Here is a 178,611-nt window from a genome sequence, read left to right as displayed (position 1 = left end):
GGAAACAGGCTGCCCTGGTCTCGACTCTGTCCTTGCACGTAGCCCATAAGAACAATGCCCTGCAACTTGCGTTGCAGGGCATTGTCTTCAGGCCTTCAGCTTAGCGTCAGAGTATTGACACGGACTGCGCAGGCCGGCTCTTGCTATCGGGTTAGGTCTTGCCGAGTGAGATCAGGACTTGGCGCCGACAACGCGATAGGCGGTCGCGCCCAGCAGCGCACCGACAATGGGGGCCAGCCAGAACAGCCAAAGCTGCTGCACCGCCCAGCCGCCAACATAGATCGCGACGCCGGTGCTGCGCGCAGGGTTCACCGAGGTGTTGGTGACCGGGATGCTGATCAGGTGGATCAGGGTCAGGGCCAGGCCGATCGCGATCGGCGCAAAGCCGGCCGGCGCACGGCCGTCCGTGGCGCCCAGGATGATGATCAGGAAGAAGGCCGTCATCACGACCTCGGTAATCAGGGCCGCCTGCAGCGAGTAGCCGCCGGGCGAATGCTCGCCGAAGCCGTTCGACGCGAAGCCGGCTGTCACATCAAAGCCGGCCTTGCCGCTGGCGATCAGATAGAGCACGCCGCCGGCCGCCAGGCCGCCCAGCACCTGAGCAATGATGTAAGGCAGCAGCTGCGAGGCCGGGAAGCGCCCGCCTGCCCACAACCCCACCGAGACGGCCGGGTTGAAATGCCCGCCCGAGATATGGCCCACCGCGTAAGCCATCGTCAGCACCGTCAGGCCGAAGGCCAGCGACACGCCGACGAAGCCGATGCCCAGGCCCGGGAAGGCCGCCGCGAGCACCGCGCTGCCACAGCCCCCCAGCACCAGCCAGAACGTACCCAGGAATTCCGCACCATATTGCTTTGTTGTCATCGTTTCTTCCTCCACCAAAGGGTTCAACACACTGGCCATCCATACTGCCGCCAGCGGCTGCGCCGCATGATGATGCAAGCCTCGTGACAAGGCAATCTCGGAATGTCCCCTGAGGCAGGGGCCAGGTCTTGCTGGTCAGCGATCCGACCCGGCCACCAGCGAGAACACCGAGGCTGGCACTGATACGCCGCGAATATGCAGCCGCTGACGGGCCACGCATTCCAGCAGCGCGCCGGACTTGCGGGCCACCGCCTCGCTGGGCCGGTTGCCCTCGGCGACGATGATCTCAACCCGGCGCAGCCCCAGCACGCTGAAAGCATGCGCCGCCAGAGTCTGGACACAGCGGCCCGCCACCCCCTGCCCCTGTCGCGATTGCCGCACCCAGTAGCCCAGATTGCAGTAGAGATGCTGGCGGTTGATCAGGTTCAAGCCGGTGCCGCCAATAAAGGCTGCTGTCTCGCGGTCGAAGATGCCGAACTCATGAGCCGTGCCCGCTGCAGCGCCGGCACGGCAGGCGGCGAACCAGTCCAGCGCATCCTGCTCGCTGTAGACCTCGCTGCACCAGGGCATCCAGCGCCCCACTGTCGCGACCGACTCGCGCGCAGCGGCCGCGAACGCCGGCGCATCGCCGTCATCGAAAGGGCGCAGCAGCAGTTGATCGCCGGCTGGCAGCAGTGAAGAATGCAATATCAGCCCAGCTCTTGCTGACGCTCAATGACGCGCGAGACGATGCCGTACTCGATGGCTTCGGCCGCGCTCATCCAGTGGTCGCGTTCCATATCGGTCTGCACGCGCTCGAGCTTCTGGCCGGTTTTTTTGGCGATGACTTGGGCGATGCGCTCGCGGGTGCGCAGGATCTCGCGCGCCTGGATCGCGATGTCCGAGGCCTGGCCGCCGGCGCCGCCGGCCGGCTGGTGGATCATGAAGCGGGTGTTGGGCAGGCAGACGCGGCGCTCTTTGGGCGGCGCCAAGAAGATATGGGCGCCGGCGCTGGCCACCCAGCCGGTGCCCACCGTGGTGACCGGGGCACGCACAAAGTTGATCATGTCGTGGATCGCATCGCCCGATTCCACATGGCCGCCCGGCGAGGAGATCAGCAGCGTGATCGGCGCATCCGACTCGGCCGCCAGCGCCAGCAGGCGGCGGCAGGTGGCATGGGCAACGGTGTCGCTGATCTCGCCGAACAGCAGCACAAAGCGCGACTTGAAGGACAGCTGCTCCTCCAGGCGATCGGGGCGATCGCTGGCGGTGGGCGCGGATTCGGCGGCAAGGGTGTGGGCGTGAGTCATGGAAAAAGTCTCCGGAACATGGATGTCTGATCGTGATTGTGGCGCATGCGCCGACGGCCCGAGGGCGGCTCAGCCTACAGGCCTGATCGCTGTGGCCTGCGACCACACGACCTGCCACTGACCCTAGGCATTGCGCTCATAAGTGTCGATATGGCAGCAGCGCAACGGCGCGCTGCCCTCGAAGGCGAGCGTGGCCTGGTAGCGAATCACCGCATTGTCCTGGCCGCTGACCTGCACCGCCATTTCGGCATCAGGCTCCCAGCGCAGGTAGCGCAGAAAGCCCTGCTCGATCCGGCCGAGGTGCTGGTCACGGCTGAAGGCCACGCCGCCCGGCATGATCAGCTGGAATTCGGGAGCATGCAGCGGCCGGGCCAGCGCCATATCGGCAGCGACCAGAGCGCGCAGACGGCTGCGTTCGATGTTGCGAATCTGCTCGGCCAGCACGATGCTGGCGCTGCTGTTCTGCGGGGTTTCACTCATCGCCGCCGGCCTCCTCGGCTACCAAGGCATTGCGAACAGAGGTCCGATAGCCGGCCGGCAGGTTCGCCGGCAAAGCCTCGGGCGCAAACAGGCCAATCTGCAAGTGCTCGTGGCTCAGCCGGGGCGCGAAACTCTCTCCTGCTGACAGCCAGACCCTATAGGTGCATACGAAAACCTGCTTGCCGGGGATCACCTCGAAGAGATAGGCATCGAGCGGCGACGCTTCGACCTCCACCCGCAGCCCCAACTCCTCCTCGATCTCGCGAGCCAGGCACTCACGCGGCGACTCACCGGGCTCGATGCGGCCGCCAGGCAGCTCCCATTCATCGCGCTCGTTGAGCATCAGCACCAGCTCGCCACTTGGTGCACGCAACACGGCCTTGATCGAGACCGGATAAGCCAGCGTCGGCACCAGCGTCACCTCGTCAGGCATCGTGTCCATACCTTCTCGTTTTCCTTTAGACGCTCGAGCGTGCTTGGCCAATGAGCGAAATATGCACGATCTTCACCGCACAACGCTTAATTGAGGCCAGCCAGTCGTCGCCAATTCCTTTCAAGCAAAAAAAGTATGGCGCCACCTATGAGTTCCAAGACAACCGTTGCAGCTGGGACGCTGATCGCATTGGCGTCACTGCTCGGTGGCTGTACCAGCCTCGACGTGCCGAAGGCCGAGAACTATCCCGCCAGCAGCCAAAAGAAAGCCCGCGCCGTCCATCATTGGGACGTGCTGGCTGGGGATGTGGCTCAACGCGTAGCGACCAAGCTACTCGGCGACACCAAGACGCCGCATGCACCGCTGCCGCCGCTCTATCTGTTGCCGGCGGTAGAGCCCAGCAGCTTCCACCAGAGCTTTCGCAGCCTGCTGATGGCAAGGCTGCTCGAACAGGGCATTCGTGTGGCCAGCGAGCCTGGCTCAGCAGCACTGCAGATGAGCATTGAGGCCCAGGTGGTGCGTCATAGTGAACGCACACCCAATTCCAATCCCCTACCCTTCACGACGCTGGCGGCCGGCGTTCATGTGCTGCGCGACCTGGTGCGCCACGAACACAGCAGCTTGTCTGTGGTCGGCAGCACGCTGGCCCTAGGTGCGCTGGCCGACGGCGCGAGGCTGGCACGTGAAGGCAATGCCGCCGGCGGCCCGACCGGCAGCGAGGTGCTGATCTCCACCGCCATCAGCGCCGAGGGAACCTATCTGGCCCGCACCGCCGATGTCTACTATGTTGAGGCCGACAACGCGGCTCTTTACCTGCCCGCGCCGGCCCAGGCGGTGCCTCTGATGAAGACCTGGAAAGTGGTGGGGGATCGATGATGAATACAACTCTGCAGAGATGGCTGCGCCGCTGCGCACTGTTCGCAACGGCCCTGCTGCTGAGCGCATGTGCAGCGACTCCGGCTGCAACAAAGACACCGCCGGCCGACCTGATAGCGATAAACCGGCAGGCCGTCGACGCGCTGCTTCATGGTGCGCCCCTGGACCTCAGTCAACCGATGCTGGTGGCGTCCTTCGTGAATCTAGATGTGCTGACCGAGTCCTCGCGTCTGGGCAGGCTCTTCTCAGAGCAGGTCTGCGGCCGGCTAGTCAACCGCGGCTATCCAGTAATCGAACTGAAGTTGCGCGACAAGCTGTTCATCAAGCACAGCGAGGGTGCGCTGCTACTCTCGCGCGAGCTGCGCGATATCAGCCGCAGCCACCATGCCCAGGCCGTGGTGGTTGGCACTTACACGGCATCTACCCAGTTCCTCTATCTGAGTCTCAAGCTGGTCGGCGGCGAGCAGGGGAATTTAGTATTGGCCGCCCATGACTACGCGATACCGCTGGATGCGAACGTACGTGCGTTGCTGGTGAATTGAAGCGGCCGAATCCGTCACCGGCGCTCCAGTCCGTCGTCCTCGCCGGGATTTGACGGGCACGCTGCTCCAAAAACTGAAGAAAATATTCGCAGCCGAAGATGCGCGGCCGCTCGATGAAGGAGCGAAGGATGGCGCGGCGCGGCGCGGCGAGTAACGCGAAACACCCGACCAGCCACGAAAGCGAACTCCGCGCGGATCTACTGATCGTGCTGCGAAAGGCGCGGCTCGGGTGCACCGAGGATGGGCAAATCGATGTCCACAGGCAACTGCGCGTCGCCGGCGGCGGGCAGTTGGCTATGACGCGTCACCATCTCGAGCTCATAGACGTGCGCCACCGCCTCGGCCGGCACCGCCGCAGCCTGCATAGCCCGGCGTTCTCAGAGCGCGGTTTTCCCCTTGTTGTCACCGCTCCGGACCTCAAAGACGGCATCGTGAAACCACGGCGCCGACACCACCTTCGCCGGCCGCTGCGCCAGGCCCCGCTTCGTCTGAAGGCTCTGCAGGCATTCGGCTTGGTGCAGCTGCGAGTGGTGATGGCGCTGCGATTCGGCGCATGCGCACAGCAGAGCCTGGTGCAGGTCGGCCGCGCCATCGGGCCACACGCCGATCTAGCGCCGGGCGCGCTCGAACGGCTGTAAGGGCAAGCGTGATAAGAAGCGCATCGTTTGTGACTGACCTGTCAGCGGGCAAGCTCCGGACTTTCGTAGGACTTTTGATGGCCAGCCCTGAAAGCCTGGGATTCGGCTTCACTGAGTAAGCCTAGGCCGCGAGCCACTGCTGCGGCATAACTCACATAGGCCCAGGGCTGTGCGGTGATCAGCCGAGCGCCCTCATCCGTCACCAGATCGGCTCGCTCAAAGGCCAGACCCTCCCAAAACTGCGCGGTGAAGGACACAGCCTCAGAGCTGGCATGCTCGCTGGTGTAGTTGTGCGTGCCGCGCCGGCCACTCAGCAGACCGGCACTGGCCAGCACCAGATTGCCGGCGCAGATGCCGGCCAGCAAGACACCACGTTCGGCGGCGGCACGCAGGCAAGGTGTCGCAAGTTGCTGCGGGATGATGGATCCCGGGTCGCCGCCCGGAACCAGCACAGCCGCCAGCCCGCCAGACTCCCTCGCCAGATCCGCGTAAGCGCCCTGTGGCGCGATACAGGCGCCCAGCGAGGCCTGGTGCGGCCTGCCATCGGGCGAGTAGTAACGCAGCGTACAGCCAAGCCTTGCAAGCAATTCGGCCGCCAAGGCAATTTCGAAGAAGATGCAGCCGGGATAGAGCAGCACCGCAACCGGCACAGCTGCATTGCCGGGTCCTGTTCGGACGTCAAGACTCATAACTGCACATGCGCCGTAGAGCCGCCATCGACATACCAGTTCGCCCCCGCGACAAAGCTGGCCGCCGGGCTCGACACAAAGGCCACGACGCGAGCGATCTCCTCGGGCGTGGCCAAGCGTTGCAGGGGGTTGCGCTGCACTACCTTGGCGAATTGATCCGGCTCTTCGCGACGTACCCGATCCCAGAACCCATCGCTCACCAGGGTATCGCCCGGCGACACAGTGTTAACGCGCACAAGCGGCAGCAGGCGGGCCGACAACGACTTCATGTAATGCGCCAGTGCCGCCTTGGCCGCGCCATAGGCGACCGAGTTGGGGGCCGCCAGCGAGCCGGCCTTGGAGCCGATGTAGGTGATGGCCCCGTGCGGCGAGCCCTGCAGCCAAGGCACGGCGGCCTCAGTAGCCTCCACAGTGCCACGGATGTCGCTGCGTATCGCCTGCTCCCAATCGCCGCTGAGTGCGCTGACATTGGGCACAAAGATGTCGAAGCCGCCCAGCGAGCCCAGCCAGTCGCGCAGCGCTGGCGTGTCGGTGACATCGAGTGCGCGGGCGCTAACGCGACCGGGCAAGCCGCGCAGGGCCCGAAGCGCGACCTCAATGCGGCCCGCATCACGCGCGCAAAACACCACATCGCAGCCCTCGCCGGCCAAGGCGCGCACGATAGCGGCGCCTATGCCCGAGGAACCGCCAGTGACTACGGCCCGCAGGCCCTTGAGTTGCAGATCCATCGCCTTAAACCTCGTCAAGACCCCCACGCAAAATTGGCCCACCGCACGAACCGAGCTCCGCCCCAGAACAGCGCGACCGCGATCGCGGGCAGAGGCAGTCAATCCCGCAACGAGCCCAAAGACGATGCTACACAGGCTGAGCTCCCCGGCTTGGACGCTCGAAAAAGACCCAGGGCAGCGCGGCCAGCAAAAGCAAGATCGACGACAGGCCCCACACCTGCGGATCTGCCAAGGCCTGCGGCACAGCAACGATGAAGCCTAGCAGGGCCGCCAACAGCGACAGGGACAACAGGAGCTTGAAGCCCAGAGCCAGATGTGGTTCACGAACATGGTAGGAGCATTCAGGGGTAGAGCAGCGCCAGCATGGAGCCTGCCATCGCCCAGCAGATGAACAGCCCCCAATACGCCAACTTCATAGCGCCATGCTTCTGCACGAACTTGCGCACCCCATGTTCGGTAGGTAAGCGGCGGCGAACGGCCCAGATCACGCAGCAGGTAGCCGGCAGGAACAGCAATGCCCACACCAGCTTGGCAAGTGATGACCCCTCACTCATTCACGGCGCTCCCGCACCTTCATCAATAGCCCGCCCGCCCCCGATTCGCCATCGGCTTGGAGCGGCGGATCAGCGGCACCTCTTCGGCCTGATCGACAGCCAAGGCATCAGGCGGCTGCGGCCAGCCGCGCTGCGCAGGCCGCATTTTCTCAAACGCCCGCGACACTTGCAGCACGCCCAGGTCGTCGAAACGCCTGCCGATGATCTGCAGGCCGATCGGCAGGCCGGCCTGGGTGTAGCCGCAGTTGATTGAGGCTGCCGGCTGCTCGCTCATGTTGTAGGGCAAGGTGAATGCGATGTGCTCGAAGGGGCGCTGCGGGTCGTTGATCGGGCTGGCCCATTCGGCCGGGAAGGCCGGCACCGGGCTGACCGGCGACAGCACAAAGTCATAGGGCTGGCAGGCAGCGACGGCCGCCTCGCGGAACGCTGCCATCTGGCTGTAGCCGTGGAACAGCTCGGAGGCGCTCAAATCGCCGCCGGTAGACACCCATTCGCGAATGTAGGGCAGGACCAGCACCTGGCGCTCCGGCGGCAATGCCGAGATATCCAGCCAGGAGCGCATGCGCCAGAACTTATCGAGGCCATCAATCATCGAGCGCGTGCTGAAACCAGGCAGCGGCTGGACCAGGGCGCCGGCGTCCTCGAACAGCCGCGCGGCGGCCTCGACGGCTGCTCGTGTCTCGGGCTCGACATCGAGGCCCCAGCCTGCGTTCAACATCAGGCCGATGCGCAGGCCTTTGAGCTCGCGGTCCAGATTCATCCACTCGATGTCCTGCGCGGGCAAGCTCATCGTGTCGCGCCAATCGGGGCTGGCCAGCGCGGCCATCATCAGAGCGGAGTCGGTCACCGTGCGCGTCATCGGTCCAGCGACTCGGCCGGCAAACGGCGGTTTGATCGGGATGCGACCCAGGCTCGGCTTCAAGGTGAAGATGCCGCACCAGGACGCAGGCAGGCGCAGCGAGCCGCCGATGTCGGTACCCAGATGTAGCGGGCCATAGCCGGCCGCAGCCGCTGCGGCCGCACCGGCGCTGGAGCCACCCGGGTTGCAGTCCAGGTTCCAAGGATTGCGGGTCAGTGGATGAAAACTCGAAAGCCCCGAGCTGAGCATGCCGTAGTCCGGCATCGTGGTCTTGGCCAGCAGCACGGCGCCGGCCTCGCGCATCCGGGCCGCAGGCGGCGCATCCTCGGTGACTGGGCTCAGCACCGTGGCGGCCGTGCCCAGCGGCATCGGCGTGCCGCGTGTCGCGATGTTCTCCTTCAACGTCAGCGGCACGCCGTCCAGCGCCAGCGCCTCGCCCTTCAGCCAGCGCGCCTCGGACGCCCGGGCCTGTTCCAGCGCAGCCTCGGGTGCCAATGCGTACAGCGCGCTGAGCTGCGGCTCCCAGCGCGCAATATGAGCCAGCACCGATTGCGTGACCTCGACCGGTGAGAAAGCGCGGCGGCGGTACCCATCCAGCAGCTCGAGGGCGCTCAGCGCATGCAGCGGGTCCTTGCTCATTCCCAGCTCAGCGCCGACACATCGTTGACGAAGACCGGCATGTCTGTCCACAAGCCCTTGAGCTGACGCTTGGCCACTGTCAGCCAGACCGGCTGGTACAGGTAGGCGTTGACCGCGTCCTGCGCCAGCACGCGCTGGGCCTCGCCCAGCAGCTTGGCGCGCTCGCCCTCTCGCGGCGTGTTGTTGATGCGCTCCAGCAGCCTGGCAAACGCCGGGTTCTCATAGCCCCAGTAATAGCCGGGCTTGGCGTAATTGTTCAGATCAAAGGGTTCGACATGGCTGATCAGGCTCAGGTCGTACTGCTTGTTGGTGTAGACACTCGACAGCCACTGCGCCCACTCGATGTTCTCTATCTTCGCGACGATGCCCACCTTGGCCAGCTGGGCCGCGACCACCTCGCCACCCTGGCGCGCATAGGGCGTCGGCGGCAGCTTCAGACTCAGCTCCAGCGGCGTCACCACGCCCGCCTCCTTCAGCAGCGCGCGGGCCTTGTTGGGATCGAAAGGATTGAGGCCAGTCGTGTCCACATAGCCCAGCGCGCCGGGCACGTAGTGGCTGCCGATGGGCACGCCGAAGCCATCGGCAGCCGCCTCGATGATGGACTTGCGATCCAGCGCGGCGGCAATCGCTCGGCGCACCCGAACATCGTCCAGCGGCTTCTTCTTGTTGTTGATCGCCAGGATGGTCTTGGCCCGAGAACCGGCCTTGATGACCTGGAAGCGCTTGTCGCTACTGAACTGGCCCAGACTGCGCGCTGCGGCCACACGCGGGAAGGCATCGACGTCACCCGACAACAGGGCCGCCACCTGGGCGGCCGGGTCGCTGATGAAGCGGAAGCTGACACGGCGGATCTTGAGCTGAGACGCGGCGCGGTGGCCGTCCCAGCGCGTCAGGGTGACGGCCGAACCCTTGGCCCAGTTCTCCAGCTTGTAAGGCCCGGTGCCGACCGGCCGGATGGCATTGCTCTGGGCACTCTTGGGCTCGACGATGATGGCCGTGGCCTGACCGATCAGGAACAGGAAATCGGGCTCTATGGTCTTCAGACCTATCACCACGGTGTGCGGATCGGGCGTAGCGATGAAGTCGATGGCGGCGAACAGGCGCTTGTCCTTGTTGACGCTTTTCTCGTCGGCCGCACGCTCGAAGCTGAACTTCACGGCAGCCGCATCGAAAGGCTCGCCGTTCTGGAACTTAATGCCGCGCCTGAGCTTGAAGGTATAGGTCTTCAAGTCCGGCGAGACCTCCCAGCTCTCTGCCAGCAGCGGGGTGACCTTGCCGTCCGGACCGATCTTGCTCAGGGTCTCGAAGATGTTGTACTGGACGATCTCGGCAATCGCCGAGGCCGCACCGGCGGTCGGATCCAAGCCCGGCGGCTCCAGAGTCATCGCCAGCACCAGACCGTCCTTCCTGGCCTGCGCCTGGGCGCTCGCACACAGCAGCCCAAGCGCGGCCAGGCTCGTAGCCAGTATCAATTGCTTCATCAACATCTGGAATCCTCCCCTACAACCCGGGTTTGCAAAATCCGCTCGGCATGATGGCATGCCGCGCGCTGCCCTGCCCCCAGTTCGCGCAGCGGCGGCAGCTCGGCCACGCAGCGTGGGCTCGCATGCGGGCAGCGCGTTGCGAAATCGCAGCCGGTGCCAGGTCTTGCTATCGACTGTGACTGTATCTGTAAGACGGCCGACCTGCAGCGCCTCCGCTGACCCGTCGGCCGCGTGCGCGGCACCGCGTCCAGCAAGGCCTGCGTATAGGGGTGCGCGGCCAGGCGGAACAGCGCTTCGGGACTACCCTGCTCGACCACCCGGCCCTGGTAGAGAACGATCAGCTGGTCGCAGACATGGTCGACCACAGACAGGTCGTGGCTGATGAGCAAGTAAGAAAGCCCGTAGCGCTCGCGCAGCTCCTGCAGCAGGTTCAGAACCTGTGCCTGCACCGAGACATCGAGCGCGCTGACCGGCTCGTCGGCGACGATCAGTTGCGGCCGCGTCACTAGCGCGCGCGCAATCGCGATGCGTTGGCGCTGGCCGCCGGAGAATTCGTGCGGATACTTGTCCAGATCGGCCTCGCGCAGGCCGACGGCCACCAAGCTATCGAGCACCCGCTCGCGCTGCTCGGCCGGCCCCGTGGCTGTCAGCGACGCCAATGGCTCGGCGACGATGCGACCGACCTTGCGGCGCGGGTCCAGCGAGCCATAGGGGTCCTGAAACACCATCTGGAAGTCGCGCCGCGCCGCCCTCAGCTCGGCCGCCGGCAGCGCATGCAAGTCCTGTCCCTTCAGCCAGACCCGACCCTGGTCTGGTGTCTCTAGCGCCATCACAGCCCGCGCCAGGGTGCTCTTGCCCGACCCGGACTCGCCGACCACACCCAGCGACTGGCCGGCCGCCAGCTCGAAGCTGACGCCGCGCAGCGCATGTAAGCTCGGCGCTGGCGCAAACAGGCGCTCGCGCGGCAAGGTGTAGTGCCGGTGCAGGTCTTGCACTTTCAGCAGCGTCTCATAAGCCACGCAGCGCCTCCTCCAGATGCAGGCAGCTGACTTCATGCCCGGCCTGCGCCATCAGCAGCGCCGGCGGGCGGGTCCTCCAGCACTCGGGTGTCGCCAGCCGGCAGCGGGCACTAAAGGGACAGCCTGACGGCAGGTCCGCCAACTCCGGCACGCTGCCAGCAATCGTCTGCAGTCGCGCGCCGCGCGCCATGCCCAGCCGTGGTCGGGCCGCGAACAGCCCCTGGGTGTACGGGTGGCCGAGGCGCGCGAACACCGCCTCGGTCGGCCCGCGCTCGACCACGCTGCCGCCGTACATCACCAGCATCTGCCGCACGTTCTCGGCGATCACGCCGAGGTCGTGCGAGATCAGGATTAGACCCATGCCGCGCTCCTCGACCAGCTCGGCCAGGAGGTCCAGGATCTGGCCCTGTATCGTCAAGTCCAGCGCGGTGGTCGGCTCGTCGGCGATCAGCAGGTCGGGCTCGCAGGCCAGCGCCATCGCGATGCTCACCCGCTGGCGCTGCCCACCGGACAGCTCGTGAGGATAGGCCTGGGCGCGCCGCCTCGCATCGGGCAGGCCGACCCGCTCAAGCAAGCGTTGGGCCTCGGCCTGCGCCCGAGCCGCGCTCCAGCCGCGATGCAGGCGCAGCGGCTCCGCCACCTGGGCGCCGATGCGGTGCAGCGGGTTCAGTGCCATCATCGGCTCCTGGAACACCATGGCCATGCGGTTTCCGCGCAGTGTGCTGCGTTGCCTATCGCTCAGCGCCAGCAAGTCCTGACCCTGAAAGCGGATGTGGCCGCTGACCTGGGCGTTTTCGGGCAGCAAGCCCATCAGGGCCAGTGCCGTCAGCGACTTGCCGCAGCCCGATTCGCCGATCAGGCCCAGCGTTTCACCACGCGCCAGCTCGAAGCTCAGGCCACGCACCGCCTCGGCCGGGCCGCGCCGGGTCTGCAGCAGCACGCGCAGGTCTTTGACTTCCAGCATCAGCGCGCCCTTGCAAGCTTTGGGTCGAGCAGATCGCGCAGCCCGTCGCCCAGCAGATTCAGTCCCAGTACCGCGGCCATGATGGCCAGACCGGGGAAAACCGCCAGCAGCGGCGCCTGGAACATCAGCGTCTGCGCCTCGGCCAGCATGCGGCCCCAGCTGGGCTCGGGCGGCTGGGTGCCCAGACCCAGATAAGACAGCGCCGCCTCGGCGAGTATCGCCAGCGCGAACTGGATGGTCGCCTGCACGATCAGCACCGAGGCGATATTGGGCAGCACATGCTCGACGCTGATGCGCCAGGCGCCCTTGCCGCAGGCGCGCGCGGCCAGCACATAGTCGCGCGCCCACTGCGCCTTGGCGCTGGCGCGGCTGATGCGGGCAAAGGTCGGGATGTTGTGGATGCCGATCGCGATGATGGCGTTGACGATGCCGGGGCCGAACACCGCCGTCATCATGATGGCCAGCAGGATGGCCGGGAAAGCAAAACTGAAGTCGGCGAAGCGCATCACCGCCTCCTCGACCCAGCCGCGCCGCGCCGCCGCCCACAGGCCCAGCAGCGTGCCCGCGGTCAGGCCGATGCCCACCGCGATCACGCCCACCAGGATGGAGTTGCGCGCGCCCAGCAGCAGCAGGCTGGCGATGTCGCGGCCCAGCGCGTCGGTGCCCAGCCAGTGGGCCGCGCTAGGCGCCTGCAGCTTGGCCGGGATGTCGATCTCGTAGGGCGGCCAGGGTGTCCAGACCAAGGACAGCAGTGCCGCCAGCAGCAGCAACAGGCTCAGCACGCCACCAAGCACCAGGCTCGGATGTTTCAGCGCGCCCCTCATAGATCGTTCGCCTTGATACGCGGATCGATCCAGGCATAGAGCACGTCGACAACGAAGTTCACGACGATGACCATGACCGCTAGCAGCAGCACCGCATTGCGCACCACGATCAAGTCGCGGTTGGCGATGGCCTGGAAGATCAGCCGGCCCAAGCCCGGCAGATAGAAGACGTTCTCGACCACGATGGTGCCGGCCAGCAGATTGGCGAACTGCAGCCCCATCACGGTCAGCACCGGGATCATCGCGTTGCGCAAGGCATGACCCCACAGTGCGCCGCGCCGGCTCAGGCCCTTGGCGCGGGCGCTGCGGACAAAGTCCTCGCGCAAGACCTCCAACATCGCCGAGCGGGTAATGCGCGCCAGGATGGCCGCCTGCACCACGGCAAGGGAGGCGGCCGGCAGCAGCAGGGCCTGCAGCGCCGGCCAGAAGCCACCGCCATCATCCTCGCGCCAGCCGGGGAAGCCACCCGCCGGGAGCCATTGCAGGTGGACAGAGAACAGAAGGATCAGCAGGATCGCGAACCAGAAATTCGGCACCGCGATGCCCAGCTGGCTCAAGCCCATGATGCCGATATCGCCGGCCCGGTTGTGACGCGCCGCGGCAAAGACACCGGCCGACAGCGCAATCCCCGTGGTCAGTGCCATCGCAACCAGCGCCAGTGGTACGGTCAGCGCCAGGCGCTCGGCGATCAGCTCGGCCACCGGCGTGCTGTAGGCATAGGACAGGCCCATATCGCCGCGCAGCAGCAGTCCCGCCATCCAGTCCCCATAGCGACTCCACGCACTGTCATTCAGGCCCAGCTTCGCGGCCAACGCGGCCACCGCCTCGGGCGCGGCGTCCGGCCCCATCAGGAGCTGGGCCGCGTTGCCGGGCAGCACTTCCAGTACACCGAACACCAGCAGCGAGGCCGCCAGCAGGGTGGCGATCAGGGTCGCAATCCGCTTGAGCAGGAAGAGGCTCATGCGGTTGGACGACGATGCCCGATCACGGCAGGTGGCACCGCAACCGTACCTGCACAGCCAGACTCGCCCTGCAGCTCGCGCTTCAGGCACAGAATCGTTTCGTGGATATGCGCGCGGCCCAGGCGCTCGGCGACGTCGCCATCGCCCGAGGCAATCGCCGCAACGATGCGCTCGTGCTCCGCGATGGCCGGACCGGCGCGCTCATGGCTGATCAGCACGGCCGGCGCAAACACCTGAGAGGTCTTACGCACCAGGGCCAGCTGGGCATTGAGGAACTCGTTGTCGGCCAGCGCGATGATGGCCGAGTGGAAGTCCACATTGAAGCGGGTGTAGTCGGCCGGCGACCAGGGCTCCAAGGTGCCGCGCTGGGCGGCGATCATCGGATCGAGCAGCGCATGCGCACGTTCGGCACCGCGCTCGGCGGCCTGGCGCGCGGCCAGGCCGTCCAGCATCTCGCGCATCGTGTAGGCATCCAGCAGCCGGCGCCGGTCGGCGCGCGCGACGCTGACGCCGCGTACCCCATCGGCCTCAACCAGGCCCTCGCTCTGCAGCATGCGCAGCGCCTCGCGCAGCGGTGTGCGGCTGACCTTCAGGTCTTCCGACAGCTGCACCTGGCGCAGCAACTCGCCGGGAGGGTAGAAGCCGGTGTAGATGCGCTGGCGCAGCACCCGCGCGACCTCGTCGACCAGACGCACGCGGCTCTGCCACTCAAATGCTTGCGGGGCTTCCCCGCCGCTCACAAGATTCATCGACCGCACCGCTGTCTCTGGCTACAACAGCCGCCATTTTGACCTGAGTCGGCCCGCCCGCCGGTCGCCAATTGGACTCTGGATACAAAGTACAGACAGGGGGTTTTCCCAGGCAAGCTCAAAAACACAGGCACGGCTGGACCGCAGACCCGGAGCCCGGGTTTGCCACGCGGGGGCCCTGGCCGCCTCCCTAGTTCTGGGGATGATTCTCTGACATCACATATCAAAACCTCATATCCCGCCGCCAAAAAGTGAATCCCACCCCAGGTTAGCCCTAGGCGTTGGCGGCAGCGCGCCTGACAACATCAGTTCAGCAAATACCAATCGCTGACCAGCAGTTTGCAGAAAACAGCGCAACCTGGTTTTGCACATACTGGCAACCCCGCCGGCCGCCGCCTATTCAATCACCACACCCTGGTCATTACAGAGGTGTCGCGGAGCTCTGGCAGGCCGCTTTTCAGCACAGGGATCTGAAGATGATCAAGACACTCCGAAAACCCGCCCTACTCGCTCTTGGCATCACGCTGGGCGGCCTCGCGCAAGCCGCGCTGATCGATTATGGCAACGGCATGGTGTACGACGATATCGCCAATCTGACCTGGCTTGTCGACGCCAACCACGCCCACACCAGCGGCCACAGCGAGACCGGCCTGATGAGCTGGGAGCAGGCCCGCGACTGGGCCGCCAGTCTGAGCGTTGGTGGCGCCACCGGCTGGCGTCTGCCGAGCGTGCGGCCGGTGGACGGCAACGGCTTCAATTTCGAGTATTCGGACGACGGTTCCAGCGACAGCGGCATCAATATCTCGGGCCTGCATTCAGAGCTGGGATACATGTTCTACGTCAATCTCGGAAATACCGCCGAGGCTGGCCTGGTCAACAGCGGGCCTTTTATCAATCTGCAAAGCTCGGCCTATTGGAGCGGCAGTGCCTCGGGTAGTTTTGCCGACCAGGCGTTCCATTTCTTCACTGCCTTCGGCGACCAGGGTATCTCGCCGATGGCGGCCGAGTATTACGCCTGGGCGGTGCATGAGGGCAATGTCGCTGCCGTGCCCGAGCCGGGCTCCGCACTGCTGCTCGCGGCGGGTTTGTCCGCGCTGGCCTGGCGGCGGCGCTCACGCCCCGTCTGAGCGCCACGAAAGACCCTGCACGGATCGCCAGCCTGGCGGCGATCCCCCCCCCCCCGCATGTCCCTGGGAGATTCTCGATGACTGCAAAGAAATGGATGGCCTGGCTGGCCCTGAGTTGCGGCCTGCTGGCCGGCGGCGCGGCCCGCGCCCAAAACCCGACCCCCAATGACTGGCTGTGCGACAACAAGGTCGGCGGCACCTGGAGCCATGGGCGCGCACCTAGTGGCTGCGATGGTGCCACCTTCGGCCCTGACAGCTTTGTGCGCGGCAACTACGGCCCGGTGATCTTCGACGATGCACAGACCCGCAGCACCGAGCAAAAGCGCTATATGCAGGAGCTCTATGCGGTGGTGCGCGAGGCCACCGACCGCTATCTGACGCTGCGCAAGCCCGATGTCGACCCGGCCGAGAAGGCCGCCTTCCAGTGGGGGGTGTTCGCGTTGCTGCGCCAGGAGAGCTTTTGGTCGCACTACCGTGATGCCCAGCTCGGCGCCGGCCTGCCCTTCAAGCTGAAGATGATGCGCGGCGACTCCGGCCACGGCCACGGCATGATGCAGCTCGACGACCGCTACCACTTCGTGCCGGTCTCCGAGGGCAAGGGCTGGAACTTGATGCAGAACTTTGCCTACTCGATCGAGATCTACTACGACGCCTGGAAGAAGGCGCCGGCCAGCTGCCTGGCCGGACGCGCCATAGACGACAGCTACTGGCGCGACCGCGCGCGCTCGGCCTGGTCCGCCTACAACGGCGGCCCGACCCGCATCTGCCGCTGGCAGAACGCTGCCGATGCCAATGCCGCCAAGGACAACGGCTATCTGGACAGCTATGTCAAGAAGTACTGGGAGGCAGATGTCAACGACAAACTCAAGCCAGCTGCCATCGATGTGGCCTGCCTGCTGGACATGGGCAGCCAATGCCCGCTGCCCAGCTCGGGCGGCGACTGGTCGGGGAAGCTGCTCAAGGTAGGCAGCGGCGCCTGCGTCTATGATGGACACACCGTGCACTGCATCGATGCGCTGCGCGATGCGGTCTGTCTCAGCGCCTTCGCCAGCTTCGACAGCAGCCAGGCGCTGACGGTCTATGGCTACGAGATCAATGCCAAGAAACGCCGCGACTACAACCGCAACCAGCTCTGCCGGGCCAGCGTGCCGGGCCTGCTGTCGATCGGTGCGAGCTTCGCCACCATTGCGCCACAGCCGCTGCGAGGCGCGGTGGACGGCGCTGTCATCGCCACCCTGCCCGCAGGCACCCACCAGCTGCTCGACTTCGAGCTGCGCGACGCCCAGGCCCAGCAGCGCTATTACCGCGTCAAGCACGGCGAACTCGATGGCTGGATCTATGCCGGCGACCGCGACAGCCATGCCGGCATCGCCAGCTGGGCCGTGCCGGCGGCGGGCGCCAGTGCCTTGCTGCCCTATCCAGGCGACTGGGTCGAGGTCGCAACCACCAGCAATCTGAATATGCGCGACACACCGGCCGGCCTGTTGCGCGGCTCGCTGCCGCGCGGCACCAAGCTGCAGGTCAAGGAGGTCTATGCGATCGGTTCGCTGAACAATCTCTACTACCTTGTCAATTCCAATGGCCAGGACGGCTGGATCAATGCCGGCAATGTCTATCCGGCCAATACCCTGGCCAGCTGGACCAAGCCGACCACGCCGCCGGCCGGCCTGTTCAAGGCCCAGCACTGCCCGAGCGGCAGTCAGTACGACAGCCACCTGCGCCATTGCGTCAGCAGCGCCAGCGCCTACGGCCCTTTCAGTGCGGCCGCCACGGCCCAGTGCCATGCCAGCGGCGGCGGTGCCGGCTGCAGCGCGCCTCGCGGCGTGCTGATGGAGGGCCGGCCGCTGCAGACCCAGATCTGGGGCCGCGCCGCCGCCGTGGCCTACCGGGGCAATTTCGACTGCCCGCGCGGCTCCGAACGCTCGATGCGCCACCGCTTCCACTGCGCGGAGACGCTGCAGCGCAATGGCCAGACCGAGCAGGAGGTGTTCGGCCCCTTCGGCAGTGTGCTGGCCTCCGCCTGCCTGGCCCAGACCGGCAACAGCGCCAGCTGCTACGCCAACCGCTGGCCGTCCAGCCTGTTCCTGGCCCTGCAGCCACTGCAAAGCGGTCAGTAGCCCATGGGCTCGCGCCTCGCTCTATGGCTGGGTCTGGGCGCAGCGGGCCTGTCGGCCGGCCTGCTGTGGTGGCCGCCAGACCCTGCGCCGGCCCAGCCGCCGGCTGCCGCGAGCGCCCGCGCGCTGCCTGCGGCGCTGGCGATGCCCTGGCAGGACGGGACGGCCGTGCTCGGGTCGGACGACCCGCCCATACCCGCCGCCACGCCGGCCTCCCCGCCCACGCCACAGCAGGCGCTGCAGCGGCTCAGGCGCTGCTACTTCGCCGACAGCTGCGGGTTCCCGGAGACCGACAGCCGCAGTGCCCACTTCGCCGCCGCCCATGCCATCGTGGCCCAGCTGCGGGCCCTGCCGCGGGATGCCAGCCCGGCCGAGCTCGGCGCCCTGGCACGCGACTTCCTGGCCTTCCCCGACGGCCATGTGCAGGCCGAAGCGCTGCGGCTCGCGGCCCAGCTGCCGCCCGACGCAGCGACCGTAGGCAGCGTGATTGCGGCCTTGGCCGACAGCCATGACGCACTGCTGTTCAAGAAGGCCTTGCCCGTGCTGGACCGCTGGCAGCAGCTCGGTCTGAACGCCGGGCTCGACGATCTGATGCTGGGCACCTTGCGCACGGGCGGCCTGTTCGCAGCGCAGACGGTGGCTGAGAACCTGCTGCCCTTTGTCAACGAGGCCAACCATGGCCAGTTCCAGGCCCTCCTGGCCGAACTGCCCGAGGGCTCGCGGCGCCAGGCGCTACAGCACAGCCTGCGCGAGTACCGGCTGCAGCGCAGCGGCGGCTGAGGGCGGATCACCAGAACGCCGTCGGGCAGCGGGCCGGCGCGCCTAGGCTGTCGCGATGCCAGCGCGCCAGGTCGCGGCAGCCGATGTCGTCCAGTATGTGCGGGTCCAGATCGGCGATCCGCTCCGGCGCCGCGCCGGCACCAAAGAGGCGGGCCAACAGGGCCAGCGAGCGCCGCCACCGGCCTGGTGGCGAGGCCGCTGCAGGGCCTTGCGGCAAGCCGACGCAGCCGGGAGTGCAAGCTTGGGTGTTCACGGTCGTGCTCCTGTCATCGAGCATCCAGGATAGGTCGCCGATCTGGGCAACGGAATTGATTGTTTTTCTCTGATATGGTCGATAAAAGTAACCAGCAGAGAGCCCACAATGACGCGTCTGCCCCTCAATACCCTGCCGACTTTCCGCGTCATCGCCCAGACCCAGAACCTGCGCGCGGCAGCCGAGACCCTGCATCTGACGCACAGCGCGCTGAGCCACCAGCTGCGGGCGCTGGAGACGCAGCTGGGCCACCCGCTGTTCGAGCGGCGCGGCCGCCGCCTGCTGCTCAACAGCGCCGGCGAAGCCTTGCTGGCCAGTGTCAACAAAGCCCTGGCCGAGCTGGACCGCGGCGTCAGCGCAGCGGCGGCGGCGGCCGGCCTGCAAGCTCAGAGCCTGCGGTTGAGCGTGGTGCCCTCCTTCGCCCAGCGCTGGCTGCTGCCGCGTATGCAGGGCTGGCGTCATCGCCATCCCGGCCTGACGCTGGAAATCAGCGCCTCGCCCCAGCTGATCGACCTAGCCCGCGAGGGCATTCATGCCGGCATCCGCCATGGCCGCGGCCCCTGGCCAGGCCTGGCCTCGGAAGAGCTGATCGGCACCCAGGTTCCGCTGATACTGGTCGGCTCACCGGCCGCCGCCAAGCGCCTGGGTCTGAGCCGGCGCAGCGCCACGCTGACCGCCGAGGGGCTGGGCGAGGAGGCCTTGCTGGGCCATGCCGAGGCCTGGGAGTCCTGGTTCGCTGCAGCCGGCGTGCAGCGCCGGGTCACGCCGGTGGCGGTGTTCAACGATGTAGGCCTACTGCTGCAGGCGGCCGAGCAGGATCTGGGCCTGGCCCTGGCCCGAGAGCTCCTGGCCGCCGACGCGCTGCGCGAGGGCCGGCTGCGGCAGCTCTCGCCGCTGAGCATCGTCCATGCCCAGGCCCTGCCTTATCACCTGGTCTACCCACCGGCCCTCAAGACCTGGCCCCCGCTGCTGGCGCTGCGGGACTGGCTGCAGGAGGAGCTGCATCGGGGAAGCACAGCCGGAAGCTGATGTCGCCGGCGGCCGGCTGAACCACCGTCGCATTGCCGCCGTGCAGCGTCATGATGGAACGCACGATGGCCAGGCCCAAGCCACTGGAGCGGGCCGAGTCGGCGCGCGCCGGATCGGCACGATAGAAGCGCTCGAAGAGCCGCTCAAGCAGCTCCGCCTGCAGCGGCTCGCCGCTGTTGTCGACGCTGAGCTCCCAGGCATCAGGCAACCGCCGCGCAGCCATCCGAATCTCACTGCCGGGCTTCGCATGCTGTACGGCATTGGCCAGCAGATTCGCCAGAGCTCGGCGCAGCAGCATGGCGTCGGCCTGCAGCGGCTCGCTACCAACGACGGCCGTGGCCAGGCGCAGCCCGCGTTCCTCTGCCAGGTCCTGAAAGTAATCAATCTGGCGCGCCAGCTCCTCGGCTGGGTCTAGCGCCTGGAGCTGCAGCGCCACCGCACTGTGCTCCGCACGGGCCAGGAACAGCATGCTGTCTATCATGCGACTCAGCCGCTCAAGCTCCTCGATGTTCGAGCCCAGCAGCGCCTGGTAGTCCTCGGCGCTGCGCGGGCGTGCCAGCATCACCTGGCTCTGGCCGAGCAGATTGCCGACCGGCGTGCGCAGCTCATGGGCCAGATCGGCGGCGAATTGGTTGACCTGGGCAAAGCCCTGCTCCAGCCGCAGCAGCATCGCGTTGAAGGCGGCGATCAGGCCACGCATCTCCGGCGGTGCCTCAGTCTCGGGCAAGCGGGTCGAGAGGCGCTGCGCCGTGATCTGACCGGCTTGTTGGGCCAGCCGGCGCAGTGGGGCCAGGCCTTGCCACAGCAGCCCGGCCGCCAGCGCGGCGGCAGCCAGAGCGGAAATCAGAGCGCTGGCCCAGATGCGCTGCCGATAGTCGGCGAGCAGCGCTGCGCGCTCCTGATAAAGCCGGGCCACCAGGATCTGCACCATTGGGCCGTCACCGGCGGCGGACCTCGCCCCCAGGGGCGACAGCGCGGCCACGGCTGCCGCCGGCACGCCCGCGGGCGTGTTCCAGCGCCGGATATCCGTCCGTGCCGGCGTCAGCGTCGGTGCCATCGGCTGCAGCACAGGCAGGTGCTCGTGGCCCGGGTGTATGTCCAGCAGCAGGCGGCCTTGCAAGTCATGCACACGGATATAGGCATTGCTGTCACCGCTCATCGTGTCACGCAAGTATTGCGGCTGGTCCAGCAGCAGGCGCGGCGTGGCGGTGTTGGCCAGCAACTGGCGCAGCTGGCGCAGCTTGCCAAGCAGCTGTATCTCGTCGCGCTGCACCAGTTGGCGGGCAAACGAGTCATAGAGGTAAAGCCCCAGCGCGCCGCTGCTCAAGGCGACGATCAAGGCGAACAGCAGGCCCAGGCGCCACGACAGCGGCAGCCGATTCATGAGCGCAGCTCGCAGACATAACCCATGCCGCGCACCGCATGAATTAGCCGGCCTGGCACCGGGTCACTGATGCGCAGTCGCAACCGCCGCACCGCGACATCGACGACATTGGTGTCGCTGTCGAAGTTCATGTCCCATACCAGCGAAGCGATCTGGCTGCGCGACAGCACTTCGCCCTGGCGCCGCATCAGCAGATGCAGCAGCGCGAACTCTCGCGCGCTCAGATGCACGCGCTCGCCGGCCCGGTTCACGATGCGGGCCGGCACGTTCAGCTGAAGATCGTCAACGGCCAGCAGTTCCTCCTCGCGCAACGGCCCGCGTCGCAGCAGCGTGCGGATGCGGGCCAGCAGCTCGGCGAAAGCAAAGGGCTTGATCAAATAGTCGTCGGCGCCCTGCTCCAGGCCCTGGACCCGGTCTTCCAGCGCATCGCGCGCGGTAAGAAAGATCACCGGCGTGGCGCGGGTATCGCGGCCCTCGCGCAGCTTGCGCAGCACACGCCAGCCATCCATGCCCGGCAGCATTACGTCGAGGACGATCAGGTCGTAGCCCTGCTGCTGGGCCAGGTGCACGCCGGTGATGCCATCACTGGCGACATCGACCACAAAGCCCGACTCGCCCAAGCCCTTCTTCAGATAGTCGCCCGTCTTGGGCTCGTCTTCCACCACCAAGATGCGCAAGACCTTCTCCTGAGTTGCCAGCATCCGAGCATGCCTGAACCGCGAAAGCTGTAGATGACAGCTTTGTCATCGCGCGGTCAGCGTCCGGCCAGCGTCCGATTTCTACAGTGAACGCATTCGCAATCACCCGGACCCCACCGTGAACAAGCAATCCAGGCTCGTGACGAGCACGCTGTTGTTGAGCGCCTGCGGCCTGAGCGCCGCAGCGCCGCTGACGCTGGCCGATGCGCAGCAGATGGCCGCTGTCGCCGCCAAGTCTTGCGCCGCCAGCGGCCGAGAGATCGCTGTGGCCGTGCTGGATGCCGGAGCCCAGAGCCTGCTGCTGCAACGCGGAGCCGGCGTCGGCCCGCACAACCTGGAGGCGGCGCGCCGCAAGGCCTATACCGCGCTGTCCACCAAGAGCAGCACGCTGGCCCTGGGCCGCAACGCCCGTAGCAATCCCGACACGGTCAATCTGGCCCAGTTGCCCGAGCTGCTGCTGCTCGGCGGAGGTTTGCCGCTGTGGCAGGGCACCACCCTGATCGGCGCCGTGGCCGTGGCCGGTGGAGGCGGTCCGGAAATCGACGAGACCTGCGCGCTGGCCGCCGTCAAGGCCGGCGGCTTCGGAACCACTGCCGCCGACCGGTCCTGATACATCCACTTTCTATCTCCAACCGACGAGGACTACCCATGACCCACCACCTCTTCAAACTCGGCGCCGCCCTGAGCCTGGGCCTCGCCGCCACGCTGGCCCAGGCGGCCAGCAATCCCCTGAGCGTGCATGTGCTCGACTTGCAAAGCGGCCAGCCCAGCCCCGGCGTGAGGGTCGACTTGGAGCGACAGCATGCTCAGGGCAGCTGGACAAAACTCGGCAGCGCCGTGACTGACGCCCAGGGACGCATCCGCGACTTCTTCCCGAGCCACGCCCAATGGAGTGCCGGCCAGTACCGCGTGGTCTTCCGCACCGGCGAGTTCTATGCCGAGCGCAAGCAGGCTACCTTTTTCCCCGAGGTGCCGGTGGTGTTCAAGGTCGATGACGCCAGCCAGCACTATCACATCCCCCTGCTGCTGAGCCCTTACGGCTTCTCGACCTACCGCGGCAACTGATCCCCTCGCAACAACGAAAGCAACCCATGAACAAGACTCTGATTTCCCTCTGCACCGCCAGCCTGCTGGCCACCTTCAGCCACGTCTCCCTGGCGGACCGCGACACTGGCAAGAGCCGCGACCAGGTCAAGGCCGAACTGGCCGAGGCCCGGATCCAGGGCGCGCTGCCGGTCGGCGAAGACGGTCTGACGCCGCGCCAGCGCCACCCCCAGCTCTACCCGGCGCAGACCAGGCTGGCCGCCAAGCCAGACGCAAGCAAAGCCTCGCGCTGAGCGCTCAGCCATCGTGCCGGCGCTCGTGCGCGGCCAGCAGGCTCAGCGCGCGCTCGGCAGTCGCGACCAACTCGTCCAGCGCCGGCCCATGGCCGCCGTTGCGCTGTGCCGCCTGGCCTACAGCGAGGATGGCGCGGAAGCGGTGCTGGATGCTTTCGATCTCGCTGGGCGAGGGCCATCGCACCAGGGCCGCTTCCAGCAGTTGCAGCGCGCGCTGCAGATCGGGCCGGGTCGCGCAGCCCACACCATCGGCCGGGGCTGGTGGCGCACCCGCGGCAGCCCTCGGCCCGGCCAGCGCGATGCGCAGCAGTTGGCGCGCCACCAGCAGCTCGAAGGTATTGGTGTAGTGCCAGAAACGGGTCGAAAGGCCCAAGGACTCGATCTCGTCGAGCAGATCGCGCACCTGGCGCTCCCAGTCACAGTGCTGCTCCAGCAGCATGTCTACCCCTTGGGGCTCGGTGCCACCCAGGCGGGCCAAGCCCCAGCACAGCAGCGCGTTGGACAGGGCGAAGGCGCGCCGGTCGGCGTGATCGCGACCGGCCGCATCCTGCAGCCCCAGTCCGTTCAACGGCGCCAGCTTGTCCACATAGCCGGCAGCGAAGAACTGCGCCGCCTCAGCAAGCAGCGCAATGTTCCAGCCCTGCGCCTGACCGGGCGCAGGCGCGGCGCGGCGCATCTGCACGCTGCCGCGTAGGCAGCGCCGCTCCGAGGCCGCGCTGGCGGCGCCGCCGATGCCGCCGGGCTCGGGCCACAGCAGCTGCGGGTCGTCGATGGCCTCCAGCCGCTCCAGGATGTCGCGGCCCATGATCTGGGCCCGCTCCTCGCCGAGTCGGGCCAGCGAGTTGACCATCAGCTCGATATGGCGCAGCTGCAGCCGCGAGTAGGCGGTGCGGGCGCCCAGCTGCAGCCACTTGACCGCGTCATCGTGCGCGCCCAGCTCACGGTAAGCCTCGCCAAAGGCGGCGCGCACCCGAGAGCTGTGCAGCCAGGCCTGGCGCAGCGGATCGGAACGCAGGCGCAGCTCCAGCGTCTTCAGCTGGCTCAGCAGCGCCGAGCAGCGCTTGTCGCCAGCTACTGCGACCACCTGCAGAATGCGTTCGGACAGCTCCATATGGCTCATGCAGTCCTCGGCGCCGCGCAGCCGCGAGGTGCCGTTGAAATCGCCATAGCCGCTGCCGGCCAGGCCCTCCAGCCGCCAGGCCGGGTCCCCATAGCACTGGTACGCGCCCCAGGTGTTGCTGCCGCCGCCGGGCTGGTAGATCGACGCCCGGGCGTCACGCACAGCACTGCCGAAATCGGCGCCGTCTCTCAGCAAGGCGGTGTAGAGCGTTTGGGCGAAGCGCAGGCCGTCGGCATCGTTGACCTGCCAGCCGGCCGCAACCACCGCCTTGGCGCCCATCTTGATGAATTGCAGCGCGAGACTAGAGGCCAGCAGCGGGTAGTTGCGCTGGCCCAGCACCTCGGCCTCGGTGCCGTCGCGGCCCGAATAACAGCAGTTGATGAAGACGAACTCCGGCACCGGGTCCATCTGCTCGACATCGGCGGCCGCCAGCACTTGCTGGTGGCTCAGCAGCATGCCGGTCTTGCGCAAGGCTTGGCCGGCGCCGATGTCCGACACCCATTGGTCGACCACGCCGTGGCCGGCCAAATGGACGATACGGTAGGGCCGCTCGAGCAAAGCGGTGCGCACCCGCTCGAAAGACACCGTCTCGCCCACCAGCTTGTGCACGTGCCAGGGCCGGGCATCGCAGCCCAGCCACTCGGCCACACCCTCGGCCTCCTCCTTGGCGCCGGCCAGCGGCTTGAAGTCCAAGGGCTCGCCACGCGCATCGCGCCAGCCGGCCGTGCATGGCGCGCCCACCACCAGGGCCTGCCAGCCGACCAGGCCGGGCGGCGGCAGGCTGCGGAAATCGTCGGTGACGCGCTGGCGCACCATGCCGGCCTGCACCGCCAGGGGCCGCGCCGGGTCGCCCTGCAGGCCGTCGTCGGGCGGGGTCAGCAGCTCCCAGGGGTAGGTGGCGGTCTTGTCGTCCAGCACCAGCACGGTGTTGTCGAAGTTGTTGAGTCGGCCTTTCAGGTTCTGCGGCAGCAGCAGCTGGAACAGCACCCGTCCCATTGCCGACTCTTCCTCAGGGTCGCTACGACCGACCGCGCCCTCGTCGCTGACGCGGGCGATGTAGTCGCTCAGGCTGGCCACATCGGAATAGACCCGGGTCGACTCGACCCGGGCACGCTCCGCGATCAACTCGAACTTGAGGCCGCCGCCGACATCCTGGCGCACCGCCAGGCGCTGCCAGACGCCCTCGTTATCGCCCGGCCTGAAGCCGCGCAGCCCACCATCTCGGGTCTCCAGCAGCTGGGCCACCCAGAAGGCACGCTCGCGCCACTCCTCACGGTTAAGCAGGCGCTTAAGCTCGTAGGCCGCCTCCAGCGCAGCTTGCTCCTCGATCTCGATGATCTCGATCTCGGCGATCTCGATCTGGCGGCCGAGCGCCTGCTCGTTCTGCACGATCTGAGCGGCGCGCCAGATGCCGTTGAGCACGCCGGCCAGGCTGTCGCGGATGCTGACCGCCTGCACATGGGTGCCGATCAACAAGGACGACAGCCGCAGCACCACCTTGCCTTGGGCGGGCACCCAGGGGTCGCGCGTCAGATGCTCGAAGGCATACCGCAGCACGGCCCGGGTCACCGTGTCGGCCAGGCTGCCCGGCGTCAGCTCGCCGACCCCGCCCAGGCCGACGACCAGGGCACCGGGGTAGGCGCTTGGGCAGCCCTGTTCGCTGGGCGGGCGCAGATACATCGCGGTGCGGTCAGCGCCGACGAACAGCCGAGTGTCGAGCAGGCGCTGCAACTGACCACCGAGCTTCTCGTCCACCCGCTTGCTGCCGCCAGCAAGGCGGTCGTGCTGGTAGTGGCCGACGATCAGCGGGAAGCGTGCGTAGTCGAGGCTGCCATGCACGACCCGCAGCTCCAGCCGCGGCGTCAGCGCGGCGGCTGGAAGGCGCTGCGTCATGCCAAGCACATAGGCCAGCGGGTCCTCGGGCAGGCTGGGCAGGGCCAGCGGATCGGCCGTCACAAAGGCCGGCTCGGCGCCGGCGCGGGTCTGCGGCGGCTGACGCGACAGCGTGCTGCTGCGCCCGTTTTGCAACAGATCGAAATAGGCCTTGAACGAGGCCGTGTGGTCGGCCAGATCGCCATGGCTGGCCCGCACATACCAGCAGCGCTCGGCGCTCAGGCAGGAGTCCCAGCCCACCGTACCATCGCCCTGCGGCGAAGTCAGCAGCGCCAGGCGCTGGCCCGCCCCACCCTCGCCCAACAGGGCCAGCCGGCTCGGGGTCTGGCCATGCCCGGCGACGTAGAACACGCCCTCGGTGCGCTCGCTGCCCAGGCGCTCGAACGAGAGCTGCAGCGCGCCGCGTACGGCCCGCGCCCGCTCCAGTAGGGCCGGCTCTGGCAGCGGCAGCGCGGCATCGAACTGCTGCAGCGCCTGCCAGGCGGCCGGCTGCAGCAGATCGCCGAATTGCGGGTCGGGCGCCAGCGGCAGCATCTGCAGCAGTCCCTCGAAACCCGCACCCCAGCGCGCTAGATCGGCCGCAGTGACCTCACGCGACAGGCCAGCCACCAGCTTGGACAGGCCGTGCTGGCGCAGCAGCAACTGCAGCGGCGCATATGAGCCGGCATTGGGAGTGCCCAGCATCAGCAGTCGGCCGCCGCGCCGGCACAGGCGCTGCCAACGCGCATCGTCGTTCACCAGCATGCCGCGCTCGTCGACGCGGTGGAACAGCGCCGCCCGGGCAACCAGGCCGCCCATCGAATGGGCCAGCAGATGCAGCGGCAGCTGCTGGGCCTCGGCATGCTGGAGCAGCGCGTCGAGCCTCGCCCCCAGGCGCTCGGCGCTGCGTGGTATCGACTCGCGCCAGTCATAGGCGAAGGCCTGCACATTGAAGTCTTTGGCGGCCGCCACCAGCAGACGCTCATAGGCCAGCGGCGTCAGTCCGGTGGGCTGCAGCCGGCGTTGGCCGGCGAGGTTCAGCGCCGCCAGCGCGCCGTTAACCATCGCGGCGGTAGACAGCCAGACCGCTGCGCCGCCGACCTCGCCGAGCTCGCTGCCCATGATGCCAGGCAAGACAAGCAGGATGGGCTTGCCGCGCTGGGCCGGGTCGCTCAGCGACTCCTGCCAGCGCTCAGCGCTGCGGCGTGCCAGCGGGTCGGGCTTGAGCGCCTGGAACAGGCCGCGGGTGATGGCCTCGTCTTCCTGCAGCGCCCGAAAGCCCTCGTCATGGCCATCCAGGGCCAGAAACAGCGGCTGGCGCGACAGCGCGGCGCTCTCGAAATAGCTCAGGTGCGTTACTGTCTTGTCGGCCAGGCGCAGGCTCTTGGCATCAGCGCGGGCGAAGCCGCCGAACATCGAATGGGTGTGGACGACGAAATCATGGTCGTGCAGGCCGTAAAACACATCGCCGACCAGGCTCAAGATCCCGCCCCAGCCCAAGCCTTGGGTGTCGCCGGCGATTACGCGCAGCCGCCCGGGCAGCGGGGGCAGGCCAGGGGTATTCAGCGCCAGGGTCAGTGCCGAGCCGGGGATCATCGCCTCCAGCCCCGGGATGCTGCGGGCATCGGCACGCGCCGCTACCAGCGAGCGCACAAAGCCGTTGAGCCGTTCATACATTGTCACGCCGTTGGTGCCGAAGGCCAGGCCAACGCTACGCAGCAGCAGAGACAGGAACAGATCGGTGCGGCGGTCGGCCAGCAGAGTGCCACGCGAGGGACTGGCCACCCGCACAAACACGCCAAGCTCAAGCGCCGGGGCTGGCGGGACCTGGTCCTGCAGCAGGCGTTCGATCTCGGGGCGATCCGGGTGATCGGGCGAATAGGCCTGCTCGAAGGCTTGGCGAAAAGCACCGCTCGGGTCCCGGCTCAGGCCCAGCGCCAGCAGATCGCCGACCATGCCGCCGCGCGAATGCGATACCAAGTGCAGGCGCTGGCCGGCGCGCAGCGGCGCCAGCTCACGCAGCAGCTCCACCGCATTGCGCAGCGGGCTGACGGTCAGCGTGCGATGCTCCCAAGCATAGAGATCGCAGCGCTGCGCTAGCGCCTGGAAGTCGGCCTCGCCGGCCATCTCACCCTCCCAGAGCCCAGAGAAGCTGCCCGCCGTGCTGGAGGCCGTGCCGTGCAGGAACAGTACGGCATCGCGCCCCCCGCCCGTCGGCACAGCCTCAGCCAGCTGCCAGCGGCCGGCGCGCCAATGCAACAGCGCCCCGTTGCGCTCGGGGCCGACGCCATCGAGCTGTGCAGTCTCAAAGGCGCGGCAGAGCTTGGCTGCCACCAGGCGGGCGGCACCGCTGTCGCTGCTGCCGAACCAGCGGTCCAGCCCGTCGGTGAACAGGGCGCCGAACTGGTAAACGCGGTCCAGGGTGCTGGGCTCGGTCAGGCGGGCCAGCGCATAGCTCTGCACCCGACTCGTGCCCGGCGCACCGCGAGTCAGCGCCGCAGCGCCGACAAGGTCGAAAGGCAGCATCACCCGGCCGGGCCGGGCGGCCGAGCGCGTAGCGAGCACGCCCCGATCATCCAGACCTGCCAGGAAGGCCCGCGGATCGGTATGCAGCACCGAGCCGTCGGCCCACTCGACGCTCAGCACATCGGCGGCGGCGAAGTCCTCGGCCGAGAAATCGCTGGCGCCCTGCGCCGCGCTGCGGCTCGCACGCGTGATGCTGGCCAGCTCACGCACATGCTCGCGGCTCCAGTAATCAAAGGGCGTCTGGTTGTCGCTGCAAGCTGGCGTATCGCTCATGGCGCGGCTCCTCACAAAGCAAGCCCACCATACTGAGGCAAAGCCCCGGCGCTGACCAGGGCTGCGCGTCCCCTGAACTCAGGAAGCGTTGCGCAGGCCCTTCATCGACTCAGATCAGGCCAGGCTCTTGCGCAGCAACTCGGCCACCAGGCCGTTGATGCCTTCGGGGTGGGCAGCGGCGCGCTCGCTCAAGGTCTTGGTCAGCTCGGAGGGCAGCTTACAGGCAAAAGGCACCAGGCCGGCCGCAGCATCGAGGCGGCGGCGCTCCTTGCGGTCGGGCAGCTGGGCTGCGCCCTGGCCGAATCGTCCGGGCACGGCGGCGCCGCGCATCTGCCCGTCCAGCTTCATCGCCGCGTGGCGTTCGAGGTCGGTCTTTTTCATGCTCATGGTCGGGCCCGCTTACTGCTATGGAAAGGAAACAGCCGCCATTGTCCGTCATGCCCCGATGCGGCGGCCTGTCGCACAATCGCCCCACCCTCTGCTCTGCCCGGAACCCACCATGGATGTGCCCACGCTAGACAAGAACCCCAGCTCCAAGATCCACCTGATCGGCGGCGAGAAAGGCGGCGTCGGCAAGTCGCTGGTGGCGCGGGTGCTGGCCCAGCACTTCATAGACCAGCAACTGCCCTTCATTGGCTTCGACACCGACCGCTCGCATGGCGCGCTGTTGCGCTTTTATGGCGACTACGCGTCGCCGGTGCTGGTCGACCGCTACGAGATGCTGGACCATATCGTCGAGCGCGCCGTCGAGCAGCCGGGCACGCGGGTGCTGGTAGACCTGGCGGCGCAGACGCATGAGCCGCTCGTCACCTGGATGGATGACTCGGGCGTGCTGGACATGGCCGATATGTCGGGCTTCTCTCTGAACTACTGGCATGTGATGGACGCCGGCCGCGACTCGGTGGACCTGCTGGCGCGGCTGCTGGACCGCTTCGGCCAGCGCCTGCGCTATGTGCTGGTGCGCAACCAGCTGCGCGGCCATGACTTCTCGCAGCTGGAAAAGTCGGGGCAGCTGGAGCGAGCGCGAGGCCTGGGTGCCACGGTGATCGACATCAAGCATCTGCAGGATGCCGTGGTGCAGAAGATCGACGCACGCAACGCCAGCTTTTGGGCCGCCAAGAACGGCGGCGCCGACGGCCCCGGCCTGGGCTTGATGGAGCGCCAGCGCCTAAAGCTGTGGCTGCACCACACTTATGCGGAGCTGGCCAAGGCGCAGCCCTAAGTCTGCCCTAGGTCTTCAGCCTGCGGCCGGCGTCGCTGGACAGCGCATCGGCACAGTGATGCGGCCGCATTAGGCCGAGACTGGCATCTTCCACTGCCTGTGCCCTGATCACCGGCGGGCCAGACTGCACGCCGCCGAAGATGGTGGCGAAGGCCACATCGGCCGCATCCCGCCCGGTGCCAAAGCGCAGCAGCCCCATCGGGATGGCCGTGCCCGATGGATCAAAAATGTACCAGCGGTCGCCCAGATAGGCCTCGACATAGGCATGGAAGTCCGGCGGCCCGAGCGCCGGATCGGCCCCGTAGTCGGTGCCGGTGGTGAAGCGGGCCGGGATGTTGACCGCACGGCACAGCGCGATCATCAGATGGGCGAAGTCGCGGCAGATGCCGACCCGCTCGATCAAGGTGTCCACCGCCGAGGTGTTGGAGTTGGACGTGTTGGACGCGAAGGTCACATGGCGCTGCACCCAGTCACGGATCGCCAGCACGCGGTTATAGCCCTGCCAGAGTCCGCCGAACTCGTCGTTGGCCAGTTTAAGCAGCCGGTCCGACTGGCAATAGCGGCTCGGATAGACATAGCCCATCACCTCGGGCGGCAGGCTGCGCACCGGCACCTCGGCTATCTGCGCGGGTGCGCTGCGATGGTGCACGATATCGACGGTGGCCGCGTAAGAGAGGCTCAGCGGCCCCGGCTCGGCGCGCAGGCGCAGATAGCGGTTGCCGGTCAGTAGGTCGGTGTGGATCTGCGACTCGATGGCCTGGCTCAGCCGCAAATTCTCGGCGCTGATGCGCTGGTGGGCCGTGTGGGCGGCATGGATGTTGAAGACGAAATCGGCGCCCTGCGGGCCTATCGTGTAGTTCAGGTCGATTTGCAACTCGATACGGATCATGGCGACGCCACTCCTGGATACCCGGCATTGCTGGCCAGCCCGGCGGCTGGAACGGGAAATGCTTGCTCGACGGCTGCAGCCTAGCGCGTTTTGCCTCGATGCCTCGAAAGGAGCTCCCATGCTGGATCGCACGGACACCTTGTTCTCGCACGTCAAACCCGCCGACACCGGCTACGTAAGCGGCGGCCTGCGCGATTTCTTCCTGTACCGCGACCTCGGCATCGCCGAGGCAACCCACGGCCAAGTGATCGCCCATCTGGTCAAGGCCAATATGGCCCCTGAGAAAGGGACGGGCTGGCACCGCCACGAGGCGGACTTCCAGATCGTCATCATGCTCAAGGGCTGGGCCCGCTTCATGTACGAGGATCGGGAAACACTGGTCGAGGCCGGCGACTGCGTGCACCAACGCCCTGGTATTCGCCACTATCTCTTCGACTACTCGCCGGACATGGAATACCTGGAGATCGTCTCGCCGGCGGACTTCAAGTCCATCGATGTGGACCCGGTCTGCCCGATTCCGGACCCGACGCCCTGGAAGTGAGCATGCAGCCCCAGCGGGGTGCGCTGCGCGTCAAAACTCAGCATCCAGTTCATCGATCTCGTCGGGCTCGACTCGCGCCGCCTTGACCCACTCCTGCATCGCCGGCAGAGACATGATCAATTGGCAGTAGGCGGCGCAGGCAGGGTCTAGCTTGACGTCGTAACTGAGAAAGCGCGTCACGACCGGCGCAAACATCGCATCGGCGATGCAGGGCTTGGCGCCGAACAGATAGGGGCCGCCGTAGCGCTGCAGGCATTCGTTCCAGATCATCACGACGCGGTCGATATCGCTCTGCGCGCGCGACCAGAGCTTGAAGTTAGGGAAATAGGCCTTGATATTCATCGGCAGCGAGGCCCGCAGCGCGCTGAAGCCCGAATGCATCTCGCCGCAGATCGCGCGGCAGTGGGCGCGCGCCGCGATGTCAGCCGGCAGCAGGCCGGCCTTGGGCTTGATCTCGTTGAGGTACTCGCCGATGGCCAACGTGTCCCAGACCTTGACGCCCTCATGTTCCAAGGTCGGCACCCGCATCGAGGCCGACAGCAGCAGCATCTCGGCCTTCATGTCTGGATCGTCGGGCGGGATCACGCGCTCGGTGAATTCCAGCTTGGCCAGCCGGGCCATCAGCCAGCCCCGCAGGGCCCAAGCACCGTAGTTCTTGCTGCTGATCGTCAACACCGCTTTGCTCATCGCCACCCCCTGCCGCTGTGCGATGAGCGACGCAAGCCCTGTGCCAAGACGCAAGGCCTTGGCCCGCTCCTTGCTCAAGCTCAAGCAGACTCCGAGAGGCGAGCAATATGCTGTATCAGGCTTATCAACTGCAGTCTGACCTGGCGTCGCCGCTGCGCCTGATGGCGCAGCAGCTGGCGGCATCGATGTGGTTCCAGAAGACAGAGAAATCGGCGCTGCGCAGCATCGCCGCCGCCAGCGACGTGATCTCGCGGATGCGGCTGACCCACACACGTCCGCCTTACGCGATCGCCGATGTCGACGAGCTGCCCATCCTGAAGCTGCCCTTCGGCACTCTCCTGCACTTCCGCAAGACCGGCCCGGCGCCCGAGACCCGGCCGCGCGTGCTGCTGGTGGCGCCGCTGTCGGGCCACTTCGCGACGCTGTTGCGCGAGACCGCCCGCACCCTGCTGCAGGACCACGATGTCTTCATCACCGACTGGCACAACGCCCGCGATGTAGCGCTGCGTCACGGCGCCTTCAGCCTGGACGACTACATCGACTACATGATGCAGTTCATCGCCGCCATCGGCCCCGACACTCACGTGATCGCGGTCTGCCAGCCTTGCGTGGCCGCGCTGGCCGCCACCGCGCTGATGGCCGAAGACATGCATCCCGCCCAGCCGCGCAGCCTGACCCTGATGGCCGGGCCGGTGGACTGCCGCGTCAACCCTACCGAAGTCAACCGCTTGGCCATCAGCAAACCGATCGAGTGGTTCGCGCAGAACCTGGTCAGCCATGTGCCCTTGCCACACGCCGGCTTCGGACGCCGCGTCTACCCCGGTTTTCTGCAGCTGACCGCCTTCATGAGCATGAACCCGGAACGCCACAAGGCCTCATTCCGCCAGATGTACGAGCATCTGATGGAAGGCCGGCGCGAGGAGGCCAAGGTGATACAGGACTTCTACGAGGAGTACCTTGCCGTCAACGACCTGCCCGCCGAGTTCTATCTGGAGACCGTTGAGAAGGTGTTCCAGACCTATGACCTGGCCAAGGGCGAGCTGATGTACAGGGGCCGCCCGGTGCGGCCGGCCGCGATCCGGCGCACAGCGCTGATGACGGTCGAGGGCGAGCGCGACGACATCTGCGCCGTCGGCCAGACTGTCGCTGCGCAAGACCTTTGCTCCAATGTTCGCCCCTATTTGAAGACCCACCACATTCAGACTGGCGTCGGCCACTACGGCGTGTTCAGCGGCCGCAAATGGAACCAGCAGATCTACCCGAGGGTGCGCGAGCATATCCACGCGAGTGCGGGTTAATTGCGAGCGCTGCGCACGAACGCCACGGCGCTTGCATGCACGACTGGAATGACCCCATCATCTCAAGCTTCCCATGAGGATCGTGATGATGCCCACCACCGCCGTAGCTCAGCCCAAGCCACGCACCTTGCTCATCGCGCTCTCCTTCATCGGGCTGTTGCTGCTGTGCGTGGTCAACGCCTGGGTGTTCCAGCGGATCTTTGCGCGCAGCTATCTCGACTGGTACACCGGCGCCGGTCCGATCATCGCGATTGCGACCGCCGCCTTCGGGGCGGCTTGGGGCGGGCTTGACAAAAACCCCGCTCTGGTCTCGGCCAATCCGTTGAGCTACCTCGGCGCCTGCCTGCAGGTGGCCGGCCTGCCGCTGGTGGCCAGTGGCGCGCATCTGCGCACTGCGAACCGGCGCAGCCCGATCGGGATTGAAGTCCTGCCCCTACTCATCCTGGCACTCGCGCTCAGCTTGGCCATCATCGGCTGGCTGGTACTGATCGTACCGGCGCAGTACTTTCTCTTCCTCGTCGCCGGCGCCTTCTCGCGGGCGGCGCTGAGCTCCTCGGCCCAGGTGCGCGCGCGGCTGCGCTCGGGGCAGGTAGACATCAACGAGGACAAGGACGCCGACGCGGCCAGGCCGGGCGTCGACTGGTGGGATGCCAGTATGCGGGGCAAGCCGGTCACGCTGGCAAGCGCCTACGGCGCGGCGATCCTGTTTCTGCTGGGTCTAGTCTTGCCTGTCTGAGCTCAGACCAGCGGCCGCTGCGGCGGCCGGCCGTCGCCGTACAGATCGGCGATGCGCGCCAACGCCTTCACATCGCGCAAATAGAGCCGGCCGCCCTTGATCTGGTGCAGGCCGCGGCGCTCGAGCAGGCGCAGCGTGCGGTTGGTGTGGACCAGGGACAGGCCCAAGCCGTCGGCCACATGCTGTTGGGTCAGCGGGAATGGCACGCCATCGGCGCCGCCATCTCTTTGCAGTGCGGCGGCGCGCTTGAACAGCAGGATCAACAGGCTGGCGATGCGTTCCTCGGCACTGCGCCGGCCGACAGACAGCAAGGTGTCGTCCACCATCGACTCCTCGTGCGCGGTCAGCCAGGTGATGTTGAAGCCCATCGACGGACTGCGCCGGTGCAGCTCCCACAGCGCGTCACGCTGGAATACGCAGAACACGGCCTCGGTCAGGGTCACGACGCCATGGGCGGCAGCATCGCTCATCTTCTGCTGCACGCCGATGAAGTCACCGGGGAGCAAAAAGTTCAGGATCTGGCGGCGGCCGTCGCTGAGCGTCTTGAAACGATAGGCCCAGCCGCTGAGCAAGGTGTACAGCGGCGCGTCGGTCTGGCCCTCGTCGATCAAGGTCTCGTCGGGACCCAGGCGTTGCTCGCGCCGCTTCAGCGACTGCACGAGCTCCAGCTCCTCTTCGTTATGGCTTAGAAACAGCGGCAGCGGCCGCAAGGGACATTGGCTGCAGGGCAGGACGTCGCTCATTCTTGTTGATCCCTCTCTTGGGGGTACACACCAGCCGGGCCGGTGCAACACATCTTTTGACACAGGGCCAGCTTGCACGAAACCCTACATTGCGTTGCGCTGGCCGGATTCTGCTGTATTGGCAGGCCACATCCCAGCATTCATCATTCGCCACCCTGAGGGCCGCCCCATGATCCGACTTGTTCCCGCTCCCGCACCGGCCCAGACCGGCTCCCAGCAGAGCGACACACGGCCGCCACAAGCGCTAGATGTCTCGATCGAGGACTGGGATGTGCTGTTCCGGGCGGTACAGACCCGCCTGACCCAGCTGGCAGACACCCCCCCAGGCGGCCCATTCGAGGACGCGATACTGGACTGCATCCAGGCCCTGGACCAGCTGCGGATATCGATGGTGGAGGAGTTTTCCAAGGCCCGGACCGGCAGCTCGGCCCGCACCGGTAAGGCCGGCTGAGGTTGGCTGTCATGGCCCGGTCATTCCCTGCGGCGAGCATGTCCCCAGCCTGGCCGATCCGCAGCGACGATGACGACAACGCTTGACCTGATCTACCTCAATGCCGGCGGCGGCCACCGCGCCGCTGCCCAGGCCCTGGAGGCCGTCATCCGACAGCAGGGTCGCGCCTGGCGGGTGCGCTGCGTCAATCTGGTTGACATGCTGGACCCGCAACAGCGCTTTCGGCGCCTCACCAGCATCGCCCCCGAAGACCTCTACAACCTGCGGCTGGCCCGAGGATGGACCCTGGGCTTGGCACAGGAGCTGTGGCTGCTGCAGGCGCTGATACGGCTGGGTCACGCAGCCATCGTCAAGCGCCTGTGCCGGCACTGGCAGGACGCACCGCCCGACCTGGTCGTCTCGCTGATGCCAAATTTCAACCGCGCGTTGGCTGAAGGCTTGGCCGAGGTGATGCCGGGCGCCCCCTTTGTCACGGTGCTAACCGATATGGCCGATCTGCCGCCGCACTTCTGGATCGAGCCCGACGGTCGGGGCCATCTGGTTTGCGGCACGGCCAAGGCAGTAGCCCAGGCCCGGGCCGCCGGCTACCCGGACGCGCAAATCCACCGCAGCTCGGGCATGCTGATACGGCCCGACTTCTATCGCCCGCTGGCGCTGAACCGTCGCGCCGAGCGCTGCCGGCTCGGGCTCGACCCGGACCGGCCCACCGGCGTGGTGCTGTTCGGCGGCCACGGCTCGATGGCCATGGCCGCCATCGAGCGCCAGCTCCAGGATGTGCAGCTGATTCTGCTGTGCGGCCACAACAGGGCCCTGGCAGAGCAGCTGCGCGGCCAGACCTGCGCGGCCCCGCGCGCGGTGCTGGAATTCACTCCCGAGGTGCAGCGCTATCTGCAGCTTGCCGATTTCTTCATCGGCAAGCCCGGCCCGGGCTGCCTCAGTGAGGCAGCCCAGCAAGGCCTGCCCATCGTCACCTTTAGCAATGCCTGGACTCTGCCGCAGGAGCGCTACAACGCCGAGTGGGTGCAGGAGCAGGGCCTGGGCGTGGTCAGCCGCTCGGCGCGCCACATCCGGCCGGCGGTGCTCGAGCTGCTGGGGCGGCTCGACGAGTTCAAGGCCAATCTGCGCCTGATCGACAACCGCGCCGTGTTCGAGCTGCCCGAAATCCTGGCCGACGTTCTACAAGGCCGCGCCCACGCCTGGCAAACCGCACCGGCACCGCTGCTGGCGGTTTGACGCGCGCGCGGCCGGCTCACAGCACCGCGTAGCGGCCCGGCTTGTGGTTGACCGCGATAAAGAGGTTCATCACGACAGCCGCTAGCACCGAATAGGCGACGCGCGAGGGCTCGACCACGGTCAGCGCCAGCAACACGATGAGGCAGTCGATGCCCATCTGCACCTTGCCGGCCCGCCAGCCCTTGGCCTGTTGCAGGTAAAGCGAGACGATGGTGGCCCCGCCTAGGCTGGCCCGGTGCCGCGCTAGAAACAGGCAGCCCGAGCCCAGCAGCAGCCCGCCCAGCACCGCCGCATATGCCGGGTGCAGGCGCTCGATCGCAAACAGCTGGGGCGACCACTCGGTCAGCGCCGACAGCAGGCTGATCGCGACAAAGGTCTTCAGGGTGAACTCCCGCCCCATGCGCACCCATGCGAACCAGTAAAACGGAATGTTGATCACGAAGAATAGCTTGCCCAGGCCGATACCGGTGGCGTAGTGCAGCACAAAAGCTGCACCGGCCGTACCTCCTGTCAGCAGCCCCACCTGGGCGAACAGAATCAGCGCCAACGAGACGAAGAGAACGCCGGTGAAAATGGCCTGCGCGTCCTCGAACAGCGTATGGCTGCGGATGCTGGGGTCGATGGGGGCGGGCACTGCGGATGAGTCCATGCGCGAGTTTTGCATGAAGCGTGCCAAGCCAGGGCACCGCCGGTCTACGCCTTTATCGCTCGTGGGCCGGACCCAGCAACTGCTCCAGATCGATCAGTGCCGCCATCGCCCGGTGGCAGGCATCGCCGGGGTGCAGACGGTCGCCGAAATCGAAGCGGGCCAGCAAGCGACTGGGTCGGGCCGCGCAGGCATGGCAACGAAATCGACCGCCGCTTCGAAAGCCCCGCTCTCGCGTATCCATCGGTTGACCTCGTCGCGAACATGATCCTTGGCGGGGCTGTAATGGCCCTTCAGCGGCAAGCCCTGCAGCGCCCCTCGATGGGCGGGATCGTGGCGCCGACGATGCGCACCTGATGGACCGGGGTCAGCGCGATCAGCTGAGGAATGCCCTGGATCGGCGCCGACGCATCGACCGCCTCCTCGTGCGGGGCGAACGGGCTGCCGGGCCAGCCGATGTCGTTGGTGTCCATCAGTACCGGCAACGAACGCTGGCGGGGATGCAGCAGATCGCCCACCTGCTCTGCGTGGCGCGCAGTCACCAGCCGCTGCGGGTGCGTGCGCTGGTCGAGTTTCGGGCTGCCCGGCTGGCGCTGCTGCCGGGTGCCGTTGCGGACTGAATGCCCCTCAGGCAGTGTGGCCACGGCGCAGCCGCCGGTGCACACCGCGCGCATGCGGCACCCAACCGTGGGTGGCCCAGCGCCGCCACATCAGCAGGCCGCGTATCCACTCGTCGGCCGCATAGGCAATCCAGATGCCCACCAGGCCCATACCCATCACCTGGCCCAAGAGCCAGCTGCCACCGGCCAGCACGACCAGCATCGAGCCGGCACCCACTATCACCGGATAGCGGGCATCGCCGGCAGCGCGCAGCGCATTGATGACGACCAGATTGAAGGTGCGGCCCGGCTCCAGGATCACGGTGAGCCACATCAGCGAGGTACCGGCGGCGATGATGGCCGGGTCGGCAGTGAACAAGCGCAGCAGCCAGGGCGAGGCCAGCGCCGCCGCGGTGGCCACCGCGACGCTGACCACTAGGCCGCGCGCCAGCGCCCGGCGCACCAGCTGGTGCGCCGCGTGCAGCTGGCCGGCGCCAATCATGTGGCCGACCACGATCTCGGCGGCGAACCCGGTGGCCAGGCCGAACAGCAATACGAAGTACATCAACTGCGATGCATAGGAATGGGTGGCCAGCGCCGTAGCGCCCAGCTGGCCGGCCACTGCGACGCTGACCATGAATGCCAGCCGATAGGCGATGTTCTCGGCCGCGCCGGGCAGACCGATATGCAGCACCGCCGCCAGCTCGCGGCGCGGTAGGCGCCACCAGTCGTCCCAGGCCGGATGAATGTCCAGCCGGGCACGCCACAGCCAAAGATGCAGGCCCAGCGCCAGCGCGCGGCTCAGCACCAGGGCCAGCGCAAAGCCTGGCAGGCCCAGCCAGCCCATCAACGGGATCGCCAACGCCAATTGCGCCAATTGCATGGTCACCAGCACGGCCAGTGTGTCGCGGGTGCGCAAATGGGCCCGCATCACGCTGGCCATCGCGGCGTTCCAGGCATCGAGCAGCAGGGCCGGCGCGAGTGCCATCAGGAAAGGCAAGGCAAGCGGCAAGACCTCGGCCGGCGCATTCATCAAGCGCAGCAGCGGACCGGCGCCGACCATTGCAGCCCCGCCAGCGATGCCGCCGATCCAACTGCTGGCGCCAAGCGCCGCACGCGAAAGAGCCTGGGCCTGGTCACGCCTCCCACCCCCCAGGCTCTGCGTGACCACCACGCTGACGCCGGCGCCGATGATGCGAAACAGAATGAAGAGCGTGGCCGAGACATGGTTGGCCAACGCGAAGGCGGCGCCGGCGGCGTCCGACACGCGTGCGGCGAGCAAGGTACCGACCATGCCCACCGCAATGCCCAGCAGCAACTCGATGAACAGAGGCCAGGCGAGCGAGAACAGGCGGGGGCGAGCGAGCGGGGCGGCGGGAGTGGACATCGGCGGCGGGAGCGGGCAGCCCGGCATGCTAGCCGCTGCTGCCGGTTACCGGCGGGTTTCAGCGCCCCAGCGATACGCCAACCCTACAGCGCCGGTGAAGCCGCGTTCCCGCTCGGTCAGTGGGCTGGCGGCCGCGTCGGCCAGCAGTTGCGACACGCCCAGGCTGGCAAAGGCCACCCAGTGCGGTCCCAGCGCAGTGGTCAGACCCAGGCCCGCATGCAAATCAGTCGCGCTGGCGCCAGGGCGGTACCGCGCCAGCCCGCTGGAATCTGCGGCCTGAGCGCTGATGCCGTAATAGCTGCGCAGGTGGCGGCGGTCACCGATATTGATGCCGGCTCCCGCGCTCCATTCGCTGCGCTCGCCCAGTCGGGCCCGGTAGCCCAGGCCCAATCCCAGCGTCGCGCCGCCACCGCGCCCCATCAGGTCTTGTGAAAGACCGGCCGACAGCGACCACTGCCGGTTCAGTGCATAGCCCGCATAAAGCCGACCGCGCAGTGTTCGCCGGACATCGGGCAGACCAGCCAGTCGCGGCGAATCGCCACTGCTGCGGCCCCCATCGACCCGCAGCGCCAGCCCCAGCTTGATGCGCTCACCGCTGATCAGCTCCGCGCTGGCGCCGGAGCCGCCGGCTTCGCCGCCAAAGCCAAGCAGGCCGCCGGCCCGCGAGGTGCTGACGCGAAAGCGCCCATGCTGATAGGCCCACACAGGCCGCAGCCTGGCCTCGCTGTGCCTGGCCCCCGAATACTCGGGCGCATTGAACAGCGAGGCGCCGAGCAGAAAGCGAGGCTGCGCGGCCGACGTCGCCGTCTCGGCAAGCCCGGCCCCGTGCATCAGCAGCAGGGCCAGCAGGACCGGGGCACCATGCATAGTGGGCAGCCTATTTAGCGCTTGCCTTCCACTGCTGCGCCGCCTTCAGCATCGCGTCGACATGGCCGTCGGGGCTCAGACTTGCGAACACCGCGCCGATACGGCCTTCAGGCGTGATCAGATAGGAGATGCGGTCGGCAGTGCCGGGCAGCAGGCGCAGCGCGGCGTCATAGTCTTTCATCACTGTGCCACCCGCGTCAGCCGCCACCGCGAACTTGTTGCGGCAGGCCTCGACCGAGAACTTCTTCAGCGTCTGGATGTCGTCCTTGGAGATGCCAATCACGGTGGCACCCAGCGCCTTGAAGCGATCACTGGCCTCGGCGAACTGATGCGCTTCTATCGTGCAGCCGCTGGTGAAGGCCTTGGGGTAGAAGTACAGCACCACCGGGCCTTTCTTCAACTCGGCCGCCAGACTGAAGCGGAAGGGCTGGCCACCGATGGCGGCCTCGGCCGAAAAGTCGGGCGCAGGCGCGCCAGGCTTGAGCGCCGCCTGGGCGGCGGGCAGGCTCGCCAGCAAGGCGGCGCAGAGGAGCAAGCGGCGGATCATCATGGAGGGCCTTCGCAGCGATGACATCAAGGCCCTGATGATCGCCGAAATCGGCGCCGGCGCTAGAGTCGTGGCCATGAACACGCCCCTCCTGCTGACGCCGCAGCCGCTGACCGCCGCCGCCTTCGCCCCGTTCGGCGAGGTGATCGCCACCGACGCGGCCACCCGGCACTTCCCGATCAACGGCGGCACCACAGAGCGCTATCACGACCTGGCGAAGCTGCAGCCCGGCCCGCAGGGCCGGCTGATCCTCAGCATCTTTCGCGGCCAGCCGCGCGCCCTGCCCGCCACACTGACCCTGATGGAGCGCCACCCGCTGGGCTCGCAGGCCTTCGTGCCGCTGTCAGGCCGGCCCTATCTGATCGTTGTGGCAAGACCTGGCACCGCGCCACAGGCCGAGGACCTGCACTGCTTCGTGGCCCGGGCCGATCAAGGCATCAACTACGCGCCGGGCGTCTGGCACCACCCCTTGCTGGCGCTGCAGGCGCCGAGTGATTTCCTGGTGATTGACAGGGTAGGGCCGGGGGGCAACTGCGATGAATGCGCCTTGACAGCGACGGTGTCGATCCCGTCTCTCTGACCGGACTATTGCGCTAGCATGCGCGGCACAAAAAGTGGGGTCTGGGCATGGGCCCAAGATCAATCCATCAGGGAGAGTCATGAAAACCAAACACAAGAAGTCCGTGCGGCGGCGTACTGCGCCGCCCCGTCGAGGTCTTTTCATCGCGGCGGCAGCAACAGCCATACTATTGGCCGGTTGCAGCGTCGGGTCGGACATCGCAGAAGATATTGGCGAAGGTATTGGCGAGGCCATTGGCTGCATCTTCTTGAACTGCAAAGACTCGGCCGACCTGCGGCTGGAGGACATCAGTGCGCGCCACCGTATCAGTCAGAGCGGCAACACTGTCACGATCCAGGCGCAACTGAGCCAGAGCGCCAATGCTGCAACCGTTGTACGCCCCAGCGGCGGCGATCGCCTCAGCGCAAGCTTTGGCGGCCAGTTGATCGAGCTGCGCGACTCGAGCGACGGTAGGCGCGAGCGCTATGGCGCCAGCTTCATCCATGCCGGCGAGCAGCCCAGCGTCAGCGTTGTGTTCCATCGCGGCGCCGACAGCCATGTCAGCAGTGCCGCGCCTCCCCGGCCTTTCGTGGTGCTGGCGCCCGTAGGCCCGGTCACCCAGACCCGCAATGGCACAGGCGTCACCGTCGTCCTGGGCCTGCCAGCAAGCGTACAGCCACGCAATCTGCTCACCGGTCGCTGCGAGCGCGTTGATGGTAGCCGATTCGAGGCCGAGACCCAGTTGCCGGCCCATTTGCTCTCGGCCGCAGCAGATCGACAGACCTACCAGGTCGATCCTGCGGTGCTAGACATCAAACTCAACGAACGTAGCATCGCAGCGAACAACGGCGTCGTCACGACACCTTTGGTCAGGCGCTGCGAGCTGACTGTCACCTGGGCCCACGAAGTCCGGGGCCAGACGTCCACGACGATGAACCATCATGGCAGGATCACCGGTGCCTACGAGGTCATGCACCGGCTGAACTACGAGGCCCAAGTCTAGAAGCAAGGGGCCGTCAGCAGCCCCTCCTCGACCCAGCGCCAGAGCAGCCCGCCGGCCTCGCTCGCGGTGTCCTTCTCGGGAAAGCGTTCGCTCAAGTCCTCACACAGCATGGCGAAGCTTCGACCCTGGGCCAGGGCATCCAGCGCGGCGGCCTCCAGCGCAGCAAGACTGCGGAAGTGCGGGCTGGTGCCGCGCCGCCAGATCAACACATCCAGTGTCTGCGCCAACGGCTCTGCCGAGGGCGGCGCTTCATCCTGATCCAGGGCCTGCCAGATGGTCAGCGTGTTGTGGCTCAGGCGCAGTCGCCGGTAGCTCGGCGGCAGGCCGAAGCCGACCGTGGCCCAGGCCTCGGCCGGCAGCGCTGCCAGGTCGGCAGGGGTCAGGGTTTGAGCGTCGGCGGCATCGAAGGCCTCGCGCAGGGCCCAGTCCAGTGCCGCCAGCTCGGCGATGTCGAGATCCTGCGGATGGCGCTCGGCCAGCCAGGCCGGGAAGGCGGCGCCGAACCAGCGCAGGCTGGGTTGACTTGAGGGATGGGCGATCAGGTAGTCGCACGCCTCGCGCTCGAACGCCTCATCGCCCAAATAGGCGGCCGTATGGCCGTAGCTGTCCAGCAGGGTTTCGACCAGGCGGCCACGGTAGGCCCGATGGTAGATCGCCAGCCGCCGCTCGACGCCGATGCCGCCGGTCTTGACCGCAGCAGCGAACTGCTGCGGCTGGTCCAGCAGCAGGGCCTGGAACTCGACTTGCAGGACTTCGAGCGCCGTCATACCGCGAGCTCCACTTCATCAGCTTCCGATGCAATGGCACGCGCGATGTCTAACTCGGCCAGCAGCTCCGCCAGCGGCGGGATGCGGTCGTCGCGCTCCACCATCGTCGCCACCGGCCCGAAGCGGCGCAGCGCCGCCCGGTACAAGGCCCAGACAGGTGAGGCGATGGGGTGGTCATGGGTGTCGACCAGGTGGTCGCCGTAGTCGCTATGGCCGGCCAGATGGAACTGCTGCACGCGATCGCGTGGCAGTGCGTCCAGGTAGTCGAGCGCATCGAAGCCGTGATTGACCGCACTGACATGGATGTTGTTCAGATCGACCAGCAAGAGGCAGTCGGCGCGCTGGCACAGCTCGGCCAGGAACTGCGCCTCACTCATTGCCGAGTCCTGGTACTCGATATAGCTGGAGACGTTCTCCAGCACCAGGCGCCGGCCCAGTGCGTCCTGCACCCGAGCTACATTGCGCGCAACCACGGTCAGGGCCTCCTCGGTATAGGGCAGTGGCAGCAGATCATGCATCTGGCGGCCGCGCACCCCGGTCCAGCACAGATGGTCGGAGACCCACAGCGGCTGCACCCGCTGCGTCAGCGCCCGCAACTGGCGCAGGTAGGCGGCGTCGGGGCCGGCCACCGCGCCGATGGACAGCGACACGCCATGCATGGCCATCGGATACCGCGTGCGGATTGCCTCCAGCATCTGCATCGGCTTGCCGCCGGGCACCATATAGTTCTCCGAGATGATCTCCAACCAGTCGACCGGCTGGGGCTCGGAGAGAAAGGCGCCGTAGTGGGCGCTGCGCAGGCCCAGGCCGAAACCTGGGCTGGGCCGCGTGATGGCGGACATCGGCGGCCTTTCGCTTACTTTTTGGCCATAAGGTCGGCGATCACGCCGCCCTTGTCCAGGCAGGCCTTGGCTTCCATTCCCTTGAAACCATGGCCCTTGCAGCCGTTCTGGCCCTTGCAGGCGTTCTCGCTGGTCTTGCAGTCTGAGTTGCCCTTGCAATCGTGCACGCCGTAGCAGTGCACCTTGTCGCTGGCAGCTACGGCCAGGCCACTGCTGCCGGCGGGCGCCGGGGCGGCAAAAGCATTCATCGCAAACATTGCGGCGGCGGCGGCAAGGCAGGCGCCTTGGGTCTTGGTCAGCATGGTGAATCTCCGTTCGGTCCTGAGGGACCAGTAAAGCAAGTCAGATCGCTTGCACGGGCTCTGTCGCGAACGCCGAACCCGGCCTTACACCGCCAACCCAAGATTTCTGCGGCCGAACACCTTGGCGAACGCAGAGACCAAGAACATCAATGCGTGTAAATTGGTACCATAAAACAAGACCTTAAGAAGATCGTTGATATCGATTCTCCGCAAAAGATCTTCAGTAAACGGCAGAGTCTCGCGAGACCTCTTAGTGGTTTTCATGGGGTGGATTGCGCTTTGGTCTAGAAAAAGGTCTACTAACGCTGCGGCAACGAGGTCCAGACTTACAGGCGCCGCGCCATCCAGGAGACCGACCACCATGAAGAGCTTCCCCCTCACCCAGATCGCCAGCGCCGTTTCGCTGGCCTTGCTGCCCACCCTGGCATTGGCCCAGCAGGCCGCCCCCAAACCAGACACCGAGATTGGAAAGAACCAGCAACTCGAACAGGTTGTCGTGACTGGCATCCGTGCCTCGATTCAGAAGTCGATCGATACCAAGCGCAATGCCGACACCAACGTCGAGGTGGTCTCGGCCGAGGACGTGGGCAAGATGCCCGACAAGAACATCGCCGACGCACTGTCCCGCCTGCCTGGCGTGAATGTGCAGTTCGGCGGTGCACTGGCGATGGACGAGGCCGAGCGCGTCGCCATCCGCGGCACCAGCCCCAACCTGAACCTGGTGACGGTCAACGGCCACGCCTTGTCATCGGGTGACTGGCACGTCGGCGACCAGGGCAACAGTGGTCGCTCGGTGGGCTTCGGCCTGCTGCCCTCGCAGCTGATCGGCCAGTCGATCGTCTACAAGACCCAACGCGCCGACCTGACCGAGGGCGGCATCTCGGGTAGCGTGGACATCCTGCTGCGCAAGCCGCTGGACTTCAAGCAACGCCTGAGCGGCGAGTTGGCGGTTGGCGCCATCTACGCAGACCTGCCCGGCAAGACCGATCCGCAGCTCAGCGGACTGGTCTCCTGGAAGAACGAGAGCAATACCTTCGGCGTGCTGCTGCAGGCCTACAAGGAAGACCGCCACCTGCGCCGCGATGGCGAGGAGACCTTCAGCTACGGCGTGATCACCGCTGCCCAGGCGGCCGCCTCTGGCAACTCTGAGCTGGCCGGCAAGCGCATGCCCGGCAGCATTAACAACGCGATGTTCGAGGGCGTGCGCAAGCGCACCGGCATCTCGACCGTGCTGCAGTTCAAGCCCAGCGATAGACTGGAGGCCTCGCTGAGCGGCTTCCGCAGCGTGCTCAAGGCCGACAACTACAACACCTCCGGCTTCGCGTTGCCGACCGGGTTGGTGGGCGCCGGCTGGCTGATCAAGGACGCTAAGTTCGACGGCAACGTCATCACCAGCGCGCGCCTGGAGCGCCCGGCCAATGCGCCGGCCGCCCAGCGCGTGGTCGGCTTCGAGTACGACAAGATCCTGCGCGACGGCGCCGAGTCGCTGAGCTCCTTCTACGACTTTGACCTCAAGTTCACGCCCACCGACAAACTGACCCTGCGCAGCCGCATCGGCACCACCAAGGGCCAGGGCGAGACCAAGCAGCAGCCGCAGCTGACCTTCGGCCTGATCAACCCGAATATGAGCTACAGCATCGACCCGTCCAAGGGAACCAGCTGGACGATGCTGAACTCGGCCAACCAGCCCATTGACATGGGCAATGTGTCGAACTTCGTGATGATGAGCAACACCGCAGCCGCCGTGGTGTCCAAGGACAAGGAGGACTACCTGCACCTGGACGCCGAGTACGCGGTAGGCGGCTCGCTGATCACTAACCTGAAGTGGGGCCTGCGCAGCGCCAAGCACAAGCGCAGCTATGACGTCGTCGGCGGCCGCTGGAACGCCACCGACCAGGGCGTGGCCTTCATCCCCGTCACCGGCGGTCAGCTGGTGGACAACATCATCCCGCCGGGGACGTTCCCGGCGCCGGCGGGCGCCTACCCCTCGGACTGGGCCTCGGGCGTCAAGGCCCAGCTGCCCCAGGGCCTGTTCCGCTACAGCGCCGAGCAGCTGCGCGCCTTCGGCGCCCAGTACATGAACTGGGACCCGGTGCTGAACCGCTCGCTGACCAGCGGCTATGCGGTCGACGAGAAGAACGACGCGCTGTACTTCATGGGCGAGTTCGAGCTGAGCCCGCAGATCAGCGGCAACGCCGGCCTGCGCCATGTCAGCACCTCGGTGGACTCGCTGTCTTACCAGGCGCTGACGCAATGCGTGGCCTTGCAGCCCTGCGCCGTGCCCGGCGCCATCGTCGGCTCCAAGCTCGGCACCTATCTGCCGCGCCTGACCAGCACCAAGCATTCGGCGATCCTGCCGAGCATGAACCTGCGCTGGGACCTGCGCAGCGACCTGATCGCGCGCGCCTCGGCCTCGCGCTCGCTGGGCCGCCCGAACTACAACGAGCTGGCCGGCGCCGTCTCGTTGAACGACACCCTGCTGACTGGCACCAGCGGTAACCCTCAGCTCAAGCCCGTGCTGTCCACGAATATGGACGCCACCCTGTCTTGGTACTTCGCTCCGCGCGCCGTGCTGTCGGGCGGCCTGTTCACGCAGCGGCTACAGAACTACGTCAAGGCCGGCACCTCGGCGATCGAGTACTTCAACATCAGCCAGGGCAAGAACACGACCTACACCGTGACTTCGCGCGTCGGCGTGAAGGCCAAGCTGCAAGGCGCCGAGGCCGCGCTGGAGATGCCGATCGCTGGCGGCTTCGGCTTCGGCGTCAACGCCACCTATATCGACTCCGAGGACAAGGATGGCGTCGAGATGCTGGGCACCTCGAAGTGGACCTACAACCTGCGCGGCTTCTATGAGGACGACAAGTTCTCCGCGAGCCTGGCCTGGAACTACCGCACCGACTACAGCTTCGGCTTCGTCGGTAACGGCACCAACGTCCAGCCGACCACGCCAGCCGGTGTCGTCACCACGTACAACGGCCTGCGCTATTACAAGGGATACGGCGCGCTGGCGGCCTCGCTGGGTTATCGCATCAACAAGGACCTGAGCATCCACTTGGATGGCAACAACCTGCTGAACCCGGTGCGCCACACCTATGACCTCAGCGAGAACGCCCCCGGCTACTGGCATGAGAGCGGGCGCCAGTTCTACCTGAACCTGCGCATGAAATTCTGACGTCCGACATCAGTCGCAACCAAAGCGTCGGAATCCTGGCGGGGCCTCGCGCCCCGCCCCTTTTCTCCTACGATGTCCGGACCCGGCCGCTGACGTCACGGCTTTCTCTCCCTTCATCAAGACCCTCCATGGACCGCGCCCAGAAACGCCAGCAGATCAAGCAGCAATTGCTGGCCATGATCAAGAGCAATGCCAACGGCGGCCGCCTTCCGCCTGAGCGCGAGCTCAGCGAACGCTTCGCGGTCGCGCGTGAAACCCTGCGACGCATCTTGCGCGAGCTCGAGCAGGACGGCGTGCTGGAGCGCAAGCAGGGTGCTGGCACCTTTGTGTCCGGCCAACCGGTTCTCAAGCAACCGCAGCTGCGCTCTTTCTCCGAGGAGATGCGCGAACGCGGCCTGACCCCCTCCAGCGAGATCCTGTCATGCCGGCGGGTGGCTGCCGGGGCCAAGCTTGCGAGCCGGCTCAAGCTGATTCCGGGCTCGTCGGTCATGGAACTCAGGCGCCTGCGAATGGCCAACGACGAGCCGATGGCGCTAGAGACCACCTATCTGGTGCCGAGCCAATTGCAAACGCTGGAGCCCGCCGAGCTGACCCGGCACTCGCTCTACGAGCTGCTGGCTCAGCGCTTCGACATCCATGTCCGATCGGCCATGCAGCAGGTGCAGGCGACCGTGCTGTCCGAGGAGGAGGCCGATCTGCTCGAAGTGCCCGCCTTTTCACCCTCGCTGCTGGTGGAGCGCCTGACGCTGGGAGACAGCGGCGAGATCATCGAGTTCGCCAAGAGCCTCTATCGCGCCGACCGCTACCGCTTCGAGCTGCAAGTGCGCCGCCCGCCGACAGCCGCCGACCCGGAGCCTGCCGCCTGACAGGGCGGCCGGCCAAAAGTGTTCCTGCATCAGCCAAGAAGTCCCATGCTCAAGACAGAAACCCCCAACAGCGACCATTCCGATCTCGACCTTTATGACAACGCCCGGCTGCTGCAGGTGCTGGCGGACGACCAGTTGCAGGCCGTCGCCGCGTTGCGTGCCGCACTGCCGGCGCTGCAGCAGGCGGTCGAGGCCGCGCTGCCGCGTATCCAGTCCGGCGGGCGGCTGATCTATGCCGGCGCCGGGACCTCGGGTCGGCTGGGCGTGCTCGATAGCGTCGAGCTGGGCCCCACCTTTTCGTGGCCGCGCGAACGCGCCCTGGCCCTGATCGCAGGCGGCGAGTCGGCAATGTTTGTCGCGGTCGAGGGTGCCGAGGACGACGAGGACCAGGGCGAGCGTGATCTGCAGGCCCTGGCCCTGGACTCGAAAGATGTGCTGCTGGCGCTGGCCGCCTCGGGCGGCACGCCCTATGTGCTGGGCGCTTTGCGGGCCGCGCGCGCGGCCGGCGCGTTGAGCCTGGGCTTTGCCAACAACCCCGGCGCGCCGGTGCTGGCGGCAGCTGACATCGCAATCCTGCTGGACACCGGACCCGAGGTGATCTCGGGCAGCACCCGACTGAAGGCCGGCAGCGCTCAGAAGATGGCGCTCAATACCTTCTCCAGCGCGCTGATGGTCAGGCTGAACAAGGTTTACGGCAATCTGATGGTCGATCTGCGCGCCAGCAATATCAAGCTGGTCAAACGTGCGGTGGCGCTGACGATGCAGGCCACCGGGGTCGACGAGAAGGCAGCCCGCGCGGTGCTGGAACAGTGCGATTTCCATGTCAAGGTGGCCGTGGTGGCGCTGCGCCGCAGCTGCAGCATCGACGAGGCACGCGCGGCACTGGCACGTCACCAGGACAGCGTGCGCCAGGCCCTGGCGGGCTGAGCTCGCCTTTGAGCCGAGAATGGCGACGCCTCCAGCATCCCACGCCACCGACCAGCGCATGAACAGCCACCCGCAAGACCCGACCCCTCGCAGCCCCTGGACCTGGATCCCGACGCTGTACTTCGGCCAGGGCCTGCCCTATGTCGTCGTGATGACCCTGTCGGTCATCATGTACAAGAATCTCGAGGTCTCCAACACCGAGATCGCGCTGTACACAAGCTGGCTCTACTTGCCCTGGGTGATCAAGCCGCTGTGGTCACCGCTGATCGAGCTGTTTGGCACCAAGCGGCTGTGGATCGTCGCGCTGCAGTTCGCGGTGGGTGCCTCACTGGCCTTGGTGGCATTGACGATACCGGCCGAGCGCTTTTTCCAACTGACCCTGGCGATGTTCTGGTTGATGGCCTTCTCCTCGGCCTCGCACGACATCGCCGCCGACGGCTTCTATATGCTGGCGCTGAAACAGCGCAGCCAGGCCGCTTTCGTCGGCGTGCGCTCGACCTTCTACCGCATTGCCAATATCGGCGGCCAGGGCGGCCTGGTCTATCTGGCCGGCGAGCTGCAGGAGCGCACCGGCAGCATGCAGACGGCCTGGAGCCTGGTGTTCGGCGTGCTGTGTGGCCTGTTCCTGCTGATGGGGGCCTATCACGCCGTGATGCTGCCCCGCCCGGCCAGCGATCAGCGTGCCGCTCCCCAGCATGACTGGGTCAGCGAGTTCTTCCGCGTGTTTGCCGAGTTTTTCCGCAAGCCCGGCATCTGGGTGATCCTGGCCTTTTTGCTGTTCTACCGCTTCCCCGAGGCCCAGCTGCTGAAGCTGGCCACGCCCTTTTTGCTCGACAAGCCCGAACTCGGCGGTCTGGGACTGAGCAACAAGGAGGTCGGCATCGCCTACGGCACGGTCGGCCTGACGGCGCTGACCCTGGGCGGTCTGGCTGGCGGCTGGGTGATCTCGAAGATCGGGCTGAAGCGCGCGCTGTGGCCGCTGATACTGAGCATGCATGTGCCCAACATCGCCTTCCTGGCGCTGGCGCTGGCGCAGCCGGGCAATCTCTGGCTGATCAGTACGGCCTTGGCGGTCGAGCAGTTTGGCTACGGCCTGGGCTTCACCGCCTATCTGATGTACATGATTTTGGTGGCCGACGGCCCGCATAAAACGGCCCATTACGCGATCTGCACCGGCTTCATGGCCCTGGGCATGATGCTGCCGGGCATGTGGAGCGGCTGGTTGCAGGACCAGATCGGCTACCTGAACTTCTTCATCTGGGTGCTGGTCGCCACGATTCCCTCGTTCGCCGTTGCGGCGCTGGTGAAGATCCCGGCGGATTTCGGCAGAAAGGTCGACGAATGAGCGCAGCTCGGCTGCTGTCTCTGGATGCGTTCCGGGGATTCACGATCGCCGCGATGCTGCTGGTGAACAATCCCGGCGACTGGGGCCATCTCTACGGCCCGCTGGCCCATGCCGCCTGGCATGGCTGGACCTTCACCGACTGGATCTTCCCTTTCTTCGTCTTCATCAGCGGCATCGCGATGACGATCAGCCTGGGCCGACGCGCACAGCAAGGCGCCAACAAGTCGGCCCTGCTGGCCCAGACCGCGCGACGAGCTGCCGTCATCATTGGCATCGGCCTGCTGCTAAACCTGATTCCCAGCTTCAATGTCGCGGAGTTGCGCATCCCCGGCGTTCTGCAGCGCCTGGGCCTGTGCACCCTGCTGGCCGCGCCCATCGTGCTGTGGTGCAGCTGGCGCGGCCAGCTGGCCTGGGCCCTGGGCCTGTTGGCGGCCTACAGCCTGGTGATGCTGCTGCTGCCGGTGCCCGGGCCGGACGGCGTCTGGCGCGCCGGATCGCTGCAGCCGGGCGAAGATGTGGGCGCATGGCTGGACCGGCTTCTCATCGGAGAAAACCATCTATGGCGCCAAAGCCGGACCTGGGACCCAGAGGGCCTGCTGTCGACCGTGCCGGCCGTGGCCAGCCAGCTCTTCGGCGTGCTGGCCGGCCATCTGCTGGCCGCCCGGCGCGATCCGGGCGAGAAGGCGATGTGGTTGATGGTGGCGGGTCTTGCCGGGTTGTGGCTGGGCCAGTTGCTGGATGCCTGGCTGATGCCGATCAACAAGAGCCTGTGGACCCCGTCCTACGTGTTCGCCATGGCCGGTTGGGCCTATCTGATGTTCGGCATCTGCTATTGGCTGCTCGACGCGATGCCCTTGCCGCTGCTGCGCGCACGCGTCGCCCGGCTGGCCCAACCGCTGATCGTCTTCGGCATGAACGCGCTATTCCTGTTCGCGCTCTCGGGCCTGCTTGCCAAGCTGCTGGGATTTTTCCAATGGCAGGGCCGCTCGCTGAAAGCCTGGATCTATGCGCCCATCCAGGGCCTGGGCCTGGCGCCGATCAATGCCTCCTTGATGTTTGCTTTGCTGTTCCTGAGCGTGATGTACGGCATCGCCTGGTTGATGTGGCGCAAGCAATGGTTTGTGAAAGTCTGAACATGCTCACTCGTCGTACCGTCCTCGCCAGCACCGCCGCGCTGGCCGCCTGTTCCTCGAACCCGCTCTTGCCGGCCGGGCCGCGGCTTCGCGCCGCACCTGAGCTGCTGGCCCAGGCGCCGGTTGCGCCGCGCGAGTTCCGCGCCGCCTGGGTTGCCACCGTGGCCAATATCGACTGGCCCAGCAAGCCGGGCCTGAGCGCCGCACAGCAGCAAGCCGAGATGCATGCGATGCTGGATCGCGCCGCCGCGCTGAAGCTCAATGCGGTGATTCTGCAGATCCGCACGAGCGCCGATGCGCTGTACGAGTCGGCGCTGGAGCCGTGGAGCGAGTACCTCACGGGGGTCCAGGGCCGGTCGCCGGGCTACGACCCGCTGGCGCTGTGGATAGACCAAGCCCACCAGCGAGGTCTTGAGCTGCATGCCTGGTTCAACCCCTTCCGCGCTCGCCAGAACAGCGCGAAGTCGGCCAACGCGGACAGCCACTTGAGCCAGACCCAGCCGCAATGGGTCAAGCGCTACGGCGAGCAGCTCTGGATCGATCCTGGCGAGCCGGCCGCCGCCGAGCACACGCTGGCGGTGTTTCGGGATGTATTGCAGCGCTATGAGGTCGACGGCATCCATATCGACGACTATTTCTACCCCTATCCGATTGCGCTGCCCGACAGCGACCCCGCCGCCAAACTCGAGCTGGACTTTCCCGACGCCCCCGCGTGGCAGCGCTACGGCCAGGCCGGCGGCACCTTGGCCCGGCATGACTGGCGGCGCAAGAATGTCGACGACCTGATCGAGCGCCTGCACGGCATGATCCGCGCGACCAAGCCCTGGGTGCGTTTCGGGATCAGCCCCTTCGGTCTTGGCAAGCCGATGCTGCGCCCCGAGGGCATTGCCGGCTTCAGCCAGTACGACAAGCTCTATGCCGATGTCGAGCGCTGGCTGGAGCGAGGCTGGCTGGACTATCTGGTGCCCCAGCTTTATTGGCCGATGGCGCAGAGGGCGCAGGCCTTTGTGCCGCTGCTGGACTACTGGCACGGCCAAAACCCGCACAAGCGCCATGTCTGGCCCGGCCTGTTCACCAGCAAGATCACCGACAAGGCCGACAGCTGGCCGGTGGCCGAGATCCTCGGCCAGATTGAGCAGGTGCGCACACGCTATCCCGGCAGCGGCCATGCCCACTTCAGCATGATCGCGCTGCAGCAGAACCGCCGCGGCCTGGCCGACGCGCTGGCGGCCAGCCTCTATGCACACGAGGCGCTGCCGCCGGCCTGCCCCTGGTTGGAGGCGGATGTGCCGAGCGCGCCGCTGCTCAGCCTCGTGGGGCTGGACGAGCAGACGCTGCGCCTAGCCGTCCAGCCCGGCCCCGGCAAGCCCGTGGTCCGCCATGCGCTGTGGCTGCGATACCGGGACCAGGGCTGGCGCTTGCGCCTCATCAGCGGTAGCGATTTGAGCCTGCCACACGCAGGCCTCATGGGTCTGGTGATCTCGGCCATAGACCGGGTCGGCAACGAGAGCCCGCGGCTGGCGCTGGCGCTGGACTGAGCGCCCTAAGCGAAGGTATCGACCAGCCCGCCTATCGCGCCGCCGCGCGCGGTATGAAACCAAAGCAAGGGCCCCAGCTCGACGCTAACGCGTAGCCGCTCGTCGGCATACAGCGTCGTGCTGCCCCGGCTGTAGGCTGGTGTGCTCGAACTCTTGATCGGCTGCGGCTCGCCCCCCAGCGGCTGATAGTCATGTGCCAGTGCGCCCTTCGCCCGCTGGCGATGCTGCTGCACGGGGTCGACAGCGAATGCCGATGTCTGGATGGGATAGCGGTAAATATCGCCGGCACGCAAGCTAACTGTCCTCCAACGATGCAAGAAAACCCGGCCAAGACTCCGGACCCAGCACCGACAGGCGACCGCCATGCGGCAAAACTCAAATCACTCAGCGACCCAAAAACTGCGCCAGTTCGGCGCGCCGCAGCGCCTCGAGCCGGCCGGCCGCGATCAGCGCGTCCAGCGCCTGCAGCAGCGCCGCCACCAAGGCCGGCTCGCTGTTCTTGCTGATAAGCAGCCACAGCGGCGCGCTGAGCGCCTGGATCTGCAGCACCGGCTCGAAGTCCTCCGTCCGCAGGCCCGCCTCATGGACCCGGTAGGCAAAGCTGACATCGGGGTGGGCGAACAGGTCGATGCGCTGCAACTGGGCCTTGCGCAGGTTCAGCGCATTGGTGCGCACCGGATCGATCACGCTGTTGTCAGGGAACTGTCCCACCCCCTGGGCGCGCAGCCACTCCTGGAAGTTGGACTGTTCCTGAACGCCGAAGCGCAGGCCGCGCCCCTTCAGTTCGGACAGCGAGCGTACCGGCGGCGCGCCCGCCGTGCGTAGCCGGTACAGCCAGAGCTGGTAGGGCGCGATTTCGCGCAGCCAGCGATATGCCTCGGTGCGCTCAGGCGTGCGTGCCACGCTGAGCACCAGCACATTCGGCTCCGCCTGGGCCTGGGCCAGGGCCCGCTTGAGCGGCAGGAACTGCAGGGGCTGAGCGCTCAGGACGTGGCTGCGGCTGGCTCGCTGCACCACCTCTTGCACAAAGGCATGGACATAGCCAGCAGGTGCGCCGCTCGGCAGCTCGTATTGCAGCGGCGGAAAACTGTCGGCCAGAAGCTTCAGCACGGTGGGCTCGGCCGCTGCGGACAAGCCAGGCCAGATCCAACAAAGCAGGCTCAGCCCCAGGCCCATCAGCCGGCAGGCGCGACGCAATAGCATTTCGGAGTCCCTCCCTTGAGCGATCAAGCCGCAGCCCCCGGGACATCGAGGCGACGGGTCGCCGTGATGATAGTGGCTGCGGCGCGCTCAGCCGGCCTTGCGCAAGGTCAGGTTGATGCGTTGTTCTCCCCACAGCGGATGGCGGCCCGGCTTCAGCGCCGCGACGCCGTGATAGCGCAGCCGCGCCGGCCCGCCCCAGACCACCACATCGCCATCGTGCAGCGCCATCCGCAAGCAGGGATCGGCGCGCCGCAGGCCGCCGAACAGGAACACCGCCGGCAGGCCCAGCGAGATCGAGACGATGGGCTGGCCCAGATCGCGCTCGTCCTTGTCCTGGTGCAGCGACAGCGCGGTGCCGGGCTGGTAGCGGTTGACCAGGCAGGCGTCGGGCACGAAGCCGGCAAAGCCGGCGGTCGCCGCCGCCTCGCCGGCCAGCAGGGCCAGCCGCGCATCCAGCGCTGGCCAGGGCCGGCCGCTGTCGGGGTCCAGCGCGGCATAGCGGTAGCCGTGCTCGTCGCTGACCCAGCCTAAGGGCCCGCAGTTACTCATCGCCACCGCCATACGCCTCCCGCCAGGCGTCAGCCAGCGCCTCGGCGGCGCAGCCGCAAACACCTGCTCGACCACCTCCCGCAGCTCGCAGGCCTGCGCCAGCGCAAAGCCAGGCAGCAGACAGGCACCGGGGGCCAGGTTTTGCGGCGCGCCGGACTCGGGCGCGAACAACTCGCCATTCATGTCGCGTCGTGGAAGATCAGACCCAGGGTATGGCGTCGGCCGGCGCGCAGGCGGCTGACGCCGTGCCGCATCGTCACCCGGTAGACCCCGCGCGTACCGCTGATCGGCCGCTGGTTGACGGCAAACAGCACCGCATCTCCGCGCCGCAGCAGCGGCACCACCTCGGGGCGCGACTGCAGGCGCGGGCGCTGCTCGGTCAGCACAAACTCGCCACCCTCGAAATCTTCGCCCGGCTGCGACAGCAGCACAGCGATCTGCAGCGGGAAGACCTGCTCGCCATACAGGTCCTGGTGCAGGCAGTTGTAGTCGCCCTCGCGGTAGCGTAGCAGCAGCGGCGTCGGCCGACACTGGCCCGCCGCATGGCAGCGCGCAATGAACTCGGCATGGGTCGGCGGGAACCGGGCCCCCAGCCCCAGAGCCTGCTGCCAGCGATTCGCTATCGGCGCGAGCTTCGGGTAGACCGCCGCGCGCAGCGCGGCCACCGGCTCCGGCAGCGGATAAGCGAAATACTGGTACTCGCCCTGGCCATAGCCATGACGCTGCATCAAGACCTTGCTGCGGAACAGCTCGGGCCGCTCATACAGCGCGATCAGCTCGTCGCAGTGCTCAGCGTTGAGCAAGCCAGGCAGCAGCGCATTGCCGCGCTCGTCCAGCGCCCGTTCGGCGGCGGCCCAGTCGATGGGAGGCCTCATGGCTTGGCCTCGCGGGCCAGCAGCTCGCGCTTGCGCTCGACGCCCCATCGGTAGCCGCCCGGGCTACCGTCCTGGCGCAGCACGCGGTGGCAGGGGATCGCCACAGCCAGGGTGTTGGCGGCGCAGGCCGAGGCCACCGCACGCACCGCGCGCGGCGCACCGATGCGCTGGGCGATCTCGCTGTAGCTGGCACTGTTGCCCGGCGGGATCTCGCGCAGCGCCTGCCAGACGCGCTGCTGGAAGGCCGTGCCTCGCACATCCAGCGGCAGGTCCAGCCCCAGACCAGGCGCCTCGACAAAGCCGACCACCCGCGCCACCAGTTGCTCGAAGCCGGCATCCCCGCCGATCAGCCGGGCCTTCGGAAAGCGGTCCTGCAGCTCGCGCAGCAAGGCCCCGGCATCGTCGCCCAGGCTGATCGCGCACAGGCCGCGCTCGCTCTGCGCCACCAGGATGGCGCCCAGCGCGCACTGACCCAGTGCAAAGCGGATCTCCGCCGCGGCCCCGCCATCACGGTAGCGCCGCGGCGCCATGCCGAGCAGCGCGTCGGCCTGGGCATAGAAGCGGCTGCTGGCGCCATAGCCGGCGCCGTAGAGCGCGTCGGTCACGCTCCCATACTCCTGCAGCAGCTCGCGCAGCCGTCTGGCTTTGTGGGCATCGGCATAGGCCTTGGGCGTCAGGCCGGTCTGGGCCTTGAAGAGGCGGTGCAGATGGTGCGGACTCAGACCGGCGCGCTCGGCCAGTACATCGAGACTGGGTGGGTTCGGCGCCTGCTCGATGAAGCGGCACAGGTCGGCCACCAGCGCTGCCTGGCGCTGCGCCAGCGGCGGCTGGTCGGGCTTGCAGCGCCGGCAGGGGCGAAAACCGGCGGCCTCAGCCTGCGCTGCAGTGGTATGAAAGGCGATGTTCTCGGGCCGCGCCGGCCGCGCCGCGCAGGAGGGCTTGCAATAGACGCCGGTGGTCCGGACCGAATAGAAAAACTGCCCGTCCGCCGCCACATCGCGCGAACGCAGCGCAGTCCAGCGTGGGTCGTCCAGCGCGGCCAGGGCCCGGGTTTCGGTCTTGCTGCTCATATTCATGATCGATCTCCGTTGCATGATGACCGAAATCTAGGCGGACCCGCCGGTGCCGACATCCCGCTGCTTGCTTTTGAATTCGATACAGTCCAGACATGCAAGCCGCCCCCATTCCCGCCAACGACGCCGAGCGCCTGCAGGCGCTGCGCGAGCTGCTGATCTTGGATACGCCGCCGGAGCAGCGCTTCGACCGCATCGCACAGTTCGCGCGCGAGGAATTCGAGGTCGGCACAGTGCTGATCAGCTTGGTCGACGAGAACCGCATGTGGTTCAAGGCCAAGACTGGCCTGGAGGCCAGCGAGAGCCCCCGCAGCAGCTCGTTTTGTGGCCACGCCATTTTGCAGCCCGACATCCTGATGATCGAGGACGCGCTGCTGGACCCTCGCTTTTTCGACAACCCGCAGGTGACCGGGCCGCCACATGTGCGCTTTTATGCAGGCGCGCCGCTGGAGTTGGCCTGCGGCCTGCGAGTCGGCACCTTGTGCCTGCTGGACCCGCGGCCGCGCCGGCTCGACCGCACCGAGCTGGCTATCCTCGGTTCGCTGCGCGACCTGGTGCTGGCCGAGCTGCAGGGCCGTGGCATGGGCGAGGCCTGAGAATGCCGGCACGCCGCAAGACCCTGCTGCTGGTCGATCCTCATTCGCTGTTCCGTCGCACCGTGGCACTGGTGGCCCGCGAGCTTGATGTCGCCGATGTGCATGAGGCCAGCAGCCATGAGGCAGCGCAGCGCCTGCTCGAATCGCAGGCCTTCGACGCGCTGCTGATGGACATCGGCGACGGCCTGGGGGCGCTGAGCCTGCTGCAAAGCCTGCGCAATGGCACGCTGCGCAGCGCTGCCGACGTGCCTGTGGCGCTGACGGCCGAGAGTGTCGACGCCAGCCTGCTGGCGCTGTTCAAGCCGCTGCAGGTGAAGCGCATCATGCTCAAGCCTTTCAAGGTCAAGACCGCTCTGGAGGTGGTGGGCGCGCTGACCGGCGCGCCGGCGCATTGATTCAAGTTATGCCCGGTGCGTGCATTGACATTGGCGAGCCCGGGGCCGCGCCTCTAAGCTGAACCACCCATACTTCGTTCCCGCATGCCTGCTGTTCCACTAGACACCCCCAGCAACGCCCGACTCGGTCTTGGTCTGGACGCCGGGGGTACCCAGACCCGCTGGGCTCTGGCAGACGGCGCTGGTCGCTGCATGGCCGAGGGTCATGTGGCCGGCCTCAGCGGCCTGCAATTGGCCAGCGTCGAGGGCCGGGTGGCCCTGGCGCAGACCGCCCACCAGTTGGCCTTCGCGACTCTGGCCCACGGACGGCCCAGCGGCCTGTACGCAGGCATCACCGGCCTGGGCGAGGCCGACGGCCCGGCCGCAGCCCAGCTCAAGGACATCCTGTCGCAGGCCCTGGGGCTGAAACCTGCCGCGATGGTCTGCGGCAGCGATATGGACATCGCCTACCGCAGCGCCTTCGAGCCCGGCCAGGGCTATCTGCTTTATGCCGGCACCGGCGCGATCGCCGCATTCATCGACGCGCAGGGCCGCATGCAGCGGGCCGGCGGCCGCGGCGCGCTGCTGGGCGACGAGGGCAGCGGCTTCTGGATCGCCCGCGAGGCCTTGGCAGGAATATGGCGGCGCGAGGACGAGGCGCCCGGCAGCTGGCAGGACTCGGTACTGGCGTGCGCGCTGTTCGAGGCCATCGGCGGCAGCGAGTGGGCACTGACCCGCCAGTTCATCTATGGCGGCGAGCGCGGCACGATAGGCCGGCTGGCGCTGGCAGTGGCCGGCGCCGCCCAGACCGATGAGGATGCGCGCGCGCTGCTGAGGCGCGCCGGCGGCGAGCTGGCCCGGCTGGCGCTGGCCATGCTGCGCCGCTACGGGCCGCGACCCGTGGTGGCCGCCGGCCGTGCGCTGCAACTCCATCCCCTCATCATCGAGGGGCTACGCGCAGCCCTGCCCGAGTCCATTGCACTGCGCGTGCAAGATCTGCAACCTCACCACACCGCTGCCCGGCTGGCGGCCCGTCTATGAAAAACACCCTGCTCGTCCTTGCCAGCGCCCTGCTACTCGGCGCCTGCGCCACCGGCCCACAGAGCCTGCACATCGACACCAGCCACACCTCGCAGAACCAGGACAGCCGCGCCCTCTTCCTGGTGCTGCACTACACCGTGCTGGACTACGAGAAGTCGCTGCGGGTGCTGACAACCGGCGGCCAGGTCAGCAGCCACTATCTGGTGCGCGATGAGCCGCCGACCATCTACCGCCTGGTCGACGAGAACCGCCGCGCCTGGCATGCAGGGCCTAGCTTTTGGGCGGGCCACAGCAACCTCAATGCCAGCTCGATCGGCATCGAGATCGTCAACCCCGGCTACAAGGACACGCCCGAGGGCCGCGTCTACGCGCCGTTCTCGCAGCCGCAGATCGACGCGGTCATCAGACTCAGCAAGGACATCGTGGCGCGTCATGGCATCAAGCCCGAGCGCGTGATCGGCCATGCCGACATCGCACCAGGCCGCAAGCAGGATCCGGGTCCGATGTTCCCGTGGAAACAGCTACACCAGGCCGGTCTGATCGCCTGGCCCGATGCGGCCCAGGTGGCGGCCAAGATCACCGGCTATGCATCGCTGCTGCCCGACATCGCCTGGGCCCAGGACAAGCTGGCCCGCATCGGCTACAACGTGCCGCGCCACGGCGAGTTCGACGAACTGACCAAACAGACCCTTGTCACCTTCCAGATGAAGTACCGCACGGCGCTCTACGACGGCGTGCTCGACGCCGAAACCGCCGCACTGCTGGACACCGCGACGACACCCGGCGGCATGCGCATGGCCGCGACCCCACTCGAGGGGCCGCCCCAGCCCTATACCTCGCGTTGGTGAGTGGGGTGGCGGCAGCCGACCCATAACTGTCTGTCATGCAACACCGCCAACAATGAATTGTTGCGCGCCCCTGGCGCTGCCCATCATGCATATGCCAGCAACAATTCGCGTGTAGGAGCACAAGCGCTCCCGGTCTCGCACCGCTGGTCCAAGCAACACCAACCAGCGGTCCGCAGTGCCGGGGAGCCCTTGCATGAAACTCAAACACACCCAGATTGCCCAAGCCGCCGCGCTGAGCCTGCTGCTGGGCAGCCAACTCGTCGCCGGCGCACAGACAGGCGCCCCGAGCACCAGCGAAGCCCAGACCGAGACGGCCGAGCAGCGCAAGGTGCGTGAAGACCGCGAGGCTGCTGAAAAGACGGCCGAGGCCAAGGCCCAGCAACTCGGCACCGTGACGATCACCGGCATCCGTGCCTCGGTCGAGCAGGCGATCAATCTGAAACGCATGGCCTCGGCCAATGTAGACGTGATCACGGCGGTGGACGTGGGCAAGATGCCCGACAAGAACTTGGCCGATTCGCTACAGCGCATCGTTGGCGTCGCGGTGCGCACTGACTACGACGAGGCCGAGAAGGTTTCGATGCGCGGCACCAACCCGGACATGAGCCTGATCCTGTTCAACGGCCACACTGTCAGCGGCGGCGACTGGTTCGTGGCCGACCAGATGTCCAGCAGCCGCTCGACCAGCCTGTCATTGATGCCATCTTCGGTCCTGAACAGCGCCACCGTTTACAAGACTTCGCAGGCCAATATCGTCGATGGTGGCTTGGCGGGAACGATCAACGTGACCACCCGCAAGCCGCTGGAGCAAAGGGAGCGCGTCGGCGGCGTTGTCAACGTCGGCGGCGTCTACGCCGACCTGCCGGGCAAGACCAGTCCGCAGCTGAGCGCCAGCATGAACTGGAAGAATGAGGCCAACACCTTTGGCCTGATCGCCCAGGTATTCGCCGAGAAACGTTATGTGCGCCGCGACACGGTGTCGAGCAACGGCTATGGTGTCTTCGGATGGGACATCATCAACACCACAACCATGCCCGGCATCACCGACGCCTCGCTGGCCGGCTCGGGCTACAAGGCCGCCGACTTGAACGGCGTGCGCATGCCCGGCAGCATCGCCACCGAGTTCGTCGAAGGCGTGCGTGATCGCAAGGGAGGCATGTTGTCCTTGCAGGCTCGACCGACCAGCAGCCTTGACCTGAGCGTGGTCGGGTTCATGTCGAAGATGAACGCCTCCAACTATGGCCGCCTGCAGTCCAACGCACTCAACAGCATGCTGCGCGGCCTCGGCGGCGCCCAGGGCGGCACGGCATTCACCAACTCCAATGGCCAGCGGGTCTATGCGCAGATCAAGAACCCGGTGGTCGTCGAGGAGACCACGCTCTACGGCCACAAGCTGAAGGTTCTCAAGAGTGCCGACATCGTATTCGCGCCCGGCACTACGCCGCAGTACATCGGCGACACCGAGCACGCCAGCCGGTCGGGCGCGAGCGCCAGCAGCGGTTTCCTGGATTTCGACTTCAAGTACCAAGTCAGCGACACGCTGCAGATCAAGGGCCTGTTCAGCACCACGCGCGGCGAGGGCCTGACCGAGGCCGATCGCGTGATCTCCTGGGCCCGCAACGGTACCGGGGTGAGCTACAACTACAACGGCCTGGGCGAGGCACCAGATTTCAGCGTCCTGGGTGCTGGCCCCAATGTGCCGGTGCGCAATGCCGACGGCAGCGGCTACGCCATCTTCTCGGCCAACGGCTCCAACCGCCACCACACAGTGGACCGCGAGAGCAGCGTGACGCTGGACGCCGAGTACACCCAGGACAGCGGCATCTTCAGCTCACTGGAATTCGGTCTGCGCCACGCCAATCACCAGCGCGACTATCGCCGCCGCATCAAGGCCAACAGGACGTCGGTCGTACCCAGTTTTGACGCGGCGCTGGCCGTGCCCTACCCCGGCGACTTTGGCAACTCCCTCGGTGGCAGCGGCAACTGGGACCGCAGCGGCTTCTACTTCCCGACCTCGGTGATCGACAGCTACTACGCCAACCAGCGCAGCAAGGAGACCACACCCGAGTGGGAGCGCTTCGTCAGCAGCGAGATCGAGCTGCAGGAGAAGCAAAGCGCGGTCTACCTGATGCAAAACCTGGAAGGCAACAAGTGGTCGGGCAACATCGGTTTGCGCCTCGTGCGCACTGCAGTCGACGCGATGATCGCCACGCCGATTCCTGCCGGCGTGTGCGCGCGTACCGAGCCCGGCAAGCCAGCGGTGCCGTGCGCCGAGTTCCCAAACGCGATCACCACGGCTGGCAATGCCTTGTCCTACTTCGACGGTGCCGTCTGGAACCCGGTCGGCCAGACTTGGTACAAGCGCCCTTCCAACCGAGTGTTCGACAACCTGCTGCCGAGCATGAACCTGCGCGTGGAATTGGCCAAGGACCTGATCGGCCGCCTGGGCTACTCGCACACCATCGGCCGCCAAAACTACAACCTCTACGGCGCTGCATTCAGCGCTCAGGTCTGCAATGCTGGCGTCTGCACGGTCAATGGCCCCAATCCGGACCTGAAGCCGCTGACGGCCCGCAACTTCGACGCCTCGCTCGCCTGGTTCTTCGACCGTCGCGCAATGGTGTCGGTCAGTGTCTTTGACTCCATGATCAAGGGCTATGCCAAAACTGGCGTATTCCGCAATGGCGGCACGGTCGACTTGTGGGATTCGTCTGCTGACATGATGCGGACCTACCAGATTCAGACGACCTCGCAGCAGAATGCCCGCATCCAGGGCGTAGAGCTGGCATATGAGCAGCCTATCGGCGCCGGCTTCGGTTTCACCTCCAACGTCAGCCTGGCCGACACCAAGGTCGAGGACGGTCGCCCGATGATCGGCGCCTCGCGCAAAGCCGCCAACCTGGGCGTGTACTTCGAGAACGACACCTTCAGCGCACGGCTCGTTTACAACTACCGCAGCGAGTACGTGGCCAGCACCACGGCACCGGCCCCCACCGGCGCCAGCCAGGGCACGGTGGTCTACAACGGCGTGACCATGCCCGTGGCCCCAACAATGGCAGCACCCGTCAGCAACGTTGCCTTCTCGGCCAACTACAACCTGACTCCCCAGCTTCAGTTGTCCTTCAGCGCAACCAATCTGACCAATCCAACCCGAGCCCAGTACCGCTACAGTGAAGCCGAACAGCAAAAGGTAGATGCCAGCGGCCGCCAATACTATTTCGAGGCACGCTACAAGTTCTGAGGCAGGAGCGAACTCGAAGCGCAAGGCAGGTCAACGACCTGCCTTTTTCTTGGCCGTGCGGGCTGCGCCCGGCAGCGGATAACCAAAAGTTATATTCTGTCCAGCCCTATTCAGTTGCGAGCGTCGGCATGCTCTCCGACCATTGCTCCCGCGCCATGAAGCCCTCCCCGTCCCCCGCCCGCCCCTTGAACCGCTCCTGTCAGCAAGGACGGGCCTGACCATGCGGCTGCGCCATATTGAGGTCTTCCATGCAGTGATGCAGGCCGGCACGATCAGCGGGGCCGCCCAGCTACTGCACATCTCGCAGCCGGCCGTCACCAAGGTGCTGCAGCATTGCGAGCTGCAGCTGGGCATGGCCTTGTTCGACCGGGTGCGCGGCAAGCTCTATCCGACGCCCGAAGCCGAGCGCCTGTTCGTCGAAATCGACAAGCTCAACCGCGATCTGGTGTCCATCCGCCGGCTGGCAGCCAATCTGCGCAGCGGCGAGTCCGAGCAGGTGCGCCTGGTCGCGACGCCGACGCTGGGCGCCTCGGTGATTCCGGCGGCGATGACGCATTGGTGCCGAGCCTACCCGGCCGGCCATTGCACGCTGGCCACCAACCACACGCGCGAAATCGTCTCGGCCCTGCTTCTGGGCGAGGCCGATCTGGCGCTGTCGCTGCAGGACCCGCGCCACCCCGGCATCAAGACCGAAGTGCTAGCCAGCGGCCCGATGATCGCGCTGTGCCCCGTCGGCTCGCCCGAGGCGGCCGAGGACGGGCCGCTGCCGCTGGAGCAGATCCGCACCGAGCTGGTGGCTTTGCCGGCTGAGGACCCGCTGGGCAATGTGGTGATGAATGCCTGCGAGGCCCTGGGCCTGCAGCCGGTGACCCGGCTGACGGTGCAGACCTACCAGCTGGCACGCTCCCTGGTCGAGGCTGGCGTCGGCATGAGCATCGTCGATCCCTTCACTGCCGCCAGTGCCGACCGCAGCCGCGTTCGCCTGCGCCCGCTGGCCCCGGCCATGCCGGTGCAGCTCTATCTGCTGACCGCCGCCAACGCGCCGCTGGCGCAGAGCGCGCGCCGCCTCGTCAAGTACCTGGGTGAGGCCGCCAAACAGAATCTGGAAAGCTTGTGACGATGATTCCCTGCGAAGAGGTACCGCAGCACCCCGACTTCCGCGCGCTGCTGAGCATTCCCCGTATTGACGTGGATCTGCGCTACGCCACGCGCGACAACTTCGTCGGTCGCAATGTCTACGGCGGCCTCGATTGCAGCTATCTGCGCCGCGAGGCCGCCGATGCGCTGGAGCGCGCCGCCGCCTGGCTGAGCGTGCACCGACCCGGCTACCGGCTGCGGGTGCTGGACGCCTTACGGCCGCAGCGGGTGCAGGAAGTCTTGTGGGCCGAGCTGCAGGGCACGCCGCTGACCCTGTACCTGGCCAACCCCGAGCGCGGCTCTATCCACAGCTTTGGCATGGCGGTCGATGTGACCCTGCTGGACCCACGAGGCCAGGAGGTCGATATGGGCTCGGGCTTCGACGAGATGGCACTGACCTCGCACCCCGACCATGAGGCCGAGCACCTGGCGCGCGGCCTGCTGAGCGCCGCCCAGCTGACCGAACGCGGCTGGCTGCGCGCAGCGATGCGCGAGGTTGGCTTCCAAGGCATTGCCACCGAGTGGTGGCATTTCGACTTCGGCGACCGTATTGCGGTTCGCCGCGACCTGCCCCGCGTTCTTTGAGGCAAGAAATGACCCTGCAACGGCGCCAGTTTGCTCAATCCCTGATCGCCGGAGCGGGACTGGCCGCCGCCCCGGCGCTAGCCCACACCCGCCGTCCGGCGCTCTATGCCAATCGCCTGCAGCCCGGCGACACCGTGGGCCTGGTCAGCCCGGCCAACGCGACTTATGAGCGCGAGCCCATCGTGGTTGCCACTGAGGCCTTGCAGGCCCTGGGCTTTAAGGTCAGGCACGGCACTCATCTGCGCGGCCGCTACGGCCAGTTCGGCGGCAGCGACGCGCAGCGCGCCGAGGACATCAACACCATGTTTGCAGACCCGCAAGTGGCCGGCATCCTCGCGATGACCGGTGGCTCCGGTTGCAACCGCATCGTCGACCGGCTGGACTACGCGTTGATCGCGCGCCAGCCCAAGTTCTTCGGCGGGTTCTCAGACCTCACCAGCCTGGTCAACGCGATCCAGCAGCGCACGGGCCTGGTGACTTTTCATGGGCCGGTCGCCGTGTCGGAATGGAATGCCTTCAGCGTTGCGCACTTCCGCGAGCTGGTGATGCAGGCCAAGGCACCGCTGCTGAAGAACCCCACAGGCGAGCGCGGTGACCACCTGGTGCAGACCCAGGATCGCATCACGACGCTGCGCGGCGGCCGGGCGCGCGGCCATCTGGTCGGCGGCAATCTTGCGGTGCTGGCTTCGCTGGTCGGCACCCCCTACTTTCCCGACTGTCGCGGCGCCATCCTCTTCCTCGAAGAGATCAACGAGTACATCTATCGGGTCGACCGCATGCTGTCGACGCTGCGCTTGGCCGGCGTGTTAGACCAGCTTGCCGGCGTCGTGATCGGCAAGTTCACCAAATGCGAGCCCGGCGACGGCTTCGGCACGCTGACCTTGGACGAGGTCTTCGACGACTACTTCCTGCCGCTGAACGTGCCGGTCTATCGCGGTGCAATGATCGGCCACATCAAACGCAAGTTCACGATCCCAGTCGGCGCCGACGCCGAGATCGACGCGGACGCGGGCACCTTGCAGATCTTGCGGCCGGTGGTGATATGAGATCCGTTCAACGCACACCGCCAGGCGGCTTATGAGCTCAACGGACTAAGGCGGCAGCGGCAGTGTCATCGCCACAGCGCATGCTCCGGAGCCTCCTCACAACCCCATGAGCGCCACATGAGCCGCGACTCCCTTGCACTGCGCCGCCGACCGCTGCGCCTGATCACCCTTGCCACCCTGCTCGCTACTGGCCTGAATGCGGGCGCAAGCCCCGAGGCCGCCACCCGTTACCGCGATTCGGTGCTGAATGCCTCACCACTGGCCTACTGGACATTGGACGCTGCCGCCGGCGCGCTTAGCGGCCAAGATGCCAGCGGCAACGGCATGCACGCGACACCGTTGGGCAGCGGCGCGCTTGCCAGTGGCCTGTTCGGCGGTGCCGCCGCCGGCGGCAGCCAATATCTGCAAGCCCCCGCCTTGCCGGCCATGACGGGCCGCAACTCGCTGACCGTGGAAGCCTGGGTAAAGCTGGATGCACCACTGTCCGGCACCAAGGAAGCCTACGGCAGCATTTTCGACAGCAGCCAGGACAGCTACGTGATGTATCTGGACAAGGCCAATGGCGAGCTGCGCTTCAAGGTGACCACGGCCAATGGCTATGCCGAACGTCCGGGCGCCAGCGCCAGCATCGTCAACAAGCGCCAGGGCGAATGGATGCATGTGGTGGGCATGCTTGACCAGAACGACGCCGCCGGCGCCAGCGCCAAGATCTACATCAACGGCGTGCTGCGCGATCGCCATACCGCCGTCAAACTGGGCTCGAGCATCGCCGCTGGCCAGCTGGCCGCCATCGGCGCGGACTGGAACAACGGCAGCCCCAAGAGCTTCCTGGACATTGGCCAGATCGATCAGGTGGCGGTCTACGGCCAGGCCCTGAGCGAAACCCAGATTCGCAGCCACTACGAACTCGGCAGCGGCAAGAGCTTTGAAGCCTCTGCCCCCAAGATCACCGCGATCGCCAAGGGCTTCGAGGTGATCGCGCATCGTGGCAACTCGATGTTCGCCCCTGAGAACACCAATGCCTCCAACCGCCAGGCCATCGCAACCGGCGCGCAGCGCTTCGAGGTCGATGTGCGCCTGAGCAAGGACGGCGTGGCCGTACTCTCGCACGACGACAGCACGCTGCGCGCCAGCGGTGTCAACAAGTCGGTGGCCAATACGTCGGCGGCAGAGCTGGGGCAGCTGTCGGCCGGCATGGCCAGTGTCTTCGGTGAGCGCTATGCCGCCGAACGCATCCCGACTCTGAAGGAGACCTTAGAACTCGCCAAGCAAGGTGGGAGCAAGATCGTGCTCGACGTCAAGGTCGACAACGCTGGTGCCGCCATTGCCCAGACGATGGCCGAGACCGGATACGGGGCCGATCAGGTGGTCGCCTTCGGCTGGAACGATGCGGCGGTGGCCGATCTGGTCGGCCATCTGGGCCAGGCCGAGGTCTTCCATCTGGGCTTCTTCGGCGGCTTCAAGGCTGCCAGCGGGCTGGAAGCACGGGGCGCCTTTCTCGACGGGCTGGTGAGTCGTGGCGTTGATGGCTTGGCGCTGTCGTTTGCCGATTTGCTCAGTGGCGGTGAGCCGCTGTGGGGCGATCTGCTCTCGCTGGCGTCCAGCCGCGACCTGCGGGTCTTCGTCTGGACCGTCAACGAAGCCGAGACCATGGCTGACCTGATCTCGCTCAAGTCAAGCCGCCTGATTGATGGCCAGTGGGTCGAAGGCCAGATTTCGGGGCTGATCAGCGACGACCCGGCCACCGCGCTGGCGCTGATCAGTGCAGTGCCCGAGCCGCAAACATGGGCGCTGTTCGGCGCCGGCCTGGGCCTGCTGCTGCTGGCCCGGCGTCGCCGCGCGTAAGGAGAGTACCGGGCCGAGGCCGAACCCGGTCAGGCCCCGAGCCGGTTAGCGCCGGCGCGCGGTTGGCGGCATTCGGGCGCCGTAGCTGATATCGGCGCTGTCAAAGCGCTGCTGGTCGAGACGCGCAGGCAGCTGACAGGCTCGCCCAGCGCCAGACAGGCGGATAGATCTTCGGTGGATATTCTGAGCACCAGAAGCTAGCCAGCCGCGATTACGGCCTGATAGCGACCCCGATCCGAACAGCAGGGGTTCGCGCAATGACGCAGAATCGACCCTGAGCTCCAGCTTCAGGTACAGATCCATGTCCGAAAGCAGCGCCAGCCCCTCATCGCCCGAGGCCCGCACTCGCTGGCTGCACGGCCAGCGCGAGGCCTATTTGGCCGAGCCCTGCGTCGCTGATGTGCTGATCGGGCCGGCGCACGCGCTGCTCGATCAGGTGCTGGCCGAGGGCCCCAGCGACTTTGCGGTCGATCTCGCCCAGCACCTGGCCGAGATGCTGGGCGAGATGTGGCGCTCGGAGCAGATCGAGGCGGTGCTCGACCCGGTGCTGCCCTGGCTGCTGGCCGGCAATGGCACGCTGAGCAGCCGCATCGCCGCGCTGTCGCTGCGCTGCCGTATGCATCTGCGCTTTGGCCGCCTGACCGAGGCCCTGACGTTACTGGAGCCGCTGACCGCGCTCAGCGAGGGCAGCCCGCAGCCGGCCGACCAGGCACATCGCGCCCGTGTGCTGGGCCAGGCCCTGTCAGCCCAGCGCGAATGGCGGCGCGCGATCGACTGCATGCGCGAGGCCTTGCGGCTGGCGGCAAGTGGCGGCGATGGCGGTCGCTGGGTGGACCTGTTGGTGTCGATCTCGGTGGCGCACCGCGCGTTGGGCGAGCCCGAGGCCCAGCTAGCGGCGCTGCGCGAGGGCGCGCAAATGGCGATGAAGCAGCGGCGTTGGATCGCGGCAGTCAACAGCTGGTCCGGCGTGGCCGAGGAAAGCCTGGCCTGCGAGGATGAGGCGGCCGCAGAGGCCGCGCTGTTGGAGGGTCGGCGCTGCCTGGCGCTGGCCGGCCCGGGGGCCGAGCGCATCGTCAAGGAGCTGCTGGCGGCCGAGGCCTTACTGGCGGCGCGGCGCGGCGAGTTCGCGCGCGCCGTCGAGCTGATGCAGCAGGTGGTGGCGCAGAGCCGGCAATGGTCGATGCGACGCCAGGTGGCGCGGCGCATCCGCCAGACCGTGCCCTGGCTGCTGCAGGACGGCCGGGCGCAGGCAGCCTGCACGGCGCTGGAACAGGCCCATGCGCTGGAGCTCGAGGATGTCACCGAGGCCGGCCGCCAGGACGCCGCCTCCCAGTTGCAGCGCGCCGAGCTGGCTCATGCGCGCAGCCAGCAAGCCCATAGCGAGACCCATGCGCTGGAGTTGGAGGCCAAGAACGCCGCGCTGGAACAGGCCCTGGCGCTGCAGCGCGAGCTGCAGGCCGAGCTGCTGGAGGCCGGCAAGCTGGCCAGCCTGGGCCAGCTGCTGGCCGGCATGGCGCATGAGCTGAACACACCGCTGGGCACCGCGCTCACCGCGCTGAGCACGGCCGCCGACCTGAGCCGCGCGCTGGGCAGCTGTGCGGCAGGCGGGGCCGTGTCGCGCAGCCGTTTCATCAGCGACCTGAACAGCTGCGAGCAGGGCGCCGAGCTGGCACGGCGCAACATCGAACAGGCCCTTGCCCTGGTGCAGGCCTACCAAGCGGCCGGCCAAGCCCCAGATCTGCCGCGCCGCCTGCGCCTGGACACGCTGGTGCGCTCGGCCTGGGAGCGGGCGCTAAGCCCTGGCACTCGGCTGTGCCTGGAGCTGGATGCGGCGCTGGACCTACACACACATGCCGAGGCACTGGGCGAGGTGCTGGTGCAGCTGTTCCAAAACATCGAACGCCATGCTTATGCGCCCGGTGCGCCGGGCCATGTGCGGGTACAGGCCGGCGTACGTGCCGGGCAGGCGCGACTGCTAGTGCAGGATCAGGGCGCGGGCATCGCGCCGGAGCTGCTGCCGCGCGTCTTCGATCCCTATGTCTCTAGCCAGTTCGGCCACGGGCGCAGCGGCCTGGGCCTGTTCATTGCGCAGGCCGCAGTGATGCAGCGGCTGCGCGGCCGCATCCGCGTCGAGAGCCGGCCGCGCCAGGGTTGCCGCTTCGAGATCGAGTGGCCGGTGCCGGCATGAGCCGCAGGCAGAATGGCCCGAAATGACCGCTGCAGACTCCCTCCCCGACTGGCTGGCTCAGCAGCGACCGCGCTATCTGGCCCAACCCACGATGGCATCCGAGCTGGTAGAGCCGGCGCTGCAGTATTTCACGGCGCTGCCGCCCGAGGCGGCCAGCGCTGCGGGGGTCGATCTGGCGCTGCTGCTGGTGGAGCTGCTGACCGAGACCATGCGCTATCCGGAGCTGGACGCCTTGGTAGCCACCGCCCTGCCCTGGGCCGAGGCCTTGGGCGACCGGGCGGCGCAAAGCACACTGCAGGTGGCGTTGGGCCGCAGCCATGTGCGCAGCGGTCGCTTCGAGCCGGGTCTGCAGGCGCTGGAGCGCGGTATGGGCCTGGCGCGCGCCGAGGGTCGCCCCGCCCTGCTGGCACAGGCCTTGATGCAGTTGGGCTTTGCGCTGCAGCGCCTGCAGCAGTTCGAGCGCTCGATCGCGGTGCGGCGTGAGGCGATTGCGCTGTGCCGCGCTAGCGGCGATGCCGGTCCCTGGGCACAGATGTTCGTCGGCATCGCGCAGTGCGAGCGCGCGCTGGGTCGGCCGGCGGCGGCACTGGCCGCGCTGGACGAGGGCGTGACCGTCAATGCCACGCAGCAGCGCTGGGGTGCGGCAGCCAATGCCTTGTCCGGTGTGATCGAGGAGAAGGTGGCACTGGGCCAGTTGGAGGCGGCCGCCGCCGATCTGGCGCGCGGCTTCGACTATGTGGCCCGTGGCGGCGACAAGGTCTCGATGGCGCGCACCGAGATGCGCTGCGCAGAGGGCGTCTGGCTGGGAGCCAGCGGCCAGACCGAGGCAGCGGTGCTGGCGCTGCAGGAGGTGCTGGCGCACTACGAACAGCGCCGCGCGCTGCCGCAGATCTCGCGCCGGCTCAAGCAACTCGCGCCGCTGCTGGCCAGGCTGGGGCGGTTCGACGAGGCCCTGGCCGCGCAGGCGCGCGCCTACGAGCTGCAGCTGGACGATGTGCGCGAGGCCGCCAGGCAAGACCTGACCCTGCATCATCAGCGCTTGCAGTTGGAGCACGCACAAGCCGAGCGACTCAGCGCCGAGCAGCATGCGGCCGCACAGGCCGAAGGCATGCGGCGCCTGCAGGCGCTGCAGCAGCGCCTGGTCGAGGCCGGCAAGCTGGCCAGCCTGGGTGCCCTGGTGGCCGGTGTGGCCCACGAGCTCAATACCCCGCTGGGCTCGGCACTGACGGCCGCAAGCACCGCCGCCGAGCAGCTGCAGCAGCTGGCCGACGAAAGCGCGGCCGGCCGGCTGACGCGCAGCCAGTTCGAACGCCTGCTGCAGCAATGCCAGCAGTCCTGCGCGCTGGTGACGCGCAGCCTGGAGCGCACCATTGCCCTGCTGTCCAGCTACGGCAAGCTCAGGGTCGATGCCGAGCCACGCCAGCCGGTGCAGCTGGCGGCACTGCTGCAATCGATCTGGCAGCGCAGCCGGGCCGAGGATGGAGAGGATGCGCTACAGCTGCGGTTGGACTTCGACCCCGGCCTGCGAGCCATGGTCGCGCCCGAGGCCCTCAGCGAGGTGCTGACCCAGCTCTTCGACAACGCCCGCCAGCACGCCTATGGCGGCGGTCACGGTGAGCTGCGAGTTGAGATCGACGCCGACGCCGGGCTGTTGCAGCGCCTGCGAGTGCGTGATGCCGGTACCGGCATCACGCCCGAGCTGCTGCTGCGCATCTTCGACCCCTATGTCTCCAGCCAGTTCGGCCGCGGCCGCAGCGGCCTGGGTCTGTTCATCGCCTATGTGACCTGCAGCCAGCGCCTGGGAGCGCGGCTGAGCGTGGACAGCGAACCGGGCCGTGGCAGCTGTTTCGAGATCGAGTGGGCACCCGCCTGAGCCGCCGCCTCAGTGCCGCGCCAACCACTCGATCAGCGCATCCAGCACAGGCCGTCCCTTGGCCGCAGCCTGCTCGTCGTTCAGCAAGGCCACCACCACCCACAGCCGGCCACGCGCATCGGGCAAATAGCCGGCCAGCGCCATCGCGTTGCGCAAGGTGCCGGTCTTCAGGCGTGCACGGCCCTCGGCCGGCCCGCCCTTGAGGCGCCGCGCCAAGGTGCCGTCGACGCCGGCCACCGGCAGGCTCACCAGCAGCTCGGGGCCATGGCGGCCGCGCTGGGCCGCTTGCAGCAGGGCCGCCAACTGGGCCGGCGTGATGCGCTCGCTGCGCGACAGGCCGGAACCGTTGTCCAGCACCAGGCCCCGGTCGGCAATGCCCTGCTCGGCGAACCAGGCCCGCACCACGCGTTCGGCCGCCGCCGCCGTGGGCTCGCCGGGCGCCGCTGCGGCCGCGCCCAGGCGCAGATAGGTCAGTCGGGTCAGGGCATTGTCCGAGCGCTTCATCATCGGGAACAGGTCCTCGATCAGCGGCCGGCCCTGGTGGCTGGCTAGCACGACGGCGCCGGCCGGGGTCGCGGCCTCGCGGTCCGGGCCTTCGATCACGCCTCCCAGTTCGCGCCAGAGCTGGCGCACGGACTGCGCTGCCAGCAATTGACGGTCGACCAGGTTGAGGTCGGGCGAGGCCTGGCAGTGCTTCGGAAAGGCGCCTCGCAGGAAGACGACCTCGCCACCCGCATCGCGGCCGAGCTCGGGCAGCTGCCAGTCGCGCTCCCAGTCCTTGCAGGCGCGCTCATTGAGCGTCAGCCTGCTGGTGTCGACCCGCATGCCGGGCCAGGCCGGGAACAGCCGGGCGTGCACCCGCTCGCCGTCAGATTGCAGCCGGTAGCGCAGCAGTTGGCCGTTCAGGTTCAACGCATCGGGGATGACGTTGTAGGGGAACTCGGGCGCCTCGTCGAAGGGCACTGCTCCCAGGTCCGCACGCGCCGGGTAGAAAAGCTGGCGGTCCACCACCAGACCGCCCTTGATCTCGCGCACGCCCTGCTCGCGCAGCTGGCGCAGCATCAGCCATAGCGCGCCCCAGTCGAGGTCGCTGTCAGCGCCACCGCGCAGATACAGCGGGCCGGCCAGCAGCTCGCCCTGTGGCGCGGCCTCGGCCAGCAGCTCGCTGCGGCCACGGCTGTGCGGCCCCAGCCTATCGAGCGCAACGATGGCCGTCACCAGCTTCATCGTCGAGCCGGGCTGCATCGGGCGCTCGGCCTGCAGGCGCAGACCCTGACCCGGCGCGTCGAGCGCAAAGGCCACCACGCCCAGCGCGCTCTCGGGCATGCCCGCAGCGTCCAGCGCCGACCTGACCCCGATGGGCAGCGACGACGCAGTGGGCGCCAGGCTGGCGCAGCCGGCCAAACTCAGCGCGACCAGCAGCAGACTCAAGGATCTCGTCCACATCGTTGCGGCCTCCTCAGCCATTCGTCAGGGTTTGGTAGACCAGGCGCGCCAGGGCCACGTCTTCCAGCCCGATGCCCACGCTCTTGTAGACAGTGATGGCCTGCGGATCTTGTGGCAGTGGGGCAGCCAGCAGGCTGCCCAGCTCGATCAGGCGCTCGGGCACAATCACACCGGGCGCGGCGCGCACCAGCTCGCCGGCCTCGGCCCGGGCGGCCGGCAGCCACTCGACCACGACGGCCGCCGCCCGCGCCAGCAGGGTGTCGTCCAGCTCGCGCGCCGCTGGTTTGCTCGAACCGACCGCCGCGACCAGGGCGCCGGGTCTCACCAGGGTGCCGTCAAACAGCGGCTCGCTGGCACGGGTGCAGGTGACGATGACATCGCCTTGAGCAGCGGCGCTGGCGGCATCGACGAGCTCGGCCCCGATCTCGGCTGCAAAGGCCTCGCCACCGCTGCGCGCGCACACCAGCACTCGCTCGAACCGGCGCAGCCCGCGCAAGGCCTGGACATGAGCGCGCGCCTGGGTGCCGGCGCCAAACAGGGCCAGCACGCTGGCTTCGGGCGCGGCAAGCGCGTCGACTGCGAGCGCTGTGGTGGCCGCCGTGCGCAGCCGGGTCAGCTCATTGGCCTCCAGCGTAGCCAGCGGAGCGCCGCTGGCGCTATCGAACAGCGTGATGACGAACTGGAACTGGCCGTTGCGGGTCGAATAGACCTTGGTGCCCATCACATCGTCGAGCACCGCACCCATCGCGCTGACCATCAGGGCAGCGCCATCGGCGGCGGTGGCGCCGGCACGGCCGCGCGCCAAGACGGCGGCCCGGCCTTCGGCGAGATGGACAAAGGCCTGGCGCAAGGCCGAGTGGATGGCGGCCGCCGGGGCCAGGCTCAAGGCCTGAGCGACCTGGGCTTCGGTGATCAGCAGCATGGGTAAGCTCGATAGATTCAGCAGCACGCCGACTTTATCGGTACTGCCGCGCCCGGGACGCCGCCTGCTCATAACTTATTGCGCCCCCACTCGAGCCGGCAGGAATGGCCCGGCAGACGCGACAATCCCGGCCCGCATTCCAACAGGTTATATACGGGCGACAAGCATTCATCGTGGCGCGCGCAACAAACAGGTGGCAGCCCTATGGTGGCAAACCCTGGGTGTGCTTGATCATGAATGCAGTCATTGATCCATCCATCGTTCGGGGGCGTTCCAGCAGCGCCGCACAAGTCAAAAAAGGAGTAACCGTGAAACTGAAGAAACTCGCGCGCAGTCTTGCGCTGGTCGGTATCGGCGCCCAGTTCGTTGGCATGGCTTGGGCGCAGGGGGCGCCTGTTGTCCAAAAAGTAGAGCGAATTGAAATCACCGGCTCCAGCATCAAGAGGCTGGCCAAAGAGGGAGCTCTGCCGGTCGAGGTGATCACAGCCAATGAGCTAAATAGCAAGGGCATCCTGACGGCTGAGGACATGCTGCGCGAGATGGGCATCAACGGCATCGGCGCCGATGGGGCTACCGCGAACAACAACGTGTTCGGTGCCGACACGGACCGACTGACGGGTGGCTCGGCCAATGCCAATCTCCGCGGTTTCGGCCCTGGCAGCACTCTGGTTCTTCTGAACGGCCGCCGCGTCTCGACCCATGGGATGAGCGGCGGGGCTGTTGACCTGAACGCGATCCCGATGGCCGCAGTGGACAGGATTGAGGTGTTGAAAGATGGCGCTTCCGCGATCTACGGCACCGACGCAATTGGCGGCGTGATCAATTTCATCCTGAAGAAGGACATCCAGGGTGTATCCCTCGGCGTCGACTATGCACAGCCGTTGGAGTCGGGCGGCGGGACAACCCGGCGCGCCACCATCACGGGCGGCTTCGGCAATCTCGAGCGCGACCGCTTCAATCTGATGGGCAGTGTGGCGCTGGACAACAATGACATCCTGCGCGGAAACGAGCGCGACTGGGCCAACGGCTTCCAGCCCGAGCGCCGCCTGTCGCCGGATTCCTCCAGCCATCCCTTCGCCAATATCATCACTGGCGCCGGCTCGGCCATGGGCACTACGGGTTCGACGGTAGGCGCCGGTGATGCGACCCGCTACACCCGCGTTAACCTGCTGAGCCTTCAGAACGACTGCGACGCCATCGCGACCGGCATCCAGTACCAGCCGCAGCTATGGAACGCCAGCCAGGCTACCAGCCGCTATCTTTGCAACACGGACTACGGTCGCCAGTTCATGCTGACGGCGCCGAAGGATGCCTTCAATCTTGTGACCCGAGGCACCTATGCGCTGAGTGACCAGCACACGGTATTTGCCGAGCTGACGGCTTCGCGCACCAAGGTCAAGTCCGAGCTGACCCCTGGACAGTTCAGCACCACGGCCGCCGCCGGCAACTATTACCCCGTCAACGGCCCGCATTACTTGAACCTGCGAGACTCCGGCGTCAACGACTTCAACCCGAATCTGCCTATCGCCTACCGCTGGCGCATGCAGGACTTCGGAAACCGTGTGATCGAGAACGTCTCCGAGAACCAGCGCATTCTGGTCGGCATGGACGGCGAGATCGGTAGCTACTTCTACAAAGTAGGCCTGTCGACCGCCAAGGCGGAGGGCTGGGCCAATCTGATCGATGGTTATGCCTACACGGCCAAACTCAACGATGCGCTGAAGACCGGCATCATCAATCCCTGGGTCAAGCCCGGCGAGAAGCAGAGCCAGGCGGCGATGGATCTGATCGAATCAACCAAGGCACGGGGTCGCCTGCAGGGCGGCAAGACCACACTGAGCCAGTTTGACGGCTCGGTGTCGGGCGAGCTGATGACGCTGCCAGCCGGCCCGCTGGATTTCGCCTTGGGTTTCGACCTGCGCAAGGAGACTTACGAGTTCGCCCCTGAGCCCGGTGCGTTCAACTGCGTCTCCGGTTTCGTGCAGAACAACGGTGCTACCGATGTGCTGCTGTGCCCTGGCAATACTGCCATCCCGAAGGTCTCGCGTGACATTCACGCCATCTACGGCGAGCTGGCGGTTCCGGTCTTCAAGGGTTTCGACCTGCAGCTGGCCCTGCGTCATGACGAGTACAGCCGTATCGGCGGAACAACCAATCCCAAGATCGCGTTCCGCTATCAGCCCAATGACATGGTGCTGCTGCGCGGTTCTTTGAACACCGGATTTAAGGCTCCCAGCTTCCAGCAACTCAGCCTGAACACCGCACCGCGTCTGGCAACTGCCGACTGGCGCGACCCGGTGACCTGCCCAGTGCTGGACCCGGCGAACCCGGAATGCGTGCGGCGCGTCGACTACACCGATAGCGGAAACCCGGACTTGAAGCCCGAGAAGTCCAAGCAAGGCACGATCGGTGTCGTCTTTTCCCCGGTACGGGACCTGACCCTATTTGCCGACTACTGGCGGGTTGACCTGGATGATCGCATCAAGAAGCTGACCCTCAGCGAGGTGCTGAACAACTATGACCTTTTCGTCGGCAACTTCACCCGAGATGCCAGCGGTCATGTAAGTCTGGTCTCGGCCGGCTGGATCAATGCGGCCGACAGCAGCACCCGAGGCCTTGACTGGGGTGCCGCCTACCAGCTACGCCACCAGACCGGAACTTGGCGCGCCGGTATCAAAGGCACCCATATGTTGAGCCACAAGGAGCGCACCGTGGCCAGCCAGCCACTGGTGGAGTTTGTCGGCAAATTCGGTCTGCGCACCATGTATCTGCGAAACAACTTCAGCGCCGATTTGGGCTGGGCCCGCGACAACTGGAGCACGACCCTGAGCGCCAACTACAAGTCCAGCTATTTGGACCAGGACCTGACGCGCTATGGCACACCGCGCCGCCGAGTGAACAGCTACACCACGGTGAACTTGTTCGGCAGCTACACGGGCATCAAGGACATGGTGATCACGGCAGGCCTGAAGAACCTGTTCGATACCGAACCGCCGTTTACCTATCACAACGTCGATGATGTGGTCGGTGCCGGCTGGGACCCGCGTGTCGCAAGCCCCCTGGGTCGCACACTCTCGCTGTCGCTGCGTTACGCATTCAAGTAAGGCGGTAAGCCAGCAATCCCAAGGCCCGCCGATGGCGGGCCCTTTTTATTGTGCGCTGGGACTCACATCCCCAAGCTGATCGTCGATCCGACAGCGCCCTCGGCATTGAGGATCTCCAGCTTGTCGCCCTGGCGGCGCACGGTGAAGCAAGCTTGCTTGCTTGCACTCGCGCATCTTGCGCCAGATCGTGCAGTAACCCTTGTCGTCGAGGCGCCAGGTGCCGCCGTCAGTGCCGCCCGGATAGAAGAGCTGCATGGTGCCGTCGGCGCGTATCTCCCTCTGGGTGACCACGCCGTTTGCCTCGACGATCGAGCGATGCTTGTCGCCCACAAGGGTCTACTAGATCTCCTGCGGGGTCAGCAGCCCGTCCTGAGCCAAGGACTCGGAGGCAAAAAGCGCGGCAGAAAGCGCAGCGGCCAGTCCGAGCGCCAGTGTGGGATGAGGCAGCATGGCGATCTCCCTGTCATCAGTGGGACAAGGCCGCAATTCTTGCGTCCGGACGGCCAGCCAACATCCCCAGAACAGCGTAGCGAAGCGCGCGCCGCTCGCTCAGATCACGGTCAGACAGCCCGCCGCGACATCCATCTCGACCTGCAAGCCCAGCGGCAAAGCGATATGCGGGCGGCAATGGCCCGAGGGCCAGCCGGCCAGCATGGGCTTGCCCAGCGGGCGCAGCAGATCGGCCAGCACCGCGTCGGGCGATTCGGCGTCGCTGAAGCTGCCGATCAGGAAGCCGGCCGCCGCGTCGAGAACGCCGGCCTGGCGCAACTGCACCAGCAGACGGTCGACCCGGTAGGGCGCCTCGCCCACATCCTCAATGAACAGGATCGCGCCGTCGGCGCGCGGCGCCCAGGGCGTGCCGAGCAGGGCCGTGAAGACCGCCAGATTGCCGCCGATCAGACGACCCGCCGCGCGCTCACCCTGGTTCAGATCGTGGGCCGGCAGGGCCGGTGCGATCTGCTCCCCGGCGCTCAAGCCCCGATGCAAGAGGCTGAACAAGGCATGGGCGTCGGCGCTCGCGTCGGCGTCGAGCAGGTTGGAGGCCGGCATCGGCGCATGCAGGCCTACCAGCCCCAGGCCGTCGCGCAGCCCGTGCAAGGCGGTGATGTCGCTAAAGCCGATCAACAGCTTCGGTTGACGGCGCAGCAGATCGGTGTCGATCTGCTCCAGCAGCCGCGCGCAGCCATAGCCGCCGCGCAGCGCCAAGACCGCGTCGACCTCGGGGTCGGCGAAGGCGGCATGCAGATCGGCCAGGCGCTGCGCGTCGCTGGCGGCCAGATAGTCCAGATGCGTGGGGCCGGCGCAGCCGGGAAACAGTTTGGCCTTGAAACCATGGGCCGCCAGCAGAGCCGGCACCCGCTCCAGACTACCCGCTGCGGGCGGACCGGCCGGAGCAATCAGACCCAGCGTCGCGCCAAAGGGCAGCGCGGGAATCAGCCGCCCGCTCATGCCGGCAGCCGCAAGCCGTCCAGCATGATCGGGCTAGGCCGGCCGGAGATAAGCTCGGCCAGGATGCTCGCCGAGCCGAAGGAGAAGGTGAACCCCAGCGCGCCATGGCCGACATTGAGCCAAAGATTGCGCACCGGGCAAGCGCCAAGGATGGGCGCGCCACTGGGCGTGGCCGGGCGCAAACCCGCCCAGGTGGTGGCGGTCTCATAGTCGGCCGCCTGCGGGAACATCGCCCGCACCGCGCGCTGCAAGGAGGCAATGCGCTGCGGATCGATGCGCGCATCGTTGCCGACCAGATCCACCATGGCCGCCACGCGTAGCTGCTCACCGATGCGTGCGTACAGCACCTTGCGCTCAAAGTCGGTCACACTGACCTCGGGCGGGCGATGCTGGGCGCCGATCGGCGCGGTCAGGCTGTAGCCCTTCAGCGGGTAGATCGGCAGGTTCAGGCCGGCGCTCTTGCCCAGGCCGCGGCTGTGCAGGCCGGCGGCCAGCACAAAAGCATCGGCCGGCACCTCGCCGGCATCGGTCTGCAGCGCCACCGCCCGGCCTTGCGAGAGAACAAAGCCCTGGGCCTGCGCCCGCACGACGCCTTGGAACTGTCCATGCCGACCCAGTCGCTCGGCCAGTTGTAGACACAGCCGGTGGCAGTCGGCCACGGCTTCTCCCTCGGTGAAGATGCCACCGGCAAGCTGGGCATCGCCGTCGGCCAGCGCCGGCTCCAGCGTCACGCACTCGTCATGGCTCAGCGCCCGCTCGGCGACATCACCCTGGGCGCGCACTTTCGCGGCGACACGGGCAAATTCCTCGGGCTTGCGGTAGACCACCAGCTTGCCGGGTGCGCGCAGCGCGATGTCGTCGGCGTCAAGCCGGGCGCTGCGATGCAGCTCGGCGAACGCGGCCTGGCTCAACGCGCCGAGCTCCAACAGCCGCGCGGTCGTTCGGCGGTTCACCGGACCCCGGCAGGCGCGTAGGAACTGCAGCATCCAGGTCCATTGATGCCAGCGCAGCTCGGGCTTGAAGCGCAGCGGCCCGTCGGCATCGAGCAACCAGCGCAGCGCCTTCAGCGGCACGCCCTCGTCGGCCAGCGGCGAAACATAGCGATAGCTGAGCTGGCCGCCGTTGGCGCGGCTGGCGCCTGAAGCCAGCGCAGCTTCCCTCTCCAGCAGTGTGACCCGATGGCCGCGCTCGGCCAGGGTCCAGGCAGTCGTTAGACCGACCACCCCGCCCCCGATCACCACAATATGTTGACTCATCCCGACTCTTGGACACTGATCTTCCAGCAGAGTAAGGACAAGCCGGGCTCAGGACCAATGAAAGCGCGAGCGCCGCCTATAACCTGGCCACATGTGGCCGCAGCTTCAGCCGAGCACGGCAGCCATCGCCACGGCAGTAGCCTCGACGTTCTTGCTGTTGAGCCCGGCCACGCACATGCGGCCCGAGCGCACCAGATAGACGGCGAACTCGTTCTTCAGCCTGTCCACCTGCTCGGCCGACAGGCCGGTGTAGCTGAACATGCCGCGTTGGGTCAGGAAGTAGTCGAAATTGCGCCCCGGCTGCTTGGCGCTGAGCACCTCGAACAGGCTGTTGCGCATGGCCATGATGCGCTGGCGCATCTCGGCCACCTCGCCCTCCCACAGCGCACGCAGCGTCGGATCGCTGAGCACGCGGGCAACGATCTGGCCGCCGTGCAGCGGTGGGTTTGAGTAATTGCGGCGAATCATGAACTTCAGCTGGCCCAGCACATTGACCGCCTGGGCGGCGTCGGGGCACACCACGCTCAGCGCGCCGCAACGCTCGCCATACAAGCTCATGCTCTTGGAGAAGCTGTTGGCGACGAAGAAGGACAGGCCGGCGTCGGCCATCGCGCGGATCGCGAAGGCGTCTTCCTCGATGCCTTCGCCATAGCCCTGGTAGGCCAGGTCCAGGAAGGGCAGCAGCTCACGCTCGGCCAGCACCGGGATCAGCTCGTCCCACTGCAGGGGGGTCAGGTCGACACCGGTCGGGTTGTGGCAGCAGGCGTGCAACAGCACAACGCTCTTCTTCGGCAAGGCGCGGATGGCTTCGAGCATGTCGGCGAAGCGCACGCCGCCGGTCTTGGCGTCGTAATAGGGGTAGGTCTTGACCTCGATGCCGGAGCCTTCGAACACCGCACGGTGGTTGTCCCAGGTCGGGTCGGAGACATAGATGGCGCTGTCGGGGAAGTAGCGCTTGATGAAATCGGCGCCAACCTTCAGGCCGCCACTGGAGCCGACGCTCTGAATCGTCACCGTGCGCGCACGCACCGGATGGTTCTCGCCGAACAGCAGGGCCTGCACAGCGCTGCGGAAATTGGCCGCACCCTCCATTGGCAAATAGGGCCGGGCACCGGCCTCGGCCACCACGGCCAGCTCGGCGCGGCGCACCGAGTCCAGCATCGGGATGCGGCCATCGTCATCGAAATAGATGCCGATCGACAGATTGATCTTGCCCGCGCGCTCGTCCTTCTGGAAGGCTTCGTTGAGGCTCAGGATGGGGTCGCCTGCATAGGCGTCGACGTGCTTGAACATGGTGTGCAACTCCAATCGGGACAGCCGGCATTATGGGCCGGCCCGCAGACCGTAGCGCTCCAGAATGCGGCGCCAGGCGCCATCCTCGCGCATGGCCACGAAGGTACGCTCGAGCTCGGCTTGGCGGGCCAGCCAGGGCGAGGCACGCGCCAGCACCACATAGGGCGGCTCGCCGGCCAGCAGCCAGGGCTGTTTGAGCAGGCCCAGCCCGGTTTCGCGCAGCAGCAGATCGCCCTCACGCTCCGGCGCCACCGCAATGTCGATTCGGCCGCGCGCCACCATCTCCAGCGCTGCCCGATAGTCGTTGACCTCCTGACGCTGCAAGCGGGTATCGGCATCGAAGGCGCGGCCGTAGCGCTTGCCGCGATGCACGGCAATGCTGCGGCCGCCCAAGTCGTCCAGGCTGCGCACCGGCGCGGCATCGGGCCGGGTATAGAAGGCCTTGTCCTCGCTGGGCAGCACGACGCGGGTGTAGCTCAGGAATAGCTCCCGCTCCGGCGTGCGCAGCGGGCCCAGCATCAGGTCAGCCTCGCCCTGCTCCATCAGCTTGAAGGCCCGCGCCGACGGCACCTCGGCATAGCTAACACGCCAGCCCAGGCGGCGCACCGCCTCGTTCATCAGGTCGTAGTAAAGCCCGGTCGCCCCCCCCTCGGCAAAGATGCGAAATGGCGGATCGGCGCTGCCCACGACACGCAGCACAGCCGGCTGGGCCTGTAAGGCCCAAGACGCCAGCAAGAGCAGCACACTCAACAGCAGGCAACAGTGACGGCGGACTCGCATCGTGGCGGGTAGATCTCCCTGAAAGTCCAGCATACAGGCCAGCACCTGATTTGCCGACGCGCACCACTGACAAGTCTTACAGGTTCACCCGCGAATCGGTGGGGCCAGCCAGCGTAGCCAGCGACCATGCGGATGCGAGCAGGCCAGCGCCGCCTGGCACAGGACTCCGGCCTCGTCGGCCCATTGCAGCGTCCACAAGGTGTCGCTTGCCCCGCAAACCGCCGGCAGCGCCAGCCCGGGCGGGCGCAACGCCGCGGCCTCGGCGCTGAGCCAGATCAGGCCACGCTCTCGCAGCAAGCGTTCGACCTCGGCGCGATGCCTGGCAAGCGCCCCGGTTTCGAAATAGCTCAGCACCCAGCTGTTGAACAGCAGCGGTTGCACGCGGGCCGGCAGGCCGTCCAGCCAGGGCTCGATCTCAGCCAGGCAGTCCTCGGCCGGGCTCAGCGGATGGTCGGCCGCGCGTGCCAGCGCGAGTGCCTGATCGAGCCGGCGCGCGCGCTCGCGGTCATGCGGCCACAGGCAGGCGCGCAGCCAGCGCACCGCCGCCTCGTCCTGCACATCGATGGGCGCCGGATCCAGCCCCAGCCGGCTGTGCAGCCGCCAGGGCTTGGGCGGCGGCACAGAGTCACCGAGCCACTGGCAGTGGATGGTGGGACGCTCGGCCGCCGCCGGCGCCCCGAGCGCAAAACCGCCGTAGTCATAGCGGTAGGCATCGACGCCCAGATTCAGCCCGGCACTGCAGCCGAAGTCCAGCAGGGCCAGGTCTTGCCGACCGCTCAATGCGCTGATGTACTGCAGCGCGGGCCAAAGCACCGCACAGCGGCCGATCTCGTTGGTCTGGGTGCTGCGCGAGCGCAGATTCGCGACCAGCGCCGACCGCTGCCGGCGCACGAAGTCCAGCAGTCGCGCCGGCAGCTCGGCATCCGGCAGGCGAGTCCCGTCGGCACTGGGGTAGTAGGCGGCCAGTCCATCATCCGCGCCGCCGAGCACCAGTTCGTGCAACGCGGCCAACAGCAGATTGGGCCGGCGCTGCGTGGCCGGCGCTTCAGCCATCAGGGCCAACAGCTCGGGCGAATCGGCTACGCTGCGGCAGATCGCGACATAGAGCGGGTCCTGCGGACATTCGACGTCGGCGAAGTGGCGATATTGAGCCGCCCATTGATTTAGTGTCTGACTGTCATTCATCGCACCAGCCTAAGGTCAGGTCGTTGCGATCAATGTCGGGTACCCGACAATTGGGTCATGTCAGATGATCTGCTGGCCCTGCTGCGCGCCAACTTCCCGGGGCTGACGCTCGACGTCGTCCAGTGCACCCGGCTGAACAGCCTGGTCACGGTGCGCAGGCTGGCGCTCGGCCGCAGCCTGTTCGTCCAGGGCCAGTCAACCACTGACTTCTATGGTCTGGCCGAGGGCGAGATCGAGACGCGCTTCACAGCGGCCGACGGCGCGGTCTCGGTGCTGGAGCATGTGCAGCCACCCCAGCTCTTCGGTCTGGCCGCCTTCGCCACCGGTCGGCCCTCGGCCTACGAGGCGCTGGCCCGCCGGCCAAGCCGTCTATGGGTGTTCGGCCCGCAAGCCTATCGGCTCTTGATGGATGAGGTGCCGGGTTTTGCACGCGCTCTGCTCTGCGAGTTCGCGCAGCGCTATGCCGGCACCCTGGGTCTGCTGGAAGCCTCGCGGCACCGCAGTGCGGCCGAGCGCTTCGGCCTGGCCTTGAGCCAGCTGGCGCGTGAGCGTGCCAACGGCCCGCCAGATGCCCAAGGCTGGCAGGCCATCGCCGCCACCCAGGCCGATTTGGCCGCCCTGGCCAATCTGTCGCGCCAGACCGTCAACGAGCTGCTGCGCAAGGCAGTGGCCGAGGGGCGGCTGCGCAGCGGCTATAGGCGCTTGTGGGTCAGGGCTGATGCGCAAAGCGCAGACAAGATCTGATTCTTCCGAATTGAAGGGCTTGCACGGGCTGTCCCGTCACACCCCTCAGGGGGGTAGCCCTCTCCCCCCCAACTGGACACACTTGCGGCCCAAGAACCCTACTCAGCGCCGCCCAGGCCAGACTTTGCTGAGTTTGAGCAGAGGGAGCAGGTTCATCGACAACGGCTATGTTGCAGGCACAACTGCACGCAACCAGCCGTACTACCGGTTTCGGGCAGCCGGTCCAAACCGCGTGACTACGCAACGAGGCCCATCCGTCTCTTCTTTGGGGGGAGTATGAAACTTCTGGGAAGTTCGGCACTGCTCGCAACGATGATTTGCGGGAGCGCAAACGCATTGCAAGTTCAATGGACGGATCGGCTTCTCTCTGCTTCCCACAACTGCGCTAACGTCCAACAAGATCATCAGCGTCAGTTTTGGCATCAAAGATGCCAATGCTATAGCAATCATCAATGTATCGAATATCTCGGCGCCGCTCACTCAGCCGCCTGAAGGCTGCGTTCCAAAACCGGGTGTTCATTGCTCCAACAACCTACCCAGCATTCCTGCGAGCTCACCTTTCGAGGGTGCGATAGGGTTGAATACAACAACCAGCACCAGTTGTGCATCTGGACAGAGGCAACCAGCCGGAAAACCAGCCAATTTCGATTTGGACGAGCATTTGGCAAAGTTCACAGCAATGAAGAAGACAACGGAATCGCTTGGACCGGTAGATAAGCCGCTTGCGAGAAGCATTATTCTGTCGGCCAATTTTAACGTGAATAGGCCGTATGATCTCACTGTTAATCCCAATTAACCAGGCGCAACATCCCAGTTCGTTAACGACTTCTACGGTATGGCAACCCGGCGAATAGGGTTCACGGAGAATACCGCTGTAACCGCTGGCGCTGTGGTTCAGCAAGTCCAGAACTGGAAGAACACGGGGGGCCGACTACTCGAAGTCGGCGAAATGTTCACGAACGTGACTTTCGCAGCCATTAGTGGAATGGGAGACTCACCCGGCGATGCATAGACTATCCAGGGTGGTTTTCGCGATGCGCAAGCTTGCGAACCTCCGCCGACTTCCCCACGAAACCCACCACTGAGTGGAAATGATGCGCCTGGCAATCCCGGAACACCCCTTGGTGGTTGGCAAGGAAGGTCCATTTCACCTCCTGCAGGTTGCTATGGAAGATGCGGTGGTGGCGCGGGGAAGGTCAATGTCTCCCTACCCATCCCGGCTCAAACCAGTAAATGACGGGGCTGCGTGACTGGGCGGCGTTAGAAAATGAATCGAAGACGACTGTTCGGCACGCTTCTGCTCCTTGGCCCTGTTACCCTGGCAGTAGGCGTTGGCATCTCAAGGTATGAATGGATATGGAACCGAACTGGCCATGCCATCCCAGTCAGTTGCGCGGCCTCACTATTAAGCCTTCTTGTAATGACAATGGGGCTCTATTTCATAAGCGACTCTCGCAGCAAGTTGATTCGTCGCGCAATAGCGCTAACCGCTGCAACATGCATCGTTCAGTTCCTTAATGTTGCCTCAGATGGCGTGGCTCACGCAACCAAGCGCGCGCAACTCAGCGACGGGCGCACCGCGTTTGCGCTGCGCTACGCTGCATTTGGCAGTTCCTGGACGGACATATATATAACGCAGCCCAAGTGGTTCATACTTCGTGAAACCTATCACGTTCGCCAATATGAACTGGCTAACGTTGCAGAGCTCCAAGGGGACGGGGATGGGGGCCTCCGGGTTCATCTACAAGAACATGGAAAGCCGCAGGCGCCAAAGTTTGATATCTATTCTGGGAACGACTTGCAGCGAATAAGAGATAATCTAGAGCACCCCCCAGGTTTTGACTAGCTGTCAATCAATTTGTTGCACAAATCGAATTCCAGACGCCATAGCCCCAATCCCGGATACACGCACACTACGGCGACCGTCTGAGGACGACCGATTGGCTGGAGCGATTGAGCTGCGCCCCCGCACACATTCAACTCCGCCACTTGGCGCTTGAAGGAAACAGCGCACTTGGTCTGCACGAGACTGCGCCGGTGACAGCCGCTCCAGGCCTCCCAGATGCTTAGCTCCAGCCTCTTGCAGACGGCGAGACGGCCTCGTTGCGAACCCTTGCCGCCCGCGCCGTCGGCCGTCAGGCCGGTCAGCGGTTCAGACTGGGCGATCTGGACTTGGGCCTGTCAGGCGGGCAGAAGCAGTGGCCGCTGCTGCTGGACTGGGCGATCAACAAGCAGCCGCGCAGGGCCAGTTCAGCCTGACCCGGCCGATCATCGCGCACCGGCCGGAGACGATTGCCGGGGAGCATCGGGTGGTGCAGCTCAGGGGTGGGCAGGTGCAGGAGCTGACACGGGCGGTGACAGACGTGGCCACTGAGTTGGTGAGCGCCTGGCTCAGATCTTCAGCGCGGCCTCGATATCCTCGCGCAGCTTCTCGGGCGCGTCATTGGGGGCATAGCGCTTAATCACCTGGCCGTCGCGGCCGACCAGGAACTTGGTGAAGTTCCATTTGATCGCTTCGGTACCCAGGATGCCGGGCTTCTCGCCCTTCAGCCATTTCCACAAGGGATGAGCCTCGGCGCCATTGACCTTGGTCTTGGCCATCATTGGGAAGCTGACGCCGTAATTGAGCTCGCAGAAGGAGGCGATCTCCTCGTTGCTGCCCGGGTCCTGGCCGCCGAACTCGTTACTCGGGAAGCCCACCACGACCAGGCCACGCGCCGCATAGTCTTCCCATAGCCGCTCCAACCCGGCGAACTGCGGCGTGAAGCCGCAGGCGCTGGCGGTGTTGACGATCAGCAGCACCTTGCCGCGCTGGCTGGCCAGATCGGCCGGTTCGCCCTTGATGGACAAGGCCTGGAAGTCGTAGACGGTCTGGCTCATGGGGGTCTCCTCTGGTCTTGGCGCCAGATGCTAGCTCAATGGCCGCTGTTGCGCTCAAGCGCCGCGAGCACGGCGGCCGCGACGATGCAGGCGCCGCCGATGGCGGTCTTCAGGTCCAGGCTGCCGCCGCCCAGCCAGAGGGCCGAGATGGCCGCTGCCGGCACTTCGACCAGCATCACGATGGCCGTCACATTGGCCGGCAGGCGCGCCGCGCCATATTGAAGGGCCAAGTTGGAGAAGAAGAAAAGCACGGCCATGCCGGTCAGCGGCAGCAGCCAGATCCAGCCCGGGAGGCTGGGCCAGGGCACCATGCCTTGGGCCCCCATCAGCAGCGCCGCCGAACCGGCCACCAGCACCCCGCCGCTGAACATAGCCAGCGCCCGGGCATGGGCGCCCCGGTGTGATTCGCGCCTGAGCATCACATTGTTCAGCGCGAAGGTGAAGCCGCCCAGCACGCCCAGCCAGTCCGCCAGGCCCGAGGGCAGCGGAAAACCGCCCTGCTCCGGCGCGAGCACCACGGCCGCACCGCCCAGCGCCAGCATCATGCGCAACAGGGCCAGCCCGGTCAGCCGTTCGCCCAGGATCAGCCGCGCCAGCAGCACCGCCCACAGCGGCATCAGATAGAACAGCAGCACCACCCGCACCACATCGCCCAGCGCCACGCCCCAGTTGAAGGCGGTATTGGTGGCGCCGGCGGCCAGCATGATCAGCCACAGCGAAGGTGTGCCGAGAAACTCACGCCAGGCACGGCCGGCGCTCAGGCTGATGACGCCAAGCGAGATCAGATACAGCGTTACCGTGGCCCACAAGGGATGCAGGCCGGCGGCCTGGAACTGCCGGAACGGCCACCAGGACAGCCCCCAGATCAGGGCATTGAAGATCAGCGCGAGGTAGGCCAAGACAACAGAAGCGACTAGGGGTAGGCAAGCCCGGTTGGCTGGCCGCAACATCCTGGCCCAAAGCACGGGGAAAACTCTGCAAATTGCTGGCTAGACGGTGCGCCGCCGGCCAACAATGGCCAGGGTTTATAGCATGGCGAAATGCCGGCTCTAGGCCTTCCAATCGGCGGGCGCATGCGGGTCGCCCGGCGCGCCGGCACCAACACTACCTATGGGAGAACAGCTCTTGGATCATCTGGCCTGCTTCACGCCGGGGGACTTGCGGTCGAACCCGGCGCCCACACTGGACGGCTATCGCTGGCGTTTGCTGGCGCAGGGAGACTCATGGTTCTCGAACGCCGCCGCCAAGCTGGATGCCCATGCCAATCTACTGCAGGAGCTGGTCTTCAAGCAGCCGGCTGTGGCCGTCAACTGCGCCGGCCAGGGCGAGGGCCTGGCCCACCTGGTCGATCTGCAGGCTCAGCCCGATTTCGTGCAACTGCTGACCGGCGCTGACGTGCCAGCCTGGGACGGCGTGCTGCTGTCAGTGGGCGGCAATGACCTGATCGCCGCCGCCCGCGTGCTGGCTCACCCGGAGACCCGTCCCGGGCAAGACCCGGCCCCGGCGGCCGATTTGACCCCGCTTCAGCTGCGCCTGCTGCGCCACCAGACCGAATGGGGCCCGCCCTCGCATGGCGTGGCACGCTATTTCTCCGAGCCGGGCTGGCATACGCTGGCAACCTATCTGAGCGCCAATCTGCGCCATCTGCTGAGCCTGCGCGACCAGGGGCCTGCCGCCGGCAAGCCCGTCTTCATGCACTGCTATGCGGTACCGATGCCTCGCCCGGCCGGCACCGAGGGTGCCGGGCCCTGGCTGTACCCGGCTTTCAAGGCCTACAACATCCCCAGCGCCGACTGGGCGGCGGTTAGCCGCCTGATGGTGATGCATCTGGCCCAACTGCTGAAGGGACTGGCGGCCGATACGGCGGCCTACCCTGGCCTGCATGTGTTCGACTCCACCGCCGTGCCGCTGGCGCTGGCCACGCCAGGTAGTGCCGGCATCAGCGGCGACTGGCACAACGAGATCCACCTCAACCATAGCGGCAGCTTCAAGATCGCGCGGGCCTGGTCGGAGCATATCGAGGCGGTGCTGGACCGCGCGGGGCTGCCGCTGCCACGCAGCCCGGCCCAGTCTCGGGCTCGCTCCTGAGTCAGATCTAGGCGCCCGGTCTTGGGCAGACGGCCGGGCCCGCTTCAGTGGCAGTCGCTACGCGCGAGCTTGAGCAGGCGCTCCAGTTCCTCGGGGTGGCGCAGGCAGTTGTTGCGGTGCCAGCGCTTGATCAGCCACATGGTGCCGGCGACGACGACGCCGAAGATCGTGATCGCGCCGAAGGCCGACATGCCGAACTTGGTCATGCCGGTGTAGAGCGCACCCAGGCCCAGGATGCAGGCCTGCTCATTGAAGTTCTGCACCGCGATTGATCGGCCGGCGCCCATCAGATTGTGGCCGCGATGCTGCAGCAGCGCATTCATCGGCACGACCAGGAAGCCGCCAATGCCACCCAGCACGATCAGAAAGGGCGCGGCCACCCAAACGTTGCTGATCACATTCATCAAGATCACCAGCAGTCCCATCGCGATGCCCAGCGGGATCACCGCGGTAGCACGCTCCAGTCGCATATACATCGAGGCGACGACGGCGCCGACCGCCGTGCCTATCGCGACCACGCCGACCAGGCTGGAGGCCTGGGTCGTGCCATAGCCCAGCGCAGCGGCGGCCCAAGCCAGCACGATATAGCGCAGATTGCCGGAAACGCCCCAGAACAGCGTCGTCGTGGCCAGCGAAATCTGGCCCAGCTTGTCCTGCCAAAGACGTGAATTACAGTTGGCGAAGTCGCGCACCAGGCCCAGCGGGCCCAGGCCCACCGGCTGCAGCGGCGCATCGGTGCGCGGGATGCGCAGGTTGAACAGGGCCGCGATCACATACAGCCCGACCAGGCTGGCAATCGCCGCCTGCGGCGCGCTGTGGATGCCGGGCAGGCCCAGGCTCAGCAGCCAGGCCGAGGCATGCGGGCCGACCAACTGCCCGCCCAGCAACACGCCCAAGATGATGGAGGCAATCGTCAGCCCCTCGATCCAACCATTGGCCTTAACCAGTTGAGAGGGCGGCAGCAGCTCGGTCAGGATGCCGTACTTGGCCGGCGAGTAGGCCGCAGCGCCCAGGCCGACGATGGCATAGGCCATCAGCGGATGGCTGCCGAACAGCATCATCAGGCAGCCCACCACCTTGATGCTGTTCGAATAGAACATCACCTTGCCCTTGGGCACGGCGTCGGCGAAGGCACCGACAAAAGGCGCCAGGATCACATAGAACAGCGCAAACATCGGCACCAGGGCGGCGCGCTGCCACTCCGGCTCGCCCGAGGTGCGCAGCAGTTCCACGGCAGCGACAAACAGCGCGTTATCAGCCAGCGAGCTGAAGAACTGCGCCGACATGATGGTGTAGAAACCTTTTTTCATCTGCCCGTAAGTGAACTGCGTAGAAATGCTGCGGGAACTGGGGCCAGCCTAGCCCCCGGAAGCAAAGTTTCACAAATGGGCAAGAGCGCGGCTTTATAGCATGCACCCCTTTTGGGGGACGGCGAGCCTGCGCCATCAGCCTGCCAGGGCGATGCCACAATTCGGCCTATGCCGCGCCCTATCGAAGCCCTGATCCATGTTCCCGCCCTGGCCCACAACCTCGCCCGCGCCCGGGCCTGCGCGCCCGACGCCAAGGTGTGGGCTGTCGTCAAGGCCAATGCCTATGGCCACGGCCTGGCCGCCGCCTACGAGGGGCTGCGCGGCGCCGACGGTTTTGCGCTCTTGGATCTGTCCGAAGCCCAGACTCTGCGAGAGTTGGGCTGGCGCGGTCCCATCCTTTTGCTCGAAGGCTGCTTCGAGACCCGCGATTTGGAGCTGTGCTCGCGGCTGAAGCTCTGGCATGCCGTGCACTGCGAGCAGCAGATCGACTGGCTGGCGATGCACAAGACCCATGAGCCGCACCGCGTCTTCCTAAAGATGAACAGCGGCATGAACCGGCTGGGTTTCACCCCAAGCGCCTTGCGCGCCGCCTGGAACCGGCTCAACGCCCTGCCCCAGGTCGACGAGATTTCACTGATGACGCATTTCTCCGACGCCGATGCCAACCGCCTGGGCGGCGACGGCATCGCCCACCAACTGGCAGCCTTCGATGCCGTCGCGGCCGACCTGCCGGGAGAGCGCTCGGTCAGCAACAGCGCCGCCACCTTGCGCCACACCAGTCGGGTGCGCAGCGACTGGGTGCGCGCTGGCGTGATGAGCTATGGCGGCGTGCCGGACTATCCCGAGCACGACGCCGCCCACTGGGACCTGCGCCCGGCGATGACGCTGCGCTCCAGGGTCATCGCCATCCAGAACCTGCGGCCCGGCGACACTGTGGGCTACGGCAGCAGCTTCACCGCCGAGCGAGCGATGCGCATCGGCATCGTCGCCTGCGGCTATGCCGACGGCTATCCGCGCCACTGCCCTAGCGGCACGCCCATCCTGGTCGAGGGCCAGCGCACAGGCACAGTGGGCCGGGTCTCGATGGACATGCTCGCGGTCGACTTGAGCGAGCTGCCCCATGCCAATTTTGGCAGCGAGGTCACGCTGTGGGGCTGCGGCCCCAAGGGCGCAGTGCTGGCCATCGACGAGGTGGCCAAGGCCGGTGGCACGATAGGCTACGAGCTGATGTGTGCGCTGGCACGAAGAGTGCCTGTAACGATTCAACATATGGAGTGAATCAGATGGACATGCCCGCACATCAACTCAGCATGACGGTCCTGATGACGCCGGACATGGCCAATTTTTCCGGCAATGTGCATGGCGGCACCATTTTGAAGTTGCTGGACCAGGCCGCCTATGCCTGCGCCAGTCGCTATGCCGGGCGCTATGTCGTGACCCTGTCGGTCGACCAGGTGATGTTCCGCCAGCCTATCCATGTCGGCGAGCTGGTGACCTTTCTGGCCTCGGTCAATTTCACAGGCAGCTCCTCGATGGAGATCGGCATCAAGGTGGTGGCCGAGAATATCCGCAGCCAGATCGTGCGCCATGCCAACAGCTGCTTCTTCACGATGGTGGCGGTCGACGACGCCGGCAAGCCGGCCAAGGTACCGCCGCTGAAGCCGGTAACGCCTGACGAATGCCGACGCTTCGCCTCGGCACAGCTGCGCCGCGAGCTGCGCCAGGAGCTGGAGCAGCGCTTCCAGCAGATCCGCCAGCCGGGGGCTTGTTGAAACTCGCCTGGCAACCTCAGCCCTGGGAGCTGGAGCTCAGCTTCATTCGTGCCCAGGGGGCAGGCGGTCAGAACGTCAACAAGGTCTCCAGCGCCGTCCATCTGCGCTTTGACATCCAGCGCTCTAGCCTGCCGGCGCTGATCAAGCAACGGCTGCTGGCCCTGAGCGATCAGCGCATCACCGGCGAGGGCGTGGTCGTGATCAAGGCCCAGGAGCACCGCAGCCAGGAGATGAACCGTGCCGACGCGATCGAGCGGCTGGTCGCACTGGTGCAGAGCGTGGCCCACACGCCAAAGGCGCGCCGCGCCACCAAGCCCACCTACGGCTCGCAGCAGCGCCGGCTGCAGGGCAAGTCGCTGCGTTCGGGCATCAAGGCAGGGCGCGGCCGGGTCACCGAGTAGCGACGCGGGTCGCGAAGTAAAGGCTGACCAGACTCAGCCCCATGCCGGCCAGCGACATCGCCGTCGGCCGCCAGCCCTCGAAGACCGCCGAGATCAGCAGCGCGATCACCGGGATCACGACGCCTGTCAGAGCCGCCCGCGCAGGCCCTTGCGCCTGAGCGAGCTTGAAATAAAGCACGAAAGCGACCACCGAGCCAAACACCGCCAGATAGAGCAGCGACAGCAAGTAGGCCGGCCTGGTATCGAACTGCAGCCCGGCCCCGCTGCCCAGCGACAGCGCCAGCAGGAAGAGCGCGCCATAGCCCATGCTCCAGGCCAAGATGGGCACCAGGGGCAGTTGGCGCCTGGTAAGTGTGAGAGTCAGCACATTGCCGATGCAGGCGCAGAGGACTGCCAGCAGGCCCAGTCCCAGACCGAGCGCGGCAGTCGGCCGCGCGCCGGTGGCGGCGATCTCGGGCCAGAAGATCAGCACCACGCCCAGCACCCCGCCGCTGGACGCAAGCAAAAAGCGCCGCGTCACCGACTGGCCGAAGAACAGCCGACCTGAGAGCGCATTGCCGAACACCATCAGCGAGAACAGCACCGCCACCAGACCGCTGGGGATGTGGCGCTCGGCCTCGTAGACCGACCAGTAGTTGCCGCTGTACTGCACGATGCCGGTGGCCGCCATCAGGAGATGGGCCGAGGCCGGCAATCGCAGGCTCTCGCCGCGCCAGCGCGCCAGGCCCACCAGCAGCAGGGCCGCCAGCGCAAAGCGCCAGGCCACCGAGTTCAGCACCGGCACCGGCGAAGCCAGTTGATAGAGGATCACATGCCAGGTGCTGGCCCAGATCAGCGTAGGGATCCAGAAAAGCCAGCGTTGCTGCGCGATGGTGGGCATCAAAAAATCGGGCCGCCAGATCGGCGGCCCGCCTTCAAAGGCAAGGGAAGGAACTCAAGCCACGCGCTTAAACGTTGCCAGCAAGGCGCCAGCAGCGATAAATAGCGAGCCGAAGGTCTTGTTGAGCAGCTTCAGATGGGCCTCGGAGCGCAGCGCCGCCAGCACTTTGGCGGCCAGCACCGTGTAGCCGGCCATCACGACCAGGTCGGTAAAGCACAGCGTCACCGCGATCACCAGGTATTGCGGCGCCAGGCTGCGGCCCAGATCCAGGAACTGCGGCACAACGGCCAGCAGAAAGACCGTGCCCTTGGGGTTGACCGCGTTGATGGCCCAGCCACGTAGCACCAGACGACCGCGCGTCGTCAGCGCGGCACCCTCGGCATCGGCCGCAACCATGGGCTCGGCCGGCGCGCGCCATTGCTGCACGCCGAGAAACACCAGATAAGCCACACCCAGCCATTTGACAATGGCGAATCCCATCGACGAGGCCGCGATCAGCGCGCCCAGGCCGGCACCGACGACGACGATCTGAGTCAGGATGCCCAGCACCAGGCCAAAGGTCATGAAGTAGCCGCGCTTGAAGCCATGGTTCAGCCCGGCGCTCATCGCCGCGATCGCGCCCGCACCGGGCGACAGGCTGATCGCCCAGGACGCCGCAAAAAAAGCCAGCCACACCGACAAATCCATCACCACTGCTCCTGAACGCAAGACGGCGGACTCATCGCCCGCCGCAAGCAGGCTTTGTAGCACGGGCGGGCCGGATCGCGCCGTCACGGGCTTTACAGTCGTGCGGCAGACGGTGCCGGGAACGGTACGGACAATAGCAGGAGGATCAATGCACAATCAGGCTTCTCAGCTTCGAAGTGAGCGCAAGCTCATCGATCAAACCCGGCATCGCCTGCGGCAAGAGCGCTGGCTACGCCTGCATGTACTGCTGATCGCGGCCTGCACCCTGGGCTGCCTGTGGCTGGGTGGCGCCCTGCTGCGCATAGCGGGTGTCGAATCGCTGGCCTGGCGCTTTGCGCTGGTCTTGCCCTTCACTTACCTGGTCTATCTCGGTCTGTTGCGGGTCTGGGCGGCCTATTTGCTCAGCCGCGAAGAAGGCTCGCTCGATGCGGCCGAGCTCGCCGGCGAACTGCCCTTGCCGCGCCGGGGCGGCTCCTGCGGGCCTGAGTTCAGTAGCGGTGGGGGCGGCGACTTCGGCGGCGGCGGTGCCAGCGGCGACTTCGCCGAGGGCGCACTGAAGGTTGGCGGAGAGGCACTGGGGGCCCTCGACGAGGGCGCGGTGGTGGTTCGGCCGCTGGTCGCGGTGCTGGCCATCGCCGGCCTGCTGGCCGGGCTGCTGGGCGCCGGGGTGTTTGCGCTGTTCGGCGTCGAGGTGCTGATGGCGGTGGCGGTCGAGGTGGCCCTGGCCGCGCTGGCCGGTGGCTTCGCCTGGCGGCGCCAGCGTGAGGGCTGGCTGCTGCGGGCGCTGGGGCACACCTGGCGAGGGGCGCTGGCGACGCTGGTGTTTGGTGTGGCGCTCGGCGCGGCGATCGACCACTGGCTGCCCCACGCGCAGTCGCTGCCACATGCGCTGAGCCTGTGGCGTCACAGCTAGGACAATCCGCCCTCATGGCCAAAGACAAAACCATCTTCACCTGCTCCGAATGCGGCGGGACCAGCGCCAAATGGCTGGGCAAATGCCCGGCTTGCGGGGCCTGGAATACCTTGATAGAAGGCCCGGCGGAGGCCGGCGGCAGCGGCGGCAAGAACCGCTTCCAGGCCCTGGCCAAGAGCCAGCCGGTGGCCACGCTCAGCGAGATCGAGGCCAGTGACTTCGAGCGCACGCCCACCGGCCAGGAGGAACTGGACCGGGTACTGGGTGGCGGCATCGTGGCCGGCGGCGTGGTGCTGATCGGCGGCGACCCGGGCATCGGCAAGTCCACCTTGCTGCTGCAGGCAATCGACGATTTGTCGTCCCGGCTGCCGGTGCTCTACGTGACCGGCGAGGAATCGGGCGCCCAGATTGCGATGCGCTCGCGCCGGCTGGGCTTGGCCGGCGCGAAGGTGCGGGTGTTGGCTGAGATCAGCCTGGAGAAGATCCTGGCGACGATCGAGGTCGAGCAGCCGGCGTTCTGCGTGATCGATTCGATCCAGACCGTCTACTCCGAACATCTCAGCTCGGCGCCAGGCTCGGTGGCCCAAGTACGCGAATGCGCGGCCCATCTGACCCGCACGGCCAAGGCCAGCGGCTGCTCGATGGTGCTGGTGGGCCATGTCACCAAGGAGGGCGCGCTGGCCGGGCCTCGGGTGCTCGAGCACATCGTCGACACGGTGCTGTACTTCGAGGGCGACACCCACAGCAGCTTCCGCCTGGTGCGCGCGATCAAGAACCGCTTCGGCGCGGTCAACGAGATCGGCGTGTTCGCGATGACGGACAAGGGACTCAAGGGCGTGGCCAATCCCAGCGCCATCTTTTTGTCCACCCATGGCGAGCCGGTGCCGGGCAGCTGCGTGCTGGTGACGCTGGAAGGCACCAGGCCTATGCTGGTCGAGCTGCAAGCCCTGGTCGACAGCGGCGGACCGAGCCCGCGCCGCCTGAGCGTCGGCCTGGACCGTGACCGGCTGGCGATGCTGCTGGCCGTGCTGCATCGCCATGCCGGCGTCGCGACCATGGACCAGGATGTGTTCGTCAACGCGGTGGGCGGCGTGCGCATCAGCGAGCCGGCGGCCGATCTGGCCGTGCTTTTGGCGATTCAGAGCTCGCTGCGCGGGCGGCCGCTGCCCAAAGGCTTCATCGCCTTTGGCGAGGTCGGTCTGGCCGGCGAGGTGCGGCCGGCGCCGCGCGGCCAGGAGCGGCTCAAAGAGGCGGCCAAGCTCGGTTTCAGCGTCGCCGTCGTGCCCAAGGCCAATGCCCCGAAGAAACCCATCGAAGGCCTGACCGTGCATGCGGTCGAGCGCATCGAGGACGCGATGGATCTGGTCAGGGGGCTTTGAACTCGCCCGGCGCCCGAGTCTCGCCACCCATCAGACGCCGACCGGCGCGCTTGTTGCGGTACATCGAGTCATCGGCCGCCTTGGTCAGGCTCAGCTCGTCCTGGCCGTCCTCGGGATAGAGCGCCAGGCCCAGCGAGCAGGTGATCTCTATATGCAGGCCGTTGAGCTCCATCGGCAGTGCTACCTGGTTGAAGATCTTGTCGGCCACCAGCTGGGCGGTCTCGCGCGTCACCGGGCCGGTGAGAAGCACGACAAACTCGTCGCCGCCGATGCGGCCAACCGTGTCGGTCTCGCGCACCGAGCCCTTGATGCGGCGCGCCACGGTCTGCAGCAGCTGGTCGCCCACCGCATGGCCGAACTGGTCATTGATGGGCTTGAAGCGGTCCAGGTCTAGCAGGATCAAGCCCAGGTTCTCGTTGTAGCGGCGCGAATTGGCCAGCGCGAAATGCATGCGCTCGTCGAAATGGGCGCGATTGGCCAGCTCGGTCAGCGGGTCGTGCAGCGCCATGAAGCGCAACCGCTCCTCGGACTGGCGCCGTGCATTGATATCGGACAGCGTGCCGATGATGCGCAGCGGCCGGCCCTGCTCGCCGCGCTCGACCACGGTAGCGCGAGCCAGCACCCAGTTCCAGCCGCCGCTGCCACTGGCCACCCGGTATTCGCTGACCAGGCTGGGGCTCTGCCCATCCAGGCAGCGCTGCAGCTCGGACTGCAGGCGCGGCAGATCCTCGGGATGGGTGCAGGCCAGCAACTGCGACAGATTCGGCTCGCCCTGGCCGGGCCGCAGCCCCATGATGGTCTTCCAGCGCGCCGAGCTGCTGATGCTGCCATCGGCGGTGTGCAGATCCCAGACGCCGTCGCCGGCCCCTTCCAGGGCGAAGGCCCAGCGCTGCTCGCTCTCGCGCAGCGCCCGGGTCATTCGCTCGGCCAGCGCCAGCGCTCGGCCTCGCGAGGTGGCCAGCAACCAGGCCAGCAGCGACAGCAGCCCCGACAGGCCGGCGCCGGCCAGCAAGACGGCTTCGGTGCCAAGCGCGCCGCGCAGGCTGGCAAAACGCGGCTGAGCCTGCAAGCTCACCGTCCATGTGTGGCCGCCCACCACCAGAAATTCCTGCGCCTGCAGCAACGGCCGGACGCGCTCGTCCTCGGTCGCGAGCACCGAGCGGTACAGCAGCCGGTCCGCGGCCAGCTCCTGGCCGTCGTACAGCGCCAGCAGCAGGCCGGGCGGCAGCTCACCGTAGAGGCTGGCCATCAGCTCCTGCACCAGCACCGGCGCCACCGCCCAGCCGCGCAGCCGCTCGCGCCGCTGCGTCACCGAGGTCGGCGGCTCATTGCCGCGGTAGATCGGCAAGGCCATCAAGAAGCCAGCCGGGTTCCCGTTCTGCAGGCCAGGCAGGGCCAGCTTGGTCGAAAGCGCCAGCCGGCCAGAGTCGCGCGCCGCCTCCAGCACCTCGGCCAGCAGCGGTTCGGCCAGCAGATCTCGACCCAGCATCAGCTGGTTGCGCTCGACGCCGGGCTCGATCTGCACTACCGGGGCATGATGCGGGCGCTGGCCCTCGGGCCAAATCCGGAAGGACTCGTTGCCGGCCAGGCGTTGGCGGCGCAGCAGCTCGGGCAGGTCGGCGGCATTGACCAGCAAGGCCAGGCCCAGGCCCTGCAGCCCGGCGTAGTCGGCACCCAGCGGCAAGGCATCGACATAGCGCCGCAGCGCCGCAGCATCGGTTTGCGGATAAGCCTCGACAAAACCACGCAGCCCCTGCAGCAGATGCTCATGGGCCGCCATGCGCTGCTCGACGCGCTGACCGACATCGCGCAGGCTGGCGTCGAAAGCGGTGCGCAGTTGCCGCTCCTCGTGACGACACTGCTGCTGCCAGACCAGCAGGCTCAGGCCCAGGCCGGCGGCCAGCACCAGCCACGGCAAGCCGCGCCAGCGCAAACCCATGGCATGTGGAGCGGTGGTGCCCAAGATGCAGGACCTCTTGACTTCAGAACTGAACCATAGCCCTTGCCAGCTCGGGTTTGAAATATTTCTCAAATATGCGCAGCACCGTGCCATCACGCCGCATCTCGTCGACCAGGGCCCGCCAGCGGCCCTGCTCGGCCTCTGACAGGCTGGCGCGCGACATGATGAGCCCGTGCGGCACCGGTGGGTCGCCGAACTCGATGATCTGGCTGAGCTCGCGCAAGCGCTCCGACTCCAGCGTCGGGTAGTCGAAGGGCTCGACGATCATGGCCTGGATCTGGCTGGCCTGCAGGGCCTTGAACAGCGGCGCCAGGCCCGAGGAAAGGGTTATGCCTTGCCGGGCACCGACCACATCGACCAGGCGATTCGCGCTAGCGCTATAGCGGAAGCTGCGGATCACACCCAGCTTCAGCCGGGGGTTGCGCTCGAAGTCCTCCAACCGCGCGACCTGAGCATCGCGGCGCACGAGCAGATAGTACTTGTTGGAGAAATACCAGGCGAATGCGGCGAACTTCTCGCGCTCGGCGTTGCTGATACCCGACAGGCTGAAGTCCAGCGCACCCGATTCGATCAGCTGCCAGATGCGTGCGCGCGGCAGCAGCGAGACATGGAAGCGGCAGCCGCTGCGCCGCGCCAGTTCATCAGCGATGTCCTTGTCGATGCCCTCACCGGTCTCGGCAGAATACAGCAGGCCATGGTCATGCAAGGCAAGGCTCAGCGGGCGCGAGCAGTCGGGCCTGGCCTGCGCCAGGCCCAGGCAGCCGGCCAGCACGAGCAGCAGCATCCAGTGCTTCTTTTGACGACACACAACGGCCTCCCGCCGCAGCCCAGACGGGGCCAAGAATACGGCAAGCCGGGTGACAGGCCTAGAACAGTCGGCCGCGCAGCCAGCGCCGCAGCCGGGCCCACAGGCCGTCGCTGACGGGCAGTGGGGCTGCGACCGGCGCCGCCAGTTGGGCCTCAAAGCGACCGAAGAACTCGCCGATGATCTTCTGCGCGGCGGCCTCGATCACGCGCGAGCCGATCTGGGCCAGCTTGCCGCCGATCTGCACCTGGGCCTCGTAGCTGAGCAGGGTCAGGTCCGGGCCTTGCGGCGTCAGCCGCACGCTGGCCGTGCCCTTGCTGAAGCCAGCCGGGCCGGCCTGGCCCTCGAAGTTGAGTCGGTAGCCATGCGGCGCCTCGATATTGGCCAGGCTCAGCTTTCCGGTGAAGCGCGCGCGCACCGGGCCCAGCGCTGCAGCGACCACCGCCTCCAGTTGCTCGGGCGCGCTGCGCCGCAGGCTCTCGCAGCCGGGAATGCTGGCCTGCAGCACCGCATCGTCGTTCAGCGCCGCCCAGACCGCGGCCTGCCCGCAGCGCAGCAGTTTCTCGTTCTTGATCAACATGTTGAGGGCAGGTCCGTGGACAGAGGAACGGCGGCGTGGCCATGCTTGGCGGCCAACACCGCATGCCAGTCGCGCCAGGCACGGCCGGGGTGGATCTCGCCGCAGCCGGCGCAGCGGCGCTGCTCGGCCGGGGTGTCATAGAAGGTCTGGTAAACCCTGGGCAGGTCGTTGACGATGCTTTGCAGCTGCACCTCGCGGCGCAGCACGAGGCCACCGCAATGAGCGCAGGTCCACTCGAACGCGTCGATCACGCCCTGCGCGCGCTGGCGCTCGATCACCAGGCAGACGCTGCCGGCCTCGGGCCGCTGCGGCGAGTGGCGCACATGGGGCGGCAGCAAGAAGATGTCGCCCTCGCGCAGCCCGACGCGCTGGTACTGGCCGCGCTCGCACAGCAGAAGATGGGCCGTGCCCTTGAGCTGGTAGAAGAACTCCTCCTGCGGGTCATCGTGGAAATCGGTGCGCTGGTTCGGGCCGCCGACCACGGTGCAGATGAAGTCGGCGTCCTGCCAGATCTGTTGATTGCCCACCGGGGGCTTCAGCTCGGCCGCGTGCGCGGCAATCCAGCGCTGCAGATTCAGCGGGGGTCCAAATTTAAGCATTTAGAAAAGTCTCCATCTATGATCCGGCCGCCCATGTCGAACGACCCTCTTCTTCCCAGCACGACCACCACCAAGCTGCGGCCCGCCAATGTGTCGCTCAAGCAGCTGCGCGGCTTTGCCGCCGTCGCGCGCGAGGGCAGTTTCACCCGTGCGGCCCAGCAGCTGTTCCTGAGCCAGTCGGCGCTGTCGGCCCTGATACGCGCGCTGGAGGCCGAGCTCGGCCTGCGCCTGCTGGACCGCACGACGCGCCGGCTGGAGCTGACCGAGGCCGGCCATGAGCTGGTGCCCACCGTCGAGCGGGTGCTGGCCGATCTGGACCATGCCGCCCATGACCTGCGCGCGGTGGCCGAGGCGCGCCGCGGCCGGGTGCGACTGGGCACGACGCCGCTGCTGGCCGCCAGCATGATGCCCGAGCTGATGCACAGCTTCCAGGCAGCCCACCCCGGCATCGCACTGAGCCTGCTGGACGCCAGCGCCGACCAGTTGGTCGGTCAGCTGCGCTTGGGCGAGCTGGACCTGGCACTGGCCACCTTCGACGACGCGGCCGAGCCCGACCTGCAGTTCGAACCGCTGCTGGCCGATCCCATGGTGCTGGTCTGCGCCGCCCGCCATGCACTGGCCGGCGCCAAGCAGCTGCGCTGGGCCGATCTGCTGGACCAGCCGCTGCTGCTGATCAAGCCCGGCAGCGGGCTGCGCGCCCTGGTCGAGCAGAGCTTTGCGCCTTTGGGTGGCTGCCCGCGCCCGGCCCAAGAAGTGGCCCATATCAGCACCGCGATGGCGATGGCCGCCGCCGGCCTGGGTGTGGCCATCCTTCCGGCCTATGCGCTGAAGGCTGGCGGGGCCGCGCCGCAGGGCCTGGTCGGCGTGCCGCTGACCGAGCCCCGGGTGCTGCGCCAGCTGAGCCTGGCCCAGCTGAAGCAGCGCTCGCTGTCGCCGGCGGCGCGCGCCATGGTCGAGCATCTGAGGACGCATCTGCAGGCTCCGGTCGCTGTCAAACGCTCACCGCGGCGCGCCGCGCCATGATGGTGCGCAGCGCCGAGTAAGGCGTCACCAGCGAGGTCTTGGGGTTGTCGGGCGACGGCAGGTTCTGCACCTGCAGGCTGATCCGGCCTACCCGGCTGTGCGCCTCGATCTCATGCACATTGCCGCTGGCCTGCGGGTCGGCGATCAGCTCGACCTGGGTCTCATCCAGCCCCAGCGTGCACAGCGCCAGGGTCGCGGCCACATTGGCATTCTTCGGATACTGGCGCGCCGCTTCGCGGGCCGTGCCACTGAAGAACACAGTCGGCTCCCTCACCGCGGCCAAGTCCAGCAAGGCCTCGGCCGGCGTGTCGCGCCAGGCCCGAGGCGGTTTACGCGAGCGGTAGCAGACACTGTGCAGACCGGCCAGCCGCGCAGCCTGCAGCCAGTCCAGCCCGGCCAACGCGCCCGACGGCAGCAAGACCTGACGCCCCTCGGCGCCGGCCTTGCGTTGCAACGCATCCAGCAGGGCCGCGTCGGACAGCGCGCCGACCGAGACGATCAAGAGATCCGCCCCGGCCTCCAGGCAGGCCTCGCCGTGGCAGCGCACCGCATCGTGGCCGGCAGCCTCGACCACCAGCTGCGGGCCCAGAGCCAGCAGTGAGTCAATCTCGGTCATCACCGGCACGCCCAGGCCCTCGCCCTCCTGCGCATGGCGACACAGCACGCCCACCAGTTCGACACCGGCAGCAGGCCCCAGATCCAGCAGCTCGGCGGCGATCACACGGCCGATCGCCCCGTGGCCGATCAGGGCCACTCTCATTGCTTTGTTGTCTTGCTTCACCTTGCCATCTCCAGGGCTTGATGCACCACACGGCGGGCCAGCACGGCCGCCAGATGGGCGCGGTAGTCGGATCCGGCATGCAGATCGCCGGCCATCAGGTCTTGATCGACGCGCAGACCTTGCAGCGCGGCCGGTTCGAAGCGGCGCACTAGCGCGGCCTCGAAGGCGGGCAGACGCTGCACGCCCTGGGCCGTACCGCTGACGGCGACGCGCACAGCGCCGTCGTTCAGCTGTGCCACGGCCACGCCCACCAGCGCGAAGCGCGAGGCCGGCTGTTCGATCTTCAGATAGGCAAAACGCCGCGGTCGGCGCAGGCGCAGGCCGCACAGCAGCTCGTCCGGCGCCAGCGCGGTGCCGAAGAAGCCGGTGAAGAAATCATCTGCGGCGAGCTCGCGCCGGTCGGTCGCAAAGCTCGCGTCCAGTGCCAGCAGCCCGACCGGCCAGCAGGCGGCGGGATCAGCATTGGCTACCGAACCGCCCACCGTACCCATCGCCCGCACCTGGGCATCGGCGATATGGCCGGCCATCGTGGCAAGACCCGGCACCCAGGCGCGCAGCGCTGCCGACGCGGCCAGCTCGCGATGGGTCTGCATCGCGCCGAGCAGCAAGCAGCCGCTCTGCTCGCGGCTCTCGCGCAGCGCCGCGATGCCGCCTAGATCGATCAGCCGCGCCGGTGCCATCAGGCCCAGCTTCATCGCCGCCAGCAGGCTTTGCCCGCCGGCCAGCAGCTTGGCATCGACGCCGTCGCGCAGCAGGGCCATCACCTCTGCCACCGAGCCGGGACGGCAATACTCGAAATCATGCATGGTCCGCACCCTCGCGCATTTCCGTCAGGCCCTCGCAGACCGCAGTGACGATGCCCTCGTAGCCGGTGCAGCGGCACAGATTGCCGGCCAGCGCCGCGCTGACCGGGCCGGGCTCGGCAGGCACGCTCTCATGCGCCATCGCGCAAGCCCGCATCAGCATGCCCGGCGTGCAGAAGCCGCATTGCAGGCCATGGTGCTTGGAGAAAGCCCTTTGCAAGGGATGCCAGCCCACTGCAGGTGCCAGGCCCTCGACCGTCTGCACCGCAGCGCCGTTGGCCTGCAGGGCCAGCAGATTGCAGGCCTTGACCGCGCGACCGTCCAGCAGCACGGTGCAGGCCCCACACTGGGCGGTGTCGCAGCCCCGGTGGCTGCCGCTCAGGCCCAGCTGCTCTCGCAGCAGGTCCAGCAGCAGGGTGTTGGCCGGCAGGTCCATGTCCTGCGCCTTGCCGTTGACGGTGAGTGTGAGGCGCGGCATCGCGCTCAATCCAGCTTCAAGCCGCTGAGGGCAAACTGCTCGCGAATCTTGGCCTTCTCGGCCTCGGTCAGCGGCAAGAGCGGCCGGCGCACCGGCCCGCCGACGCGGCCCATCAGCTCCAGCCAGTATTTGCTGTGCGCCTGCGGCTTGCCCTTGGGCTTGCAGGCCTTGAAGGCTTGGCGCGCCGACTCCAGGCTGTCACGCACAACCCTGGCCTCCTTGAACTTGCCCTCGAAGGCCAGCCGGGTGTAGTCGTTGATGCGCTGGTCAGCGCCGGTTTGCAGCAGCAGCGGCGGGGTCGAGCACAGGTACAGGCGCCAGCCCAATTCCTCGATGTTATCCAGCCACTCCTCCTCCGAGGCGGTGCTGACCTGGATCTGCTCGCCGACCAGGCGGCTCAGCTCGACATACATCTCGCGCGGCACGCTGTACTTGATCGCGACGATGTTCGGCAGCGCGGCGATGCGGGCGCACAGCTCCGGGCTCATCAGATAGCCGCAGTCCGGGTGGTTCCACATCGCGATGCCGATGTCCAGCTGCTCGCTGATATGGCGGTAGTACTCGTAGATGGTCTCGTCGGTATCGGCGCCGAAATGCAGCACAGGGCTGTGCACGACGATCCAGTCGGCGCCCACCACCTGGGCATGGCGGCCCAGCTCCAACACAGTGTCCAGATTGGTGTCGGAGCAGGACATCACGGTGCGCGAGCCCAGGCGTGACGCTTCCTCGGCGGCGATCTCGAAGCTGCGCTTGCGCTCAGCCAGCGACATCGAGAAAGACTCGCCCTGCTTGCCGCAGACGAACAGTCCGCCGAGCTTGAGCCCGCCCATCCAGTGGCGCAGATTGGCGCGAAAGCCATCTTCGTCGACGGCGCCGCTGGTATCGAAAGGCGTCAGGGTCGCGGCCCAGACGCCGGTGAAGTGAGCCTTGGCATAGGCCTTGGCGTCCTGCTTGCTGTAGTTCATGGCTTGCTTTGCGTGTTGTCTTGATGAAGGGCCCGCCACAGGCGCTCGGCCGTCAGCGGAAAGTCGAGTTGTGGGCGGCCGCCCAGCGGCCGCAGCGCGTCATGCGCGGCGTTCAGGAGTGCGGCGGGCGCGCCGATGCAGCCGGCCTCGCCGACCCCCTTGGCGCCCAGCGCATTGGCGGCGCTGCGGGTGGGCAGGCTCGCAAGCCGCAGGCGAGCCGGCATGTCATCGGCGCGCGGCAGCGCGTAATCCATCAGCGAGCCGGTCAGGAGCTGCCCCTGCTCGTCATAGACCAGACGCTCCATCAGGCCCTGGCCCAGGCCCTGAGCCAGGCCGCCGATCAGCTGCCCATGGACCAGGGCCGGCGCGACCACCTGGCCAGCATCGTCGACCCAGACCAGATCCTCGATGCGGGGCTGGCCGGTCTCGCGATCGATGGCCAGCGCCAGCATCACGCAACCGGCCGCCCAGGCCTCGTGCGCGACCTCGTGCACCAGGTCCACGGTGTGCGGGCGCGCCGCGCCGGCGGCCAACTCCGCGCGCAACTGCTGCGCCGCCTTCAGCACCGCGCTGCCGCCGATGGCCGTGCTGCGGCTGGCGAGCGCGCCAATGCCAACCGGGCAGGTGGCGGTGTCGCCATGGAGCACGCGAATGTCGGCGGGCGCACAGCCCAGCGCCTGGGCAGCGATCAGCGCATAGCTGGTCTCGCGACCCTGGCCCTGGGCCGTGGCGCCGGTGGACAACAGGTAGCGGCCATCGGCATGGGCCGTGAGGCGCACGCTCTCGAAGCCCTGGCCACAGGGCTCGACATACAGGGCGATGCCCAGGCCCAGCAGCTCGCCGGCCGCGCGGCGGCGAGCCTGATCGGCACGGCGCTCTTCGTAGCCGAACAGCTCGGCGGCGCGGCGCAGCAGGGCCGGCAGATCGCAGGCATCGAGGCGCTGGCCATTGGGCCAGTCGGTGGGGAGCTGCTGCGGCGCCCAGCAATTGCGAAGACGCAGCGCCAGCGGGTCCAAGCCCGCGCCGGCGGCGGCCTCGTCGATCAGCCGCTCCATCAAGAGGGCGGCCTCGGGCCGGCCGGCACCTCGGTAGATGCCCACCGCAGCGGCATTGGACAGGCGGCCCTCGCCGCACACCGCTTGCACCGGCACGCGGTAGGGCCCGGGCAGGATGCGGCAGGCATTGCGCAGCGGCGCGGCCGCACTGTAGGTCAACCAGTGGCCCAGCGCAAAGCGCAGATCGGCCTGCAGCGCAGCGAGGTGGCCATCGGCGTCCAGCCACAGCCGGCCCTGCAGCCGAGCGGCGCGACCATGGGTGGCTGACAGCAGGTCTTCGCCACGCGTGGCTTGCCACAGCAGCGGCCGGCAAAGTCGGCGTGCGGCCCAGGCCAGCATCAGGTCTTCCGGAAACACCGAGGCCTTGCCGCCAAAAGCGCCGCCGACATCGGGCGCCACCACCCTCACCTGTTCCAGCGCCAGGCCCAGCGCCAGCGCCAGGTCCTCGCGGGCGCGGCTGGGGGTCTGGGTCGACAGCCAGGCATGCAGGCCCTGGCCGTCCCAGCTCAGGAGCGCGGCGCGCGGCTCCATGGGCGCCGGCGCGACCCGGGGCAAGGCGATCTGCGCCTCGGCCGCTGGCGGGCTCTCGGGCAGACGCCCCACGCTGAACTCGCTGCGCAGCGCGACGTTGTCGGGCAGGCCGGGATAAAGAGCAGGCGCGTCGTATTGCTGATGATCCAAGGCCGGAGCCAGGTCTTGGTAGTCAGCCCACACCAGATCGGCCGCCGCCTGGGCCTGGGCCCGGCTCTCGGCCAGCACCAGGGCGACAGGCGCGCCGACCGCCAGCACCCGGTCGGGCGGCACCAACTCGGCCTCGGGCAGGTTCATGTCGGCGAGCAGGCGGTTGACGCGGGGCTGGCGCAGGCCGACAAAATCGGCCGGGCCCAGCACCGCCAGCACACCCGGCTGGGCCTGCGCCTGGGCCATCTCCAGGCCGAGCAGTCGCGCATGGGCGTGGGGGCTGCGCACAAAGACCGCGTGGGCCTGGCCGGCCAGGCGGATGTCACCGACAAAGCGCCCGCGCCCGCTCAGCAGGGCCGGGTCTTCGACGCGCAGGAAACCGGCGCAGGCGACGTCGTGGATAGCGGCTTGTTCGGTAGGCATGGGAGCGATTGGACACAGGGCAACGCAGCAATACAAACGCAAAATATTTGTTGATTCAGCTGTTTTGTTTCTGAATTGATTGCCTCACCGGAATGCAAAGGAGTTCAGACATTTTGGATACCTATTACATTACATGTATACATGGCATCATTTAAGCATCCATTGCAACGAGGCCGATGTTATGAAGAAGACCTTTCCAACCCCCGTGTCGCGCAGAACCAGCCGGCTGGCCGCGCTGTTTGCTGTGGCCATGCTGGGCGCCAGTGGCGCCGCCTTCGCTCAGGCCGAGGGCAGCGCGGTCAGCATCTACGGTTTTCTGAAGGTGGATGCCGAGATCGTCAGCGGCGGCAGCAAGGGCAGCCTGAAGCGTCTGGCCAATAACCTCTCGGTGCTGGGCTTTCGCGCCCGCGAAGATCTGGGCGGTGGCCTCAGCGTCTGGGCCCAGATCGAAACCAATGTGCGGGCCGACACCGGCGAAGGTCCCTGGGGCGGCCGCAACACCGGCATCGGGCTCAAGGGCAGCCTGGGCGAGTTGGTGCTGGGCCAATGGGAGACACCGTTGCGCTTTGTCTCGATCTATGCGGTGGATCCCTTCACGGCAGGCATCTTTGCCTCCAACAGCCTGATAGGCAACGGCTTCGCGACCGCGGCCAATGGCGCGGCGGCCTCCTCCTTCGACCGCCGCCAGCCCAATCTGATTCAGTACTGGAGCCCCAGCATCAAGGGCTTCAGCGCCCGGCTGGCCTGGGCGCCCAGCGAGGAGAAGACCGACAGAACCGCGCCCGAGCTGTTCTCCGGCCTGCTCAGCTACAGCCAGGGCCCGCTGTATGCCGCCTACGGCTACGAGCTTCACCGCGAGTATTTCGGCCCCGGCAGCGCCGACAGCGCGCACCGCGTCGGCATCGCCTATTCATTCGGACCGACACGGCTGCGCGGCAGTTGGGAGCGGCTGCGCTACGAACCGGCGCCGGGCCAGCACCTGAGCCGCAATGCCTGGCAGCTGGCCTTGACCCATCAGCTGGGCGTCAGCGGCAGCCTGCGCGCCTCCTATGTGCGGGCCGGGCGCTCCAGCGGCAATGCCAGCTCGGCCATCGGCGGCATCGCGCGGGCGGGCAGCGACTCGGGCGCCAGTCAGGTGTCGCTGGGCTATGGCCACACGCTGTCCAAGCGTACCGAGCTGTGGGCCGCCTACACCCGCATCAACAACGGCGCCGACGCGCTCTACAACCTGTCGGCCAACAGCTTGGCCGGGCTGCAGGCGGGGCAGGATCCGCAGGGCCTGGGCCTGGGCATCACGCATCGCTTCTGAGGGCGCAGCGATGCCGGATCGCGGCTCAGGCGGCAGATTTGCGCGGCCGGCCGCGCGTCGCGGCCTTGGCGGGCGGCTTGGCCTCCGCCGGGGTCCGACGCGACCGCGCGGCCTTCGCCGTCGGCGCCGCCGCCTCGCCGGCCTGCTGCTCGCGCAGCAGTTCCAGCACATTGATGGACAGGCGGGCCGTGTGATTGCGCATCGCTTCGTAAGAGGCCTCGGCGTTCGACGCGACGATGGCGGCGATCACCGCCTGGTGCTCGTCGTTCGAGACGCTCAGTCGGCGCTCGACCTTCTTCTGCGCCGCGCGGAACGGCGCCAGCCGCTCGCGCAGGCTGTCGAGCACGCCGGTCAGCGTGCGGTTCTGCGCGCCGGCGCCGATCAGCTGGTGGAACTGGTGGTTCAGCTCCAGATAGCCGGCCTCATCGCCGCGCGCCACGCAGTCCTCGCTCTGCTGCTGCAGCATCTGCAACTGCTTCTTCTGCACTGCGCTCATGCGCTCGGCGCTGATGCGGCAACACAGCGCCTCCAGCTCCACCATCGCCTCCAGCATGTCGGACAGATCGCTCAGCCCGATGCTGCGCACGATGCCGCCCTTGCGCGGCTGCAGATCGATCAGCCCTCGCGCAGCCAGCTCGCGCAGCGCCTCGCGGATCGGCGTGCGCGAGACCTGGAAGCGCTCGGCCAGCACCAGCTCCTCGAGTTTCTGGCCCGGCGGCAGTTTGCCGCTGACGATGTCGTCGGTCAGGCTGCGACAGATGGCGGCGGATGCGTTGTTGGCCATGCGTGATCAATCCCCGGGTGCGGGCTGCGCCAGCCCTTGTTCGTGGTGCTCGGCCAGGGGCGCGCGCAAGACCTGGCCCCGGCGATTTTAACTGCGCCAAACACATAACATCCGTGTTCTGCGCTCATTGAATACATGGTAATTATCATGTATACATACGACCTCAATCACCCAAGACACTCACTTACCCATCCACAGGAGACCCTCACATGGCTAATGGCAAGCTGCGCCACATCGCGATTTCGGTGCCCGACCCCTGGGCCGTCGCCCCGTTCTACATCGAGTCCTTCGGCTTGAAGAAGGTCGGCGAGACCGATTCCTCGCTGGCCCGCGGCATTTATCTGAGCGACGGCACCGTGACGATCGCACTGCTGAAATACAAGACCGACGAGGCCGCCGGCGAGCGCGGCCGCGACTATGTGGGCTTGCACCACATCGGCTTCTGGGTCGACGAGATCAAGCAGGCCCGGGCCGAGTGCGAGGCCGCCGGTGGCACCTACTACATGGGCGAGGTGCCGGTAAAGGGCAACAGCTTCTACGAGGTCAAGTACCGCGACCCGAACGGCGTCATCATCGACCTGACCGACCATGGCTGGGGCGGCGCCTCAAAGGACGGCGGTGCCCAACCCGACGGCCCGGCCCTGCGGCATCCGGACCTAAAGGCCGAGCGCAGCGGGCTTTGACAGGCGGCGGCCGGCGCGAAGGCTTCAGCAGAAGGCTTTGCGCTGCAGCCTCAGCGCGTCCCGGTCTATGCTCGCCCGCAACAGCTCTGCGTCGGCGGGGCTGACACCCAGTCGCCTGAAGTGCGGCTCCCATCGATCGACCATGCGCGCCACCTGCTGGATCAGCTCGATGGCGCGCGCTCTCTTGAGGCCGAACTCATTGAGCCCGGTCAGCGCATTCTCCAGGCTGGACTGTGCCCCGGCCCGGCCCACCGAAAGCGCCTGGTAGCCCAGGTTTTGCAGCGTGGGCAGCACGTCGTATGCCGGGGCCAGTTCGTAGTAGCCATCGAAGCCCAGACGCAGGCTGTGGTTGCGCTCATGGTCGTCGGTGTTGTCCATCAGGATGTTGAACACCATGCGCCGGAACAGTTCCTCGCGCATCGCGCCCTGGCGATCCGGGTGCCCCAGGCGCAGCAGCACAGTGGCCAGATCGCTATAGCTCTCGTCCAGGCGAGCGGCGCGCAGCACGGTTCGGGCCGACAGGCAATGCATACGATAGTCGCCCCGGCGGTCGAAGCGCGCAATGGTCAGCGCATGGCGCGCCCTGCCATGGCGCGGGGGAATGGGCAGCACGCCGGTCGCGGCCACCTCGATGCCGGCCAGCGCCGCCAGTGTCATCGTCGCATGCTCGACCAGGGGCGTGTCCACCGCGTCATCCAGCTCGGCAAACTTGATGACGCAGGGCCCGGCGTCGGTCTGCAGCAAGGCCTTGGGTCGCGCGCCGCCCAGCGTCACGCCGGGCTGGATCAGCCGCTGCATGTCAGCCGTAAGCGGTGCTTGGGTCTGCACATCTTCGATAGCAGCACTCAGCGGCGCCAGATCGCGCAGCTGCGGGTAGGGGCCCATCGCACGCGGCACGTACTGTTGGGCCGAGACCGAGACGCCGAGTGCACCGAAGCGGTCGTCGCCGGCAAACAGCAGCATCTCCAGAATTGACAAGCGGGCGGGCCGGTCGATATGGCGAATGATTCGCTCCCCCCAGCGGTCGGGCCGCGCATCGTCGATCGCGCCCGGCGCGCTGCCTCTCTCACCGGCCGTGAAGTCCTGGCCCTGCAGCAGGGGCAGGTCCTCGCTGAGTGCAAAGTGCCACCACTGGGCGTCGTAGCGAAAGCTCGCGCAGTCAGCGACCAGTTGCGACAGCCCGAGTTCGCCCACCAGGGTGGGCGCGGCAGGATTCACCAGCATCCAGACGTAGAGCCGGTCCTGAGGGATGTAGGTCTGCGGGGTGACGGCGGGGATCGTCATCCGCTCACCCGACTTTTGGTGGGGTGCTCGACAACAAGGCAGCCAGGCCGTCGGCCGCAGTACGGCTCGCGCCGGCCCGGGTTCGGGCCGGTACCGGCTTCCTGCCACCGAGCTTGCCGATCTCGCGCTCCAAGGCCGCATGGTCCTGGAGCGGGGAAATCAGGTCGGCCAGGCCCTCGGCCCGGTTAATCAACCACATGCACATCACATAGGAGGCCATGGCCACGGCCGGATCACCACGCTCGATGCGGGCCATGGTCGGCTGCGACACCCCCAGCTTCCTGGCCCATTGCGCCTGCGTTTCACCACGCCGCTTGCGCGCAACAACGATGTTTTGAGCCAGCTGCTCAATCGCTTGCAAGACCGCCTGAGGATAGTTGGCAGGGCTGGTGTTCTGTCGCGGCATACATAGATATTATTTGATCTGTGTTTTTTTGCAATCCTATGAATAATTGAGGCGGTAATGGCTTCGTGTGCATCCGCAGAACTCGGCATGGGCTCGACAACTCCAAGCAGGGCTTATTCATAAATAGTCGAAAAAATCAAACATTGACAACATCTATGTATTTTTTACAGCAGGTCGGGCCGCTCAGCGCTCAGCTGCGAACCTCAAGATCGAAGGCCAGAAGCTTCCACTGGCCTTGTTCCAGCACATAGCGCTGCTCGAAGTCCACACGGCTCTTGTGCAGCTGGTAGTGCCCGGGCAGCACCAGCACGCCCTGGGCGTCGACGCGGGCGGCCTCGATCTGCGGCTCGTGCTTGTTCAGCACGGTCAGATCGCCGATGTCGAACAGCGGTCGGTAGGCCTCGTCGAGCTTGGCAACGCTGAACTGACGCTGCCACAGCTGCGAGATATTGCGATGAAAGCGCGCCATGCTGCGCTCGCGGGTGGAGACAGTGAACTCGTGCATGGCCAGCTTGACCATCTCGGCCTTGGCGCGCTCGTCGGGCAAGGCCGGCTGCGGCTCTGGCGTCGTGGCGTCGGCGACGCCAGCCGGGTCGCGCCCGATGGCCTGGATGCGCCAGGCATCGCCTTCCTTGACCAGCGTGATGCTGACCGGGATGGTGCCGCCGCTCGCAGCTTCCAGCGTGCCGCGCAGCTCGCCGCGCGCGCCGCTGACCTTGCGCTGCGACCAGCTGGTGTCGGCAATGTCGCTCATGCCCTGGCCGCGCAGCTGGCGCGTCAGGCCTTCTTCACTGAGACTGTCGCGCAGCTCGCGGGCCAGCAGCGCGCGTGCGCCGGCCATGTCCCGCTGGCGTGCGGCGCTGAAGAACTGGTCGGCGGTGCTGGCCAGGCCGGCAGTCAGGTACAGGCCGGCGCCGACCGCCACGCTGGCCAGGCCCAACAGGGCGGCGGCAATCTTTTTCCAGGGTTTCACGGCAATGCTCCTTGCGACAGAGGGTGGAGATGGTGTGGCACCGATGACTCAGGGAGCGTCCTCGCCATCGGCGGCGAACTCGAGGAAGCGGTAGGGGCCGTCCACGCGGCCGAAATAAAAGGCGTAGGGCCGGCAGAACACGACCCAGCGATCGCCGCCATCCGGCAGCGCCGCCTGCCTGGCCAGGCAGCGGCGCTGAGCGTCAGCAAAAAGCAGCCGCGGCATTTCGCGCACGAAACCGGCACGGTCTAGCGCGCGCCCCTCGAACAAAAAGGGCAGTCGGCTCAGGCCGGCCAGGGCCGGGCCGTCCTGGACGCTGACGGCAGCACGGAAACGGGCGTGGAAACCGGCAAAGTCCTCGGCCCACACCGGCCGCCAAAACAGCGCCAGCGCCAGCAGCAGCAGTCGTGGCTGTCTCGTCCTGGGCCGCCTCACCACAGGCCCAGCCAGCGCGTCTTCGTCACCGCCTCCAGACGGGCCACAGAGTGCTTGTGGGACTGCAGGTTCCAGGCCGTGGCCTCGGCGCGCTGGCGCGCCAGATCGAGCGGGCGTGCCCCGACGGCGAGAGGCTCGCCCGGCCCGAAGGCGCGCGACATGATGGGGGCTCGGTAGCGGTAAGGCGCCGTGGTGCGCAGCTGCGGGTCGGCCCCATGCGCCAGCAACCAGTCGATGCCGCGCACGCTGTCGTGCAGCGCGGCAAAGTGCAGCGGCGTGAGACCGCCCTGGTTGCGCACATTCACCCCGGCCACCAGCAGGCGCGGGTGGAACACCGTGTGAAGGGGCACGTTGCCGCGCGGGTCGGTGACCAGCGGATCGGCACCGCCGTCCAGCAAGGCCTCCACCGCTGCGTAGCCGGCCATATGGATGGGCTGCCTGCCCTCGGCATCCAGCGCAGCGATGTGGGCCCCACGTGCGATCAGCAGCCGCGCGCAAGGCCCGCAGCCGAAGCGGGCCGCAAAGTGCAGGGGAGTTTCAGCGTCATCGCTGGTGCGTGCGTTGGGGTCCAGGCCGGCATCTAGCAGGCGCTGCAACGCCGGCTCGCCCGCGCCGAGGTGGATCGCCTTGTGCAACACGGTGGCGCCGCCCATCGGGTCAATCGGAAAGGGCTCGCCGCTGCGCTGGTGCCGCGCGATCAGCTGCTCCAGCCCCGTCAGCTTGTTGCCGGCAAAGACGGCTTTGAAGGCCTGCATGCCTTCATCCTGTGCCCACAGCGCGCCCGCCATCGATCCCAGCAGCAGCGCGATGGCGTAGCGGCGAAGCAGCGCGGACAGGGGGATGCTCATCGGGGCCTCTCGGGTCGACGCGCCGGGATGGCGCACGAGAGGCAGTGTCACAAGCGCAGTTATCGGCCGCGCTTCGCGCGGCGTATCTCTGTGTTTCTTATGTTGTCAGGGCACGGGCCCTCGCGGCATCAGGCACTGCGCGCGGCGCGGGCGGCGTCGAGCTGGGCGCGCAGCTCCGCGACCTCGGCGGCCAGGTTGTCGCGCGCGGTGACCGCGCCGACCAGCTCCATCTCGGCGGCCAGGCGCGCATCGGACTCGCCCGCAGAGCTCGTCAGCTGGCGCTCGAGCTGGCGGCGCAGCTCGGCGATCTGGGCGTCCTTGCCCTCGATGGCCAGCTGATCCTTGGCCTTGCCGACCAGGGCGTTGGACGCGATGTCGCGGGCATGGCGCAGTTCTACCGTCAGCCGCTCGATGCTGGCATCGCGATCCGCCAGCGCGACTTGCGCCTGCTCGTTCGACTGCCGCAGTGCAGCCAGGTCGCCCTCTGTTTGCGCTAGGCTATCACGCAGCGGCGTAGCCGCGTCCTCCGCCAACTGTCTAGCCCAGCCGCTCAGCGCGGCGGTGATCGATGCGGGGACAACAAGGTCCGCACCGAGCCGCGCCTGGGCGGCGGCAACATCGCTGGCGGTGGTTTCTTGGCCTGACATATCAATTTCCAGTGAGGTTGCGGGCTGGCCCATGCAGAGCAAGGGCGACCGCCCTGGCCTGTTTCTTTAATGCAGCAGGCATTGTCAGGCGGGTCAGATCAGCCAATTGCGCAAAACCTACCAGCGCCTGACTGCCCCAGTATCCAGATGCACAAAACGCTCCGCCGGGTAGTAGCCGACACCGCCGGCGCCCAGCGCCAGCGCGGCGTCGCGCAGCGCGGTGAGCGGCACTCCGGGCAGGCGTACATCGATGGCGCGGCCCTGCAGATGCAGGCTACGCGTAGCGACACCGCCGCCGCCGGCCTTCCTGAGCCGGCTGTTGGTGGCCTCGCAGCGGTAGCCGGAGATCACCTCAAAAGCCGCGTCCGGCTCTAATCTCAATTGTTGACGCAGGCGGTGCAGCTGATCAAACAGCAGCGGGTCCATGCGACCGACCTCGCCGCTGTAGTGGTCGCGCAGAAAGCGGTTCAGCCGCTGCAATGCGTCGGGCAGGTAATACGCCCCCGCGGCATAGACCAGGGCGATGCGCTCGCCGGTGTGGGTGTGGGCCAGCGACAGCAGACGCTGCGGCGCGCCAGATGCCTCGCTGACCGCCATGGCGGCGCCGGCGCTGGAGGTCGCCAGCAACGCAGTTGCGCCCAAGGCGGCGGCGCCACTACGGCGCATGAAGTCGCGCCGGCCGCTCACTGCGCAGCCCCCGCTTTGGCCAGAGCGGCGGAGCGCTGACGCAGCGCCTGATCGAGCACGCGGTCATGGCCGTAGATGTCGGCGAAGAAGTGCACCGGGCCGGCGGTCTGCTTGACCAGGGCCGTGCCATAGGCGATCAGGACGGGCATCGGGGCCTCCAGCTTCAGGGTCGCGGACTTGCCCGCGCTCATCGCCTCGCGGATGCGCGGCTCGTCCCAGCCGGACTGCTCCTGCAGCACGAAGCGGGCCAGGGCCAGCGGGTCCTCGACGCGGATGCAGCCATGGCTGAAGTCGCGCCGCTCACGCTGGAAAAGATCCACCGACGGGGTGTGATGCAGATAGATATGGTCGCTGTTCGGAAATGCAAACTTGATATCGCCCAACGCATTGCGCGGCCCGGGTCGCTGGCGGATGCGCAACTGGCCGGCCAGCACCGCGTCTAGCGTGGCGGCGCTGGGTCCGCCCGCGCGGGCCGCGCCGCTGGCGCTGTCGACAAACTCGAAGCCCTGCTGCTCGAAATGGCTTGGGTCGCGGCGCAGTCTGGGCACCAGTTCCCCGCGTGCGATCGAGGGCGGCACATTCCAGTAAGGGCTGAACTCGATATAGCGCATCGTCTCATCGAATAGCGGGGTGCGCATGCTGCTGAAGGCCTTACCGACGATGACGCGCATCTCCTCGCGCACCCTGATCGCACCCTCGGGGCCGGGCCCGACTTCGTAGGCACGCAGCACGAACTCCGGGATGTTGATCGTGATCATGCGCGGCGCCAGCTGCAGCGGGGTCCAGCGCAGCCGCTCCATCGTCAGCTCGATCTGGCGCCGCCGCGCGGCCGGTGCCACCTGCAGCTCGGCCAGCGTGGCCGGGCCGATAACGCCATCGTCGCCCAGGCCGTGACGGCGCTGGAAGGCACGCACCGCGCCAACCAGCGGCTCGGCATAGCGCTGCGCCGGCTCGGCATCAGTGCCGGCAGCGGCAGGGCTAGCGGGCAAATCGCCCAGCGCGACCAGGCGCCGGGCCAGCAGGTCCAGGTCCACATAGGGCTCACCGGACTCAAGCTTTCTTCCCCCCTTGCCGGCTGCGGGCAGCGGCGCCAGCGGCCGCTGCCAGGCCGGGTGCTGCTGGCCCAGTGCGCGGTACTGGGCCAGCACCTCGCGCAAATCGCCATACAGAGGCAGCTGAGGGGCCGCAGCAGTTGCTGCTGCCGCCAGACCTGAACCAGCCAGGGCCTGCTGCAAATAGGCGGCTGCATCGAAGGGCTGACGCTCGGCCGGGCTGAAGCGGTAGTGGATGCTGCGCGGATCGATGCGGCCCCGGTGCAGGTCCTGCAGATAGCGGGTGGTCGCGGCGCTGAGCCGCTCGGCAAAGCGTTCCCGGGCCGCCGGCTCGGCCCCGTTCTGCAGCTCGGCCAGTGAGCGCTCCAGCGCCTGAACCTGATAGTCCTGCGGCTCCAGCCCATGGCTAGCGGCTGACTGCAGCAGCGCCAGTGCCTGCCTGGCCTGCGGCGTGGGCCGGCCGGGGTCGCTGGGGTCGAACCAGGGGGAACTCGCTGGCTGACTCTGAGCGGCGGTGGCCAGCACAGCGGACAGCATGACGAGAATCAAGACACGGGGAGCAGCGCGCATCGCCCCATTATCAGAGCCACTCAAACGGGCACGGCGCTGGGCAGCACCCGGCCCGCGAAGAAGGCCTGCAGATTCCCGATCACATTGTCCACCTGGGCATGCTGGGCGGCCGGCGAGCGGCCCGAGACATGGGGAGTCAGCAGCACCCGGGGCGAGGCGGCCAGCGCAGCCGGTACGGCGGGCTCGCTCTCCAGCACATCGAGCCCAGCGCCGGCGATCTCGCCGGCCTCCAGCGCTGCGATCAGCGCGGCCGTGTCGAGCACCGAGCCCCGCGCGATATTGACCAGATAGCCGGCCGGCCCCAACGCGCGCAGCACCTCGCGACCGACCAGATGGCGAGTGGCCGGGCCGCCAGGACAGGCCAGCACCAAGAAGTCGGACTCGGCGGCCAGGGTCGTCAGCGCGGCCACATGGCGGTAGGGCAGCTCGGCGCGCGGCGTGCGCGCGGTGTAGGCGATGTGCATGTCAAAGGCTTCGGCGCGGCGCGCGATGTGCTGGCCGATATGCCCCAGACCCAACAGACCCAGGCGGGCGCCGTTGAGTGTCGGGCGGGCGGCGCGACTGGTCTCCCAATCGCCGCGCTTGACGGCCGCGTCCAGCCCGACGAGGCCGCGCGCCAACGCCAGCATCAGGCCCAGCGCATGGTCGGCCACGGTGGCGTTGTTGACGCCCGGTGCGTGAGTGACCGCGATGCCGCGCGCGCGCGCCGCCGCCAGGTCGATATTTTCGTAGCCGGCGCCAAAGCTGGCGATCAGCCCCAGCGCCGGCAATCTTGCCATCGCGGCCGCGCTCAGGCCGGTGCTGCCATTGCTGAGTACTGCGCGCAGCCGGCCCAGCCGCGCCTCGCCCAGGCGCGCTCCCAGTGAGTTGAGGGCCTGGGCATCGTGCAGGCCCGCCGGCTCGTAGATCAGCGCATAGCGCTCGTCCAGAGCCGCCAGCGCCTCGGGCTGCAGGGGAATCAGGACCAGCAGCGGCTCGCGGTCAGGCTGGGGATCGTTCATGGTCATCGCATCGCTTTCGTGTAGGTGACTTCCCGGAGTCGTCGCTTGAATTGCTTGTCATGTATACATGTGGATGATATTGTATTCATAACAACAAACCGAGGACCACCACCGATGCACAACAACTGGTATGCCATCGCCAACTACGAGCAGGGCGCCGGCCCGCGCGCGGCGCTGGTGCTGGACGAGCAGCTCTACGACGCCGCCGCATTGGGCGCCGAGGCCAACCCGCTGCTGCTGGGCAGCCAGCATGTGATCACGCAGTGGGAGCAGCAGCGCGCCGCAGTCGATGCGCTGGCGCAGCGCCTGCGTGCCGAGCGCGCCGCCGGACGCGCCCGACCACTGACCCCCGGCAGCTACAAGCTGCTGGTGCCCTACCAGCCGGGCCGCATCTTCGGCGCCGCGTCCAACTACTACGAGCATGCGGCCGAGATGGGCACCAAGCTGATCGCGCGCAGCGAGAGCGCGCCCTACTGCTTCATGAAGGCCGAGAGCAGCGTGATTGCCACCGAGGAGGATGTGGTCAAGCCGGCCGCGACGCACAAGCTGGACTGGGAGGTGGAGCTGGGCGTGATCATCGGCCGCAGCTGCCGCCACGTCTCGGTCGAGCAGGCCCATGAGGTAATCGCTGGCTACACCGTTTTCAACGATATCAGCGCGCGCGACCTGAACCGCCGCAGCGACTATCCCTTCACACACGACTGGTTCCGCGGCAAGAGCTTCGACACCTTCGGCCCGATGGGGCCTTGGGTGGTGCCGGCACAATGCATCGCCGAGCCGCAGAAGCTGCGCATGCGGCTGGTGGTCAACGACGAGTTGATGCAGAACGACACTGCCGAGGGCATGATCTTCAATATCGCCGAGCAGATCGCCTATCTGTCGTCGATGCTGACGCTGCGCCCCGGCGACCTGATCGCCACCGGCACGCCCACCGGCGTCGGTATGGGCCAGGGCAGGTTTCTGCAGCCAGGCGATGTAATGACGGCCAGCATCGAGCAGATCGGCACGCTGCGCAACCGCGTCGTCGCGGCCACGCTCTGAACCTCCCACCCCAACCCAGCCAAGGAAGCCCCATGCCCTCTTCCATCACCGTCCTGCGCGGCATCGCCCTCGCGCTAGCCTGCAGCGCAGGCAGCGCGCTTGCGCAAGACAAGGTCAAGTTCAACCTCGCCTGGCTGCCTCAGGGTAGCACCGGCGGCGTGCTGGTGGCCGCGGCCAAGGGCTACTACGCCGAGGCCGGCATCGAGGTGCAGACCCAGCGCGGCTACGGCGGCCAGCGCACCGTCAACGAGATCGACCAGGGCCTGTTCGAATTCGGCTACGGCGACCCGATCAGCGTGATGCTGAACCGCGCCAACGGCGGCAAGACGGTGATGGTGGGCGCGATCAACACGGTGTGGCCGGCCGCGCTGTGCTATTTGCAAGATGGCAAGCGCAAGCCCTTGCGCAACATGGCAGATCTGAAGGGCCTGAGCCTGGGCGGCGGTGCGGCCTCGCCGCTACAGAACATCGTGCCGGCCTGGCTGGCTGCCAACGGGCTGCCGGCCGACCATCTGAAGCTGCTGCGCCTGGACCCCACCGTGATCAACCCCTCCTTCCTGCAGGGCAAGATCGACCTTGCCGAGTGCTGGGAGGGCGCGAACAAGCCGCTGCTGGAATCGCTGGTGGCGCGCGAGGGCAAGAAGCTCGGCGCCCTGCCCTACCGCGACTTCAATCTGAACATCTACGGCAACGGCCTCGTCACCAGCGAGAAGCTGATCGAGAGCAACCCCGACTTGGTCCGGCGCTTCGTCAAGGCCACCTACCGCGGCTACGAGCTGATGCGCAAGAACCCCGAGGAGGCGGCTGACCTGATCGTCGCCGGCAACAAGCTGCTTAACCGCGAAATCCTGCTGCAGCAGATCAAGGAAACCACGGCCATCATCAGCGACCCCGCGGCCGACAACAAGAAGCCTGGCTATATCCGCGCCGACCGCATGCATGGCACGGTGGAGTTCGCGAAGAGGGCCTTCAATGTGACGGCCGCCGTGCGCGGCGCCGAGATCTACACCAACCGCTTCGTCATCGGCGACTGAAGCGCGCAGACCTAAGCAGGAGCAGACAAGCATGGAGACAAGAGCAAGCCTAAGACCACGTCGCCTGGGCCATATCGTGCTGATGGTGCGCGACATCCACGCCTCGGTGCGCTTCTACACCGAGGTGATGGGGCTGACCGTATCGGACTGGATCAGCGACCAGATGGTTTTTCTGCGCGCCAGCAGCGACCACCATGATCTGGCGCTGTCGCAGATCCCGAAGGATTCGCCCGCGCTCAACGATCTGCCGCGCTACGACCGCCCCGGGGTCGAGCACTTCTCCTACCTGGTCGACGATATGGCCGAGATGGAGCGGGCCGTCGGCGTGCTGCAGGCCCATGGCGTCGAGATCGTGCGTGGCATCGGCAAGCACGGGCCCGGCGAGAACCTGTTCCTGGTCTTCAAGGATCCGGACGGCAACAACGTCGAGCTCTATTGCGAGATGACACAGATCAGTGTCGACCGGCCCTACGAGGCAAGGGTCTGGGAGCGCAACATCGAATCGTTCGATCAGTTCCGTTTCGAGCGCTTTGTCGTGCCGCCGCCGGCCGCCGTGGTCGTAGCCAAGCAGGGTGGCGCGAAAACCGACAAGACCGATGGCGGAGGTCAGGCTTGATGAACCCGATGCTCAAGCGTTGGCTGGAGACCCTGACGTTCTGGGGCCTGCTGGCCCTGTTGTGGGAGTTCGGCGTCGGCTGGCTGGGCATACGCCGCTACCTGCTACCGCCGCTGTCCGATGTGTTGCTGGCCGGCTGGAACGCCCGCGGCGCCTTGCTGGAGAACACCTGGGTGACCCTGCTGGAGGTGCTGGTGGGCTTTGCGGCCGCAGTGCTGGGCGGCGTGCTGCTGGGGGTGCTGATCCATCTGAGCGGCTTTGCGCGCCGCACCCTCTATCCCCTGATCACGGCGCTGCAAAGCATGCCCAAGATCGCGCTGGCGCCGCTGATGATCGTCTGGTTCGGCTATGGCTTCGGCTCCAAGGTGGCGGCCACCTTCTTATTCGCCTTCTTCCCCATCGTGATCGCGACCTTGGGCGGCATGCAAAACGTGGCCATCAATCTTGACGAGCATTTCCGTGCATTGGGTGCCTCGCGCGTGGACACCTTCTGGCGGTTGCAGGTGCCGGCGGCGCTGCCGGCCTTTGTCGACGGCATCAAGATCGCGATGCCGCTGGCCGTGATCGGCGCCATCGTTGGCGAGTTCATCGGCGCCGAGGAGGGGCTGGGACATCTGATGACCATGGCCACCGCGAATGCGCAGACCGACCTGATGTTTGCCGCCATCCTGACCATCACCGCGCTGGCCGTGCTGCTGTATGCGGCGGTCGAGCGCCTGGCCAAAGCCGTCTGGTGGCGTGGCATCTCTTTCTAAGGTGAGTCCTGATGTTGCATCAAGTCCTTCCCAAGCCGGTGGCCGCAGCAAGCCTGCCGGCGATCAGCGCACGCGCGGTGCTGAAGACCTTCGCCGGCAAGCACGAGGTCAAGGCGCTGGAGGCGGTGGATCTGGAGATCCGGCCCCATGAGTTCGTCTCGATACTCGGCCCCAGCGGCTGCGGCAAAAGCACACTGCTGCGCATCGTCGCCGGGCTGACGCCTTACGAGGGCGGCGAGGTGCTGGTAAACCAGCGGCCCGTCAATGGGCCCAGCCCCGAGATCGGCGTGGTGTTCCAGAGCAGCAATATGCTGCCCTGGCTGACCGTGGGCCAGAACATCGCACTGGGTGCCAAACTGCGCAAGATCCCCGCGGCCCAGGCCGCGCCCAAGATCGCCGCGCTGATCGCGATGCTGGGGCTCAAGGGCTTCGAGAACAACCACCCGCACCAGCTCAGCGGCGGCATGCGCCAGCGCGCCGCCATCGGCCAGATCCTCGCGTTGGATCCGCAGATCCTTCTGATGGACGAGCCCTTCGGTGCGCTCGATGCGCTGACCCGCGACAAGCTCAACGTCGAGCTGCTGCGCATCTGGCAGGAGCAGCGCCAGACCGTGCTGCTGGTGACGCACAGCATTTCCGAGGCGGTGTTCCTGTCGGACAGGGTGCTGGTGATGTCGGGCCGACCCGGCAAGGTGGTGCGCGAGGTCACGATCGACCTGCCGCGCCCGCGCCGGCCGGAGACGATCAAGCAGCACCCGCGCTATGCCGAGTACATGGCCGAGCTGTCGCAGCTGATGGGCGTCTATTGAAATGGTGGAGCATTTGCTGCGCGAGATCGGCCCGCGCTGGGCCGAGGACATCAACAAGCACCGCGCCCAGGTCATCGAGGCCTACACACCGCTGCTGGCCGCGAACCCGCTGCAGGGGCTGGAAGTCACGCGCGACGTCGCCTACGGCGCGCACGCGCGCCAGTGCCTGGACATCTATCAGGGCGGCGAGGCCCGGCGCACCGGCGCGCGCCTGCCCCTGATGGTCTTCGTCCACGGCGGCGCATTCCTGCGCGGGCAAAAGGACAGCAATGACCAAGTCTATGGCAACGTTGCGCGCTTCTTCGCGCGCCACGGCTTTGTCGGCGTCAATGTCGAATACCGGCTGGCGCCCGAGGCGCCGTTCCCGGCAGGCGCACAAGACCTGGCCATGGCGCTGGACTGGCTGCGCGCCAACGCGGCTGGCTTTGGCGGCGATGCGCGGCGCATGCTGCTGGTGGGCCATTCGGCCGGCGGCGCCCATGTGGCCAGTCTGCTCAGTGACCCGCGCCTGCAAGCGCTGGCCGGCCCCCTGATGACGCATATCGCTGGCGCGGTGCTGATCAGCGCACGGCTGCGCGCCGATCAGCGCGCCGACAACCCGAACGCGGCCGGCGTGCGCGCCTATTTCGGCGATCACGAGCACCGTTACGAGTCCGACTCGCCAGTCAGCCATGCCGCGCATGTGCGGGTACCGCTGCTGCTGGCAGTGGCCCAGTACGAAAACCCCTGGCTCGATGTCTATGCGATGGAGTTCGCCCACCGCGTAGGCCTCGCACAGGGCCGCAGCCCACAGCTGGTCTGGGCGCCTGAGCACAACCACACGTCCATCGTCGCCCATCTCGACAGCGGCATTGGCGACGACAGCTTCGGCCAGCGCCTGCTGAGCTTTGCGCGCGGCCTGAGCCCCTAGCCGGCGCCCGCCCACTCTTCTGTTCTTCCTGCTGGAGTTTTGCCCATGGTCAACGATGTCCTGACCGGCGCGTTCGCGCCCGTCGTCACCCCTTTCCTATCCGATGGCCGGCCCGATGTGGAGCGCTTCATCACCCATTGCCGCTGGCTGCTTGAGCAAGGCGCGGGGCTGGCGCCCTTTGGCACCAATAGCGAGGCCAACTCGATGAGTGCCCTCGAACGCATGGCCCTGCTGGACGCGCTGATTGATGCCGGCCTGCCGCCGCAGCGCATGCTGCCGGGCACCGGCGCATGCTCCGCCCCCGAAGCCGCCCAGCTGTCGCGCCACGCGGTGCAGCGCGGCTGCGCTGGCGTGCTGATGCTGCCGCCCTTCTTCTACAAAGGCATCAGCGACGAGGGCCTGTATGCCTTCTACGCCGAGGTGATCACGCGCATCGCCGATCCGCGACTGCGCCTGTACCTGTATCACATCCCCGCGCTGTCGGGCGTGCCGATCAGCCATGACGTGATCGAGCGCCTGCTGCGCGACTTTCCCGGCATCGTCGTCGGCATCAAGGACAGCTCGGGTGATTGGGACAATCTGCGGGCAATGCTGGAGCGTTTCCCCGAGCTGGCGATCTTCCCGGCCTCGGAGAGCTTCATCTCCCGCACCCGGCCGCTGGGCGCGCGTGGCTGCATCTCCGCCACGGTCAATATCAACCCCGGCGCGATCAGCCGGCTGGTCGAGCAGTGGGACCACCCGGAGGGTCAGGTCTTGCAGGCCCGAGTCGACACGGTGCGCCGGATCGCCCAGGCCCGGCCGATGATTGCCGCGCTGAAGGAGGTGCTGGCCGAGGGCCTGGGCGACCCGGGCTGGCGCCGTTTGCGTGCCCCGCTGGTGGGCCTCGCGCCCGAGGCCGCGCAGGCCCTGCATGCCGAGTTGGCCGAGGCCGGCTTCAAGCTGTGACGGCCGGCACCAACATTGCGCCGCTGGGCAACTATCCGGCGCTGCGGCGGCGCGGCCCCTGGCTCTTCGTCTCGGGCATGAGCGCACGCCAGGCCGACGGCACGGTGCCCGGCGATGCGGCCCGCCAGACTCGGCTGGTCATCGAGAAGATCCGCGCGGCACTGGCGACCGAGGGCGCCGAGCTCTCTGACTGCGTCAGCCTGAGCTGCTATCTGGTCGACATGGCCGACTTCGCCGCCTACAACGCCGCCTACGCCGAGTTCTTCCCCGACCTCAGCGGCCCGGCACGCACCACGGTGGCGGTGCACCAGCTGCCACACCCGGACATGCGTGTTGAAATCACCGCCACCGCCTGTTTGCTGGAGGACTGCTGATGCCCCGCCTCGATGACGCCGCACTGGACCTGCTGTTTCGCAGCGCGCGCAGCCACAACGCCTGGCTCGACAAGCCGGTCAGCACGGCCCAGCTGTACGAGCTCTACGAGCTGATGAAGCTCGGGCCCACCAGCTCTAACGGCTCGCCGGCCCGCCTGGTCTTCGTACATAGCGAGACGGCCAGGTCCAGGCTGGTACCGCTGATGGCGCCCGGCAACCAGGCCAAGGTCCAGGCGGCGCCGGTAAGCGTGCTGATTGGCTACGACAAGCGCTTTCACGAGCGGCTGCCCCAGCTGTTTGCGCACAACCCGGGCGCCGCCGCACCATTCGCGGCCAACCCTGCGCTGGCCGAGGCCACCGCCTTTCGCAACAGCAGCCTGCAGGGTGCCTACCTGATGCTGGCGGCGCGCTCGCTGGGGCTGGACTGCGGCCCCATGTCGGGCTTCGATGCGGCCAGCGTCAACCGCGAGTTCTTCGGCGACGAGGTGGTGGTGAATTTCATCTGCTGCCTGGGCTATGGAGATCCGGCGGGCTTGTTTGCGAGGCATCCGAGGTTGAGCTTCGACGAGGCTTGTCAGGTGCTGTGAAGTACTTGGCGTCGCCGCATGATCAGGCCGAATGCCGGCTTTACTCCGCTCATGTGCTCAGGACTGTGCCAGCCCTACTCTGCCCAGGACACTCCTCTACTTCGCTTCGCAAAGCCCGAGCCAACCTGATCTGATATCGGACGTTGCGCTGAAGGAGAACTCCAGCGCCTGTTGCCGAGCGTGGCGAGTGAGTGGCCCAGCGAGGCAATAGAGGACGCAGCAGGCCGGGCTCAGTCCCGGGCAGGCGCGGAGCCTCTCACCAGCTGCTCACGGCCCCGCCCCTTCAGGCAGGGATCGGTAAACCATCCAGCCCCTTGACCTCTTGCAACGAAAAACTGGTCCTGACCATCTTGACCCCCGGCAGCCGGCGCAGCTTGTGCTGCATCAGCGCCGAGTAGGCGTCCAGGTCCTGGGCCACGACCACCAGCACAAAGTCCTCGGGGCCGGAGACGCCGTGGCACATCACGACCTCGGGGATGTCGCGCACAGCGCGCTCGAAGTCCAGCGAGTGGCCCTCGTCCTGGCCCTCAATGCTGATAGTCACGAAAGCCATCACCCCATATCCCAGCGCACGCCGGTCCAGGCGCGCGTGATAGCCCGCGATCAGCCCGGCGTCTTCGAGCCGCTTGATGCGGCGCCAGCAGGGTGATTGCGAGAGCTGGGTCTGCTGCGCCAGCTCCGAGGTGGTCAGCCGGGCATTGGCCTGCAGGGCTTGCAGCAACAGTCGGTCGGTCGCGTCGATCTCTACTTGCATAAAAAAATCTCCTTAAGCCAGCTTACGGGATCAATTTGCCCCAAACAAGCATGGGTAGGGTTAGCAGGGTGATAAACAAGACACGCAATGCATAGACTGGCCTCGTTGTATACATAAACACGAATGCAAATACAGCATTCCAGCTCACATGAACTCTGCCCTGCCCTTTGTTGCCACCCGCGCGCTGACCCGCGCAGACTGCCAGGCCCTGGACGCCCGTGATCCGCTAGCCGCCTGCCGCGCGCGCTTTGCCCTGCCCGAGGGCGTGATCTATCTGGACGGCAACTCGCTGGGTGCGATGCCGCGCGCGGTGCCGGCGCGCATGCAGCGCGCGATCGAGCAGGAATGGGCCGTGGGCCTGATCCGATCCTGGAACGATGCGCACTGGTATCCGGCGCCGCAGCGGGTCGGCGGCCAGGTGGCGGCGCTGATCGGCGCGGCGGCCGACGAGGTCATCATGGCCGACTCGACCTCGGTCAACCTCTTCAAGGTGCTGGTCGCGGCACTGCGCCTGCGGCCCGGCCGCAAGGTCATCCTCGGCGAGAACGCCAACTTCCCGACCGATGCCTATGTAGCCGGCGGCGTGGCCGAGCTCATGGGGGCCGAGTTCCGCGCCGTTGACGCCGATGCCGTGCTGGCCGCGCTGGACCAGCACGGCCCGGAAGTGGCCGTCGTTTCGCTGACCCATGTCAATTACAAGAGCGGCCAGATCTACGACATGGCGGCCATCACCCGGCGCGCTCACGAGGTCGGCGCGCTGGTGGTCTGGGATCTGGCCCATACGGCCGGGGCAATGCCCTGCGAGCTGAACGCCTGCGAGGCCGATTTCGCGGTCGGCTGCGGCTACAAATACCTCAACGGCGGCCCCGGTGCTCCGGCGTTTGTGTTCGTCGCGCGGCGCCACCAGGCCGACGTGCAACAGCCGCTGACCGGCTGGCATGGCCATGCCAATCCCTTTGCCTTCGGCCAGACCTATGCACCGGGCACCGGCATGGACCGCATGCTGGTCGGCACCGCGCCGCAGCTGGGCCTGATCGCGCTGGAGGCGGCGCTAACGGCCTTCGACGGCGTGGACCTGCAGTTGCTGCGCGCCAAGAGCCTGTCGCTGACCGAGACCTTCATCGCGCTGGTGGACCAACAGCTGGCCGGCCAGGGCTTCGGCCTGGCGACGCCGCGCGACCCGGCCCTGCGCGGCAGCCAGGTCTCGCTGACCCATGAGCAGGGTTACGCCATCGTCCAGGCCCTGATCGCGCGCGGCGTGATCGGCGACTTCCGCGCCCCCGACATCCTGCGCTTCGGCTTTGCGGCGCTCTACCTCAGCCACACCGATGTCTGGGATGCGGTGGCCGCGCTGCAGACCGTGATGGCGCGGCGCGAATGGGCGCTGCCCGAGCACCAGGCCAAGAAGGCCGTGACCTGAGCCGTGATCTGAGTTTCTTGTTTCCCTCCCTCCCCGCACTCTCCCTGCGCTTGCTCTTACCTACCCCGTCCAGGAGCTTCCCATGAAGATGAAGTTGAAGAAGAGAAGTATCAAGAAGAGTGTGTGGCCGCTGGCCGCCGCGCTGGCCGCCGGGCCGGCGCTGGCCCAGGTGACGCTGTCCGGCTTCGTCGACATCAATATGGAGCACGCGAAGTCCGGCGGAAAATCCATCAAAGGCCTCAGCTCCGGCGGCCTGAACACCTCGCGCCTGCAGTTCAAGGCACAGGAAGACCTGGGCGGCGGCCTCAAAGTCACGGCCGTGCACGAGATCACGCTCAAGGCCGACAGCGGCCAGCAGGGCTCGCCACGCCACACCTATGCGCAGATCGGCTCCAAGGACTGGGGCGAGCTCAGCGCCGGCCGCCGCGACCTGCCCTCGGCCGAGATGTACGGCTATATCGACCCGACCTATTCGGGCGACTACAGCCCGATCAGCAACGCCATGCTCTATTACGCGCCCTGGCGCGAGAGCAACGGCCTGTTCTACACGACGCCGCGCATTGCCAACTTCCAGGCCCGGCTGGCCGCCACCGCCGGCCGAGAGGACGCCAGCAAAGACGCCCAGGTGCGCAGCGCCGCGCTCGACTACTTCGCCGGCAATCTCTACCTGATGGCCGCGGTCGACCAGCAGCACCGCCGCGATCTGTCCGACGCCAGCCAAATGCGGCGATCGCGCGACTACTACCTGGGCGGCGTCTACAGCGTCAGCAGCGCGCTGGATCTGACCTTTCTTTACCACCGCTACAACGGCTACTACGCCTACCCGCCGTATGCGGACTTCACGTCCAAGGGCCAGGATGTGCAGCTGGGCTTGCGCTACGAGTTCAACGCGCAGCAGCGCGTGTTCGCCAGCCTGGTGCGCAAGAACGACAAGCTCGACGCCGCGCTGTCCGACGCCACCAGCTGGGTGGCCGGCTATCTCTACGGCTTGTCCAAGCGCACTGACCTCTACGCCATCGTCGGCGCGGTCAAGCATGCGCGCGACTCGAACATGCGCTTCCCGGTGAGCTTCAACCACGCCACCCCGCTGTCCAACGAAAACCCGCGCGGCCTGCAGCTGGGCCTGCGCCACAAGTTCTGATCAAGGAGATCCCGTCATGAAACTCAAGCTCATCGCGCTGTTGATCAGCGCCGGCCTGGCCCAGCAGGCGCTGGCGCAGACCATCGTCGCGCCGGCCGCCGGCACACCCAAGCTGCCGGTCAAGGAGAACCCCGAACCCGCCAAGGGCACACCGGGCGAGCCCGCTAGACCCGACCCCGCCAGCTACGGCCTGGATCCGGCCACCGGCGTCTACAAGCACCCGGCCGAGACCCCCGGCATCGGCGGCACTCATCCCTTCAAGGGCAGCCTCGACTATCTGGATCAGAGCAGCTATCTGCACAACACCAAGGTCGAGGCCCTGCACCCGGAGATGCTGGGCAGTCCGTATCACAGCTGGCAGACCACAGTGGACATGAACGGCCGCCGCTACATGGTCATTCACGAGAAGTCCTTCTACAAGGTCTTTGACATCACCGACCCGCGCAAGGCCCAGCTGATCGCGCAGAAAAAATGGGGCTGGGGCAGCAGCGAGCACCCGTTCGGCCCGCTGACGATCCAGTTCAATGAAAAGCTCGGCAAGCATGTGGCCGTGCAGTGCTACGAGGTCACCCGCTTCGGCATCCTCGAGAACAAGTACAAGCCCGAGCAGCAGGACAAGATAGACATCATCCGCAAGCAGCCCATCCTGCGCGGCTTTCGCGTCTTCGAGCTCGATGGCCCGGACCCGGCCAACTGGAAGAAGCTCTCCGAGCTGCCGCTGGACGCCGGCAGCAGCGCCGACAAGTTCCCGCAGCAGGGCTCAGGCTGCGGCGACATCCCCGTCTACTGGGGCGGCAAATACCTGTTCGTCTCGGGGGCGCCAGACGACAGCTTCTCGAACCAGGAATACGCCAACTTCCTCTACAACCAGGCCCAGATGGCCTTCGACCTGAGCGACCCGCGCGCACCGAAGCGGCTGTCGACCTGGTGGGTGCCGGGCTCTCGCGTCGGCGAGGAAGAGGAATACAAAAAGAACCCGCGCGTGGGCAAGAAGACCGCCTGGATGGGCGCGCGCATGCCGCTGTTCATTCCCAAGGACCCCGAGAAGGGCGGCAAGTATGGCTATGCGGCGATGGGCGGCATGGGCTTTCATGTGATCGATGTGTCCAACCCGGCCCAGCTCAAGCGCGTCGGCAAGCTCGACATGCCGGTCAGCCAGGCCGGCACCGAGGGCGACAACATCGATGTGAGCAAGGTCGAGAAGAGCGGCGTCGTCTACTACAGCGGCTACCCTCTCAACGAAGACTGCTACGAGCCCTACAAGGACATCTACGCGATCGACGTCAAGAACCCGGCCAGCCCCAAGGTGATCGCGACACTGCCACGGCCCACACCACCCAAGGGCGCGGCCTTCACCGACTACTGCCAGCGCCGCGGCAGCTTCGGCCCCAAGCGAACTGGCTACTGGCACCAGCCGGGCACGCCCAGCGACAAATACCTGGTCTACGCCTTCTACAACGCCGGCGCCCAGATCTTTGATGTCAGCAACCCCGCCGCGCCCAAGATCGCCGGCTACTTCGTGCCGCCGACCGTGGATCCGAGGATGAATCAGCACTTCGGCGACCAGACCCATGGCGTCTTCATCGAATGGGACCGAAAGCTGATCTGGGTCTTCACCAACCACGGCGGCTACGCGATCTCCAGCCCGCTGCTGGGCGCGCCGGTCTTCGAGCTGCCGGCCAAGCAGTGATGATCCTGCGGTCCTGTCTACTCGCGCTGGCCCTGCCGGCCGCGGCTGCCGCGATGCAGCCGCCGGCCTGGGCCGACAGCTGCGTGCTGTGTCACACGCTCAGCGAGCCGCTGGCGGGACCGCCTTTTCTGCGCATCGCCGAGCGCTACCGGGGTCAGCCCGGAGCGCTGGCCCATCTGAAGCAGAGCATTCTCGAAGGCAGCAGCGGCATCTGGGGCACCGCGCGCATGCCGGCCAACACGCAGCTCAGCCCGGCCCAGGCCGAGCAAGCCGCGCGCTGGCTTCTCTCCCTGCCCACCCCCTGAGCCTGCAGCGGCTTACTCTCAAACGGAGCACATCCACCATGCAAACCCACCGTCCTCATCACACCATTGCCGCCGCCGCGCTGGCACTGTGCAGCGGCATCGTCCTGGCCCAGGAGCAGGTCGTCAAGATCGGCCATGTCGGCCCGACCAGCGGCCCCATCGCCCATCTGGGCAAGGACAACGAGCTCGGCGCCCGCCTGGCGATTCAAGAACTCAACGCCAAGGGCGTCGTGATCGGCGGCAAGAAGGTGCGGCTGGAGCTGATGGGCGAGGACGATGCCGGCGATCCCAAGCAGGGCACCCAGGCCGCGCAGAAGCTGGCAGACGCCAAGGTCAACGGCGTCGTGGGCCATCTGAACTCAGGCACCACCATCCCGGCGTCCAAGGTCTATGCCGATGCCGGCATTCCGCAGATCAGCCCCTCGTCCACCAACCCCAAGTTCACCCGCAACGGCTACAAGACCGCCTTCCGCGTGGTCGCCGACGATGTGCATCTGGGCGGCACCCTGGGTCGTTATGCGGTCAAGGAGCTCAAGGGCCAGTCCATCGCCATCATCGACGACCGCACCGCCTACGGCCAGGGCGTGGCCGACGAGTTCGAGAAAGGTGCCAAGGCCAGCGGCGGCAAGATCGTGGGCCGCGAGTTCACCAATGACAAGGCCACCGACTTCAGCGCCATCCTGACCACCCTGAAGTCCAAGAAGCCCGATGTGGTGTTCTTCGGAGGCATGGACGCGGTGGCCGGCCCGATGCTGCGCCAGATGAAGGCCCTGGGCCTGAACATCAAGCTGATCGGCGGCGACGGCATCTGCACTGCCGAGCTGCCCAAGCTGGCGGCCGGCACGATGGCCGACGGCCAGGTCTTCTGCGCCGAGGCCGGCGGCGTCGACGCGACGCAGAAAAAGGCGATGGACGACTTCCGCGCCCGCTTCAAGGCGTATTCCAAGCTGGAGGTGCAGGTCTATGCGCCCTACTCCTATGACGCGGTGGGCGTGCTGGTCGCGGCCATGGTCAAGGCCGGCTCGGCCGAGCCGGCCAAGTATCTGCCGGTGCTGGCCAAGACCGAGGGCTACCCCGGCGTGACCGGCACGATCGGTTTCGACACCAAAGGCGACATCAAGAACGGCGCGCTGACCCTCTACACCTACAAGGCCGGCGCGCGCGAGGCGCTGGCCGTGGTGCGTTGATCGACAGGAAGTTGTGAAGCCCCGGGCCCCGGGCCGTCAGCGCATGGGGAGAGCGTGCGATGGCGGCTCGGTGCCCGGGTTCTTCCTGGCCGGCGCCCAGCGCGCGGCCAGCTCCGGCAAGGTCCAGCACAGCCAGGCCGACCAGGCGCTGTGGCTGGCGAAATGCGCGCCGCGTGCCAGCTGAGCCCAACCAAAGGCCGTGCCCAGCAGCAGGGTCGCCGCCAGGTAGCGGCGCGCACGCCGCCGGTCATGGTCGCGCCACTGGAAATAGAGCCCGAAGAAGGCAAAACCCGATACCGCATGGCCCGATGGGAAACAGTGGCCCGGGCCGCCATCGGCCACGCCCAACAGCCAATGCGGCACATAGGCGACGCTGCCGCCGAACTCGGCCAGACTCCAGGGGCAGCTGCTGGCGCTCTGGCTTTTCAGCGCTGGCACCAGCAGCGCACAAGCCAGCATCACCGCCAGCCAGTAGCCGCGCTCGGCCCGCCCTGGCCCACCGGCCGGCGGGTGCGCAACTCGCCAAGCTAGCAGGGCCAGTCCGGCCAGGCCCAGCAGCCGGCCGCCTTCATGCAGCAGGTCGCGAGTCAGCCAGGCGTCGCGCCAGGCAAAGCCGGCCGGACCGCCGTAAAGCCGGGTCAGGCCCAGGTCCCAGCCCAGCAGCTCCCAGAGCAGCAAGGCTGCCAGCGCGAGCCCGGTGAGCCGGAGATCGGCACGGCGCCTCATGATCGGCAGCCCCGGCTCAAGTCCCAGGCCGGCTCGTGCACGCTGCTGCGCACATCGAGCAGGCCCAGCACGGTGTGGAACAGATGGTCATGGCTCACAGGGCGCTGCGCCTGAGGCTGCAAGGCACGGCGCAGGCAGTCGTCCGCTAAGCCGGCGCCGGCGGCAAAGCCCGGGCTGGCCCAGGCCACCATGGGCACGCGGGTCTGCACCGTGGGCGCGATGGCATAGGGCAGGCCGTGCAGGAACAAGCCGTGTTCTCCCAGGGACTCGCCATGGTCGGAGACATAGATCAGCAGCGAATCGACCTTGTCGGCCTGGACCTTGAGCTGCTCGATCGTGCGGGCCAGCAGATGGTCGGTGTAGAGCAGCGCGTTGTCATAAGCGTTGACGATCTGCTGCGGTGTGCACTGCTGCAGATCATCGCTACGGCATTCGGGCAGGAAGCGGGCGAACTCGCGCGGGTAGCGGCGGTGGTAGGCGGGGCCGTGATTGCCCAGCATGTGCAGCACCCACAGCTGTGTGCCCTGTGCGGTCCGCAGGCGCCGGCCCAGGTCATGCACCAGGCCTTCGTCCAGGCATCGGCCCTCGGCGCACAGGCCCGGCGCGTTCTGCGCATCGACCTGCTCGCTGGGCAGGCCGGCGCAGACGCCCTTGCAGCCGCTCTGGTTGTCACGCCACTGCACGACCACGCCGGCGCGGGCCGCCACATGCAGCAGCGAATCCTGGCCACGGATGCGGGCTTCGTCATAGTCGCGCCGCCCCACCGCCGAGAACATGCAGGGCACAGACACCTCGGTATTGCTGCCGCAGGCCACCACCGGCCCCAGGTTGGCCACGCCCAGCTTGGCCAGCTCCGGCGTGGTCTGGCGCGCATAGCCCGACAGCCCCCAGTTCGCATCGCGTGCGGTCTCGCCCACCACCAGCACCATCACCAGGGGCTTGCGGCGCTGCGCCCAGGAGGGGCCAGGTGCCGCGTCCAGGCCCACCGGCTGACGCGGCTGGGCGGCGCCGCGCGCCTCGCCGATCGCCACCGCCGCGCCGGACCACAGGTAGTTGGCCGGCGTAATCAGGTAGCGCAGCTCCTTGTTATTGCGCATCAGCGAGGAGAAAGGCTGGTAGATGGCCATCAGACTGGCCAGCGCCGTCAGCAGCGCCAGAGCCAGCAGCGCCAACCGGCGCCCGGCCGCACGCAGCCAGCTGGGCTCGGGCCGCAGCTGCAGCCGGCCCAGCACCAGCAGGGGCAGCCCGGCGAAGAGCAACAGATGCAGCAGCAGGGCCGGGCTCAGCAACTCGCGGGCCTCGGCCGCATCGCTGCGCCACACATTTCGCAGCATCGACGGATCAAGGAAGACGCCGTAGGCCTGCATGAAGTAGCTCGCGAACGCCGTGCCCACCGTCAGCAGCACCAGCAGCGGTTTGAGCGTCCAGCGCGTGGCCAGCAGACCCAGCAGCAGCAGATGCAGCGAGAACACCAGCAGCAGCAGCGCCAGCGCGAAACCCCAGCTGGCCGGCTCGGCCGCGCTGCGCCCCTGCAGGGCCGCGCCCAGGAACAGGCGGTTGGCGCTCAGAGTCCAGAACAGCGCGGCCAGCACCAGCCAGGTGTTCGCACCGAGCGCCAGGGTTGCCAAGCGGTGGCGGCGCCACCGGGAAAATGGGAGGGACAGGCTTTGCATCGGTCGCATTGCAACCGGCGCCGATGAAGCTGAGCTTAAGCAAGCCGGCCTATGCTGCGGCCATCCCCAGTCAGACTCCGCCTCATGAGCCCACCCGACAACACCCCCCCGACCAGCGCCTTCAAGAGCCGCTCCGGACTTGCCCGCCTGTGGCGGGCCACCGGTTACTCCTGGGCCGGGCTGCGCGCCGCCTGGCGGCACGAGGCCGCGTTTCGCCAGGAGCTGGCGGTCGGCCTGCCGCTGATCGCGCTGGCCTGGTGGCTGGCACCGGACCGCTGGCAGGCCCTGCTGCTGACGGCGGCCATCGTCCAGGTCTGGCTGGTGGAGCTGCTGAACTCGGCCATCGAGGCTCTGGCCGATGCCGTGACGGTGGAGCGCCATCCGCTGCTGGGCCGGGCCAAGGACCTGGGCAGCGCGGCGGTGATGCTCAGCCTGCTGCTGGCCGTGGGCGTTTGGCTGGCCGTGTTTTGGCCCTGAGCGGCCCGCCTCAGCGCTCAAGCGCTCAGGCGTTAGGATGCCGCCCCATGAATCAGAAACTGGGTTTGGCCCTGGCGCTGGCGGCGCTGCTGGCGGGTGGCGTGTTCTTCGGCTGGCAGGGCGTGATCTTTGCGCTCACCGGCGTGGTGTTCTGGCTGCTGATGCAGTTCAGCCGGCTGATGCGGGTGATGCGCATGGCCAAGGACGCGCCGATCGGCCATATCGACAGCGCCGTCATGCTCAACGCCAAGCTGAAGGTGGGCATGCGGCTGCTGGAGGTGCTGCCGCTGGCCCGCAGCCTGGGTCGCAAGACCGCCAGCGAGCCGGAGACCTTTGTCTGGACCGATCCGGGCGAGGTCTCGGTCGAGGTGGTGCTGGAGCAGGGCCGCGTGACGCACTGGACCCTGCAACGGCCCGAGACGGGCCAGGACTGAAACCGGGCGAGCTCAGCGGCCGGCGGGGCGCCGGGCGATGAAGCCGATCGCGCCGAGACCGGCCAGCATCAGTGCAGAACTCTCGGGCTCGGGCACCGGCGCGGTCAGCGCATTGCCCAGGTAGACGGCATGCGACAGGCCATCGGTCTGCTTGCTGACCACGCCCAGCACCTTGAAATCGATCGTGCCGATGCCGGCCGTGCCGCCGTCGAACAGGTAGAAGCTGTAGCGGTTGGCCTGCTTCAGGCCGATCACGAACAGGCCGGTGGCCTTGGCACCGCTGTCGAAGCTGAGCGTGAAGTCGTCGCCCAGATCGGTGAACAGGCCGTGGCCGGTCGCATCGCTCTTGCTGTAAGTCAGGCCGCTGCCGTAGCTGAAGCCCTTGTCGCCAAATTGGGCGTTCAGCACCTCGATCTGGCCCTGGGTCAGTGCGCCGCCCAGATTGCCGCTGAAGGAGCCGGCGCAGTCGATGAAGGCCGTCACCGAGGCGCCGCCGCCGGCCGTGCAGACCGGGCTGCCCAATTCGGGCTGCGAAGCAGAAGGCTTGGCGGCCCAAGCGCTATGGGCAAGTGCGAGGCCACTCAGGGCGGCAATGGCGATGGCTTTTTGCATGAAAGGGGACCGGTCGCAGGGGAATCGCCGCAATGTATCGGTCGCTTCGGGTGCTGCTGCCGGCAAGCCTCCCGCAGCCACGGGGGTCGACCACAGTCGCGGCCGCGCGCCCGCGACGCGGGTATGAGATGGGTCACGCCGCGCACCGCGCAACAAGCCGCGGCGTCGGACGGCCCGGGCTTGCATAGAATCTCGCTCTCACCCAATTCTCTCAGCACAACAGGAGTTCCCCATGTCCATGGAAGACCGCGACGGCAAGATCTGGATGGATGGCCAGCTGGTCGACTGGCGCGACGCCAAGATCCATGTGCTGAGCCACACCCTGCACTATGGCTGCGGCGCCTTCGAGGGCGTGCGCGCCTACAAAACCGACAAGGGCACGGCCATCTTCCGCCTGCGCGAGCACACCGAGCGCCTGTTCAACAGCGCCAAGATCCTGCGCATGAAGATCCCCTTCAGCATCGAGCAGGTCGAAGAAGCGCAAAAGCAGGTGGTCCGCGAAAACAAGCTGGAGAGCTGCTATCTGCGCCCGCTGACCTGGATCGGCTCGGAGAAGCTGGGCGTCAGCCCCAAAGGCAACAAGATTCACCTGATGGTCGCCGCCTGGGCCTGGGGAGCCTATCTGGGCGAGGAGGGCCTCAAGCGCGGCATCCGCGTCAAGACCAGCAGCTACACCCGCCACCACGTCAACATCACGATGACGCAGGCCAAAGCGGTAAGCAACTACACCAACTCCATCCTGGCCAATATGGAGGCCACCGAGGACGGCTATGACGAGGCCTTGCTGCTGGACGCCTCGGGCTTTGTCTCCGAGGGCGCCGGCGAAAACCTGTTCGTGATCAAGAACGGCGTGGTCTACACGCCCGATCTGTCGGCCGGCGCGCTCAACGGCATCACCCGCAACACCATCTTCGCGATCTGCCAGGACCTGGGCCTGAAGCTGGTCGAGAAGCGCATTACGCGCGACGAGGTCTATATCTGCGACGAGGCCTTCTTCACCGGCACCGCCGCCGAGGTGACGCCGATCCGCGAGCTGGACCGCATTGAGCTCGGTGCCGGCAGCCGAGGCCCGATCACCGAGAAGATCCAGACGGCCTTCTTCGACATCGTCAACGGCCGCAACCCCAAGTACGCCGAGTGGCTGAGCCTGGTCTGATCAGACAGAGAAAAAGAACATGAGCGACACCAACAAATCCATCATCGAAGTCACCGCCCAGGACGTACAAGGCCCCGGCGTCGTGGCCTGCCCCAACCCCAAGATGGCGCTGTGGAGCAACCACCCCAAGGTCTTCATCGACGTCACACACGAGGGCGGCGGCAAGTGCCCCTACTGCGGCACGGTTTACAAGCTCAAAGCCGGCGAAGTGCTCCACGGCGCTCACTGAGCAAGCGCCAGGCGGGAGCTCTATGCCCCCGCCAGCTGCGGCTTACATGCTGTAAAACACGTAATCGGCCTGATAGGCCACCTGGCGGCGCTCGCCCTTGTTGGCCATGCCGCAAGCCGCCGCCGGCGCCACACCGCCCTGAGTCTTCAGACGCTGGATGTGGCTGACACCCTGCATCGCGCCCATCCCCATCGCGGGGTCGGCCTTGACCAGTTGCAACGGGATGCTGCCCGGCGTGCTCGGCGCCACGGCCAGCTGCTTGCCGGTGACCTTGGAGCCGTCATTGGCCTCCCAGGTCGGGCCGCCGTAATACTTGCCGACCACCGCGCCGGCCGCGTTCTTCAGCGTGGCCACCGGGGTCACGAAGACCCATTCGTACTGGCCGGCCATCGCGGCCTTCTCGCGGCATTCATAGGTGATCTCGCCGGCACCGACAGTCCACATCGTCTGCTTGCTGCCGGCCGGCGCACGCACCGCCTCGGGCAGCGCAGCGTTGTCGACCATGCTACTTGTCATCATCGGCGTGGAGGCGCAGGCGCCCAGCAGGGCGACCGGCAGCAACAGCATCAGGGATGTCTTTTTCATCGCGAACTCCTCGAAGGTTTGGGGGTTGGAGTCCTCTCTTACGCAGCCCTTGGAGGATCGGATGCAAAGAAAAACTAGATGTGCCCGGCCGAGACGATAGGCCCGGTCGGCGCGCCGGTCGGCGAGCCGCCGCTGGGCTCCAGGCTGACGGCAAAAGCAGCCGTGTCCTGCAGCAAATGGGCGCGCAGCACGGTCGTCGCTGCCGCCGCCGTCGAGACCAGGCCCAGCGAGCGCGGCGCGCCCTTGCCCGGCACGGCCCACAGCTCCAGCGCCCGGCCCTGTTCCACCGTCAGCTCGCCCAGCGGTTTGAGCACCAGGGCGCCGCCGTCGGCGCTGACGCTGGCGACAAAGCCGGCCTTGGCAAAGCCGGCGCCTTCAGGCGTCGCGTTCAGCACGATCACCAACGGCGGCTGCACCGGCTGCGGCTGAGCCAGCAGCAGGGCCAGGGCCAGGGCACCGGTGCCGGCCACGCCGGCAAAGCCCTGCCACAGGCCCAGGCGCTGCCACCAGCTCGGCGAGCGCTCAGGCTCGCCGAACAGGCGGCGCTGCACCGCGGCCCAGACCTGGGGCGGCGGCGTCACCGGCGCCACCGGCGCGGCCAGCGGCTGCAGGCGCTGTTGCCAGGCCTGCACGGCATCCTGCAGCGCCGGATGGGCCGGCAGCAGGCGCTCGAAGCGTCGCCGTGCGCCACCGCGCAGCACACCCAGCGCATATTCGGCGGCCAGTTTCTCGGCCAGATCGGGGCGGCTGTAGTCCATCAGAGCGCTCCCTTGCTGGCGCCGACCAGGCCGGCCGCGCGGTCCAGACAGTTGCGCAGGCTTTGCAGGCCGCGCCGCACCCAGCTCTTGACCGTGCCCAGCGGCTGACTCATCTGCTGGGCCACCTCGGCATGCGACAGGCCCTGGTAATAGGCCAGCGCCAAGCTGGAGCGCTGCTCGCCGCTCAAGGCTTGCATGCAGCGCTGCAGCTCATGGGCCTGGCTGGCGGCGTCGAGCAGGTCCAGCGGGCCGGCCTCGGCGCTGGGCATGGCCTCCAGCAGATCGCGCTCACCCCCCTCATCGCTGCCATCGTCCAGGCCCTGGAAGCGGCTGACGGTGGCCGGCTCGGCGGCACGCCGGCGAAGGCTGTCTATCGCGCGGTTGCGGGCCAGACTGGTCAGCCAGGTCAGCGGTTGGGCCAGCCGGGCGTCAAAGCCGCCGGCAGCGCGCCAGATGTTGACGAACACCTCCTGCAACACTTCCTCGGCCTGGGCCCGGTCATGATTGATGCGCAGTACCACGCCGAACAGCTGAGCACTGGTGGCGCGGTACAGGGCCTCGAAGGCCTGGCGGTCGCCCAGGGCGGTGCGGGCGAGCAGCTGGGCCAGTTCCTGGCTGCGCTCGCTCCATGCGGGGTTGGGTGTGCTCATGCCCCATTCTTACGTGCCGGCTTTGGATTTGGATGCATGGACAACCCTTTGACATGCCAGCGCCGCCCCCGCTTCTTACAATCGACCCATCATGATGCGACCCAAAGCCCAGACAGCCGCCCTGCTCGCTTCGCCGGAAGACACCGAGCAACAGTTCTACGAGGCGCTGCAAAGCGCCGATCTTGAGCGGCTGATGGAGGTCTGGGCCGATGAGGAGGAGGTCTCCTGCGTGCACCCCGGCGGCCCGCGCGTAGTCGGCCTGGGCGCGATCCGTGCGGCCTTCGAGTCGGTGTTCGGCCAGGGTGCGATCTCGGTCCATCCCGAACGGGTGCGGCGCCTGCACACCGGCGACACCGCCATCCATCAGGTGCTGGAGAGAGTTCAGGTGCAAGGCCCCGAGGGCCAGCAAAGCGCCTGGGTCATTGCCACCAATGTTTATCTGAAGACAGCGATGGGCTGGCGCATGGTGGTCCACCATGCCAGCCCCGGCACCGCGCACGATATCCAGGAAGTGGTCGAGGAACCGGCCACCCTTCATTGATGGCGCTCGCCTACCGGGCGCCGCCGTGGCTGCCCGGCGGCCATGCGCAAACCATCTGGCCGGCACTGTTCTCACGCCGCTTCGAGGGCGCCGCGCCGCAGTTCCGGCGCGAGCGCTGGAACACGCCGGACGGCGACTTCGTCGATGTCGATTTTCTCGACGCACCGCCCAACCCAGGCCAAGCGCTGCTGGTGCTGTTCCACGGATTGGAAGGCAGCTCGCAAAGCCAGTACGTACAGGCCTTCGCGGCGATCGCCCGCGCGCGCGGCTGGGCCTTCGCGCTGCCGCATTTCCGCGGCTGCTCGGGCGAGCTGAACCTCGCGCCGCGCGCCTACCACTCGGGCGACTTCGAAGAGATCGGCTGGATGCTGGCCCGGCTCAAGGCCGGCCACACCGGGCCGCTGATCGCAGCCGGCGTCTCGCTGGGCGGCAATGCCCTGCTGCGCTGGGCCGAGGAGATGGGCCAGAGCGCGGCGGCCACCGCGCGCGCGGTCTGCTCGATTTGCTCGCCGGTGGATCTGGCGGCCTCCGGCCACGCGATCGGCCGTGGCTTCAACCGCCTGGTCTATACCCGCATGTTCTTGCGCACCATGGTGCCCAAGGCCTTGCGCAAGCTGCAGCAGCACCCGGGTCTGTTCGACGGCGAACGGCTGCGCCAGGCGCGCGATCTCTACGAGTTCGACAATCTGTTCACCGCGCCGCTACACGGTTTTCGCGACACCGAGGACTATTGGTCGCGCGCCTCGGCCAAGCCGCATCTGCGCCAAATCCGCATCCCGGCTCTTGTGCTGAACACGCTCAACGACCCCTTTGTGCCAGCCGCCTGCCTGCCCGGCCCGGCCGACACCGGCTCCCATGTGACCCTGTGGCAACCGGCCCAGGGCGGCCATGTCGGCTTCCCAGCCGGCGCACCGCCGGGCCATGTGCTGGCGATGCCCGGCCAGGTCTGCGACTGGCTGGCGCAAGCGATTTAGACTGCCGTTATGGACCCCATCGTCGAAGCCGCGCTGAAGAAATGGCCCAATGTCCCGCATTGCTACGGCTGGCTGGCGCTGGACGCTCGCGGCGACTGGTATATGCGCGACGAGCGCATCCAGGCGGCTGGGGCCTTCCCGCAGGTCAAGGGTAGCCGCATCAATCACGAAAAGCTGCGCGAATTCATCGAACGCAACTACGCCGCCGATCCGCAGGGCGCCTGGTACTTCCAGAACGGACCGCAGCGCGTCTATGTCGAGCTGGAGGCCGCGCCCTGGATTTGGCGGCTGACAACAGGCACGACGACCGCGCCGCTGATCCATAGCCACACCGGGCTGCCGGCCCGGCAGGTGAACGCCGTCTGGCTCGATGAGCAGGACAGGCTGCTGCTAAGCACAGAGCTGGGCCTGGGCCTGGTGCACAGCCTTGACATGGAGCTGGCCGCCGACGCCGTCGAGGCCGGGCTGTGGCAGCCCGAGCCCAGCAGCCATGCCGAGTTGCTGCACCGGCACGGCGTGATGGACCGGCCGGCGCCGCTCTGAAACCGGCCTCAATTGGGCCGATAGGGCGGCAGCTCGCGCAGCCGAGTGATCTCGGCCCACCAGCGCTCGGCCAGCTCCCGCTGCGCCGGCACCAGCCCCGGCGCAATAGCGGCGTAATAGTCCACCGCCAGAAAGGGCTGGGGCAGCAGGATCAGGTCTTGCATCTTCGACACGCTGATCGCGTGGCGCAGGTCCTCCTCGATGCCGACAGCAAGGTCAACCCGGCCGGCCAGCAGCTTGCCCAGCAGCTGGCGGGTGTTGAGCGCGGCGCTATCGACCTTGAAGCCCTGGCTTTGCAAGACCTCGATCGCCGCGCGCATCGTGACGCGCGTGCCGACGACCAATGCGGCCGGCTCGGCGCCCAACAAGTGCTGACCATCCCAGTCCAGATCGCGCCCGGACTTCTTGGCCCACAGCAGGCGCAGATGGGCCAACCTGCGCGTGCGGTCAACGGCGCCATTGCGCAAAGGAAAGCCCAACTCGGCCATGTTTTGCGCCGTCGGCGCGGCCAGCGTAGCTTCGACTTGTGCGCTGTCCAGCATCAGGCGGCAGCGCAGCGGCGGCAGCCTCAGCAGTTCGACACGCAGGCCGACCGCCTCGCCGGCATCGATCAGCAGGCGCTCAGCTACGCCCAAGCGGTGCGGATTGTTGTGCAGATAGGGCGGCACGACGATGTCGGTGACGCAAACGCGCCAATTCAAGGGCTGCGCGGCAAGCGGCGCTGCCTGCCAAGCCAGCAGGACAACAAGAGTCCATCCTTGCAAGATCTTCACGTCGCCAGCATAGCCGCGCGCGGGCACAAAAAAACCGGCCGAAGCCGGTTGTTTGCGGTGCGCGCCGAAGCCGCTGGGTTCTTGATTACTGGGCGGCGGAAGCGGCCGCAGCCGGGGCCTTCGGTTCGTCGAACTTGGCGCCACCTTGATTACTCATATAGACCACCGCACGGGCGATCTCGAAGTCGCTGTGATCGCCGCCGCCCTGGGCACCCATCGCACCCTTGCCCTTCAAGGCCGAGGTCAGCAGCGTATCGAAACCGGTCTTGATCCGCGGGCCCCAGGCAGCCGCATCGGCCAACTTCGGCGCACCGGCAACGCCGGCGCCATGGCAGGCCGCGCATTGGGCGAGGTAGACCTGCTCGCCGGTCTTCAGCGCGCTGGCGTCGGACAGGTCTTTGATCTCGATGGCGCCGACCGGCTGGATCCGGGCAGCCACTGCCTGCTCCGCCAGGCCCTCGCTGCCGGCGGCGGGCTTGCTGTCCGAGGTCACATAGCTGGCAAGCATCACGATCACGATCACCGGCACAACAAAGGCAAACCCCACGGCCCAGATCAGCTGCTTGGGTGTCTTGATCGGTCCCTCATGCGCCTCTTCGTGCTGGGCGTCGTGGTCGTGCACGTGGTCTTGGGTTCCGCTCATGAAATCCTCGTTGGCGTCGGGCAGTGGAGTAGATCGGGCCCCCGCTCAGGCGCGGGCAGCACAACCGCGAGATTATAGCGAGCCCCCAACGGCCTTCGGCATCGGGTGCCGCAAGCGCTGCTAGAATGCGACGCGCTGCGCCCGTAGCTCAATGGATAGAGTACTGCCCTCCGAAGGCAGGGGTTGCTGGTTCGATCCCAGCCGGGCGCACCATAGGAATCAACAGGTTAAGCCACCGCGAGGTGGCTTTTTCTATTCGCGCGCTGAGCTGAACTACAGGTCTGAGATACAAAGCCGAAAGCGGGCCAAAGTGATGTCGAGAGGCGGTTCAGCAGGGCAGCCGACTCGACCGGCTCAATCCTTGCCTTGTAGAAACGGTTCGATCCGTTCGCTGAACAGCCGGCCCACTGGCGCCTCGGCACCGAGGTCGGCAAGAGGCATAACCTGCGGCACCTTGAAGTTCATGCGCGCCGAGTTTGTTGCGGTTCGGCCGTCCGCCACACCTGTTTGCCTCAACCTCTCGGCCTGTTGCGACAGAACGTGCACCTCTTTGTCGTTGGCTGGGCGCCCACCTACAGTCACTTGAAACCCTTGGCGATCGTCTTATGCCGGCAATCTCACCATGCTGCTGCGCGCCCCCCTTCGAAAGGCTGGCGACCGCCCATGGTGATCAGAAGCTTCGATGTTATCTATTGAGGCCATATTTGCTGTGCAGCAATTGAAAGGCTAGCAGATATGTTAGCTATTTGACCTATATTTGCTGCGCAGCTAATATACAGCCATGCAAGCAGCTGAGCAGATGCTGGTGAAAGAGTTCATGGATGCCCTCCAGGCGGCCACGGACAGCCAGCTCCTTGACCAACACGAGGAAATACAGTTCGACGTGCGTCAGAGACTCGACGCACTTCTACGTGTCAAGCTTCCGAACCAGGCCGATGCTGTCGACCTTGCTGTGGAAGCTGTCAACGCTATCTATCCCCGTGACGCCCACCGCCTGGCTGAATTCCTGACATGTTTCAATGACCAGCGTGGGCAAGATGCGCCACCGGCAGTCCCCGTCGTCGCCGCACGGCATCTCACAAGCGCTGCGAAAGATGTGCTGAGAGACGCCGGCATCAACTACTTTGAATCCTCTTCGGGCACGCTCCTCTTCCGCTACCGCACCTGGCTCATCGACATTGAGCGCCCCTCCAAGCAGCCGCCTCACCGAAAGATCGGCAGTCTCTTCAACGGAGCGCGTGAACAGGTGGTCCATGCCCTGTTCATGCATTGGTATCGAACGGGCGAGCAAGGCTGGGTGGCGGGCAACGAGCTGGCCGCTAACGCTGAAACCTCCACGTTCACCGTGTCCAAGACACTGCAGGAGCTTGAGAAGCACGACTGGGTCGAAGCGACCGGATCCGGACCCTCGCAGCGACGTCGACTCAAGAATGCGGGTGGGCTGCTCGATGCCTGGAGCGGCGAATGGATGCGCCGTGCTCGATCTGAGCCGCGCACCCGGCTCTACACCTATGCAAGTGGTCGAGGCGGAATCGTCGATCGCATCCTCCAGAAGATGGACGGCCGCAGCGGATGGGCAATCTCCGGGGCCGCAGCCGCCAATGCAAGAGTCCCGCACCTGACGGTCGTCGACCGCGTCCTGGTCATCGTGCCTCCCGGCCTGGCGAAACCATGGGCCGAAGAGATGGGGCTCGAGCGAGCAGACAAAGGCTCGAACATCACCTTCGTCGAGCGCTCCGGGGCATCGCTGCAGTTCCTTGACGAGCACCCGGAGCGTCCCGAATCACGCTTCACCAGTCCGTTCATCCAGTATCTCGACTTGCTCGACGGCGTCGGAAGAAACAAGGAACTGGCCCGCGAATACCGCGAACGAGTCCTGAAGCTGGGAGAGCCGGACCATGACTGAAAAGCACAAGTCGGCGGAGGCATACAGCAAGGGGAAGACGCTGGCCTGCGAGATCGCGCTCGTCCTGCTGCTCCAGGCGTTTGGCACCCTGAAGCCCACGGTTCGCCTGATCGGTGGTCTCGTGCCGCGGTACCTGGCACCCGAAGCGCCACCCGACGTGCCGGCACACGTCGGCACCACCGACGTCGATGTCGTGCTCGATGTCGCTGTGCTGGCCGCGGGCGAGGACTACAGCTCGCTGCGCGATCAATTGAAGGCGGCTGGCTTCCAGCGGCACGTCAAGAATGGCAAGCCGAGTTCTTGGCAGTGGGCCCGCGATATCCACAATGAGCGGATCGTTGTGGAGTTCCTGGTCAACACCGACGATCCAGCCGGCAAGGGCGTGGAGTCCCTGGGCGGCGAGGAGATCTCGGCCTGCCGCATTCCCTACGCGGGGATCGCCAGCGACTGGTACTTGGAGCGGGAACTCCGCGTCGAACGGCCGGACGGCGATGGCATCTCGGTCGAGACCGTTCGTCATGCCGATGCCGTTGCATTCGTCACCCTCAAAGCGCTGGCAATGGAGCACCGCTACGAGCACAAAGACGTCGCCGACGTCATCCACGTCCTGCGCTACTACAAGGCCTCGCCAGAGTCGATTGCCGCCGAGTTTGCCGCCAAACTCAACTCGGGCCAACATGAGGCGCCCTTGCGAGGGGCGTTGACGATTCTGGAAATGAAGTTCTGCGACGACGGTACGACGGCCGGCCATGAAAAAGATGGCCCCGGGCGATATGCGTCGTTCCACGGCCTCGATGATCCCGAAGAGCGGGCACTCGCGCAGCGGGAGGTCAGCGGCCTGGTGACCGAGTTCCTCCTGCTCGTGAAAGCGAAGACTGGCTAGCTGCCAGGCCCGTGACCAGCGCCTGGGCTCGAACCAATATCGCTTCGCCGCGAGCTGGGCCGGAGGTACCGGCTATGCCGCTTCCAGGTAGTGCTCGATGAGGCGACTGCCCATACATCCTCATCTAACCCAGGCGACCCTGCCCGCGCGGACAAAATAGTGCGACCTGCACCCATCTTTGCGCCAAATCGAGGGGTGCAAGGTTGCCCGACCACGGGAGTCTGTCCGCAGATTGCACGTGAACGGGCCTCGGCGAAGAGAGGAAGCTCAACACGATCGCCGCATCCGCAAGCGCACAGCATGACGACCGACCAATCCTCTGAGCCTTCGGTGAGCAAAACCAGGTGGCGAGGGGGCAGTTGATCGGGAGCAACAGCAGAGTCAAGCCGCACGACCCTGCGCGCAGGAGCCAGCCGCTCGACGATCGCTCGACATTTCGAGATGACACAAACATCTCTTCCCTCCTCACCCAGCGCTGGAAGGCCGAGGAGCGGCTCCTTGCTGCCCGTGTCGAGCAGCGGGGAAAGCCAGGATGCCAGCGCTGATGGCACGCGTTATCTACAGCAGTGCCAATTCAGGTGCAGGCAGCCCGCCTCGTCCCGCCGGATGCAAATGTCTGATCCCCAGGGCTGTGGTGTGAACTATCGACTTTTATCCAAGGATTGATAAATTATCCACGTCAAAGATATAAAAGGATAATTTCGTGATCGCCTACCCCCGTGCTGCGCTGGCACAGCAATTGGTGCAGGCCCTCCAAGGCGTGGCGCTGCTGGGTGACGCACACAACGGCTTGTTTCTGGCCGCCCCGCGCCGCACCGGCAAGTCCACCTTCCTACAAGCTGATCTAACGCCCGCGCTGCGCGCCGCCGGCGTAGAGGTGGTGTATGTCGACCTGTGGGCCGACCCGCGCCGCGACCCCGGCACTCTGATCGCCGAGGCCATTGCCCGTGCGCTGCAGCCCCACCTGGGCCTGGTAGCGCGAACGGCCAAGAAGGCCGGGCTGAAAAGCGTGAAGGTGGCGGGTGCGCTCGAAATTGATACCAGCAGGATAGGCCAGGTGGACGGCCTGACCCTGGTGGAGGCCTTGCGCAGCCTGCAGCAAGCCACGGGCCAGCGGGTGGCGCTGATCATTGACGAGGCACAGCACGCGCTGACCAGCGAGGCCGGCGAGGCCGCCATGACGGCGCTCAAATCAGCCCGCGACCAGCTCAACCAGCCCGGCCAGGTGTGGCTGATGCTGGTGATGTCGGGCTCGGACCGCGACAAGCTGCTGCGTCTGGTGGTCAGCGCCGGTGCGCCGTTCTACGGCTCGCAGATCCAGGCTTTGCCGCCGCTGGACACCGATTTCATCGCCCATGTGGCCGGCCTGGTGGAAGCGCAGCGCCCTGACCTGCGCCCGGTGGACCGCGCCGCGCTGCAGGCCGCTTTTGTGGGCTTCGGCCACCGGCCGCAGTTCTTCATGGCAGCCATGGGCGCGGTGCTCAGCCCGCTGGCCGGCCACAGCGGGCGTTTTGAGCCTGCGTTGCAACAAGCGGCCCTGGACCAGCAGGCGCAGGACGAAGCGCAGATGGAGTCTGACTACCTGGGCCTGAAACCCACAGAGCAGGCCGTGCTGTGGCGCATGCTGGCCCAGGGGCCGCGCTTTCGTCCTTACGACGCCGAGGCCCTGCGCTTTTACCGCGAGCAGTTGGGCCGACCGGTGAGCGTGCAGCAGGCGCAAAAGGCGCTGGAGGCCCTGCGCCAACGCACACCGGCTCTGGTGTGGAAGTCATCGCGCAGTGAATACGGGGTGGAAGATGCAGCCATGCACCGCTGGTTCCAGAGCCGTGTCGCGGCCGAGAACTGGCCGCCCACATCGCCTCAAGGCAGCCTGGCGCTTCACGACGATTGGCGGCCGCCAAAGCCACCCGCCAAGAACCGCTGATCGACGCAAATGACCAGTTGGCCAGCCAGCCCGGCAAACTCGAGGGACCGCACTCATGCCATCTCAGAGTCCACCAGGGTCTCGACGGCAAAACACATCGCGCAGCGCAAAGACGACATGGCGCGCAGGTTCATGCAGATGCAGCACCCTTTCGGCCAATTTCTCGGCCAGATACTTTTTTCAGGCCCGCCGCTCAAGCACCGCGTGCCCCCAGCCGTCCCGCCTCGGCCAACCACCGCTCGCGCCGCGTCGGCGTGCTCTTGATGACAGGCGTGAACTCGCTGATGCGTACCGGGGCGATGCCGCAGAACTCCAGCACCGCGTCTTTCATCATGCGGTGGGCCGGGGCGCCCTGCAGCCAGCGGAAGTACCAGGCCGGCGTGTCCATGCAGACCAGCAGGCGCGCGCTGCGCCCTTTCAGCAGGCGTTCGGGCAAGGCCTGACCCTGGTGGTAGCGGAACGCAAAACCAGGCACCAGCAGCCGGTCCAGCAGACCTTTGAGCAGGGCTGGCACCGAGCCCCACCAGACCGGGTAGGCCCAGACCAGATGTTCCGCCCCGGCCAGTTGCTGCTGCAGGCGCTGCAGATCGGGCTCCAGCGCGGCATCGGCGTCATGGCCCTGCGAGAGATCGGACGCAAAGCGCAGCTCACGCAGCTGAACCAGGCTGACGCGATGGCCGGCCGCTGCGGCGGCATCGGCATAGCGGCGGGCCAGGGCCTCGCTGAGGCTGTGCGCCTTGGGGTTGGCATTGATGACGAGTATGGTTTTCTTGGCTGTCGTGTTCATGCCCGCCAGCATCCACCCTGTCCCTAGGGACAGAGTCAAGCGGGCTGCACATCGGGGCAGTCGAAGGCCTGTAGCAGTAATCGCTCGCAGACGGCCAGCTCGTCGAGCTGCTGCTGCAGGCGCTGCTGCTGAGCGGCCAACGCGGCGCGCTTGGCCAGCACCGCCTGCAGCGCCACCTCGCGGGCCAGCGGCTCGCCCGGGGCGGGCCGGTTGGCGCTCGTTGTCAGCGCGCGCAGCTCCTGCAGCTTGAAGCCCACAGCCTGGGCCTGGCGAATCAGGCGCACCGCGTCCAGATGGCGCTGCTCATAGATGCGGTAGCTGCCCTGGCGTCGGGGTTCGGCGATCAAGCCCAGCGCCTCGTACAGCCGCAAGGCCTTGGGGGTGGCGCCGCTCAAGCGGGCGAGCGCGCCGATGCGCAGAGTGTCTTGGCTCATGGAGGGCTTGGTGCGGCGAGATGGGACTTCAACGCCTCGATGGCATAACGCACCTTGGCGGGCTGGGCATCGCGCTGCGGAGTCAGCGCATAAACAGGCAGGCTGGGCAGCCGCCAGCTGGGCAGCAGGGGCACGAGCCGGCCGTCCTGGGCCGCGACGCCGATATCGCTGGGGCTCAGCATCGCCAGGCCCATGCCGGCCTCGCAGAGCTGCTGCAGACTCAGCTGGTTATTGCTGCTGGCGCGCGGCTGGATAGTCAGCTGAACCTGCTGACCCGCCGCGTCCTGTAGCGGCAGCATCACGCTGGCGGCGCCCCGGCGCAGCAGTAGCCAGTCATGCCGGCCCAACTCGGTCAGGCTGGCGGGCACGCCGCAGCGCGCCAGATAGGCCGGCGCGGCGTAGAGCCCCATGCTTTTCTCGCCGATGGGCTGGGCCACCCAGCTGCTGTCGGGCAGGCGGCCGAAGCGCAGCGCCAGGTCGATGCGCTGAGCCACCAGATCGGTGAAGCCGTCCTCGACCTCCAGGTGCAGACTCAGGCGCGGATGGGCGGCCAGCAGCGGCGCCAGCGCCGGCCCCAGATGGCGGCCAAACCCCACCGGCGCGGCCACGCGAAGCTCGCCCTCGGGCGCGTCGCGCAGCTGCAGCAGCTGGGCCTGGGCGCCACGCGCGGCCGCCAGCATCGCGACGCAGCCCTCGTGAAAACGCGCGCCGGCCGGGGTCAGGCTGAGCTTTCGTGTGGATCGGTGCAACAGGGTCACGCCCATATCGCGCTCCAGCGCCCGCACCTGCTGGCTGATCGCCGAGGTGCTGGTCTGAAGCAGCCGGGCGGCGCCGGCAAAACTGCCCTGCTCGACCACCGTCGCCAGCACCGCCATCCGTTTCAACTGGTCCAGCATGAAGTTTCTCTAAACAATGCTGGCGGATTTTGCCGGCTTATCGATTCACTGTGAAGTTCATACAGTTGACTCCATTGCAACGAGTTCCAAAGGACTGCTCATGAAGATCGCCCTGATTGGCGCCACCGGCTTCGTCGGTGCCCCGGTTTTGCAGGAATTGCTGGCGCGCGGCCACCAGGTCTTGGCCCTGGCCCGCAACCCGGCCAAGCTGGCGGCCCAGCCCGGCCTCAGCGTGGTCCAAGCCGATGCCAAGAACGCCGACTCGGTGGCCGCCGCCGTCCGGGGCGTGGACGCGGTGGTCAGCGCCTACAACCCAGGCTGGGGCGTGGCCGACATCTACACAGAGTTCCTCGACGGCACGCGCGCCATCTATGCCGGCGTCAAGCAAGCCGGCGTGAAGCGGCTGCTGGTGGTGGGCGGTGCCGGCAGCCTCTATGCGGCGCCGGGCCTGCAGCTTGTCGACACGCCGCAATTCCCCGCCGAATGGAAGCAGGGTGCGCTGGCGGCCCGTGAGGCGCTGAACCTGATCCGTGCCGAGACCACGCTGGACTGGAGCTTTCTGTCGCCGGCCGTGCATCTGGAGCCGGGCGAGCGCCGTGGCCGCTACCGGCTGGGGCTGGAGTCGCCGGTGATGGACACCGACCCGAGCAAGGGCCCGGCGCATATCTCGGTGGCCGATCTGGCGGTGGCGATCGTCGACGAGCTGGAGACGCCGCAGCACATCCAGCGTCGCTTCACGGTCGGCTACTGACGATCAGACGGTCTTCTGCTCCAGCACAAAGTTGGCGCCGTCGTACTGGCCCAGCTTGTCGACCAGATAGGGCAGGCATTCCTGCAGCTTGTCGTGGAGCGTGAACGGCGGGTTGACGATGAACATGCCGCTGCCCAGCATGCCGAAGCCGCGCGTATCGGTTTGCGGCTTGACGGTCAGGCGCACATGCAGCCAGCCCTTCTTGGCGCCGGCCTTGGGGTTGTCGGCGGCGGCTTTCATGCGCTGGGCCAGCTGGTGCGATTCGAGCAGCTGCAGTTGCGGATACCAGATCAGGAAGACGCCGTCTGCAAAGCGCTCCAGGCCTTCGCGCAGCGCGGTCAGCACCTTGGCGTAGTCGGTCTTGAGCTCGTAGGAGGGATCCATCAGCACCACACCGCGGCGCGAGGGCGGTGGCAGCTCGCCGCGCAGCGAGGCAAAGCCGTCGGTATCGGCCACCTGGGTGTTGGGGCGCGTCTCCAGATAGCTTTGCAGAATGCGGAAGTCGGTCGGGTGCAGCTCGTAGACGCGCAGCCGGTCATCTTCGCGCATCAGCAGGTTGGCAATCGCTGGCGAGCCGGGGTATTGGCGCAACTGGCCGTCGGGGTTGAACTGGCGCAGCAGATCGCGGTAGGCGGCCAGCGGGGCCGGCAGATCCTTGGCATCCCACAGGCGAGAGACCCCCAGCGCGTATTCGCCCTTCTTTTGCGCATAGCGGCTCTCGATCGAGTAGCCGCCAGCGCCAGCATGGGTATCGACCAGGGTATAGGGCTTGTCCTTCTCGGCCATGTAACGCAACACCTCCGAGAGAACGAGGTGTTTGAGGACATCGGCATGGTTGCCGGCATGAAAGGCGTGTCGATAGGCGAGCATGGGCGAACTGTAGCCTGCCCGGGCCTGTTCACGGCTGCTGCAGCGCCCCCGGATGCAGGGCCGGCCCGGCCAGCGCAACGCTGTGGCGCGGGTGCTGGTACTGGCGCAGCGGCCTCAACGAGGCAAAGCCCTGCGGCCCCGGTCCGGGGTCGACGGCCTTGCCGCGCAGCGCCGAGTCGGGCTTCAACGCATAGTTCTCGCGCGCGGCCAGCACGAAGGCATCCCAGTCGACTGCCGGGTTGTTGCGCACATCCCAGTCTGCGTCGGCGCTGAAGCGCCCGCCGCCGACCAGCAGATTGTTGACCGCACGCACCCGAACGCGGCCGGGCGCGACGCGCAAATAGACGCCCTCGCGCGGCCGGTTGTCGACCAGGGTGTTGTGGGCCAGCCAGAGCTCGTTGTCGGCATGCTTGTAGCCTTCGGCGCCAATCGAGATCAGGTGGGCGTTCTCGGTCATCGCGCTTTGCTGGATCAAGTTGCCGATCACGACGGCGCGGCCGCCATCGGGGAATTCCAGCTCGTAGCTGGCCGTGCCGCCGAGCTCGTCGCTGAGGCGGTTGTAGAGGATGTGGTTGACGGCCGCGCGGCTCTTCAGCAGATGGCCGCTGCGGCCATGGTGAAAATAGCAGCCGCTGACGCTCAGCCGGGCGATCGCGCCGGCGTAGAGCAGATGGGCCGGCCGGCCATTGGCGCGGCGCGCGGCGCGCGAGAACTCGCTGTTCTCGATCTCCAGCTCGGCGGCAGGATCGTTGTTCGTCAGCAGCCCCATCTCGCAGTCGGCGAAGCTGCAATCGCGCAGGTGCAGCGAGCCGCGCTCAAAGCGGATGCCGGCGCCATTGGTATCCGGGGCAGTGGCCCCGATAAAATCGAAGCCCTCGATGCTGACCCGCTGGCCGCTGATCACGAAGATGCCTTTGCCCTGAGCGACCGCACCATTGGCGATCAGGCGCACCCGACCGCCGACCGCGCGCAGGCTCAGATCATTGCGGCCCCAACTGGCCACATCGGCCACATAGTCGCCGGCCTCGACCTCGATCACCATGCCGTCGCGCGCTTGCTGGGCCGCGCTGGCCAGACTGCGCACTGCCTGCTTGGGGCCGACGCGCAGCAGCGCCGGCGTCGGCGTCGCTTGAGGCTGCGCCAGCGCCGGTCGCCCCAGGCACAGCCCCGCCGCCAGGCCCAGCAGTTCGCGGCGCCCCGGCGCCTCCCCGACTCTCGCAGCACTCATCGCATGGCCTCCCGTAGCAGCTTGTCCAGTCTAGCGAGGCCTGATGACGCCAAGCCCTTGGGGCTGGCACGGCTGTCGCGCACCGGACGGCGGCAAATCGCACGCCTGAGTATCATAGCGATCATTCCGTAATTAACAGCTCACCCCATGCCCAATCTCTTCGACCCCATCAAGATCGGCGATCTCGAACTTGCCAACCGCATCGTCATGGCACCGCTGACACGCAGCCGCTCCAAGGGCCTGCTGCCCGGGGCCATGGCCGTCGAGTACTACCGCCAGCGCGCCAGCGCCGGCCTGATCATCAGCGAGGGCACCCAGGTCGCTCCGCAAGGCCAGGGCTATCTGGACACCCCAGGCATCCACACGCCCGAACAGATCGCTGCCTGGAAGCGGGTCACCGACGCCGTGCATGCCGAGGGCGGCAAGATCGCGGTGCAGCTCTGGCATGTGGGCCGCATCTCGCATGTGGTGTTCCAGCCAGCCGGCGCCGCCCCGCTGTCCGCCACCGACAAGCCGGCCAAGGGCAAGACCTTCACGGCCGAGGGATTTGTCGATGTTTCGGCACCACGCGCGCTGGCGACCGAGGAGATCCCGGGCGTGATCGCCCAATTCGTGCATGCCGCACGCTGCGCAATGGAGGCCGGCTTCGACGCGGTCGAGGTGCACGGGGCTAACGGCTATCTGCTGGACCAGTTCATGCGCGACAGCATCAACGACCGGACCGACGCTTACGGCGGCAGCATCGCCAACCGCGCCCGCCTGACCATCGAGGTGATGACGGCCATCGCCGAGGCGATCGGCCCGGGCCGCACGGGACTGCGTCTGTCGCCGGTGACCCCGGTCAACGACGCCGGCCAAGACAGCGATGCACAGGCACTGTTCAACCATGTGGCCGAGCAGCTGGCGCCGCTGAAGCTGGCCTTTTTGCACATCATTGAGGGTCAGACCGGCGGCGCGCGCGATGTCGCGCCCTTTGACTACCCGGCGATGCGCGCGCGCTTCCAGGGTCCGTGGATGGTCAACAACGGCTACACGCGCGAGATGGCGCTCAAGGCCGTGGCCGAGGGCCAGGCCGATATGGTGGCCTTTGGCCGCGACTTCATCAGCAACCCCGACCTGGTTCGCCGCCTGAAGCTCAATGCGCCGCTGCAGCCCGTGGACCGGGCCACGCTATACGGCGGCGATGCCCAGGGCTATATCGACTATCCGGCATTGGCCGCCTGATCAGTTCTTCTTGCTGGTCCGAGCCTTGAAGAGCTCGGTCACGCCGACCTCGCGCGGGCCGGCGATCAATTCGAAGGACTCCCCGGCGCTCAGGCTGCCGGGGCGCTGTACCGCCAGGTAGAAGCCGCACCAGGCGTTCTGCGTCATCAGCTTGGCAGCCTGGCTGAAGCCCATCACCGCGTTGAACTTGAAGCAGGGGTAACGCGGCTCGCTGACCACCAGCTCGCAATCGGCGAAGCGCAAGATATCGCCGATGCAGACCTGGCTCTCCAGCAGGCCCTGCAGGCTCAGGTTCTCGCCCATGCTGCCCAGCGCCAAGGCCTCGTCCCAACCGGCCACCTTGGCCTGGGCCCGTACGGTCTGCCAGAAGGGGTAGTGCTCGACCGGATAGGCATAGACCGCCTTGGCCAGGCCGCCGTGCACGCTCAGGTCGGCCTGCTCGTCGCCGGCCAGGCCCAGCGGCGCCACCGCGACCGGGCCGGTCTGCGGCTGTTTGCGGATGCCGCTGAGCACGCTGCCCTTCGCGGTGAGCAGGGCCTGGGCCGGGGCGGTGTTGATGCTGAGCAGCTTCATGCGTCGGAGCGGTTGTCGGGCTTGGGGACTGGATTGTCGCCGGCCCGCGCCGTGGCTTGCTGGGCCAGGCGTAGCTCAGTGATGTCCACGCTGGTGGACAGCACGCAGGTCTGGCCCTGGTAATCGATCAGCTCGCCGCTGAGCAGGGCATGCAGGCGTTGGCCATCGCGGCTGCGCACCCGCACCTCCAGGTTCTCCACCCGACCGTCGCGCTTGAGCAGCTCGTAATAGCGCTGGCGGTCTGCCGGCTCCAGCCCCACGTCGGTCAGCTCGGACATGCGCCGCCCCAACATCTGCGTGCGGCTGTAGCCATAGCGGCGGCACAGCACCTCGTTGACCTCCAGGATGGTGGTGTCGGCCAGCGTCGTCAGCGCGGCGCTGACCGAGTAGGCATTGAACAGGCGCTGGAACCGGTCGCGCTCCTGCTGCGCTTCCCGCAGCGCCTGGCGACGCGCCTGTTCGCGGTCCAGATTGTCCAGCGCGAACGAGACATCGCCGGCCATCTCGTCGAGCAGGCGCACCAAGGCCGGATCGAAGAAGCCGGGCTCGGCGGCAAACAGCAGCAGCGCGCCAACCGTAAGGCCGCCCCGACGTAGCGGGAAGGCGGCGATCGCCCGTCCACCACGCGCCACCACGCTGTCATGCCAATGCGCCATACGCGGGTCCAGGCCCGCCTCGTTGCTGATCAGGTGGGCGCCGCTGCGTATCACCTGGCTGGTGATTGAAGTCTTGCCATAGAGCGAGTCCAGCAGCCAGCGTTCGGGCACGCCGGCCAGAAGCTCGGCCTGGCCGTGCAGACAGGCGCGGTAGGCCTCCTGGCCGCCGCTGACGATGACGGCCGCCAGCGCCGCGTGGCCGGTGTCCACGCAGATGCGGCACAGGTCCTGGTAGAGCTGCTGGTCCGAGGCCGGGTCGCGCACGATCAGCTGATTGCACTGCGACAGCGCAATATAGAACTGCTGCACCCGCTGTTCGGCGGCCGCGGCGCTTTGCTGCTCGCGCCGGTGCTGCGACCAGACCCAGGCGGCCAGCACGGCGGCCAGGCCACCGCTAGCTATCATCATCAGCAGCAGATTCCAGCGCGCCCGCTCGAAACTGGCCTGGCTGGCATCGGCCTCGCGGCGCGCCACAGTCAGCTGCAGATCGATCAGCTCGCTGAGGGTCTGCCCCAGCGGTTCCAGTGCCAAGCGCAGGTTCAGTGCGGCGAAGGCGCGCAGCGCGGCGGCATCACCGGCGCCGACCAGGCGCTCGAATTGCCGCAACGCCTCGTTTGCAAACCGCAGCTGCGGTTCGGCCCGGGCGATCAGGTGCAACTCTTCCTCGACCAGCAGCGTGCTTTTGTAAGCCGCCCAGAGCTGCTCCACCTGCGACTGTGCGGTCTTGATCTGCTGCCCCCCCTGCTCGGGCGCCAGCCGCCCCTCGACCAGCCCGCTCGCACTGGCCGGCACTTCGGCCAGCATCGCATGCGAGATCTTGCGCAGTTGCTGCACCGGCACCAGCCGGTTTGCATAAACCGACTCCAGCGCCTGCGACACGCCACGCAGCTGCAGCAGCGCCACCAGCCCGAGCAAGGCCATCAGCCCCAGCAACGAGGCCATCACCAAGGCCAGACGGGCCTTGAAACTCAGGCCGGCCATGACGCGGCAGCGGATTGGATAGACGTGAACACAGTGAGTCCGTGCAGTTGGAAAGCGGCCACCGATTCTCAATCAATGCCCAACTGTCGAAAACCGTTCATCTCTGAACAACCTCGATAGACAGAACAAGCACTTAGAGAAACTTTGCTCCGGCAAGTCTGAACTATTTGCTCACTCAAGTCTGAACTTTTCCGATTTCTGTTCTTTCAAGTCTGAACTTTTACGACGTATCCCGACGTGCTCGACGATACGCCGCGGCCGGGCTAACACCTACCACCTGTGCGGCCGTTGGAGACCCAGCGACCACCAGGCAAAGCCACTAGCCCCTTTGAACTGACAATCAAAGTTACCTCTGCACCAACGAGGTAAGCTAAAGGCCGATTCATTGCGCTTCAGCATCCTGCTGGTGATCCGGCGCAGTGTCGTTCTTGCGAAGTTTCTTCGGTATCGGACTGGCGAACGCCACTAACCGGGCCAAAACATCGCGTGCTTCCTCTTGGAGTTTGAGAGCGACTAGTCCTGACGTAAGGAGTCCATTCTTCTTGTGATAGTCGACCTTGGACCAGAAGTCCGTGGAAGCAACGAAATCATCGAGGTCAGAGTCGGAATAGCTGAAACCCAACTTGCTTCGAATAGCCATCGCCTGAGCAAACACGTCGTGAGCTTGCTCCCAGTCCCAGAACGACCAAACTGATGCAACGAAGTACATGAAAGCCAGCCCTTCAACACGTGATGCGCGCGCCAGTGCATTAGGGGACCACGTTGGCATGATGTCGACGAAGTCTTTCAGCTCTGCCGCGGGGTCGTGGTGGTTCGTAAAAAAATTGGGCGCCAGCTTGATAGCATCGTTAAGAGCGTGCACAAAGTACGGAGCGTGCATGCTCATTGTCGCGAACACGTTGGCTAGATGTGTCAAGTTCGACTTTGTTGCGGCCAGCTCGGCCTCCGTCGTGCCATGTACGAATCGAGAGATACCACCCGGCGCGTACAGAAAGCCGTTCTCAATGATCAAGTCCTCCTCGGTGTAGAGCTGAGCCGTTTCAATGATCTTCGTATAGTGATTAACCATTGAGCGCGGGAAGTAGCGCGCTGCGAGCTGGATGCCCGCAGGGGAGCTGAGAAGCTCTCGCTCGATGCGATCCTTAAAGAAGCGCTCGACCCGCTTCCCCAGCTTCTCAACGCCATCTATGTGCCCTCCGACTGTCGCGGCTGGGACGGTCGTGTAGAAGGGGATGAAGCCGTCACATTCCCAATTTCCGACGCGCTCAATGATGTTTCTTTCCTCAACCTCTGAAACTGCTTTGCCAGAGTGCGCGTTGTGCTTGCAGCTCACCAGCCAACGCACGGTAGTGCCGTCGAGAAGCTTCTCCTCTACTCCGAGGTCGATGCCACCATCGGGGCCTTTGGACACGGACTTGAAGATTGTGAACTCGCGGACTTTCAGGAAGAAGTCCTGACAAAACACCTCAAAGTCGTCTGAAAGGTTCGACCTTCCTATCGGCGCGTTTTCGCTTGATGCGTGACCGGCCTTTGGCGAAACGATTTCCCTGAAGTCGATGATCCCCATCAACCCTCCCGTTGATTGAATTAGGTGGAACGTTGGGCCAACCATAAGTGGTCAATTAACTACACCCCTTGCCACCGCCACGGCGGCGGCCTAGACATAGCCCAGGTGGCCGCGAGCTTGATGCGCCAGTGCAGCAACGCTGCGTAGTCATCGACGGTCTTGACGTTCGAGCAAGACAACCAGAACGTAGAAACCGCCATCGTGCAGCTTCCATGCGTTGCAACTGGCCGCGCCATCAAAGGAAGCGCTCGCAACCGAGACTTTTGCACGGAGTGCGTAGGCATGAGAGGCGCGCTTGGCATTGCTCCTGGGTGAGGGCGAACAGATGCAGTGAACTGCCCGGGTTACCACCAATCTATAAAGCAGCCCCCGTCCGGCTGAATGTTTCAAGTTCGCGACTCAAATAGCTGTTTCAACTAGGGAATGAGTCATTGAACTCTACGAAATGCCGCATTTGATGCACTGCATCTATTCTGGAAAATACCTGGTTATTCGGGCATCAATAGTTAGTGCCCGAATAATGCACTCACGTCACGCATGGCAAAGATCGAATCAAGAGTGCTTTTCTTATAGTAGAAATTTGCGCCATTTATGTAATGCCGCTACCATCGCGGCCCCATTCAAGGAATTACTGAACAAACTTGTTTTGTACAAACTTGTTCAGTAAAGTTTTGCAGCCATGAATATGTTCACTAGCGACGATCTGACGCGCGTTCGGGAGGATTTCTACCTCAGGGGCCAGTCCGTCGCGTCGTGGGCGCGCGATCATGGGTTCGACCCAAACATGGTCTATCAAGTCCTTAGCGGGCGCTGCCACGCAAGGCGTGGGTCATCTCACCAGATAGCGCAGGCACTCGGCTTGAAACCACCAATGGATCAAGCCGTTCTGCGTATGGAAGCACCAACTTCCCAGGAGGCCAAGATGTAGAAAAGAAAACGCCGACCAATCTTTCGAAGGGCCGGCGCGTGGCTGTCGAAACAACCGTGTGGAATCGCTAGTTTCGTCCTCCCCGTGCCTGTCGTCAAGTCCCTGACTCCCGTCGGGGTGGATTTCTTTTGTCTGTTCGGGGATATGAAACCAGCACGCCAAGTCATTACGACATCGCCACATCGATCAGTTGGTGCCGTACATGCATCTTGGTTCCAGAGCGACCCGATTCATCACGAGTCCTTCCTGGAGAAGAGCTGCATCGAAATACTGCTGTTGATGCCAATGGCGGAGCAGATCCGACATCAGCCGATGACGTTGACCTATATGGTTGACGACACGGAGCGCCGCCACATCCCGGACTTCCAAGTAAGGCTAAGGGATGGGACGCATATCGTCGTGGAAGTAAAGCCAGAGGCTTTGTTGGACGAGCACCGGCGCAAATTTGATTGCTGCTCAGCGCAGTTGACTAACGCTGGCATCGAGTATTACGTCTGTACGGACGCATGGCTGACCGACGAACGCGTCGGGCGGGCAGAGTGCCTTCGAGACCAAGCCAGGCGCTCAGCACCGGCCGATGAATTGGCCGGGCTGTTGAACCTCGTGCGCTCGCGTCAGGATCTCTTGATTGCAGACGCGCTTGCGCAAGGTTTCAGCCACCACGTGATCGGTCACGCAGTGGGTCGCCGGCTCTTGACGGCTGGGCCGCAGCTGGATATTTCCCCCTCGAACAGGCTCACATCAATGGAGCACGAGGATGAGCACGTACGTTGTAGCGATTGGCTTGGTAGTCCGCCATGGGGACAGAACGTGGCGATTTGAACGAGAAGTCAATGACAAGGAGAAAAGCCTAGTCTTTGTCGATCAGGTGACCGGCATGACAAGGACGATGACCTTGGCTCACCTGCAGCGTGAGGTGCTGGCGAAGCGGTTGGTCGTGGTCGCAGCCGAAGCGCCCCCATTGGCTGCGCAGGGGAACGGGCCGGTCCGCCTAGTCACGACGCTCGACGACATTCCGCCGAAGCACCGCGCCGAAATTTCGCGCCGTCACGCCTACATCACCTACGTCAGCCGGCAAGGGCTGACGCGCGGACAGCGCTGTCAAATTGAGAAGGCAATCCGCGATCTGCAGGGCAAGATGCCCATGCAAAACAGCGCTGAGGTGTTGGACCATGCAGCCCCGTCAGCCTCAACCGTGATGGAGTGGCTGCGGCGATGGGAAGTCAGCGGCGGCAATGTCGCCGCCCTATTGAACCGAGTAGTCACCCGGCGGCCCCGTCGTCGTCTGCACCCGGCTGTCGTCGAAGCTGGGCGCGAGCTTTTAAGAACGCATTATTTCCAGCGGTCTCGGCCGACGCTAGAAATGACGAAGCTGCTGGTCGATCGCAAGCTTGAGCGTTTGGCTGCCGCCAATCAGATCTCTGAGGACGAAGCGCACATCAGCACCTCGACGCTACGACGCCTCACCCAGGAAACCTCGCCATACGAGCGTGATGCAGCTCGATTCAACCTCTCCTATGCGCAGAACAAATGGCGGTATGCACTCAAAGGCATCGCGGCCGATCGCGTCATGCAGCGCTACGAGATCGACCACACCATCGTGGATGTGGTGGTCATCAACGATATCAACGGTATGCCACTGGGCCGCCCGACGATCACGATCGTTGTTGACTCGCACAGCGGGTATGTCTGCGGCTTCTTCATCAGTTTCTGGGGAACTGGCCTGTCGACGACGCTTTCAGCGCTCAAGGTCGCAATCTCGCCGAAAGGCGATCTGACAGCTGGGCAAGGGCTGTCAAACCCGTGGCTGGCCTATGGCATCCCGATGATGTTCGTCGTCGACAACGGACTGGAGTTCCATTCGCCGCAGTTTCATTCGGTAGCGCAGCACCTGAACACAGATCTGCTGTTTTGCGCCGTTCGCCAGCCATGGTTGAAGCCTTTCGTTGAGCGAGCGCTAGGAACCTATCTCCAATACCTGCCTCATCCGGGCCGCGTTGAGAAGCCCAAAAGCAACTACCTGCCGCTCAATCCGGACAAGACCGCCGTCATCACTTTCAGCGCGATTTGTAGCGGCCTGCTCAAAGCGTTCGTCGATGTTCACCCGTTCGAGATCAACCGGCGCAACCTCGGCCTGGCATTCGACCGGTTTGGCGAGGGGATGGAAAGACTGCTACCGCCGGCACTGCCGACCAGTACCGAAGAACTCGACATCATCGTCGCGGCAAGCAAGTCGCTGGCTGTTAACCAAGAGGGCGTTGTGTCTGACTACATCCGCTACAGCTCGGTCGAACTCGCCGAGTTGCGCCGCGCCACGGCGCAGTCATTCAAGACGACGGTTAAGTTCAATCCCCAGGATCTGAGCTACGTCCACGTGCAGGATCCCCGGACCAAGGGCTGGTTGAGAGTTCCCAGCTGTCAACCGGAGTACACAGCGGGCCTTTCCTTAGTCCAACACAAGGCGATCAGGGCACGGCTCACGGGCGACCTGGCCAGGCGAAAGATCCCGGAGAAGCTCGCGGCAGCCAAGCTGGAGTTGATGGACCTATGGAATTCACAAGCAGTGCACGGCAAGCGGCTGAAGCAGTCGCAGCTGCGCGCCATGAGCGGGCTGACGTCGGTCGATGTCCTGAGATCGCAGTCGGCTGAAGCCAGGTCAATGGCGCCATCGGCGCCAAAGCTCGTTGCCATCAACGAAATGGAGGTGCCAGCGTTTCAGATCCCGGCCTTCGATACCTTGTCTTTCGTAGGTGGCCGCCATGTTTGACGACATCGACACCGATGAGCTTGATCGCCGGGTCGCCGAGCGCCGCCAGAAGACCTACAGCATTGAGGCGATACGTCGCGGCACGGAGATTGACAAGGCCATCGTCATTCACGGCGCCTTCCAGTCAGCTCTGGCATCTGCCGATCGTGTGTTCCAACTGGGCAAGGCGCTCACCATACCAGCCGGTCTTCGCTTGATCGGTCCGCCGGGCTCCGGGAAGACCACCCTGCTTCGGTACTACGCCGATTCTGTACCGGGCAGCGAGCTGTTCGATCGTGGATGTGGCGCGATCAGAATCCGGCTGCGCCATCGCCCGACCCTGCGACACACGGTGGAATCGATCCTGAGAGCGCTGCGCTATCCATTCCCGAAAGTCAGCAATCAGAGCGTGGGCTTGAAGCGAGACATGTCCATCGACGCACTCAAGCAAAAACGCACCCACCTTTTGCTTGTGGATGAAGCACACAACTTGTGTATTCGCACCTCCGCCTGGCCGGCCGGCAGCGAGGAGGGCAACGAGATCACTGAGTACCTGCGGGAGATCATGGATGCGCAGATCGGTTTGGTGTTGACCGGGGGGCCTGGCCTGGAGCAGCTTCCGGAGCGGGACAAGTACCTGCACAGCCGCTGCGCAAGCAAGGCCATGCTGGGGAATTTTGCGCTCGATAACGATTGGGCTGGGGTTGTGCATGGCCTTGCCGCACACAGCCAGCAGCATTGCTTGAAGTTCCTCACAGAATCCCGGCAGATCGTGCTGCTCCATAGGGCGACACGGGGCAATCTGCGAGCGCTGAAGATGATCGTGGTGGAAGCCATCCTCGTTGCAGCGGACGCCCACCGCAGTGATCTGTGCACCGATGATCTGCGCAGCGCCTTTCCCGTTGCACTGGGTGGGCTCATCGAGACACCCAACCCGTGGGGGGTGTAGATGTCGCCTCTACCGATATCAGCGCCTCCGCGGCAGCCGGAGTCCGCATCCGGGTACATGCTTCGGGTGTTAAGCCTGAATGGTGCCCACGTCAAAGAGGCCATGGCATATTGCCGCACGGCACGCAGCATGCGCCCGCTGGCCTCCGACGCCGAACTGTTTGCCGAGCTCACAGGAGTACCGGTGGCTTGGTTCCACAACCGACTCCCTGCACCTCACACCCGCGATCGGTGGCGAGAGGTTGATTTGTTCGGTCGGCGTTGGAGAAGCGCTTGGCTGTTGCGCGATCTCCATCAACAAGTCTGCCCGGTATGTCTGCGCGAACAAGGCATCGCCCGGCTGGAGTGGGATCTGATGGCCTACCCTGCATGCCACATCCACAAGGTTCTTCTGCAAGACATGTGTTGGTCCTGCGGAAGAGCTATTAGCCCTCGTCGACCATCGCTTGAGGTGTGCAACTGCGGCGGATTCATCGCGGCTGCGACCGGAGAAACGGCCGCTATCGATCCGGCCCTGCAAGCTTGGGTTGCGTGGCTGTCCATGCAGCTACTGACGGATTGCAGTGCACCCCAACCCACTGATCTTGAGCGCATTGCGCCACAGGTGCGGGGCCTGAGTCCGGATGGCGCATTCCGTTTGATCTACTCCTTTGCAGGTGGCGGCAAGGCTTTCTGCGGCGAGCAGATGCTGGGCGGAAAGACATGGCTCAGCAGTGCGCAGATGGCCGGCCTACTGCGCGACGGGCTCGCTGCCTTGCAGGCCCCAGCAAGGGGGGTGCTGCTCCCGACCAAGGCGGGCACGCCTTCTGCGCTGGCCGAGCAAGCAGAGGCCGGCGTCACAGCCTGGGATCGCGCGGTCGCCGCACGGGAGGTACGACGGTTGAAGTTGGGGCGCCGGTGGCGCAACGCGGTGCCTCGATGTCCTCAGCAACAAGAGCTGTTTGAGGACAGCTTGTGATTGAGGGAGCAAGCTGGCCAGCCAGGACTTCCCCGGCTGTGACGACGGTGCAGAAACTAAAGGGCGAGAACGAAACGGGGGGAGCTCTATGCTGATCAAGCTCCATCAGCTAACGAACGTGCCGGCGGCGATGCCCGATGAATCGCCCACTTCGTGGCTGAGTCGAGCCGCGCTACACCAAGGTGTCGGCATTACCGAGTTCTTGCGTTTCCTGGGGGTCAGGTACTTCTCCGGCGGGGATCTCGACTTGGAATTCGTAGATTGGTTTGGCCAGCATTTGGCATCGCTACCGGCGCTTGCCGGTTTACGCGCGGCGGTCCACATGGCGGGTTTTGCCCGTCGCGCCGGGTCGAGTTCGGTTCTCCGGCCGCTTTACGAACGGGCAGGGACTCGAACCCTTCCTTTTTCACGCTTCTGCGCTCCGTGCCTGCATGACGCCACGACGCTGTACTTCCCGGTCCATTGGCGCTTCGACGAGTGGCGGTATTGTCCGGCGCATGATTGCCTCCTGGAGGATGCATGCCCAAACTGCAGCATCCCTGCGCGCCTCCCTGTCGGCCTGTTTAGCAAGCAAGGCGCGGGCGGCCGTCACATCAGCCTCGCGCATTGCCGGAGCTGCGGTGCTTCGCTTATGAATCTGCCGCCCGTCACGCTGCGCCAAGCCAAACAGGTCGGCCTTCTGGATGAGGATGTGCAAATCCTGGTCGCGGTCCAAGGCTTGATCGGGAACCTTGCTCGGACCGGACATAGCTGCACGGATTTGGACTGGGCGACAGGGGTAGTCGGCACCCACGGCACATCACGGTTCTCGCGGATAAAAATGATTTGCGTGAACGAGGCCCGTCGCAGACTCGGCGTGTGGCGGGATCACCAGCAGCGTTTCCCATTTCCCGTTGCTATGCCAATGTCGCTTCCATCATCGACATCCGAATGACAGGGACCGAACCCAGGTCAAACTCATATCCGGCACTACCATCGAGCCATGAACAGCGATCCGTTCCCTCTTGCAGGATCACCAAGGGATCGGGAGGAGGCCCTGTTCTCTTTCCTCGCCGAGCACATGGCACATCCGAATCCAACGCTTTGGCAACAGATTGCTCAAAGCTCTGGGCGGCAGCTGGATCTCGGCTTTGCAGCGCTACTGCTTCACTCGCTCGTGGTGGATCGGGTGTCCATTGAAGTATCTGGCAGCCTGTATGGAATTGCGGAAAGTTTGCTCGGCCCTCGTCTGACGGTCTCGGACTATGAGCGATGGCTGAGACATGGATGGATTGACGTTCCGCGCCTGGCGTCATTCCTAGACATGAGTACACGATGAAGCCGCGGCGAGGGACCGCTGCGCGGATACTTGGGGGCGAGGCCGGACCAGACATGGCTGCTGGTGTGCCTAACGACCCATCGCGCCGGCGTCCCGTGCAGCAGCATTTCCCCGTCAATGAGCCGCCAAGCGTTACCGCTTGGGTTTGCCTTTCGTCTCGGTCGAGATTTGCGCCTTGGCCGCGGGCATTGGCCTGACCATGTTCGGCACTTGATTCGTGCCGGTTCGGCCGTGATCAGACATGAAGGAGTGCTTGACCGCCGCTATTGCCGCCGTCACGGGCGCGAAGAAGCCTGACAAACTTTCTTCCAGGGACTCTTTCAATACGCCCATAGCTTCCTCCGCGCTGCGCGTAAGGCTTGCCACAGCTCGTTCAGAGTGTATGCAATGAATCAGCTGGTAGGCACGAGCTTGACGCTATTGATTGTCCGGTTTGGCGACCGATCTCTTGCTCACTTCTCGCCACGTCAACCGAACAGCGGACACCGAACGCTTGGCGGAAGCAGGCGTCGAACCGTCCGTGGGCAGCAAGGGGGACAGCTACGACAACGCGCTGGCCGAGACGATCAGCGGGCTCTAGCCCCCGTGTTCTCGAACTCACTGCAGCTGTTCCGGAATGTAGAACGGAAATATCGAGGCCCTCAGTCGGGTCGGCTACTGCGCAAGCCTGAGTTCTCGCATCACGAAGCCCACGGCATGCACTGAGAGCTCGGCATCCTCTTCTTGGGCGAGACGTAGTCCACGCGTCTCCTGCTCGTTGGCTTTCCCTCGCGGATGCAGCTTCGCAACAGCCTCCGCCACACCGGCCGCAGCATTCAGCTCATACGGTGCTTCACGAATGCGTCGAACCAATTTCCCAAGGTCGAGTTCGACGACCTTCGAGTCCAAGGACTGACTTGCCAACCACCGGCCCAGGAGCACCACCAACGCATTTCTACATTGGTCAATGACTGAGATGGCAGTCTCGCGGAATGCCGAGTCGAGAACGCGCTCGAGAGCTCGCTGCACCGGCTGCCGGTGCTCCTCAAGAAGAGAGTCCAGCCGAGCCTCAGGCAGTACCCCGAAGGACGAGAGCGCTTTTAGCGTCACGAGCACATCGTCACCAACCACCTGTTCTACCTGAACGATTCGCCACATCGACCATGCACGGTCCCGACCGAGCGCAAGCGTCATTCCTTGGCCACCCCTCGGTTTGCCCAGCAGCTCCTGGCACGGCCAGTGGTGGTGCAGCCGCTTTGTCATCGACTCGCCCTGACGATGGTTCGCGAATTGCATGCTTGGATGGCCACGAGTGAGGCATTCATCCGGCTGACCAGCCGGGAACGGCTGGTACAGCCGCCCACGTCGGACCCTCGTCACCGGGTCAAATGAATCCTCTCGAAACAGCCACCGCAGCGCGTCCATCGAAATGCCCCGCGGTAGGTTGGCCGCATCCTCCTCGCTCTCGATGAGCTTGGCCTGCGTCAGCAGCGGTGGCGGCACGACCGCGTACTCCGGACGACCTGCGCCTTCGTACACGTGGCCGGTGTTCTCTTCGAATCCAATGTGCATAGCAATGTGCGTATTCCACTGATCGCGGACACCCATTCCAGGCTGATCGCGGACAGTGTTCCGGGCGATCACGGACGCCCTCGGTGGGGTGCCTGAGTGACGGCCAGATGGTAAGCCAACTGTCCGCCATCGGTTTGGAACGGTGTCCGCGATCAGCGTGGAACTGGCCCATGGGTCAGGCCAGGGAAGCGCCCCGGCGCAGTGACTCGCCCTTGAGCGCGATCGCGTGTGAACCGTGCATCAGCCGGTCCATGATGGCGTCGGCGATGGTGGGCTCACCCAGCCATTGATGCCAGGCGCTGCTGGGCATCTGGCTGGTGATGAGTGTGCTGCGGCTGCCCACCCGGTCGTCCAGCAACTCGAACAGGTCTTGACGCTCCTGGGCAGCGGTGGGAGCGATCGCGAGATCGTCGAAGACAAGCAGGTCCAGTCGGGCCAACTGGGCCAAGCGACGGCCGAAGCTGCCGTCTCCGTGCCGGGCAGGTGGGCGGAGCCATCTGATGGCAGTTCATCTCGATTGCCTATCCTTGCCTTTGTGAAACTCGACTGGGACATGTCGCCAAACCGTGGGGACGTAAGTGTTTACATGAGCCTCGAGGATTTCGTGCGGCAAGTTGATGACGCGACCGCCGTGTTCTACGCGTTCTTTGGGCTGGTGGACCGGCACTTCGGAATCCCGGCTTTGGAGACCTGAGCATTGCAGCTCGTCGCAGCAGGTCGCCTGCCGAATGGCGTTTGCGCTCGTCGCAGCGTGAGGACAGGGGTGTCCAAATGACTAGGGGCAGTCCAGACCGCGTCCTCTTGGCGGCTACCAAAGATTGATAAATGAAGGTTGGCTGGTCGCGATCGGCAAAATCAAGTGTGTATCAAAGCACTATCCGAGATTGCACTTATTAACTTCATGCGTCTCGTGGACGTAGTTACTATACAGACGGTCGCTTGTATAGTAAATAATATATTTCGACACACTTCCTATTGAGATCTCGACGCCCCTCTAGTTTCGACTCACTGGCGGCAAATTACCTGCGAACTATGGACCCGCGGGTTAGTCCATGATAAACTATCGATAGTTAAGTCTTCGGAGGTGTGGGCGGTTCGAACCCGTCGCTGCTTAGGTCCGCGATTTTGTTCTTGACCTGTGTTGGCCTCACTGTTTTTTGCATTGAGCCGACATTTTTTCAAACAGTCATCAATTTCATTATCGGAGGTACCAATATGGTTATTTTTTCATATCCAGCAGTCAACTTCGCAATTCTCAAGTCGTTGTTCAGTGTTTTCGCAGCAGTAACAGCGGGCCTTGTGGCGAACGGTGTAACTCCTCACCTATAAAAGGCGCTCCCGAATGGGAGCGCCTTTTTCTTTATGCGACAAATCCAACGTTCCGCCGAGCAGATTGCACGCATGGAGAGGATATGGCTAACGTCCAGAGCCAGTACCGCATTGTTGAGCGGTCTCAGAGGCGGGACGTCCTAATCTGGTACTCATGCGCGTCCTTCTGGCAATGCTGATCGAGAGCAAGACAGTCGCGAAGTACATGAGTCAGCAGCAGGCCGAGATATTGGAACAGCTAAGTTCAATTGCTGAATCTGCTGGGCTTGATTGATCGCCTCCGCCAAGACCGGTCCAGTCGGTCTGCGTTGCCGATCGATTCATGTGAATTGGGTCCGCCCCCTAGGTTCAACCCCAAGGCGCACTAGAGGCACAAGCGCGAATAATCACGCGACATAAGCGCCGCGGCTTGTCGCCTTCCTACGGTGACAATCTTCGAAGCGCAGTTCAGGAGGATCCATGTCTGCACTGGCCGCTGAGGCGCCTCCGGCGCCAAGCAAACAATCGATGTCGGTCAATGCCACCGGGGAAGCCGTTGAAAGCCTGACCCCCGAGTTGGTAATTGCGCTTTGCGGTCCGATCGGCTCGCCACTCCACGAGACAGCGACTCAGATTGAGAACACCTTGCGTGAATTCAACTACAAGACTGAGACTGTTCGCCTGAGCAATCTGATTCGTCTGAATGCAAAGAAGGTGAGCAAGACCATTGATACCTCTTCAAAATTTCGGGAGATCAAGGCGCTCATTGAGATTGGCGATCAACTCCGTGACCAGTATGGCAGCGACGTGCTGGCAAAGCTTGCGATCGCCAAGATCGGCGCAGACCGAAAGAAGAGCTATGGTGCCTTTGAGGACGTGGCAGCCGAGGGCGCCAAGCCGAACGACCAGAAGATTCGCAACCAACGCATTTGCCACGTCATTGACTCGATAAAAAACAAGGCCGAGCTAGATCTGCTGCGTTTGATTTATGGAGACGCACTATTTGCAGTAGGAGTCTTTTCCCCTCTTGAGCTTCGCAAGATCAACTTGGAGCGTCCGGGCAAGCTCTCAAAAGATGAAATAGGCCTGTTGATTGATACCGACTCAGGAGAGGAATTTGCTCATGGTCAGTCTGTTCGGGATACGTTCCCGCGATGCGACTTCTTCCTTCGAGTTGACCATGCAGTGGTTGGTCCGTCAGAGCCAAGAGCGGTTGGGCAGCTAAACGAGCGCATTCGCCGTTTTTTCGATCTGATTTTTAGAACTGCAGTTGTCACGCCCTCTGCTGAAGAGAGTGCTATGTACGCGGCCGCCTCTGCCGCAAGAAATTCAGCTTGCATGTCTCGCCAAGTAGGTGCCGCGGTGACAAGCTCGACGGGCGAATTGCTAGCCGTGGGATGGAACGATGTACCGCAAAGCGGCGGCGGCCTGTACGGCATGAAACCGATCGCCGCAAGAATCGTTCAGCAAGCTCAAGCGGAAGACCAACGCTGCTTCGCGCAGACCGGAAGAAAGTGCCGAAATGATGAGGAAAAAAGTGCAATAGCTGACAAAGTCGTCGAGAGCCTGATAAGCGGTGGCGTCTTGTCTTCTGAGTCCAAGGAGACGGCGATCAAGGCCATTCTTGCTGACACCCGGGTCAAGGATCTGATTGAGTTTTCTCGCGCCGTGCATGCTGAGATGCATGCGATCCTGGGTGCAAGTAGAGTCGCGGGCGACCGAGTAGTGGGGGGCAGCATCTACGTGACCACCTATCCCTGCCATTCCTGCGCCAGACATCTTGTCGCCGCAGGCATTGCGGAGGTTCATTACATCGAGCCGTACCGCAAGAGTCTTGCAACACGGCTCCACGAGGACGCTCTCACCGAATCGACCGATGCGCAGGGCAAAGTCCAGGTACGACAGTACGACGGTATTGCGCCACGGCGCTTCATCGAGATGTTCGAAGGCGGCTCTCGCAAGCAGGCCGGAGTGTTAGCATTAAAAGGTCGGATACAGGCGACTCCCCTGACTCAGGTCAGCCTCAAGGCTATTCCTCGGCTCGAAGAGGTCGTAGTCGCAGAAATCGAGACCAAGGACCTTCAGCTCCACAGTCTTCTTCCGAGTGAGATCAACGATGACAAAGCCCCAGGACAAGACAACACAGCAGCTTGAGTTGCGGCTGCTCATGGATCTCAATAGTCGGGTTGACCCAGCAAGCACTCTTGGCGTCACTGGTAACAGCAAAGGCGGTTCAGAAGTAGTGTTGGAGCAGGCTGCGTCCGACAAGGACATGGCCGTCTATAAGCAGATGTCTGTGAACTACTTCAGCAGCCTTCAAAAAGCCTGACTACGTAGCTCCCCGGAGAGTGCACAAATGAGCCAGTATTGCTGGCACTTTGTATTCCGGTGGCGCCTCGCACATCAATGGGCATTCGATGCCCAGCACTGCCGAAGCACCAATGCCGCGTAGCGTGCTCTGTGGTCGCTACTCTCACGGCCCGAAAGCGACTTTCCTAGTGCGCCCGACGACAGCATCACCACGCTGCTGTCGTAGTCCGACTCTAGGCTGCTGGAAACGAAAGGGGGGCCGAAGGCGTGCATGCTCTACAACGTGACCATTTAGCCGAGCCTCGACCCCGCCCTACAAATCGCCTGCTGGCAAACCCTCCGACGTCCGGCACAAGTGCTTCTGCAGCTGCGTCAACGCCGACGGCCTCAGCGGCGCAGGTAGGTTCACCACCGGCTTCTTCGTCCTCATCGGCAGGTTTGCCCGCATCGGCCGCTAGCACAGCGGCGTCCACGCCATTGCCGCCCAGCAATTTCAGGGTTGGGTCGATCGACTCGACTGGCGTGGTCGAACTCGGCAGCTTCTCAATGCCCACTAAATATGTGCGCAACGCCTGGAAAATCGGGCGTCCCATCGAGGATATCGTGACGCCAGTGTGCCCCCAGAGCTTCAGCATTGAGCTGCTGGATGCGCTCGCATCCAGCGCGCTGTTAAGGACTCAGCATCCAAGCCGAGCCCAGCAGCATCACAACCTTAGCCGTCTTTCGCCGCAGGCCGAAGTCTGGCGGCTTGCTGCCCACAGTTCGGCTCAACAGTTGCGTGGCACCAATCCGGACGGCGCCTCCCGCTCGATTCGTGTTCGGCAGGGGGACGAAGGTGTATCGCGGCGCAAAGATCCAGGACAGGAAGACCTGGTTGAGCAGCGAGTGCGTGGCGCAACTGCTCGCCCAAGGGCTTGACCCCCGGCAGGCGTTGGCAACGGCCTCAGAGCCGTACGCTGTCAGGCAAGCGCTGCGATAGACTAGATTGAACAAAAGGCCGGGAAGAATCTGGCGCGCAAGGGAGGCTAACAATGACGAAACTTCGGGCGGGAATCGCCGTCGTAGGCGGTGTCGTAACGGTCGTTCTAGCGGAGGTGCCGGCCGATCCGAGCTTGCCGATCAGCATCCTTTCAGATTCCAGTTGGACGCTTCAGACAGGCGACCGCGGCCCTGCGTTGGCCCTTTTGCATCAGCGGTGCGCGAACTTCTTTAAGCAACACTCAGCCGACTTAGTCATCGTCAAGGCCAGCGCCGTTCCTCAGGGCGGCTCCGTCAAGCTGGCAGTATTGGAAAGCGCGGAGGTCCGAGGTGTCGTTATCGCCGCAGCAGCTTCGGCCACTCGGGTAACGTGCTTACAAAAGGCGCTGATCTGCCGTACTTACGGGGAGCGCAAGGTCGACGAATACCTGAAGGACGATGCCTTCTGGAGCGCGCAGGCCACCGGCGAGAAGCTGAAGAAGACTAGTCGTGAAGCGGCGATGCTGGTCCTCGCAACGAGGGGCTCTTGATGGGAACTGTGATCCCCCAACTCAAGCTCGGCTCGAAGCTTGGAAGTGGTCACTTCGGAGACGTCTTTCTTGGCCTAGACAGCGTCCACGGGGAGGTTGCCGTCAAGGTCATTTCGCGCAGCGTGGGCGAAAGCGACAGCGATTGGCTGGCCCGGCGAGCCGGCCTGCTTGCAGAGGCTCAGCACCTATCGAAGGCTCGACACGAGAATGTGGTGCAGGTCCATAGCATCCACGAACTGCCAGATGGCAGTAGCGTCCGCTTGTGCATGGCGTACTGCCCAGGTGGCTCGCTCCAAGGCGCGTTCGACGCCGGGCCCATGCCCTTGCTCCAGGTTCGTAAGGTCGGAGCAGAAGTGGCCCTAGGACTCGAAGCGCTGCACGCTCGAGAGATGCTTCATCGTGACATCAAGCCGGGCAACATCTTGTTGACGGCCTCAGGTGTTTCTCAGCTCGGCGACTTTGGCCTTGTGACCGACGACCTGATCTTGGGATATGGATCCCAGGCGGGATACTTCGATCACATCGCTTATGAGGTTTGGCACGGTGGCCCGACCAGTCGGAAGACCGACATCTGGGCGCTCGGGATGACTCTGTACCGCCTCTTGCACGGAAAGGCCTGGTACGAACTCTCACCGCCGCCCAAAGATTTGATTAAGCACGGTAGCTTCAGCGACACGCTTCGGTGGCTTCCCCATGTCCCCAAGGCATGGCGCAGAGTGATCCGGAAGATGCTCAATGACGACTCAGACCTCCGATACCAGTCTGCGTCTCAGGTTCTCAATGCTCTCTCCGTGCTGCCAACTCCGGCTTGGTCGACGACCGTCGCGCCCGGAAAAGTTATGTGGGAGCAAAGGCTCGGCGACCGACGCAGGCTCGTCGAGTGGACCGAGCACTCAGCCAGGAAGCATGAGTGGAAGGCTTGGAGCGAACCGGTCGGTAGGCCTGGGCGCAACATGACGCTCGGCGGCTCCGCCACCTCTATTCCGAAGGCACAGCTTATGCGCGAACTCGAAGCATTCCTCGAGGCGTAGCAGCTACGCCGGCCTAAGCAGTCGAGGCAGCAAGTACGGCCCGACGACGTCCGCCGCCGTGATGAGCTTGAGGTCCAGATGGCCCGCTGCAACGACACGGCGCTCATCCGAACAAAACGAGCAATACGTCGAACTCGCCACGACGCCGTCCTCGGGCGTCCAGTACCGCTGGCAAAAGCGGCACTGGGGACGCAGAACGGCCAGGTTCCTCGACCCTTTGCTCATGACGTTCTCCCGCTGCATGTCATCACAGCTCATCAAGGACTTGAAAGCTGTCTATTTATACAGTGTATGGCCGGACTCGAACCTTTGCAACGTTCCGGGTGTTGCCTGAACGCCCAAGAAGCCAAACGAGTCGAACGCTGGACCGGGGCACGAGCTATGAAGCTCGACGCACGGATTGACTTAAACCGCAGCTGGCGGCGGTGTCGAAGCAGTCGCCTCCGCCGGCAGACCAACCACTGCCAACACCTGAAGCTGCTGCAAACGAATGGACATCGCTTGCTCGCTCACTTCAAAGTTCCGGGCAAGCGACGCGACCGAGATCTCATCGAAGAGGTCACGTTCGAGACCTGCGGTCATGACGTGAGGAGCCGGCATTAAGAGGCAAGCCGCAAACGAATTCGCCTCTCTCTCCTGCTGCACTGACGTCAGTGAGCCTTCTTGGTTATAGACGGCGGAACTTGCTTCGCCAACGCGCTGGTAAACACGGATCTGACGATCGATGAACATGCGCTGACCAGAAGAATCCCCATTGGCCTCGTCGTCGTGAAGGACGAGATGACCCAGCTCATGGGCGATGGTGAACCGCTTTCTATTCTTTGGGTGTTCTTTGTTAACGAGCACGTGACGTTGCGCGTCCTTAACGATGAGAACGCCAGCGGTCTCGTCGTCCATGTCTTCTTCATGGACGCGAACATTGAGGCTCTCTAAGACCCTGTCCAGGTCCACTGGAATCGTCAGCGCGCCGGCATTACGGAGAACCTGTTGAGCCTTGCGCTCGATTTCTGCTGCAGAGAGTTGACTCATCGCGGTTCACCCATTTCTAGGATGGCGGCAATTTTCTGCAAAGTCTTCTGCGGTGCGGTGTAGGTCTTCCCCGCAAATTCAAGCGAGGTCATCTCTGGAAGAGCGCGCTCTTGCTCGACTTCTGAAGGACGGGGAAGGATGTCAAGGACATTGGCATCGAACACTTCGCAAATCTTGTACAGCACATGAAGGCTGAGCTTCTGAGCCCCCTTCTCTATGTTGGTGATGGAGGTTCGCTCCAAGTCGACCATGGCTGCCAGATCCGCTTGAGTCATCTTGCCATCAGGCGTCTCGCTCCCCTCGCGCAGCTTCTTTATGCGCTCGCCAAGGAGTTGATAGAGGCGTCTCTCGTCAATCACTTTGTCTATTCCCCCGGTGCTGTTAATCGGAGTCTAGCCCAACTTGACAGAAATGTCAACAACCTTGACATCCAGCTAAACCTAGAGTTTGAATGTCAGCCAAATTCACAAGAAAGGCATTTTGGCACACCAATTTCTCTCATATTGGTTGATATGTGCTACCATGACCCTGCTTTTCAACAGCAAACTGGGATCGGCACGTGAAGGCATGCCGGGATGGTCAAAAAAATGCGCCTTGTAGGCGCGGAGGAGATGAAATGAAGCAGCTGGAATGAAACAAGGGGTCTTACCTGGACGGCAAGACCCCCTGAGTGGACTCGTTGACTTAACAACTCATCCGGTTTGGCGACCAAGAGTGTCAACGAGCGCCGTTCAGGCGTCAACCCGTCCAAGTAAAGGCCGTAGTCCGGCCGGAGTGATTCCGGCCGCATGGGTTCCTTACTTGATACGGAGATTCCGTTGAACACTGTTCATATCGATATCGCTGGCAAGAAGCTGGCAACTCCCCCTGGCGCCAAGCGCGGCCAGGAACTCATCAACCTGGGCAACGTGACGGCGCCCGAGCAACTGGTGCTCGAGGTGGACGGCGACGTTGACATCGCGATCAGCCCGAATGACGTCATCGTTGTACGTGGCGGCGAGCGCTTCAGCGTGGGCGACGGTAGCCCCCAACTGCCCGACAACCCGCTGATGCGCAAGGCGGTCGCGGCGACGCTCAACGAACAGCCGTTGTCGACCTACGGCGGCGGTCGCCACGGCAAAGCGTCCGTTGCTGAACTGGTGATCTGGGCCGGCGGCGGCGGCCAGGACATCTGGATCGACCTCGATGGCCTCGCCGACGAGCTGCTGCTGCCGACCGACCGTGTCGTGGTCCAACCCGCGGACCACTTCATCTCGGTGCCGCGCGAAGAGGAGGATCGCCTCTACGAGGTCACGGTCATCCTCGACGGCGAGGACAAGGCGCGCCGCTTCCCCGCCTCCATGACGGTGCTGCAGGCCATCCGCCGCAGCCTGCCGCCCCGCGACCGCCCCAACGCGGCCGAGTTCGACATGGTGGACGGCAACCTCGGCACCGCCGCACTCGACGTCAACTTGACGCTGAAGGCCGCGGGCGTGCGCGACGGCCACGTCTTGTCCATCACCAAGAAGAACGGCGGCGGCGGTTGAGCGCGGCGGCCATCGTCAACCCGAAGCTGGCGTCCGCCAGCTTCGGCAAGGCGATCCAGCCGCTGCTCACCGGACGGGAACGATTCACGTTGTTCGGGGTTCGCCTCGTCTCGTACTCGTTCCCATTCCTCGACGTGGATCTGGATTGGCCCGCCCAAGGGCGGGCCATCCGACTTCGCGTCGACGGTACGGACTTTCCGTACCGGCCGGTGGGCGGGTGGTGGATCGATTCTTCGGGCGCACGTTTGTTGCCGGGCCACCAGGCAGTACCGGTGAACAACGGCTTTCACGCGAACAAGCAGGACGGAACGACACCGGCGCCTTGGTTCTGCTTCGCCGGCTGGCGGGAGTACCACGACCACCAAAGCCATCAGGATTTGCCTTGGCCCAGCATTCGCGCTGTGCCGAGGTACGCCGTCCTTCAACTGATCCTGCAGCTCCAGCGCGAGCTGAACAAAACGGGGGTTTCACTGGCATGAAGATCCAAAAATGGAAGATCGACCGCGGGGTGATTGCCCAAACGGAGGTCGCATTGCGCAGTGGCGAGCACGAGGTGTTCGCAATCTGGTCGGCCGAGAAGGTCAAGACTGACCTCATCGATGAGATGGCAGTCGACGGTTGCATCATTCCCGGACAGACCCCGGGGGTGACAGAGGATGGCGTCTGGGTGCATATCGAAGGCAGTGAGCTGCAGCGCATCCAGCTCGACAACTTCAAGGCCGGCCGTCGAAGCGTGATCCAGCTCCACACGCATCCGAGCGCGGACGTGCGCATGTCCAGGCTGGATCGCGCGTGGGAAGTAGTACGCCATGTCGGCGCCTTGAGCATCATCGTTCCGCACTACTGCCGCTTCGGATTGCAGTTGGGCGCCCATGCCAATGTCTACGAACGCGAGGAAGACGACTGGCGATTGTGGTCGCCGGCCGAAGCGCGCGAAAGGCTGGTGGTCGTATGAGTGCCGCTGAAAAGAATCGCCAGGCGCTGCTTGCGCTTTTTGGTGACGATGCTCTCGTGTCGAAGTTGTCCAGTACGCGGATCGCCGTGGTGACGCCGTCGGACAACACACCCGCGAGCGCGGTCCTGCTGGCCAAGGTGCTGGTTGATGCATTGGCCAGGCTGTGGCCGAACATCGACTTCTCCGGCGAAATTGCTTGCGGTCTGCTTGTCGTCGGACAAGATGCTGCCTTGGCCGGCCGGGCGCCAGTGGACGGCTTGAATGTCGACTGGGCACCGCCGTACGACATCGTCGTCAGCGTCGGCGGACCTGGGCCCGAGGGCAAGTCACCCTGCATCCAGGTTGGCGCCGATGGGTGGCACGTTCGCTTCGGCGAAGGCGCCACGTGCGGCGGCAGCTTGAACCCTGTCGGCCCCGCCTTTTCCGCTGGCCTGGCCGCGGCGCAGGTCTTTGCGACCTGCTTCGCGACCGCGCTGGACGGGGCGCGCCTGCAGCCACTCGGAAACTGGAGCGCGGACGTGAGGGACCTCTTTCATGCACCCGAACTCGAGCTCTGCCCGTTCGAACTACAGGACACGCATGTGTTCGGCGTTGGCGCGGTCACGCACTCGATGGCATGGATGATCGAGAACTGGCCAGAGCCGATTTCGGGCGCGCTGCACCTTGTCGACGGTGACAACTACGGCGATGGCAACGGGCAACGGTACGCGTTCATGAAGCAGGAAAACGTCGGCACGTCGAAGGTCGACGCGGTTGCGGCCCGCCTGAACGCAGCGCATCCTGCTCTGGCGACACAGCCCCACAACCTCGGCATGAACGTCTACTGTGCGGAGCGCGGTTACGACCGGCCGTTTTTTCGGATCGTCGCGGGGCTGGACTCCGAAGAGTCGAGGCGTCAGGCGGGATTGAAAGACGCAGTGCGCACGCTCAACATGTGGACGAGCGAGCACTACATCGGCGCGGGTCAATACGTACCCGGCGACGGGCGCGGTTGCCTGGTCTGTGCCTATCCAGAACCTGTAGAAGCGCCGCTCGACGAGGTCACGCTGTTTCACAAGCAAACCGGCTTGTTGCCAGATATCGTCCGCGAGCTGCTTGATTCTGCGCGCGGGCTCACCTCGGCCGAAGCTGAGAAGGTGGCGCAAGCCAAGGGCGTGCCGGCTGAGCGCATCATCGGCGAGCCCCTGCGCTCTGTCCTCCCTGTGCTCTGCGCGACCGGCAAGGTGCCTTTGACCGAGGCAAAGAAGGCCGTCGATGTGCCCTTTGCTTTCTCGTCGCTGCTCTCCGGGGTGGCCGGCTTCGTCATGCTCCTTCGCGACGTTCAGGTGGGCCGCCAGACGAGCGAATGCTGGAACCAACACGTTTTCAAGAAGGCGTCGCCGGCGATGATGAAAGTCGAGGGCAGGCACAGCCGGTGCGTGAGGTGCGTGGCAGCCGAGATTGTTGCCCATACCGGCTGACAAGGCCGATGTCGCTTCGCGCAAAGCGCGCCACCCGGTTTCGCCGGTGGATCAGGGTCTTGCCGCAAGCTGAGCCATCCAGTATTGAACCTGCGCGTCGCCCAACTTGGAACTATCGGCCTTCTGAGTCGCTCAACTTGGAACTTTTGGGCACTGCGGCAGCCAGGCCTCAGCAGTTGAGGTTGAGGGCTTCTTAGGGGGGGCGGCCGGCCAGCTGGTCGGCCGCGCCACCACCCCACGCCACAAGCGGATCGCCACATCGTGCCAGGGGCCCCAGACGCTGCCGAGGCCTCGCACTCGCGGGCCCCTTCCCACTCCCTCCGGCCGTCAGGCGATCCAAGGGCCTCTGGCGGCCTTCTGACCGCCCCCTGCACCCAAGGCGCGGGCAGCTCCGACGGAGTTCCAAGTTAAGCGCACGGAATTCCAAACTCAGCGCAAACCGGCACCCTTCTCTCCCGCTTCCCCTCGGCGAGTCCGCCAGGGCGCCATCCAAAAAGTTCAGAGATGAACGAACGAAGTTCAGACATGAACGGTTTTCGACACCAACTTGTCAACGACTGAAACAAGGGTAAGCAGAGCCCTGGCAAACCCCAACAAAGCGCGCATCAGGTCATACGGGTTTTGCATGACCCCCTGAAGCATGGCGGTTACGGCGTGGTTACATTGGGATGACAATGGCCACCTCGGCTTGCCGAGCGCCCGTATCACCGCCCCGGCGGGAAGCGGCATTGGGTCAGGCCCGACGCGTCACCATGAGATCGAGCCTGTCCCAATTCTGCTTTTTAATTGATTGGGATCGACATGAACCAACCTCTGATGGAAGGGCTGCGCTTGAACGTACCCGCCTATGTGAAGCACCAGCGCCTGATTGCCTGGGTGGCAGAGATCGCCGCGCTGACCGAAGCGCGCGACGTCTATTGGTGCGACGGCAGCCAGGCCGAGTACGAGCGCCTGTGCCAGCAGCTGGTTGAGGCCGGTACCTTCAAGAAACTCAACCCCGAGCTGCGCCCCAATAGCTTCCTGGCCTGCTCCGATCCCAGCGATGTGGCGCGCGTCGAAGACCGCACCTATATCTGCTCGCCGGATAAGGCCGACGCCGGCCCGACCAATAACTGGATGGCGCCGGCCGAGATGCGTGCGTTGCTGCAGACCGGCGACGCTGCCCTGTTCAAGGGCGCGATGCGCGGTCGGACCCTCTATGTCGTTCCTTTCAGCATGGGCCCGCTGGGCTCGCCGATCGCGCATATCGGTGTCGAGCTGTCCGACAGCCCCTATGTGGCGGTGAATATGCGCATCATGACCCGCATGGGTCGCAAGGTGCTGGATGTGCTGGGCGACAACGGGGAGTTCGTGCCCTGCGTGCACACGGTCGGCGCGCCACTGGCGGCCGGCCAGACGGATGTGTCCTGGCCTTGCAACAAGACCAAGTACATCGTTCACTACCCCGAGACGCGCGAGATCTGGTCTTACGGCTCGGGCTACGGCGGCAACGCGCTATTGGGCAAGAAGTGCTTCGCACTGCGCATCGCCTCGACGATGGGACGTGACCAGGGCTGGCTCGCCGAGCACATGCTGATACTGGGCGTCACCAAGCCGGACGGCAAGAAGTTCCATGTCGCCGCCGCCTTCCCCAGCGCCTGCGGCAAGACCAATTTTGCGATGCTGATCGCACCCAAGGCTTTCGCCGGCTGGAAGGTCACGACCATCGGCGACGACATCGCCTGGATCAAGCCCGGTGCCGACGGCAAGCTGCGTGCGATCAATCCCGAGGCCGGCTATTTCGGCGTCGCCCCGGGCACCAACGAGCTGACCAACTTCAACTGCATGGCCAGCTTGAAGCGCGACGTGATCTTCACCAATGTGGCGCTGACCGATGAGGGCGATGTCTGGTGGGAAGGCATGAGCCAAACGCCGCCGGCACACCTGATCGACTGGCAGGGCCAGGACTGGACCCCGGCCATCGCCAAGGAAACCGGCGCCAAGGCCGCCCACCCGAACGCCCGATTTACCGTGGCCGCCACCAACAACCCGGCACTGGACCCCGAGTGGGACAACCCCGAGGGCGTGGTGATCGACGCCTTCATCTTCGGCGGCCGCCGCTCCACCACCGTGCCGCTGGTGACCGAGGCGCGCGACTGGATCGAGGGTGTCTACATGGCCGCGACCATGGGCTCCGAGACCACTGCCGCTGCCGCCGGCCAGCAAGGCGTTGTTCGCCGCGATCCCTTCGCGATGCTGCCCTTCATGGGCTACAACATGGCCGACTACTTCCAGCACTGGCTGGATCTAGGCAAGAAATTGCAGGCCAGCGGCGCTACCTTGCCCAAGATCTACTGCGTCAACTGGTTCCGCAAGGGCGCTGACGGCAAGTTCGTCTGGCCCGGCTATGGCGAGAACATGCGCGTGCTGAAGTGGATGCTGGAGCGCGTCGAAGGCCAAGGACACGGCGAAGAGCATGTGTTCGGCATCACGCCGAGCTACCGGGACCTGAACTGGGAAGGCCTGGACTTCAGCCCGGCCCAGTTCGACCAGGTCACCAGTATCGACAAGGCTGCATGGCAGACCGAGCTGGGCCTGCACGCGCAGCTGTTCGAGCAGCTGGCCTACCATCTGCCGGCCGAGTTGCCGGCCACCAAGGCGAAGATCGAGCAGCGCCTGGCCGCCGAGTAAGCACTGACTTTCAATCGGGATAGGGGGGAGTCATTATCGACTCCACCCCTCCCACACCACCGGGCATGCGGGTCCGCACCGGGCGGTTCGAGAGCTTGAGGTCATGAGAGGCGAGGTAATCCGAGGCGGTCGAACCAAG

At 66.0% G+C, this 178,611-nt stretch carries 182 protein-coding genes, 1 tRNA gene and 1 pseudogene; 91 read left to right on the top strand and 93 right to left on the bottom strand.

Annotated elements, in window-relative coordinates:
• Window positions 1-171 precede the first annotated feature (171 nt).
• From aqpZ to OOZ63_RS21755, 5 genes are all read right to left on the bottom strand, one after another.
• Window positions 172-864: an aquaporin Z gene (aqpZ, locus tag OOZ63_RS21775; protein WP_266007710.1), complete on the bottom strand. Its 693-nt coding sequence runs from the start codon at window positions 862-864 to the stop codon at window positions 172-174.
• Between the two features lie 135 nt (window positions 865-999).
• A complete protein-coding gene (locus tag OOZ63_RS21770) occupies window positions 1,000-1,551 on the bottom strand; it encodes a GNAT family N-acetyltransferase (RefSeq protein WP_266007709.1) in 552 nt (183 codons plus the stop codon).
• Window positions 1,552-1,553: 2 nt separating this feature from the next.
• Window positions 1,554-2,153, bottom strand: coding sequence for a ClpP family protease (locus tag OOZ63_RS21765; protein ID WP_266007708.1), 600 nt, complete (start codon window positions 2,151-2,153; stop codon window positions 1,554-1,556).
• A 123-nt stretch (window positions 2,154-2,276) separates the two neighbouring features.
• On the bottom strand, window positions 2,277-2,633 hold the full coding sequence (locus OOZ63_RS21760) for a nuclear transport factor 2 family protein (RefSeq protein ID WP_266007707.1): 357 nt from the start codon (window positions 2,631-2,633) through the stop codon (window positions 2,277-2,279).
• The gene (locus OOZ63_RS21755) at window positions 2,626-3,075 is read right to left on the bottom strand and encodes an NUDIX hydrolase (RefSeq protein ID WP_266007706.1); all 450 of its coding nucleotides are present in this window, start codon (window positions 3,073-3,075) and stop codon (window positions 2,626-2,628) included. Before OOZ63_RS21755 ends, OOZ63_RS21760 begins: the two co-directional genes overlap by 8 nt.
• 138 nt (window positions 3,076-3,213) lie before the next feature.
• Between OOZ63_RS21755 and OOZ63_RS21750 the strand changes: the two genes are divergently transcribed.
• The 3 genes from OOZ63_RS21750 to OOZ63_RS21740 all read left to right on the top strand — a co-directional run bounded on the left by OOZ63_RS21750 (window position 3,214) and on the right by OOZ63_RS21740 (window position 5,122).
• A complete protein-coding gene (locus OOZ63_RS21750; protein WP_266007705.1) occupies window positions 3,214-3,942 on the top strand; it encodes a hypothetical protein in 729 nt (242 codons plus the stop codon).
• Window positions 3,939-4,484, top strand: coding sequence for a FlgO family outer membrane protein (locus OOZ63_RS21745; protein WP_266007704.1), 546 nt, complete (start codon window positions 3,939-3,941; stop codon window positions 4,482-4,484). The genes OOZ63_RS21750 and OOZ63_RS21745 overlap by 4 nt, the downstream gene beginning before the upstream one ends.
• Before the next feature lie 98 nt (window positions 4,485-4,582).
• Window positions 4,583-5,122 carry a hypothetical protein gene (locus OOZ63_RS21740; protein ID WP_266007703.1) on the top strand — a complete coding sequence of 180 codons (540 nt, stop codon included), beginning with the start codon at window positions 4,583-4,585 and terminating at the stop codon, window positions 5,120-5,122.
• A gap of 41 nt (window positions 5,123-5,163) precedes the next feature.
• Here OOZ63_RS21740 and OOZ63_RS21735 read toward each other — a convergent pair whose 3' ends face one another.
• The 11 genes from OOZ63_RS21735 to OOZ63_RS21685 all read right to left on the bottom strand — a co-directional run bounded on the left by OOZ63_RS21735 (window position 5,164) and on the right by OOZ63_RS21685 (window position 14,593).
• A complete protein-coding gene (locus OOZ63_RS21735; protein ID WP_266007702.1) occupies window positions 5,164-5,811 on the bottom strand; it encodes a DJ-1/PfpI family protein in 648 nt (215 codons plus the stop codon).
• Window positions 5,808-6,539: an SDR family NAD(P)-dependent oxidoreductase gene (locus tag OOZ63_RS21730; RefSeq protein ID WP_266007701.1), complete on the bottom strand. Its 732-nt coding sequence runs from the start codon at window positions 6,537-6,539 to the stop codon at window positions 5,808-5,810. Before OOZ63_RS21730 ends, OOZ63_RS21735 begins: the two co-directional genes overlap by 4 nt.
• A 127-nt stretch (window positions 6,540-6,666) precedes the next feature.
• The gene (locus OOZ63_RS21725) at window positions 6,667-6,828 is read right to left on the bottom strand and encodes a hypothetical protein (protein ID WP_266007700.1); all 162 of its coding nucleotides are present in this window, start codon (window positions 6,826-6,828) and stop codon (window positions 6,667-6,669) included.
• 52 nt (window positions 6,829-6,880) lie between these two features.
• Window positions 6,881-7,093 carry a hypothetical protein gene (locus OOZ63_RS21720; RefSeq protein ID WP_266007699.1) on the bottom strand — a complete coding sequence of 71 codons (213 nt, stop codon included), beginning with the start codon at window positions 7,091-7,093 and terminating at the stop codon, window positions 6,881-6,883.
• Between the two features lie 22 nt (window positions 7,094-7,115).
• Window positions 7,116-8,591, bottom strand: coding sequence for an amidase (locus OOZ63_RS21715; protein WP_266007698.1), 1,476 nt, complete (start codon window positions 8,589-8,591; stop codon window positions 7,116-7,118).
• On the bottom strand, window positions 8,588-10,078 hold the full coding sequence (locus OOZ63_RS21710; protein ID WP_266007697.1) for an ABC transporter substrate-binding protein: 1,491 nt from the start codon (window positions 10,076-10,078) through the stop codon (window positions 8,588-8,590). The genes OOZ63_RS21715 and OOZ63_RS21710 overlap by 4 nt, the downstream gene beginning before the upstream one ends.
• Window positions 10,072-11,130: an ABC transporter ATP-binding protein gene (locus OOZ63_RS21705; protein ID WP_266007696.1), complete on the bottom strand. Its 1,059-nt coding sequence runs from the start codon at window positions 11,128-11,130 to the stop codon at window positions 10,072-10,074. The genes OOZ63_RS21710 and OOZ63_RS21705 overlap by 7 nt, the downstream gene beginning before the upstream one ends.
• A complete protein-coding gene (locus OOZ63_RS21700) occupies window positions 11,084-12,058 on the bottom strand; it encodes an ABC transporter ATP-binding protein (RefSeq protein WP_266007695.1) in 975 nt (324 codons plus the stop codon). The genes OOZ63_RS21705 and OOZ63_RS21700 overlap by 47 nt, the downstream gene beginning before the upstream one ends.
• Window positions 12,058-12,882 carry an ABC transporter permease gene (locus OOZ63_RS21695; RefSeq protein WP_266007694.1) on the bottom strand — a complete coding sequence of 275 codons (825 nt, stop codon included), beginning with the start codon at window positions 12,880-12,882 and terminating at the stop codon, window positions 12,058-12,060. The genes OOZ63_RS21700 and OOZ63_RS21695 overlap by 1 nt, the downstream gene beginning before the upstream one ends.
• On the bottom strand, window positions 12,879-13,844 hold the full coding sequence (locus tag OOZ63_RS21690) for an ABC transporter permease (RefSeq protein WP_266007693.1): 966 nt from the start codon (window positions 13,842-13,844) through the stop codon (window positions 12,879-12,881). Before OOZ63_RS21690 ends, OOZ63_RS21695 begins: the two co-directional genes overlap by 4 nt.
• Window positions 13,841-14,593 (bottom strand): GntR family transcriptional regulator, encoded by a 753-nt coding sequence (locus OOZ63_RS21685; RefSeq protein ID WP_266007692.1) that lies wholly within the window; start codon window positions 14,591-14,593, stop codon window positions 13,841-13,843. Before OOZ63_RS21685 ends, OOZ63_RS21690 begins: the two co-directional genes overlap by 4 nt.
• 476 nt (window positions 14,594-15,069) lie before the next feature.
• On the opposite strand from OOZ63_RS21685, the gene OOZ63_RS21680 reads away from it, so the two are divergent.
• From OOZ63_RS21680 to OOZ63_RS21670, 3 genes are all read left to right on the top strand, one after another.
• The gene (locus tag OOZ63_RS21680; protein ID WP_266007691.1) at window positions 15,070-15,720 is read left to right on the top strand and encodes a DUF1566 domain-containing protein; all 651 of its coding nucleotides are present in this window, start codon (window positions 15,070-15,072) and stop codon (window positions 15,718-15,720) included.
• 77 nt (window positions 15,721-15,797) lie between these two features.
• Window positions 15,798-17,837 carry an SH3 domain-containing protein gene (locus OOZ63_RS21675; protein ID WP_266007690.1) on the top strand — a complete coding sequence of 680 codons (2,040 nt, stop codon included), beginning with the start codon at window positions 15,798-15,800 and terminating at the stop codon, window positions 17,835-17,837.
• A gap of 3 nt (window positions 17,838-17,840) precedes the next feature.
• Window positions 17,841-18,614: a hypothetical protein gene (locus OOZ63_RS21670; RefSeq protein WP_266007689.1), complete on the top strand. Its 774-nt coding sequence runs from the start codon at window positions 17,841-17,843 to the stop codon at window positions 18,612-18,614.
• Window positions 18,615-18,621: 7 nt separating this feature from the next.
• Here the strand turns inward: OOZ63_RS21670 and OOZ63_RS21665 are convergent, their stop codons facing one another.
• Window positions 18,622-18,867, bottom strand: coding sequence for a hypothetical protein (locus OOZ63_RS21665; RefSeq protein WP_266007688.1), 246 nt, complete (start codon window positions 18,865-18,867; stop codon window positions 18,622-18,624).
• A 108-nt stretch (window positions 18,868-18,975) separates the two neighbouring features.
• Here OOZ63_RS21665 and OOZ63_RS21660 point away from each other — a divergent pair, with 108 nt between their 5' ends.
• Window positions 18,976-19,896: a LysR substrate-binding domain-containing protein gene (locus tag OOZ63_RS21660; RefSeq protein WP_266007687.1), complete on the top strand. Its 921-nt coding sequence runs from the start codon at window positions 18,976-18,978 to the stop codon at window positions 19,894-19,896.
• On the opposite strand, the gene OOZ63_RS21655 is transcribed toward OOZ63_RS21660, so the two are convergent.
• Together OOZ63_RS21655 and OOZ63_RS21650 are read right to left on the bottom strand one after the other, a co-directional pair.
• Entirely contained in the window at window positions 19,817-21,280 is a 1,464-nt protein-coding gene (locus OOZ63_RS21655; protein WP_266007686.1) for a heavy metal sensor histidine kinase, read from the bottom strand. The two genes, OOZ63_RS21660 and OOZ63_RS21655, sit on opposite strands and share 80 nt — an antisense overlap.
• Window positions 21,277-21,957, bottom strand: a complete 681-nt coding sequence (locus tag OOZ63_RS21650) for a heavy metal response regulator transcription factor (protein ID WP_266007718.1) — start codon at window positions 21,955-21,957, stop codon at window positions 21,277-21,279. The genes OOZ63_RS21655 and OOZ63_RS21650 overlap by 4 nt, the downstream gene beginning before the upstream one ends.
• Window positions 21,958-22,096: 139 nt before the next feature.
• Here OOZ63_RS21650 and OOZ63_RS21645 point away from each other — a divergent pair, with 139 nt between their 5' ends.
• The 3 genes from OOZ63_RS21645 to OOZ63_RS21635 are packed head-to-tail and all read left to right on the top strand — an operon-like array spanning window position 22,097 to window position 23,315.
• Window positions 22,097-22,588 carry a heme-binding protein gene (locus tag OOZ63_RS21645; RefSeq protein WP_266007685.1) on the top strand — a complete coding sequence of 164 codons (492 nt, stop codon included), beginning with the start codon at window positions 22,097-22,099 and terminating at the stop codon, window positions 22,586-22,588.
• Window positions 22,589-22,626: 38 nt separating this feature from the next.
• A complete protein-coding gene (gene uraH / locus OOZ63_RS21640) occupies window positions 22,627-23,043 on the top strand; it encodes a hydroxyisourate hydrolase (RefSeq protein ID WP_266007684.1) in 417 nt (138 codons plus the stop codon).
• Window positions 23,044-23,069: 26 nt separating this feature from the next.
• On the top strand, window positions 23,070-23,315 hold the full coding sequence (locus tag OOZ63_RS21635) for a DUF4148 domain-containing protein (protein WP_266007683.1): 246 nt from the start codon (window positions 23,070-23,072) through the stop codon (window positions 23,313-23,315).
• Between the two features lie 4 nt (window positions 23,316-23,319).
• Here the strand turns inward: OOZ63_RS21635 and OOZ63_RS21630 are convergent, their stop codons facing one another.
• Window positions 23,320-29,106 carry a CHAT domain-containing protein gene (locus OOZ63_RS21630; protein ID WP_266007681.1) on the bottom strand — a complete coding sequence of 1,929 codons (5,787 nt, stop codon included), beginning with the start codon at window positions 29,104-29,106 and terminating at the stop codon, window positions 23,320-23,322.
• Window positions 29,107-29,220: 114 nt separating this feature from the next.
• The gene (locus OOZ63_RS21625; protein WP_137943821.1) at window positions 29,221-29,493 is read right to left on the bottom strand and encodes a hypothetical protein; all 273 of its coding nucleotides are present in this window, start codon (window positions 29,491-29,493) and stop codon (window positions 29,221-29,223) included.
• Window positions 29,494-29,605: 112 nt separating this feature from the next.
• On the opposite strand from OOZ63_RS21625, the gene OOZ63_RS21620 reads away from it, so the two are divergent.
• A complete protein-coding gene (locus OOZ63_RS21620; RefSeq protein WP_266007680.1) occupies window positions 29,606-30,328 on the top strand; it encodes a mobilization protein in 723 nt (240 codons plus the stop codon).
• A 7-nt stretch (window positions 30,329-30,335) separates the two neighbouring features.
• Here OOZ63_RS21620 and OOZ63_RS21615 read toward each other — a convergent pair whose 3' ends face one another.
• Entirely contained in the window at window positions 30,336-31,217 is an 882-nt protein-coding gene (locus OOZ63_RS21615) for a transglutaminase-like domain-containing protein (RefSeq protein WP_266007679.1), read from the bottom strand.
• Window positions 31,218-31,335: 118 nt separating this feature from the next.
• Here OOZ63_RS21615 and OOZ63_RS21610 point away from each other — a divergent pair, with 118 nt between their 5' ends.
• Window positions 31,336-31,758, top strand: coding sequence for a cupin domain-containing protein (locus tag OOZ63_RS21610; RefSeq protein ID WP_266007678.1), 423 nt, complete (start codon window positions 31,336-31,338; stop codon window positions 31,756-31,758).
• A 30-nt stretch (window positions 31,759-31,788) separates the two neighbouring features.
• Here OOZ63_RS21610 and OOZ63_RS21605 read toward each other — a convergent pair whose 3' ends face one another.
• Window positions 31,789-32,445: a glutathione S-transferase gene (locus OOZ63_RS21605; protein WP_266007717.1), complete on the bottom strand. Its 657-nt coding sequence runs from the start codon at window positions 32,443-32,445 to the stop codon at window positions 31,789-31,791.
• Window positions 32,446-32,552: 107 nt separating this feature from the next.
• Here OOZ63_RS21605 and OOZ63_RS21600 point away from each other — a divergent pair, with 107 nt between their 5' ends.
• Both OOZ63_RS21600 and OOZ63_RS21595 read left to right on the top strand, forming a co-directional pair.
• Entirely contained in the window at window positions 32,553-33,743 is a 1,191-nt protein-coding gene (locus OOZ63_RS21600; protein ID WP_266007677.1) for a polyhydroxyalkanoate depolymerase, read from the top strand.
• A 127-nt stretch (window positions 33,744-33,870) separates the two neighbouring features.
• A complete protein-coding gene (locus tag OOZ63_RS21595; RefSeq protein WP_266007676.1) occupies window positions 33,871-34,479 on the top strand; it encodes a hypothetical protein in 609 nt (202 codons plus the stop codon).
• 2 nt (window positions 34,480-34,481) lie between these two features.
• Here OOZ63_RS21595 and OOZ63_RS21590 read toward each other — a convergent pair whose 3' ends face one another.
• The gene (locus OOZ63_RS21590; protein ID WP_266007675.1) at window positions 34,482-35,222 is read right to left on the bottom strand and encodes a Crp/Fnr family transcriptional regulator; all 741 of its coding nucleotides are present in this window, start codon (window positions 35,220-35,222) and stop codon (window positions 34,482-34,484) included.
• Between the two features lie 169 nt (window positions 35,223-35,391).
• Here OOZ63_RS21590 and OOZ63_RS21585 point away from each other — a divergent pair, with 169 nt between their 5' ends.
• Entirely contained in the window at window positions 35,392-35,673 is a 282-nt protein-coding gene (locus OOZ63_RS21585) for a hypothetical protein (RefSeq protein WP_266007674.1), read from the top strand.
• A gap of 69 nt (window positions 35,674-35,742) precedes the next feature.
• The gene (locus tag OOZ63_RS21580; RefSeq protein WP_266007673.1) at window positions 35,743-36,906 is read left to right on the top strand and encodes a glycosyltransferase; all 1,164 of its coding nucleotides are present in this window, start codon (window positions 35,743-35,745) and stop codon (window positions 36,904-36,906) included.
• A 16-nt stretch (window positions 36,907-36,922) separates the two neighbouring features.
• On the opposite strand, the gene OOZ63_RS21575 is transcribed toward OOZ63_RS21580, so the two are convergent.
• The 6 genes from OOZ63_RS21575 to OOZ63_RS21550 are packed head-to-tail and all read right to left on the bottom strand — an operon-like array spanning window position 36,923 to window position 40,952.
• Entirely contained in the window at window positions 36,923-37,555 is a 633-nt protein-coding gene (locus OOZ63_RS21575; protein ID WP_266007672.1) for a YitT family protein, read from the bottom strand.
• Between the two features lie 52 nt (window positions 37,556-37,607).
• Entirely contained in the window at window positions 37,608-37,796 is a 189-nt protein-coding gene (locus tag OOZ63_RS21570) for a hypothetical protein (protein WP_266007671.1), read from the bottom strand.
• Window positions 37,797-37,845: 49 nt separating this feature from the next.
• Window positions 37,846-38,196 carry a hypothetical protein gene (locus tag OOZ63_RS21565; RefSeq protein WP_266007670.1) on the bottom strand — a complete coding sequence of 117 codons (351 nt, stop codon included), beginning with the start codon at window positions 38,194-38,196 and terminating at the stop codon, window positions 37,846-37,848.
• Window positions 38,180-39,538 carry an MATE family efflux transporter gene (locus OOZ63_RS21560; protein WP_266007669.1) on the bottom strand — a complete coding sequence of 453 codons (1,359 nt, stop codon included), beginning with the start codon at window positions 39,536-39,538 and terminating at the stop codon, window positions 38,180-38,182. Before OOZ63_RS21560 ends, OOZ63_RS21565 begins: the two co-directional genes overlap by 17 nt.
• A gap of 45 nt (window positions 39,539-39,583) precedes the next feature.
• Window positions 39,584-40,405 (bottom strand): MipA/OmpV family protein, encoded by an 822-nt coding sequence (locus OOZ63_RS21555; protein WP_266007668.1) that lies wholly within the window; start codon window positions 40,403-40,405, stop codon window positions 39,584-39,586.
• A 10-nt stretch (window positions 40,406-40,415) separates the two neighbouring features.
• Window positions 40,416-40,952 carry a peroxiredoxin gene (locus OOZ63_RS21550; RefSeq protein WP_266007716.1) on the bottom strand — a complete coding sequence of 179 codons (537 nt, stop codon included), beginning with the start codon at window positions 40,950-40,952 and terminating at the stop codon, window positions 40,416-40,418.
• Window positions 40,953-41,028: 76 nt separating this feature from the next.
• Between OOZ63_RS21550 and OOZ63_RS21545 the strand changes: the two genes are divergently transcribed.
• Window positions 41,029-41,532, top strand: coding sequence for an ureidoglycolate lyase (locus tag OOZ63_RS21545; RefSeq protein ID WP_266007667.1), 504 nt, complete (start codon window positions 41,029-41,031; stop codon window positions 41,530-41,532).
• A 247-nt stretch (window positions 41,533-41,779) separates the two neighbouring features.
• Window positions 41,780-42,514 (top strand): hypothetical protein, encoded by a 735-nt coding sequence (locus OOZ63_RS21540; protein WP_266007666.1) that lies wholly within the window; start codon window positions 41,780-41,782, stop codon window positions 42,512-42,514.
• On the opposite strand, the gene OOZ63_RS21535 is transcribed toward OOZ63_RS21540, so the two are convergent.
• From OOZ63_RS21535 to OOZ63_RS21525, 3 genes are read right to left on the bottom strand one after another with little or no spacing between them, the layout of a single operon-like run.
• On the bottom strand, window positions 42,511-43,281 hold the full coding sequence (locus OOZ63_RS21535) for a DNA-binding domain-containing protein (protein WP_266007665.1): 771 nt from the start codon (window positions 43,279-43,281) through the stop codon (window positions 42,511-42,513). The two genes, OOZ63_RS21540 and OOZ63_RS21535, sit on opposite strands and share 4 nt — an antisense overlap.
• A complete protein-coding gene (locus tag OOZ63_RS21530) occupies window positions 43,278-44,123 on the bottom strand; it encodes a DUF692 domain-containing protein (protein ID WP_266007664.1) in 846 nt (281 codons plus the stop codon). Before OOZ63_RS21530 ends, OOZ63_RS21535 begins: the two co-directional genes overlap by 4 nt.
• Before the next feature lie 14 nt (window positions 44,124-44,137).
• Entirely contained in the window at window positions 44,138-44,425 is a 288-nt protein-coding gene (locus tag OOZ63_RS21525) for a hypothetical protein (protein ID WP_266007663.1), read from the bottom strand.
• A gap of 361 nt (window positions 44,426-44,786) precedes the next feature.
• On the opposite strand from OOZ63_RS21525, the gene OOZ63_RS21520 reads away from it, so the two are divergent.
• The 6 genes from OOZ63_RS21520 (at window position 44,787) to OOZ63_RS21495 (ending at window position 53,409) form a co-directional block, all read left to right on the top strand.
• Complete coding sequence (locus tag OOZ63_RS21520; protein WP_266007662.1) at window positions 44,787-47,600, top strand: TonB-dependent receptor; 2,814 nt, start codon at window positions 44,787-44,789, stop codon at window positions 47,598-47,600.
• Between the two features lie 128 nt (window positions 47,601-47,728).
• Window positions 47,729-48,466 (top strand): GntR family transcriptional regulator, encoded by a 738-nt coding sequence (locus tag OOZ63_RS21515; protein WP_137943801.1) that lies wholly within the window; start codon window positions 47,729-47,731, stop codon window positions 48,464-48,466.
• Window positions 48,467-48,511: 45 nt separating this feature from the next.
• Entirely contained in the window at window positions 48,512-49,393 is an 882-nt protein-coding gene (murQ, locus tag OOZ63_RS21510; protein WP_266007660.1) for an N-acetylmuramic acid 6-phosphate etherase, read from the top strand.
• Between the two features lie 19 nt (window positions 49,394-49,412).
• Window positions 49,413-50,738, top strand: coding sequence for an AmpG family muropeptide MFS transporter (locus OOZ63_RS21505; protein ID WP_323055774.1), 1,326 nt, complete (start codon window positions 49,413-49,415; stop codon window positions 50,736-50,738).
• Window positions 50,735-51,871 carry an acyltransferase family protein gene (locus OOZ63_RS21500; protein WP_266007659.1) on the top strand — a complete coding sequence of 379 codons (1,137 nt, stop codon included), beginning with the start codon at window positions 50,735-50,737 and terminating at the stop codon, window positions 51,869-51,871. Before OOZ63_RS21505 ends, OOZ63_RS21500 begins: the two co-directional genes overlap by 4 nt.
• Window positions 51,872-51,873: 2 nt before the next feature.
• A complete protein-coding gene (locus OOZ63_RS21495; protein ID WP_266007658.1) occupies window positions 51,874-53,409 on the top strand; it encodes a glycoside hydrolase family 10 protein in 1,536 nt (511 codons plus the stop codon).
• Window positions 53,410-53,414: 5 nt separating this feature from the next.
• On the opposite strand, the gene OOZ63_RS21490 is transcribed toward OOZ63_RS21495, so the two are convergent.
• The 5 genes from OOZ63_RS21490 to ada all read right to left on the bottom strand — a co-directional run bounded on the left by OOZ63_RS21490 (window position 53,415) and on the right by ada (window position 57,112).
• Entirely contained in the window at window positions 53,415-53,702 is a 288-nt protein-coding gene (locus OOZ63_RS21490) for a hypothetical protein (protein ID WP_266007657.1), read from the bottom strand.
• Between the two features lie 91 nt (window positions 53,703-53,793).
• Window positions 53,794-54,612 (bottom strand): transporter substrate-binding domain-containing protein, encoded by an 819-nt coding sequence (locus OOZ63_RS21485; protein ID WP_266007656.1) that lies wholly within the window; start codon window positions 54,610-54,612, stop codon window positions 53,794-53,796.
• A gap of 87 nt (window positions 54,613-54,699) precedes the next feature.
• Entirely contained in the window at window positions 54,700-55,344 is a 645-nt protein-coding gene (gene alkB / locus OOZ63_RS21480; RefSeq protein ID WP_266007655.1) for a DNA oxidative demethylase AlkB, read from the bottom strand.
• Window positions 55,341-56,036 (bottom strand): 2OG-Fe(II) oxygenase, encoded by a 696-nt coding sequence (locus OOZ63_RS21475; RefSeq protein ID WP_266007654.1) that lies wholly within the window; start codon window positions 56,034-56,036, stop codon window positions 55,341-55,343. Before OOZ63_RS21475 ends, alkB begins: the two co-directional genes overlap by 4 nt.
• Window positions 56,033-57,112, bottom strand: a complete 1,080-nt coding sequence (gene ada, locus OOZ63_RS21470; protein WP_266007653.1) for a bifunctional DNA-binding transcriptional regulator/O6-methylguanine-DNA methyltransferase Ada — start codon at window positions 57,110-57,112, stop codon at window positions 56,033-56,035. The genes OOZ63_RS21475 and ada overlap by 4 nt, the downstream gene beginning before the upstream one ends.
• Window positions 57,113-57,204: 92 nt before the next feature.
• Here ada and OOZ63_RS21465 point away from each other — a divergent pair, with 92 nt between their 5' ends.
• The 11 genes from OOZ63_RS21465 to OOZ63_RS21415 all read left to right on the top strand — a co-directional run bounded on the left by OOZ63_RS21465 (window position 57,205) and on the right by OOZ63_RS21415 (window position 71,883).
• Window positions 57,205-57,705 (top strand): GAF domain-containing protein, encoded by a 501-nt coding sequence (locus OOZ63_RS21465; RefSeq protein WP_266007652.1) that lies wholly within the window; start codon window positions 57,205-57,207, stop codon window positions 57,703-57,705.
• Window positions 57,706-57,707: 2 nt separating this feature from the next.
• A complete protein-coding gene (locus OOZ63_RS21460; protein ID WP_266007651.1) occupies window positions 57,708-58,100 on the top strand; it encodes a response regulator in 393 nt (130 codons plus the stop codon).
• Window positions 58,101-58,184: 84 nt separating this feature from the next.
• Window positions 58,185-59,120: an N-acetylglucosamine kinase gene (locus tag OOZ63_RS21455; protein WP_266007650.1), complete on the top strand. Its 936-nt coding sequence runs from the start codon at window positions 58,185-58,187 to the stop codon at window positions 59,118-59,120.
• A complete protein-coding gene (locus OOZ63_RS21450) occupies window positions 59,117-59,968 on the top strand; it encodes an N-acetylmuramoyl-L-alanine amidase (protein WP_266007649.1) in 852 nt (283 codons plus the stop codon). The genes OOZ63_RS21455 and OOZ63_RS21450 overlap by 4 nt, the downstream gene beginning before the upstream one ends.
• Before the next feature lie 193 nt (window positions 59,969-60,161).
• The gene (locus OOZ63_RS21445; protein WP_266007648.1) at window positions 60,162-63,209 is read left to right on the top strand and encodes a TonB-dependent receptor; all 3,048 of its coding nucleotides are present in this window, start codon (window positions 60,162-60,164) and stop codon (window positions 63,207-63,209) included.
• Between the two features lie 220 nt (window positions 63,210-63,429).
• Window positions 63,430-64,326: a LysR family transcriptional regulator gene (locus tag OOZ63_RS21440; protein WP_266007647.1), complete on the top strand. Its 897-nt coding sequence runs from the start codon at window positions 63,430-63,432 to the stop codon at window positions 64,324-64,326.
• 2 nt (window positions 64,327-64,328) lie between these two features.
• Window positions 64,329-64,931 (top strand): M15 family metallopeptidase, encoded by a 603-nt coding sequence (locus OOZ63_RS21435; protein WP_266007714.1) that lies wholly within the window; start codon window positions 64,329-64,331, stop codon window positions 64,929-64,931.
• Between the two features lie 8 nt (window positions 64,932-64,939).
• Window positions 64,940-65,977 (top strand): S66 peptidase family protein, encoded by a 1,038-nt coding sequence (locus tag OOZ63_RS21430; RefSeq protein WP_266007646.1) that lies wholly within the window; start codon window positions 64,940-64,942, stop codon window positions 65,975-65,977.
• A 117-nt stretch (window positions 65,978-66,094) separates the two neighbouring features.
• Window positions 66,095-67,822 (top strand): glycerophosphodiester phosphodiesterase family protein, encoded by a 1,728-nt coding sequence (locus tag OOZ63_RS21425; RefSeq protein ID WP_266007645.1) that lies wholly within the window; start codon window positions 66,095-66,097, stop codon window positions 67,820-67,822.
• A 301-nt stretch (window positions 67,823-68,123) separates the two neighbouring features.
• The gene (locus OOZ63_RS21420; protein ID WP_266007644.1) at window positions 68,124-70,010 is read left to right on the top strand and encodes a sensor histidine kinase; all 1,887 of its coding nucleotides are present in this window, start codon (window positions 68,124-68,126) and stop codon (window positions 70,008-70,010) included.
• Between the two features lie 22 nt (window positions 70,011-70,032).
• Window positions 70,033-71,883 (top strand): sensor histidine kinase, encoded by a 1,851-nt coding sequence (locus tag OOZ63_RS21415; protein WP_266007643.1) that lies wholly within the window; start codon window positions 70,033-70,035, stop codon window positions 71,881-71,883.
• Between the two features lie 9 nt (window positions 71,884-71,892).
• On the opposite strand, the gene dacB is transcribed toward OOZ63_RS21415, so the two are convergent.
• Both dacB and OOZ63_RS21405 read right to left on the bottom strand, forming a co-directional pair.
• Window positions 71,893-73,329, bottom strand: a complete 1,437-nt coding sequence (gene dacB / locus OOZ63_RS21410; RefSeq protein WP_266007642.1) for a D-alanyl-D-alanine carboxypeptidase/D-alanyl-D-alanine-endopeptidase — start codon at window positions 73,327-73,329, stop codon at window positions 71,893-71,895.
• A 13-nt stretch (window positions 73,330-73,342) separates the two neighbouring features.
• Window positions 73,343-74,251 (bottom strand): ornithine cyclodeaminase family protein, encoded by a 909-nt coding sequence (locus OOZ63_RS21405; protein WP_266007641.1) that lies wholly within the window; start codon window positions 74,249-74,251, stop codon window positions 73,343-73,345.
• A 308-nt stretch (window positions 74,252-74,559) separates the two neighbouring features.
• Here OOZ63_RS21405 and OOZ63_RS21400 point away from each other — a divergent pair, with 308 nt between their 5' ends.
• Complete coding sequence (locus OOZ63_RS21400; protein ID WP_266007640.1) at window positions 74,560-77,355, top strand: TonB-dependent receptor; 2,796 nt, start codon at window positions 74,560-74,562, stop codon at window positions 77,353-77,355.
• Between the two features lie 45 nt (window positions 77,356-77,400).
• On the opposite strand, the gene OOZ63_RS21395 is transcribed toward OOZ63_RS21400, so the two are convergent.
• The 6 genes from OOZ63_RS21395 to OOZ63_RS21370 form a co-directional block, all read right to left on the bottom strand.
• Window positions 77,401-77,685: a hypothetical protein gene (locus OOZ63_RS21395; RefSeq protein WP_266007639.1), complete on the bottom strand. Its 285-nt coding sequence runs from the start codon at window positions 77,683-77,685 to the stop codon at window positions 77,401-77,403.
• Window positions 77,686-77,904: 219 nt separating this feature from the next.
• Window positions 77,905-78,804 (bottom strand): S66 peptidase family protein, encoded by a 900-nt coding sequence (locus OOZ63_RS21390; protein WP_266007638.1) that lies wholly within the window; start codon window positions 78,802-78,804, stop codon window positions 77,905-77,907.
• Window positions 78,801-80,060, bottom strand: coding sequence for a D-amino acid dehydrogenase (locus OOZ63_RS21385; protein WP_266007637.1), 1,260 nt, complete (start codon window positions 80,058-80,060; stop codon window positions 78,801-78,803). Before OOZ63_RS21385 ends, OOZ63_RS21390 begins: the two co-directional genes overlap by 4 nt.
• 105 nt (window positions 80,061-80,165) lie before the next feature.
• Complete coding sequence (locus OOZ63_RS21380) at window positions 80,166-81,353, bottom strand: aromatic amino acid transaminase (RefSeq protein ID WP_266007636.1); 1,188 nt, start codon at window positions 81,351-81,353, stop codon at window positions 80,166-80,168.
• Window positions 81,354-81,383: 30 nt separating this feature from the next.
• Window positions 81,384-82,133, bottom strand: coding sequence for a substrate-binding periplasmic protein (locus OOZ63_RS21375; RefSeq protein WP_266007635.1), 750 nt, complete (start codon window positions 82,131-82,133; stop codon window positions 81,384-81,386).
• A gap of 84 nt (window positions 82,134-82,217) precedes the next feature.
• Window positions 82,218-83,318 (bottom strand): DUF2332 domain-containing protein, encoded by a 1,101-nt coding sequence (locus OOZ63_RS21370; RefSeq protein ID WP_266007634.1) that lies wholly within the window; start codon window positions 83,316-83,318, stop codon window positions 82,218-82,220.
• A gap of 57 nt (window positions 83,319-83,375) precedes the next feature.
• Between OOZ63_RS21370 and OOZ63_RS21365 the strand changes: the two genes are divergently transcribed.
• Both OOZ63_RS21365 and OOZ63_RS21355 read left to right on the top strand, forming a co-directional pair.
• The gene (locus OOZ63_RS21365) at window positions 83,376-84,062 is read left to right on the top strand and encodes a Crp/Fnr family transcriptional regulator (protein ID WP_266007633.1); all 687 of its coding nucleotides are present in this window, start codon (window positions 83,376-83,378) and stop codon (window positions 84,060-84,062) included.
• A gap of 2,103 nt (window positions 84,063-86,165) precedes the next feature.
• Window positions 86,166-86,321: a hypothetical protein gene (locus OOZ63_RS21355; RefSeq protein ID WP_266007719.1), complete on the top strand. Its 156-nt coding sequence runs from the start codon at window positions 86,166-86,168 to the stop codon at window positions 86,319-86,321.
• A 132-nt stretch (window positions 86,322-86,453) separates the two neighbouring features.
• Here OOZ63_RS21355 and OOZ63_RS21350 read toward each other — a convergent pair whose 3' ends face one another.
• Together OOZ63_RS21350 and OOZ63_RS21345 are read right to left on the bottom strand one after the other, a co-directional pair.
• A complete protein-coding gene (locus OOZ63_RS21350; protein ID WP_266007632.1) occupies window positions 86,454-86,942 on the bottom strand; it encodes a glutathione peroxidase in 489 nt (162 codons plus the stop codon).
• A 35-nt stretch (window positions 86,943-86,977) separates the two neighbouring features.
• On the bottom strand, window positions 86,978-87,841 hold the full coding sequence (locus tag OOZ63_RS21345) for a DMT family transporter (RefSeq protein WP_266007631.1): 864 nt from the start codon (window positions 87,839-87,841) through the stop codon (window positions 86,978-86,980).
• Window positions 87,842-88,052: 211 nt separating this feature from the next.
• Between OOZ63_RS21345 and OOZ63_RS21340 the strand changes: the two genes are divergently transcribed.
• Window positions 88,053-89,030: a hypothetical protein gene (locus OOZ63_RS21340; protein ID WP_266007630.1), complete on the top strand. Its 978-nt coding sequence runs from the start codon at window positions 88,053-88,055 to the stop codon at window positions 89,028-89,030.
• 44 nt (window positions 89,031-89,074) lie between these two features.
• Here the strand turns inward: OOZ63_RS21340 and lplT are convergent, their stop codons facing one another.
• Window positions 89,075-90,340, bottom strand: coding sequence for a lysophospholipid transporter LplT (lplT, locus tag OOZ63_RS21335; protein ID WP_266007629.1), 1,266 nt, complete (start codon window positions 90,338-90,340; stop codon window positions 89,075-89,077).
• 168 nt (window positions 90,341-90,508) lie between these two features.
• Between lplT and alr the strand changes: the two genes are divergently transcribed.
• From alr to arfB, 3 genes are read left to right on the top strand one after another with little or no spacing between them, the layout of a single operon-like run.
• Window positions 90,509-91,618 (top strand): alanine racemase, encoded by a 1,110-nt coding sequence (gene alr, locus OOZ63_RS21330; RefSeq protein ID WP_266007628.1) that lies wholly within the window; start codon window positions 90,509-90,511, stop codon window positions 91,616-91,618.
• Between the two features lie 5 nt (window positions 91,619-91,623).
• Entirely contained in the window at window positions 91,624-92,112 is a 489-nt protein-coding gene (locus OOZ63_RS21325) for an acyl-CoA thioesterase (protein WP_137945714.1), read from the top strand.
• Window positions 92,109-92,513, top strand: a complete 405-nt coding sequence (gene arfB / locus OOZ63_RS21320) for an alternative ribosome rescue aminoacyl-tRNA hydrolase ArfB (protein ID WP_266007627.1) — start codon at window positions 92,109-92,111, stop codon at window positions 92,511-92,513. Before OOZ63_RS21325 ends, arfB begins: the two co-directional genes overlap by 4 nt.
• Here the strand turns inward: arfB and OOZ63_RS21315 are convergent.
• Both OOZ63_RS21315 and OOZ63_RS21310 read right to left on the bottom strand, forming a co-directional pair.
• Complete coding sequence (locus OOZ63_RS21315; protein ID WP_266007626.1) at window positions 92,503-93,393, bottom strand: DMT family transporter; 891 nt, start codon at window positions 93,391-93,393, stop codon at window positions 92,503-92,505. The genes arfB and OOZ63_RS21315 overlap by 11 nt on opposite strands.
• A 54-nt stretch (window positions 93,394-93,447) precedes the next feature.
• Window positions 93,448-94,080: a LysE family transporter gene (locus OOZ63_RS21310; RefSeq protein WP_266007625.1), complete on the bottom strand. Its 633-nt coding sequence runs from the start codon at window positions 94,078-94,080 to the stop codon at window positions 93,448-93,450.
• 148 nt (window positions 94,081-94,228) lie between these two features.
• Here OOZ63_RS21310 and OOZ63_RS21305 point away from each other — a divergent pair, with 148 nt between their 5' ends.
• On the top strand, window positions 94,229-94,993 hold the full coding sequence (locus OOZ63_RS21305; protein ID WP_266007624.1) for a hypothetical protein: 765 nt from the start codon (window positions 94,229-94,231) through the stop codon (window positions 94,991-94,993).
• 14 nt (window positions 94,994-95,007) lie between these two features.
• The gene (gene radA / locus OOZ63_RS21300; RefSeq protein WP_266007623.1) at window positions 95,008-96,372 is read left to right on the top strand and encodes a DNA repair protein RadA; all 1,365 of its coding nucleotides are present in this window, start codon (window positions 95,008-95,010) and stop codon (window positions 96,370-96,372) included.
• Here the strand turns inward: radA and OOZ63_RS21295 are convergent.
• From OOZ63_RS21295 to OOZ63_RS21280, 4 genes are all read right to left on the bottom strand, one after another.
• A complete protein-coding gene (locus tag OOZ63_RS21295; protein ID WP_266007622.1) occupies window positions 96,359-98,311 on the bottom strand; it encodes a GGDEF domain-containing protein in 1,953 nt (650 codons plus the stop codon). The two genes, radA and OOZ63_RS21295, sit on opposite strands and share 14 nt — an antisense overlap.
• A 43-nt stretch (window positions 98,312-98,354) precedes the next feature.
• On the bottom strand, window positions 98,355-99,116 hold the full coding sequence (locus tag OOZ63_RS21290) for a substrate-binding periplasmic protein (protein WP_266007621.1): 762 nt from the start codon (window positions 99,114-99,116) through the stop codon (window positions 98,355-98,357).
• 82 nt (window positions 99,117-99,198) lie between these two features.
• Complete coding sequence (locus tag OOZ63_RS21285) at window positions 99,199-99,717, bottom strand: SRPBCC family protein (protein ID WP_266007620.1); 519 nt, start codon at window positions 99,715-99,717, stop codon at window positions 99,199-99,201.
• A complete protein-coding gene (locus OOZ63_RS21280) occupies window positions 99,711-100,316 on the bottom strand; it encodes a 3-hydroxyanthranilate 3,4-dioxygenase (RefSeq protein ID WP_266007619.1) in 606 nt (201 codons plus the stop codon). Before OOZ63_RS21280 ends, OOZ63_RS21285 begins: the two co-directional genes overlap by 7 nt.
• A gap of 33 nt (window positions 100,317-100,349) precedes the next feature.
• On the opposite strand from OOZ63_RS21280, the gene OOZ63_RS21275 reads away from it, so the two are divergent.
• Window positions 100,350-101,339: a LysR family transcriptional regulator gene (locus OOZ63_RS21275; protein ID WP_266007618.1), complete on the top strand. Its 990-nt coding sequence runs from the start codon at window positions 100,350-100,352 to the stop codon at window positions 101,337-101,339.
• On the opposite strand, the gene OOZ63_RS21270 is transcribed toward OOZ63_RS21275, so the two are convergent.
• The 5 genes from OOZ63_RS21270 to OOZ63_RS21250 are packed head-to-tail and all read right to left on the bottom strand — an operon-like array spanning window position 101,308 to window position 106,525.
• A complete protein-coding gene (locus OOZ63_RS21270; protein ID WP_266007617.1) occupies window positions 101,308-102,099 on the bottom strand; it encodes an aspartate dehydrogenase in 792 nt (263 codons plus the stop codon). The genes OOZ63_RS21275 and OOZ63_RS21270 overlap by 32 nt on opposite strands.
• Window positions 102,100-102,116: 17 nt before the next feature.
• Window positions 102,117-102,926, bottom strand: coding sequence for an FAD binding domain-containing protein (locus OOZ63_RS21265; RefSeq protein ID WP_266007616.1), 810 nt, complete (start codon window positions 102,924-102,926; stop codon window positions 102,117-102,119).
• Complete coding sequence (locus OOZ63_RS21260) at window positions 102,919-103,401, bottom strand: (2Fe-2S)-binding protein (RefSeq protein ID WP_266007615.1); 483 nt, start codon at window positions 103,399-103,401, stop codon at window positions 102,919-102,921. Before OOZ63_RS21260 ends, OOZ63_RS21265 begins: the two co-directional genes overlap by 8 nt.
• 5 nt (window positions 103,402-103,406) lie before the next feature.
• Window positions 103,407-104,366 (bottom strand): dihydrodipicolinate synthase family protein, encoded by a 960-nt coding sequence (locus OOZ63_RS21255; protein ID WP_266007614.1) that lies wholly within the window; start codon window positions 104,364-104,366, stop codon window positions 103,407-103,409.
• On the bottom strand, window positions 104,363-106,525 hold the full coding sequence (locus tag OOZ63_RS21250) for a xanthine dehydrogenase family protein molybdopterin-binding subunit (RefSeq protein WP_266007613.1): 2,163 nt from the start codon (window positions 106,523-106,525) through the stop codon (window positions 104,363-104,365). The genes OOZ63_RS21255 and OOZ63_RS21250 overlap by 4 nt, the downstream gene beginning before the upstream one ends.
• Window positions 106,526-106,730: 205 nt before the next feature.
• Here OOZ63_RS21250 and OOZ63_RS21245 point away from each other — a divergent pair, with 205 nt between their 5' ends.
• Window positions 106,731-107,834: a porin gene (locus OOZ63_RS21245; RefSeq protein ID WP_266007612.1), complete on the top strand. Its 1,104-nt coding sequence runs from the start codon at window positions 106,731-106,733 to the stop codon at window positions 107,832-107,834.
• A gap of 25 nt (window positions 107,835-107,859) precedes the next feature.
• Here the strand turns inward: OOZ63_RS21245 and OOZ63_RS21240 are convergent, their stop codons facing one another.
• Window positions 107,860-108,618, bottom strand: a complete 759-nt coding sequence (locus OOZ63_RS21240) for a GntR family transcriptional regulator (RefSeq protein WP_266007611.1) — start codon at window positions 108,616-108,618, stop codon at window positions 107,860-107,862.
• Between the two features lie 209 nt (window positions 108,619-108,827).
• Between OOZ63_RS21240 and OOZ63_RS21235 the strand changes: the two genes are divergently transcribed.
• Window positions 108,828-109,301: a VOC family protein gene (locus OOZ63_RS21235; RefSeq protein WP_266007610.1), complete on the top strand. Its 474-nt coding sequence runs from the start codon at window positions 108,828-108,830 to the stop codon at window positions 109,299-109,301.
• Between the two features lie 24 nt (window positions 109,302-109,325).
• Here OOZ63_RS21235 and OOZ63_RS21230 read toward each other — a convergent pair whose 3' ends face one another.
• The 9 genes from OOZ63_RS21230 to OOZ63_RS21190 form a co-directional block, all read right to left on the bottom strand.
• On the bottom strand, window positions 109,326-110,585 hold the full coding sequence (locus OOZ63_RS21230) for a type II toxin-antitoxin system HipA family toxin (protein WP_266007609.1): 1,260 nt from the start codon (window positions 110,583-110,585) through the stop codon (window positions 109,326-109,328).
• Window positions 110,586-110,589: 4 nt separating this feature from the next.
• The gene (locus OOZ63_RS21225) at window positions 110,590-110,991 is read right to left on the bottom strand and encodes a helix-turn-helix transcriptional regulator (protein ID WP_266007608.1); all 402 of its coding nucleotides are present in this window, start codon (window positions 110,989-110,991) and stop codon (window positions 110,590-110,592) included.
• A gap of 190 nt (window positions 110,992-111,181) precedes the next feature.
• Window positions 111,182-111,964: a hypothetical protein gene (locus OOZ63_RS21220; protein WP_266007607.1), complete on the bottom strand. Its 783-nt coding sequence runs from the start codon at window positions 111,962-111,964 to the stop codon at window positions 111,182-111,184.
• Window positions 111,965-112,012: 48 nt separating this feature from the next.
• Window positions 112,013-112,399 carry a hypothetical protein gene (locus OOZ63_RS21215; protein ID WP_266007606.1) on the bottom strand — a complete coding sequence of 129 codons (387 nt, stop codon included), beginning with the start codon at window positions 112,397-112,399 and terminating at the stop codon, window positions 112,013-112,015.
• Complete coding sequence (locus tag OOZ63_RS21210) at window positions 112,396-113,247, bottom strand: ankyrin repeat domain-containing protein (RefSeq protein WP_266007605.1); 852 nt, start codon at window positions 113,245-113,247, stop codon at window positions 112,396-112,398. Before OOZ63_RS21210 ends, OOZ63_RS21215 begins: the two co-directional genes overlap by 4 nt.
• 128 nt (window positions 113,248-113,375) lie before the next feature.
• Window positions 113,376-113,894 carry a hypothetical protein gene (locus tag OOZ63_RS21205; protein WP_266007604.1) on the bottom strand — a complete coding sequence of 173 codons (519 nt, stop codon included), beginning with the start codon at window positions 113,892-113,894 and terminating at the stop codon, window positions 113,376-113,378.
• Between the two features lie 117 nt (window positions 113,895-114,011).
• Entirely contained in the window at window positions 114,012-114,560 is a 549-nt protein-coding gene (locus OOZ63_RS21200) for a YcbK family protein (protein ID WP_266007713.1), read from the bottom strand.
• Window positions 114,561-114,577: 17 nt separating this feature from the next.
• Window positions 114,578-116,203, bottom strand: coding sequence for a L,D-transpeptidase family protein (locus OOZ63_RS21195; protein ID WP_266007603.1), 1,626 nt, complete (start codon window positions 116,201-116,203; stop codon window positions 114,578-114,580).
• A gap of 20 nt (window positions 116,204-116,223) precedes the next feature.
• Window positions 116,224-117,204, bottom strand: a complete 981-nt coding sequence (locus tag OOZ63_RS21190) for a 2-hydroxyacid dehydrogenase (protein ID WP_266007602.1) — start codon at window positions 117,202-117,204, stop codon at window positions 116,224-116,226.
• A gap of 114 nt (window positions 117,205-117,318) precedes the next feature.
• On the opposite strand from OOZ63_RS21190, the gene OOZ63_RS21185 reads away from it, so the two are divergent.
• From OOZ63_RS21185 to OOZ63_RS21145, 9 genes are read left to right on the top strand one after another with little or no spacing between them, the layout of a single operon-like run.
• Window positions 117,319-118,245 (top strand): fumarylacetoacetate hydrolase family protein, encoded by a 927-nt coding sequence (locus OOZ63_RS21185; protein ID WP_266007601.1) that lies wholly within the window; start codon window positions 117,319-117,321, stop codon window positions 118,243-118,245.
• 32 nt (window positions 118,246-118,277) lie between these two features.
• Window positions 118,278-119,279, top strand: a complete 1,002-nt coding sequence (locus OOZ63_RS21180) for an ABC transporter substrate-binding protein (protein WP_266007600.1) — start codon at window positions 118,278-118,280, stop codon at window positions 119,277-119,279.
• A gap of 31 nt (window positions 119,280-119,310) precedes the next feature.
• Window positions 119,311-119,895, top strand: coding sequence for a VOC family protein (locus OOZ63_RS21175; RefSeq protein ID WP_266007599.1), 585 nt, complete (start codon window positions 119,311-119,313; stop codon window positions 119,893-119,895).
• Window positions 119,895-120,650: an ABC transporter permease gene (locus tag OOZ63_RS21170; protein ID WP_266007598.1), complete on the top strand. Its 756-nt coding sequence runs from the start codon at window positions 119,895-119,897 to the stop codon at window positions 120,648-120,650. Before OOZ63_RS21175 ends, OOZ63_RS21170 begins: the two co-directional genes overlap by 1 nt.
• Before the next feature lie 11 nt (window positions 120,651-120,661).
• Window positions 120,662-121,459 carry an ABC transporter ATP-binding protein gene (locus OOZ63_RS21165; RefSeq protein ID WP_266007597.1) on the top strand — a complete coding sequence of 266 codons (798 nt, stop codon included), beginning with the start codon at window positions 120,662-120,664 and terminating at the stop codon, window positions 121,457-121,459.
• A gap of 1 nt (window position 121,460) precedes the next feature.
• The gene (locus OOZ63_RS21160; protein WP_266007596.1) at window positions 121,461-122,369 is read left to right on the top strand and encodes an alpha/beta hydrolase; all 909 of its coding nucleotides are present in this window, start codon (window positions 121,461-121,463) and stop codon (window positions 122,367-122,369) included.
• Window positions 122,370-122,414: 45 nt separating this feature from the next.
• Window positions 122,415-123,314, top strand: coding sequence for a dihydrodipicolinate synthase family protein (locus OOZ63_RS21155; protein WP_266007595.1), 900 nt, complete (start codon window positions 122,415-122,417; stop codon window positions 123,312-123,314).
• Entirely contained in the window at window positions 123,311-123,688 is a 378-nt protein-coding gene (locus tag OOZ63_RS21150; RefSeq protein WP_266007594.1) for a RidA family protein, read from the top strand. The genes OOZ63_RS21155 and OOZ63_RS21150 overlap by 4 nt, the downstream gene beginning before the upstream one ends.
• Window positions 123,688-124,275, top strand: a complete 588-nt coding sequence (locus tag OOZ63_RS21145; RefSeq protein ID WP_266007593.1) for a malonic semialdehyde reductase — start codon at window positions 123,688-123,690, stop codon at window positions 124,273-124,275. Before OOZ63_RS21150 ends, OOZ63_RS21145 begins: the two co-directional genes overlap by 1 nt.
• Before the next feature lie 283 nt (window positions 124,276-124,558).
• Here OOZ63_RS21145 and OOZ63_RS21140 read toward each other — a convergent pair whose 3' ends face one another.
• Window positions 124,559-125,029, bottom strand: coding sequence for an Lrp/AsnC family transcriptional regulator (locus tag OOZ63_RS21140; protein WP_137945138.1), 471 nt, complete (start codon window positions 125,027-125,029; stop codon window positions 124,559-124,561).
• A gap of 148 nt (window positions 125,030-125,177) precedes the next feature.
• On the opposite strand from OOZ63_RS21140, the gene kynU reads away from it, so the two are divergent.
• From kynU to OOZ63_RS21115, 5 genes are all read left to right on the top strand, one after another.
• The gene (kynU, locus tag OOZ63_RS21135; RefSeq protein WP_266007592.1) at window positions 125,178-126,449 is read left to right on the top strand and encodes a kynureninase; all 1,272 of its coding nucleotides are present in this window, start codon (window positions 125,178-125,180) and stop codon (window positions 126,447-126,449) included.
• Window positions 126,450-126,531: 82 nt separating this feature from the next.
• Window positions 126,532-127,590, top strand: a complete 1,059-nt coding sequence (locus OOZ63_RS21130; RefSeq protein WP_266007591.1) for a porin — start codon at window positions 126,532-126,534, stop codon at window positions 127,588-127,590.
• A gap of 16 nt (window positions 127,591-127,606) precedes the next feature.
• The gene (locus OOZ63_RS21125; RefSeq protein ID WP_266007590.1) at window positions 127,607-129,280 is read left to right on the top strand and encodes an LVIVD repeat-containing protein; all 1,674 of its coding nucleotides are present in this window, start codon (window positions 127,607-127,609) and stop codon (window positions 129,278-129,280) included.
• Window positions 129,280-129,585, top strand: coding sequence for a c-type cytochrome (locus OOZ63_RS21120; protein WP_266007589.1), 306 nt, complete (start codon window positions 129,280-129,282; stop codon window positions 129,583-129,585). The genes OOZ63_RS21125 and OOZ63_RS21120 overlap by 1 nt, the downstream gene beginning before the upstream one ends.
• Window positions 129,586-129,623: 38 nt before the next feature.
• A complete protein-coding gene (locus OOZ63_RS21115; protein WP_266007588.1) occupies window positions 129,624-130,772 on the top strand; it encodes a branched-chain amino acid ABC transporter substrate-binding protein in 1,149 nt (382 codons plus the stop codon).
• Window positions 130,773-130,808: 36 nt separating this feature from the next.
• On the opposite strand, the gene OOZ63_RS21110 is transcribed toward OOZ63_RS21115, so the two are convergent.
• Together OOZ63_RS21110 and OOZ63_RS21105 are read right to left on the bottom strand one after the other, a co-directional pair.
• Entirely contained in the window at window positions 130,809-131,498 is a 690-nt protein-coding gene (locus tag OOZ63_RS21110) for a phosphatase PAP2 family protein (RefSeq protein WP_266007587.1), read from the bottom strand.
• Complete coding sequence (locus OOZ63_RS21105) at window positions 131,495-133,171, bottom strand: phosphoethanolamine transferase (protein WP_266007586.1); 1,677 nt, start codon at window positions 133,169-133,171, stop codon at window positions 131,495-131,497. The genes OOZ63_RS21110 and OOZ63_RS21105 overlap by 4 nt, the downstream gene beginning before the upstream one ends.
• A gap of 84 nt (window positions 133,172-133,255) precedes the next feature.
• On the opposite strand from OOZ63_RS21105, the gene OOZ63_RS21100 reads away from it, so the two are divergent.
• Entirely contained in the window at window positions 133,256-133,648 is a 393-nt protein-coding gene (locus OOZ63_RS21100) for a diacylglycerol kinase (protein WP_266007585.1), read from the top strand.
• 47 nt (window positions 133,649-133,695) lie between these two features.
• Window positions 133,696-134,082, top strand: coding sequence for a hypothetical protein (locus OOZ63_RS21095; RefSeq protein ID WP_266007584.1), 387 nt, complete (start codon window positions 133,696-133,698; stop codon window positions 134,080-134,082).
• A 12-nt stretch (window positions 134,083-134,094) separates the two neighbouring features.
• Here the strand turns inward: OOZ63_RS21095 and OOZ63_RS21090 are convergent, their stop codons facing one another.
• Window positions 134,095-134,694, bottom strand: coding sequence for a PEP-CTERM sorting domain-containing protein (locus OOZ63_RS21090; RefSeq protein WP_266007583.1), 600 nt, complete (start codon window positions 134,692-134,694; stop codon window positions 134,095-134,097).
• Window positions 134,695-134,926: 232 nt separating this feature from the next.
• Here OOZ63_RS21090 and OOZ63_RS21085 point away from each other — a divergent pair, with 232 nt between their 5' ends.
• Together OOZ63_RS21085 and OOZ63_RS21080 are read left to right on the top strand one after the other, a co-directional pair.
• Window positions 134,927-135,850, top strand: a complete 924-nt coding sequence (locus OOZ63_RS21085; RefSeq protein WP_137945127.1) for a branched-chain amino acid transaminase — start codon at window positions 134,927-134,929, stop codon at window positions 135,848-135,850.
• A 19-nt stretch (window positions 135,851-135,869) separates the two neighbouring features.
• Window positions 135,870-136,079, top strand: a complete 210-nt coding sequence (locus tag OOZ63_RS21080; protein WP_137945126.1) for a zinc-finger domain-containing protein — start codon at window positions 135,870-135,872, stop codon at window positions 136,077-136,079.
• Between the two features lie 42 nt (window positions 136,080-136,121).
• Here OOZ63_RS21080 and OOZ63_RS21075 read toward each other — a convergent pair whose 3' ends face one another.
• The 3 genes from OOZ63_RS21075 to OOZ63_RS21065 all read right to left on the bottom strand — a co-directional run bounded on the left by OOZ63_RS21075 (window position 136,122) and on the right by OOZ63_RS21065 (window position 138,072).
• The gene (locus tag OOZ63_RS21075) at window positions 136,122-136,664 is read right to left on the bottom strand and encodes a DUF3455 domain-containing protein (RefSeq protein ID WP_266007582.1); all 543 of its coding nucleotides are present in this window, start codon (window positions 136,662-136,664) and stop codon (window positions 136,122-136,124) included.
• Between the two features lie 74 nt (window positions 136,665-136,738).
• Window positions 136,739-137,422: an anti-sigma factor domain-containing protein gene (locus tag OOZ63_RS21070; protein ID WP_262972024.1), complete on the bottom strand. Its 684-nt coding sequence runs from the start codon at window positions 137,420-137,422 to the stop codon at window positions 136,739-136,741.
• Window positions 137,422-138,072 (bottom strand): sigma-70 family RNA polymerase sigma factor, encoded by a 651-nt coding sequence (locus OOZ63_RS21065; protein ID WP_266007581.1) that lies wholly within the window; start codon window positions 138,070-138,072, stop codon window positions 137,422-137,424. The genes OOZ63_RS21070 and OOZ63_RS21065 overlap by 1 nt, the downstream gene beginning before the upstream one ends.
• A 91-nt stretch (window positions 138,073-138,163) precedes the next feature.
• Between OOZ63_RS21065 and OOZ63_RS21060 the strand changes: the two genes are divergently transcribed.
• The 3 genes from OOZ63_RS21060 to OOZ63_RS21050 are packed head-to-tail and all read left to right on the top strand — an operon-like array spanning window position 138,164 to window position 140,130.
• A complete protein-coding gene (locus tag OOZ63_RS21060) occupies window positions 138,164-138,613 on the top strand; it encodes a YybH family protein (RefSeq protein WP_266007580.1) in 450 nt (149 codons plus the stop codon).
• Window positions 138,613-139,587 (top strand): YheT family hydrolase, encoded by a 975-nt coding sequence (locus OOZ63_RS21055; RefSeq protein WP_266007579.1) that lies wholly within the window; start codon window positions 138,613-138,615, stop codon window positions 139,585-139,587. Before OOZ63_RS21060 ends, OOZ63_RS21055 begins: the two co-directional genes overlap by 1 nt.
• A gap of 9 nt (window positions 139,588-139,596) precedes the next feature.
• Window positions 139,597-140,130, top strand: a complete 534-nt coding sequence (locus OOZ63_RS21050) for a DUF2946 family protein (RefSeq protein ID WP_266007578.1) — start codon at window positions 139,597-139,599, stop codon at window positions 140,128-140,130.
• Window positions 140,131-140,138: 8 nt separating this feature from the next.
• Here OOZ63_RS21050 and OOZ63_RS21045 read toward each other — a convergent pair whose 3' ends face one another.
• Together OOZ63_RS21045 and OOZ63_RS21040 are read right to left on the bottom strand one after the other, a co-directional pair.
• Window positions 140,139-140,903: a hypothetical protein gene (locus OOZ63_RS21045; RefSeq protein ID WP_266007577.1), complete on the bottom strand. Its 765-nt coding sequence runs from the start codon at window positions 140,901-140,903 to the stop codon at window positions 140,139-140,141.
• 85 nt (window positions 140,904-140,988) lie between these two features.
• On the bottom strand, window positions 140,989-141,546 hold the full coding sequence (locus tag OOZ63_RS21040; protein WP_266007576.1) for a c-type cytochrome: 558 nt from the start codon (window positions 141,544-141,546) through the stop codon (window positions 140,989-140,991).
• A gap of 137 nt (window positions 141,547-141,683) precedes the next feature.
• Between OOZ63_RS21040 and OOZ63_RS21035 the strand changes: the two genes are divergently transcribed.
• The 3 genes from OOZ63_RS21035 to OOZ63_RS21025 all read left to right on the top strand — a co-directional run bounded on the left by OOZ63_RS21035 (window position 141,684) and on the right by OOZ63_RS21025 (window position 144,335).
• Window positions 141,684-141,759 (top strand) — tRNA-Arg (locus OOZ63_RS21035).
• 568 nt (window positions 141,760-142,327) lie between these two features.
• Window positions 142,328-143,452, top strand: a complete 1,125-nt coding sequence (locus tag OOZ63_RS21030; RefSeq protein WP_266007575.1) for a hypothetical protein — start codon at window positions 142,328-142,330, stop codon at window positions 143,450-143,452.
• Complete coding sequence (locus tag OOZ63_RS21025) at window positions 143,445-144,335, top strand: hypothetical protein (protein WP_266007573.1); 891 nt, start codon at window positions 143,445-143,447, stop codon at window positions 144,333-144,335. The genes OOZ63_RS21030 and OOZ63_RS21025 overlap by 8 nt, the downstream gene beginning before the upstream one ends.
• Before the next feature lie 120 nt (window positions 144,336-144,455).
• Here OOZ63_RS21025 and OOZ63_RS29290 read toward each other — a convergent pair whose 3' ends face one another.
• Window positions 144,456-144,536, bottom strand: coding sequence for a DUF6527 family protein (locus OOZ63_RS29290; RefSeq protein ID WP_416234769.1), 81 nt, complete (start codon window positions 144,534-144,536; stop codon window positions 144,456-144,458).
• Between the two features lie 502 nt (window positions 144,537-145,038).
• Between OOZ63_RS29290 and OOZ63_RS21020 the strand changes: the two genes are divergently transcribed.
• Complete coding sequence (locus tag OOZ63_RS21020; RefSeq protein WP_266007572.1) at window positions 145,039-146,259, top strand: AAA family ATPase; 1,221 nt, start codon at window positions 145,039-145,041, stop codon at window positions 146,257-146,259.
• Between the two features lie 193 nt (window positions 146,260-146,452).
• Here OOZ63_RS21020 and OOZ63_RS21015 read toward each other — a convergent pair whose 3' ends face one another.
• From OOZ63_RS21015 to OOZ63_RS21005, 3 genes are read right to left on the bottom strand one after another with little or no spacing between them, the layout of a single operon-like run.
• Window positions 146,453-147,046 (bottom strand): NAD(P)H-dependent oxidoreductase, encoded by a 594-nt coding sequence (locus OOZ63_RS21015; RefSeq protein ID WP_266007571.1) that lies wholly within the window; start codon window positions 147,044-147,046, stop codon window positions 146,453-146,455.
• Window positions 147,047-147,081: 35 nt separating this feature from the next.
• Window positions 147,082-147,480, bottom strand: a complete 399-nt coding sequence (locus tag OOZ63_RS21010; RefSeq protein ID WP_266007570.1) for a MerR family transcriptional regulator — start codon at window positions 147,478-147,480, stop codon at window positions 147,082-147,084.
• Entirely contained in the window at window positions 147,477-148,376 is a 900-nt protein-coding gene (locus OOZ63_RS21005) for a LysR family transcriptional regulator (RefSeq protein WP_323055773.1), read from the bottom strand. Before OOZ63_RS21005 ends, OOZ63_RS21010 begins: the two co-directional genes overlap by 4 nt.
• 100 nt (window positions 148,377-148,476) lie before the next feature.
• Here OOZ63_RS21005 and OOZ63_RS21000 point away from each other — a divergent pair, with 100 nt between their 5' ends.
• Window positions 148,477-149,127: an NAD(P)-dependent oxidoreductase gene (locus OOZ63_RS21000; protein ID WP_266007569.1), complete on the top strand. Its 651-nt coding sequence runs from the start codon at window positions 148,477-148,479 to the stop codon at window positions 149,125-149,127.
• A gap of 3 nt (window positions 149,128-149,130) precedes the next feature.
• On the opposite strand, the gene OOZ63_RS20995 is transcribed toward OOZ63_RS21000, so the two are convergent.
• A complete protein-coding gene (locus OOZ63_RS20995) occupies window positions 149,131-149,997 on the bottom strand; it encodes a 23S rRNA (adenine(2030)-N(6))-methyltransferase RlmJ (protein WP_266007568.1) in 867 nt (288 codons plus the stop codon).
• Between the two features lie 28 nt (window positions 149,998-150,025).
• On the bottom strand, window positions 150,026-151,225 hold the full coding sequence (locus tag OOZ63_RS20990; protein ID WP_266007567.1) for a hypothetical protein: 1,200 nt from the start codon (window positions 151,223-151,225) through the stop codon (window positions 150,026-150,028).
• Window positions 151,226-151,372: 147 nt separating this feature from the next.
• Between OOZ63_RS20990 and OOZ63_RS20985 the strand changes: the two genes are divergently transcribed.
• Complete coding sequence (locus OOZ63_RS20985; RefSeq protein WP_266007566.1) at window positions 151,373-152,449, top strand: alkene reductase; 1,077 nt, start codon at window positions 151,373-151,375, stop codon at window positions 152,447-152,449.
• On the opposite strand, the gene OOZ63_RS20980 is transcribed toward OOZ63_RS20985, so the two are convergent.
• The 3 genes from OOZ63_RS20980 to OOZ63_RS20970 all read right to left on the bottom strand — a co-directional run bounded on the left by OOZ63_RS20980 (window position 152,450) and on the right by OOZ63_RS20970 (window position 156,226).
• The gene (locus OOZ63_RS20980; protein WP_266007565.1) at window positions 152,450-153,022 is read right to left on the bottom strand and encodes an MOSC domain-containing protein; all 573 of its coding nucleotides are present in this window, start codon (window positions 153,020-153,022) and stop codon (window positions 152,450-152,452) included.
• Window positions 153,019-154,659 carry an MCP four helix bundle domain-containing protein gene (locus tag OOZ63_RS20975; RefSeq protein WP_266007564.1) on the bottom strand — a complete coding sequence of 547 codons (1,641 nt, stop codon included), beginning with the start codon at window positions 154,657-154,659 and terminating at the stop codon, window positions 153,019-153,021. Before OOZ63_RS20975 ends, OOZ63_RS20980 begins: the two co-directional genes overlap by 4 nt.
• A 382-nt stretch (window positions 154,660-155,041) precedes the next feature.
• On the bottom strand, window positions 155,042-156,226 hold the full coding sequence (locus OOZ63_RS20970) for a hypothetical protein (RefSeq protein ID WP_266007563.1): 1,185 nt from the start codon (window positions 156,224-156,226) through the stop codon (window positions 155,042-155,044).
• Window positions 156,227-156,905: 679 nt separating this feature from the next.
• Here OOZ63_RS20970 and OOZ63_RS20965 point away from each other — a divergent pair.
• The 7 genes from OOZ63_RS20965 (at window position 156,906) to OOZ63_RS20935 (ending at window position 163,124) form a co-directional block, all read left to right on the top strand.
• A complete protein-coding gene (locus OOZ63_RS20965; RefSeq protein WP_323055772.1) occupies window positions 156,906-157,154 on the top strand; it encodes a DNA-binding protein in 249 nt (82 codons plus the stop codon).
• 84 nt (window positions 157,155-157,238) lie between these two features.
• Entirely contained in the window at window positions 157,239-157,976 is a 738-nt protein-coding gene (locus tag OOZ63_RS20960) for a TnsA endonuclease N-terminal domain-containing protein (RefSeq protein WP_266007562.1), read from the top strand.
• A complete protein-coding gene (locus tag OOZ63_RS20955; protein WP_266007561.1) occupies window positions 157,912-159,921 on the top strand; it encodes a transposase family protein in 2,010 nt (669 codons plus the stop codon). The genes OOZ63_RS20960 and OOZ63_RS20955 overlap by 65 nt, the downstream gene beginning before the upstream one ends.
• Window positions 159,914-160,849, top strand: coding sequence for an AAA family ATPase (locus OOZ63_RS20950; RefSeq protein WP_266007560.1), 936 nt, complete (start codon window positions 159,914-159,916; stop codon window positions 160,847-160,849). The genes OOZ63_RS20955 and OOZ63_RS20950 overlap by 8 nt, the downstream gene beginning before the upstream one ends.
• Window positions 160,850-161,806 (top strand): TniQ family protein, encoded by a 957-nt coding sequence (locus OOZ63_RS20945; RefSeq protein WP_266007558.1) that lies wholly within the window; start codon window positions 160,850-160,852, stop codon window positions 161,804-161,806.
• Window positions 161,807-161,894: 88 nt separating this feature from the next.
• On the top strand, window positions 161,895-162,740 hold the full coding sequence (locus OOZ63_RS20940; protein ID WP_266007557.1) for a TniQ family protein: 846 nt from the start codon (window positions 161,895-161,897) through the stop codon (window positions 162,738-162,740).
• Window positions 162,741-162,788: 48 nt separating this feature from the next.
• Window positions 162,789-163,124 carry a hypothetical protein gene (locus OOZ63_RS20935; protein WP_266007556.1) on the top strand — a complete coding sequence of 112 codons (336 nt, stop codon included), beginning with the start codon at window positions 162,789-162,791 and terminating at the stop codon, window positions 163,122-163,124.
• A 132-nt stretch (window positions 163,125-163,256) separates the two neighbouring features.
• Here OOZ63_RS20935 and OOZ63_RS20930 read toward each other — a convergent pair whose 3' ends face one another.
• The 3 genes and pseudogenes from OOZ63_RS20930 to OOZ63_RS20920 form a co-directional block, all read right to left on the bottom strand.
• Entirely contained in the window at window positions 163,257-163,457 is a 201-nt protein-coding gene (locus OOZ63_RS20930) for a hypothetical protein (RefSeq protein WP_266007555.1), read from the bottom strand.
• Window positions 163,458-163,778: 321 nt separating this feature from the next.
• On the bottom strand, window positions 163,779-164,747 hold the full coding sequence (locus OOZ63_RS20925) for a hypothetical protein (RefSeq protein ID WP_266007554.1): 969 nt from the start codon (window positions 164,745-164,747) through the stop codon (window positions 163,779-163,781).
• A 103-nt stretch (window positions 164,748-164,850) separates the two neighbouring features.
• A pseudogene (locus tag OOZ63_RS20920) lies at window positions 164,851-165,150 on the bottom strand (ATP-binding protein); the annotation flags it as partial.
• A gap of 1,313 nt (window positions 165,151-166,463) precedes the next feature.
• Here OOZ63_RS20920 and OOZ63_RS20915 point away from each other — a divergent pair.
• From OOZ63_RS20915 to OOZ63_RS20895, 5 genes are all read left to right on the top strand, one after another.
• Window positions 166,464-168,137 carry an anti-phage dCTP deaminase gene (locus OOZ63_RS20915; RefSeq protein ID WP_266007553.1) on the top strand — a complete coding sequence of 558 codons (1,674 nt, stop codon included), beginning with the start codon at window positions 166,464-166,466 and terminating at the stop codon, window positions 168,135-168,137.
• The gene (locus OOZ63_RS20910) at window positions 168,100-168,312 is read left to right on the top strand and encodes a hypothetical protein (protein WP_266007552.1); all 213 of its coding nucleotides are present in this window, start codon (window positions 168,100-168,102) and stop codon (window positions 168,310-168,312) included. Before OOZ63_RS20915 ends, OOZ63_RS20910 begins: the two co-directional genes overlap by 38 nt.
• Before the next feature lie 503 nt (window positions 168,313-168,815).
• A complete protein-coding gene (locus tag OOZ63_RS20905) occupies window positions 168,816-169,211 on the top strand; it encodes a hypothetical protein (protein ID WP_266007551.1) in 396 nt (131 codons plus the stop codon).
• Between the two features lie 113 nt (window positions 169,212-169,324).
• Window positions 169,325-169,801 (top strand): hypothetical protein, encoded by a 477-nt coding sequence (locus OOZ63_RS20900; RefSeq protein ID WP_266007549.1) that lies wholly within the window; start codon window positions 169,325-169,327, stop codon window positions 169,799-169,801.
• Window positions 169,801-170,832 carry a serine/threonine-protein kinase gene (locus OOZ63_RS20895; RefSeq protein WP_266007548.1) on the top strand — a complete coding sequence of 344 codons (1,032 nt, stop codon included), beginning with the start codon at window positions 169,801-169,803 and terminating at the stop codon, window positions 170,830-170,832. The genes OOZ63_RS20900 and OOZ63_RS20895 overlap by 1 nt, the downstream gene beginning before the upstream one ends.
• Before the next feature lie 405 nt (window positions 170,833-171,237).
• Here OOZ63_RS20895 and OOZ63_RS20890 read toward each other — a convergent pair whose 3' ends face one another.
• Complete coding sequence (locus OOZ63_RS20890) at window positions 171,238-171,861, bottom strand: ImmA/IrrE family metallo-endopeptidase (RefSeq protein WP_266007547.1); 624 nt, start codon at window positions 171,859-171,861, stop codon at window positions 171,238-171,240.
• Complete coding sequence (locus tag OOZ63_RS20885) at window positions 171,858-172,220, bottom strand: helix-turn-helix domain-containing protein (RefSeq protein ID WP_266007546.1); 363 nt, start codon at window positions 172,218-172,220, stop codon at window positions 171,858-171,860. The genes OOZ63_RS20890 and OOZ63_RS20885 overlap by 4 nt, the downstream gene beginning before the upstream one ends.
• Window positions 172,221-172,679: 459 nt before the next feature.
• Between OOZ63_RS20885 and OOZ63_RS20880 the strand changes: the two genes are divergently transcribed.
• The 5 genes from OOZ63_RS20880 (at window position 172,680) to OOZ63_RS20860 (ending at window position 178,472) form a co-directional block, all read left to right on the top strand.
• On the top strand, window positions 172,680-173,387 hold the full coding sequence (locus OOZ63_RS20880) for a hypothetical protein (protein ID WP_266007545.1): 708 nt from the start codon (window positions 172,680-172,682) through the stop codon (window positions 173,385-173,387).
• The gene (locus tag OOZ63_RS20875; RefSeq protein ID WP_266007544.1) at window positions 173,384-173,866 is read left to right on the top strand and encodes a hypothetical protein; all 483 of its coding nucleotides are present in this window, start codon (window positions 173,384-173,386) and stop codon (window positions 173,864-173,866) included. The genes OOZ63_RS20880 and OOZ63_RS20875 overlap by 4 nt, the downstream gene beginning before the upstream one ends.
• Window positions 173,863-174,342 (top strand): hypothetical protein, encoded by a 480-nt coding sequence (locus OOZ63_RS20870; protein ID WP_266007543.1) that lies wholly within the window; start codon window positions 173,863-173,865, stop codon window positions 174,340-174,342. Before OOZ63_RS20875 ends, OOZ63_RS20870 begins: the two co-directional genes overlap by 4 nt.
• Window positions 174,339-175,802 (top strand): hypothetical protein, encoded by a 1,464-nt coding sequence (locus OOZ63_RS20865; protein WP_266007542.1) that lies wholly within the window; start codon window positions 174,339-174,341, stop codon window positions 175,800-175,802. The genes OOZ63_RS20870 and OOZ63_RS20865 overlap by 4 nt, the downstream gene beginning before the upstream one ends.
• Before the next feature lie 801 nt (window positions 175,803-176,603).
• A complete protein-coding gene (locus tag OOZ63_RS20860; RefSeq protein ID WP_266007541.1) occupies window positions 176,604-178,472 on the top strand; it encodes a phosphoenolpyruvate carboxykinase (GTP) in 1,869 nt (622 codons plus the stop codon).
• The last annotated feature ends 139 nt before the right edge of the window (window positions 178,473-178,611 follow it).

The organism is Paucibacter sp. PLA-PC-4, from assembly GCF_026241155.1.
Lineage (GTDB): Bacteria > Pseudomonadota > Gammaproteobacteria > Burkholderiales > Burkholderiaceae_C > Roseateles_E.
This window is presented reverse-complemented; position numbering and strand designations above follow the sequence as displayed.

Bases quoted from the DNA above. Each gene is read 5' to 3' on its own strand.
- OOZ63_RS21155 (WP_266007595.1), top strand. From the start codon at position 122,415: ATGGTCAACGATGTCCTGACCGGCGCGTTCGCGCCCGTCGTCACCCCT.
- OOZ63_RS21740 (WP_266007703.1), top strand. From the start codon at position 4,583: ATGCGCGGCCGCTCGATGAAGGAGCGAAGGATGGCGCGGCGCGGCGCG.
- OOZ63_RS21350 (WP_266007632.1), bottom strand. From the start codon at position 86,942: ATGAGCCAGACCGTCTACGACTTCCAGGCCTTGTCCATCAAGGGCGAA.
- OOZ63_RS21100 (WP_266007585.1), top strand. From the start codon at position 133,256: ATGAGCCCACCCGACAACACCCCCCCGACCAGCGCCTTCAAGAGCCGC.
- OOZ63_RS21000 (WP_266007569.1), top strand. From the start codon at position 148,477: ATGAAGATCGCCCTGATTGGCGCCACCGGCTTCGTCGGTGCCCCGGTT.
- OOZ63_RS20975 (WP_266007564.1), bottom strand. From the start codon at position 154,659: ATGGCCGGCCTGAGTTTCAAGGCCCGTCTGGCCTTGGTGATGGCCTCG.
- OOZ63_RS21730 (WP_266007701.1), bottom strand. From the start codon at position 6,539: ATGGATCTGCAACTCAAGGGCCTGCGGGCCGTAGTCACTGGCGGTTCC.
- OOZ63_RS21170 (WP_266007598.1), top strand. From the start codon at position 119,895: ATGAACCCGATGCTCAAGCGTTGGCTGGAGACCCTGACGTTCTGGGGC.
- OOZ63_RS21385 (WP_266007637.1), bottom strand. From the start codon at position 80,060: ATGAGTCAACATATTGTGGTGATCGGGGGCGGGGTGGTCGGTCTAACG.
- OOZ63_RS21090 (WP_266007583.1), bottom strand. From the start codon at position 134,694: ATGCAAAAAGCCATCGCCATTGCCGCCCTGAGTGGCCTCGCACTTGCC.
- OOZ63_RS21055 (WP_266007579.1), top strand. From the start codon at position 138,613: ATGGCGCTCGCCTACCGGGCGCCGCCGTGGCTGCCCGGCGGCCATGCG.
- OOZ63_RS20945 (WP_266007558.1), top strand. From the start codon at position 160,850: ATGTCGCCTCTACCGATATCAGCGCCTCCGCGGCAGCCGGAGTCCGCA.
- OOZ63_RS21635 (WP_266007683.1), top strand. From the start codon at position 23,070: ATGAACAAGACTCTGATTTCCCTCTGCACCGCCAGCCTGCTGGCCACC.
- OOZ63_RS21120 (WP_266007589.1), top strand. From the start codon at position 129,280: ATGATCCTGCGGTCCTGTCTACTCGCGCTGGCCCTGCCGGCCGCGGCT.
- OOZ63_RS21095 (WP_266007584.1), top strand. From the start codon at position 133,696: ATGAATCAGAAACTGGGTTTGGCCCTGGCGCTGGCGGCGCTGCTGGCG.
- ada (WP_266007653.1), bottom strand. From the start codon at position 57,112: ATGAATATGAGCAGCAAGACCGAAACCCGGGCCCTGGCCGCGCTGGAC.
- OOZ63_RS21605 (WP_266007717.1), bottom strand. From the start codon at position 32,445: ATGAGCAAAGCGGTGTTGACGATCAGCAGCAAGAACTACGGTGCTTGG.
- OOZ63_RS21075 (WP_266007582.1), bottom strand. From the start codon at position 136,664: ATGAAAAAGACATCCCTGATGCTGTTGCTGCCGGTCGCCCTGCTGGGC.
- OOZ63_RS20930 (WP_266007555.1), bottom strand. From the start codon at position 163,457: ATGGGCGTATTGAAAGAGTCCCTGGAAGAAAGTTTGTCAGGCTTCTTC.
- OOZ63_RS21750 (WP_266007705.1), top strand. From the start codon at position 3,214: ATGAGTTCCAAGACAACCGTTGCAGCTGGGACGCTGATCGCATTGGCG.
- OOZ63_RS21030 (WP_266007575.1), top strand. From the start codon at position 142,328: ATGCAAGCAGCTGAGCAGATGCTGGTGAAAGAGTTCATGGATGCCCTC.
- OOZ63_RS21160 (WP_266007596.1), top strand. From the start codon at position 121,461: ATGGTGGAGCATTTGCTGCGCGAGATCGGCCCGCGCTGGGCCGAGGAC.
- OOZ63_RS21315 (WP_266007626.1), bottom strand. From the start codon at position 93,393: ATGCCCACCATCGCGCAGCAACGCTGGCTTTTCTGGATCCCTACGCTG.
- OOZ63_RS21460 (WP_266007651.1), top strand. From the start codon at position 57,708: ATGCCGGCACGCCGCAAGACCCTGCTGCTGGTCGATCCTCATTCGCTG.
- OOZ63_RS21325 (WP_137945714.1), top strand. From the start codon at position 91,624: ATGGACATGCCCGCACATCAACTCAGCATGACGGTCCTGATGACGCCG.
- OOZ63_RS21230 (WP_266007609.1), bottom strand. From the start codon at position 110,585: ATGACGATCCCCGCCGTCACCCCGCAGACCTACATCCCTCAGGACCGG.
- OOZ63_RS21050 (WP_266007578.1), top strand. From the start codon at position 139,597: ATGGACCCCATCGTCGAAGCCGCGCTGAAGAAATGGCCCAATGTCCCG.
- OOZ63_RS20900 (WP_266007549.1), top strand. From the start codon at position 169,325: ATGACGAAACTTCGGGCGGGAATCGCCGTCGTAGGCGGTGTCGTAACG.
- OOZ63_RS21140 (WP_137945138.1), bottom strand. From the start codon at position 125,029: ATGCAAGTAGAGATCGACGCGACCGACCGACTGTTGCTGCAAGCCCTG.
- OOZ63_RS21145 (WP_266007593.1), top strand. From the start codon at position 123,688: ATGCCCCGCCTCGATGACGCCGCACTGGACCTGCTGTTTCGCAGCGCG.
- OOZ63_RS21280 (WP_266007619.1), bottom strand. From the start codon at position 100,316: ATGCTTAAATTTGGACCCCCGCTGAATCTGCAGCGCTGGATTGCCGCG.
- OOZ63_RS20870 (WP_266007543.1), top strand. From the start codon at position 173,863: ATGAAGATCCAAAAATGGAAGATCGACCGCGGGGTGATTGCCCAAACG.
- OOZ63_RS21765 (WP_266007708.1), bottom strand. From the start codon at position 2,153: ATGACTCACGCCCACACCCTTGCCGCCGAATCCGCGCCCACCGCCAGC.
- OOZ63_RS21240 (WP_266007611.1), bottom strand. From the start codon at position 108,618: ATGGCCAACAACGCATCCGCCGCCATCTGTCGCAGCCTGACCGACGAC.
- OOZ63_RS21555 (WP_266007668.1), bottom strand. From the start codon at position 40,405: ATGCATGGTGCCCCGGTCCTGCTGGCCCTGCTGCTGATGCACGGGGCC.
- OOZ63_RS21515 (WP_137943801.1), top strand. From the start codon at position 47,729: ATGGACCGCGCCCAGAAACGCCAGCAGATCAAGCAGCAATTGCTGGCC.
- OOZ63_RS21755 (WP_266007706.1), bottom strand. From the start codon at position 3,075: ATGGACACGATGCCTGACGAGGTGACGCTGGTGCCGACGCTGGCTTAT.
- OOZ63_RS21270 (WP_266007617.1), bottom strand. From the start codon at position 102,099: ATGAGAGTGGCCCTGATCGGCCACGGGGCGATCGGCCGTGTGATCGCC.
- uraH (WP_266007684.1), top strand. From the start codon at position 22,627: ATGACCCACCACCTCTTCAAACTCGGCGCCGCCCTGAGCCTGGGCCTC.
- OOZ63_RS21390 (WP_266007638.1), bottom strand. From the start codon at position 78,804: ATGAGCGGGCGGCTGATTCCCGCGCTGCCCTTTGGCGCGACGCTGGGT.
- OOZ63_RS21690 (WP_266007693.1), bottom strand. From the start codon at position 13,844: ATGAGCCTCTTCCTGCTCAAGCGGATTGCGACCCTGATCGCCACCCTG.
- OOZ63_RS21475 (WP_266007654.1), bottom strand. From the start codon at position 56,036: ATGAGGCCTCCCATCGACTGGGCCGCCGCCGAACGGGCGCTGGACGAG.
- alkB (WP_266007655.1), bottom strand. From the start codon at position 55,344: ATGAATGGCGAGTTGTTCGCGCCCGAGTCCGGCGCGCCGCAAAACCTG.
- OOZ63_RS21545 (WP_266007667.1), top strand. From the start codon at position 41,029: ATGAACACGCCCCTCCTGCTGACGCCGCAGCCGCTGACCGCCGCCGCC.
- OOZ63_RS21760 (WP_266007707.1), bottom strand. From the start codon at position 2,633: ATGAGTGAAACCCCGCAGAACAGCAGCGCCAGCATCGTGCTGGCCGAG.
- OOZ63_RS21660 (WP_266007687.1), top strand. From the start codon at position 18,976: ATGACGCGTCTGCCCCTCAATACCCTGCCGACTTTCCGCGTCATCGCC.
- alr (WP_266007628.1), top strand. From the start codon at position 90,509: ATGCCGCGCCCTATCGAAGCCCTGATCCATGTTCCCGCCCTGGCCCAC.
- OOZ63_RS21620 (WP_266007680.1), top strand. From the start codon at position 29,606: ATGGATGTGCCCACGCTAGACAAGAACCCCAGCTCCAAGATCCACCTG.
- OOZ63_RS21195 (WP_266007603.1), bottom strand. From the start codon at position 116,203: ATGCGCGCTGCTCCCCGTGTCTTGATTCTCGTCATGCTGTCCGCTGTG.
- OOZ63_RS21235 (WP_266007610.1), top strand. From the start codon at position 108,828: ATGGCTAATGGCAAGCTGCGCCACATCGCGATTTCGGTGCCCGACCCC.
- OOZ63_RS21375 (WP_266007635.1), bottom strand. From the start codon at position 82,133: ATGCGAGTCCGCCGTCACTGTTGCCTGCTGTTGAGTGTGCTGCTCTTG.
- OOZ63_RS21575 (WP_266007672.1), bottom strand. From the start codon at position 37,555: ATGGACTCATCCGCAGTGCCCGCCCCCATCGACCCCAGCATCCGCAGC.
- OOZ63_RS21180 (WP_266007600.1), top strand. From the start codon at position 118,278: ATGCCCTCTTCCATCACCGTCCTGCGCGGCATCGCCCTCGCGCTAGCC.
- OOZ63_RS20970 (WP_266007563.1), bottom strand. From the start codon at position 156,226: ATGGGGATCATCGACTTCAGGGAAATCGTTTCGCCAAAGGCCGGTCAC.
- OOZ63_RS21715 (WP_266007698.1), bottom strand. From the start codon at position 8,591: ATGAGCAAGGACCCGCTGCATGCGCTGAGCGCCCTCGAGCTGCTGGAT.
- OOZ63_RS21465 (WP_266007652.1), top strand. From the start codon at position 57,205: ATGCAAGCCGCCCCCATTCCCGCCAACGACGCCGAGCGCCTGCAGGCG.
- OOZ63_RS20910 (WP_266007552.1), top strand. From the start codon at position 168,100: ATGACAAAGCCCCAGGACAAGACAACACAGCAGCTTGAGTTGCGGCTG.
- OOZ63_RS21705 (WP_266007696.1), bottom strand. From the start codon at position 11,130: ATGAAGTCAGCTGCCTGCATCTGGAGGAGGCGCTGCGTGGCTTATGAG.
- OOZ63_RS20890 (WP_266007547.1), bottom strand. From the start codon at position 171,861: ATGAGTCAACTCTCTGCAGCAGAAATCGAGCGCAAGGCTCAACAGGTT.
- OOZ63_RS21500 (WP_266007659.1), top strand. From the start codon at position 50,735: ATGAGCGCAGCTCGGCTGCTGTCTCTGGATGCGTTCCGGGGATTCACG.
- OOZ63_RS21655 (WP_266007686.1), bottom strand. From the start codon at position 21,280: ATGAATCGGCTGCCGCTGTCGTGGCGCCTGGGCCTGCTGTTCGCCTTG.
- OOZ63_RS21060 (WP_266007580.1), top strand. From the start codon at position 138,164: ATGATGCGACCCAAAGCCCAGACAGCCGCCCTGCTCGCTTCGCCGGAA.
- OOZ63_RS21015 (WP_266007571.1), bottom strand. From the start codon at position 147,046: ATGAACACGACAGCCAAGAAAACCATACTCGTCATCAATGCCAACCCC.
- OOZ63_RS21720 (WP_266007699.1), bottom strand. From the start codon at position 7,093: ATGAGTGAGGGGTCATCACTTGCCAAGCTGGTGTGGGCATTGCTGTTC.
- OOZ63_RS21275 (WP_266007618.1), top strand. From the start codon at position 100,350: ATGTCGAACGACCCTCTTCTTCCCAGCACGACCACCACCAAGCTGCGG.
- OOZ63_RS20990 (WP_266007567.1), bottom strand. From the start codon at position 151,225: ATGAGTGCTGCGAGAGTCGGGGAGGCGCCGGGGCGCCGCGAACTGCTG.
- OOZ63_RS20895 (WP_266007548.1), top strand. From the start codon at position 169,801: ATGGGAACTGTGATCCCCCAACTCAAGCTCGGCTCGAAGCTTGGAAGT.
- OOZ63_RS21630 (WP_266007681.1), bottom strand. From the start codon at position 29,106: ATGAGCGATACGCCAGCTTGCAGCGACAACCAGACGCCCTTTGATTAC.
- OOZ63_RS21455 (WP_266007650.1), top strand. From the start codon at position 58,185: ATGCCTGCTGTTCCACTAGACACCCCCAGCAACGCCCGACTCGGTCTT.
- OOZ63_RS21440 (WP_266007647.1), top strand. From the start codon at position 63,430: ATGCGGCTGCGCCATATTGAGGTCTTCCATGCAGTGATGCAGGCCGGC.
- OOZ63_RS21445 (WP_266007648.1), top strand. From the start codon at position 60,162: ATGAAACTCAAACACACCCAGATTGCCCAAGCCGCCGCGCTGAGCCTG.
- OOZ63_RS20860 (WP_266007541.1), top strand. From the start codon at position 176,604: ATGAACCAACCTCTGATGGAAGGGCTGCGCTTGAACGTACCCGCCTAT.
- OOZ63_RS21200 (WP_266007713.1), bottom strand. From the start codon at position 114,560: ATGCGCCGTAGTGGCGCCGCCGCCTTGGGCGCAACTGCGTTGCTGGCG.
- OOZ63_RS21260 (WP_266007615.1), bottom strand. From the start codon at position 103,401: ATGCCGCGCCTCACACTCACCGTCAACGGCAAGGCGCAGGACATGGAC.
- OOZ63_RS21380 (WP_266007636.1), bottom strand. From the start codon at position 81,353: ATGTTCAAGCACGTCGACGCCTATGCAGGCGACCCCATCCTGAGCCTC.
- OOZ63_RS21340 (WP_266007630.1), top strand. From the start codon at position 88,053: ATGGGAGAACAGCTCTTGGATCATCTGGCCTGCTTCACGCCGGGGGAC.
- OOZ63_RS21680 (WP_266007691.1), top strand. From the start codon at position 15,070: ATGATCAAGACACTCCGAAAACCCGCCCTACTCGCTCTTGGCATCACG.
- OOZ63_RS21290 (WP_266007621.1), bottom strand. From the start codon at position 99,116: ATGCTGCTGCTCGTGCTGGCCGGCTGCCTGGGCCTGGCGCAGGCCAGG.
- OOZ63_RS21710 (WP_266007697.1), bottom strand. From the start codon at position 10,078: ATGTTGATGAAGCAATTGATACTGGCTACGAGCCTGGCCGCGCTTGGG.
- OOZ63_RS21700 (WP_266007695.1), bottom strand. From the start codon at position 12,058: ATGCTGGAAGTCAAAGACCTGCGCGTGCTGCTGCAGACCCGGCGCGGC.
- OOZ63_RS21405 (WP_266007641.1), bottom strand. From the start codon at position 74,251: ATGCTGCTGATCACCGAAGCCCAGGTCGCTCAGGCCTTGAGCCTGGCC.
- OOZ63_RS21495 (WP_266007658.1), top strand. From the start codon at position 51,874: ATGCTCACTCGTCGTACCGTCCTCGCCAGCACCGCCGCGCTGGCCGCC.
- OOZ63_RS21175 (WP_266007599.1), top strand. From the start codon at position 119,311: ATGGAGACAAGAGCAAGCCTAAGACCACGTCGCCTGGGCCATATCGTG.
- OOZ63_RS21025 (WP_266007573.1), top strand. From the start codon at position 143,445: ATGACTGAAAAGCACAAGTCGGCGGAGGCATACAGCAAGGGGAAGACG.
- OOZ63_RS21435 (WP_266007714.1), top strand. From the start codon at position 64,329: ATGATTCCCTGCGAAGAGGTACCGCAGCACCCCGACTTCCGCGCGCTG.
- OOZ63_RS21250 (WP_266007613.1), bottom strand. From the start codon at position 106,525: ATGCCTACCGAACAAGCCGCTATCCACGACGTCGCCTGCGCCGGTTTC.
- OOZ63_RS21430 (WP_266007646.1), top strand. From the start codon at position 64,940: ATGACCCTGCAACGGCGCCAGTTTGCTCAATCCCTGATCGCCGGAGCG.
- OOZ63_RS21165 (WP_266007597.1), top strand. From the start codon at position 120,662: ATGTTGCATCAAGTCCTTCCCAAGCCGGTGGCCGCAGCAAGCCTGCCG.
- OOZ63_RS21425 (WP_266007645.1), top strand. From the start codon at position 66,095: ATGAGCCGCGACTCCCTTGCACTGCGCCGCCGACCGCTGCGCCTGATC.
- OOZ63_RS20915 (WP_266007553.1), top strand. From the start codon at position 166,464: ATGTCTGCACTGGCCGCTGAGGCGCCTCCGGCGCCAAGCAAACAATCG.
- OOZ63_RS20985 (WP_266007566.1), top strand. From the start codon at position 151,373: ATGCCCAATCTCTTCGACCCCATCAAGATCGGCGATCTCGAACTTGCC.
- OOZ63_RS21105 (WP_266007586.1), bottom strand. From the start codon at position 133,171: ATGCAAAGCCTGTCCCTCCCATTTTCCCGGTGGCGCCGCCACCGCTTG.
- OOZ63_RS21420 (WP_266007644.1), top strand. From the start codon at position 68,124: ATGTCCGAAAGCAGCGCCAGCCCCTCATCGCCCGAGGCCCGCACTCGC.
- OOZ63_RS21585 (WP_266007674.1), top strand. From the start codon at position 35,392: ATGATCCGACTTGTTCCCGCTCCCGCACCGGCCCAGACCGGCTCCCAG.
- murQ (WP_266007660.1), top strand. From the start codon at position 48,512: ATGCTCAAGACAGAAACCCCCAACAGCGACCATTCCGATCTCGACCTT.
- OOZ63_RS21005 (WP_323055773.1), bottom strand. From the start codon at position 148,376: ATGCTGGACCAGTTGAAACGGATGGCGGTGCTGGCGACGGTGGTCGAG.
- OOZ63_RS21745 (WP_266007704.1), top strand. From the start codon at position 3,939: ATGATGAATACAACTCTGCAGAGATGGCTGCGCCGCTGCGCACTGTTC.
- OOZ63_RS21550 (WP_266007716.1), bottom strand. From the start codon at position 40,952: ATGATCCGCCGCTTGCTCCTCTGCGCCGCCTTGCTGGCGAGCCTGCCC.
- OOZ63_RS21600 (WP_266007677.1), top strand. From the start codon at position 32,553: ATGCTGTATCAGGCTTATCAACTGCAGTCTGACCTGGCGTCGCCGCTG.
- OOZ63_RS21365 (WP_266007633.1), top strand. From the start codon at position 83,376: ATGTCAGATGATCTGCTGGCCCTGCTGCGCGCCAACTTCCCGGGGCTG.
- OOZ63_RS21450 (WP_266007649.1), top strand. From the start codon at position 59,117: ATGAAAAACACCCTGCTCGTCCTTGCCAGCGCCCTGCTACTCGGCGCC.
- aqpZ (WP_266007710.1), bottom strand. From the start codon at position 864: ATGACAACAAAGCAATATGGTGCGGAATTCCTGGGTACGTTCTGGCTG.
- OOZ63_RS21110 (WP_266007587.1), bottom strand. From the start codon at position 131,498: ATGAGGCGCCGTGCCGATCTCCGGCTCACCGGGCTCGCGCTGGCAGCC.
- OOZ63_RS21185 (WP_266007601.1), top strand. From the start codon at position 117,319: ATGCACAACAACTGGTATGCCATCGCCAACTACGAGCAGGGCGCCGGC.
- OOZ63_RS20950 (WP_266007560.1), top strand. From the start codon at position 159,914: ATGTTTGACGACATCGACACCGATGAGCTTGATCGCCGGGTCGCCGAG.
- OOZ63_RS20980 (WP_266007565.1), bottom strand. From the start codon at position 153,022: ATGAAGCTGCTCAGCATCAACACCGCCCCGGCCCAGGCCCTGCTCACC.
- OOZ63_RS20940 (WP_266007557.1), top strand. From the start codon at position 161,895: ATGCTGATCAAGCTCCATCAGCTAACGAACGTGCCGGCGGCGATGCCC.
- OOZ63_RS20935 (WP_266007556.1), top strand. From the start codon at position 162,789: ATGAACAGCGATCCGTTCCCTCTTGCAGGATCACCAAGGGATCGGGAG.
- kynU (WP_266007592.1), top strand. From the start codon at position 125,178: ATGAACTCTGCCCTGCCCTTTGTTGCCACCCGCGCGCTGACCCGCGCA.
- OOZ63_RS21285 (WP_266007620.1), bottom strand. From the start codon at position 99,717: ATGTTGATCAAGAACGAGAAACTGCTGCGCTGCGGGCAGGCCGCGGTC.
- OOZ63_RS21210 (WP_266007605.1), bottom strand. From the start codon at position 113,247: ATGAGCATCCCCCTGTCCGCGCTGCTTCGCCGCTACGCCATCGCGCTG.
- OOZ63_RS21040 (WP_266007576.1), bottom strand. From the start codon at position 141,546: ATGAGCGGAACCCAAGACCACGTGCACGACCACGACGCCCAGCACGAA.
- OOZ63_RS21080 (WP_137945126.1), top strand. From the start codon at position 135,870: ATGAGCGACACCAACAAATCCATCATCGAAGTCACCGCCCAGGACGTA.
- OOZ63_RS21735 (WP_266007702.1), bottom strand. From the start codon at position 5,811: ATGAGTCTTGACGTCCGAACAGGACCCGGCAATGCAGCTGTGCCGGTT.
- OOZ63_RS21070 (WP_262972024.1), bottom strand. From the start codon at position 137,422: ATGGACTACAGCCGCCCCGATCTGGCCGAGAAACTGGCCGCCGAATAT.
- OOZ63_RS21085 (WP_137945127.1), top strand. From the start codon at position 134,927: ATGTCCATGGAAGACCGCGACGGCAAGATCTGGATGGATGGCCAGCTG.
- OOZ63_RS21190 (WP_266007602.1), bottom strand. From the start codon at position 117,204: ATGAACGATCCCCAGCCTGACCGCGAGCCGCTGCTGGTCCTGATTCCC.
- OOZ63_RS21295 (WP_266007622.1), bottom strand. From the start codon at position 98,311: ATGGGTTTGCGCTGGCGCGGCTTGCCGTGGCTGGTGCTGGCCGCCGGC.
- OOZ63_RS21625 (WP_137943821.1), bottom strand. From the start codon at position 29,493: ATGAGCATGAAAAAGACCGACCTCGAACGCCACGCGGCGATGAAGCTG.
- OOZ63_RS21670 (WP_266007689.1), top strand. From the start codon at position 17,841: ATGGGCTCGCGCCTCGCTCTATGGCTGGGTCTGGGCGCAGCGGGCCTG.
- OOZ63_RS21560 (WP_266007669.1), bottom strand. From the start codon at position 39,538: ATGTCCACTCCCGCCGCCCCGCTCGCTCGCCCCCGCCTGTTCTCGCTC.
- radA (WP_266007623.1), top strand. From the start codon at position 95,008: ATGGCCAAAGACAAAACCATCTTCACCTGCTCCGAATGCGGCGGGACC.
- OOZ63_RS21535 (WP_266007665.1), bottom strand. From the start codon at position 43,281: ATGACGGCGCTCGAAGTCCTGCAAGTCGAGTTCCAGGCCCTGCTGCTG.
- OOZ63_RS21370 (WP_266007634.1), bottom strand. From the start codon at position 83,318: ATGAATGACAGTCAGACACTAAATCAATGGGCGGCTCAATATCGCCAC.
- OOZ63_RS21265 (WP_266007616.1), bottom strand. From the start codon at position 102,926: ATGCATGATTTCGAGTATTGCCGTCCCGGCTCGGTGGCAGAGGTGATG.
- OOZ63_RS21685 (WP_266007692.1), bottom strand. From the start codon at position 14,593: ATGAATCTTGTGAGCGGCGGGGAAGCCCCGCAAGCATTTGAGTGGCAG.
- OOZ63_RS21225 (WP_266007608.1), bottom strand. From the start codon at position 110,991: ATGCCGCGACAGAACACCAGCCCTGCCAACTATCCTCAGGCGGTCTTG.
- OOZ63_RS21530 (WP_266007664.1), bottom strand. From the start codon at position 44,123: ATGTCCGCCATCACGCGGCCCAGCCCAGGTTTCGGCCTGGGCCTGCGC.
- OOZ63_RS21305 (WP_266007624.1), top strand. From the start codon at position 94,229: ATGCACAATCAGGCTTCTCAGCTTCGAAGTGAGCGCAAGCTCATCGAT.
- OOZ63_RS20995 (WP_266007568.1), bottom strand. From the start codon at position 149,997: ATGCTCGCCTATCGACACGCCTTTCATGCCGGCAACCATGCCGATGTC.
- OOZ63_RS20965 (WP_323055772.1), top strand. From the start codon at position 156,906: ATGAATATGTTCACTAGCGACGATCTGACGCGCGTTCGGGAGGATTTC.
- OOZ63_RS21610 (WP_266007678.1), top strand. From the start codon at position 31,336: ATGCTGGATCGCACGGACACCTTGTTCTCGCACGTCAAACCCGCCGAC.
- OOZ63_RS21130 (WP_266007591.1), top strand. From the start codon at position 126,532: ATGAAGATGAAGTTGAAGAAGAGAAGTATCAAGAAGAGTGTGTGGCCG.
- lplT (WP_266007629.1), bottom strand. From the start codon at position 90,340: ATGAAAAAAGGTTTCTACACCATCATGTCGGCGCAGTTCTTCAGCTCG.
- OOZ63_RS21675 (WP_266007690.1), top strand. From the start codon at position 15,798: ATGACTGCAAAGAAATGGATGGCCTGGCTGGCCCTGAGTTGCGGCCTG.
- OOZ63_RS21505 (WP_323055774.1), top strand. From the start codon at position 49,413: ATGGCGACGCCTCCAGCATCCCACGCCACCGACCAGCGCATGAACAGC.
- dacB (WP_266007642.1), bottom strand. From the start codon at position 73,329: ATGTGGACGAGATCCTTGAGTCTGCTGCTGGTCGCGCTGAGTTTGGCC.
- OOZ63_RS21580 (WP_266007673.1), top strand. From the start codon at position 35,743: ATGACGACAACGCTTGACCTGATCTACCTCAATGCCGGCGGCGGCCAC.
- OOZ63_RS21205 (WP_266007604.1), bottom strand. From the start codon at position 113,894: ATGTCAGGCCAAGAAACCACCGCCAGCGATGTTGCCGCCGCCCAGGCG.
- OOZ63_RS21695 (WP_266007694.1), bottom strand. From the start codon at position 12,882: ATGAGGGGCGCGCTGAAACATCCGAGCCTGGTGCTTGGTGGCGTGCTG.
- OOZ63_RS21310 (WP_266007625.1), bottom strand. From the start codon at position 94,080: ATGGATTTGTCGGTGTGGCTGGCTTTTTTTGCGGCGTCCTGGGCGATC.
- OOZ63_RS21525 (WP_266007663.1), bottom strand. From the start codon at position 44,425: ATGCTGACCAAGACCCAAGGCGCCTGCCTTGCCGCCGCCGCCGCAATG.
- OOZ63_RS21415 (WP_266007643.1), top strand. From the start codon at position 70,033: ATGACCGCTGCAGACTCCCTCCCCGACTGGCTGGCTCAGCAGCGACCG.
- OOZ63_RS21485 (WP_266007656.1), bottom strand. From the start codon at position 54,612: ATGCTATTGCGTCGCGCCTGCCGGCTGATGGGCCTGGGGCTGAGCCTG.
- OOZ63_RS21570 (WP_266007671.1), bottom strand. From the start codon at position 37,796: ATGGATACGCGAGAGCGGGGCTTTCGAAGCGGCGGTCGATTTCGTTGC.
- OOZ63_RS20955 (WP_266007561.1), top strand. From the start codon at position 157,912: ATGAGCACGTACGTTGTAGCGATTGGCTTGGTAGTCCGCCATGGGGAC.
- OOZ63_RS21115 (WP_266007588.1), top strand. From the start codon at position 129,624: ATGCAAACCCACCGTCCTCATCACACCATTGCCGCCGCCGCGCTGGCA.
- OOZ63_RS21065 (WP_266007581.1), bottom strand. From the start codon at position 138,072: ATGAGCACACCCAACCCCGCATGGAGCGAGCGCAGCCAGGAACTGGCC.
- OOZ63_RS21255 (WP_266007614.1), bottom strand. From the start codon at position 104,366: ATGAACTACAGCAAGCAGGACGCCAAGGCCTATGCCAAGGCTCACTTC.
- OOZ63_RS21010 (WP_266007570.1), bottom strand. From the start codon at position 147,480: ATGAGCCAAGACACTCTGCGCATCGGCGCGCTCGCCCGCTTGAGCGGC.
- OOZ63_RS20865 (WP_266007542.1), top strand. From the start codon at position 174,339: ATGAGTGCCGCTGAAAAGAATCGCCAGGCGCTGCTTGCGCTTTTTGGT.
- OOZ63_RS21615 (WP_266007679.1), bottom strand. From the start codon at position 31,217: ATGATCCGTATCGAGTTGCAAATCGACCTGAACTACACGATAGGCCCG.
- OOZ63_RS21590 (WP_266007675.1), bottom strand. From the start codon at position 35,222: ATGAGCGACGTCCTGCCCTGCAGCCAATGTCCCTTGCGGCCGCTGCCG.
- OOZ63_RS21520 (WP_266007662.1), top strand. From the start codon at position 44,787: ATGAAGAGCTTCCCCCTCACCCAGATCGCCAGCGCCGTTTCGCTGGCC.
- OOZ63_RS21125 (WP_266007590.1), top strand. From the start codon at position 127,607: ATGAAACTCAAGCTCATCGCGCTGTTGATCAGCGCCGGCCTGGCCCAG.